General features: G+C 69.0%; 224 protein-coding genes, 1 tRNA gene and 1 pseudogene (1 of these 226 only partly in view). 107 read left to right on the plus strand and 119 right to left on the minus strand.

Going from position 1 to position 221982, the window contains the following annotated elements:
• The 3 genes in view from argH to lysA are tightly spaced (at most 21 nt apart) and all read left to right on the plus strand, a layout consistent with a single transcriptional unit that may run on beyond the window.
• Positions 1-1124: the 3' portion of an argininosuccinate lyase gene (gene argH / locus ACFQQC_RS02075; protein ID WP_376859204.1), read on the plus strand. Its footprint begins 307 nt before the window's first position; 1124 of the gene's 1431 nt are visible here — the last part of the coding sequence; its start codon lies beyond the left edge, outside the window; the stop codon is at positions 1122-1124.
• 10 nt (positions 1125-1134) lie between these two features.
• Positions 1135-1371, plus strand: a complete 237-nt coding sequence (locus ACFQQC_RS02080) for a hypothetical protein (protein ID WP_376859206.1) — start codon at positions 1135-1137, stop codon at positions 1369-1371.
• 21 nt (positions 1372-1392) lie between these two features.
• The gene (gene lysA / locus ACFQQC_RS02085; RefSeq protein ID WP_376859208.1) at positions 1393-2667 is read left to right on the plus strand and encodes a diaminopimelate decarboxylase; all 1275 of its coding nucleotides are present in this window, start codon (positions 1393-1395) and stop codon (positions 2665-2667) included.
• A gap of 83 nt (positions 2668-2750) precedes the next feature.
• On the opposite strand, the gene ACFQQC_RS02090 is transcribed toward lysA, so the two are convergent.
• Both ACFQQC_RS02090 and ACFQQC_RS02095 read right to left on the minus strand, forming a co-directional pair.
• Positions 2751-3284, minus strand: a complete 534-nt coding sequence (locus ACFQQC_RS02090) for a phosphoribosyltransferase (protein WP_376859210.1) — start codon at positions 3282-3284, stop codon at positions 2751-2753.
• Positions 3277-4284: an MJ0042-type zinc finger domain-containing protein gene (locus ACFQQC_RS02095; protein ID WP_376859212.1), complete on the minus strand. Its 1008-nt coding sequence runs from the start codon at positions 4282-4284 to the stop codon at positions 3277-3279. Before ACFQQC_RS02095 ends, ACFQQC_RS02090 begins: the two co-directional genes overlap by 8 nt.
• Positions 4285-4353: 69 nt before the next feature.
• On the opposite strand from ACFQQC_RS02095, the gene ACFQQC_RS02100 reads away from it, so the two are divergent.
• The 5 genes from ACFQQC_RS02100 to ACFQQC_RS02120 all read left to right on the plus strand — a co-directional run bounded on the left by ACFQQC_RS02100 (position 4354) and on the right by ACFQQC_RS02120 (position 8211).
• Complete coding sequence (locus ACFQQC_RS02100; protein WP_376859214.1) at positions 4354-5064, plus strand: cell division ATP-binding protein FtsE; 711 nt, start codon at positions 4354-4356, stop codon at positions 5062-5064.
• Positions 5061-5942, plus strand: a complete 882-nt coding sequence (locus ACFQQC_RS02105; RefSeq protein ID WP_376859216.1) for a cell division protein FtsX — start codon at positions 5061-5063, stop codon at positions 5940-5942. Before ACFQQC_RS02100 ends, ACFQQC_RS02105 begins: the two co-directional genes overlap by 4 nt.
• 9 nt (positions 5943-5951) lie before the next feature.
• On the plus strand, positions 5952-6584 hold the full coding sequence (locus tag ACFQQC_RS02110; protein ID WP_376859218.1) for a YdcF family protein: 633 nt from the start codon (positions 5952-5954) through the stop codon (positions 6582-6584).
• Positions 6585-6586: 2 nt separating this feature from the next.
• On the plus strand, positions 6587-7300 hold the full coding sequence (locus ACFQQC_RS02115; RefSeq protein WP_376859220.1) for a lysophospholipid acyltransferase family protein: 714 nt from the start codon (positions 6587-6589) through the stop codon (positions 7298-7300).
• 116 nt (positions 7301-7416) lie between these two features.
• On the plus strand, positions 7417-8211 hold the full coding sequence (locus ACFQQC_RS02120; protein ID WP_376859222.1) for a MipA/OmpV family protein: 795 nt from the start codon (positions 7417-7419) through the stop codon (positions 8209-8211).
• On the opposite strand, the gene pdeM is transcribed toward ACFQQC_RS02120, so the two are convergent.
• Positions 8208-8939, minus strand: a complete 732-nt coding sequence (gene pdeM / locus ACFQQC_RS02125) for a ligase-associated DNA damage response endonuclease PdeM (RefSeq protein ID WP_376859224.1) — start codon at positions 8937-8939, stop codon at positions 8208-8210. The two genes, ACFQQC_RS02120 and pdeM, sit on opposite strands and share 4 nt — an antisense overlap.
• Positions 8936-11365, minus strand: coding sequence for a ligase-associated DNA damage response DEXH box helicase (locus ACFQQC_RS02130; RefSeq protein ID WP_376860834.1), 2430 nt, complete (start codon positions 11363-11365; stop codon positions 8936-8938). The genes pdeM and ACFQQC_RS02130 overlap by 4 nt, the downstream gene beginning before the upstream one ends.
• A gap of 207 nt (positions 11366-11572) precedes the next feature.
• Between ACFQQC_RS02130 and ACFQQC_RS02135 the strand changes: the two genes are divergently transcribed.
• Both ACFQQC_RS02135 and ACFQQC_RS02140 read left to right on the plus strand, forming a co-directional pair.
• Complete coding sequence (locus ACFQQC_RS02135; RefSeq protein ID WP_376859226.1) at positions 11573-12379, plus strand: MBL fold metallo-hydrolase; 807 nt, start codon at positions 11573-11575, stop codon at positions 12377-12379.
• A 43-nt stretch (positions 12380-12422) separates the two neighbouring features.
• Positions 12423-15290 (plus strand): ATP-dependent DNA helicase, encoded by a 2868-nt coding sequence (locus tag ACFQQC_RS02140; protein WP_376859228.1) that lies wholly within the window; start codon positions 12423-12425, stop codon positions 15288-15290.
• On the opposite strand, the gene ACFQQC_RS02145 is transcribed toward ACFQQC_RS02140, so the two are convergent.
• Positions 15287-15721 (minus strand): VOC family protein, encoded by a 435-nt coding sequence (locus ACFQQC_RS02145; RefSeq protein ID WP_376859230.1) that lies wholly within the window; start codon positions 15719-15721, stop codon positions 15287-15289. The two genes, ACFQQC_RS02140 and ACFQQC_RS02145, sit on opposite strands and share 4 nt — an antisense overlap.
• Positions 15722-15869: 148 nt before the next feature.
• Between ACFQQC_RS02145 and ACFQQC_RS02150 the strand changes: the two genes are divergently transcribed.
• From ACFQQC_RS02150 to hisC, 3 genes are read left to right on the plus strand one after another with little or no spacing between them, the layout of a single operon-like run.
• Positions 15870-16919, plus strand: coding sequence for a DUF2125 domain-containing protein (locus tag ACFQQC_RS02150; RefSeq protein ID WP_376859232.1), 1050 nt, complete (start codon positions 15870-15872; stop codon positions 16917-16919).
• On the plus strand, positions 16919-17602 hold the full coding sequence (locus ACFQQC_RS02155) for a hypothetical protein (RefSeq protein ID WP_376859234.1): 684 nt from the start codon (positions 16919-16921) through the stop codon (positions 17600-17602). Before ACFQQC_RS02150 ends, ACFQQC_RS02155 begins: the two co-directional genes overlap by 1 nt.
• An 8-nt stretch (positions 17603-17610) precedes the next feature.
• Positions 17611-18699: a histidinol-phosphate transaminase gene (gene hisC, locus ACFQQC_RS02160; RefSeq protein WP_376859236.1), complete on the plus strand. Its 1089-nt coding sequence runs from the start codon at positions 17611-17613 to the stop codon at positions 18697-18699.
• 36 nt (positions 18700-18735) lie between these two features.
• On the opposite strand, the gene ACFQQC_RS02165 is transcribed toward hisC, so the two are convergent.
• The 3 genes from ACFQQC_RS02165 to ACFQQC_RS02175 all read right to left on the minus strand — a co-directional run bounded on the left by ACFQQC_RS02165 (position 18736) and on the right by ACFQQC_RS02175 (position 23430).
• Entirely contained in the window at positions 18736-19542 is an 807-nt protein-coding gene (locus tag ACFQQC_RS02165; protein WP_376859238.1) for a TIGR02186 family protein, read from the minus strand.
• The gene (locus ACFQQC_RS02170) at positions 19539-20462 is read right to left on the minus strand and encodes a sulfite exporter TauE/SafE family protein (protein WP_376859240.1); all 924 of its coding nucleotides are present in this window, start codon (positions 20460-20462) and stop codon (positions 19539-19541) included. Before ACFQQC_RS02170 ends, ACFQQC_RS02165 begins: the two co-directional genes overlap by 4 nt.
• 115 nt (positions 20463-20577) lie before the next feature.
• Positions 20578-23430 carry a hypothetical protein gene (locus tag ACFQQC_RS02175; protein WP_376859242.1) on the minus strand — a complete coding sequence of 951 codons (2853 nt, stop codon included), beginning with the start codon at positions 23428-23430 and terminating at the stop codon, positions 20578-20580.
• Between the two features lie 225 nt (positions 23431-23655).
• Here ACFQQC_RS02175 and ACFQQC_RS02180 point away from each other — a divergent pair, with 225 nt between their 5' ends.
• Together ACFQQC_RS02180 and ACFQQC_RS02185 are read left to right on the plus strand one after the other, a co-directional pair.
• Positions 23656-23856 carry a hypothetical protein gene (locus tag ACFQQC_RS02180; protein ID WP_376859243.1) on the plus strand — a complete coding sequence of 67 codons (201 nt, stop codon included), beginning with the start codon at positions 23656-23658 and terminating at the stop codon, positions 23854-23856.
• Between the two features lie 62 nt (positions 23857-23918).
• Complete coding sequence (locus ACFQQC_RS02185; protein ID WP_376859245.1) at positions 23919-24428, plus strand: pyridoxamine 5'-phosphate oxidase family protein; 510 nt, start codon at positions 23919-23921, stop codon at positions 24426-24428.
• 7 nt (positions 24429-24435) lie between these two features.
• On the opposite strand, the gene ACFQQC_RS02190 is transcribed toward ACFQQC_RS02185, so the two are convergent.
• Positions 24436-25257, minus strand: coding sequence for a hypothetical protein (locus ACFQQC_RS02190; RefSeq protein ID WP_376859246.1), 822 nt, complete (start codon positions 25255-25257; stop codon positions 24436-24438).
• 191 nt (positions 25258-25448) lie between these two features.
• Between ACFQQC_RS02190 and ACFQQC_RS02195 the strand changes: the two genes are divergently transcribed.
• Entirely contained in the window at positions 25449-25892 is a 444-nt protein-coding gene (locus ACFQQC_RS02195) for a hypothetical protein (RefSeq protein WP_376859248.1), read from the plus strand.
• Here the strand turns inward: ACFQQC_RS02195 and argF are convergent.
• The 6 genes from argF to ACFQQC_RS02225 form a co-directional block, all read right to left on the minus strand.
• Entirely contained in the window at positions 25889-26803 is a 915-nt protein-coding gene (argF, locus tag ACFQQC_RS02200) for an ornithine carbamoyltransferase (protein WP_376859250.1), read from the minus strand. The two genes, ACFQQC_RS02195 and argF, sit on opposite strands and share 4 nt — an antisense overlap.
• A gap of 25 nt (positions 26804-26828) precedes the next feature.
• The gene (locus tag ACFQQC_RS02205; protein WP_376860836.1) at positions 26829-28001 is read right to left on the minus strand and encodes an aspartate aminotransferase family protein; all 1173 of its coding nucleotides are present in this window, start codon (positions 27999-28001) and stop codon (positions 26829-26831) included.
• Between the two features lie 106 nt (positions 28002-28107).
• The gene (locus tag ACFQQC_RS02210) at positions 28108-28626 is read right to left on the minus strand and encodes a YcxB family protein (RefSeq protein ID WP_376859252.1); all 519 of its coding nucleotides are present in this window, start codon (positions 28624-28626) and stop codon (positions 28108-28110) included.
• A 3-nt stretch (positions 28627-28629) separates the two neighbouring features.
• Complete coding sequence (locus ACFQQC_RS02215) at positions 28630-29535, minus strand: M28 family metallopeptidase (RefSeq protein WP_376859254.1); 906 nt, start codon at positions 29533-29535, stop codon at positions 28630-28632.
• A 73-nt stretch (positions 29536-29608) separates the two neighbouring features.
• Entirely contained in the window at positions 29609-30010 is a 402-nt protein-coding gene (locus ACFQQC_RS02220; protein WP_376859256.1) for an SRPBCC family protein, read from the minus strand.
• Positions 30011-30014: 4 nt separating this feature from the next.
• Positions 30015-30836: an ABC transporter permease gene (locus ACFQQC_RS02225; RefSeq protein WP_376859258.1), complete on the minus strand. Its 822-nt coding sequence runs from the start codon at positions 30834-30836 to the stop codon at positions 30015-30017.
• 301 nt (positions 30837-31137) lie between these two features.
• Between ACFQQC_RS02225 and ACFQQC_RS02230 the strand changes: the two genes are divergently transcribed.
• Positions 31138-31662: a GcrA family cell cycle regulator gene (locus ACFQQC_RS02230; protein WP_376859260.1), complete on the plus strand. Its 525-nt coding sequence runs from the start codon at positions 31138-31140 to the stop codon at positions 31660-31662.
• A gap of 358 nt (positions 31663-32020) precedes the next feature.
• Here ACFQQC_RS02230 and apaG read toward each other — a convergent pair whose 3' ends face one another.
• Positions 32021-32428, minus strand: coding sequence for a Co2+/Mg2+ efflux protein ApaG (gene apaG / locus ACFQQC_RS02235; protein WP_376859262.1), 408 nt, complete (start codon positions 32426-32428; stop codon positions 32021-32023).
• Between the two features lie 102 nt (positions 32429-32530).
• Here apaG and ACFQQC_RS02240 point away from each other — a divergent pair, with 102 nt between their 5' ends.
• A complete protein-coding gene (locus ACFQQC_RS02240; RefSeq protein ID WP_376859264.1) occupies positions 32531-33559 on the plus strand; it encodes a 2'-deoxycytidine 5'-triphosphate deaminase in 1029 nt (342 codons plus the stop codon).
• 76 nt (positions 33560-33635) lie between these two features.
• Here the strand turns inward: ACFQQC_RS02240 and ACFQQC_RS02245 are convergent, their stop codons facing one another.
• Positions 33636-34928 carry an MFS transporter gene (locus tag ACFQQC_RS02245; RefSeq protein ID WP_376859266.1) on the minus strand — a complete coding sequence of 431 codons (1293 nt, stop codon included), beginning with the start codon at positions 34926-34928 and terminating at the stop codon, positions 33636-33638.
• Positions 34925-35401 carry a cupin domain-containing protein gene (locus ACFQQC_RS02250; protein ID WP_376859268.1) on the minus strand — a complete coding sequence of 159 codons (477 nt, stop codon included), beginning with the start codon at positions 35399-35401 and terminating at the stop codon, positions 34925-34927. Before ACFQQC_RS02250 ends, ACFQQC_RS02245 begins: the two co-directional genes overlap by 4 nt.
• A gap of 47 nt (positions 35402-35448) precedes the next feature.
• Between ACFQQC_RS02250 and dapE the strand changes: the two genes are divergently transcribed.
• The gene (gene dapE / locus ACFQQC_RS02255; protein ID WP_376859270.1) at positions 35449-36639 is read left to right on the plus strand and encodes a succinyl-diaminopimelate desuccinylase; all 1191 of its coding nucleotides are present in this window, start codon (positions 35449-35451) and stop codon (positions 36637-36639) included.
• Here dapE and ACFQQC_RS02260 read toward each other — a convergent pair.
• Together ACFQQC_RS02260 and ACFQQC_RS02265 are read right to left on the minus strand one after the other, a co-directional pair.
• On the minus strand, positions 36636-36773 hold the full coding sequence (locus ACFQQC_RS02260) for a hypothetical protein (RefSeq protein ID WP_376859272.1): 138 nt from the start codon (positions 36771-36773) through the stop codon (positions 36636-36638). The genes dapE and ACFQQC_RS02260 overlap by 4 nt on opposite strands.
• 67 nt (positions 36774-36840) lie before the next feature.
• On the minus strand, positions 36841-38160 hold the full coding sequence (locus tag ACFQQC_RS02265; protein WP_376859274.1) for an amidohydrolase: 1320 nt from the start codon (positions 38158-38160) through the stop codon (positions 36841-36843).
• 80 nt (positions 38161-38240) lie between these two features.
• On the opposite strand from ACFQQC_RS02265, the gene ACFQQC_RS02270 reads away from it, so the two are divergent.
• From ACFQQC_RS02270 to ACFQQC_RS02280, 3 genes are read left to right on the plus strand one after another with little or no spacing between them, the layout of a single operon-like run.
• On the plus strand, positions 38241-38591 hold the full coding sequence (locus ACFQQC_RS02270; protein ID WP_376859276.1) for a hypothetical protein: 351 nt from the start codon (positions 38241-38243) through the stop codon (positions 38589-38591).
• A gap of 31 nt (positions 38592-38622) precedes the next feature.
• Positions 38623-39924: an MFS transporter gene (locus tag ACFQQC_RS02275; RefSeq protein WP_376859278.1), complete on the plus strand. Its 1302-nt coding sequence runs from the start codon at positions 38623-38625 to the stop codon at positions 39922-39924.
• Between the two features lie 49 nt (positions 39925-39973).
• Complete coding sequence (locus tag ACFQQC_RS02280; RefSeq protein WP_376859280.1) at positions 39974-40405, plus strand: SRPBCC domain-containing protein; 432 nt, start codon at positions 39974-39976, stop codon at positions 40403-40405.
• 6 nt (positions 40406-40411) lie between these two features.
• Here ACFQQC_RS02280 and ACFQQC_RS02285 read toward each other — a convergent pair whose 3' ends face one another.
• From ACFQQC_RS02285 to ACFQQC_RS02330, 10 genes are all read right to left on the minus strand, one after another.
• A complete protein-coding gene (locus ACFQQC_RS02285; RefSeq protein WP_376859282.1) occupies positions 40412-41392 on the minus strand; it encodes a type II secretion system F family protein in 981 nt (326 codons plus the stop codon).
• Positions 41393-41401: 9 nt separating this feature from the next.
• Positions 41402-42376 (minus strand): type II secretion system F family protein, encoded by a 975-nt coding sequence (locus ACFQQC_RS02290; protein ID WP_376859284.1) that lies wholly within the window; start codon positions 42374-42376, stop codon positions 41402-41404.
• Positions 42377-42381: 5 nt separating this feature from the next.
• A complete protein-coding gene (locus tag ACFQQC_RS02295; protein WP_376859286.1) occupies positions 42382-43998 on the minus strand; it encodes a CpaF family protein in 1617 nt (538 codons plus the stop codon).
• A gap of 3 nt (positions 43999-44001) precedes the next feature.
• Positions 44002-45558: a CpaE family protein gene (locus tag ACFQQC_RS02300; protein WP_376859288.1), complete on the minus strand. Its 1557-nt coding sequence runs from the start codon at positions 45556-45558 to the stop codon at positions 44002-44004.
• Between the two features lie 6 nt (positions 45559-45564).
• On the minus strand, positions 45565-46227 hold the full coding sequence (locus ACFQQC_RS02305) for a CpaD family pilus assembly protein (protein WP_376859290.1): 663 nt from the start codon (positions 46225-46227) through the stop codon (positions 45565-45567).
• 9 nt (positions 46228-46236) lie between these two features.
• On the minus strand, positions 46237-47649 hold the full coding sequence (locus ACFQQC_RS02310) for a type II and III secretion system protein family protein (RefSeq protein ID WP_376859292.1): 1413 nt from the start codon (positions 47647-47649) through the stop codon (positions 46237-46239).
• Positions 47646-48569: a Flp pilus assembly protein CpaB gene (gene cpaB, locus ACFQQC_RS02315; protein ID WP_376859294.1), complete on the minus strand. Its 924-nt coding sequence runs from the start codon at positions 48567-48569 to the stop codon at positions 47646-47648. The genes ACFQQC_RS02310 and cpaB overlap by 4 nt, the downstream gene beginning before the upstream one ends.
• A 112-nt stretch (positions 48570-48681) precedes the next feature.
• A complete protein-coding gene (locus ACFQQC_RS02320; protein WP_376859296.1) occupies positions 48682-49194 on the minus strand; it encodes a prepilin peptidase in 513 nt (170 codons plus the stop codon).
• 115 nt (positions 49195-49309) lie between these two features.
• Positions 49310-49489, minus strand: a complete 180-nt coding sequence (locus tag ACFQQC_RS02325) for a Flp family type IVb pilin (protein ID WP_376859298.1) — start codon at positions 49487-49489, stop codon at positions 49310-49312.
• Between the two features lie 232 nt (positions 49490-49721).
• Positions 49722-49901: a Flp family type IVb pilin gene (locus ACFQQC_RS02330; protein WP_376859299.1), complete on the minus strand. Its 180-nt coding sequence runs from the start codon at positions 49899-49901 to the stop codon at positions 49722-49724.
• 291 nt (positions 49902-50192) lie between these two features.
• Here ACFQQC_RS02330 and ACFQQC_RS02335 point away from each other — a divergent pair, with 291 nt between their 5' ends.
• Genes ACFQQC_RS02335 through ACFQQC_RS02345 form a run of 3 tightly spaced genes read left to right on the plus strand, consistent with a single transcriptional unit; the run spans position 50193 to position 51688 of the window.
• Positions 50193-50606 (plus strand): pilus assembly protein N-terminal domain-containing protein, encoded by a 414-nt coding sequence (locus ACFQQC_RS02335; RefSeq protein WP_376859301.1) that lies wholly within the window; start codon positions 50193-50195, stop codon positions 50604-50606.
• Between the two features lie 36 nt (positions 50607-50642).
• A complete protein-coding gene (locus ACFQQC_RS02340; RefSeq protein WP_376859302.1) occupies positions 50643-51155 on the plus strand; it encodes a TadE/TadG family type IV pilus assembly protein in 513 nt (170 codons plus the stop codon).
• Positions 51152-51688 carry a TadE/TadG family type IV pilus assembly protein gene (locus tag ACFQQC_RS02345; RefSeq protein ID WP_376859304.1) on the plus strand — a complete coding sequence of 179 codons (537 nt, stop codon included), beginning with the start codon at positions 51152-51154 and terminating at the stop codon, positions 51686-51688. Before ACFQQC_RS02340 ends, ACFQQC_RS02345 begins: the two co-directional genes overlap by 4 nt.
• Here the strand turns inward: ACFQQC_RS02345 and ACFQQC_RS02350 are convergent.
• From ACFQQC_RS02350 to ACFQQC_RS02370, 5 genes are read right to left on the minus strand one after another with little or no spacing between them, the layout of a single operon-like run.
• On the minus strand, positions 51685-52971 hold the full coding sequence (locus ACFQQC_RS02350) for an anthranilate synthase component I family protein (RefSeq protein ID WP_376859306.1): 1287 nt from the start codon (positions 52969-52971) through the stop codon (positions 51685-51687). The two genes, ACFQQC_RS02345 and ACFQQC_RS02350, sit on opposite strands and share 4 nt — an antisense overlap.
• Positions 52968-53747 carry a tyrosine-protein phosphatase gene (locus ACFQQC_RS02355; protein WP_376859308.1) on the minus strand — a complete coding sequence of 260 codons (780 nt, stop codon included), beginning with the start codon at positions 53745-53747 and terminating at the stop codon, positions 52968-52970. The genes ACFQQC_RS02350 and ACFQQC_RS02355 overlap by 4 nt, the downstream gene beginning before the upstream one ends.
• A gap of 18 nt (positions 53748-53765) precedes the next feature.
• Entirely contained in the window at positions 53766-54068 is a 303-nt protein-coding gene (locus tag ACFQQC_RS02360) for a winged helix-turn-helix domain-containing protein (RefSeq protein ID WP_376859310.1), read from the minus strand.
• Between the two features lie 3 nt (positions 54069-54071).
• Positions 54072-54698 (minus strand): hypothetical protein, encoded by a 627-nt coding sequence (locus ACFQQC_RS02365; RefSeq protein WP_376859311.1) that lies wholly within the window; start codon positions 54696-54698, stop codon positions 54072-54074.
• Positions 54699-54712: 14 nt separating this feature from the next.
• Positions 54713-55282, minus strand: coding sequence for a hypothetical protein (locus tag ACFQQC_RS02370; protein WP_376859313.1), 570 nt, complete (start codon positions 55280-55282; stop codon positions 54713-54715).
• A gap of 758 nt (positions 55283-56040) precedes the next feature.
• Between ACFQQC_RS02370 and ACFQQC_RS02375 the strand changes: the two genes are divergently transcribed.
• Positions 56041-56781: an SAM-dependent methyltransferase gene (locus tag ACFQQC_RS02375; protein ID WP_376859315.1), complete on the plus strand. Its 741-nt coding sequence runs from the start codon at positions 56041-56043 to the stop codon at positions 56779-56781.
• Here the strand turns inward: ACFQQC_RS02375 and ACFQQC_RS02380 are convergent.
• The 3 genes from ACFQQC_RS02380 to tsaD form a co-directional block, all read right to left on the minus strand.
• Positions 56778-57155, minus strand: a complete 378-nt coding sequence (locus ACFQQC_RS02380) for a Rieske (2Fe-2S) protein (RefSeq protein WP_376859317.1) — start codon at positions 57153-57155, stop codon at positions 56778-56780. The genes ACFQQC_RS02375 and ACFQQC_RS02380 overlap by 4 nt on opposite strands.
• Positions 57156-57306: 151 nt before the next feature.
• Positions 57307-58305: an NAD(P)H-dependent glycerol-3-phosphate dehydrogenase gene (locus ACFQQC_RS02385; protein ID WP_376859319.1), complete on the minus strand. Its 999-nt coding sequence runs from the start codon at positions 58303-58305 to the stop codon at positions 57307-57309.
• A 14-nt stretch (positions 58306-58319) separates the two neighbouring features.
• Positions 58320-59459: a tRNA (adenosine(37)-N6)-threonylcarbamoyltransferase complex transferase subunit TsaD gene (tsaD, locus tag ACFQQC_RS02390; RefSeq protein ID WP_376859321.1), complete on the minus strand. Its 1140-nt coding sequence runs from the start codon at positions 59457-59459 to the stop codon at positions 58320-58322.
• A gap of 41 nt (positions 59460-59500) precedes the next feature.
• Here tsaD and hemC point away from each other — a divergent pair, with 41 nt between their 5' ends.
• The 9 genes and pseudogenes from hemC to trmB all read left to right on the plus strand — a co-directional run bounded on the left by hemC (position 59501) and on the right by trmB (position 64722).
• Positions 59501-60448, plus strand: a complete 948-nt coding sequence (hemC, locus tag ACFQQC_RS02395) for a hydroxymethylbilane synthase (RefSeq protein ID WP_376859323.1) — start codon at positions 59501-59503, stop codon at positions 60446-60448.
• Positions 60449-60468: 20 nt separating this feature from the next.
• Complete coding sequence (locus tag ACFQQC_RS02400) at positions 60469-61128, plus strand: uroporphyrinogen-III synthase (protein ID WP_376859325.1); 660 nt, start codon at positions 60469-60471, stop codon at positions 61126-61128.
• Between the two features lie 47 nt (positions 61129-61175).
• Positions 61176-61251 (plus strand) — tRNA-Thr (locus ACFQQC_RS02405).
• Positions 61252-61403: 152 nt separating this feature from the next.
• Positions 61404-61553, plus strand: a pseudogene (locus tag ACFQQC_RS02410) (helix-turn-helix transcriptional regulator); the annotation flags it as partial.
• 115 nt (positions 61554-61668) lie between these two features.
• Positions 61669-61911: a hypothetical protein gene (locus ACFQQC_RS02415; protein WP_376860871.1), complete on the plus strand. Its 243-nt coding sequence runs from the start codon at positions 61669-61671 to the stop codon at positions 61909-61911.
• 44 nt (positions 61912-61955) lie between these two features.
• Positions 61956-62087: a hypothetical protein gene (locus ACFQQC_RS02420; RefSeq protein ID WP_376860872.1), complete on the plus strand. Its 132-nt coding sequence runs from the start codon at positions 61956-61958 to the stop codon at positions 62085-62087.
• Between the two features lie 33 nt (positions 62088-62120).
• Complete coding sequence (locus tag ACFQQC_RS02425) at positions 62121-62585, plus strand: hypothetical protein (protein ID WP_376859326.1); 465 nt, start codon at positions 62121-62123, stop codon at positions 62583-62585.
• A gap of 53 nt (positions 62586-62638) precedes the next feature.
• A complete protein-coding gene (gene metK, locus ACFQQC_RS02430; protein WP_376859328.1) occupies positions 62639-63832 on the plus strand; it encodes a methionine adenosyltransferase in 1194 nt (397 codons plus the stop codon).
• A gap of 182 nt (positions 63833-64014) precedes the next feature.
• The gene (gene trmB / locus ACFQQC_RS02435) at positions 64015-64722 is read left to right on the plus strand and encodes a tRNA (guanosine(46)-N7)-methyltransferase TrmB (RefSeq protein WP_376859330.1); all 708 of its coding nucleotides are present in this window, start codon (positions 64015-64017) and stop codon (positions 64720-64722) included.
• Positions 64723-64758: 36 nt separating this feature from the next.
• On the opposite strand, the gene ACFQQC_RS02440 is transcribed toward trmB, so the two are convergent.
• Together ACFQQC_RS02440 and ACFQQC_RS02445 are read right to left on the minus strand one after the other, a co-directional pair.
• Positions 64759-65292 carry a biotin transporter BioY gene (locus ACFQQC_RS02440; RefSeq protein ID WP_376859332.1) on the minus strand — a complete coding sequence of 178 codons (534 nt, stop codon included), beginning with the start codon at positions 65290-65292 and terminating at the stop codon, positions 64759-64761.
• 2 nt (positions 65293-65294) lie between these two features.
• Positions 65295-65798: a hypothetical protein gene (locus tag ACFQQC_RS02445; protein ID WP_376859334.1), complete on the minus strand. Its 504-nt coding sequence runs from the start codon at positions 65796-65798 to the stop codon at positions 65295-65297.
• 93 nt (positions 65799-65891) lie between these two features.
• On the opposite strand from ACFQQC_RS02445, the gene ACFQQC_RS02450 reads away from it, so the two are divergent.
• The 11 genes from ACFQQC_RS02450 (at position 65892) to rbfA (ending at position 76355) form a co-directional block, all read left to right on the plus strand.
• The gene (locus ACFQQC_RS02450) at positions 65892-66320 is read left to right on the plus strand and encodes a hypothetical protein (RefSeq protein WP_376859336.1); all 429 of its coding nucleotides are present in this window, start codon (positions 65892-65894) and stop codon (positions 66318-66320) included.
• A gap of 129 nt (positions 66321-66449) precedes the next feature.
• On the plus strand, positions 66450-66995 hold the full coding sequence (gene rimP, locus ACFQQC_RS02455; protein ID WP_376859338.1) for a ribosome maturation factor RimP: 546 nt from the start codon (positions 66450-66452) through the stop codon (positions 66993-66995).
• A 2-nt stretch (positions 66996-66997) separates the two neighbouring features.
• The gene (gene nusA / locus ACFQQC_RS02460; RefSeq protein ID WP_376859340.1) at positions 66998-68728 is read left to right on the plus strand and encodes a transcription termination factor NusA; all 1731 of its coding nucleotides are present in this window, start codon (positions 66998-67000) and stop codon (positions 68726-68728) included.
• A gap of 18 nt (positions 68729-68746) precedes the next feature.
• Positions 68747-69415 (plus strand): RNA-binding protein, encoded by a 669-nt coding sequence (locus tag ACFQQC_RS02465; protein ID WP_376859342.1) that lies wholly within the window; start codon positions 68747-68749, stop codon positions 69413-69415.
• A gap of 90 nt (positions 69416-69505) precedes the next feature.
• A complete protein-coding gene (gene infB, locus ACFQQC_RS02470; protein WP_376859344.1) occupies positions 69506-72538 on the plus strand; it encodes a translation initiation factor IF-2 in 3033 nt (1010 codons plus the stop codon).
• Positions 72539-72611: 73 nt separating this feature from the next.
• On the plus strand, positions 72612-73121 hold the full coding sequence (locus tag ACFQQC_RS02475) for a hypothetical protein (protein ID WP_376859346.1): 510 nt from the start codon (positions 72612-72614) through the stop codon (positions 73119-73121).
• A 39-nt stretch (positions 73122-73160) separates the two neighbouring features.
• Entirely contained in the window at positions 73161-73841 is a 681-nt protein-coding gene (locus ACFQQC_RS02480; protein ID WP_376859348.1) for a hypothetical protein, read from the plus strand.
• A gap of 14 nt (positions 73842-73855) precedes the next feature.
• Positions 73856-74545, plus strand: coding sequence for a DUF2459 domain-containing protein (locus tag ACFQQC_RS02485; RefSeq protein ID WP_376859350.1), 690 nt, complete (start codon positions 73856-73858; stop codon positions 74543-74545).
• Positions 74542-75315 carry a hypothetical protein gene (locus ACFQQC_RS02490; RefSeq protein WP_376859352.1) on the plus strand — a complete coding sequence of 258 codons (774 nt, stop codon included), beginning with the start codon at positions 74542-74544 and terminating at the stop codon, positions 75313-75315. Before ACFQQC_RS02485 ends, ACFQQC_RS02490 begins: the two co-directional genes overlap by 4 nt.
• Positions 75316-75369: 54 nt before the next feature.
• Entirely contained in the window at positions 75370-75843 is a 474-nt protein-coding gene (locus ACFQQC_RS02495; protein WP_376859354.1) for a hypothetical protein, read from the plus strand.
• Positions 75844-75908: 65 nt separating this feature from the next.
• Positions 75909-76355 (plus strand): 30S ribosome-binding factor RbfA, encoded by a 447-nt coding sequence (gene rbfA, locus ACFQQC_RS02500; protein WP_376859357.1) that lies wholly within the window; start codon positions 75909-75911, stop codon positions 76353-76355.
• Between the two features lie 5 nt (positions 76356-76360).
• Here rbfA and ACFQQC_RS02505 read toward each other — a convergent pair whose 3' ends face one another.
• On the minus strand, positions 76361-76951 hold the full coding sequence (locus tag ACFQQC_RS02505; protein WP_376859359.1) for a hypothetical protein: 591 nt from the start codon (positions 76949-76951) through the stop codon (positions 76361-76363).
• Positions 76952-77004: 53 nt separating this feature from the next.
• Between ACFQQC_RS02505 and truB the strand changes: the two genes are divergently transcribed.
• The 3 genes from truB (at position 77005) to pnp (ending at position 80705) form a co-directional block, all read left to right on the plus strand.
• On the plus strand, positions 77005-77937 hold the full coding sequence (gene truB, locus ACFQQC_RS02510) for a tRNA pseudouridine(55) synthase TruB (RefSeq protein ID WP_376859361.1): 933 nt from the start codon (positions 77005-77007) through the stop codon (positions 77935-77937).
• 35 nt (positions 77938-77972) lie between these two features.
• Positions 77973-78242, plus strand: a complete 270-nt coding sequence (rpsO, locus tag ACFQQC_RS02515) for a 30S ribosomal protein S15 (protein WP_376859363.1) — start codon at positions 77973-77975, stop codon at positions 78240-78242.
• Positions 78243-78476: 234 nt separating this feature from the next.
• Entirely contained in the window at positions 78477-80705 is a 2229-nt protein-coding gene (gene pnp / locus ACFQQC_RS02520; protein WP_376859365.1) for a polyribonucleotide nucleotidyltransferase, read from the plus strand.
• 503 nt (positions 80706-81208) lie between these two features.
• Here the strand turns inward: pnp and ACFQQC_RS02525 are convergent.
• From ACFQQC_RS02525 to ACFQQC_RS02540, 4 genes are all read right to left on the minus strand, one after another.
• Positions 81209-81550 (minus strand): GIY-YIG nuclease family protein, encoded by a 342-nt coding sequence (locus ACFQQC_RS02525; protein WP_376859367.1) that lies wholly within the window; start codon positions 81548-81550, stop codon positions 81209-81211.
• Between the two features lie 294 nt (positions 81551-81844).
• Positions 81845-84433 (minus strand): ATP-dependent chaperone ClpB, encoded by a 2589-nt coding sequence (gene clpB / locus ACFQQC_RS02530; RefSeq protein WP_376859369.1) that lies wholly within the window; start codon positions 84431-84433, stop codon positions 81845-81847.
• 128 nt (positions 84434-84561) lie between these two features.
• Entirely contained in the window at positions 84562-86805 is a 2244-nt protein-coding gene (locus tag ACFQQC_RS02535) for a TonB-dependent receptor domain-containing protein (protein ID WP_376859371.1), read from the minus strand.
• Between the two features lie 159 nt (positions 86806-86964).
• Complete coding sequence (locus ACFQQC_RS02540) at positions 86965-87738, minus strand: DUF6683 family protein (protein ID WP_376859373.1); 774 nt, start codon at positions 87736-87738, stop codon at positions 86965-86967.
• A 133-nt stretch (positions 87739-87871) separates the two neighbouring features.
• On the opposite strand from ACFQQC_RS02540, the gene ACFQQC_RS02545 reads away from it, so the two are divergent.
• Positions 87872-89509 (plus strand): serine hydrolase, encoded by a 1638-nt coding sequence (locus ACFQQC_RS02545; protein WP_376859375.1) that lies wholly within the window; start codon positions 87872-87874, stop codon positions 89507-89509.
• A 5-nt stretch (positions 89510-89514) separates the two neighbouring features.
• On the opposite strand, the gene ACFQQC_RS02550 is transcribed toward ACFQQC_RS02545, so the two are convergent.
• The 6 genes from ACFQQC_RS02550 to ACFQQC_RS02575 form a co-directional block, all read right to left on the minus strand.
• Positions 89515-90231, minus strand: a complete 717-nt coding sequence (locus ACFQQC_RS02550) for a DUF4893 domain-containing protein (protein ID WP_376859377.1) — start codon at positions 90229-90231, stop codon at positions 89515-89517.
• 52 nt (positions 90232-90283) lie between these two features.
• Positions 90284-91456 carry an FAD-dependent oxidoreductase gene (locus ACFQQC_RS02555; RefSeq protein ID WP_376859379.1) on the minus strand — a complete coding sequence of 391 codons (1173 nt, stop codon included), beginning with the start codon at positions 91454-91456 and terminating at the stop codon, positions 90284-90286.
• Between the two features lie 2 nt (positions 91457-91458).
• A complete protein-coding gene (locus ACFQQC_RS02560) occupies positions 91459-92118 on the minus strand; it encodes a DUF4893 domain-containing protein (protein WP_376859381.1) in 660 nt (219 codons plus the stop codon).
• Positions 92119-92257: 139 nt separating this feature from the next.
• Positions 92258-93172: a DUF4167 domain-containing protein gene (locus tag ACFQQC_RS02565; RefSeq protein ID WP_376859383.1), complete on the minus strand. Its 915-nt coding sequence runs from the start codon at positions 93170-93172 to the stop codon at positions 92258-92260.
• A 294-nt stretch (positions 93173-93466) separates the two neighbouring features.
• Positions 93467-94375 carry a peptide chain release factor N(5)-glutamine methyltransferase gene (prmC, locus tag ACFQQC_RS02570; RefSeq protein WP_376859384.1) on the minus strand — a complete coding sequence of 303 codons (909 nt, stop codon included), beginning with the start codon at positions 94373-94375 and terminating at the stop codon, positions 93467-93469.
• Positions 94376-94426: 51 nt separating this feature from the next.
• Positions 94427-94915, minus strand: coding sequence for a surface-adhesin E family protein (locus tag ACFQQC_RS02575; protein WP_376859386.1), 489 nt, complete (start codon positions 94913-94915; stop codon positions 94427-94429).
• A gap of 79 nt (positions 94916-94994) precedes the next feature.
• Here ACFQQC_RS02575 and ACFQQC_RS02580 point away from each other — a divergent pair, with 79 nt between their 5' ends.
• Positions 94995-96236, plus strand: a complete 1242-nt coding sequence (locus tag ACFQQC_RS02580) for a YihY/virulence factor BrkB family protein (RefSeq protein ID WP_376859387.1) — start codon at positions 94995-94997, stop codon at positions 96234-96236.
• A 123-nt stretch (positions 96237-96359) separates the two neighbouring features.
• Here ACFQQC_RS02580 and prfA read toward each other — a convergent pair whose 3' ends face one another.
• Positions 96360-97427 carry a peptide chain release factor 1 gene (gene prfA, locus ACFQQC_RS02585; protein WP_376859389.1) on the minus strand — a complete coding sequence of 356 codons (1068 nt, stop codon included), beginning with the start codon at positions 97425-97427 and terminating at the stop codon, positions 96360-96362.
• A 164-nt stretch (positions 97428-97591) separates the two neighbouring features.
• Between prfA and ACFQQC_RS02590 the strand changes: the two genes are divergently transcribed.
• Complete coding sequence (locus tag ACFQQC_RS02590; RefSeq protein WP_376859391.1) at positions 97592-98371, plus strand: sulfite exporter TauE/SafE family protein; 780 nt, start codon at positions 97592-97594, stop codon at positions 98369-98371.
• Between the two features lie 64 nt (positions 98372-98435).
• Here ACFQQC_RS02590 and ACFQQC_RS02595 read toward each other — a convergent pair whose 3' ends face one another.
• Complete coding sequence (locus tag ACFQQC_RS02595; RefSeq protein ID WP_376859393.1) at positions 98436-98981, minus strand: hypothetical protein; 546 nt, start codon at positions 98979-98981, stop codon at positions 98436-98438.
• 259 nt (positions 98982-99240) lie between these two features.
• Between ACFQQC_RS02595 and ACFQQC_RS02600 the strand changes: the two genes are divergently transcribed.
• The gene (locus ACFQQC_RS02600; protein WP_376859395.1) at positions 99241-99729 is read left to right on the plus strand and encodes a hypothetical protein; all 489 of its coding nucleotides are present in this window, start codon (positions 99241-99243) and stop codon (positions 99727-99729) included.
• Positions 99730-99733: 4 nt separating this feature from the next.
• On the opposite strand, the gene ACFQQC_RS02605 is transcribed toward ACFQQC_RS02600, so the two are convergent.
• The 6 genes from ACFQQC_RS02605 to ACFQQC_RS02630 all read right to left on the minus strand — a co-directional run bounded on the left by ACFQQC_RS02605 (position 99734) and on the right by ACFQQC_RS02630 (position 107325).
• Positions 99734-100327: a glutathione S-transferase N-terminal domain-containing protein gene (locus tag ACFQQC_RS02605; protein ID WP_376859397.1), complete on the minus strand. Its 594-nt coding sequence runs from the start codon at positions 100325-100327 to the stop codon at positions 99734-99736.
• 1 nt (position 100328) lies between these two features.
• Positions 100329-101207, minus strand: coding sequence for an alpha/beta hydrolase family protein (locus ACFQQC_RS02610; protein ID WP_376859399.1), 879 nt, complete (start codon positions 101205-101207; stop codon positions 100329-100331).
• Between the two features lie 59 nt (positions 101208-101266).
• Positions 101267-102418: a flavodoxin-dependent (E)-4-hydroxy-3-methylbut-2-enyl-diphosphate synthase gene (gene ispG / locus ACFQQC_RS02615; protein WP_376859401.1), complete on the minus strand. Its 1152-nt coding sequence runs from the start codon at positions 102416-102418 to the stop codon at positions 101267-101269.
• A 57-nt stretch (positions 102419-102475) separates the two neighbouring features.
• Entirely contained in the window at positions 102476-103543 is a 1068-nt protein-coding gene (locus tag ACFQQC_RS02620; protein ID WP_376859403.1) for a helix-turn-helix domain-containing protein, read from the minus strand.
• Between the two features lie 189 nt (positions 103544-103732).
• Positions 103733-105937: a phosphoenolpyruvate--protein phosphotransferase gene (gene ptsP, locus ACFQQC_RS02625; RefSeq protein WP_376859404.1), complete on the minus strand. Its 2205-nt coding sequence runs from the start codon at positions 105935-105937 to the stop codon at positions 103733-103735.
• Between the two features lie 113 nt (positions 105938-106050).
• On the minus strand, positions 106051-107325 hold the full coding sequence (locus tag ACFQQC_RS02630; RefSeq protein ID WP_376859406.1) for an aspartate kinase: 1275 nt from the start codon (positions 107323-107325) through the stop codon (positions 106051-106053).
• A gap of 55 nt (positions 107326-107380) precedes the next feature.
• On the opposite strand from ACFQQC_RS02630, the gene ubiG reads away from it, so the two are divergent.
• From ubiG to ACFQQC_RS02645, 3 genes are all read left to right on the plus strand, one after another.
• Positions 107381-108181, plus strand: coding sequence for a bifunctional 2-polyprenyl-6-hydroxyphenol methylase/3-demethylubiquinol 3-O-methyltransferase UbiG (ubiG, locus tag ACFQQC_RS02635; protein WP_376859408.1), 801 nt, complete (start codon positions 107381-107383; stop codon positions 108179-108181).
• The gene (locus ACFQQC_RS02640) at positions 108181-108717 is read left to right on the plus strand and encodes an AAA family ATPase (protein WP_376859410.1); all 537 of its coding nucleotides are present in this window, start codon (positions 108181-108183) and stop codon (positions 108715-108717) included. Before ubiG ends, ACFQQC_RS02640 begins: the two co-directional genes overlap by 1 nt.
• Positions 108718-108818: 101 nt before the next feature.
• Positions 108819-109046, plus strand: a complete 228-nt coding sequence (locus ACFQQC_RS02645) for a hypothetical protein (protein ID WP_376859412.1) — start codon at positions 108819-108821, stop codon at positions 109044-109046.
• Here the strand turns inward: ACFQQC_RS02645 and ACFQQC_RS02650 are convergent.
• The 7 genes from ACFQQC_RS02650 to ACFQQC_RS02680 form a co-directional block, all read right to left on the minus strand.
• Positions 109043-109519, minus strand: a complete 477-nt coding sequence (locus tag ACFQQC_RS02650; protein ID WP_376859414.1) for a GNAT family N-acetyltransferase — start codon at positions 109517-109519, stop codon at positions 109043-109045. The genes ACFQQC_RS02645 and ACFQQC_RS02650 overlap by 4 nt on opposite strands.
• Positions 109520-109530: 11 nt before the next feature.
• Positions 109531-110004, minus strand: coding sequence for a DUF6265 family protein (locus ACFQQC_RS02655; protein WP_376859416.1), 474 nt, complete (start codon positions 110002-110004; stop codon positions 109531-109533).
• 31 nt (positions 110005-110035) lie between these two features.
• Positions 110036-110863 carry a DUF6597 domain-containing transcriptional factor gene (locus ACFQQC_RS02660; protein ID WP_376859418.1) on the minus strand — a complete coding sequence of 276 codons (828 nt, stop codon included), beginning with the start codon at positions 110861-110863 and terminating at the stop codon, positions 110036-110038.
• Between the two features lie 4 nt (positions 110864-110867).
• A complete protein-coding gene (locus ACFQQC_RS02665; RefSeq protein WP_376859420.1) occupies positions 110868-111302 on the minus strand; it encodes a DUF1178 family protein in 435 nt (144 codons plus the stop codon).
• Positions 111299-112147 carry a carbon-nitrogen hydrolase family protein gene (locus ACFQQC_RS02670; protein ID WP_376859422.1) on the minus strand — a complete coding sequence of 283 codons (849 nt, stop codon included), beginning with the start codon at positions 112145-112147 and terminating at the stop codon, positions 111299-111301. Before ACFQQC_RS02670 ends, ACFQQC_RS02665 begins: the two co-directional genes overlap by 4 nt.
• Positions 112144-112401, minus strand: a complete 258-nt coding sequence (gene grxC, locus ACFQQC_RS02675; RefSeq protein WP_376859424.1) for a glutaredoxin 3 — start codon at positions 112399-112401, stop codon at positions 112144-112146. Before grxC ends, ACFQQC_RS02670 begins: the two co-directional genes overlap by 4 nt.
• 63 nt (positions 112402-112464) lie before the next feature.
• Positions 112465-113259 carry a ComF family protein gene (locus ACFQQC_RS02680; RefSeq protein ID WP_376859426.1) on the minus strand — a complete coding sequence of 265 codons (795 nt, stop codon included), beginning with the start codon at positions 113257-113259 and terminating at the stop codon, positions 112465-112467.
• Here ACFQQC_RS02680 and ACFQQC_RS02685 point away from each other — a divergent pair.
• Positions 113258-114142, plus strand: coding sequence for a methyltransferase domain-containing protein (locus ACFQQC_RS02685; protein WP_376859428.1), 885 nt, complete (start codon positions 113258-113260; stop codon positions 114140-114142). The genes ACFQQC_RS02680 and ACFQQC_RS02685 overlap by 2 nt on opposite strands.
• Positions 114143-114182: 40 nt before the next feature.
• Here ACFQQC_RS02685 and ACFQQC_RS02690 read toward each other — a convergent pair whose 3' ends face one another.
• The 4 genes from ACFQQC_RS02690 to ACFQQC_RS02705 are packed head-to-tail and all read right to left on the minus strand — an operon-like array spanning position 114183 to position 117145.
• Positions 114183-114362 carry a Flp family type IVb pilin gene (locus ACFQQC_RS02690; protein WP_376859430.1) on the minus strand — a complete coding sequence of 60 codons (180 nt, stop codon included), beginning with the start codon at positions 114360-114362 and terminating at the stop codon, positions 114183-114185.
• 22 nt (positions 114363-114384) lie between these two features.
• The gene (locus tag ACFQQC_RS02695) at positions 114385-114795 is read right to left on the minus strand and encodes a (deoxy)nucleoside triphosphate pyrophosphohydrolase (protein ID WP_376859432.1); all 411 of its coding nucleotides are present in this window, start codon (positions 114793-114795) and stop codon (positions 114385-114387) included.
• Complete coding sequence (gene argJ, locus ACFQQC_RS02700) at positions 114792-116186, minus strand: bifunctional glutamate N-acetyltransferase/amino-acid acetyltransferase ArgJ (RefSeq protein ID WP_376859434.1); 1395 nt, start codon at positions 116184-116186, stop codon at positions 114792-114794. The genes ACFQQC_RS02695 and argJ overlap by 4 nt, the downstream gene beginning before the upstream one ends.
• Positions 116183-117145, minus strand: a complete 963-nt coding sequence (locus tag ACFQQC_RS02705; protein WP_376859436.1) for a peptidyl-prolyl cis-trans isomerase — start codon at positions 117143-117145, stop codon at positions 116183-116185. The genes argJ and ACFQQC_RS02705 overlap by 4 nt, the downstream gene beginning before the upstream one ends.
• A gap of 237 nt (positions 117146-117382) precedes the next feature.
• Here ACFQQC_RS02705 and secA point away from each other — a divergent pair, with 237 nt between their 5' ends.
• Positions 117383-120238, plus strand: coding sequence for a preprotein translocase subunit SecA (gene secA / locus ACFQQC_RS02710; protein WP_376859438.1), 2856 nt, complete (start codon positions 117383-117385; stop codon positions 120236-120238).
• Between the two features lie 154 nt (positions 120239-120392).
• A complete protein-coding gene (locus ACFQQC_RS02715) occupies positions 120393-121556 on the plus strand; it encodes an aminotransferase class V-fold PLP-dependent enzyme (protein WP_376859439.1) in 1164 nt (387 codons plus the stop codon).
• A 2-nt stretch (positions 121557-121558) separates the two neighbouring features.
• On the opposite strand, the gene ACFQQC_RS02720 is transcribed toward ACFQQC_RS02715, so the two are convergent.
• The 6 genes from ACFQQC_RS02720 to ACFQQC_RS02745 form a co-directional block, all read right to left on the minus strand.
• A complete protein-coding gene (locus tag ACFQQC_RS02720; RefSeq protein ID WP_376859441.1) occupies positions 121559-122485 on the minus strand; it encodes a hypothetical protein in 927 nt (308 codons plus the stop codon).
• A gap of 193 nt (positions 122486-122678) precedes the next feature.
• Complete coding sequence (locus ACFQQC_RS02725) at positions 122679-123722, minus strand: OmpA family protein (protein WP_376859443.1); 1044 nt, start codon at positions 123720-123722, stop codon at positions 122679-122681.
• A 124-nt stretch (positions 123723-123846) separates the two neighbouring features.
• Positions 123847-125349 (minus strand): CoA-acylating methylmalonate-semialdehyde dehydrogenase, encoded by a 1503-nt coding sequence (locus ACFQQC_RS02730; RefSeq protein WP_376859445.1) that lies wholly within the window; start codon positions 125347-125349, stop codon positions 123847-123849.
• A gap of 82 nt (positions 125350-125431) precedes the next feature.
• The gene (locus tag ACFQQC_RS02735; protein WP_376859447.1) at positions 125432-126325 is read right to left on the minus strand and encodes an alpha/beta fold hydrolase; all 894 of its coding nucleotides are present in this window, start codon (positions 126323-126325) and stop codon (positions 125432-125434) included.
• A gap of 52 nt (positions 126326-126377) precedes the next feature.
• A complete protein-coding gene (locus ACFQQC_RS02740; protein ID WP_376859449.1) occupies positions 126378-126863 on the minus strand; it encodes a Fur family transcriptional regulator in 486 nt (161 codons plus the stop codon).
• A gap of 59 nt (positions 126864-126922) precedes the next feature.
• The gene (locus tag ACFQQC_RS02745) at positions 126923-127678 is read right to left on the minus strand and encodes a hypothetical protein (RefSeq protein WP_376859451.1); all 756 of its coding nucleotides are present in this window, start codon (positions 127676-127678) and stop codon (positions 126923-126925) included.
• Positions 127679-127765: 87 nt separating this feature from the next.
• Between ACFQQC_RS02745 and ACFQQC_RS02750 the strand changes: the two genes are divergently transcribed.
• A complete protein-coding gene (locus tag ACFQQC_RS02750; protein WP_376859453.1) occupies positions 127766-129871 on the plus strand; it encodes a TonB-dependent receptor domain-containing protein in 2106 nt (701 codons plus the stop codon).
• Between the two features lie 103 nt (positions 129872-129974).
• Complete coding sequence (locus ACFQQC_RS02755; protein WP_376859455.1) at positions 129975-130763, plus strand: SapC family protein; 789 nt, start codon at positions 129975-129977, stop codon at positions 130761-130763.
• A 54-nt stretch (positions 130764-130817) separates the two neighbouring features.
• Here the strand turns inward: ACFQQC_RS02755 and ACFQQC_RS02760 are convergent, their stop codons facing one another.
• A complete protein-coding gene (locus ACFQQC_RS02760) occupies positions 130818-131225 on the minus strand; it encodes an acyl dehydratase (protein WP_376859456.1) in 408 nt (135 codons plus the stop codon).
• A 13-nt stretch (positions 131226-131238) separates the two neighbouring features.
• Positions 131239-132261, minus strand: coding sequence for an NADP-dependent oxidoreductase (locus ACFQQC_RS02765; protein ID WP_376859458.1), 1023 nt, complete (start codon positions 132259-132261; stop codon positions 131239-131241).
• A 320-nt stretch (positions 132262-132581) separates the two neighbouring features.
• Between ACFQQC_RS02765 and ACFQQC_RS02770 the strand changes: the two genes are divergently transcribed.
• On the plus strand, positions 132582-132914 hold the full coding sequence (locus tag ACFQQC_RS02770) for a hypothetical protein (protein WP_376859460.1): 333 nt from the start codon (positions 132582-132584) through the stop codon (positions 132912-132914).
• Positions 132915-132976: 62 nt separating this feature from the next.
• On the opposite strand, the gene ACFQQC_RS02775 is transcribed toward ACFQQC_RS02770, so the two are convergent.
• Entirely contained in the window at positions 132977-133771 is a 795-nt protein-coding gene (locus tag ACFQQC_RS02775) for a response regulator (protein WP_376859462.1), read from the minus strand.
• A 188-nt stretch (positions 133772-133959) separates the two neighbouring features.
• On the opposite strand from ACFQQC_RS02775, the gene ACFQQC_RS02780 reads away from it, so the two are divergent.
• The 6 genes from ACFQQC_RS02780 to ACFQQC_RS02805 all read left to right on the plus strand — a co-directional run bounded on the left by ACFQQC_RS02780 (position 133960) and on the right by ACFQQC_RS02805 (position 140034).
• Positions 133960-134154 (plus strand): NepR family anti-sigma factor, encoded by a 195-nt coding sequence (locus tag ACFQQC_RS02780; protein WP_376859464.1) that lies wholly within the window; start codon positions 133960-133962, stop codon positions 134152-134154.
• The gene (locus tag ACFQQC_RS02785; RefSeq protein ID WP_376859466.1) at positions 134151-134747 is read left to right on the plus strand and encodes a sigma-70 family RNA polymerase sigma factor; all 597 of its coding nucleotides are present in this window, start codon (positions 134151-134153) and stop codon (positions 134745-134747) included. Before ACFQQC_RS02780 ends, ACFQQC_RS02785 begins: the two co-directional genes overlap by 4 nt.
• Positions 134748-134751: 4 nt before the next feature.
• Positions 134752-136533, plus strand: a complete 1782-nt coding sequence (locus tag ACFQQC_RS02790) for a sensor histidine kinase (protein ID WP_376859468.1) — start codon at positions 134752-134754, stop codon at positions 136531-136533.
• 40 nt (positions 136534-136573) lie between these two features.
• A complete protein-coding gene (locus ACFQQC_RS02795) occupies positions 136574-136711 on the plus strand; it encodes an entericidin EcnA/B family protein (RefSeq protein ID WP_376859470.1) in 138 nt (45 codons plus the stop codon).
• A gap of 188 nt (positions 136712-136899) precedes the next feature.
• A complete protein-coding gene (locus ACFQQC_RS02800; RefSeq protein WP_376859472.1) occupies positions 136900-138558 on the plus strand; it encodes an MFS transporter in 1659 nt (552 codons plus the stop codon).
• A 24-nt stretch (positions 138559-138582) separates the two neighbouring features.
• The gene (locus ACFQQC_RS02805) at positions 138583-140034 is read left to right on the plus strand and encodes an NAD-dependent succinate-semialdehyde dehydrogenase (RefSeq protein WP_376859474.1); all 1452 of its coding nucleotides are present in this window, start codon (positions 138583-138585) and stop codon (positions 140032-140034) included.
• Between the two features lie 3 nt (positions 140035-140037).
• On the opposite strand, the gene ACFQQC_RS02810 is transcribed toward ACFQQC_RS02805, so the two are convergent.
• A complete protein-coding gene (locus tag ACFQQC_RS02810) occupies positions 140038-140328 on the minus strand; it encodes an ArsR/SmtB family transcription factor (RefSeq protein WP_376859476.1) in 291 nt (96 codons plus the stop codon).
• An 85-nt stretch (positions 140329-140413) separates the two neighbouring features.
• Between ACFQQC_RS02810 and ACFQQC_RS02815 the strand changes: the two genes are divergently transcribed.
• On the plus strand, positions 140414-140890 hold the full coding sequence (locus ACFQQC_RS02815; protein ID WP_376859478.1) for an SRPBCC family protein: 477 nt from the start codon (positions 140414-140416) through the stop codon (positions 140888-140890).
• Here ACFQQC_RS02815 and ACFQQC_RS02820 read toward each other — a convergent pair whose 3' ends face one another.
• Complete coding sequence (locus ACFQQC_RS02820) at positions 140891-141367, minus strand: Lrp/AsnC family transcriptional regulator (protein WP_376859480.1); 477 nt, start codon at positions 141365-141367, stop codon at positions 140891-140893.
• 146 nt (positions 141368-141513) lie between these two features.
• Here ACFQQC_RS02820 and ald point away from each other — a divergent pair, with 146 nt between their 5' ends.
• Entirely contained in the window at positions 141514-142629 is a 1116-nt protein-coding gene (gene ald, locus ACFQQC_RS02825) for an alanine dehydrogenase (protein ID WP_376859481.1), read from the plus strand.
• Positions 142630-142693: 64 nt separating this feature from the next.
• Here ald and ACFQQC_RS02830 read toward each other — a convergent pair whose 3' ends face one another.
• Entirely contained in the window at positions 142694-143482 is a 789-nt protein-coding gene (locus tag ACFQQC_RS02830) for a hypothetical protein (RefSeq protein WP_376859483.1), read from the minus strand.
• Between the two features lie 172 nt (positions 143483-143654).
• On the opposite strand from ACFQQC_RS02830, the gene obgE reads away from it, so the two are divergent.
• The 9 genes from obgE (at position 143655) to ACFQQC_RS02875 (ending at position 152013) form a co-directional block, all read left to right on the plus strand.
• Positions 143655-144716, plus strand: coding sequence for a GTPase ObgE (gene obgE / locus ACFQQC_RS02835; protein WP_376859484.1), 1062 nt, complete (start codon positions 143655-143657; stop codon positions 144714-144716).
• 62 nt (positions 144717-144778) lie between these two features.
• Positions 144779-145786: a DUF6624 domain-containing protein gene (locus ACFQQC_RS02840; protein ID WP_376859486.1), complete on the plus strand. Its 1008-nt coding sequence runs from the start codon at positions 144779-144781 to the stop codon at positions 145784-145786.
• An 84-nt stretch (positions 145787-145870) separates the two neighbouring features.
• Complete coding sequence (locus ACFQQC_RS02845) at positions 145871-146545, plus strand: nicotinate-nucleotide adenylyltransferase (protein WP_376859488.1); 675 nt, start codon at positions 145871-145873, stop codon at positions 146543-146545.
• A gap of 117 nt (positions 146546-146662) precedes the next feature.
• Positions 146663-147067: a ribosome silencing factor gene (rsfS, locus tag ACFQQC_RS02850; protein WP_376859490.1), complete on the plus strand. Its 405-nt coding sequence runs from the start codon at positions 146663-146665 to the stop codon at positions 147065-147067.
• A 15-nt stretch (positions 147068-147082) separates the two neighbouring features.
• Complete coding sequence (gene rlmH / locus ACFQQC_RS02855) at positions 147083-147547, plus strand: 23S rRNA (pseudouridine(1915)-N(3))-methyltransferase RlmH (RefSeq protein WP_376859492.1); 465 nt, start codon at positions 147083-147085, stop codon at positions 147545-147547.
• Complete coding sequence (locus ACFQQC_RS02860; RefSeq protein WP_376859494.1) at positions 147548-148621, plus strand: murein hydrolase activator EnvC family protein; 1074 nt, start codon at positions 147548-147550, stop codon at positions 148619-148621.
• 154 nt (positions 148622-148775) lie between these two features.
• A complete protein-coding gene (locus tag ACFQQC_RS02865; RefSeq protein ID WP_376859496.1) occupies positions 148776-150146 on the plus strand; it encodes a S41 family peptidase in 1371 nt (456 codons plus the stop codon).
• Positions 150147-150251: 105 nt separating this feature from the next.
• The gene (locus tag ACFQQC_RS02870) at positions 150252-151439 is read left to right on the plus strand and encodes a divergent polysaccharide deacetylase family protein (RefSeq protein WP_376859498.1); all 1188 of its coding nucleotides are present in this window, start codon (positions 150252-150254) and stop codon (positions 151437-151439) included.
• Positions 151440-151539: 100 nt separating this feature from the next.
• Positions 151540-152013 (plus strand): RNA pyrophosphohydrolase, encoded by a 474-nt coding sequence (locus ACFQQC_RS02875; protein WP_376859500.1) that lies wholly within the window; start codon positions 151540-151542, stop codon positions 152011-152013.
• 16 nt (positions 152014-152029) lie between these two features.
• On the opposite strand, the gene ACFQQC_RS02880 is transcribed toward ACFQQC_RS02875, so the two are convergent.
• From ACFQQC_RS02880 to ACFQQC_RS02915, 8 genes are all read right to left on the minus strand, one after another.
• Positions 152030-152272, minus strand: coding sequence for a DUF1272 domain-containing protein (locus ACFQQC_RS02880; protein ID WP_376859502.1), 243 nt, complete (start codon positions 152270-152272; stop codon positions 152030-152032).
• 50 nt (positions 152273-152322) lie between these two features.
• Positions 152323-152703: a DMT family transporter gene (locus ACFQQC_RS02885; RefSeq protein WP_376859504.1), complete on the minus strand. Its 381-nt coding sequence runs from the start codon at positions 152701-152703 to the stop codon at positions 152323-152325.
• 81 nt (positions 152704-152784) lie between these two features.
• Entirely contained in the window at positions 152785-153741 is a 957-nt protein-coding gene (locus ACFQQC_RS02890; RefSeq protein WP_376859506.1) for a metallophosphoesterase, read from the minus strand.
• A gap of 7 nt (positions 153742-153748) precedes the next feature.
• Complete coding sequence (locus ACFQQC_RS02895; protein WP_376859507.1) at positions 153749-154018, minus strand: ATP synthase F1 subunit epsilon; 270 nt, start codon at positions 154016-154018, stop codon at positions 153749-153751.
• Between the two features lie 5 nt (positions 154019-154023).
• A complete protein-coding gene (atpD, locus tag ACFQQC_RS02900) occupies positions 154024-155592 on the minus strand; it encodes a F0F1 ATP synthase subunit beta (protein ID WP_376859509.1) in 1569 nt (522 codons plus the stop codon).
• Between the two features lie 44 nt (positions 155593-155636).
• Complete coding sequence (locus tag ACFQQC_RS02905; RefSeq protein WP_376859511.1) at positions 155637-156515, minus strand: F0F1 ATP synthase subunit gamma; 879 nt, start codon at positions 156513-156515, stop codon at positions 155637-155639.
• Positions 156516-156549: 34 nt separating this feature from the next.
• Complete coding sequence (gene atpA, locus ACFQQC_RS02910) at positions 156550-158082, minus strand: F0F1 ATP synthase subunit alpha (protein ID WP_376859513.1); 1533 nt, start codon at positions 158080-158082, stop codon at positions 156550-156552.
• Between the two features lie 54 nt (positions 158083-158136).
• A complete protein-coding gene (locus tag ACFQQC_RS02915) occupies positions 158137-158691 on the minus strand; it encodes a F0F1 ATP synthase subunit delta (protein ID WP_376859515.1) in 555 nt (184 codons plus the stop codon).
• Between the two features lie 256 nt (positions 158692-158947).
• On the opposite strand from ACFQQC_RS02915, the gene ACFQQC_RS02920 reads away from it, so the two are divergent.
• Positions 158948-159772: a TerC family protein gene (locus ACFQQC_RS02920; RefSeq protein ID WP_376859516.1), complete on the plus strand. Its 825-nt coding sequence runs from the start codon at positions 158948-158950 to the stop codon at positions 159770-159772.
• 2 nt (positions 159773-159774) lie between these two features.
• Positions 159775-160605 carry a glutaminyl-peptide cyclotransferase gene (locus tag ACFQQC_RS02925; protein WP_376859518.1) on the plus strand — a complete coding sequence of 277 codons (831 nt, stop codon included), beginning with the start codon at positions 159775-159777 and terminating at the stop codon, positions 160603-160605.
• Positions 160606-160788: 183 nt separating this feature from the next.
• Here the strand turns inward: ACFQQC_RS02925 and ACFQQC_RS02930 are convergent, their stop codons facing one another.
• Positions 160789-162951, minus strand: a complete 2163-nt coding sequence (locus tag ACFQQC_RS02930; RefSeq protein ID WP_376859520.1) for a primosomal protein N' — start codon at positions 162949-162951, stop codon at positions 160789-160791.
• 30 nt (positions 162952-162981) lie between these two features.
• Between ACFQQC_RS02930 and fsa the strand changes: the two genes are divergently transcribed.
• The 4 genes from fsa (at position 162982) to ACFQQC_RS02950 (ending at position 166398) form a co-directional block, all read left to right on the plus strand.
• Positions 162982-163635, plus strand: a complete 654-nt coding sequence (gene fsa, locus ACFQQC_RS02935; RefSeq protein WP_331047449.1) for a fructose-6-phosphate aldolase — start codon at positions 162982-162984, stop codon at positions 163633-163635.
• A gap of 61 nt (positions 163636-163696) precedes the next feature.
• Positions 163697-164398, plus strand: coding sequence for a DUF484 family protein (locus tag ACFQQC_RS02940; protein ID WP_376859522.1), 702 nt, complete (start codon positions 163697-163699; stop codon positions 164396-164398).
• Positions 164380-165324: a tyrosine recombinase XerC gene (locus tag ACFQQC_RS02945; RefSeq protein ID WP_376859524.1), complete on the plus strand. Its 945-nt coding sequence runs from the start codon at positions 164380-164382 to the stop codon at positions 165322-165324. The genes ACFQQC_RS02940 and ACFQQC_RS02945 overlap by 19 nt, the downstream gene beginning before the upstream one ends.
• 66 nt (positions 165325-165390) lie before the next feature.
• The gene (locus ACFQQC_RS02950; RefSeq protein ID WP_376859526.1) at positions 165391-166398 is read left to right on the plus strand and encodes an aspartyl protease family protein; all 1008 of its coding nucleotides are present in this window, start codon (positions 165391-165393) and stop codon (positions 166396-166398) included.
• A gap of 16 nt (positions 166399-166414) precedes the next feature.
• Here ACFQQC_RS02950 and lpdA read toward each other — a convergent pair whose 3' ends face one another.
• The 4 genes from lpdA to ACFQQC_RS02970 all read right to left on the minus strand — a co-directional run bounded on the left by lpdA (position 166415) and on the right by ACFQQC_RS02970 (position 173421).
• On the minus strand, positions 166415-167824 hold the full coding sequence (lpdA, locus tag ACFQQC_RS02955; RefSeq protein WP_376859528.1) for a dihydrolipoyl dehydrogenase: 1410 nt from the start codon (positions 167822-167824) through the stop codon (positions 166415-166417).
• A gap of 108 nt (positions 167825-167932) precedes the next feature.
• Positions 167933-168418, minus strand: coding sequence for a hypothetical protein (locus ACFQQC_RS02960; protein ID WP_376859530.1), 486 nt, complete (start codon positions 168416-168418; stop codon positions 167933-167935).
• Positions 168419-168513: 95 nt separating this feature from the next.
• Complete coding sequence (locus ACFQQC_RS02965; protein WP_376859532.1) at positions 168514-170397, minus strand: ATP-binding protein; 1884 nt, start codon at positions 170395-170397, stop codon at positions 168514-168516.
• A 210-nt stretch (positions 170398-170607) separates the two neighbouring features.
• Positions 170608-173421: a TonB-dependent receptor gene (locus tag ACFQQC_RS02970; protein WP_376859533.1), complete on the minus strand. Its 2814-nt coding sequence runs from the start codon at positions 173419-173421 to the stop codon at positions 170608-170610.
• Between the two features lie 246 nt (positions 173422-173667).
• Between ACFQQC_RS02970 and ACFQQC_RS02975 the strand changes: the two genes are divergently transcribed.
• A complete protein-coding gene (locus ACFQQC_RS02975) occupies positions 173668-174768 on the plus strand; it encodes a phytase (RefSeq protein WP_376859535.1) in 1101 nt (366 codons plus the stop codon).
• On the opposite strand, the gene ACFQQC_RS02980 is transcribed toward ACFQQC_RS02975, so the two are convergent.
• Together ACFQQC_RS02980 and ACFQQC_RS02985 are read right to left on the minus strand one after the other, a co-directional pair.
• Entirely contained in the window at positions 174765-175454 is a 690-nt protein-coding gene (locus ACFQQC_RS02980) for a TMEM175 family protein (RefSeq protein ID WP_376859537.1), read from the minus strand. The two genes, ACFQQC_RS02975 and ACFQQC_RS02980, sit on opposite strands and share 4 nt — an antisense overlap.
• Positions 175455-175473: 19 nt before the next feature.
• Positions 175474-176172, minus strand: a complete 699-nt coding sequence (locus ACFQQC_RS02985; protein WP_376859539.1) for a MarC family protein — start codon at positions 176170-176172, stop codon at positions 175474-175476.
• A 98-nt stretch (positions 176173-176270) separates the two neighbouring features.
• Here ACFQQC_RS02985 and pyrF point away from each other — a divergent pair, with 98 nt between their 5' ends.
• Entirely contained in the window at positions 176271-176987 is a 717-nt protein-coding gene (gene pyrF, locus ACFQQC_RS02990) for an orotidine-5'-phosphate decarboxylase (RefSeq protein ID WP_376860838.1), read from the plus strand.
• Between the two features lie 4 nt (positions 176988-176991).
• On the opposite strand, the gene ACFQQC_RS02995 is transcribed toward pyrF, so the two are convergent.
• Positions 176992-177828, minus strand: a complete 837-nt coding sequence (locus ACFQQC_RS02995) for a hypothetical protein (protein ID WP_376859541.1) — start codon at positions 177826-177828, stop codon at positions 176992-176994.
• 145 nt (positions 177829-177973) lie between these two features.
• On the minus strand, positions 177974-178156 hold the full coding sequence (locus ACFQQC_RS03000) for a DUF1674 domain-containing protein (RefSeq protein WP_376859543.1): 183 nt from the start codon (positions 178154-178156) through the stop codon (positions 177974-177976).
• Between the two features lie 161 nt (positions 178157-178317).
• Here ACFQQC_RS03000 and htpX point away from each other — a divergent pair, with 161 nt between their 5' ends.
• Entirely contained in the window at positions 178318-179292 is a 975-nt protein-coding gene (gene htpX / locus ACFQQC_RS03005) for a zinc metalloprotease HtpX (protein WP_376859544.1), read from the plus strand.
• 1 nt (position 179293) lies between these two features.
• Here htpX and recQ read toward each other — a convergent pair whose 3' ends face one another.
• Complete coding sequence (recQ, locus tag ACFQQC_RS03010) at positions 179294-181150, minus strand: DNA helicase RecQ (protein ID WP_376859546.1); 1857 nt, start codon at positions 181148-181150, stop codon at positions 179294-179296.
• Between the two features lie 64 nt (positions 181151-181214).
• Here recQ and ACFQQC_RS03015 point away from each other — a divergent pair, with 64 nt between their 5' ends.
• Genes ACFQQC_RS03015 through ACFQQC_RS03055 form a run of 9 tightly spaced genes read left to right on the plus strand, consistent with a single transcriptional unit; the run spans position 181215 to position 189569 of the window.
• Positions 181215-182114, plus strand: coding sequence for a class I SAM-dependent methyltransferase (locus ACFQQC_RS03015; RefSeq protein WP_376859548.1), 900 nt, complete (start codon positions 181215-181217; stop codon positions 182112-182114).
• Positions 182115-182852 carry a 16S rRNA pseudouridine(516) synthase gene (locus tag ACFQQC_RS03020; protein ID WP_376859550.1) on the plus strand — a complete coding sequence of 246 codons (738 nt, stop codon included), beginning with the start codon at positions 182115-182117 and terminating at the stop codon, positions 182850-182852.
• A gap of 51 nt (positions 182853-182903) precedes the next feature.
• The gene (locus ACFQQC_RS03025; RefSeq protein WP_376859552.1) at positions 182904-184118 is read left to right on the plus strand and encodes an NAD(P)/FAD-dependent oxidoreductase; all 1215 of its coding nucleotides are present in this window, start codon (positions 182904-182906) and stop codon (positions 184116-184118) included.
• Positions 184119-184149: 31 nt separating this feature from the next.
• Entirely contained in the window at positions 184150-184788 is a 639-nt protein-coding gene (locus ACFQQC_RS03030; protein ID WP_376859554.1) for a phosphoribosylanthranilate isomerase, read from the plus strand.
• Between the two features lie 23 nt (positions 184789-184811).
• A complete protein-coding gene (gene trpB / locus ACFQQC_RS03035) occupies positions 184812-186026 on the plus strand; it encodes a tryptophan synthase subunit beta (protein WP_376859556.1) in 1215 nt (404 codons plus the stop codon).
• Between the two features lie 5 nt (positions 186027-186031).
• Positions 186032-186508, plus strand: a complete 477-nt coding sequence (locus ACFQQC_RS03040) for a hypothetical protein (protein ID WP_376859558.1) — start codon at positions 186032-186034, stop codon at positions 186506-186508.
• 20 nt (positions 186509-186528) lie between these two features.
• Positions 186529-187359, plus strand: a complete 831-nt coding sequence (gene trpA, locus ACFQQC_RS03045; protein WP_376859560.1) for a tryptophan synthase subunit alpha — start codon at positions 186529-186531, stop codon at positions 187357-187359.
• Positions 187360-187368: 9 nt separating this feature from the next.
• Entirely contained in the window at positions 187369-188286 is a 918-nt protein-coding gene (locus ACFQQC_RS03050; protein ID WP_376859562.1) for an acetyl-CoA carboxylase carboxyltransferase subunit beta, read from the plus strand.
• An 8-nt stretch (positions 188287-188294) separates the two neighbouring features.
• Positions 188295-189569 carry a bifunctional folylpolyglutamate synthase/dihydrofolate synthase gene (locus tag ACFQQC_RS03055; protein WP_376859564.1) on the plus strand — a complete coding sequence of 425 codons (1275 nt, stop codon included), beginning with the start codon at positions 188295-188297 and terminating at the stop codon, positions 189567-189569.
• Here ACFQQC_RS03055 and ACFQQC_RS03060 read toward each other — a convergent pair.
• The 8 genes from ACFQQC_RS03060 to ACFQQC_RS03095 all read right to left on the minus strand — a co-directional run bounded on the left by ACFQQC_RS03060 (position 189566) and on the right by ACFQQC_RS03095 (position 200038).
• The gene (locus tag ACFQQC_RS03060; protein WP_376859566.1) at positions 189566-189856 is read right to left on the minus strand and encodes a hypothetical protein; all 291 of its coding nucleotides are present in this window, start codon (positions 189854-189856) and stop codon (positions 189566-189568) included. The genes ACFQQC_RS03055 and ACFQQC_RS03060 overlap by 4 nt on opposite strands.
• A gap of 86 nt (positions 189857-189942) precedes the next feature.
• Complete coding sequence (gene trxA, locus ACFQQC_RS03065) at positions 189943-190281, minus strand: thioredoxin TrxA (protein ID WP_376859568.1); 339 nt, start codon at positions 190279-190281, stop codon at positions 189943-189945.
• Between the two features lie 116 nt (positions 190282-190397).
• Positions 190398-193844: a double-strand break repair helicase AddA gene (gene addA / locus ACFQQC_RS03070; protein WP_376859570.1), complete on the minus strand. Its 3447-nt coding sequence runs from the start codon at positions 193842-193844 to the stop codon at positions 190398-190400.
• Complete coding sequence (addB, locus tag ACFQQC_RS03075) at positions 193841-196912, minus strand: double-strand break repair protein AddB (protein ID WP_376859572.1); 3072 nt, start codon at positions 196910-196912, stop codon at positions 193841-193843. The genes addA and addB overlap by 4 nt, the downstream gene beginning before the upstream one ends.
• The gene (murU, locus tag ACFQQC_RS03080; protein ID WP_376860839.1) at positions 196909-197601 is read right to left on the minus strand and encodes an N-acetylmuramate alpha-1-phosphate uridylyltransferase MurU; all 693 of its coding nucleotides are present in this window, start codon (positions 197599-197601) and stop codon (positions 196909-196911) included. Before murU ends, addB begins: the two co-directional genes overlap by 4 nt.
• A gap of 32 nt (positions 197602-197633) precedes the next feature.
• Positions 197634-198722 carry an N-acetylmuramate/N-acetylglucosamine kinase AmgK gene (gene amgK / locus ACFQQC_RS03085; RefSeq protein WP_376859574.1) on the minus strand — a complete coding sequence of 363 codons (1089 nt, stop codon included), beginning with the start codon at positions 198720-198722 and terminating at the stop codon, positions 197634-197636.
• Positions 198715-199173 carry a tRNA (adenosine(37)-N6)-threonylcarbamoyltransferase complex ATPase subunit type 1 TsaE gene (gene tsaE, locus ACFQQC_RS03090; RefSeq protein WP_376860840.1) on the minus strand — a complete coding sequence of 153 codons (459 nt, stop codon included), beginning with the start codon at positions 199171-199173 and terminating at the stop codon, positions 198715-198717. The genes amgK and tsaE overlap by 8 nt, the downstream gene beginning before the upstream one ends.
• A gap of 1 nt (position 199174) precedes the next feature.
• On the minus strand, positions 199175-200038 hold the full coding sequence (locus ACFQQC_RS03095; RefSeq protein WP_376859576.1) for a GNAT family N-acetyltransferase: 864 nt from the start codon (positions 200036-200038) through the stop codon (positions 199175-199177).
• Between the two features lie 143 nt (positions 200039-200181).
• On the opposite strand from ACFQQC_RS03095, the gene ACFQQC_RS03100 reads away from it, so the two are divergent.
• A complete protein-coding gene (locus ACFQQC_RS03100; protein WP_376859578.1) occupies positions 200182-202284 on the plus strand; it encodes a prolyl oligopeptidase family serine peptidase in 2103 nt (700 codons plus the stop codon).
• A gap of 73 nt (positions 202285-202357) precedes the next feature.
• On the opposite strand, the gene ACFQQC_RS03105 is transcribed toward ACFQQC_RS03100, so the two are convergent.
• Complete coding sequence (locus tag ACFQQC_RS03105; protein ID WP_376859580.1) at positions 202358-202657, minus strand: hypothetical protein; 300 nt, start codon at positions 202655-202657, stop codon at positions 202358-202360.
• Positions 202658-202836: 179 nt separating this feature from the next.
• Between ACFQQC_RS03105 and ACFQQC_RS03110 the strand changes: the two genes are divergently transcribed.
• The 3 genes from ACFQQC_RS03110 (at position 202837) to ACFQQC_RS03120 (ending at position 207293) form a co-directional block, all read left to right on the plus strand.
• On the plus strand, positions 202837-204870 hold the full coding sequence (locus tag ACFQQC_RS03110; RefSeq protein ID WP_376859582.1) for an AsmA family protein: 2034 nt from the start codon (positions 202837-202839) through the stop codon (positions 204868-204870).
• A gap of 47 nt (positions 204871-204917) precedes the next feature.
• A complete protein-coding gene (locus ACFQQC_RS03115; RefSeq protein ID WP_376859584.1) occupies positions 204918-205775 on the plus strand; it encodes an alpha/beta hydrolase in 858 nt (285 codons plus the stop codon).
• 72 nt (positions 205776-205847) lie between these two features.
• Positions 205848-207293, plus strand: coding sequence for an AMP nucleosidase (locus tag ACFQQC_RS03120; RefSeq protein ID WP_376859586.1), 1446 nt, complete (start codon positions 205848-205850; stop codon positions 207291-207293).
• 9 nt (positions 207294-207302) lie between these two features.
• Here the strand turns inward: ACFQQC_RS03120 and ACFQQC_RS03125 are convergent, their stop codons facing one another.
• The 5 genes from ACFQQC_RS03125 to ACFQQC_RS03145 all read right to left on the minus strand — a co-directional run bounded on the left by ACFQQC_RS03125 (position 207303) and on the right by ACFQQC_RS03145 (position 211938).
• A complete protein-coding gene (locus tag ACFQQC_RS03125) occupies positions 207303-207764 on the minus strand; it encodes a phasin family protein (protein WP_376859588.1) in 462 nt (153 codons plus the stop codon).
• A gap of 26 nt (positions 207765-207790) precedes the next feature.
• On the minus strand, positions 207791-208540 hold the full coding sequence (locus tag ACFQQC_RS03130; protein WP_376859589.1) for a creatininase family protein: 750 nt from the start codon (positions 208538-208540) through the stop codon (positions 207791-207793).
• Between the two features lie 67 nt (positions 208541-208607).
• The gene (locus ACFQQC_RS03135) at positions 208608-209210 is read right to left on the minus strand and encodes a TetR/AcrR family transcriptional regulator (RefSeq protein ID WP_376859591.1); all 603 of its coding nucleotides are present in this window, start codon (positions 209208-209210) and stop codon (positions 208608-208610) included.
• The gene (locus tag ACFQQC_RS03140; RefSeq protein WP_376859593.1) at positions 209210-210817 is read right to left on the minus strand and encodes a DHA2 family efflux MFS transporter permease subunit; all 1608 of its coding nucleotides are present in this window, start codon (positions 210815-210817) and stop codon (positions 209210-209212) included. Before ACFQQC_RS03140 ends, ACFQQC_RS03135 begins: the two co-directional genes overlap by 1 nt.
• Before the next feature lie 29 nt (positions 210818-210846).
• Positions 210847-211938, minus strand: a complete 1092-nt coding sequence (locus ACFQQC_RS03145) for an HlyD family secretion protein (RefSeq protein WP_376859595.1) — start codon at positions 211936-211938, stop codon at positions 210847-210849.
• A 130-nt stretch (positions 211939-212068) separates the two neighbouring features.
• Here ACFQQC_RS03145 and ACFQQC_RS03150 point away from each other — a divergent pair, with 130 nt between their 5' ends.
• Both ACFQQC_RS03150 and nth read left to right on the plus strand, forming a co-directional pair.
• Positions 212069-213340: a flavin monoamine oxidase family protein gene (locus ACFQQC_RS03150; protein WP_376859597.1), complete on the plus strand. Its 1272-nt coding sequence runs from the start codon at positions 212069-212071 to the stop codon at positions 213338-213340.
• The gene (gene nth / locus ACFQQC_RS03155) at positions 213337-214080 is read left to right on the plus strand and encodes an endonuclease III (RefSeq protein WP_376859599.1); all 744 of its coding nucleotides are present in this window, start codon (positions 213337-213339) and stop codon (positions 214078-214080) included. Before ACFQQC_RS03150 ends, nth begins: the two co-directional genes overlap by 4 nt.
• Positions 214081-214087: 7 nt before the next feature.
• On the opposite strand, the gene ACFQQC_RS03160 is transcribed toward nth, so the two are convergent.
• A complete protein-coding gene (locus tag ACFQQC_RS03160; RefSeq protein WP_376859601.1) occupies positions 214088-214462 on the minus strand; it encodes a MarR family winged helix-turn-helix transcriptional regulator in 375 nt (124 codons plus the stop codon).
• Positions 214463-214796: 334 nt separating this feature from the next.
• Between ACFQQC_RS03160 and ACFQQC_RS03165 the strand changes: the two genes are divergently transcribed.
• Complete coding sequence (locus tag ACFQQC_RS03165; protein ID WP_376859603.1) at positions 214797-216224, plus strand: methyl-accepting chemotaxis protein; 1428 nt, start codon at positions 214797-214799, stop codon at positions 216222-216224.
• Here ACFQQC_RS03165 and ACFQQC_RS03170 read toward each other — a convergent pair whose 3' ends face one another.
• On the minus strand, positions 216225-217112 hold the full coding sequence (locus ACFQQC_RS03170; protein WP_376859605.1) for a RimK family alpha-L-glutamate ligase: 888 nt from the start codon (positions 217110-217112) through the stop codon (positions 216225-216227).
• A 72-nt stretch (positions 217113-217184) separates the two neighbouring features.
• Here ACFQQC_RS03170 and ACFQQC_RS03175 point away from each other — a divergent pair, with 72 nt between their 5' ends.
• Positions 217185-218204 carry an adenosine kinase gene (locus tag ACFQQC_RS03175; RefSeq protein ID WP_376859607.1) on the plus strand — a complete coding sequence of 340 codons (1020 nt, stop codon included), beginning with the start codon at positions 217185-217187 and terminating at the stop codon, positions 218202-218204.
• 77 nt (positions 218205-218281) lie between these two features.
• On the opposite strand, the gene ACFQQC_RS03180 is transcribed toward ACFQQC_RS03175, so the two are convergent.
• From ACFQQC_RS03180 to ACFQQC_RS03190, 3 genes are read right to left on the minus strand one after another with little or no spacing between them, the layout of a single operon-like run.
• Entirely contained in the window at positions 218282-218854 is a 573-nt protein-coding gene (locus ACFQQC_RS03180; protein WP_376859609.1) for a Smr/MutS family protein, read from the minus strand.
• On the minus strand, positions 218851-219099 hold the full coding sequence (locus tag ACFQQC_RS03185; RefSeq protein ID WP_376859611.1) for a helix-turn-helix domain-containing protein: 249 nt from the start codon (positions 219097-219099) through the stop codon (positions 218851-218853). Before ACFQQC_RS03185 ends, ACFQQC_RS03180 begins: the two co-directional genes overlap by 4 nt.
• Before the next feature lie 24 nt (positions 219100-219123).
• Complete coding sequence (locus tag ACFQQC_RS03190) at positions 219124-219702, minus strand: DUF2975 domain-containing protein (RefSeq protein ID WP_376859613.1); 579 nt, start codon at positions 219700-219702, stop codon at positions 219124-219126.
• 455 nt (positions 219703-220157) lie between these two features.
• Here ACFQQC_RS03190 and rdgB point away from each other — a divergent pair, with 455 nt between their 5' ends.
• Both rdgB and hemW read left to right on the plus strand, forming a co-directional pair.
• Positions 220158-220757 carry an RdgB/HAM1 family non-canonical purine NTP pyrophosphatase gene (gene rdgB / locus ACFQQC_RS03195; protein ID WP_376859615.1) on the plus strand — a complete coding sequence of 200 codons (600 nt, stop codon included), beginning with the start codon at positions 220158-220160 and terminating at the stop codon, positions 220755-220757.
• A gap of 70 nt (positions 220758-220827) precedes the next feature.
• On the plus strand, positions 220828-221982 hold the full coding sequence (hemW, locus tag ACFQQC_RS03200) for a radical SAM family heme chaperone HemW (RefSeq protein WP_376859617.1): 1155 nt from the start codon (positions 220828-220830) through the stop codon (positions 221980-221982).

Genomic DNA, 221982 nt, shown 5'->3' on the forward strand with positions numbered 1-221982 from the left:
ACATGAATGTGGAGGCCCGTCTGAACGAGCTGATCGGCGAGCCGTCGGGCCGTCTGCACACCGCGCGCAGCCGCAATGATCAGGTGGCGACTGACTTCCGCCTGTGGGTGCGCGACGCCTGCGACCGGCAGGTGGTCCAACTGAAGGGCCTGCAGAAGGCCCTGCTGGCCCGGGCCGAGCAGCACGCCGCCGACCTGATGCCGGGCTTCACCCACCTGCAGACCGCCCAGCCGGTGACTCTGGGCCACCACCTGATGGCCTATGTCGAGATGTTCGGGCGCGACGCCTGGCGCTTCGCCGACGCCCGCACCCGGATGAACGAGAACCCGCTGGGCGCCGCGGCCCTGGCCGGGTCACCCTTCCCCATCGACCGGCACATGACCGCCTCGACGCTGGGCTTCGACCGGCCGATGGCCAACAGCCTGGACGCCGTTTCCGACCGCGACTTCGCGCTGGAAAGCCTGGCCGCCGCCTCGATCTGCGCCGGCCACCTGTCGCGTCTGGCCGAGGAGATCGTGGTGTGGATGACGCCGATGTTCGGCTTCGTCACCCTGCCGGACGACCTGACCACCGGCTCGTCGATCATGCCGCAGAAGCGCAACCCGGACGCCGCCGAACTGGTTCGCGCCAAGACGGGCCGGATCATGGGCTCGCTGGTCGCCCTTTCGACGGTGATGAAGGGCCTGCCGCTGGCCTATTCGAAGGACATGCAGGAGGACAAGCCGCCGGTGTTCGAGGCGTTCGACGCCCTCGATCTGGCGTTGGGCGCGATGACCGCCATGGTCGCCGCCCTGATCCCCAACACCGAGAAAATGGCCGCCGCCGCCGGCGCGGGCTTCTCGACCGCCACCGATCTGGCCGACTGGCTGGTGCGCGAGCTGAACCTGCCTTTCCGTCAGGCGCACCATGTGACCGGCGCCGCGGTGAAGCGGGCCGAGGCGCTGGGCGTGGGGCTGGCGCAATTGCCGCTGGAAGAATTGCAGAAGCTGCATCCCGGCGTGACCGAAGGGGTGTACAAGGTGCTGACGCCCGAGGCTTCCTGCGCCAGCCGCCAGAGCTTCGGGGGCACCGCGCCGGAACAGGTCCGGGCGCGCATCGCCGAGTGGCGCATGCGTCTGGCTTAAGGGGATCAGGATGAAAAAGCTTGTTGTCGCGGGCGTCGTCGCCCTGATCGCCGTCTCGGCCGCCGCCTGTGGCCGCATGGCCGATCTGGACGCCCCGCCGGCCAAACGCACCGAGCGCGGCATGCGCGACGCGCGCGCGCCGGGCCTGCCGGAACCGGCCACCATCAACCGTCCGAACCGCGAGCTGCCCATCGACGGCGGCCCCGGCTCCACCCCCTTCGACGGTGCGGGCAACAGCCCGCGCTGATCCTCTCCCCGGGATCCTGACTTGAACCATTTCGACCTGATCGACGGCGTTCTGCACGCCGAGGGCGTGCCCCTGCCCGTCATCGCCGAGGCCGTCGGCACACCGGTCTATGTCTATTCGACCGCCACCCTGACCCGGCACTACGGCCTGCTGCGCGGTGCGCTGGACGACCACCGGGGCGCGCTGGGCGACAGCCTGATCGCCTTCGCGGTCAAGGCCAACTCGAACCTGTCGGTGCTGGCGACCCTGGCGAAGCTGGGCTGCGGCGCGGACACGGTGTCGGAAGGCGAAATCCGCCGGGCGCTGGCGGCGGGCATTCCCGCCGACCGGATCATCTTCTCGGGCGTGGGCAAGACCGACGCCGAACTGGCCTTCGCCATCGACACCGGGGTGCGCCAGATCAATCTGGAGAGCGGCGCCGAACTGGACCGCCTGATCGCGGTGGCGGCGTCGAAGGGCGCGGCGCCGGCCGTGGCCGTGCGGGTCAATCCGAACATCGGCGCGGGCGGCCACGCCAAGATCACCACCGGGGGGGCGACCGACAAGTTCGGCGTGCCGGTCGAGGAAGCCATCGACCTGTATGTCCGCGCCACGGCCTCGCCGCATGTGACGCCCGTCGGACTGGCCTGCCACATCGGCAGCCAGATCACCGACCTGGGCCCCATGGAAGCCGCCTTCCGCACCATCCGAGGCGTGGCCGAGACCCTGCGCGACAAGGGCTGCGAGATCACCCGCCTGGACCTCGGCGGCGGGCTGGGCGTGCCGTACCATGGCCAGACGGACCTGCCCTCCATCGCCGACTACGCCTCCATGTGCGCGCGGGTTCTGGAGGGGCTGGAGGTCGAGGCGGCGTTCGAGCCGGGCCGTCTGCTGGCCGCCAATGCGGGCGTGCTGGTCAGCCGCGTCATTCAGGTGAACCAGCGCGCGGACGGGCGACGGTTCCTCGTTCTCGATGCGGGCATGAACGACCTGATGCGCCCGGCCCTGTATGACGCCTTCCACGATCTGGTCCCGGTGGAGCCGCGTGAGGGCGAGAGCGGACTGTTCGATCTGGTGGGGCCGATCTGCGAGTCGACGGACATCTTCGCCCGGGATCGCCAGCTGGCGCCGCTACAGGCCGGTGATCTGGTCGCCTTCCTGAGCGCGGGGGCGTACGGCGCGGTGCTGTCGAGCGAGTACAATTCGCGGCCGCTGGTGGCGGAAGTGCTGGTGGACGGTGATCGCTGGGCCGTGGTTCGCCCGCGTCCGAGCTATGAAGAGATGTGGGCGCGGGAGCCGAAGGCGGACTGGCTCTGAAGGTTCTAGGCTCTGGGGGTCAGGTTGCAGGGAAGCAGGTTTGGATCGCCGCCCCCAAGAACCTAACCCCTAGAGCCTGAAACCTAATCCAGCGCACACACGTCCGGCAGCCCGCGCAGGGCGCCTGCGTGATCCAGCCCGTAACCCACGAGGAACCGGTTGGGCGCATCCCAGCCGACGAAGTCGGGCTCGGGCGCGCGGGGGAGCGGCCAGGGCTTTTTGGCGAAGACGACGGTCAGGACTTCCGACGCGCCCTTTTCCTTGGCGATCCGAACAGCCTCGGCCAGCGACAGGCCGGTGTCGAAGACGTCGTCGATGATGAGCACCCGCCGGCCCTCGATGGAGCGCTGAAAGTCGGCGTAGACGTCGATCTTGCCCCGGCTGTTCTGCTCATCCCCGTAGGAAGCGAGCCAGAGGGCGTCGAAACGGACGTTGCGGCCAACGCGCGACAGGGCGCGGGTCAGGTCCGCGGCGAACCACAGGCCGCCGGTCAGCAGGACGGCGGCGACGGTCTCGTCGTCGATGACAGGGGCGATCTGCGCGGCGAGGTCGGCGACGATGCGTTGCACCTCCGCCTCGGGGAGCAGCACGGTGGGCGTCGGGGAGGTGTCAGCCATGTCCCGCCGATACCGCCCGAGGGGCGTGCGAGTCGAGAGCCCTTGAGCGACCCTGCGTCGATGTCGGCACGGCGTCGATGGGCTGAAGGTCCGCCGGAATGACCATGCCGGGCGTCAGAGCCGGGCGCAGGCTGGCCTCGCGGGCGACCGAAACCGGCTGAACGCCGTGGGCCTGCGGCGCGGCCGGAGCGGCGGGCGCGGGCCCATGGGCAGGGGCCGACGGCTCCGGCGTGTGGGACGGCGCAGGCGTGTGCGGGCGCGCCGGAGCCGGCGCATGAGCGGGTACGGCGTGGACCACGGCGGCGTCCAGAACGAAGTCGACGTCGATGCCCTGCCCCCGCGCGCCAGGATCCGGGATCACGACGGCGAAACCCTGCACCTTGCCGGGCAGGACCGGAGCGGCGTCGATGTTGACGACGGCGTGTCCGATCTCGGCGCCGTGGGCGTCCAGCAGGCTGACCCGAACGGGCGGGGCGATCCGCTCATTGTCACGCACGTTGCGAAGGGCGCCCGAGACGAGAACCTTGCCCGGATCACTGGGCATGGGCCGGGCGCTGACCGCCTCGAAATCCAGACCGGTCGGGTTCACCGTCAGACCGACGGCGGCGTAGGCGGCGGCGGTGCGCGGCGCCATCTCGACCACATCGACCCGGAACAGCCAGGCGGCGGCCAGCAGGGCGGCGAAGCCCGAGGCCACGCCCGCCCAGACCACGCCGTGGGTCGCCGCGCGGCGCAGGCGGCGCTGCTGTTCGGCGCGGGCGCGGAAGGCGCGGGGCAGCTCGGGGGCCGGGGTCTCGGCCAGTGATTCGGCGGCCGGTTCGTCCCGACGGCCGAAGCTGGCGGGTTCTTCCGGCGCGGAGGCGGACAGTTCGAGCGGTTCCTCGAGCGTGGCGCGCCAGGTGTGTTTGCAGGTCTTGCAGCGCACGGTGCGGCCGTTCGCCCCGATCGCATCGTCCGGGGTGAAATAGCTGGTGGCGCAGGACGGGCAGGTCAGTATCATAAGCGCCGACTGCGAGGCTCTTCGCCCCTCCCCCGTTCGCGGCCCGGCCGCGTACCGATCCAAGAATTGATGTCCGTTCAGCCCCGTCGCGCCGCCGATGCCGCCTCATCGCCCGCCACAGCCCGCCTTCGCGGGGTGGGGTTCGGCTATGAAGAGACGCCCGGCGTGCTGCGGGACGTTAACCTCACTTTGCCCACGGGCTCTTTCCACTTCCTTACCGGGCCGTCGGGGGCGGGGAAGTCGACGCTGCTGAAACTGCTGACGCTGGACGTCCGGCCCCAGTCGGGGACGCTGGAGCTGTTCGGCGACGAGGCCGGGAACGCGCCGCGATCCGCCGTTCCGGAATTCCGGCGGCGGATGGGCGTAGTCTTCCAGGACTTCCGCCTGCTGGACCACCTGAGCGCCTGGGAGAATGTCGCCCTGCCGCTGCGGCTGGCGGGCCTGAAGGTCCAGGATTATGCGGACGATGTGCACGAGATGCTGAACTGGGTCGGGCTGGGCCAGAAGATCGATGCGCGGCCCGCGGCCCTGTCGGGGGGCGAGAAGCAGCGGCTGGCCATCGCCCGCGCCGTGGTCACCGGGCCGGACCTGATCATCGCCGACGAGCCGACGGGCAATGTCGACGCGGCCATGGCCGGACGCCTGCTCAAGCTGTTCCAGTCGATGAACCGGCTGGGCACGACGGTGCTGATCGCCACCCATGACGCCGATCTGGCCGCCCGTTCGGGCGCGACGGTGCTGACCCTGTCCGGCGGGCGACTGACCGGAGGCGCCGCATGATCGGTCGCTTCTTCCCCCAGCGCGCGCCCATCCTGCCGCGCGACACCGGCGGCGAGCCCTGGCTGGCGGCGGTGATCGCCGTGTTGTGTTTCCTCGCCTGCCTGTCGGCGGTGGGGGCGCTGGCGGCGGACCGGGCGGCGCACGGCTGGGCGCGGGCGCTGGGCGCCGAGGCGACGGTGCAGGTGCGCCCCCGCGTCGGCGAGACCGGCGACGCCGCCGCGGCGCGCGCCGCCGAGACCCTGGCGGGGGTCGACGGCGTGGACGAGGCCGTGGCCATGGATCGCAAGACGGCGGAGGATCTGCTGCGACCGTGGGTCGGCGATGCGGTCCTGCCCGACCTGCCCCTGCCCTATCTGGTCACCGTGCGCCTGAACCGCGAGGCGCCGGCCAGTGCGGTGACGCTGAGCCGGGCCTTGGCCCAGGCGGGGGTGGACGCCAGCGTGGACGACCACAGCCTGTGGCGCGGCGAGGCCGAGCGCTCGGCGGGTCTGATCACCGTGCTGGCGGTGCTGGCCTTCCTGCTGACGGCGGGCGCGGCGGGCGCGGCGGTGGCCTATGCGACACGCGCCGGAATGGCGGCGCAGGCGGCGGTGATCCAGACGCTCAGCCTGAACGGCGCCTCGGACAACCGGATCGCGGGCCTGTTCCAGCGCCGCTATGGACTGCTGGCGGCGGGCGCCGGCGCGGCGGGGGCGCTGGCGGCCATGCTGGCGACATCGGCCCTGCGCCTGCTGGGTGGAAGCGAAGGGCTGTCACCGGCCCTGCCCGTCGCCTGGAGCGATATTCTGCTGCTCTCGCCATGTCCGCTGCTGGCCGCTACGGTGGCGCTTGTCGCCGCGCGCTTCACGGCGCTGGCGCGGCTCAGGGGGCATGGGTAAGCTAAGGGCATGAAGTTTCTGACTTTCATCGCCATTCTGGTGCTGATCTGGCTGATCGGCCTGTTCGTCTTCGCCGAACGGGTTCGCGGCTACACGCCCGCCGACGAGCCTGCGCGCGCCGACGCCATCGTGGCCTTGACCGGACCGTCGGCCGAGCGCGTCAACGCCGCCATCCGCCTGCTGGAGCAGGACAAGGGCGAGCGGGTGCTGATCTCGGGCGTGAACCGCGAGGTCCGCCGTCAGGAACTGCGCGCCCTCACCCCGGGGTCGAGCCGTCTGTTCAACTGCTGCGTCGATCTGGGCTTCGAGGCCGAGGACACCGTCGGCAACGCCCAGGAGATCGCGGCCTGGGCCGACGCCAAGGGCTATGAAAGCCTGATCGTGGTCACCTCGGACTACCACATGGCCCGCGCCCTGACCGAGATTCGCGCCGCGGCGCCGGGGGTCAAGCTGACCGCCTATGCCGTGGAGACGCCGTCGCTGGACAATTCGCGCTGGTGGCGGGCCGCCGTCACCGCCCGCCGGATGACGCTGGAATACATGAAATACCTCGCCGCCCTGGGCCGCGTCGCCGTGAACAAGCTCACCGGCGAGGGACGTCCGGCGACCGCCGGGGACGCGCCGCAAGAAAAGGCCGCCTGATCGTGCAGACCCTGCGTTCATTGCTGTTCACCCTGTGGCTCTACCTGTCGATGGTGGTGTTCGCCGTCGGCCTGTCACCAGCCCTGCTGATGCCGCACAGACAGGCGAGGGGCGTGGTCAAGCTGTGGGCCCGGTTCGTGCTGTTCGGCCTGCGCTGGATCGCCGGGGTGAAGGTCGAGTTCCGGGGCTTGGAGCATCGCCCGACCGGCCCGGCCCTGATCGCGCCCAAGCATCAGGGGATGCTGGATGTGGTCGCGCCCTTCGCCATCCTCGACGACCCCTGCTTCGTGCTGAAGAAGGAGCTGATGATCCTGCCCTTCTTCGGCTGGTTCGCCTGGAAGACGAAGATGATCCCGGTCGATCGTTCGGCGGGCTCGACCGCGCTCAAGACCATGGTCAAACAGGCCCGCGCGCGACTGGCCGAGAACCGCCAGATCGTCATCTTCCCGGAAGGCACTCGCGCCCCGGTCGGCGCCGAGCCGGACTACAAGCCGGGCGTGGCGGCCATCTATCGCGACCTCGACGTGCCCTGCTGGCCGGTCGCCACCAACTCCGGCGTCCACTGGCCCGCCCATGGCTTCATGCGCCACAAGGGCACGGTGGTGTTCGAGTTCCTGGAGCCCATCCCGGCCGGCCTGAAACGCGCCGAGTTCATGAAGCGGCTGGAAGAGAGTGTGGAGACGGCTTCGGCGGCGCTGGTGAAGCCCACGGTCTGACCCCGGGCCCGGCGTGGCCGGAAAGCCTCACGGCGTCAACGATCATGGGTTCGGCGGGAGCCGAAGGCCGCGTCGCGCATTGCCGCCATCTCCCCGATCACTTCGCCGAGCGTCCCATGTCCCTGCGTTTCAACCTGGCCCTTCCGATCCTCACGGCCGGTATCCTTTATGCTGGCGCGGCCTCCGCCCAGTCGCTGCCTTATGAGCAGGTTGAGGCGCCGGCGCGCTGGAAGGTCGATGTCGGCGGCGGGATCACCCATGGGTTCAGCGCCACAGGAAACACCGGCGACGACATCAACTTCACCGCCTGGGGCTCGGCGTCCTACCGGGATGTTGTCTATGCAAACGGGCTGGACGGTCTGGGCTGGAACGCCCTGAAGACGGACGACTTCCGCGCGGGCGTCCAGTTGCGTCCGCGGTTCTCGGCCGGCGATATCGAGGGATCGTCGCTGGAGCGCCCGGGCTTCGGCGCGGACGCCGCCCTGTACGCCTTCAAACGCCTGCCGGGAAATATCGTCGTCGGCGGCCGCATCCAGCAGGACGTCACCGGCGATGACGCCGGGATGCAGTACTACGGCTCGGTCGGCCACCAGCGCGTGACTCCGGTCGGCCTGCTGTCGACCACCGCCTATGTGACCGGCGGCGACGGCGACCGGCTGCAACGCTACTACGGCGTCACCCCGGCCGAGGCGCCCGGCAGCGGCTATGCTGCCTATGAGCCGTCGAGCGGCCTGAGTGGAGCCGGCGTGGCCGTGCTGCTGGCGGTGCCAATCGGCGACCGCTTTGGCGTCGGCGGCTTCGTCAACTACGAGCAACGACTGGGCGACACCCGCGACAGCCCCCTGATCGATGATGAGGGCATCTGGCGCGCGGGCCTGATCGGCGTCATCCGCTTCCGCAGCGCGGACTAGGCGACACTCTCCCACGCCAGGGCGTGGACCTTGTCCCGGCCGAGGGCGGCGACCATCGGGGGCTCGGCGAACAGGCCCGCCACCGCAACGTCACGCACATCCAGCCCGCCGGTGAAGGCGCCGAAGGCCGGCATCAGGAGACGTCTGCCGTCCGTCACGAAGCAGGGTCGGCGAACGCCGCGGCCATAGGCGGCGACCCGGGCGGCGGGGTGCAGGTGGCCGGCGATCTCGCCGACGGCCGCGCCCGGCTGCGGCTCGTGGATCAGGGTCAGGGCGCCCAGTTGCATCGTGGTGACGACCCGGCCCGGCAGGGCGTCCAGCGCGCCCTCGAGAGCGACCAGATCGTGGTTGCCCTCCAGCCAGATCCAGTCACGACCGACGGCCAGTCGGGCGATGCGCTCACGATCCTCCGCAGACAGACGGTTGATGGCTTTCGAGTCGTGGAAGCTGTCCCCGAGCAGGACGACGCGGGCAGGATCGAGCGCCTCGATCTCCGCCTCCAGCTTGGCCAGTGTCGCCGGGCTGTCGTAGGGCGGCAGCATCTGGCCGCGGACGGCGAAGGCTGACCCTTTTTCCAGGTGCAGGTCCGAAGCGATCAGGGTCCGGTGATCCGGCAGCCACAGGGCGCCCGAGCAGCGCAACACGCAGGCCTCCCCCGCCACGCGCACCTTCAGCCCGCCGCAGGGATGGCGGAACGGGGACAGGGTTTGTCGGAGGGTCGCGTTCACGCCGCCCCCTCCAGTTCCGGTGGGGCGCCGGCCATGATCTCGGCGATCAGGGTCTCTTCGGCGAAGTCGAGCGAGGTCTCGGACAGGATCATCTCCGCCGCGCCGCCCCCGACCCGCTCGCGGCCGATCTGGACCAGCACCGGAACACAGAAGGGCGAGGGGCGGTCCAGCGGCTGGTGCACGACCTGCCCCTGAATCCGCGTCAGGAGTTGGCCCAGACGCGCCACATCCAGCAGGCCTGAAGCGGCGTCGGCGCGGGCGGTTCGGAGCAGCAGGTGGTCCGGCTGATGACGGCGCAGGACGTCATAGATCAGGTCGGTCGAGAAGGTGACTTGTCGCCCGGTCTTCTCGGCCCCCGGCTGGCGTTGCTCGATCAGGCCGGAGATCAGGGCGCAGTTGCGGAAGGTGCGCTTCATCATAAAGCTCTCCTCTAGCCAGCTTTCGAGGTCGTCGCCCAGCATGTCGGGCTCGAACAGGGCGTCGAGGTCGACCGTGTCCATCGGACGGATCGACCAGATGGCCAGCGAATAGTCGGTCACCACAAAGCCCAGCGGGCCGATGTTCAGCCGGTCCAGCCGCTTGGTGATCAGCATGGCCAGGGTGGTGTGCGCCAGCCGCCCCTCAAACGGGTAGCAGACCATGAAGTGGCGGGTCCCGCGCGGGAAGGTCTCGACCAGCATTTCGCCGGCGCGGGGGATGCGCGAGCGGACCTCCTGCAGCTCCAGCCACTCCTGCACGTCGGGCGGCAGGACGCGCCAGTGATCGCGGTCCTGCACCATGTCGCGCACCCGCTCGGCCAGGGAGGTGCCCAAGGGGAATTTCGAGCCGCCGTAGGACGGGATCTTGGGGTCCTTGCCGGTGGCCGGGCTGACCAGGGCGTCCGTCCCCGAAATGCCCTGGAAGGCCCAGACCTGACCGGCGAAGATGAAGGTGTCGCCCGGCTCCATCTGCTCGAAATACCACTCCTCGGCCTCGCCGATCTTGCGGCCGCCGATGAGGTGTTTCCCGCCCGCGCGGCGCGAGGCGACCTTCACATTCAGATTGGCCGCCGAGACGATGGCGCCGACGTTCATCCGGTGACTCTGGGCCAGCTGGGCGTTGCGGACCTTCCACCGGCCATCAGGAGTCCGGACGATGCGGGCGAAACGGTCGTAGGTCCGCAGGGCGTAGCCGCCGGTGGCGACCAGATCGACCACCTCCTCGAACTGCTCATAGGTCAAGCCGCGATACGGGCCGCAGGCAGAAACCTCCGTATACAGATCATCCAGATCGAAGGGCTCTGAACAGGCGCAGCCCATGATGTGCTGGGTCAGGGTGTCGAGAGTGCCGGTATGCACCGGCTCCCAGTCGAAGGCGTTCTCGGCCACCGCCTCGCGGGCGGCCTGGCACTCCAGCATCTCGAACCGGCTGGCGGGCACCATCAGGGCGCGCGACGGCTCGTCCAGCCGGTGATTGGCGCGGCCGATCCGTTGGACCAGCCGTGACGCCCCCTTGGGCGCGGCGAGCTGGATCACGAGTTCCACATCGCCCCAGTCGATGCCGAGATCCAGCGTCGAGGTGCAGACCACCGCCCGCAGGTCGCCCCGCGCCATCGCCGCCTCGACCTTGCGCCTCTGCTCGGCGGCGAGGGAGCCGTGGTGCAGGGCGATGGGCAGGCTGTCCTCATTGATCGCCCACAGTTGCTGGAAGACGAACTCGGCCTGCCAGCGGGTGTTGACGAAGATCAGGCTCATGCCCGAGCGGCGGATGGCCTCATAGACCTCGGGCACCGCATGGACGCCGGTGTGGCCGGCCCAGGGGACGCGGCCTTCGGAGACCAGAACGTCGATGACGGGGGGCGCGCCGGGGTCGCCTTTCACGATGGTCACCGGGGCGTCTGGCGAAGGCTTGAGCCACCCCGCGATCATCTCCGGATCATCCACGGTCGCCGACAGGGCCACTCGCCGCATCTCGGGGGCGAATTGCTGCAACCGCCCCAGACCGAGGCTGAGCAGGTCGCCGCGTTTGCCGCTCCAGATCGCGTGGACCTCGTCGAGGATCACGCACTTCAAGTCGGCGAAATACGCCCTCGCCCCCTCCCAGGCGCAGAACAGGGCCAGTTGCTCCGGCGTGGTCAGCAGGATGTCCGGCGGGAAGTCGCGCTGGCGCTGGCGCTTGGACTGTTTGGTGTCGCCGGTGCGGCTCTCGACGTGGATGTTCAGCCCGATCTCGCGGATGGGCGTCATCAGGTTGCGCTCGACGTCGGTGGTCAGGGCCTTGAGCGGCGAGAGGTAGAGGGTGTGCACCCCGCTGCCCGGCCCATGCGGTGGGCGCGGCCCGCGCTCTGCCAGATCGATCAGGGACGGCAGGAAGCCCGCCAGCGTCTTGCCGCCGCCGGTCGGGGCGACCAGCAGGGCGTGTGCTCCTGCCTGTCCGGCGGCGACCATCTCCAGCTGATGCCGACGCGGCGACCAGCCGCGCGAGGCGAACCAGTCGGCGAAAAGCGGCGGAAGCCCCTCGGAAAGCTTTGCAGGAACAGCGGTCGGCGTCACGGAGGGGATATAGCATGTTCCCGTTCCGTTTCACCTGCGGCGTCGTCCCTGTCGCGCCGATCTTTCCCGCGGCTATAGTCGCCGCTTGCCAAGGGAGCCAACATGACCCCGACCATCGAGGCCTTCTTCGACAGCGCCACCAATACCGTGACCTATCTGGTCAGCGATCCGGAGACCGGCGCGGCGGCCGTGATCGACCCGGTGCTGGACTATGACGCGGCGACCGGCCTGACCTCGACCACCTCCATCGACGCGGTGCAGGCGGCGGCGGAGGCGGCGGGGGTGAAGATCGTCTGGCTGGTGGAGACCCACGCCCACGCCGACCACCTGTCGGGGGCGGATGAACTGCGTCGCCGCACGGGGGCGCCGATCGGGGTGGGATCACGGATCACCGAGGTGCAGGCCACCTTCGCCGACAAGTTCGGCGTCGAACGTCCGACTGCCGAAGTCTTCGACCGGCTGTTCGCGGACGGCGACCGGTTCCACATCGGCGGGCTGGAGGTCGAGGTGCTGCACACGCCCGGCCACACCCCGGCCTGCGTCAGCTACCGGATCGGCGATGCGGTCTTTGTTGGCGACACCCTGTTCATGCCGGACTTCGGCACGGCGCGGGCGGACTTCCCTGGCGGCGATGCGCGGACGCTCTACGCCTCGATCCACCGCCTGCTCGACCTGCCGGGCGAGACCCGCGTCTTCGTCGGCCACGACTACCTGCCCAAGGACGGACGCGGCGACTTCCGCTGGGAGACCACGGTGGCCGCCGAGCGGGAGGGCAACATCCACGTCGGCGGCGGGGCGAGCGAGGCCGACTTCGTCGCCATGCGCGAAGCCCGCGACGCCACCTTGCCCGTGCCGAAACTGCTGGAGCCGGCGTTGAAGGCGAACATCCGGGCGGGGGCGACGAGCTGACGTTCCCGTTCCGTTTCGGGGCTGCATTCGCTATCTTCAGTCGGTGACGACCGACTCCCTCACCTCCTCCAACGCCCTGACCGGGACCGAGCCCTGGCTGGACCTGCCCGCGGCGCTGGCTGTGCCGCCGGGGGCGGGAGCGGTGTGCGATGACGAGGGGGCGCGCAAGATCGGGCGGGGCGCGGCCGAGGGACTGTTGACGGGCGGGCCGGTGCTGGTGGCCCACGCCAGCCTGACGGCGCGACGACTGGGCATAGCGCCGCTGCCGCGATCGGAAGACCTGCTGGACGTGCTGGAGCTGTTCGCCTTCACCCGGCCCGCGCGGTTCTGCGCCCCTTCGCCGACCGGGCTGGCCCTGGCCATGGGGCAGCCGGAGCCGAAGGGACCGGAGGCGCAGGCGATGGCCCTGCGCGAGGCGGCGGCGACCCTGCTGAAGGAACTGTCAGACCCGGCCTATCCGCATCGGGAGGACGCCTTCACCCTGAACGAGACGCTGGGCCGGGCGGGCTGGAGCTGGTCGTGGCGGGTGGCGGGGGCCCTGCAGCATTCGCCGTTGAGAGCGCGCCAGCATCGGGGCAGCGGGCTGGATGTCTGGTCCCGGCTGAGCGAGTGGGAGGACGAGGCGCCGCGCGGCGAGGCCGGCTCGGCCCCCGTGGACAGCGAGAGCGCCCGCATCCGGCTGGAGAAGCTGTTGCAGGCGTCCGGGTTGGACGAGACCCGCCCGGCGCAGTCCGACTATGCCGCCGAGGCCGCCTACGCCTTTTCGCCCCGCAATGAGGAAGGCCGCCCGCGCGTGCTGCTGGCCGAGGCGGGAACGGGCACCGGCAAGACCCTGGGCTATCTGGCGCCGGCCAGCCTGTGGGCCGAGCGCAATCAGGGGGCGGCCTGGGTCTCGACCTACACCCGCGCCCTGCAACGCCAGATCGACCGCGAGAGCGCCAGCCTGTGGCCCGACCCGGCGGAGCGGAAAAAGAAGGCCGTCGTCCGCAAGGGGCGCGAGAACTACCTCTGCCTGCTGAACCTGCAGGACATGGTGCAGGCGGCGCAGCTGGGGAATGGCGACCTGATCGGCATGGCGCTGGCCGGGCGATGGGCGCTGAACTCGCGCGACGGCGACATGACCGGCGGCGACTATCCCGGCTGGCTGCCCGGCCTGTTCGCGACGCCGCCCAGCCAGCAGGCCAGCCCGGCCAATCTGGTCGACCGGCGCGGCGAGTGCGTCCACGCCGCCTGCCCGCACTACCGGACCTGTTTCGTCGAAAAGACCATCCGCGCCAGCCGCAAGGCCGATCTGGTGGTGGCCAACCATGCGCTGGTGATGACGCAGGCCGCCTTCGACGGCGCGCGGTCGGCGCGGGGGTTGAAGTCGGACGGCGAGACGGCGGCGCTGAAGCGGATCGTCTTTGACGAGGGCCACCACCTGTTCGACGCCGCCGACAGCGCCTTTTCCGCCTGCCTGTCCGGGCAGGAGGCGGCGGAGCTGCGCCGCTGGATCCGGGGACCGGAGGGACGCGGGCGACGCGGACGCGGGCTGGAACAGCGGCTGGGCGACCTGTGCGCCGATAACGAGGCGGCGACCAAGGCCCTGCAGGACGCCATCCATGCGGCGGCCCAGCTGCCGGGCGAAGGGGCGTCGGGGCGGATCGCTCCGGCCTCGGGCGAGGTCAATCCGATCGGCCCGATCGAGCGCTTTCTGGTCGCCGCTCTGGAACAGCTCCGGGGACGGACGAGCGACAGCGGAGGGCCGGGCGGGATCGAGTTCGGACTGGAATGCAGCCTGCGCCCGGTGACCGATCCGGTGTTGGACGCGGCGCGCGAGGCGGCCAAGGCGCTGGCGGCCGTCGAGGCGCCCCTGCTGGCCCTGTCGCGGCATCTGGAGGACATCCTTGATGACGAGTCGGTCGAGCTGGATGGCTCGTCGCGGGCGCGAATCGAGGGGGCGCTGCGCGGGCTGGACCGGCGCGGGCGGATGACCCTGCCCGGCTGGCGCTCCATGCTGGCGGCGCTGGACAATGACACCGGCGAACCGGACCCGGACTTCGTCGACTGGCTGAGCGCCGAGGCCGCCTATGGCCGGATCGCCGACGTGGCCCTGCGCCGACACTGGATCGACCCGACCGTGCCGCTGGAGGCCGCGGTGATCATGCCTTCGCACGGGGTGCTGGTGACGAGCGCAACCCTGTCCGATCCGATGTCGGAAGATCCCTTCGATCTGGCCCGGATGCGGACCGGTTCGGCGCGGCTGATCGAGCCGGCGCGGACGCTGAAGGTCGAAAGCCCGTTCGACTATGCGGAGAACAGTCGGGTCATCGTCGTCAACGATCTGGTCAAGGACGACACCCGCCAGACAGCGGCGGCGATGCGGGAACTGTTCCTCGCTGCGGGCGGCGGCGGCGTGGGCCTGTTCACTGCTATCCGCAGACTGAAGGCGGTCTATGAGCGGCTGGGGCCGGACCTCGCCAAGGCGGGCCTGCCCCTCTACGCCCAGCACGTCGATCCGCTGGAGGTGGGCGCGCTGGTCGATGTGTTCCGGGCCGAGCAGGACAGCTGCCTGCTGGGCACCGACGCGGTGCGCGACGGGGTGGATGTGCCGGGACGGAGCCTTCGCATCCTCGCCTTCGACCGGGTGCCCTGGCCGCGGCCGGACCTGCTGCACAAGGCGCGGCGTGAGAAGTTCGGCGGCTCGTCGGCGCAAGGGCGCGCCTATGACGACGCCCTGGCGCGCGCGCGGATGGCGCAGGCCTTCGGCCGGCTGATCCGCCGAGCGGACGACAAGGGCGTCTTCGTCATGCTGGACGCCGCCTGCCCCACCCGCCTGTTCGCCAGCCTGCCGCCGGGCACGGAGGTGCTGCGCATGGGGCTGGCCGAAGCGGTGGAGCTGGTCGGCGGTTTCCTGAAACCGACGCGCTAGGACTCGAAATTGATCTCCACGCTCGGCGCCGAGCGACGCGCCTCGCCGTGGTAGACCGCCTCGATGTTGTTGCCGTCGGGATCGAGCAGGAAGGCGGCATAGTAGCCGGGGTGATAGGGCCGTTCGCCGGGCGCGCCGTTGTCGGTCCCGCCCGCCGCCAGACCGGCCTTGTGGAAGGCCTCGACCATGGCGCGGTCGCCGGCCTGGAAGGCCAGATGGTGACGCCCGGTCAGCTTCCCGGTCGCCGCCTCGCTGTCGGCGGAGGAGACGAACAGCTCATCGACCCAGAAATAGCTCTCGGCCTCGCCGCCCAGCGGAATGCCGAGGGTCGCGAAGACCGCGTCATAGAAGCGGCGGGACGCCGGCAGGTCCGCCACCACCAGCTGGATGTGATCGATCAGGCGGCCGCGATGCAGGGACTGGGTTTCCATGAGCTCTTTCCTCGGTGACGACAGCCGAACGGGCGCCGGAAGCCGCCGTTCCGTAAGACAGCCGCTTGTCAGGGTCTGGCAGCATCCGCATACAACCCTTGCCGCACCCAGACGTTTAGCCTCTCGGCCCCAGTTCACCGGACCCTGAATGAGCAACGCCTCCGACAAGCCCTACCGCCACCCGCGCCGCGGGATCATCGGCCCCTTCCTGCTGGTGGGGATCATCCTCGCCGCCTGGACCGGCTGGTGGTTCTATCTGGTGCAGCAGATCGAAACGCGGCTGGAGGCCCAGGTGGTCGCCCTGCGCGCACAGGGGTGGACCGTCCAGCATGCGGATGTGATCACCACCGGCTGGCCCTTCCGGGCGCGGGTGGAGATCCCTCATGCCAGTATCCTGGCCCCGTCAGGGCACGGGATCGCCGCGCCGGAGTTCATCGCCGAGGCCAATGCCTGGAACCCCGACCACTGGGTGATCCTGGCCCCGGACGGCATGACCCTGACCCGCGCGGACAAGGGCAAGGTGGGCGTCAGCGGCCCGGCGCTGCGCGCCAGCATCAGCAATCTGCGCGCGCGCTTCCCGGACCTGCGGATCGAGCTGGTCCGCGCCGTCTTCACGCCCCATCCCGGCGCCGAGCCCTTCCCCATCGCCTCCGCCGAACGCATCCAGCTGGAGACCCGCCCGCACCTGACGGACGGCGAGGCGACGACGGACGAGATGGATGTTCTGTTCAACCTGGTCGACGCGCGGGGCCGTCGCGGCGGTCCGGTCGAGGGCGCGACGCAGGACGGGCAACTGAGCCTGGCGCTGGAGGGCACGGTCGCGCATGCCGGCGCGCTCAAGGGTGCGAACGCCGCGGGCATCTTTTCCAACTGGACTCGCGCGGGGGGTCAGTTCACCGCCATTCGCGGCGAGCTGGGCGCGGGCGAGAGCCGGGCCCGGCTGGCCAGCGATCTGCTGACCGTGGACGCGGAGGGGCGACTGGTCGGCCGGGTGGCCCTGACCGCCGAGAAGCCGGGCGCGGTCGTCTCCGGCATGGCGCAATCGCAGTCCGGCGCGGTCAATCGCGCCGGAGCCGTAGGCGCAGCGGCGGCCACCGCCGTCAATGGCGACCGGCCGGTGGAGCTGGTGCTGGAGTTCCGCGACGGGCGCACCTGGCTGGGCTTGTTCCCGCTGGCTCCCGCGCCGAAGCTGTTCTGATGCTGAAGGCCCCGCCTGAAGACGCCGCGCGTCTGGCGCTGGATCGTGCGCTGGCGCAGGCCGTGCGCGCGCGACTGGCCGCCGGTCAGCGCCCGACCGTGGACGCCGACGCCATCGCCCTGAGAGAGGCGCTCAAGGGGCTCAAGCCCGCCGAGATCGCCGCCGCCCGTTCGGTGCTGGGTCGGCTGGACGCCGCGAGCGGGCCGCGCCTGATCGTTTGGGGCCCGGCGTCGCAGGTGCTGGCGGCGGATCGCTATGGCCTGTCGGCCCGGATGGCGGCCAAGCCCGAGGCGGCCCTGAAGGCGGTGCGCGAGGGCGGACGCGCCCTGATGGACCTGACTCCGTCCAATCCTTGGTTCGGCCGCCTGCTGGCCGAACCGGACCTGCGGGTCGTCGCCGCCCTGCCCGACCATGGATCCGGCCTGCCTCGGGCGCTGCTGGTGCAGAAGACGCAGCCCGGACCAACCGGCGACGACCGCACCTTCTGGGCCACCGACAGCGCCCTGCCCGACAGCCGGATCGTGGACGCCCTGTCCGACGCCGGTCTGGCGGCGACCCCCCTGATGGAGGCGGGCGGCTTGAAGCTGTTCGTGCTGGCGGGCTATGTGCAGGCCGAGGACGGGCGGCTGCATGGTGCGCCCGGCAAATTGTCCGGCGTCATCGGCGCCGCCCCGATCTTCTGAGAGACCGCATGACCGACGCCCTTCAGCCCAAGCCCGGCATTCTCGATATCGCCCCCTATGTCGGCGGCAAGTCGAAGATTGACGGCGTGGCCGAGCCGATGAAGCTGTCCTCGAACGAGAACGCGCTGGGCGCCGGCCAGAAGGCCCGTGACGCCTATGCGGCGGCGGTCGGCAACATCCACATCTATCCGGACGGCCGGGCGGGCAAGCTGCGCGACGCGGTGGCCGAGCATCACGGCTTGGAAGCGGATCGCCTGATCTTCGGCAACGGCTCGGACGAGGTCTTCGCCCTGCTGAATCAGACCTATCTGCAACCGGGCGACAACATCGTCACCGGCCAGTACGGCTTCCTCGCCTACCGCATCTCGGCGCTGGCCAATCAGGCCTCGGTCAAGCTGGCCCCCGAGCCGGGCTTCAAGGCCGAGGTGGACGCCATCCTCGAGCAGGTCGATGACCGCACGAAGATCGTCTACATCTCCAGCCCGTCGAACCCCACCGGCAGCTACAACACCGCCGAGGAGACCCGCCGTCTCCACGCCGCCCTGCCGCCCCACATCCTGCTGGTCATCGACGAGGCCTATGCCGAGTTCGTCACCGCCCCGGACTGGGAGAGCAGCTTCCCACTGGCCAAGGACGCCGAGAACATCGTCGTCACCCGCACCTTCTCCAAGATCCACGGCCTAGGCGGCCTGCGCATCGGCTTCGGCTATGCGCCACTGAAGGTGGCCGAGGCCGTCGACCGCATCCGCCTGCCGTTCAACGTCTCGGTCGCAGGTCTGGACGCCGCCGTCGCCGCCCTGTCGGACGAAGCCCACCAGAAGGCCTCGCTGGAGCTGGTCGAGACCTGGCGTCCGCGCCTGACGCAGGCGATCAAGGGCTTCGGCTTCGACGTCCTGCCGAGCGTGGGGAATTTCGTGCTGGTTCGCTTCTCCGACGCCGCCCGCGCCTCGGCTGCGAACGACTATCTGCACACCAAGGGCATCATCGTCCGTCCGGTCGGCGGCTATGGCCTGCCGGATTGCCTGCGCATCACCATCGGCACGGAAGACCAGAACCGGGCGGTGCTGGACGCGCTGAGCGAGTTCGCGGCGAGCTGATCACTCCCCCTCCCATCGGGAGAAGGAAGGTCAGCGTCAGTTCCGCCTGAAGATCCGGCTGGCCGCCCAGCCGGTGAACATGGCCAGAAGCACGCACAGGACGCCGTAGGTCCACGGCCGGCGGTGGGCGAATTCGAAGATGTCGCGCTCGAAGCCGACCTTCTCGACGGTCAGGGTCAGGTTGCTGACCGAGACCGGCTCGCCCTCCTGGAACAGCCAGACCTCGGCGAAATACTGGCCCGTCGGGGCGACGGCGGGCAGTTCGACCTCGGCGCGGAACAGGCCGCGATCCACGAACCTCACCCCGGCGGGATCGCTGTTGTAGAGGGCCGCCGCTTCGCGCAGCCGGATCACCGCCCGGCGGTAGTCCAGATAGTCCTCGCCGATGCGGCTGACGACCACGTCGCGGACGCCATAACGGGTGACCGTGCGGCTTTCCTCCGGCGCGGCGATGCGCAGGTGATCGACCCCGACGCCCAGCCGACGCAACTGGCCGAAGTCGGCGATGTCCGACAGGGGCCGGGTCGAGGCCGTCATGTAGAAGCCGGGCGCGCCCTCGAACAGGACGGGCCGGCTGTTCAGCCAGACGCCGGTGTTACGGGTCTTCTTGACCAGACGCACGGGGCCGTCAGGGCCGCGCACGACCACGACCACATCGGCGGGCGTGTCCGTCGGGTTGAAGACCGCGCCGTACAGGACGATGGAAGCGCCGCGGAAGCTGGAGTCGACCATCACCCGCGCATCGGTCATGGCGGCGGCGACGCGGACCTGCTCGGTCGTGCCGACCGAACGCTCGGGGGCCGGGGCCTCGACGGCGGGCGGAGGCGGCGGCAGCTGCATCATTGCGCCACCCCCGGAGCAAAGCTGAACAGATCGGACGGCCGGACGAACAGCTCCAGCCCCATGTAGATGCCGACCAGCAGGACGATGATGGCCAGGATCGCGCGCAGCTCCTCGGCGCGGAACCGCCCGGAAAGGCGCGCGCCGTACTGGGCGCCGACCACGCCGCCCAGCAGCAGGATGGTCGACAGGACGATGTCCACTGTCTGGTTGCGGCCCGACTGGAGGATGGTGGTGATGGCCGTGGTGATGATGATCTGGAACAGGCTGGTGCCGACCACCACGCTGGCCTTCATCCTCAGGACGTAGAGCATGGCGGGCACGAGGATGAAGCCGCCGCCGACGCCCATGATGGCCGACAGGACGCCGACGAACGATCCCAGCGCGAAGGGCGGAATGGCGCTGATGTAGAGGCCCGAGCGCGGGAATTTCATTCGCAGCGGCAGGCCATAGAGCCACAGCGGGCGGCGACGCTCCTTGTGCGGCGTCACCTCGCCCCGGACCCGGCGCAGGATCTGACCGAGGCTCTCGTGCAGCATCAGGGCGCCGATGGAGCCCAGGAACAGCAGGTAGGACAGGGCGACCACCAGATCGGCCTGACCCAACAGGCGCAGGTAGCGGAACAGCTCGACCCCAAGGAAGGCGCCCAGCACCCCGCCGAGCGCCATCAGCCCGCCGATCTTGTAATCGACCTGCTTCTGCGAGGTGTAGTGGATGACGCCCGAGGTCGAGGAGGCGACGACGTGGCTGGCCTGGCTGGCGACGGCCACCGATGGCGGGATGCCGAGGAAGATCAGGATGGGGGCCATCAGGAAGCCCCCGCCGATGCCGAACAATCCGGACACGAATCCGACCGTCGCGCCCAGCAGAACCAGGAGCGGCCAGTTCACCGAAACCTCGGCGATCGGCAGATAGATATCCAAAGGACGCGCCTTCGGCTGGAACTGAGGTCAAACGCCCGAAAGGCGACGGTGGAACTGTCCTGAACGCCTCGGGCCGCTGGTGCAACCCGGTGCGCTCAAAAGGAGTCTGATCGCGTCAGCTGACGGGGTCAGCCGTGAAGCGATCCGCCTCGGCGCGGGCCTTGCCCCGGTCGGCGACCGACAGGACGGTGCGCAGGCGATCTACGGCCTCCTGGGCGCCGGCGTCGCCCGCGCGGGCGGCGACCAGATACCAGCGGTAGGCCTCGACCTGATCCATGCGAACGCCGCCCTGACCGGTCTCGTAGAGCTGGGCGATGTTGAACTGGCTGTCGACCACGCCGGCTTCGGCGGCCTTGACCAGCCACATCATGCCCTCTTCACCATTGCGATCACCGCCGGTGCCCTGGAACAGGTGCATGCCGTAGGTCATCATGGCGCGAGGGTTGGCGCCTTCGGCCGCCCGGCGGCTCCAGTCGCGAGCCTTGACCGGATCGACAGGCAGGCCTTTCAGCCCCTCCTCATAGAGGCCGGAGATGTAGAGCTGCGCCGGCGCGTAGCCGATTTCGGCGGCTTCCTTCAGGGCGTCCAGACCGGTCGCGTCCTCGGCCTCCAGCTTGATGACGGCCTGCTGGTACAGGTCGGCGGCGCGGGCCCGATCCGCCGGCGAGGCTTCCACCGGGGTCGAGGCCAGGGCGGCGATCGGCGTGGCGGTTGGGGCGGTCGGGAGCCCCGGAATCTGGATGCCCGAGTCCGTCAGTTCGTTGAAGGCGATGGCGCCCGTCGCGGTCAGGGCCACGGCCACGGCCGAGGCGCCCAGCGCCTTGCGCACTGCGCTGCCCTGTTTGGCGGCCTGTTTGTCCAGCCGCTCCTGCAGGCGCGACTTGCCGCCCCGCTTCAGGCCGAAGCCGGTGCGGGCCGGAGCCTCGTCGGGCTCGGCCATGGCGGCTCGGGCGGCGTCGATGGCCTGACGGGTCGAGCTGGCCCGCCCCTGTGCGGCGGCGGCGCGAAGGGCGCGCGGATCGACGAAGTCGGTTTCGCCGTCGAAATCGTCCTGACCGGCGTCGAAACTGTCCGGAGCGGTCGCCGCCAGTGCGTCCGACACATCGGCCCCGCCGAAGCTCTGGCCGAAGGGCGAGGCGGACGCGGCGGGCGGGGGCGTGAACACCGGCGTCACCGGCGCATCGATCTCGTCCGCCAGCGAGCCGGCGTAGGGTTCGGCGACGGCCTCGCGGCTGCCGAAGGGGGTCGAGGACGGTTCCGGTGCCGTGCGGGGGCCGCGCAGGACAGCATCGAAGACGGCGTCTGCCGTCAGAACCTGCCGGTCGTCTTCGGCCTCATAGACGGGCTCGGGCTCCGGCTCCGGGGGCGCCAGATCGGCGGACCAGGCCTGCTGCTCCGTATAGACCGGATCCGGGTCCTCGAAGGTCTGCCCCTGGAAGGGCGCATCGGGGAAGGCGGCGTCCGGGAAGGCGGCGGCGCGCCAGTCCGGCTGGATGTCCGCCACCGGCGAGGCGGCGACCGGCTCGGGCGCGACCACCGGTGCGGGGACCGGCTCGGGCCGGGTCTCGGCGCGGCGTTCGATGTTCTCCCGCGCCTCGGCGATCAGGGAGGCGGTGCGCTCCTCCGACAGGCGCATGCGCTCGGCCAGTTCGCCCGAGGCGCGGTCATAGCGTTGCTCGATGCGGCTCGAGCTGTCGGTCAGGCGGCGGCTGATGTCTTCCAGCGCCTGCTGCGAGCGGCGCTCGGACTGGGCGATGCGCTCGCTCAGACGGTCAGAGATGCGGGTGATCTCGCCACCCAGCTTTTCGAGCGCCAGGGCGTGGCGATCGTCGGCGGCAGTCAGGCGTTGGTCGATGCCCTGCTGCAGGCCCTGGGCCAGACGGCCCATGTCGTCATCGATCTTGCGGCCCAGGCTCTGGCCCAGCGCGGCGACCTTGCCGTCCACGCCGGTCTCGACCCGGGCGACCCGTCCGTTCAGGTTCTCGGCGATACGCAGGACCTCGCGGCCCATCGCCTCGACGGCGCCGGCGGAGCGGGTTTCGGAGGTCTTGAGCTGTTCGCCCAGCGCCAGCACGGCCCGCTCGATACGGTCCATGCGGTTCTCGGACTGGGCGGTGTCGAGCCGCCGCATCATTTCGGTGCGGTTGGCCTCGACCTGACGGCTCAGGGTCTCGGCCAGCTTCTCGAAGCGGGCGGCCTCGCGGTCGCCGGCGGGCTCGACCCGGCTCTCGGCGGCGCGCAGGCGCTCATCCAGATGGGCGAAGGAGCGTTCGAGCCCGCGCAGGGCCTCGGTCGTCCGGGACTGGGCCTGATCCAGACGGGCGCCGACCTGGGCCAGCAGGTCCGAACCGGCGCCGGGACCGGCCAGTTTCTCGACCGTCTCCATACGCTGGCGCAGTTCGTTGACGCCCGTGCGCTGGCGTTCCTCGATGTCGTAGAGGCGCCCGGCGAGCGCGCCGAGGCCGGTCTCGACCTTGCCGAAGGTCTCGGCCGTCTTCGGGCCGGTCTCCTGTTCGAACTTGCGCAGGCGACGATGGCCCTCGCGCAGTTCCTCGGCGATGTCGTCGATACGGCGGACGTTCTGGCGGCCATCCTGATCGGCGGCCTCGAGACGACGCACCAGACCGGCGACGGCCTGATCCACACCCTGAATGGCGACCGTGGAGCGGCGCTCGGCGGCTTCAAGTCGCGCGGCGATGGCGTCGATCGAAGCGCCGAGACGATGCGAATCCTCGTCCGCGCCATAGGCGTCATCCAGCCGGCGGCTGCGGCCGCGGCGTTCGAACATGTCGGCCACATGGGGACGGCGCGGCATGGGCGTATAGCCCTCGTCCTCGTCGCCATCTTCCATGATCATCGAGTTCAGCCATTCGCCCAGCGTCATGCCTGAACGGCGCGCAAGGTCCTTGGCGATCTCGCGAGCCTTGGGGTCTATCCCCTTCACGCTCCACGGCGCGGCTGCGCTCACTGATTCGCCTCCCGACCTTTGATTCGAACGCTAGTGCGCCAGATCAAGGGTGTAAACGCGCTGTTAACCCCAAGATGTGGGGTCGCCCCCAGCTTCCTGTGGAAAGACCGAACACCGACCGTATGGATGCCTCCAACGTGGTTAACAGCCCGTGAAGATTAACCTCCCGGCAAGGACTCAAGCCTTGCGCAGAGGCCTTTGGCGGTCCACGTGGCGCGGATGGACATGCGCCTGACCCTGATCCTGACCGCGGCCTTCCTGGCGCTGACCCTGTTCGCGGGATGGCGGGGCGCGCGGCCGTGGGATCCGAGCCAGCGGGTCCGCATGGCGCCCTGGCGGTTCATCATGGTGATGAGCGGCGCGGTGACCGTGCTGCTGCTGATCCACATCGGAGCCCTGCTCGGCGTGCCGCAGCGGTCCATCTGATCGCGGAACCGGCCCGACGCCCAACGCTTCCCTGATCGACCCCGATCACAGGAGAGACGTTCATGGGCGACAAGACCCTCACCGCCGCCGAAGCTGAAGAGCATTTCTGGGACAGCCTGAAGAAATCCAACACCGGCCTGCTGGGCTTGGACCAGCCCGGCTATCACGCCCAGCCGATGACCGCCTTCCGCGAGGAAGTGACCGGGACCATCTGGTTCTTCACCCGCGACGACACCGATCTGGCGAAGGACGCCGCCCTGCCCGGCGGACAGAGCGCCATGTTCCACTATGGCTCCAAGGACCAGAATGTCTGGGCCTGCATCCATGGCGACCTGTCCGTGCACGGGCAGGACCGCGCCATCATCGACCGCTACTGGAACCCGGTGCTGGCGGCCTGGTATCCCGAGGGCAAGGACGACCCGCACCTGACCATCCTGCGCTTCGACGCCGACGACGGCCGCGTCTGGGTCAATGAAGGCGGCTTCTTCAAGTTCGCCTATGAGATCGCCAAGGCCAACATCACGAAGACGACGCCGGACGCAGGTGGAGTGGCGGACGTGAAGCTGAACTGAAGCCTGATCAGGCCTTCAGGTCGGCGCTCGTCCCGGGAGCGGCCTGGGTGTCCCAGCTTTTCAGAACCTGATTGAACAACCGCGCGACGAGGGCGTCGGTCAGATTGACACCCTCCAGCCGGGCGCCTTCCATGGCGCGGCTCTCGCCCAGGGTCCGACCCAGGAAACCCACCGCGCCTTCCGGAGCCGCATCCCGTTCGGCGAAGTCGGCGGCCAGTTGATCGAGCCGCCGTTGACGTTCTTCGGGCGTCAGCGGCGCCAGCGGCGGCTGCCCCATCCGCTCACGAACCGCATTCAACCCCGCCAGTTGCTCGGCCGGCATATCTTCCGCGAACTTCACGTTCTCGAGGGACAGCTTCAGGACCTTGCCCACCCGGATCTCGTCCGCCCGGATCAGGCCGTCGCCATCCGCGTCGTCAACAACGACCGCCCGACCGGTCAAATAGCCGGCATCGAAAGCGGCGGCGCGTTGGAGATCCTTGTGAGCCTCCAGCTCGTCCCGGTTCAGAGCGCCGTCGCCATCCACATCCGCGCGCGCGATCAGCTGGGCAATGAATGCCTCGTCGGTCGTTGCTTCCGACTGGGCGTTGATGAGGGCGTTCATCACCTGCACCCCGAAAGCATCGGACGGCGTCATCTCGGCGCGCATGACCCTGCCGTCACCGTCCGCATCCAGAGCCTTGAAAACCTTGGCGGTATCGTCCGCATTCGCGCCGGCTGCCGCCATTTCCGTCAGACTGACGGCGTCGTCGCCGTCCGTGTTCAGCCGGTCAAACAGCTTCTGATAGAGCTGTTGCGTCAGGTTCTGGCCGCCAGCGATCGTCGTCATGTTCAGACCTCGCGTTGCTCGCGAGACAGATTGAAGCAAACGCCGGACCAGTCTGGGCAACGATCCGCGAGGCGCCAGCCTGAAGCACGGGCGGGGTGGTGGACGTGAACCTGCAGTCGGGTTTCGTCAGGTTTGGACGGCGGCGCGCATCTGCGGGACCGGGTAGTCTGCTTTCAGCTCTGGAGGTTCTGATGAAGCCCGCCCTGCTGATCCCCGCCGCCATCGCCGTCCTGCTGGCCGCCTCGCCCGCGCTGGCGTGCCGGATACCGTCCGAGACCGTGAGGGCCGAGGCCGCCATGCCTCGGGTCGGCTTTACCGCCGTCGTGTCGTCGGCGCTCCGTGCGCACCCGACCCCCGATCTTGAAACCATCGGAGTGACCCTCCAGACCCGCGAAACCCTGTCCGGATCACCGCCGGCGCAGAGCTCGCTGTACGGCGTGCTGTCGGATGAGATCGTCGTGCACAGCTGCGGCCCCATGCGTCCCTACCCGCACGAGATGACCCTTCTGACGGAAGGTTCGCTCGTGATCGTATCCGGGGTGCAATCACCCGACGGCGACCTGATCATCCAGGCCGCCGCCCCTGTGCGCAGTGAAAGGGGCCAGACCCTTCTCGCGCAGCTCCGTAGCCGTTAGCCCGCGAAGCACCACGCCAGCACGGCCTTCTGGGCGTGGATGCGGTTTTCCGCCTCGTCCCAGACCAGCGACTTCGGCCCGTCGATGACCGAGTCCGTCACTTCCTCGCCGCGGTGAGCCGGGAGGCAGTGCAGGAAGACGGCGTCGTCATTGGCCAGCGCCATCAGGGCGTCGTCGACGCCATAGCCGTCGAAGGCCTCCAGACGGGCTTCATAGTCCTGATCGCCCATCGACACCCAGGTGTCGGTGACCACGACGTCGGCGCCGGAGACGGCCTCGCGCGGGTCGCTGGTCAGGACGACATGGTCGCCGCCCTTGGCCAGATCATGCAGGTCGGGATGGTATTCGGCCGGGCAGGCGACCTGCAGGCGGAAGCCGAACTTCGGCGCCGCGTGCATGAAGCTGTGGCAGACATTGTTGCCGTCGCCGACCCAGGCGATCGTCTTGCCCGCGACCGGCCCGAGATGCTCCTCAATGGTCAGCAGGTCGGCCAGGATCTGGCAGGGGTGCGAACGGTCGGTCAGGCCATTGATCACCGGCACCGTCGAGACGCGGGCGAAGCGTTCGACGTCCTCATGGTCATTGGCGCGGATCATCACGGCGTCGACCATGCGCGACAGCACGCGGGCGGTGTCCTCCACCGGCTCGCCGCGGCCCAGCTGCATGTCGCCGGCGTTGGCGATGATGCCCGAGCCGCCCAACTGGCGGATGGCGGCGTCGAAGCTGAAGCGGGTGCGGGTCGAGTTCTTCTCGAACACCATGGCCAGCACACGATCCTTCGCCGGAGCGTCCGCATCGACGCGCCCCTTCGGCCAGCCCTTGCGGGCCGTCTTGCGGGCATGGGCGTCATCCAGGATGCCGCGCAGGTCCTCGGCGCTGAGCCGGTGGATGTCGAGGAAGTGACGGACCATGGGGCCCTCCCGTTCTGTCAGGGCCTCAGGCCAGCTTGGTCCGCGCGAACTCGCAGGTCTTCTCGAAGCGCTCGACGGCCTCGCGGGCCTCGTCCAGCGTCAGCACCAGCGGCGGCAGGATGCGCACGCAGTTGTCGCCGCCGCCGGCGACCAGCAGCTGCTGTTCGTCGCGGGCCCAGGCCATGAACTCGCGGTTGTTCGGAACCAGCTTTACGCCGATCAGCAGGCCCTTGCCGCGCACGTCGACGATGACGTCCGGGAAGCGCTGCTGCAGGCCGTGCAGTTGCTGCTTCAGATAGCCGGCGATCTCGTTGACGTGGGCCAGGGTTTCCGGCGCCGACAGCTCCGAGAAGGCGGCCTGACCGACGGCCATGGCCAGCGGATTGCCGCCGAAGGTCGAGCCGTGGACGCCCACGGTCATGCCCTTGGCCGCGTTCGCCGTGGCCAGACAGGCGCCGATGGGGAAGCCGCCGCCCAGCGCCTTGGCCACCGCCATGATGTCCGGGGTCATGCCGGCCCATTCGTGGGCCCACAGCTTGCCGGTCCGGCCCATGCCGCACTGGACTTCGTCGAAGATGATCAGGACGCCGGTCTCGTCGGCCAGCTCACGCATCCAGCGCAGATCCTCATCCGGCGTGGCGCGGCAGCCGCCCTCGCCCTGCACGGGCTCGAGGATGATCGCCGCCGTGGTCGGGTTGCGGAAGGCGGCCTCAAGCGCGGCCTTGTCGCCCCACAGCAACTGGTGGAAGCCCTCCATCTTCGGGCCGAAGCCTTCGGTATAGGACGGGTTGGCGGCGGCGTTGATCGCGCCATAGGTCCGGCCGTGGAACGAGCCGTCAAAGCCGTAGATGTCGATGCGTTCCGGGTTTCCGTTGGCGACGTGATGCTTGCGGGCGGTTTTCAGCGCGCACTCAACGGCCTCGGTGCCCGAGTTGGTGAAGAAGACGACGTCGGCGAACGACTTCTCACACAGGGCGTCAGCGAGGGCTTCCTGCCCCGGAATGCGGAAGATGTTGGAGACGTGCCACAGCTTCTGGGCCTGTTCGGTCACCGCGGCGACCAGCTTGGGGTGGGCGTGTCCCAGACCGTTGGTCGAGATACCGGCGACACAGTCCAGATATTCCGTACCATCCGTCGACCACAGACGCGCGCCCAGACCACGCTCCACCTCCAGCGGCGCGCGGTTATAGACACCCATCAGATGTTCCTGGGACACGGGACTGAACCTCCAGAAGAGAGACGGCCCCGTCGCGGGTGCGACGGAGCCGGGAAAAGAGCGTGGTCTTGTCGGACGCGAACCGGGGTTAGTCAACACCGCGTCCGAGACGGCCAGAAGTCGTGACCTCGGCGACAAGGCCCCGAAGCTCTTCCGCCTGCCCGGCGACCAGTGACCGCGTCGGCAGGATCGCGGAACTCGAAGGGGTCAGGGCGAACAGGAAGCGATCCTGCTCCTCACTCACCTTCGCAACCATCTCCCACCGGAAGACCGTGCTGCTGAGCGGAGTTTCCACCCGAACACCCTCTTGATCGAAGTTCCATCGCGCGGAGCCGGAAGCTTTCGCGGCATCTGCCGAAATCCTCGCGCTGATCGCCGTCACGACCCGTCCGGCGATGATCAGAACCAGAAGCACCGCAACCATCGTCACACCAACCCAACCCGCCGCCTCCTCGCTCGCGAAAGCCGCAGCAACGAGAAAGCTGACGAGAAAGACCGCGAGAAGCGCGAGGGTCTGGACCCAAGCGAGCCTGCTCACCGACTTCCAGGCCGATGGAGCGGGCCGCAGTTCGCGCGCGTCGGGAAGAACGTTCTCGACGACGATCATCGCCTATTCGTCCCGCGCCAGCCGCAGGGCCAGGTCGGCGACGAAGCCGGCGGTGCGCAGGATGTCGTCGCCATCGACCCACTCCATCCGGTCATCGGCCGAGTGGATGCGCTGGAACACCGGCGGGACGAAGCCTTCCGCCAGGCCATTGGTCTCGCCGCCGTTGAAGGCCAGCCACATCTGGTGGGCGCCCGCCGCATCCTGCGAGCCGATCGAGATGACCGGCAAGCCGGCGGCCGAGAAAACCCGGTCGTCGCTGGGCGGATAGTTGGGGAAGGCCATGCAGTCGAAGGCCCGCTCGGCGCACTGGGTCCGCATGGCGGCCAGCACGAAGGCCGACTGTTCCCCCACGTTCTCGCCGTACATCAAGGTCTCGCCATAGGCGTTGACGTCCATGTTGATGACCGCGTGGATGCGGCTCTTGTCCTGCGCCTCCAGCCATTTGCGGGCGCCGATCAGGCCCAGCTCCTCCTGATCGGTGAAGACGAAGACATAGCGATAGGGCCCCGGCGCCTGCTCGACCTGCTCCTTGATCAGGCCCGCGGCCTCCATCAGGGCGGCGACAGAGCCGGCGTTATCGACCACACCCTGCGACATCGAGCCGTCGCGCAGCGGCACGGCGTCGAAGTGGGCGGTCAGGACGATGTCCTTGGCCCCCTGCCCCACCGTGATGACCACATTGGCGCCCGGACGCGGGCCGGTCCGCTCATTGCCGCCCTCGAAGGGCGCGAGTTGCGGCGCGAAGCCCTGCTCGCGCAACTGCGCCACCACGATGTCGCGGCGCTGGTCATTGGTCTTGGCGGCGTAGGTCTGGATGGCGGCCTCGACGGCCTGTCCCTCGGCGGTCAGGGCTTCGTCCTGCACCGGCGCGGCCAGCAGCGAAAGCGCGAAAAGCGACTGGATCAGCATGGAAACCCCTCCCGTTGGTTCCCCGCCTTGCTAGCCGCTGGATCGCTTGGCCGCCAGTGCGGCCGAACGCCTGTCAGTTTTCGAGCAGGCGTTTCAGGGTCGCGAGATCCTGAGCCACATGGGCCGCGTCGGCTTCGAACGCGGCGTCGTCCTGCGAGGCCTGCCGGATGACGGTGAAGCTGACCTCGGCGCCGTCATGGTTGGGCGTGATGCGCAGGGCGTTCTCCACCATCGTCCCGTCGGCCAGGGTGACCGTGTGGTCGATGACGCCGAAAAGGTTTTCCGGCGCGAAGCGAACGCGAATTTCGCCGATGGGGCCGCCGTCGCCGATCCAGTTCTCGCCATCCTGCTTCAGGCCTGCCGCCAGACCCGAAGCCCAGTGCGGCATGTTCTCCGGCCTGGAAGCGAAGGCGTAAACCTCGCGCCAGTCCCGGTCGATGCTCAGGTGAACGACACGGGCGGCGGCGACGGACATGGGCTCAGCTCTTCAGACGCCAGCCCGATTTGAACACGGCCCAGCAGGCATAGGACAGGATCAGGGTCAGCAACGCGCTCATCGCGACACCGATCCAGAGATTGCCCTCGGCATGGCCGATGAAGCCCGAACGGAAGCCGTCGATCAGATAGAAGATCGGATTGAAGTGACTGATGGTGGCGAAGGGCTCCGGCAGGTTGTCGACCAGATAGAAGGTGCCGGACAGGAAGGTCATCGGCATGATCAGGAAGTTCTGGACCGCCGCCAGCTGATCGAACTTCTCGGCCCAAAGACCGGCGAAGACGCCGACCATGCCCATCAGCAGCGAGGCCGTCAGGGCGAACCAGACGATGGTCAGTACATTGCTGACGCCCAGCCTGGCGAACGGCATGACGCAGACGGCGGTGACCAGACCCACGGCGATGCCGCGGGTGGCGGCGCCCAGGGAGAAGCCGATGGTCAGTTCCAGCGGGCTGAGCGGCGGGGTCAGGAAGTCGGTCGAGGTGCCCATGATCTTGGCCTGGATCAGGCTGGACGAGGCGTTGGCGAAGGCGTTGTTCAGGATGGCCATCATGATCAGGCCGGGCGCCACGAACTCGGCGAACGGGGTGCCGTCGATGGGCGGGCGCGAGTCTTTCAGGGCGACCACGAAGACCAGCATGTAGAGCAGGGTCGTCACCACCGGCGCGGCCACGGTCTGGGCGCCGACCTTCCAGAAGCGCCGCACCTCCCTGAGATACAGGGTCTTCACCCCCTCCCAATTGACGCCGTCATACCGGCGCGGCTGCGGGAGCCCGGACGGGCGCGTGGAGGCGAGATCAGTCATAGGCGCGCAAATGCGCCCGCCGGCGCCGCTTCGCAAGGCGAGGGGGTTCGGTGACGCGTGAAAAGTGAGCAGAGCGGCGAGAAGCCGCGCGAACTGGGCCGCGCCTGCGCTCACGTTGCACCCGGAAACGCCCGGCTCCAGTCCCATTCCCGGGACCATTTTAACCATACCAGATGTAGTTCCTGTGGACGGACCAATTCCCACATATTGCGCGTTTTAAGAGGTGGTTTACGATTAGGAGTAGGTCGGCCCCACAGGAGGGACATACCGACCCCATATGTTGAATCCCTGGAGGGCGACCATGACCGCAGGCTGGACCGAAGATCGCGTCGGCGCGCTGAAGAAGCTGTGGCTTGAAGGCCAGTCGGCAAGCCAGATCGCCAAGCAGCTGGGCGGCGGCGTGACCCGCAACGCCGTGATCGGCAAGGTGCACCGTCTGGGCCTGTCGGGCCGCGCGGCGCCGTCGCAACCGGCGCGCGCCACCTTCCGCCCGTCGCGTCCGCGCCCCACCCCGCAACCGACCCAGGCCCCGTCGGCGCCGCGCCGCATCGAGGCCGCCCAGCCGCGCATCGCCGTGCCGGTCGCCCCGACCCCCGCTCCGGTTCCTGACCTGCCGGGTACCGCCACGGTGATGACCCTGGGCGCCCACATGTGCAAATGGCCGATCGGCGACCCGTCGTCGGCCGAGTTCAGCTTCTGCGGCCGTCGCGCCTCGGAAGGCGTCTACTGCGTCGAGCACGCCCGCGTCGCCTACCAGCCGCAGGTCCGCAAGGGCGGCAAGGACGGCGCCTCCGACCTGGCCCGCAGCCTGCGCCGCTACATCTAGGTCGCACTGACCTGCCAAAGGCGGCTCGCACCACCCCGCGGGCCGCCTTTCTTTTATCCGGCCACATGGCTGTCACAGATGGTCCCTAGAGGGGCCGCCGTCCGCGTTGACGCCGCCCGCCGCGGCGATGACGCCGGGGGCGGGGGCTGCGGTTATCCGGGTTGACGCAGCCCCTCACCTCTTCTGCCTTGGCGCAGGCTCCGGCGTCAGGCCGTCGAGCACCGAGCGATGCAAGTGATTGGTGACTAGTGATTAGTGGATGGCGGCCGCCGACATCCAGCTCATCAGGCGCGGGCTGTGGGCCAAGCCACCCACCAATCACTCGTCGCCTCACCGCCGGCAGCAGACCCACCGGCGCCTAGTTCAGCACCCGTCTCTCGCCCGGGACATCGAGGCTGAAGGCCGGGATGGCGACCTCGAACATGCGGCCCAGATCGTCGACCATCGAATAGCCGCCGACCATGGAGCCGGAGGCGGTGCCCAGCGGGCAGCCCGAGGCGTAGGAATAGCTGTCGCCCGGCTGGATGGTAGGCTTCTCGCCGACCACGCCCGGACCGCGCACCTCCTCCACATGGCCGAGGGCGTCGGTGATGGTCCAGCGACGGGCGACCAGCTGCACCGGCGAGGCGGACAGGTTCACGATCTCGACCTGATAGGCCCAGACCCAGCGCCCGCCGTCCGGATCGGACTGGCCGGCCAGATAGCTGGGGCGGACACGGACCACGATCCCGTCGGTCTCGGCTTCATAGGCGGGGGCGTCATGCATGCGGGAAAGGTCCCGGAACGCGTCCCCGCGTCAAGCGGGACCTTGCTCGCAAAGCGGAATGCGGCGAGAGAGACAGGCCGCAAATTCGTGTAAGCGATAGGCATGACCCTGAGCATCCCCCGTCCCGGCATTCTGCCCGCCCAGTCGATCGAAGCGCTGATCGCCGGTGGCGCGATCTCCACCGAAACCCCGTTCGACGCCGATCAGGTGCAGCCGGCCAGTCTGGACCTGCGTCTGTCCGCGACCGCCTGGCGCGTGCGCGCTTCCTTCCTGCCCGGCAAGCGCAAGGTCGAGGACCGCATCGCCGACGTGGCCATGCACACCATCGACCTGTCCGCCGGCTATGTGCTGGAGAAGGGCTGCGTCTATATCGCCAAGCTGCAGGAACGGTTGAGCCTGCCCAAGGGCCTGATCGCCCGCGCCAACCCCAAGAGCTCGACCGGTCGCGTCGACGTCTTCGTTCGCCTTCTGACCGATCGCGGCGGCAGCTTCGACGACGTGGACGAGGGGTACGAAGGCCCGCTCTATCTCGAGATCGCGCCCCAGACCTTCTCGATCCTGGTCCGCCCGGGCACCCGCCTGAACCAGCTACGCCTGAAGGCGGGTGAGCCGCCGAAGCTGGAAACCCGCTCGGTCGGCGTCGAACTTTCGGGCGGCGAGCACGGCATCGTCGGCTTCCGCGGTCGTCGCCACGCCGGCGTGGTCGATCTGGACAATATCGACGGTCACGACCCGAAGGACTTCTGGGAGCCGCTGACCCTGCGTCGCGGCGAACTGCTTCTGGATCCGGGCGAGTTCTACATCCTCGCCTCGTCGGACGATGTGGAAATTCCGGTCGATCAGGCCGCCGAGATGACCCCGATCGACCCGTCGGTCGGCGAGTTCCGCGTCCACTATGCGGGCTTCTTCGATCCGGGCTTCGGCACGGACGAGGCGCACGGCGCGGGCTCGAAGGGCGTGCTGGAGGTTCGCACCCACGACACCCCCTTCCTGCTGGAGCACGGCCAGATCGTCGCCCGGCTGGTCTATGAGCCCCTGACCGAGCGGCCCAGCCGCCTCTATGGCGAGGGCGGCAGCCACTACCAGAAGCAGGGGCTGAAGCTGTCGAAACACTTCAGGCCGTGGGGGTAAGAAGGTTCTAGGTTCTAGGGTTCAGGGATCAGGTTGATTTCCGCTTCCCTAGAACCTGCCCCCTAGAACCTAGCACCTACGAGAGCTTGTCCGCCTTCCGCAGGCCCGGGAACATCGCCGCCCAGGCGCCGGTGGCGACCAGCGCGCCGACGCCGCCGAAGCAGGCCGCGCCGACCGCGCCCAGAACCCGGACCATCAGGCCGGAATAGGCCTCGCCCAGCTCGTTCGACGCGCCGATGAACAGCATGGACACCGAGCTGACCCGGCCGCGCATGTGATCGGGCGTGGCCAGCTGGATCAGGGTCTGGCGGATGTTGACGCTGATCATGTCCGCCGCCCCACCGAGGAACAGGGCCAGGGCCGAGAGCCAGACGATCTTGGACAGGCCAAACGTCAGGGTGCACAGGCCGAACACAGCCACCGCCGCGAACATCCAGCGCCCGCCGTGCTTCACGATCGGGAAGCGGCTCAGATAGATGGCCACCGCCATGGCGCCGACGCCGAACGAGGCGCGCAACAGGCCGAAGCCGATGGCGCCCACATGCAGGATGTCCCGCGCGAAGATCGGCGTTAGCAGGGCGACCCCGGCCAGCAGCACCACGACAAGGTCCAGCGAGATGGCGCCCAGCACGATCTTGGTCTTCCAGACATAGGCCAGACCTTCCTTCACCGACTCCAGCGGCGACAGCTTGTGCTCGACCTGGGCCGGCTTGCCGCTGGTGCGGATCAGCAGGAAAGCGCCGACCGCCAGCAGGAACAGACCCAGCGACGCCGCATAGGCCAGCGGCACATTGACCGCCACAATCACCCCGCCCAGCGCCGGACCGGCGATGGCGCCGGTCTGGAAGGCGATCGACTGGGCGGCGATGGCGGGCGGCAGGGCCTTGCGCCCGACGACCATGGGCAGGAAGGCCTGGCTGGCCGGGGCGAGGAAGGCCCGGGCTGCGCCGAACACCGCGGCGACGGCCAGAAGTCCCCACAGCGGCGGCGAGCCGTGAATGGCCATCAGCAGGAAGGCCAGGGCGCAGGACGCCTCGACCAGGATCGAAATCCACACCGTCGTCTTGCGATCGCGCCGGTCGGCCATGGCCCCCGCCGGCAGGGTGAAGGCCAGCAGCGGCAGGAACTGACACAGGCCGACGAGCCCCAGATAAAGGCTGGCCTCGGCCACCGGGTGGTCCCGGCGAGCGATCTCATAGACCTGCCACAGCAGGGCCGAGGACTGGATCTGGATGCCGAGAACGGCGACCACGCGGCCGAACCACAACAGGCGGAAGTCGCGGATGCCCCAGGGACTGGAGGGTCCTTCGGGTGGAGCGGGGGGAACAGGCGGCGTCGGCGAGCCGGCGTCGAGGCTTTCAACAGTCACGTGCGTCGATCGTATTTCGGGTAGGGGGAGCCATCCCGGTGGAAGTAGCGATCCGCGCCCTCGGGCAGGACCATGTCGATATCAGGGTAGTCGCAGGCATCGGTCTTGAACGAACGTGTTCCGACTTCCAGCAGAACAGCCTCACTGTCGGAACGGTTCTCGATCTTGTGGCCGTTCGGTACGCCCGCCGGGAAGCCGGCGCAATCACCGGCGCGCAGCACGGTCTCGCCATCCTCCTCGATCAGCACCACCTCGCCGGACAGGACGGTGACGAACTCGTCCTCGCTCGCGTGCCAGTGCCGCTGGCTGGACCAGGCCCCAGCAGGCAGGCGCAGCAGATTGACCCCGAACTGGGTCAGCCCCGCCGCATCGCCCAGCTTCCAGCGACGGCGCGGCTTGCAGGGGCCGGCGTGCTCTTCCGGGTAGGATGTCCCGTGACCGATTGGCGCGTTGTCGATGTCGATCTTCGGCATGGCCCTGACCTTCTCCCCATCGCCCGGACCACGTAAAGCAAGGAACCATGAGCCATGCATCAACTCCCGTTATCGATCCTGTCGAACTGACCCGCGACCTGATCCGGATTCCGTCCGTCACCCCCGCTGACGAAGGCGCGATGGACGTGCTGGAGCGGACGCTGACGGCGCTGGGCTTCACCTGCCGACGGCTGGCCTTCGGCGACCCGGACGGGATTGGCGCCGATGCGCGGATCGAGAACCTCTACGCCCGGCGCGGGACGGCTTCGCCCAACCTCTGTTTCGCGGGCCACACCGACGTGGTGCCGACCGGCTCGACCGAGGCCTGGTCCTCCGCGCCGTTCGGAGCGGAGGTCAAGGACGGGGTGCTGTACGGCCGGGGCGCGGTGGACATGAAGGGCGGGATCGCCGCCTGGGTCGCGGCGGTGTCGAAGGTGCTGGCGGATGGCGACGTGCCCGGCAGCCTGAGCTTCCTCATCACCGGCGACGAGGAAGGCCCGGCCCTTCACGGCACCAAGAAGGTGGTCGAGGCCCTGATGGCCGAGGGCGAGGTGATCGACGCCTGCGTGGTGGGCGAGCCGTCGTCGCAGCAGCGGCTGGGCGACATGATCAAGATCGGCCGTCGCGGCTCGCTGAACACCTGGTTCATCGTCCACGGCAAGCAGGGCCACGTGGCCTATCCGGACCGCGCGGCCAATCCCGTGCCGGTGCTGGCCAGGCTGGCGGCGACGCTGGCGGCGCATCGGCTGGACGAGGGCTATGAGGCCTTCCAGCCGTCCAACCTCGAACTGACCACCCTGGACGTCGGCAACACCGCGACCAACCTGATCCCGGCCGAGGCGCGGGGGCGGCTGAACATCCGCTTCAACCCCTCACACACGGGCGAAAGCCTGATGGCCTGGCTGAACGCCGAGGCGGGCAAGGCGCAGGCCGAAAGCGGACTGCGCATCGAGGTCGAGCACATGCACTCGGGCGACGCCTTCCTGACCCAGGCGGGCGTGTTCGTCGAAGCCGTGCAGGACGCGGTGGAGACCGAGCTGGGCATCCGCCCGGAGGCCTCGACCACCGGCGGCACCTCGGACGCCCGCTTCATCCGCGCCATGTGCCCGGTGCTGGAGCTGGGTCTGGTCGGCCAGACCATGCACCAGATCGACGAACGGGTGCCGACCGCCGAACTGGAGGCGCTGGCCGGAACCTATGAGCGGGTGATCCGGACCTTCTTCGCCCGCGCGAGCTAGAGCAGGGCCTCAAGACCCAGCAGGGCGCCGCCGAACATGGCGGCGAAGGCGATCAGGAAGAAGACGATCTCCCTGAGCGGACCGCCGCGTCTTTCCAGACGCGCGGGCGGCAATCGGACTGGCAACTCACTCATGGGCGACCCTCCTTCCGAACCCGGACAGTCTGCGCCGGGTTCGTTGAGCCGCCGTTGAAGAACATGGTTACGGGACAGGCTGTTCCAGGAAGCGGATGGCGCTGAGCACATGCGCCTTCACGCCCAGCGGCAGGACCGCCTCGTTCACATTGAAGGCCGGCGAATGGTTCGGCGGCGCGGTCGCAGGATCAACCCCGTCCGGCGAACCGCCCAGATGGTAGAAGACGCCCGGCACTTCCTGCGAGAGGTAAGAGAAGTCCTCGGCCACGGTCGTCGCGGGGGTGGCCGGATTGACGTTCCCCTCGCCCGCCGCCTCGGTCAGGACCGGGGCCAGCCAGGCGGACAACGCCTCATTGTTGAACACCAGGGCCGCGTTCTGGCGCACCGAGAACTCGGCGGTCGCGCCGTAGTTTTCGGCCACATTGCCGACGGCGGCCTCGGCCCGGCGAACCAGATCATCGCGCTGGGCGATGTCAAAGGTGCGCAGGGTGCCCGACAGGGTCGCCGTGTCCGGGATGATGTTGTAGCGCACGCCCGCGTCGAGGGTGGCGATGGTGAAGACCGTGGGCGTCGTCGTCGGATCGATAGTGCGCGCGGTCAGGGTGTTGATCGTCTGGATGACGTCGGCGGAGGCCGCGATGACGTCGACACCTTTCCACGGCCAGGCGCCATGGGTCTGGCGCCCGTGAAGGACGATATCCACCCGATCCGACGCCGCCATAAAGCCCTGCGGACGATAGAAGATCGTGCCCGGCCGCCCCGGCACGACATGCAGGCCGAAGATGGCGTCGGGGCGCGGGTCGCGCAGCGCGCCTTCCTCGATCATCAGGGCCGCGCCGCCCTTGGGTTCGCCCGGAGGCGCGCCCTCTTCCGCCGGCTGGAAGATGAAGACGACGGTCCCGGCGAGGTCGGCCTTCATGCCCGCCAGCACCTCGGCCGCCCCCATCAGCATGGCGACATGGGCGTCGTGTCCGCAGGCGTGCGCCACCGGAACGGTCTGGCCCATATAGGTTCCGGTCACGGTCGAGGCGAAAGGCAGGCCGGTCGCTTCCAGCACCGGCAGGGCGTCCATGTCGGCGCGCAGGGCGACCGTGCGACCGGGCTTCCCGCCCCGCAGGATGCCAACCACGCCCGTCCGCCCGACGCCGGTCCTGACCTCCAGCCCGAGCGCGCGCAGATGGTCCGCCACCACGCCGGCGGTGCGCGTCTCGGCGAAGCCCAGTTCCGGATTGGCGTGCAGGTCGCGGCGCCATTCGATGACGCGCGGATTGATCTGTTCCACCGCCGCCTCGACCCGCGCCAGCGGAACCTGGGCGCAGGCCTGACCGGCCGCGAAAACCAGCCCGAGAGCCAGGGAGGAAGCGGCGATCAGGCGACGAGCGTTCATGGCGGTCTCCGTGGGAAGACGCCACCGTGACAGGCCCCGCGCCCCTTGCGCAAGACCACCGCTATCTCGATCTCAGGGACATGACCCTGAAGCAGGCGAAGACCAACTGGCAGGACGTGGTTCTGGTCTGCCGCAAATGCCAGAAGAAGCTGGACGGCGAAGGCTTCGGTCCGGACGGCGACCGCCCCCTGAAGAAGGCCCTGCGCAAGGCGCTGAAGGCCGGCAAGGGGCGCAAGGCCGAGGTGCTGGTGCTGGAAGCCGACTGCTTCGACATCTGCCCGAAGAACGCCGTGGTCGCGGTGCGGGCGGGACGCAGAGGCGCGCCCATGCTGATCGTGCCCCGGGGCGCCGACCTGGCGGAGGTGCGTGCGGCGCTGGATCTCGAAACCGATCGGGATCAGCCAGCCTTGCGGGTCGTCAGCGGGGGGTGACCCCGGCGCGGCGAGCGCCTACGCTTGCCCCGTGAACCTCCGATCCCCCGCCTTCGCAATGTTGTTCGCGGTCAGCCTGATCGCGGCGGCGGGCAATATGGCCCTGCAATCGGTGCTGCCGAACATCGGCCGGACGTTCGAACTGCGGGACACGCTGGTGTCCGGCGCCTTCGCCATCTCGGCCCTGATGTGGACCGTCGCCTCGCCCTTCTGGGCCCGGCTGTCTGACAACCTCGGACGCAAGAAGGTGATGATGATCGGCCTGACCGGCTTCATCCTGTCGATGACCGGATTCGGACTGGCGACCACCTCGGGCCTGCAGGGCTGGCTCGGTTTCGGCGTGGCCTTCTTCCTGATGGCGACGGCCCGGACGGTCTATGGCGTGTTCGGCTCGGCCGCCCCGATCGCCTCCCAGGCCTATGTCGCCGACCGGACCACCGCCGGGCAACGGACGCAGGCCATGTCGATGCTGGCCTCGGCGCAGGGGCTCGGCACTGTCATCGGCCCGACCCTGGCGCCCCTGTTCGTCCTGCCGCTGGTCGGGCTGGCGGGGCCGATGTACGCCTTCGCGGCCATGGGCGCAGTGGCCCTGCTGGTGGTCTGGCGCAAGCTGCCCAGCGGTGACGTCGTCCGCATCCCCTCTCCCAGCGGCCGCCGGGATGACGCGGCGAAGGGTCTGTGGCGCGACCCGCGGGTTCGCGACTATCTGCTGTATGGCCTGCTAGTGACCGGGGCGCAGGCGGTGAACATCTCCGTGCTGGGCTTCCACATCATCGACGAGATGGCCGCCACCGGGACGGCGCAGGAAGCCAGCCATCCGTTCATCGCCCTGGCCATGTTCGCCGGGGCCGCGGCGACCCTGCTGGCCCAGTGGGGCCTGATCCCGATGCTGAAGCTGGAGGCCCGCGACCTGATGCGCTGGGGCGCGGCGCTGGCCCTGCTGGGCAATATTCTGAGCATCACGGCGCCCGGCTATTACGGCGTGGTCATCGGCTATGCCGTGGTGTCGATGGGCGTCGGCTTCGCCCGACCCGGGTTTGTCGCCGGATCGTCGCTGTCGGTCGGGCCGTCGGAGCAGGGCGCGGTCGCCGGGCTGATGATGTCGCTGGCGGGCCTGAGCTTCCTCGCCCCGCCGGTGATCGGGGTGGCGCTCTATGAGTTCGCCGAGCCCGCGCCGTTTGTCGCCAACGCCCTGCTGCTGGCCGCCGCCACCCTGCTGTGCTTCACCAGCGCCCGGCTCCGCGACGGACCTCCGGATCTGCCGGATCGGGAGGAGACGCCCTCGCCCGAGACACCGCCCGCCTCGCAGCCGGGGCCGGAAGGCAACCGCTGAGACGACACGCGCCCTTTTCCCGCCCCGCAAGCCGTGCCAGATCAGCGGCATGGATATCGCCAAGATCGAACAGCGCATCGGCATTCAGGCCTCCACCGACAGCATCTGGGAGGTGATTTCCCACCTGCCCGGCTGGGACAACTGGAATCCGGTCGAAACCGGAACCGGCGGAACCATCGCCTTCGGCGGCGAGATCACCCTGACCGAGGCGGTCGAGGGCCTGCCGGAGCGACAGGTGACCGCGCGCGTCGGCGAGTGGCAGCCCTATGCCCAGCTGGTCTGGATGGAGAACCGCGGCCTGTGGTTCCGCTCGATGCGCTATTTCGAGATCGAGGAACTGGAGCCGGGCAGTTGCATCGCCTCCAACGGCTTCATCTTCTCGGGCCTGCGCGGCGAGATGTATTTCGACAAGCACCGCAAGCATCTGCGGCAGGCGGTCACGCGCGTGGCCGAGGCCTGGAAAGCGGCGGCCGAGGCCTGACCCCGCCTACTGCGACGCCATCGTGTCCATGATGCTGATGATCGCGGGCGTCAGGATGACGATGAACAGCACCGGCAGGAAGAACAGGATCATCGGCACGGTCAGCTTGGCCGGCAGGGCGGCGGCCTTCTTCTCGGCGGCGGACAGGCGCATCTCGCGATTTTCCTTCGCCATCGTCCGCAGGGCCGTGCCCAGCGGCGTGCCGTAGGTCTCGGCCTGGGTCATGGCGGTGGCGACCGACTTCACCCCGGGATGGTTGGTCCGCTTGGCCAGGCCGTCATAGGCCATCCGGCGGTCGGGCAGATAGCTGAGCTCGGCTGACAGCAGGGTCAGCTCCTCGGCCAGATCGATGGACGAACCGCCGATTTCCTGACTGACCTTCTGGATCGCCGCCTCGATCGACATGCCCGCTTCGACGCAGATCAGCAGCAGGTCGAGCGCGTCCGGGAACGCCTGCATGATCGAGCTTCTGCGCTTGGCGATCCGGTTCGCCAGAAAGATGTTCGGGCCATAGAAGCCGATGACGGCCGCGACCATGCACATGGTGACCCGCATCATCACGGGCAGGCCGAAATCGTTGAAGATGAACAGGTAGAAGACCGCGATCGCCAGGAAGACGAACGGCATGGAGAAGCGGAAGAAGTAGAAGGTCGTCAGCGGCTTGGGACCGCGATAGCCGGCCTGGGCCATCTTCTCGGCGACCTTGGGGTCTTCCAGCAGCTGGGTCAGGTTCAGGCGCTCGACGACGCGCTTCTTGAAGCCTTCATCACTGTGCCGGAGGCCGCCCTGTCCGCCCTGGGCGATCGCCTGACGCGAGCGGCGCTTCAGCTCCTCGCGACGCACCGCGACGGCCTTCATCCGGGTGTCCAGCTTGGCGCCGCCGCCCATGGAGCCCAGCAGGGTCACCAGCGTCGCGAAGACCAGGAACCCCACCAGCATGCTGAGGAGGTTCACGGGATCGGTGAAGAAGGGAATGAGGCCCGGCATGTCTGGTCCTCAGAACTTGAAGGAGATCATCTTCTTCATCACGAAGACGCCGAAGCTCATCATGACGACCGCGACCAGAAGCATGAACTGGCCGCGCGGATCGGTGAACAGTCTGGCCATGTAGGCCGGGGTGGTGATGCTGACGAGGATCATCACCGCCGGCGGCAGCGAGCCGATGATGCCCGCCGAGGCCGTCGCCTCGGACGACAGCGCCTTGATCTTCTCGCCCATCATCTTCCGCGCGCGCAGCACGGTGGTCAGGTTGGACAGGGCCTCGGCCAGGTTGCCGCCCGTCTTCTGCTGGATGGAGATGACGATGGCGAAGAATTTCAGCTCCGGCGTCGGCATGCGCTCGTACATCTTCTCCAGCGCCTGCGGCAGGGTCAGGCCGACGCCCATCCCCTCGACCAGCTTCTGGAACTCCGGCCCCAGCGGCGCGGGGCTCTCGCGGGCGATGATCTTGAAACAGTCATGGACCGGCAGGCCGGACTTGATGCCGCGCACGATGACGTCGACGGCGTCGGCGAAATGGCTGGAGAATTTCTTCATCCGCCGCTTGCCGAGGAAGCCCACGACCCAGCGCGGCAGGCCGAGGCCGAACACCACGGCCACGCCGATGCAGATGAAGATGTTCAGCCCGAACATCAGCGGCAGCAGGAAGGCGAGCACGCCCAGCACGGCGCTGATGATCCAGAAGGTCCGGACGGTCGTCGACAGGCCCGCCTGTTTCAGCTTGGCGGCCAGGCTGACCCGCGCCTTGCGCTCGGCCCGCTCCGACTCCTGCAGCTGGGTCATGATCTGCTTGCGGCGGGCCTCAGGCGTGTTGGCGGCCGCCTTCTTGGCCGCCGCGGCGCTCTGCTTCGGCACGCCGAAGGTCTGGGCGCGCTTGACCGCGGCGTCGCTGGAGTCGCCGCCGCCGACGAAGGCCCAGCCGAGACCGCCGATGGTGATGAAGGCCAGAACGGCGGCAAGGATCGGAAGCATCGCCGCTACTCCGCCGCGTCCAGGGCTTCAGCCAGCTCGCGCTCCAGACCATAGTAGCGGGCGCGGTCCCAGAAGCGGGGACGGGCGATGCCGGTGGAGCGGTGACGGCCGATGATCTTGCCGTTCTCGTCCTCGCCGGTGATCTCGTAGACGAACAGGTCCTGGGTGACGATGACGTCGCCTTCCAGCCCGACCACCTCGGTGATGTGGGTGATGCGGCGTGAACCGTCACGCAGGCGGGCGGCCTGGACGATGACGTCCACCGAGCCGACGATCATCTCGCGGATCGTCTTGGACGGCAGGCCGTAGCCGCCCATGGTGATCATCGACTCCATACGGCTGATGGCTTCACGCGGGGAGTTGGCGTGCAGCGTGCCCATCGAGCCGTCGTGGCCGGTGTTCATGGCCTGCAGCAGGTCGAAGGCTTCCGGACCGCGGACCTCGCCGACGATGATCCGCTCGGGACGCATCCGCAGACAGTTCTTCACCAGATCCCGCATGGTGATCATGCCCTGCCCCTCGAGGTTGGGCGGGCGGGTTTCCAGGCGGACGACGTGCGGCTGCTGCAGCTGCAGCTCGGCGGCGTCCTCGCAGGTGATGACGCGTTCGGTCGGGTCGATGAAGGCCGTCAGGGTGTTCAGCAGGGTCGTCTTGCCCGAACCCGTACCGCCCGAGATGACCAGATTGCATCGCGAGGCGCCGATGACGCCCAGGACGCGCGCGCCCTCGGGACTGATGGAGGCGTACTCCACCAGGTTCTTCATCGTCAGCTTGTCTTTCTTGAACTTCCGGATCGTCAGCGTCGGGCCGTCGATCGCCAGCGGCGGGGCGATGACGTTGACGCGCGAGCCGTCCGGCAGACGGGCGTCGCAGATCGGGGAGCTTTCATCGACGCGACGGCCGACCTGCGACACGATCCGCTGGCAGATGTTCATCAGCTGGGCGTTGTCGCGGAAGCGGACGTTGGTCAGCTGCACCTTGCCGCCGACTTCGATGAACACCCGACCGGCGCCGTTGACCATGATGTCGGCGATGTCGTCGCGGGACAGCAGCGGCTCCAGCGGACCGTAGCCGAGGACGTCGTTGACGATGTCCTGGACCAGATGCTCCTGCTCGGCCACCGACATGGAGACGTTCTTGATCGCCACCAGCTCGGCGACGATGTCGCGGATCTCCTCGGCGGCGGTCTTCGGATCGAGCTGGGCCAGCTGGGCCAGGTCGATGGTGTTCATCAGCGCGTTGAAGATCGTCGTCTTCGTGGCGTGATAATAGTCCGACTGCTCGCGGACGATCTCGGCGACCTGCTGGGCCTTCTTCAGCTGTTCGAAGCCGGGCGTGGCCTTGGGGCCAGGGCCGCTGCTCTGCGGGGCCGGCGCCGGGGGCTTGGGCCGCGAGGCGAGGGCGTCGAGGCGATCAGCGCCGGCCGGCGCGGCGGAGGGCGCCGTCTGCGGACGCGGGGCCTCCATGACGTCCCCTTCCCCGCCGAAGGCGAAGGCCTGGGTCTGGATCCCCTGCTGCGGCTGGAAGTTCGGATCAGCGGACGGCGCAGGCTTTGGTGCCGCCGGCGCCGGGCGAGGCGCGGCGGGTGAACTGCCGGGTTGACCTGTGCGCTTGCCGAACACGCCCTACGACTTCTTCCTGAACAGGCCCGAGAACATCGACTTGCCGCCCGCCTTGGCGGCGCCGGGACCGGCCAGCAGCGGAATCTCACGGCGCGAGACGATCTGGGCCAGCGTCTGGAAGGCTTCCGCGGCCTTGGTCTTGGCGCCGGCGTCGAGGATCATCTGCCCGTTGTTGGCGGCGGCGCCGAAGGTCTTGGCGTCGAACGGGATGATCAGGCTGGGGTGCACGCCCAGGGCCGCGCCGAACTCCTTGGCGGGGATTTCCGGGCGACCGGGCACGCCGACCTGGTTGAGGACCAGACGCGGCGGCGCGTCATTGGGACGGCCCTGCTTGATCAGGTCGATCATGTTCTTGGCGTTGCGCAGCGAGGCCAGATCGGGCGTGGCCACGACCACCACTTCATCGGCGCTGATCAGGGTGCGGCGCATCCAAGACGACCAGACGTGCGGCAGGTCCAGCACCACGAACGGGGCGGTGGCGCGGATCTGGGTCGTCACCTCCTCGAAGGCTTCCGAACTGATCTCCCAGTCGGTGTCCAGCGTGGCGGGGGCGGCGAACAGGCTCAGCTTGTCCGTGCAGCGGACCATCATCCGGTCCAGCAGCACCGGGTCCAGACGATCGGGCTGCGACAGGGCGTCAGCCACGCCGTTCAGTGGATCCTGATTGAAGTCCAGGCCGGCGGTGCCGAACGGCAGGTCATAGTCGACGATGACCGTATTGGCGCCGATCCGCTCGGACATCGCATAGGCGGTATTGTGCGCGACCGAGCTGGCGCCCGATCCACCGCGCGCGCCGACGAAGGCGATCGAACGGCCAACGAAGGGCTGGGCCGGATCGGCGAACAGGCCGCCGATGGCCGCGATCAGTTGCAGGGGCTGCAGCGGAGCGACCAGATATTCGCTGACGCCGCGGCGCATCAGCTCGCGGAACAGCAGGATGTCGTTGGTCGCGCCGATGACGACGACCTTGGTGCCGGCGTCGCAGACCTCGGCCAGCTGGTCCACTTCCCACAGCAGGGTCTGCGGGTCCTTCAGGCATTCGACCACGATCAGCGGCGGGGTCGGCTCGTGCTGATAGGCCTCGACGGCCGCGGCGACGCCGCCGACCCGGATCTGGGTCGTGGCGCGCGACAGGCGGCGGTCCTGCCCCGCGCGCTCGGCGGCGGCGAGCGTGTCCTGGCGTTCGGCGAAGACGTGGATGGCGATGCGCGGCACCGACACCTCGACCGTCTGGCCTCCGACGACCGGCGGCGAGAAGGCGGCCTGGGCGCCGGCGACCAGATCGCCGACCGGATTGAAGTCCACGCCCGGGGCTTCAGGCTCTGACAGCGTCGTGTGCGGCTGCGGAACCGGCGGAGCCGACGGGACCGCCGGAGCGGTGAACTGCAACGGCGGACGGCGCTCCACATCCCCTTCGATAACCGGCGATTCGGTCGGGAAGGGCTGGGACATGTCATCGCCGATCGGGCCGGCAGGCCCCTGGGCGACATAGCCCATGTCGAGGTCGAACTCGTCGTCCTCGAAATCTTCAAAGGGGCGGGGGGCGAAGGCGTTGCTCATCTCGACCTATTCCACAGCCTGAGCGATGGCGCCCTGAACAAGGGTTTCCTGCGGCGCGGCCGTCGGCTGGCCCTTGCGGTAGTTGTCGAACACCACGGCGGCGCGGCCGGAATCGGCCGGCGTCATCACCCGGGCGCCGACGATGTCGCGCGGATCCGCGATCTGGGCTGCCATATTGGCGTTGATGGCGCAGCCCAGTCCCAGCGACGGGGAGTTGGAGAAACGTCCGCCCATGTCGCGGCGTTCAGCGGCGCAGTTAGGGATAACGGCCCGAACGGTCTCGAACCCGGCCAGCACAGGCGCGCGGGGGTCGGGCGCGTCATAGGCCGCGACCTCAATGTTCTGACCGGGCACGCCGGCGGCTTCCAGGGCCGAGCGGATAGCCCAGGTCTGGCGGGAGGCGGCGGGATCCTCACCCGACGGTCCCTGGACCTGAACCCGGCCCGTGCCGGTGTCGGCATAGCGAACCGCCAGATCGCGCAGGGCCGCGACCTGGTTCGCCGACAGTCCGTCCTCGTGCACCGCCAGGGCGATGCGATCCAGGCCCGGCTCCACACGGAGCGCGTATTGCGACAGGGCGTTGGTCGGCGGCGCGACCGAGCCGGTCGAGGCGCAGCCGGCCAGCAGGGCCGCGGTGGAGAAGGCGAGAAGAAGGGAGCGCATCATCATCGGGGGCCCTTATTCGATCACATAGCCGACGGGGCCGTTCCAGCCGGTCCCGGCCACGGCGGTCCCGCCACGCGGCCCGTAGTGCTGGTCCAGCTGACCGAACAGCAGGGTCTGGGCGTCATTGGCGATCTGCAGGCCGTCGGCGGGGGTCTGCATGGTCCCGGCGCCGGTCGGGGAGACGATGTAGGCCTCGACGATGATGACCAGTTCGGTCTCGCCCGAGATGTAGTCCCGCGACCGGAACAGGGCGCCCAGCACCGGCAGGTCGCCCAGCGCCGGCAGGGAGTCGATGTTCTGGCGGGTATCCTCGCGCAGCAGGCCGGCGATCATCAGCGAGCCGCCGGAGGGCAGTTCGACCGTGTTGGAGGCCCGGCGCACATTCAGGCCCGGAATGACCAGGGTGCGATCCGCGCCGCCGCCCAGGGTGAAGGCGCCGACCTGGGTCAGCTCGGAGACCTCGGTCGACAGCTGCAGCGAGATACGGCCCGGCGACAGGACGATCGGGCGGACCGCCAGACGCACGCCATAGGGTTTGAACTCGACGCTGACCTTGGTGCTGCCTTCATCGGTCTCCTGACCGACCGGGACGGGGAACTCGCCCCCGGCCAAGAACTCGGCGGCCTCGCCGTTGGCGGTGGTGATGTTCGGCTCGGCCAGGATGCGGACCAGACCGGCGCGTTCGAAGGCGCGCAGGGCGGCATTGGTGCTGGAGCCGTCGCCTGCGGTGTCCTGGTAGCGGATGATCCCGCCGCCCAGCTGGTTGCCGTTGACCGCGAAGGTGGCGCCCTGGGTCAGGCTGAGCCCGTTGCCGACGCTGGCGAGAACCGCGGTCGCGTCAAAGCCCAGTTGCTTGATGGCGGTGCGCTGCACCTCGACGATGCGGGCCCGGACCATGACCTGATCGGAGCCGGCGATGGTCATCATGTTGATGACCTTGTCCGGGGTGGCGACGAAGGCACGGGCCACCTGGCTGGCGCGATCGGATTCGCCCGGGCTGAAGACCGTCCCGGTCAGAATGATGCTGTCGTTGACCGCCTCGGCGCGAACGTTGGCGGTCGGCATCACACGATTGAGCGTGTCCTGCAGGGCCGAGACGCCTGCGTCGACACGGACACGCAGCGACAGGATGGTCCGGCCGGCGCTGTCCAGCACGACAGCATCCGTCTCGCCGGGCTGCAGGCCGATGATGGTGATGCGGCGCGGCGAATGCAGCATGGCCTCGGCCACGACCGGGTTCGGCACGATCACGTCCCGGGCGTCCGCCGGCAGGTCGACCGCCATGGAGGAGCCACGCGGCAGGCTGATCAACTGGGCCTGTGCGCCCATGGAGACAGCAGCGCGATTCTGGGCCTGGGCAGGAGCGACCGGGCTGGTCGCGACGACCGTCAGGGCCGCCAGGGCGACAGCGATGAAGCGCTTCATTGGACCACCACCACTTCCGGCGCGCCGCCACGATAGACACGAACGGCCGAGGCCTGCCGCGCCGTGGGGGTCGCAGTGCGTCCCGACGGCCCTCCTGTGTCGGCATAGGAGCGCAGCACCAGGCTGAGCTCGCCCTCGGACTTGGCCAGGGCGAGCGCCTCGGCGTCGCGCGGGCCGACTTCCAGCGTCGCGGTGGCGCCGATCACGGCCTGTTCGTCATCTCCGGCGCGGGTCGACTGGTCGATGGCCAGGACCTTGATGTTCTGCATGACGGTGGCCGAGGTGAATTTCGGACGATCCCCCTCGGAGGAGCCGACATTCGAAAGATTGGTTTCGCGGGTCAGGACCACGTCCACGCGATCGCCCGGCAGGATGAAGCCGCCGGCGGCAGTCTCGACCGTCACCCGAATGGCCATGGCGCGCATGCCCGGCTCCAGATAGGCGGCCATGTAGCCGCTATCCCCGGCGCGCACGATCTTGCGCATCACAATGGGTTCGCCGGCGAGGATGGGTTCACGAACGACCGAGCCGACATAGTCGGCCTTGGCGCCTCCGGTCGCCAGATTGCTGGCGGCGCGGGTGACCGAGGCTACCGCTCCGGCGGGCTTCTCTTCCGCCTTTTCGGGCGCGTCAGCGCTGTCAGCCGACGGGATCGGCACCGAGCCGTCGGTGATGAAGACCGGATTGACCTCGTCCGCCGGCCATTCCTTCCATTCCATGTCGCTCTCGGTCAGGCGTTGACCGGGCTGGAGATCCTTGGCGGCGACCAGAACCTTGGCCATGGGCCTCGTCTCAACCGGCTCGGCGGTGGCGACGGCTGTGGGTTGCCCCGAGGAGGATCCCATGGCGCGAACGACCAGCGCCAGGCCGATGGCGGCCACGGCGGCGATGCAGATCACGATGATACGGGCAGGCTTCATCGACGGTCTCCGGCGGGCCAACCCGGACACGTGAATCGGTCCTTCGGCCCCCTACCGTTAACGACCATGCCGGGTGCGGGTTAACGCGGGCCTAAGTCATCCACAGGCCGGCCTATCCGGCGATGAAATGCATCACCAGCGCGGAGGAGGGGTAGGCCATCAGAGCGCCGGCCGCGATGGCCACGCCATAGGGGATGTCGCCCTTCGGCTCCATCAGGGTGACGATCCAGCCGGGCGCGCCGGCCAGATAGGGGCGCGAGTGGAAGCGGGCGAAGATCAGGAACAGGCAGAACAGACCGCCGACCAGGGCGGTCCAGAGCAGGAACATGCCGGACCCCTGGAAGCCCAGCCAAAGGCAGGACGAGGCCATCAGCTTGGCGTCGCCGCCGCCGATCCAGCGCAGCGCGAACATGCCCATGCCGACCAGCAGCGCGGCGACGGCCACCGCGAAATGCACGCCGATCTGCGTCAGCGGCAGGCCGACGGCGAAGGCCGCGGGCAGGAAGCCGGCGATCAGCGCCAGCGAGATCCAGTTCGGAATGCGCATCGTCGTCAGGTCGCTGAGCCCTCCGACGATGACCAGCAGCGGCATGACGCCCAGGAGGAGCAGGGACACGGTTTCCATCCTCCGACCCTGCCGTCATCACGGTTAAGACCGCGTTTCCCACGTGCCCGACAAGACAAGGGGCCGGAGCGTTTCCGCCCCGGCCCCTGCCGATCTTGGGGATGGTCCCGAAGGCTTAGGTGCCCGGGGTGCCGCCCATGCCGCTGACGACGGCGTTGAACTTGGTCTTGATGGTCGAGCCCAGCGCGGTCACGGCCGAGATGATCACGACGGCGATCAGGGCGGCGATCAGGCCATACTCGATGGCGGTGGCGCCCGACTCGTCGGACACGAACTTCGAAACGAACTTGGTCATCTGCTTTCCCTTTTTTCCCAGGTTGGGTCGACTGATAGGCAGTCAGGGAAAACGGTTTCCCGCCGTGCCCCCCTGAACGAGATGCAGTCTGATACAGCCGAGGTTAAACTTGCGCGTATGGACGTGCTTACCGGAACGTTACTGTAAAACGTCGCTCAGACGTCTGAAAAAGCAGAGGGGCCGGGGCGTATCGCCCCGGCCCCTCGCCGGTTTCAAGACGTTTCCGTCGGGCTTAGGTGCCCGGGGTGCCGCCCATGCCGCTGACGACGGCGTTGAACTTGGTCTTGATGGTCGAACCCAGAGCGGTCACGGCCGAGATGATCACGACGGCGATCAGGGCGGCGATCAGGCCGTATTCAATGGCGGTGGCGCCCGACTCGTCGGACATGAACTTCGAAACGAACTTGGTCATTGTGTTTATCCCTATGGATCGAGGTGTAGCGAGCTAACTGACGCGGGGGGAGCCGGCAGCCCGCTGGACCCCCAAAACGCAGGATGGTTATCGCCCGGATCGGTTAAATTCCGGTCTGCGCTCTTGGTTACCGGCGGGTTTACTCTAAGAAATCGCAGCAAAGCTCACTAAAGTTAGTGGTTTTGAGGGCTCCAGAGGGCCTCCAATGCTCATTTCAGACTTTCTTGAGGATTGGAGCGGCAGTGTCCGGGTCACGCTCACGCGCGCGCCTGCCATTGAAAGCCGACCGCCATGCCTCGCCCGATCCGCCTTGCCGCCACCCTCGCCGCCGCAGTCGTCATGGCTGTTCCGGCCATCGTCGTGGCGCAGACCGCCAGCCTGAACGTCGAGATCGACCAGGCGCGGCGCGTCCAGATGCGGGGCAGCGCCGCCTCGGTGATCGTGGGCAACCCCGCCATCGCCGATGTGACGGTGGTCGACGCCAATACGCTCTACATCACCGGCAAGGGCTACGGGGTGACCGAGGTCGTCGCCGTGGACCCGATCGGCCGCACCGTCTTCCAGAGCCAGGTCGTGGTCACCGCCGGCGACGGCAGCGGCCGGGTCCGGGTGTGGCGCGGCGGGCAGGCGACCGAGATGGCCTGCGCCAGCTCGTGCTCGCCCTCCGTCCGCAACGACGAAGCCGCCTCGTCCCCGACCCCCTGACGCCCGGTGCGCGCGCTCCACGATCCTCGCCGGGCGATGTTCCGGCGACCGGTTGACCGGCGCGCCCGCGAAGGGTCGGCGGCGGTCGAGTTCGCCATGGTCGCCCTGCCCTTCTGCCTGATGATCTTCGCCATCCTGGAGCTGGCCCTGGTCTTCGTGACCGACTCCGTCCTCGAGAACGCCACCATCGAGACCGGCCGCCTGGTCCGCACCGGACAGGCCAGCGCCCAGGGCATGAGCGCCTCAAGCTTCAAGACCGCGGTCTGCTCGCGGATGAGCGTCTTCTCCGCGGATTGCCCCACCCGACTGTCCGTTGATGTGCGGGTGATCCCGCAGTTCAACACCACGCCGCCGGATCCGATGACCGGCGGCAACTTCAATGAAGGCGCCCTGACCTATTCGAACGGGCAGCCCGGCGACCTGATCCTGGTGCGCGCCTGGTACAAGCAGCCGCTGCTGACGCCCTTCATGGCGCAGGGCCTGTCCCGCCTGAATGACGGGACGGTCCGGATGACCGCCACCACCGCCTTCCGGAACGAACCAGGATGATGCGTCTGTCCCTCATTCGCCGCCTGACCGGCGACGACCGGGGCGTCTCGGCCGTCGAGTTCGCCCTGCTGGCTCCGGTGATCATCGCCTTCTACATGGGGCTGGCCGAGTTCTGTCAGGGCTATATGGCCCAGAAGCGGATGGGCCACGCCTCGGCCATGGTCGCGGACCTGGTCGCCCAGGAGGAGCTGGTCACCCCCGCGGCCCTGGCCGACATCTTCTCGATCGGCGGTCTGATCATGAAGCCGTTCCCGACGACGACGCTGAAGCAGCGGGTCAGCAGCGTGACCCGGTCCGGCAACCAGATCCGGGTTGACTGGAGCCGGGGCGACGGCATGACCGCGCGGGCGAAGAATGAGCTCGTGACCCTGCCGGCGGACCTGCTGGCGGACGGACAGAGCGTGGTCATGTCCGAAGTGACCTATGACTATGACTCGCCCGCCGACTATCTGATGCCGGGCCTGACGCGGTTCTCGCACACCTACTATCTGCGTCCCCGGACGACTGACAAGACGCTCTGCCCGGCCTGCTAGGGGCCGGTGAGGGCTTCGCGCAGGGCGCGGATCTTGGCTTCGGTCTCGGCCCGCTCGGCCGAGGGATCGCTGTCGGCGACGATGCCCGCGCCAGCGAGGGTGCGGAAGCGCCAGACCTGCCCTTCCCTTTCGAACGCCGCGGTGCGGATCAGCACCGAGGCGGTCAGCCGTCCATCCTCGATGTGGAACAGGCTGCCGCACCACGGCCCGCGCGGCGGTTCGTGGGCGGCGATGACCTTCATGGCCTGATGCTTGGGGGCGCCGGTGATCGAGCCGGGCGGGAAGGTGGCCTCCAGCAGATCCGCCGGGCCTACGCCGGGGGCGGCGCGGGCGGTCACGGTAGAGACGAGATGATGCACCGTCGGCAGGGCCTCGACGTCGAACAGGCTTTCAACCGCGACCGAGCCGGGCGCGGCGGCGCGGGCCAGATCGTTGCGCATCAGGTCGACGATCATCAGGTTCTCGGCCCGATCCTTGGCGCTCATCCGAAGCTCGGCGGCGAGGGCGGCGTCGCGGGCGGGGTCCGGGTCGCGCGGTCGGGTGCCCTTGATGGGCCGGGTCTCGATCCGGTCGCCGTCGAGGGTAAGGAAGAGCTCGGGCGAGTTGGAGACGATGGCCCGCCCCCCCAGCCGCCAGAAGGCGCCGTAGGCCGAGGCGCGGTCGGAGAGGCGCAGCAGGACGTCAAACGGATCGGCGCCGGATTGCAGGTCTCCGGTCCAGGCGCGGGCGATATTGGCCTGGAACAGTTCCCCCGCCGCGATCCGGGCGACAACATCGGCGACGGCGGCTTCATAGGCCGAACCGGGCGCCTCGGGCTCAAGGCGGGTCGCCGGCGGGGGCGGCGTGACCGGATCGTCCGGGGCCGCGGCGAGCCAGACGTGCGCCGTGTCGGCGGCGATCCGGGCCGCGTCGGCCTCAACGCCACGGCCGACAGCGAAGACCTGTCGGGTCTGGTGGTCGAAGGCCAGCATGGCCGGGTAGCGGGCCAGCATCAGGTCCGGCCAGACGGCCTCGCGCGGGCCGGTCGCCGGGCGGGCGCCGGCGTCATAGGCGAGCAGACCGACCACGCCATTGGCGAAGTCCGGATCGCGCAGCCGGTCCAGCCCGGCCTCGACCGGTTCGATGATCACCCGGTCCGGGTCGGCGGCGACGAAGGACCAGCGGCCCAGCGGACCGCCATCGGAGAGCAGCGCCAAGGCTCCGTCCCGATGCCGCAGCCCGGCGGCGGCGGCGAGGGGCTCTCGCCATGGCAGGGGGCGGCGTTCGACGGCGCGGAAGGTCACGCCGAGAGCCGCTCGCCGATGCGGTCGCGCAAGACGGCGTCCACGCCCAGCGCCTGTTCGAGATAGGCGTCGAGGGAGCCGTGGCGGGCCTCAATCGCGGCGATGGCGGTCTCGAGGTAGACCGGCTCGACGCCGAGGAAGGCGACGACGGCGTCATGGGCGGCCGGGCGACCGGTGGCCTTCTCAAGCTGACGGGCGACCTTGGGGGCCATTCCTTCCAGATCGACGGCGGTATTGGTCAGCAGATAGTCGGCGATCAGGTCGTCGCGATGGACGCCGAGCAGATGATGGGTCAGGGCGGCCAGCGTCCCGGTGCGGTCCTTGCCGGCGGTGCAGTGGATCAGGACCGCCCCCTCCCCTTCGCCGAGCGCGCGGAAATAGCGGGTGAAGAGATCGAGGTGGGCGGGCTCGAACGGCAGGGTGCGGTAGATGCCGGCCATGAAGGTCCGGCCCGCATCGACCGTCAGGTCGGCGGTGCGCAGGAAGCGCATGTGCGGCGCCTCGCCGTCGGGGCCCAAGTCGCTGTCGAGCACCTGACCGGCCCAGCCGAGCGGGCGTTTCGACGGCTGGTCGCGCCGCTCGCCGGGGCGGCGCAGGTCGACGATCGTCCCGATGCCCAGGGCGCCCAGACGTTCGAGATCGGCGTCCGAGACCCGGGCCTGGTGGGCCGAGCGGAACAGGCGACCGGTGGCGATCCGGCGTCCGGCGGCGGTGTCGTAATCGCCGTAGTCGCGGAAATTATCGAGGGCGTCGAAGCGATGGATGCGGTCGGTCATGCCTCTGATCTAGCCGGTTCAGGGCTTGCCGACGAGGCCCTGCATGGCGTCGAGATAGGCGATGAAGGCCTTGCGCCCCTCGGGCGTCATGGCCGCCTCGGTCAGCGGCTTCCGCCCCTCGAACCGTTTGGTGACCGCAACGAAGCCGGCGTCCTCGAGCTTGCGCAGGTGGACGGACAGGTTGCCGTCCGTCGCCTGCAGCCGCGCCTTCAGGGTGTTGAAGTCTGCGGTCTCGACCCCCGACAGGATGGCCATGATGCCGAGACGAACGCGGCCATGGATGACGTCGTCGATGCGGTTGATGTCGAAATCGTCGGCCATGGCTCAAGCCTGTTTCGACTGGCGCATCAGCAGGAAGCCCGGCAGGGCCATCAGCAGGAAGAGGGCGGCCGCATAGCCGAGGTACTGGGCCGGCTCGCCGGCCAGCGCACCAAGCACGGGGGCGGCGATGAAGGAGGCGATCGACAGGCCAAGCAGCGCTCGCGACTTGAGCATGGCCGAGGTGACCGCCCACCCCATGCCGTAGAAGACCAGGATGATCGACGGGACCATCCAGAAAAGGGCGCCGTTCTGGTCTGCGCCCATGCGGACGCTCACCGCCATCATGGAGGCGAACAGGACGAAGATGCCGCCGCCGACACATCCCCAGATGGTCCCGATGGCGCGCTGGGCGGCGGTGCGAACCCCCTCCGGACGACGGAGACGCAGGATGATGGCGAAGTTGACGATCAGGAACAGGCCCGTCGCGATCAGCCACTCCATCCCGGCGCCGACCAGACGCGGCGCGATCGACCCCGTCATGTGGGCCCAGTGCAGCAGGCTGGTCAGGCCGTAGATGAGGCCGGCGGCGAGCAGGATTGACGCGCCGCGCATGGGGGCGGTCCCGTTCTCCTCGGCCAGCTGGCGCAGCCAGGCGATATCGGCGGACGCATTGTCGGTGTCATGGGTCATCGAAGGGAATCCTTTCAGGCCTTGCGGCCGCACGCCAGCCAGGCGCCGGGGATGAGGACGAAGACGAACAGGGCGCAGGCGTAGACGAGACTGCGCAAGGGGCTGTCGATCAGGGCGGCGGCGAGACCGGCGGCGGCGAGCATTCCGAGCGCCGGCCCAACCATCCAGCCGCGCCGGGCGCGCAGGGCGGCGGTCGCCCAGCCGACGACGTAGAGGCCGATGCCGACCGGGGTCATCCAGAACATCGTCGTGAAGTCCTGACGCAGGATCGAGACGGCCAGCAGGATCAGGGCGGCGCCGATCGTGACAGCAATGCCGAGACGGGACCAACCGGCGGCCCTGCGCCCCGCCGCCCCGCCCGAACGACGCAGGCGGAACAGGGTGACCAGAAAGACGGTCACCGCGGTCGGCCAGCTGAGCGACAGAACCGCCGGATGAAGGTGCAGCAGCCCGCTCTGGACGCCGTACTGGAACAGGTTGGCCAGGCCGAAGACGGTCCCGGCCAGGGTCAGGACCCGACCAGCGGCGACGGCGAGGGTCGGTTCGGATGCGGCGGGTGCGGCGGGCAGGACTGCAGCGGTCATGGGAAGTTCCGTTGGCGACGGATCCAGACTGGATGAAGAACTTTATTTTGTAAAGCGAAGAATGAGACCTTGGTGGATCGAGGTGGGAAGGGCGCGGGACGCCGGGCCTCGCCCGGTGTGCTTTGTAGTTTTACCGTTTCGACGAGATCGACGTCCCGCGCGGCCGTTTTCCACACGTCCCTCCGGCTGGCGGCCTTTTGCTTAGGGCCTTGCCGGATCATCCGCCGACGCCATTGCTGACGCCGACGCGGGGCGGACGTAACGAACGGATCGTCATCGGCCCGGCACCTGAGGACGCGCGGCGAGCAGGCGGACGGGATCCATCCCCGCCCTCAAGGCCCCCTGCACTCTCCATCGCGCAGGCTTCATCGCTCGGCCACAGCCCGCCGTCGTCGAGAAGCGTGGATCCGACGCCCTCCCCATCGACGGGATGCCTATAGTGTGCGCGCGGTCGTTCCTCAGGCGGGCTCAGGTCGATGAGTTTCTGAAAGGGTGTTTGGGAACAGCGTCTTGGACGGAAAGAATGCGCGGGTTCAACATGAACTCCCGCGTATTTTTCAGAAACGGAGCACGGCCCAACCCCTCCGTCACGGCGCGAAGCCGCGCCGCGCCACCTCCCCACTGCGTGGAGAGGTGAATTCTATCGCTCACCTCTCCAGCGAAGCTGGGGAGGGGGACCACGCGCAGCGTGGTGGAGGGGTGGCAGTGGAAGGCCTCCCCCCTTGCCGCCCCTCCCTCCCCGCGCGACAACCTTCAGCATGAGCACCAGCTACAATCGCATCGCCTATGAGGCGCTGGAGGTCTGCAACGGGGTGACCCTGCAGGCGGTCGAGGACGCCGTGGCGCGGGCAGACCTCAAACCCGGCGCGCGGGCGGCGGATGTCGGGACCGGCAATGCGACGGTGGCGATCCGGCTGGCGCAGACGTTCGGCCTGGCGGTCACGGCGATCGAGTATGATCCGGTCATGGCCGAACTGGCCGCCGGGCGGATCGCAGCGTCCGGCGCCGCGGTTGATCTGGTCATCGGATCGGCGGCGGATGTGCTGGCGGACCTGTCGCCGCTGGACCTGATCACGGCGCTGGGAACGACCAATATCAACGGCGAGGGACGGCCGACGCCCGAGGCGGGGTTTGCGTTCCTGAAGGGCCGCCTGGCGTCCGGCGGGCATCTGTTGTGGGGCGATCTGGTCTGGACCGCCGAGCCGCCGGCGCCGCTGCGGATGATCGCCGAGGCCACCAATCAGTACACGGACGATGCGGGCTGGAAGGCCGCCGCCGAAGCCGCCGGGTTCGAGGTCATCGGGTCGGAAATCTCGTCGCAGGCCGTGTTCGACGCCTATGCCGCGGCGGCGGACGGCGCGGCGCGGGACTGGCTGGCGGCGAACCCGGAGGCGCCGGAAGCGGCCTCGGTGCAGGCGGCCGCCGACCGGGTGAAGATGGTGCTGGAGTTCGGCCGCCCGTTCATCGGCTTCGGCCTGTATCTGCTGAAGGCCCGCTAGGCCGTCCTGATGATTCCGTTCGTCGCCTGAACCGGCCAGGGGGTCAGGCGACCGCCCGCGCAGGGGCCGCCGGTGCAGACGCCGGTCAGGGGTTCGAACACCGCCCCGTGCCAGCCGCACAGGATCAGCGATCCGTCCGGGGTCAGATACTGGTCCAGCTCCATCGCCAGCGGGTAGCCGGCGTGCGGGCAGCGGTCGATATAGCCCGCCACCTGACCGTCCTTGCGCACCACGAAGCCGTGAAAGAAGGCCTCGCCGATCTGGAGCACGAAGGCGCGCGAGCCGGGATCGGCGATGTCGGTTTCGGCGCACAGGGCGACGTTGGGGGGCGTGGACCAGACTCGCTTGCGTTCCGGGGCAGGGGTCTCTGTCATTATCGTCCGCTCATCCCGGCGAAAGCCGGGATCCAGTCCTGTCCAGTCCAGCCCGATGCTCCGGGACTGGCCGTCTGAAGATATCGATTGTCGCCCCATCACCCAAAGCACTGGGTCCCGGCTTTCGCCGGGATGAGCGGATATGGGTTGATCAGTCGCGCTCGGCGCGCAGCGGGCGGGAGAGCAGGTTGTCGATGACCTGATCCACCGTGGTCTTGCCGCTGAGCAGGTCGGCGACGGCCAGCGAGATCGGCATGTCGACGCCCATCTTCGCCGCGAGTTCACGCACGGCGGGGGCGGACTCATAGCCCTCGGCCACCGACCGCTTTCCGGCCAGCGCCTGTTCGACCGTCTGACCCTGACCGAGAGCGAGGCCGAGGCTCATGTTGCGCGACTGGGGGCTGGAGCAGGTGAGGACCAGATCGCCCAGACCACAAAGGCCGGCGACGGTCTCGGCCTGGCCGCCGAGGGCCACCCCCAGACGGGTCATCTCGGCGAAGCCTCGGGTGATGATGGCGGCATGGGCGCTGCGGCCCAGCCCCTTGCCCTCGCTCATGCCGCAGGCGATGGCCAGCACGTTCTTGATCGCCCCGCCGACCTCGGCGCCGATCAGGTCGGTGGCCAGGTAGGGCCGGAAGCTGGGCGCCGAGAGCGTCTCCATCAGCCGTTCGCCCAGGGCCTCGTCGGCGCAGGCCAGGGTGACGGCGCTGGGCAGGCCGCGCGCGACCTCGCCCGCGAAGCTGGGGCCGGACAGAACGGCGGCCGGGGCGTCCGGCAGGGTCTCGGCCAGCACGTCGGTCATCAGCTTGAGCGAGCCGCGCTCGACGCCCTTGGAGCAGAGGATGACCGGCACGCCCGCCCGGTGATGGGGCGCGAAGGCGGTCAGGGTCGAGCGCATGTGCTGGGCCGGAGGAACCGCCAGGATCAGGTCGCAGTCAGCCAGGTCGGACAGTTCGGTGGTGACCGAGATGTGATCGTCCAGCACGACGCCGGGCAGGAAGGCCTCGTTGATCCGGCGCGCGCGGATGCTCTCGACCACATCCGGTTCGCGCGCCTGCAACAGCACGTCCAGTCCGGCCGCGCCCGCGACCTGCGCCAGGGCCGTGCCCCATGCGCCGGCGCCGATCACCCCTGCCCGCTTGAATTCCATGCCTGTCCCTACCCTTAAGCCTTCGCACCCTTGCGGCCCGGCTTGTGGGCCGGGTCGGCGAGCGCCTTCTGTTCATCCAGCGGCCAGCGTGGGCGGGCCGCCGTATCGATATCCGACACCAGACCCTTCCGCAGACGCTCGGCGCCCGCAAGAGCGATCATGGCCGCATTGTCCGTGCAATAGGCCATCGGCGGGGCGAGGAAGGCGAATCCGTTCTTCGTCGCCACCGCTTCCAACGTCCGACGCACGGTCTTGTTCGCGGCCACGCCGCCGGCGACGACAAAGAGGCGGTTGGAATTGTGCTCGGCGTATTCCTTCAGCGCCCGGTCCGAGCGCTCGCCCAGCTGGCGGGCGATGGCGGTCTGCACGGCGTCGGCGAGGTCGGCCTTGTCCTGTTCGGTCTCGCAGGTGGCGGCGAGGCGGGAGGCGGCGGTCTTCAGGCCCGAGAAAGAGAAGTCGCAGTCCTTGCGGCCCAGAAGCGCGCGCGGCAGGTCGAAACGGCTGCCGTCGCCGGCTTCCGCCAGCCTTTCGAGGGCCGGACCGCCCGGATAGCCGAGGCCCAGCGCCTTGGCGATCTTGTCGAAGGCCTCGCCCGCCGCATCATCAATGGTCGTGCCCAGCCGCGTCATGTCGCCAACCCCGCGCACCTCCAGCAGCTGGCAATGGCCGCCCGAGACCAGCAGCAGCAGGAAGGGATAGGCCACCGGCTGGCCCAGACGCGCCGAGACGGCGTGGCCCTCCAGATGGTTCACCGCCACCAGCGGCAGGTCGCGAGCCAGCGCCACCGCCTTGCCGTAGCTGAGCCCGACCATGACTCCGCCCACGAGACCCGGCCCGGCGGTGGCGGCGACGCCGTCCAGCTGGCCGTAGCCCAGCCCGGCCTCAGCCATGGCGCGGCGGGTGACGCCGTCGATCATCTCGACGTGGCTGCGGGCCGCGATCTCGGGCACGACGCCGCCGAAGGCCGCATGGTCGTCGATCTGGCTGTGCACCACGGACGACAGGACGGTGGCCTCGCCGTCCGGCGACAGGCGCACCACCGAGGCGGCGGTCTCGTCGCAGCTGGTCTCCAGACCCAGGACGGTCAGGTCCGCGACACGCGTGTCGGTTGCCCGCCCCGGCTCGCTGCTATAGTCCGCGCCAACGTCATTCATCGGGTCGAGGTAGCGACCCGGCCGGACCCGCGCAACGTCTCATGCCCTTCCCCATCCGCATCGGCACCCGCCGCTCGAAGCTCGCGCTCACCCAGTCGGGGATGATGCAGCGCGCCATCGGCCGGGCCATGGGGGTCGCCGACGCCGATCTGGCCGAGGCCGTACCGCTGGTGGAGATCGTCACCACGGGCGACCGGGTGCAGGACCGTCGCCTGCTGGAGATCGGCGGCAAGGCCCTGTTCACCAAGGAAATCGAGGAGGCCCTGCTGGACAGGCGGGTCGATGTGGCGGTGCATTCCATGAAGGATGTGCCCGCCGAGCAGCCGCCGGGCCTGTGCATCGCCGCCATCCCCGAACGGGAGGATCCGCGCGACGCCTTCATCAGCACCCATTTCGCGGCGTTCGATGATCTGCCGACGGGCGCGGTGCTGGGCACGGCCTCGCTGCGGCGGCAGGCGCAGGCGCTGGCGCTGCGGCCCGATCTGAAGATCGAGATGCTGCGCGGCAATGTGGACACCCGGCTGAAGCGCGAGGCGGACGGGGATTTCGACGCCATCCTTCTGGCCACGTCGGGCCTGAACCGACTGGGCTTCGACGCCGCGATCCGCGAGCGGCTGTCGCTGGACGCCTTCCTGCCCGCCCCGGGTCAGGGGGCGCTGGCCCTGCAGACGCGCGAGGGCGAGAGCGCGGCCTGGGTCGCGGTCCTGAACCATCCGATGACCGCCTTGGCCGTGGCCGCCGAGCGCGGGGCGATGACGGCGCTGGAAGGCTCGTGCCGCACCGCCATCGGCGCCCATGCGGAGATCGCGGAAGGCCAGCTGCGCCTGACGGTCGAGATGCTGGCCCCCGATGGGTCGGCGCGGTGGCGCCGGGCGGGGGAGCTGGTGGATGTGACGTCCGCCGGGGCCGAAGCCGCCGCCCGAAGCCTCGGCCTGCGGCTGGGCGGCGAGGTGCGGGACGCCGCCGGCGACCAGAGGATCGACCTCTGACGGGCGTCCGCCGCGTCTGGGTGACCCGGACCGAGCCGGGGGCGTCGCGCACGGCGGCGAGACTGGCCACGCGCGGCTTCGAGCCCCTGATCGCGCCCGTGCTGGCGGTGCGCCCCATCGTCCAGCCCGCCCCCGACCTGACCGACATCGCGGCCCTGGCCTTCACCAGCCCCAACGGGGTGGCGGTCTTCGCCGACCTCACCCCCGCGCGCGACCTGCCGGTGTTCGTGGTCGGCGACGCCACGGCGGAGCGGGCGCGGCAGGCGGGCTTCACCGATGTGACCTCGGCCTCGGGCGCCCTGTCGGACCTGGCCTGGCTGATCGCCGGAGCGGCGCCGGGGCGGCTGCTGATCCCCGGGGCGCGCGAGCCGGCGGGCGACATCAACGCCCTGCTGAACGGGGCGGTCGAGACGGTAATCCTGCCCGTCTATGAGGCCACCGAGACCCGGGCGAAGCCGCCCGAGGCCTTCGACGCCGTCCTCGCCCACTCCCCCCGCGCGGCGCAGGCGGTGGCCAGGGCTCTGGGTCGCGAGGGCGGGCGCGGACGGCTGGCGGTGGCCATTTCCGCGGCGGCGGCGGCCCCACTGGCGGCGGCCGGATTCGCCGAAATCCGCACCGCGGGCGAACCAACCGACGCCGCCGTGCTACTGGCGCTTGGCAATCCCGCGCCTCCCGTATAAAGAGCCCCTCTCGCGCGGTCGGGAGACCTCTCCCCGCCGCCCACCGGGCCGCTTTAGCTCAGCCGGTAGAGCACCTCATTCGTAATGAGGGGGTCGCGTGTTCGAGTCACGCAAGCGGCACCACCTTTTCCGACATCGGTGAAACCCTGTGCCCGCGACACCGCGGCGCCTCGGAAATCGCATCCGGAGCGGCGGTGGATCAGCTTTCGTGAGGCGCGGCGGTCTGGACGATGGGGTTGCGAGGGCCTAGCAAGAGCGGAGTATCGGAGCGGTTCATGTCGCAAGGGCTCAGTGCGCGCCAGGAAGAATGTCTGAGGCTGACCGCCTTCCTGACGGACAAGGAAATCGCCGTCCGGCTGAGCCTGTCCGAAGCCACGGTCAAGAAGCATGTGCATGAGGCCTGCCGCCGCCTGGGCGTGAACCGGCGCAAGGCGGCGCTGGCGATTCTGGAACGAAAAGTACCAGAGGATACGAAAGACCCCATTGGCGACGCCCCCGTCGCGCCGTCATCTGCCCCCCGCGTCAAGGAGGCAGACGACAATGACATCGAACACGCGACCCCTTCCCCAGTGGACCTGGGAGGATCTGGACGCGGTGCTGGACGGGTTCAGCGCCCTGGGGGAGAACGATCCGGTGCGGGCGCACCTGATGCGCGGCCTCGCGGCGGACGCGGAGCGGGCGAGCCCACGCGAACTGCTGCAGCAGGTGCTGAGCGCGGGCTGGGTGATGGCGCAGGTGGGCGCGCAGAACGGCAGCCAGAGCTCCGGCCGGAGCCCCGGCTAGGCTATCGCCCTCCGCCACGCAGCTGGGGCGTTCGCGTCCTGATCATGCTGGTGATGGTGGTCCTCGCGGCGGTGATGATGCGGGCGATCGCCGACAGCATCGTCGCCTACCAGCAGCAGGTCCGCCTGATTGATGAAACCGTCATGCAGGGCGGCGCCCGGGGCCCGGTCCGATAGGCCGGTTCCGGGGCTCCGCCGAAGGGAGGAGTCGTGGCGCCTTTTCAGCTTTTCTACCTGGTCCTGAGCCTTCTCATCTTCGCCGTGGCCTGGATGCGTGGCGGGCATACGGAGCGGGCGGGCGTGGCGATCTTCGTCTTCGCCTTCCTGGCCAGCTTTGTGGCGCAGGTGATCACCCTGAACGGATTCCGGCTGGGCGAGGCCTTGGTGGACCTGGTCTTCTTCTTCGCGCTGGCCTGGCTGGCGGTGCGCCGGGATCGCTGGTGGACGCTGGCGGCCGCGGCCTTCAGCGGGGTGACCATGATCGCCCATGTGCTGGTCTTCACGACCCCGGAACTGGACATGGCCCATATCCGCATGGATGTGGCCTCGCGCTGGGGTATCGGCGTCCTGGTCGTGCTGTGCCTGGCCGCCGGCGTGCTGGAACGGTGGATGGCCGGAGAGGCGCCGGTGAGCGCCAGCGCGCGCTGGCGACGGACCGAACCGAGGGTGACTTGAACATATAAGCATATCTTTATATGTTTGGCGGACTACCCCCTGAGGAGCCTGCCTTGTCCCGTACTTCCTTCCTGTTCACCTCGGAAAGCGTTTCCGAGGGCCACCCGGACAAGGTCGCCGACCGCATCTCCGACACCGTGGTGGACCTGTTCCTGTCGAAGGATCCGGAAGCCCGGGTGGCGTGTGAAGCCCTGACGACGACCAATCTGGTGGTGCTGGCCGGCGAAATCCGCGGCAAGGGCATCATGGGACCGGACGGCGAATGGGCCGAGGGGATCGAGGCCGAGATCGAAACCGCCGTACGCGCCGCCGTGCGTGACATCGGGTACGAGCAGGACCAGTTCCACTGGGACACCTTCGAACTGATCAACCGCCTGCACGGCCAGTCGGCCGACATCGCCGTGGGCGTGGACTCGACCGATAGCAAGGACGAGGGCGCGGGCGATCAGGGCATCATGTTCGGCTATGCCTCGAACGAGACGCCGGAACTGATGCCGGCGACGCTGGCCTACAGCCACCGCATCCTGAAGAAGCTGGCCGAGATCCGTCACGCGGGCGGCTCGATCCTGGAGCCGGACGCCAAGTCGCAGGTCACCCTGCACTATGAAGACGGCAAGCCGGTGCGCGCCACCTCGATCGTCGTCTCGACCCAGCATGCGGTTGGCAAGACCCAGGCCGAGGTCGCCGCCGTGGTGAAGCCGGTGGTCGAAAGCGTCCTGCCGCAGGGCTTCATCACCAATGAGACCGTCTGGCACATCAACCCGACCGGCATCTTCGAGATCGGTGGCCCGGACGGCGACACCGGCCTGACCGGCCGCAAGATCATCGTCGACACCTACGGCGGCGCGGCCCCGCACGGCGGCGGCGCCTTCTCGGGCAAGGACCCGACCAAGGTGGACCGCTCGGCCGCCTACGCCTGCCGGTATCTGGCGAAGAACGTCGTGGCCGCCGGCCTGGCCGACCGCTGCACGATCCAGATTTCCTACGCCATCGGCGTGGCCAAGCCGCAGTCGATCCACGTGGACCTGCACGGCACCGGCAAGATCGCGGAGTCCGTTCTGGAGGACAACATCCTGGGCCTGATCGGCGGCGCCACCCCGCGCGCGATCCGCGAGCACCTGGGTCTGAACAAGCCGATCTACGCCCGCACGGCGGCCTATGGCCACTTCGGCCGCGAGGCCGACGCCGACGGCGGCTTCTCGTGGGAGAAGACGGATCTGGTCGAGAAGCTGAAGGCGCTCGCCTGAAGGCGAGAGGCAGTAGGGAATAGGCAGTAGGGCCGCGGCGGAAACGCAGCGGCCCTTCGCTCGTCCGGGGCCGCGCCTCCCTACTGCCTACTGCCTACTCCCTACTGCCTACTCCCTACTGCCTAATGCCTACTGCCTATTCCCTGCTGCCTTCCGCGCGGCGGCGAGCTATACGCCCCGCCATGTCCTCCGATCACGACACCCCCACCACCCCGACCTGGGGCCCGCTGCGCTCGTTCGGGCGCATCAAGTCGCGCACGCTGAAGCCGCGGCAGGCCGCGCTGTTCGACACCCTGCTGCCGACCATCGCCGTGCCCGATCCGGCGAACGGCCCGATTGACCCGCAGGCCCTGATGCCCGGCGCGAAACAGGTGTGGCTGGAGATCGGCTTCGGCGGCGGCGAGCATCTGGCGGCGCAGGCGGCGCGGCATCCGGACGCCCTGATGATCGGTTGCGAGCCCTTCCTGAACGGCGTCGGCTCGGCCCTGCGCCACATCGAGGACGGCGAACTGAAGAACGTCCGCCTGCACGCCGACGATGCGCGCGACGTGATGAAGGCCCTGCCCGACGCCTCACTGGACCGGGTGATGATCCTGTTCCCCGACCCTTGGCACAAGGCGCGTCACAACAAGCGCCGCCTGATCCAGGACGAGAGCGCCGCCCAGATTGCCCGCCTGCTGAAGCCGGGCGGCCGGCTGCGGTTCGTGACCGATTGGAAGGATTATGCCGAGTGGGCGTTGGAGCGTCTGGAGCGGACGCCGGGTCTGGAATGGACGGCCGACCGCGCCGCCGACTGGAAGGTCGCGCCGGAAGACCACGTGGTCACCCGCTACGAAGAGAAGAAGCTGGGCGACACGGAGCCGCTGTTCCTGGAGTTCGTGCGGGCCTGAGACTGTGGCTAGTGGCTAGTGGCTAGTGGCTAGTGGCTAGTGGCTAGTGGCTGAGGGTCGGAAAATCTGAAGGCGACGCAAGCCTTCCGCCGCCAGAACCACCAGCGCTGACTTCACGGTCATGCCGATGAGGAAGGGCGTGACGCCGTGTTCGAGGGCCGCGGACAGGCCGATGCTGGTCGCCAGCCAGCCGCCGCCCAGGGTCAGGATGAGGACATGGGCGGCCAGCATCAGGCCGAAGCGGGCGAGCCAGCCGGCCGCCTTGTCATAGAGCAGACCGACCAGAAGGGCCGCGAGCGGGAAGGCGAACAGGTAGCCGGCGGTCGATCCTGCGAAGTGATCGAGGCCTGACGCGCCGTCGGACAGGATGGGCAGGCCCGCCGCGCCGAGCGCCAGATAGAGCAGGACCGCGGCCGTCCCGCGCACCGGCCCCAGAACCGCCCCGGCCAGCAGGACGGCGAAGGTCTGCATCGTCATCGAGACCGGCGTCATCGGCACGGTGATCTGCGCGCAGAGCGCCATCAGGGCTGCGAAGGCGAGGATCAGGACGGCGGAGGTCAGCGGGCGCACGGTCAGGCGGCGCGGTCGTCCTTCAGCCGGGCGGCGAAGGACTGGATGAAGGCGTATTGGTCGTCCGTCTCGGGCACGGGACGCCCCCGGGCGCGACCGACGCGCAGGATGGCCTCGTCAGCGTTCATGCCGCCCGAGATCAGGGCGCAGATGGCCAGCGAAGGGGCGCGGCCCAGTCCGGCGCGGCAATGGATCACCAGCGACTGACCCGAGCGCAGCCGGCCGTCGATGGCGCGGGCGACGCGGGCGTAGTGATCGACATCCTGCGGCAGACCGTGATCGACGATGGGGAAGTTGTAGAAGCCGACGCCGTGGCGTTCGGCCGCCTCGCCCTCCCCGGCCAGACCGAACTCGGCGGCCTCGGCAGGCTCCAGCATGCTGACGACATGATCGACCATGCCGCGATGCAGGTGCTCCATCTGGGCGTCGAGCGCCTCGCCGCCGTCAGGCTTGCGCGACACGCCGAGGCGTCCGGGAGTGTCGAGACCGATCCAGTAGACTTTCATCGGCGGCGTTTCTGACGCCCTCAAGCGGTTTAGGCAATCGGGGTCATCGCGGACTGTTCGCAGAAGACCGGGCCGGGAGTATAGCGTCGCCATATGCGCCTCCTGATCGAGATCGTCGTCCTGCTGATCGCCGCCGCCGTCGGGGCGACGGTCAGCCTGCTGATGCTGGCGCTGGTTCTGCTGAGCCTGCCCGGCGCGGCGGGCGTGGCGCGGCCCGTGGACGGGGCGCTGGTCTGGACGGCCTTCGTGGTGGCGGGAACGGCCTTCTGGCCCTTCGTGGCGGCGACGGGCGCGGCGCGGCTGATCGCCGGCGCGCTGGACCATGCGGATGACTGGAAGCGGGTCGGATTCTACGCCGCCGGACTGATGGCCGGGGTCATGGTGCTGCTGGCCCTGATCGAACCGACCGCCGGAAGCGGGTTCGGCCTGCTGTTCCTGTTCGTCTCGATCATCGGCGCGGGGGTGGCCGGAAGCGCGGCCACGCTTCTGGTCAACCGGGCGACAGGGCAGACGGCGCGCTGACGGCCCTTCCCTCGGGCGGCCGAAGGGGCTATATGCCGCCCCACATCGTTAGACCGGCTCCTAACGGCGCCGTTTGAAGCGGCGGCCCGGACGGCCAGCCGCTTTTGTTTTGCCCGGAGTTCAAGGCGCTTGAAGGCCAAGACCGCAGAAGACCGCCAGCTGCTTGAGCTGATCGAACCCATCGCCGAAAGCCTGGGTCTCGAGGTCGTGCGCGTGCGCCTGATGGGCGGAACCCAACGCCGCCGCCTGCAGATCATGGCCGAACGCGCCAGCGACCACGACATCGCGGTCGAGGAATGCGCCCGCCTGAGCCGCGCCGTGTCGGAGGTGTTCGACGCCGCCGACCCGATCGCCGGGGAATATCTGCTGGAAGTCTCGTCGCCGGGCATCGACCGCCCGCTGACCCGCCTGAGCGACTTCGACCTGTTCGAGGGCTATGAGGCGCGTCTGGAGACGGACCGGATGGTCGAGGGCCGCAAGCGCTTCAAGGGCGTGCTGGCCGGGACCGAGGACGACAATATCGCCATCGATCTTGAAGGGGAGGACGACACCGCCCTGATCCCGTTCGAATGGCTGGTCGACGCCAAGCTGGTGCTGACCGACGAACTGATGAAGGTCGGCGCCGAGAAGCGCGCCGCCCGTAACGACGACACTCTGACCGAGACCGAGGACTGAACATGGCCGTTGGCGTTTCCGCGAACCGTCTTGAGCTGCTGCACATCGCCGATGCGGTGGCGCGCGAGAAGAACATCGACAAGGAGATCGTCATCGAGGCGATCGAGGAAGCGATCCAGAAGGGCGCCAAGGCCCGCTATGGCGCGCACCACGACATCCGCGCCAAGATCGATCACAAGACCGGCGAGCTGGCCCTGACCCGTCACGTCACCATCGTCGCGGACGACTGGCAGCCGGAAGACGAACTGGAAGAGTTCAACGACAGCGCCATGGTGCGCCTGACGGACGCCTCGAAGCGCGATCCGGAAGCCGAGGTCGGCAAGGAGTACATCGAGAACCTGCCGCCGTTCGAATTCGGCCGCGTGCAGACCCAGATGGCCCGCCAGGTCGTGACCGGGAAGGTCCGCGAGGCCGAGCGCGCCAACCAGTACGAAGAGTTCAAGGACCGTGTCGGCGAGATCGTCAACGGCACCGTCAAGCGCGTCGAGTACGGCAACACCATCGTCGATCTGGGCCGTGGCGAAGGCATCATGCGCCGCAACGACTCGATCCCGCGCGAAGCCTTCAACATCGGCGACCGCATCCGCACCTACATCTACGACGTCCGCCCCGAGGCGAAGGGCCCGCAGGTCATGCTGTCGCGCTCGCACCCCGGCTTCATGGCCAAGCTGTTCGCGCAGGAAGTGCCGGAAGTGTATGACGGCGTGATCGAGATCCGCGCCGCCGCCCGCGACGCCGGTTCGCGCGCCAAGATGGCCGTGCTGTCGAACGACTCCTCCATTGACCCGGTCGGCGCCTGCGTCGGCATGCGCGGCTCGCGCGTTCAGGCGGTCGTCGCCGAACTGCAGGGCGAGAAGATCGACATCATCCAGTGGAACAACGACGAGCCGACGTTCATCGTGAACGCCCTGGCCCCCGCCGAAGTCTCCAAGGTGGTGCTGGACGAGGAAGCCGACCGCGTTGAGGTCGTGGTGCCGGACGAGCAGCTGTCGCTGGCCATCGGCCGCCGCGGCCAGAACGTCCGCCTGGCCTCGCAACTGACCGGCTGGCAGATCGACATCATCACCGAGTCGCAGGACTCCGAGCGTCGCCAGCGCGAGTTCGGCGAGCGCACCGCCCTGTTCCAGGAAGCCCTGGACGTGGACGAGGTCATCGCCCAGCTGCTGGTCACCGAAGGCTTCGCCACGGTGGAAGACCTGGCCTTCGTCGAGTCGTACGAAATCTCGGACATCGAGGGCTTCGACGAGGACACCGCCGAGGAACTGCAGGCCCGCGCCCGCGACTTCCTGGACCGCAAGGCCGCCGAGCTGGACGCCAAGCGCGTCGAACTGGGCGTCGAGGACGGCGTGCTGCAGGTGCCGGGCGTGACCCTGGCCATGGCCGTCGCCCTGGGCGAAGGCGGCGTGAAGACGGTCGAGGATCTGGCCGATCTGGCCACCGACGAAATCCGTGGCGGCTATGAAGCCCGCAACGGCGAGCGCGTGAAGGTTCCGGGCGTCCTGGAAAGCTTCAACCTGGCTCAGGAAGACGCCGAGCTGCTGATCCTGCAGGCCCGCGTGGCCGCCGGCTGGATCGACGCCTCGGAACTGCCGCAGCCGGAGCCCGAGCCGGAATACGAAGAGGAATACGCTGAAGGCGAATACGACGCCGACGCCGTCTTCTCGAACACCCCGTCGGACGAAGCGTCCGAAGAGGCTCCGGCGGACGACGCCGACCAGCCCGAAAACGCGTGATGGGAGCCCCCGCCGTCCATGAGCTTGCGCGACGCAACGATCGATAGAGACCGCCGGGACCTGGTGACACACCAGGTCATGGATGAATCTCGTCTGATCCGTTTTGTCGCCGCTCCGGACGGCGGGGTCGTTCCTGACCTGGCGCGCAAGCTGCCCGGCCGCGGCCTGTGGGTCGCCGCCGACCGCGCCTCCATCGCCACGGCGGTGAAGAAGAACCTGTTCAGCCGCGCGGCCAAGGCCCCGCTGAAACCGGCCGCCGATCTGCCCGATCTGGTGGAATCCCTGCTGTTCCGACGCTGTCTGGACCAGCTGGGCCTTGCCCGCCGCGAAGGCGTTCTTATCTCTGGCTTCGAAAAATCCCTGGCCAGCATCCGGGCCGGCAAGGTCGCCTGGATCGTGGAGGCCGCCGACGGTTCCGCGGACGGACGCGGCAAGCTTCTGGCGCTGGCGAAACACATCACGCCCGCCCCCAAAGTCTGCGGGGCGTTCAGCGCCGACGATTTGGGTTTGGCCCTTGGGCTGGAAAATGCGATACACGCCGTCCTGCTGGAGGGCGGGCGGGCCGATCGCTGGACCTTCGAGGTCGAGAGACTGGCGGGATTTCGACCGTTGACGCCCCCGCAGTGGGGCGACGAGGCGGCTGAGGCCCCGGATGGAAATTCAGACGGGCGGGGTTCCGCTCCCTGAGGGGGGCGGAGTTCCGCACGGCTTTTTGTGTTTGAACGACGAAGTTTGGAATGGGCCCGGGACACTCCCGAGCCAAAGTAAAGCGACCGGATGACTGACGAGAACGACAAGACCAACGACGGCAAGACGCCCCCCTCCTCGACGGGGCCGCGCGCTCCGCTGAGCCTGAAGCCCCGGACCGCGGGGTCGGTTTCGACCGGCACCGTGCGCCAGAGCTTCAGCCATGGGCGCACCAAGACCGTGGTGGTCGAAACCAAGCGCCGCGTCGGCGCGGCCCCGGGCGGTCACCAGCGCCCGCAGGGCTTCGACGTGGCCCGTCCGAACACCCCGGCTCCTGCCCCGCAGGCGCCGCGCCCCTCCGCGCCGGTCGACGGCAACCTGTCGCAATCCGAGCAGGAAGCCCGCCGCCGCGCCATCGAGCTGGCGACGCAGCAGAACGCCGAGCGTGAACGCGCCGCCGCCGAGGCGCGCGCCCGCAAGGACGCCGCCGCGCGCGAACAGGCCGCCGCCGCCGAGCGCGCCGCCAGCGCCGCGCAGGCTGAGGCCGCCGCCGCCAGCGCCGCCGCCGAAGCCGCCCGGAACGAGGCCGCCAAGCTGGCCGCCGCCGCGCCGGCGCCCGCTCCGGTGAAGCCCAAGCCGGCCGCCCCGGTGGAGGCCGCCGCCCCGGCGCCGACCCCCGCTCCGGCGGCCCCGACGCCGGCCCCCGCGCCGCGTCCGGCCGCTCCGGCTCGCCCGACCGTCAACTTCGGCCAGCGCGCCCCGCGCCTGCCGTCCGGCAACCCGGGCCGCGCCCCGGCGCCCGGCTTCGGCGGCCGCTCGGCCCGCGAACAGGCCATGGGCGGCGGCGAGCGCAGCTTCACCGACCGTCCGGCCGGCGCCGCCGCGGGCCGTCCGCAAGGCGACCGCCCGCAAGGTGACCGTCCCCAAGGCGATCGTCCGCAAGGCGCCCGCCCCGCCGGCGCCCGTCCGGCCCAGCCGGTCCGCTATTCGGCCCTCGACCCGCGTCCGGCGCCCGGCGCCCGCACCGGCGGTCCGCGCACCGGCCCCGGCGGCCGTCCGGCCCCGAACGCGCCGCCCGCGACGCCTGAAGTCGCCCGTCCCGCCCGCGCCGGCTTCGGCCGTCCGGCCGGCAGCCGCGCCGAGGAAGATCGTGACAAGCGCTTCAGCGAAGCCGGACCGGGCAAGGCCGTCAGCCGCACCCGCGGCGAGCCCAAGCGCCGCGAAGGCCGTCTGACCATCCAGGCCGTGGCCGGTGGCGACGAGGACGCCGCCGAGCGCATGCGCTCGCTGGCCTCGGTTCGCCGGGCCCGCGAACGCGAGAAGGAAAAGCGCAAGGGCGGCTCGACCGACACGCCGAACCGTCCGCGTGAGGTCGTCATCCCGGACACCATCACGGTCGGCGAACTGGCCAACCGTATGGCCGTGCGCGGTGTCGACATCGTCAAGTTCCTGATGCGTCAGGGCCTGATGCTGAAGATCAACGACGTGATCGATTCCGACACCGCCGAACTGGTGGCCGAGGAATACGGCATGGCGGTCAAGCGCGTGTCCGAGTCCGACGTTGAAGAAGGCTTCATCGCCGAGGCCGACGACGAAGGCGCCACCGAGACCCGCGCCCCGGTCGTGGCCATCATGGGCCACGTCGACCACGGCAAGACCTCGCTGCTGGACGCGCTGCGCACCACGGACGTGGCGGGCGGCGAAGCCGGCGGCATCACCCAGCACATCGGCGCCTATCAGGTGCGCCTGGAAGACGGCCAGCGCGTCACCTTCCTGGACACCCCGGGCCACGCCGCCTTCTCGGCGATGCGGGCGCGCGGCGCCAATGTGACGGACATCGTGGTTCTGGTCGTGGCCGCCGACGACGGCGTCATGCCCCAGACCATCGAGGCCATCCAGCACGCCAAGGCGGCCAATGCGCCCCTGATCGTGGCGGTCAACAAGATCGACAAGCCGGACGCCAACTCGCAGAAGGTCGTCAACGAGCTGCTGCAGTACGAGGTCATCTCGGAAAGCCTGGGTGGCGACACCCAGATCATCGAGGTCTCGGCCAAGAACCGCACCAACCTGAACGGCCTGATCGACGCCATTCTGGTCCAGGCGGAGGTCATGGACCTGCGCGCCAACCCCGACCGTTCGGCCGAGGGCGTGGTCATCGAGGCCAAGCTGGACAAGGGCCGCGGCCCGGTCGCGACCGTTCTGGTCAAGCGCGGCACGCTGAAGCGCGGCGACATCGTCGTGGCCGGCTCCTCGTGGGGCAAGGTTCGCGCCCTGCTGGACGAGCGCAATGCGCAGCTGACCGAGGCCGGCCCGTCGGTTCCGGTCGAAATCCTCGGCCTCGACGAAGCCCCCTCGCCCGGCGATGTGCTGGCCGTGGTGGAAAGCGAAGCCCGCGCCCGCGAGCTGACCGACTATCGTGAGCGCGTGCGCCGCGAAAAGGCGATCGGCGGCGGCAACCAGGTGTCGCTGGTCGACATGATGGCCAAGCTGGGCTCGAAGAAGATCTCGGAACTGCCGATCGTCATCAAGTCGGACGTGCAAGGCTCGGGCGAGGCCATCCAGGGCTCGCTGGAGAAGATGGGCAACGACGAGGTGCGCGCGCGCATCGTCATGCAGGGCGCCGGCGGGATCACCGAGAGCGACGTGCAGCTGGCCAAGTCGGCCGGCGCGCCGATCCTCGGCTTCAACGTCCGCGCCTCGAAGCAGGCCCGCGACCTCGCCGACCGCGAGGGCGTCGAGATCCGCTACTACTCGATCATCTACGACCTTCTGGACGACATGAAGGGCGTGCTGTCGGGCATGCTGGCGCCGCTGCAGCGCGAAACCTTCCTGGGCAACGCCCAGGTGCTGCAGGTCTTCGACATCTCCAAGACCGGCAAGATCGCCGGTTGCCGGGTCACCGAAGGCGTCGTCCGCAAGGGCGCCAAGGTCCGCATCATCCGCGACGACGTGGTGGTGCTGGAGCTGGGTACGCTCACGACGCTCAAGCGCTTCAAGGATGAGGTCAACGAGGTCCCGTCGGGTCAGGAGTGCGGCATGCACTTCCAGGGCTTCCAGGACATCAAGGCCGGCGACTACATCGAGTGCTTCACGGTCGAAGAGATCAAGCGCACTCTGGACTAGTCGTCCGGGGGATAAGGGAAAGGCGGCGCCGCGGCGTCGCCTTTTCGCCATCCGGATCAAGGATCACGTCTTCATGCGCCGCTTCGCGATCACCCTGCTGACCCTCTGCGCCATCGCCGGCCCGGCCGCGGCCGAGACCCGGTATCTGGCCTATGACGCCTCTGACCGGATCACCCAGGCGCTGACGCGGGGGATCACCCTGGAGGGCGACCGGGGCCTGTTCGGCGCCATCACCGTGCGCAGCATCATCTCCACCTCGGCCCGGGGCTCCGCCGACATCCGTATCGGCGGACCGGACGGCGCCCGCCGCGCCCTGCCGCGCGGCTCCACCGAGACCATCCTGTATACGGTCTCGCCGGAGGGTGACGGCCGGGGCCTGTCGCGCGCCCTCTGCCCCGGCTCGGAGCAGGCCTATCTGGTGCTGGGCCGCGTGCGGCTGGGCCGTCCCCTGACCGCGCAGGCGGTAGGACGGTGGGCGGATGGCGCCTTCCGGCACTGTGTGACCCTGTCCTACACCTGGCGCGGGGAATGGGCCGCGCCACCGGCGGGCGGCCCGAGCGATTCCGCCCCTATCGGGCGATAGGCTTTTGCGGCCTCCGTTCGCCCGGCTAGGGTGGATGAAATGACCGCCACACCCGTCAACAAAAGCCCGAACCGCGGCTCCGGCGTCCTGAAAGGACTGGCCGGAACACTGGGTTTTGTCTGTCTGGTGCTGTTCCTGATGGCCATCGAGCAGAAGCAGGCGATGGACGCCTGGGCCGCGGTCCGCGACGGGACGGGGCCGGCTGTCGGCCGGGTGATCGACCAGGCGAAGCGCTGGACAGCGGACGGGATCGAGGGGCTGGAGACCGCGACCGCCCGGCGCCCCGCGCCCGACGCGGCGGCGACCGGCGTCCAGGTGCTGGCCGGCGAGTTCCGCGCGGCCGATGACGCAACCCGGGACAGCGTGGGCGACGTCGCCTTCACCGGCGCCCTGATCCGGCTGGAACGGGCCGAGGCCTTCAGGACGCGACCGCAGCGGATCGCCGCCGGCGACGAGGTGTTCAGCGCCGACCGCCAGACCTTCGCCGCCGCGCTCGACGCCCGCTCCGACGCCCAGATCGAACTGCGCCAGATCGTTCCGCATGAGCGGTCCCAGGCGGTCGCGGCCTCGGCCCTGTGCGGCGGCCAAACCCCCGGCACGGTCGCGCTGTTGCACCGTCGGAACCGGGTGGAGATGATGATCTTCCGGGATCGGACGATCGTCGGTCCCGATGCATCCGCCGACGCCCTGTGCGGCGTCTGGCGCTTCCGGAAACGTTAGACGAGAGGACGGCCTTGGGGGGACGACGTTTCATTCTGGCGGCGCTGGTCGGCGCGGCGGCGGCGGTCTGGACCTGGACCGCGCCCGGCGATCCCGCCCTTTGGCCCGCGCCGGCGGATCAGCCGGGCGTGGAGGCCAGCCTTCTGGACAACGGCTTCCATACCGACCTGGCCCTGCCCCGCGCGGTGCTGGAGACGCGGGGCGGCCCGCTGGCCGAAGCCGTGCGCGGCCTTCCGCCGGGGGACTGGATCCTGATCGGCTGGGGCGACGCCAGATTCTACGTGGACCAGAGCCCGATCAGCGACCGGCTGCCGGACGGCGCACGCGCCTTCTTCCGCCCCGGCAATCCGTCGGTCGTCATGCTGGATCCGGCGCAGCGCAACCCGCGCGAACTGTACGCCGAAGACGGTCGCCGCGACTTCCGCCTGTCCCCGGCCGGCTTCGAGGCCATGGCTGCCCACATCGAGGCCTCGCTGGACCTGTCTTCCGGCGCGGCGCGACTGGCCGCCGCCCGCCCCGGCGATGACGCCCGCTTCTTCGCCAGCCGCGAGCATTTCTGGATTGGTCGCCTCTGCAACCACTGGACGGCGGACGTATTGAACGCAGGCGGCATGTCGATCCGACCGTTCCGCGCCATTGTCTCGTCCGAGGTGGTGGCCACGGTGGATCGGGCGAACGCACAGAGGGAAAGAGCTGGATCATGAAAACGCTGACGCTGACTGTGGCCTCGATGGCCGTTCTGGCCCTCGCCGCCTGCCAGCAACCCGCCGAGACGGAGAAGGCGGAGACCGCCGCGCCGGCCGCGCCCGCCGCCGCTCCGACCCTGCCGCCGGCCAATCCGGAGGATCCGCAGCAACTGGCGCTGGCCTTCCGCGCCGCCTGGGACCGCGCCCCGCCGGCCAAGGCGCCCGCCCCTGAACAGAGCGGCGGCGGCGACTTCACCTTCAACGCCGGCAAGCTGATCGCCCTGGGCGGTGACCGCTACGCCTTCGTGTCGGACGGACAGGGCGGCGACGGCCATGTGTCGCCGGGTGCGGTGGCGATCCACTATCTGCAGCGCACGCCCGACGGTTTCCGCCGCGCGGACGCGGCCCCCCTGATCGTGGACGGCGGCACCTTCGGCAATCCGCCGGAGTGGACCGTCCAGCAGGGACTGCTCCCCGCCCCCGCCCTGATCGCGACCTCGGGCGGTGTCTGGCAGGGCTACGCCTGCTCCGGCGCCTCCGTGGTCGAACTGGCGCCGGAACGACCGGTGCTGCGCGCCGACTATGTGCGGCTGAACTATTCCAACGGCGGCGCCGTCATCGACGAGAAGGCGGCCGAGGAGATGACGGGGCGGCTGGTCCCCGCCACGCCGGGCCGGGACTTCGCCGTCCAGTACTCCGGCGCCAGCACGGCGAAGGTGACCTGGCGTCTGGCGGCGGATGGAACTTACAAGCCCGCCAACGAACCGGCCGACCTGCCCTGGTGCTGACGCAGGTTTCCGGAGGCTCAACCCGACGTTAGGGCGATCAGGCCATGATGGGGCATGGTCGCCCCTTCGCCCCGCGTGTTCCGTCGCCCTGTGCTCGCCTCCACTCTCGCGGTCCTGGCGGCCTGCTTTGGCGGCACGGCAGGTCTCGCCTTCGGATCCTCGCTGGAGACCCAGCCGCTGTGGTCGGCCTTGCTCGGCAGCCTGATGGTCGGCCTTCTGTTCTCGCCCGTCGGCATTCTGCTCGGCGGTCTGCCGGCCCTGCTGGCCCTTATGCTGATCATCTGGCCCTGCTTGCTGGGCCTGAGCCGGGTGGCCGGACTGAACGGCCGCGCCTCCGTGGCGATCACCTGGATGGTTGTCATGATCGTACTGGTCCTGCTGGCGCAGATCCCTTCCGGCACGGCTTGGCCGATGTGGAAAAACCTGGTGTTCCTCTTCCTGGGGAGCACGACCGGCGCCCTGGTTCTGTTCTGTTTCGCGTCAGGCCCGCCGACGACAAAACTGGACATCGCCTGGCAGCAGGACTAGACCGCGCCCCCTCGCTTTCGAGCCGGGTCCGAACCCCGACGGGCGACACGAAAAGGAGGCCGTCCATGGGCCGCAAGCAACACACCCGCAACGCCACCGGACCGCAGGGCCCGTCCCAGCGCCAGCTGCGCGCCGGCGAACTGATCCGTCACGCCCTCGTCGAGGTGCTGCGCGAGGAAGAGCTTCACGACGAGGCCATGCAGGGCGTCTCGGTGACCATCACCGAGGTTCGCCTGTCGCCGGACCTGAAGCACGCCACCTGCTTCGTCGAACCGCTGGGCGCCGGCGTCACCGATGCGCCGAACGCCGGCCATGTGGACGCGATCATCAAGGCCCTGAACGCCCACGCCAAATTCCTGCGCGGGGTGCTGGGCAAGCATATCGACATGAAGTTCACGCCGGACCTTCGCTTCCGTCACGACGACAGCTTCGACGCCGCCAGCCACATGGACCGGCTGTTCAACGACCCCCGCGTCCGCGCTGATCTGGAGCGGGGCGACGACGAGGCATGATCGCCTCAGGCCCGCAGGCCGAACTCGCCCGCCAGCCAGTCATAGCAGTCGGGCAGGCTCGCGCGCAGCCGCTCACGGGTGAAGGGCGGACGCGCCGCCCGGCCCCACAGCGCCACCGATCCGGTCATGGCGAAGAACTCGTTGATGTTCGACAGCATATAGGCCTCCGCGGGCCAGTCGCCGCTGTCGCGGGCCTGCTGGTAGAAGCGGCGCAACTGGCCGTCCCGGGGCAGCCGGACGTCCATGTAGGCATGCAGCAACTCGTGCAGCAGGACCGGATTGTCCGGCGGCGAGGTCTCGTCGTTCAGCGTCAGGCGGCCGCCGGCGTAGCGACCAGGCTGGTTCAGGCCCGGATCGACGGTGACCGGGATCGAGGCGAACCAGCCCTTGATATCGTCCCGGATCGCCAGCCCCTGCACCAGTTCGATCTGTCGCCGGATCGAGGCGGCCAGCGCCGGACGTTCGGACGGCGCGACGGCGCCCAGGTCGACCGTGTGGCCCATGTGGACGAAGGTCCGCTCCATGTCGTCCGCGCGCGCGGCGCCGGCCGCCGTCAGCGGGGCGGCGATCAGCAGAAATCGGCGTGTCAGGGTCATCCGGCGCTTCCTCTTCGCGGCCATGCCGCCCCGGTTACAACGGAGACCCCCTGATGGCCCGTCGCAAGAGAGGCGAAATCGTCAACGGCTGGGTCTGCCTGGACAAGCCGTACGAGATGGGATCGACCGAGGCGGTGACCCGCATCCGTCGCCTGTTCGACGCCCAGAAGGCCGGTCATGCGGGGACGCTGGACCCGCTGGCGTCCGGCATCCTGCCCATCGCGCTGGGCGAGGCGACCAAGACCGTGCCCTTCATGATGGAGGCGCAGAAGGTCTATCGCTTCACCATCCACTGGGGCGTCTCGACCGACAGCATCGACCGCGAGGGCGAGATCATCGCCCGCTCGGACGTGCGCCCGACGGTGGAGGCGGTGAAGGCCGCCCTGCCCGCCTTTGTCGGCGAGATCGATCAAGTCCCGCCCGCCTTCTCGGCCATCAAGGTGGACGGCCAGCGCGCCTATGACCTGGCCCGCGAGGGGGTCGAGGTGGAGCTGAAGGCCCGCCGGGTGACCATCCATGAGGCGGCGGTCACCGACGCCCCCGACGCCGACCACGTCGAGATCACGATGCGGACCGGCAAGGGCGTCTATGTCCGCTCGCTGGCGCGCGACCTGGCCGCGGCCCTCGGGGCCGAGGGTCATGTGTCCGCCCTGAGGCGCGAACAGGTGGGTCCGTTCAACGTACAGAACGCCGTGACGCTGGATTCTCTCGAGGAAATGGTGCATAGGGGCGCCGCCTCGGAAGGCTTGCTTCCCGTCGCGACCGCCCTGGACGACATCCCGGAGCTGGCCGTGACGGATCAGGACGCCTTCTCGCTTCGGCAGGGACGGCCGATCGTTCTGCTCCCCAGACAGGTCGAAACGCTCAAGGGTCAGCTGAAAGGCGACGCCCGGACCGTTTCGGTTTTCCTGGGCCAGACCCTCGTCGCTCTCGGTCAGTTGCGGGCCGGTCGGGTTGAACCTGACCGCGTTTTCAATCTCCCCTGACCTCGCTGTCGGGGGCTCCAGCAAGGAGAACCACGATGTCGATCACTGCCGAGCGTAAAGCTCAGGTCATCGCCGATAACGCCCGCGCTGACGGCGACACCGGTTCGGCCGAGGTCCAGGTCGCGATCCTCTCGGAACGCATCGCCAACCTCACCGAGCACTTCAAGACCCACAAGAAGGACAACCACTCGCGTCGCGGCCTGCTGAAGCTGGTCTCGCAACGCCGTCGTCTTCTGGATCACCTGAACAAGACCGACAATGCGCGCTACGTCGCCATCGTCGCCAAGCTGGGTCTGCGCCGCTAAGGCCAAACCCTGGAGGGCCCGCCCCGCGCGGGCCCTTCTGCTATTTGCCCGGGCGCCGCGGGCGGGACTCATTCGTCCCTCAGTACCGGCGCAGACGCCGAGGGCCTCGAACCGGTCCTCAACTCACCCGCCCGGGCTTCAATACGGAACCCCGGGTCCACAGGGACCGAAGGACTGAACCCCTGACGCTCCGCCCCGCCGGGAATACGCCCGCCGGGATTCGAAAGACGAAATATGTTCGATATCAAACGCAAGACGATCGACTGGGCCGGCCGCCCGCTGACGCTGGAAACCGGCCGCATCGCCCGTCAGGCCGACGGCGCCGTGCTGGCGACCTACGGCGAGACCGTGGTTCTGGCCACCGTCGTCTACGGTCGCGCCCCTAAGCCGGGCCTGGATTTCTTCCCGCTGACCGTCAACTACCAGGAAAAGACCTTCGCCGCCGGCAAGATCCCGGGCGGCTACTTCAAGCGTGAAGGCCGTCCGACCGAGAAGGAGACCCTGGTCTCCCGCCTGATCGACCGTCCGATCCGCCCGCTGTTCGTCAAGGGCTTCAAGAACGAGACCCAGGTCGTCGTGACCGTGCTGCAGCACGACCTCGAGAACGACCCGGACGTGCTGGCCATGGTCGCCACCTCGGCCGCCCTGACCATCTCGGGCGTGCCGTTCATGGGCCCGATCGCCGGCGCCCGCGTCGGCTACATCGACGGTGAACTGGTCCTGAACCCGACCATCGACCAGCTGAACGACTCGGCGCTGGACCTGGTCGTCGCAGGCACCGCCGACGCCCTGATGATGGTGGAATCGGAAGCCAAGGAACTGTCGGAAGACAAGTTCCTGGAAGCCCTGATGTTCGCCCACAAGGGCATGCAGCCGGTCATCGATGCGATCATCGAACTGGCCGAGCACGCCGCCAAGGAACCCTTCGACTTCCAGGCCGAGGACCACTCGGACGTCGTCACGGCGATCCAGGGTCTGGTCGGCGAGGACATCAAGGCCGCCTACACCCACACCGCCAAGCATGACCGCCACAACGCCGTCGGCGCCGCCAAGAAGAAGGCCGCCGAAGCGCTGGTGAAGACCGAAGAGAACCCGGACGGCGTCGAGCCGGCCAAGTTCGCCACCGCCTTCAAGGAATGCGAAGCCCACGTCCTGCGTCGCGACATCATCGACAACGGTCACCGCGTCGACGGCCGCGCCCTCGACAAGGTCCGCTCGATCGTCTCGGAAGTCGGCGTCTTCCCGCGCACCCACGGCTCGGCCCTGTTCACCCGCGGTGAGACCCAGGCCATCGTGGTCGCCACCCTCGGCACCGGCGAGGACGAGCAGTACATCGACGCCCTGACCGGAACCTACAAAGAGAAGTTCCTGCTTCACTACAACTTCCCTCCCTATTCGGTCGGTGAGACCGGTCGTATGGGCGGCGCGGGTCGTCGTGAAATCGGTCACGGCAAGCTGGCCTGGCGGGCGATCCGCCCGATGCTGCCGTCGTCGGACGAGTTCCCCTACACCATCCGTCTGGTCTCCGAGATCACCGAGTCGAACGGCTCGTCCTCGATGGCCACGGTCTGCGGTTCGTCGCTGGCCCTGATGGATGCCGGTGTCCCGCTCAAGAAGCCCGTCTCGGGCATCGCCATGGGCCTGATCCTGGAGCCGTCGGGCGAGTTCGCCATCCTGTCGGACATCCTGGGTGACGAAGATCACCTGGGCGACATGGACTTCAAGGTCGCCGGCACCCGTGACGGCATCACCTCGCTGCAGATGGACATCAAGGTCGCCGGCATCACCGAAGAGATCATGAAGAAGGCCATCGCCCAGGCTTCGGCCGGCCGCCTTCACATCCTCGACGAGATGGACAAGGCCATCGACGGCGCCCGCACCGAGCTGGGTGAGTTCGCGCCGAAGATCGAGACCATCAAGGTCCCGGTCGACAAGATCCGCGAAGTGATCGGCACCGGCGGCAAGGTAATCCGCGAAATCGTCGAAAAGACCGGCGCCAAGATCAACATCGAGGACGACGGCACGGTGAAGATCGCCGCCTCGGAACAAGAGAAGATCGACGCCGCCAAGGCCTGGATCTCGTCGATCGTTTCGGAGCCGGAAGTCGGCACCATCTACACCGGCAAGGTCGTGAAGGTCGTCGACTTCGGCGCCTTCGTGAACTTCTTCGGCGCCAAGGACGGCCTCGTCCACGTGTCGCAGATCGCCCTGGAGCGTGTCGCCAACCCGGCCGACGTCCTGTCGGAAGGCCAGGAGGTCAAGGTCAAATTCCTGGGCCTGGACGACCGCGGCAAGACCAAGCTGTCGATGAAGGTCGTTGATCAGGCCACGGGTGAAGACCTGACGGACAAGATCAACGCCGAGCGCGCCGAGCGTGGCGAAGCCCCGCTGGCCGAAGACACCGGCGGCCGTCCGAAGCGTGAAGGCGGCGGCGGTGACCGCGGCCGTCGTCGCCGGGACTAATCCTCCCGCGCGTCAGCGCTGACTGAACGAGGCCCCGGTGGAAACGCCGGGGCCTTTTTCGTGGGCGGCGGGGGTCGGCGTGCTCAGGTATTTTTTCGGGTGCACAAAGGTGGACATTCGGGCGGGCGGAAAAGGCCGTCCAATTCGACCAGATTGACCAGATCGTTCACTTTCGCCCGGGGCGGCGAAGCCCTGTGCGCCGCGACGGGTGCGTTCGCGGCGAGGGCAGCTGGAGATGTCAAAGACCGGCAGCCAGACAGTCTGGCATGCCGGTGCGTCATTATTGGTCGTAGGGGGTTCGCCGGGTGCTGCTCCTTCCGCTTTCGTCATCCTCCGGCGAGCGTAGCGAGACCGGGGGACCCAGCGGCGCCGCGAAGCGGCGAATTACTGAAGATCGAAACTGAAGCACCGACGCTCCCGACAGCTTCGCGCTCTCGCGCGCCGCTGGGTCCCCCGGTCTGCGCCGCTACGCGGCTTGCCGGAGGATGACGAAAGCAGGGAATTCAGTCTTCTTCCGGCGGCGGCGTCCAGTTCGGATCGTTGACCGGAAACCAGTCGGCGGCGAGGTCGCGCCAGTCGGGGTTGCCCCGCTCGATCAGGGCCAGCTTCCAATCGCGGAGCCATTTCTTCAGCCGCTTCTCGCGACGGATCGCCTCGACGACCCAGGCATGACGCTCGAACCAGACCAGATCGGTGCAGGCGTAGTCATCGGTGAAGCCCGCCAGCGCATGCTGCTTGTGCTTCCACACCCGAGCGAACAGGTTGGCGGTCATGCCGATATAGAGCGTGCCGTTGCGTCGGCTGGCCATGACGTAGGTCGCGATGAAGGTGCGGTGCGTCCCCATAAGCGCAACCTAGAGCTTTATTCCACTTTCGTCATCCTCTCGCACCGCCCCCTTCCTTCGTCATCCTCCGGCGCTCCGCAGGAGCGACCGGGGGACCCAGCGGCGCCGCGAATGCGGCGAAACACTGGAGGTCGAAGCTGAAGCACCGGCGCTCCCGACAGCTTCGCGCTGCGCGCGCCGCTGGGTCCCCCGGTCTGCGCCGCTGCGCGGTTTGCCGGAGGATGACGAAAGGGGGAGCGCGCCCGCAGTTCCGTTGCCGGGCTGCCTTCGCAGCCCGGCAACCGCAGGACCGGCTTAGTGCACCCGCGCCTTCCCGATCTCCAGCCCCTCCGCCCCCGCTGACACGGCGATCACCGACCCGTCCTCGATCTCGCCCGCCAGCAGCTTCCGCGCGATGGGGTCGACCAGTTCCTTCTGGATCACCCGCTTCAGCGGACGCGCGCCATAGACCGGGTCATAGCCCTTGTCGGCGAGCCAGGCGGCGGCGGTGTCGTCCAGCGCCAACGTCAGTCTCCGGTCGGCCAGCAGCTTCTCGAACCGTTGCAGCTGGATGCGGACGATGCCGCCCATCTGTTCGCGGCCGAGGCGGCGGAAGAGGATGATCTCGTCGATGCGGTTCAGGAACTCCGGGCGGAAGTGGGCGCGGACGGCCTCCATGACGAAGGGACGCACGGCCTCGACATCCTCGCCCTCGGACTGGTTGGCCAGGGCCTCGGAGCCCAGGTTGGAGGTCATGATGATCAGGGTGTTGCGGAAGTCGATGGTGCGGCCCTGACCGTCGGTCAGGCGGCCGTCGTCCAGCACCTGAAGCAGCACGTTGAAGACGTCGGGGTGAGCCTTCTCGACCTCGTCGAACAGGACGACCTGATAGGGCCGGCGGCGCACGGCCTCGGTCAGGGCGCCGCCCTCGTCATAGCCGACGTAGCCCGGAGGGGCGCCGATCAGGCGGCTGACGGAGTGTTTCTCCATGTATTCGGACATGTCGAGGCGAGTGATGGCCGCCTCGTCGTCGAACAGGAAGTCGGCCAGCGCCTTGGTCAGCTCGGTCTTGCCGACGCCCGTGGGCCCCAGGAAGAGGAAGCTGCCCAGCGGGCGGTTCGGGTCGTTCAGGCCGGCGCGTGCTCTACGGACCGCGTCGGAGACGGCGATCAGGGCGTCATCCTGACCGACCACGCGGCCGCGCAGGGCGTCTTCCATCTTGAGCAGCTTCTCGCGCTCGCCCTCCAGCATCTTGTCGACCGGGACGCCGGTCCAGCGGGAGACGACGGCGGCGATCTGTTCGGCGTCGACGACCTCGGGGGTCAGGGGACCGGACTTGTCCGCCTCGTTGGCTTCGGCCTCGGCGAGCTGTTTCTCGATCTGCGGGATCTGGCCGTAGGCGATCTCGGACGCACGACCCAGGTCGCCGGCCCGCTGGGCGGCGGCCAGTTCGGCGCGCAGGCGGTCGAGGGTTTCGCGCAGCTGCGCCCCCTGCCCCACCTTTTCCTTTTCAGCCTTCCAGCGACCGGTCAGGTCATCGGACTGACCCTCCAGATCGGCGATCTCGTCCTCGAGCTTTTCGAGACGGTGCTGGGAGGCGTTGTCCGTCTCCTTCTTCAGGGCCTCGCGCTCGATCTTCAGCTGGACCAGGCGGCGGTCGATTTCGTCCAGCGCCTCGGGCTTGGAATCGACGGCCATACGCACGCGGCTGGCGGCCTCGTCGACCAGGTCGATGGCCTTGTCCGGCAGGAAGCGGTCGGTGATGTAGCGGTTCGACAGGGTGGCGGCGGCGACGATGGCGCTGTCGGAGATGCGGACCCCGTGGTGGACCTCATATTTCTCCTTCAGTCCACGGAGGATCGACACCGTGTCCTCGACGGTCGGCTCGGAGACGAAGACCGGCTGGAAGCGACGGGCCAGGGCCGCGTCCTTCTCGACGTGCTTGCGGTACTCATCGAGGGTGGTGGCGCCGACGCAGTGCAGCTCGCCGCGCGCGAGGGCGGGCTTGAGCAGGTTGGAGGCGTCCATGGCGCCGTCGCCCTTTCCGGCGCCGACCAGGGTGTGCATCTCGTCGATGAACAGGACGATGCCGCCCTCGGCCGCGGCGACCTCGTTGAGCACGGCCTTGAGCCGCTCCTCAAACTCGCCGCGATATTTCGCGCCGGCGATCAGGCTGCCCATGTCGAGCGCCATGACTTTCTTGTCGCGCAGGGATTCCGGCACGTCGCCGTTGACGATGCGCAGGGCCAGACCCTCGACGATGGCGGTCTTGCCGACGCCGGGCTCGCCGATGAGGACGGGGTTGTTCTTCGTGCGGCGGGCGAGGACCTGGATGGTGCGGCGTATTTCCTCGTCGCGGCCGATGACCGGGTCGATCTTGCCGTCAGCGGCGGCCAGGGTCAGGTCGCGGGCGTAGCGCTTCAGCGCGTCATAGCCGTCCTCGGCGGCGGCGCTGTCGGCGGTCTTGCCCTTGCGGACCTCGGTGATGGCGGCGTCGAGCGCATCGGCCTTCACCCCCGCGGCGCTGAGCACGGTCTTGGCCACGCCGCCTTCATGGGCGAGGGCGGCGAGCAGGCGTTCGGTGGTGACGAAGGCGTCGCCGGCCTTCCTGGCCGAGGCCTCGGCGGCGGCGAAGACGCGGGCGGTGTCGCCGTCCAGATAGAGCTGGCCCGAGCCGCCGGAGACCTGGGCGCGCTTCGACAGCGCGGTCTCGACGTCGGCCTCGGCGCGGCGGGCGTCGCCCCCTGCGGCGGTGATCAGATTGCGGGCGAGGCCGTCACGCTCTTCCAGCAGGACCTTGAGCAGGTGCTCGGGCGCGAACTGCTGGTGGCGGCGGGCCAGGGCGAGGCTCTGGGCGGACTGGACGGCCTGTTTGGCGCGGTCGGAATAGAGTTCGAGATTCAAGTGGGCATCCCCTGATGGCGGATCCCGCCAGCGCGCCCTCATGCAAGCGACGCGCCGTGCGGTTGCCCCTCAGTTGGGTGTGGCCCATCCGCCACGCAAGGGCGAGCCCCTGCGTGGCGCAGACGGTTTTACTGACCCTGCTGCTGGGGCCCGGAGAAGTCGAACTGCGGGTCCTGCTGGCGGGCCGGACCCCCGAAATTCCAGGTCAGGCCGATGAAGCCGACCCGGCCGCCGAACACCCGCTCGGTGCGGTCGGTGAAGGTCGCCGTCTCGTAGGTGGTGATGTCCTTCGACTCATCCAGCAGATCGCGGACCGTCAGCTGCAGCGACAGGGTTTCGGTCAGCTTGCGGCGGTAGCCGAGGTTGATCAGCTGGGCCGCGTCGCGCGTGCCCTGGGCCAGCAGTTGCTCGCCGGTCCAGATGCCCGACAGCTGGACAAAGTCCTCGGCGGTCGGTTGCCAGTTCAGGCTGAGACGCCCCGAGACGATCTCGCCCTCGCTGCTGACGCCGCCGACCAGGTTGGAGGCGTCGATCTCCTGACGGAACAGGTTGACGCTGGCGTTGTAGCGCAGGGTCGGGTGCAGGCGGCCGTTGGCGACCAGCTCGACGCCGGTGGCGGTGCGGGCGCCGAGGTTCTCGGTGCGGGTCAGAAGGACGCCGTTGCCGATGTCGCTGATCACCGGGGTGAAGGCGTTCTGCGTGTCCCGATAATAGAGGGTCGCGCCATAGAAGGACTGATTGACCCGACGCTGCCAGCTGAGCTCGAAGGAGTCGGTTTCCTGCGGCTCCAGATCGGGGTTGCCCGCGCGATAGTTGAGCGGGTCCTGATAGCTGAGGAAGGGGTTCAGGTCGTTCGGCGCCGGGCGCTGGACCCGACGGCTGTAGCTGCCGCGCAGGGTCTGCTGGTCGGTCAGCTGGTAGGAGACGTGCAGGGTCGGATAGGCGCGGAAATAGTCGTTCTCGGCCTGGATGCCGGTCGTGACCTGATCGAGATCCAGATAGGCCTGTTCCAGGCGCAGGCCGAACTGGGCGCTCAGCTTGTCGCCGAAGGGCTGCTCCCAGGTGCCGTAGAGGGCGTGGACGGTCTGGTCGACCTGGAAGGTGTTGGACACCAGCGGGTCGGGCGTCAGAGCGCCGGGCGTGGCGCCGCGGGCGACGAGGTTGTCCAGCTCGAGCGTCGAATACTCCAGCTCATAGCCCGCGCGCAGGCGGGCGCCGCTGGCGAAGGGGCGGACGTAGGCGCTGGCGAAGTTGAAGGTGTCCGTGTCGTTGCGGTTGTCGAGGTGCTCGTACTGGTTCGCCGCGACCGGGATCAGTTGATCGACCAGGGTGTCGTGGCCGTAGGAGCCGCGTCCGCGGTTGTAGCGGAGCTCGTTGGACCAGTCGTGGCCCTGCTCGCCGAAGCGACGGACGAGACGGGCGGTGGCGCCGGAGAACTGGCCCTCGAAGCCGCCGTTGGACAGGCGGCGATAGCGACCGCCGATCCCGCCCAGGGCGTCGTCGGCCTCATACTGATCCAGCATCACGCCGTCGCTGGTGACGTCCACATGATAGAGGTCGCCGTACAGCTGATACTGGTCGTTGGGACGGTAGTCGGCCGAGAAGCGGACGAAGGCGTTGTCGGTCGAGCCGTCGCCGGCCTGGGTATTGCGCGATTCCAGGAACTGGTCCGAACCGGCGTCGTAGCGGCTGCGGACGCGGTCGGTGGACTGGATGAAGGTGTCGTGGCGCACGCTGGCGTCGGCGGTCAGGGTCAGCCTGTCGCGGGTGAAGACGCTGCTGACGCCCAGATTGTAGCGCTCGTCATTGCCGACGTTGACGCGGACCGAGCCGGTGTTGGTCGGCTGGGCGCGGGGGCGATTGGGCTTGGTGATCAGGTTGATGACGCCGCCGCCGCCGTCGGGGCGATAGGCCGCCGACGGATTGGTCATCACCTCGATACGGGCGTACTGGTCGGCCGGAATCTGCAGGATCACCTGGCCCCGGTTCTCGCCCGAGAACAGGCCCGAGGGACGACCATCGACCAGGATGGTGACGCCCGCATCGCCGCGCAGGCTGACGTTGCCGTCCGGATCGACCTCGACCGAGGGAATGTTGCGCAGGGCGTCGGCGAGCGTGCCGGTCGCGGTCTGCAGGTCTTCGCCGACGTTGTAGCTGATCGAGTCGACCGAGGTGCGGATGTCGTTGGCGCGGCCCGTGACGACGGTTTCGCCGAGACTGGTGGCCTCTTCCTGCTCGGCGGGCTGGGCGGGCGTTTCCTGCGTCGTCGCCGGCTGGGCGGGCGCCGGCGGAGGCGCCGGCTGCGTCTGGGCCACGGCGGCGCCGGCCGGAATGGCGAGCGCGAGCAGCGAGATGAGGGTGGTTCTGGTCATGGCCCCGAGGATCCTGAGTCCGGGGATCATGATTGCCCCCGTAGCAGCGGGGAAACTAACAGCGAGCCTGGGCCACTCTCAGTTACATCTTTTTCATTTCATTACACTTTCTCCACCAACCGACATTTTTCCGCCGCACCGTCTGCACGGCGGTCGGGGTCAGCGGGGAACGAAGCCCTCGCCGGTGATCCGGAGCCCGCGCATGTCCAGCCCCATCCGCTGCATCTGGCCATGGGCCGCGTTGGACAGGGTGCGCTGCATGGCGGTGTCCCCGCTGGTCTGGGCTCGCTCCATGGCGGCGTCCATCAGCAGGCCCTGATAGATCAGGGTCTCGGCGAACCGCTGGCGGGCGGCGGGGGTGTTCAGGCCCATGCCCGAGAAGTTGACGGCGCGCGCCACGTGGGCGCGGGCGCCGCGGGCCTGGTCGGCGGTCATGGTCGCCTCGTGATTGTTGGCGGCGCCCCACATGGCCAGATAGTAGATCGCCACCGCGTCCACGACATTGCCGGTGTCCAGCCCGAAGCGGCGGAAGGCGGGCGAGGCGGCGGTGATCGGGTCCGCAGAGCGGAACAGGGTCTCGATTTCCTGACCGGCCTCGGGCGCTGAACGGGAAATGGTCCGCACAAACTCGGCCTGGACCTGGCGGGTGACGGCGGGATCACGGCGGAAGGCCAAGTCCGCCGGACGGGCTGGAGCCGGCGCGGCGGTCGCCGGCGCATCCGAACGTGAGCGCCCGCGCCATTGCCGCGGGGTGTTGTCGGCCCCGGACGCGCGCAGGGTCTGGTCGAGAACGTTGGCGTGCAGGGTGTTCATCGCGTCCATCGCGGCGAACCCCTGGAACATATAGTCCTGCGCCCGGACGGGCGGCGCCCATCCCGACGCCCCCATGACCAGAACTGCAACGAGGGGCGCGGCGAGGCGGGCGGCGTTCATGGACGTCTCCGGTCAATCGGGGCGATGTCCGGACGAAACGCCGAAGGTTGAAGCAGGTTTCCGCCCGCCGGGCCTTGGACCCAGCACCTGACAGCGCTAGCGTCGCCGCACCAGTTCAGTCGGGAGCGTCTCCATGTCCATCCGCCTCACGCGCCGCGCGGCCTTGATCTCGTCCGCGGCCGGCGCGGCCGCCCTGCCGGCGACCGGCTGGGCGCAGACCGCCGCCAATGACAGCGCGTCGCTGGCCGAACAGGTGGACGCCTTCGTGAAGCGGGCCATGGCCGCCTTCCCCGACCAGCCGGCGGTGTCGATCGCCGTGGTGAAGGACGGCCAGCCGATCCTGACGCGCGGCTATGGCGTTCGCTCCGTGGGCGGATCGGCGGTGGACGAGCACACCCTGTTCGCCATCGCGTCCAACACCAAGGCGGTGACCTGCGCCGCCCTGTCGATCCTGATCGACGAGGGCAAGGTGAAGTGGGACGAGCCGGTGCGGACCTATCTGCCCGACTTCCGCCTGTCGAAGCCCGAGCTGAATGATCTGGTCACGGTGCGTGATCTGGTCAGCCACCGGATCGGCTTCGGCCTGGGCGCCGGCGACCTGCTGTTCTGGCCGAACGGGAACCGGACGCGCGCCGAGATCATGGCGGCCATCCCGAGCGTGCCGATCGAGGACAGCTTCCGCACCTCCTACCACTACTGCAACCTGATGTTCGTGGCTGCGGGCGAGGTCGTGGCGGCGGCCAGCGGCATGCCGTGGGAACAGTTCGTCCAGACCCGCATCCTGACTCCGCTGGGCATGACCGAGACCCTGCCGCTGATGACCGGGGCGGATCCGGCGAAGTCGGCCCTGCCGAACGGCCGGATCGGACCGCCGCTGCGCTATCAAGGGCCGATGCAGACCATCGGCCAGTCGATCCAGGAGGTCTGGGACTGGTCGGCGGCGGGCGCCGCGGGCGGCTTCGTCACCAATCCGGTCGACTGGGCCAAATGGATCGCGGTGCAGCTGAACAAGGGCGCCCTGCCGGACGGCACGCGCCTGTGGTCCGAGGCCCGGGCCAATGAGATGTGGCGGCCGAACATCATCGTCTCCAGCTCGGGCGGACCGACCCCGGACGCGCCGGGCCGGGCCATCGCGGCCACCTATGCGACCGGCTGGCAGGTGATGGACTATCGCGGCGAGCGCTTCATCACCCACGGCGGCGGGGCCCCCGGCTATCTGTCGGGCACGGTGCTGCTGCCGGGCCGCAACGTGGGCTTCAGCTTCTTCACCAACGCCGAGGAAAGCCAGCTGACCCGCGCCCTGCGCAGCGGCATCGCCGACATCCTGATGGGCAAGGCCGGCTTCGACTGGATCGCCGATGGCGTGCGCCTGACGCAGGAAGGCAATGCCAAGTCGCTGGAGGCCGCGGCCGAGATCGACGCGAAACAGGCCGCGGGCGCCGCGCCGTCCCTGCCGCTCGAGGCCTATGCCGGCAGCTGGGTCGATCCCTGGTATGGCGAGATCCGCATCGCGCCGCGCACCACGGGTCGGGGTCGCAACCGTCGCACGACGCTTCACCTCGACTTCACCCGCACCAATGCCCTGAAGGGCCCCCTGGAGCCCTATGACGGCGACAGCTTCCGCACCCGCTTCCCGGACAGGCGGGAAGAGGACGTGATGATCACCTTCAAGGTCGAGAACGGCGCCCCCGTCTCGGCGACGATGAAGGCCGTCAGCCCGGATGCGGACTTCAGCTACGACTATCAGGACCTGAGGCTGACGAGGGCCTGATCGGGTCACTTCACCAGTTCGAGGATTTCCAGCTTCGATTCCAGCCGCGGCCAGGGAATGACCAGACGCCAGCGTTCCGCGCCGATGCGTTCGAAGACGCCGACCTGATCGCGCTCGGACTGCTGGCCGTAGGTCGGGAAGCCGCGCTCGTCATCGCCCCAGGCCTGGGCGCCGACGAAGATCAGGCGGTTGTCCGTGTCCGGATAGAGCAGGCCGCGCGTGCGCTGGGAGCCGGTCGTTTTGGTCAGCACCAGGTCGCCGCCCGGGGTCAGCTCGACCGAACAGCGGAAGTAGGGATAGGCAACATAGGCGAGCGTATTGCCCGCCTTGGAGCCCAGCTTGATGGTGCGGCAACGGTAGGTCCCCGGCGCGGGCTGGAGACGGCCCGCCTGTCCTGCCATGGGATCGACCAGCGGCCCCAGCGCCTCGACCTCGGAGGCGAAACCCTTGTCCTCCGCCTCGGCCCGACCCAGCCGCCAGGCCTGATCGAGCCGGCCCAGATTGCCCGCATCCTCGGCGGAGACGATCTGACGCCAGTCGGAGGTTCCGCCCTGTTCCCCGTCCGCCGGCGGGGCGGGAGTCGTCGGGGCGTCGGCCGGTTCACCGATCGGCGCCGGATCGGTCGCGGGGGCGGACGCCGGAGGCTCGGCCGAAGACGGCGCATTGTCCCCGCAGGCGGCGAGCAGGGCGGCGACAGAGGCGACGGCGATCAGGGTCCGCATCGGGCAGGCTCCATAAGGCTGAGCTTGCACAACGGATGGAGCCCCGTCGGGTTCAGTCTTTCGGGCGCGGATCCAGCAGCGTCCCGGAGACCGTGGCCGCCAGCAGGCGCGGCGCGAACGGTAGGCGGGCGACCTTGCCCAGAATGTGGTCCCGCACCCAAGGCAGCAGGCCGCCGTCGGCCTGATAGAAGGGGGTGAAGCCGTAGCTGAGCGCCTGATAGAGGCTGAGGTGCCAGCGCCGCTCGCGGGCATAGCCCTCCAGCGCCCAGTCCAGTCCGGGCTCACGCGCCAGCCACCGGGTCAGGGCGAAGGCGTCGAGCAGGCCCATGTTCACCCCCTGCCCCAACTGCGGGCTGGTGGAATGGGCGGCATCTCCGATGACGGCCAGCCGGTCGCCATGGGGGCGCGACAGGGTGTGGTGGCCGTAGCGGGCCAGGGTCAGCTGGTCCGGGTCGGTGATGGTGTCGAGGACCGGGGCGGTTTCCGGCCAGAGAGACCGGACCTCTTCCTTCCATGGCTCCAGCCCGGCGAGACGCCAGTCGTAATACTGGTCCGACTTCAGGCTCCAGAAGAAGGTCGCCAGTCGCCCCTTGGCGTGGGGCGCGGAGCCGACGGGCAGGACGCCGATCATCTTGGCCGCGCCACGATAGACCTGCTGCAAGGCCGTCTCGTCAAAGGGATCACCCGGCCAGGGGACGGTGGCCCATAGGGCGCCGAAGGACAACGGACGGGGCAGCGCCCCGGTGATCCGCGAGCGCGCGCCGGAGGCGTCGACGACCAGATCGAAGGCGGGGGTGCGCACACCCGCCGCATCGGTCAGGACGCCCCGGTCGGCGGCGACCATCTCCCGGCCCGTCTCGAAGCCGACGCCGGCGGCGAGGCAGGCGTCGTGCAGCACCTTGAACAGGGCGGCGCGGTGGACGCCGAGCGCCTGACGCGGGCGCTTCAGGTCGCTGTAGCGGATATCGAGAACGATCCGGCCGCGCCGGGCCTCGCGTCCGAAGATGTGGTCGATCGGCTGGGCGAAGGCGGCGACGGCCTGCGTCAGGCCGAGATGATCCAGCACCGCCAGGCCGGTGGGCTGGAGCATGAAGCCGGCACCGACCGGACCCGCTTCGTGGAAGCGTTCGAAGACGGTGACCCGCCGACCCTGCCGGGCCAGCATCAGGGCGCAGGCCAGACCCGACGGCCCGGCGCCGACGACAGCGATATGAGCCGGCCCCACCGTCAGGCCGGGACGAGTTCGATCAGGTCGAGGTTGGATTCGTTCTGCGGCCAGGGAATGACCAGCCGCCAGCGGCGCTCGCCCACCCGCTCCAGCGAGGCGACGATGTCGCGGTCCGGACGCTGGCCGTAGGAATTGGCCGGCGGCTCCGACGCCAGGGCCATGGAGCCGAGCATGACCATGTGGCGGTCATCCTCGGGGAAGAGCAGGCCCGACGGGCGCTGGGAGCCGGTCAGCTTGACGAATTTCAGGCCGTTGGGGGTCTGTTCGATGCGGCAGGCGAACCAGCCGTAGACGACGTAGCCGAGGCCGCCCTCGCCGCCCTGCGAGCCCAGTTTGACGGTGCGGCAGCGATAGTCGCCGGCGGGCGGAATGACGGAGGGGCGCTGTGCGTGCGGGTCGATCAGATCGCCCAGGCTGGTCAGGTCGCCCGAACCGCGCTGGCGGCGGGCCTGCTGTAGGGCGAGGGACCAGGCGGCGTCGCGACGGGAGTAACGGTCACGATCGGAGGCGGTGATGATGCTGCGCCAGTCCCGCAGGGTCGGCGCCGAACCGCCGCCGGACGGAGGCGGAGGCGGCGGAGGCCCGGGCGGCGTGGCGCAGGCGGTGACCGTGAGGGCGGCGCCGACCAGCAGGGTCGACAGCCGGAACAGGCGAGGCATGGGCGCTCCCGAAACGCAGGCTGAGGGCTTGGCTCGGGCCTGTTGGACCGGTCCGGACGGCCGCCGTCAAGCGCCCTCGCGTCGCGGGGCGCCCGAAAGCGGCGTCGGTTCAGCGGTTTCCCCCGTCAGGGGAGCCGGCTCAGCCCTCTTCGGCGGGGGCTTCGGCCTTGGGCTTGCGCGGGGCGCGGGGGCGTTTCGGGGCCGGAGCCGCCTCGCCTTCGGCCGCCTCGGCCACGGCCGGAGCCGCGGCAGGCGCGGTCGAACGGGTCAGGAAGCCCGGCAGGGCGGCGGCGCCGTCCTCGGAGGTTTCCTCACGACGCGGACGACGCGGGGCGCGCTCGGCCCGTTCCGGCGCAGCCTCGGCGGCGACCGGTTCAGCCTCGACGGGCGCGGCGGTCTCGCCGCCTTCGGCCGGGGCTTCGCCGCCCTCACCTTCAAAGCGACGGTTGCGCTCGTCACGACGACGCTCCCAGCGCTCGCGACGGCTTTCGCGGCGACCACCCTCGCGGGGTTCGCCTTCACCCTCGGCGCGCGGCTCGCGCGGTTCCCGGGGCTCGCGAGGTTCACGCGGCTCGCGGTCGTCACGGTCGCGCCATTCGCGGCGGCCTTCGCCGTTGTTGTTCTGGCGCTCCTGCTGGCGCTCTTCCTGCTCGCGCTGGCGGCGTTCCTGCTCGGCGGCGCGATCGGCCTCGGCCTGCTGGGCGGCGAGGATGGCGGCGGCCTGGGCGCCGGACTCGTCCTCGAAATCGATGTCGAAGCCCTGACCGGCCAGCTCGCGCTGGGCGATCTCGGAGACCGGACGGGCCGGCTGCAGGGCGCGCAGGACGCGGAAATAGTGTTCGGCGTGCTGGGTGTAGTTCTCGGCCAGAACGCGGTCGCCGCCGGCGGCCGCATCGCGGGCCAGCTGCATATAGCGCTCATAGACGGTCTGGGCGTTGCCGCGGACCTTGATGTTCTCGGGGCCTTGCGAGTCCCACGAGCGGTTGGGATTGGTGGCGTTGGCGTTGTTGCCGCCGCCGCCGGGCTTCCTGTTGCGTCCGCGTTGACGCTTCATGCCCTTGAAATCTCTCATCGGAAGCTACCGTGCCTTGATGGGGAGGCGGACCGGGCCTCGAAGGCTCGGTATCCGTCCGGGGGTGTTCCGTCTCGGGCGGGGCCTATTCCCCGCTGGCGATGTGTTCGGAAAGCCGTGTCCCCCGTGGTCCGCCGGGCGACTGGCCCGACCGTCACGGCCCGGAACGCGCGCAAGTCAGGAACCGGAGCGGTTCGAGGCGTGTGTTCTGGAGGGAGACAACGAAGACTTAGCGCGGGTTTGTGGCGTTTCCAAGAGGGTTTATGCGACCCCGCTTCAGCCCGCTTCCGGATACATCGGCGGAATGGGGTTGGTGCGCGGGTTCGGGCCGTTGGTGACGACGCGGTCGCGATCAGACAGATCCTTGACCACGATGACGTTCTCGAAGCCCGCCTCTTCGAACAGCGCCTTGACCTGCGGGCCCTGGTCCCAGCCGATTTCGACCGCGAAGGTCCCGCCCGGCTTGAGGATGCGCAGGATCTCGGGGGCCAGTTCGCGATAGGCGACGAGACCGTCCGGACCACCGTCCAGCGCCAGGATCGGATCGTGCTCGCGCACCTCCGGGTCCAGACCGGGGATGTCGCCGGACGGGATGTAGGGCGGGTTGGACACCACCAGATCGAAGCTGTTCTCGGCGAAGCCCGCCGCCCATTCGGTGCGGATGAAGTCGCAACGGCTGTCGAGATCCAGGTTGGCGGCGTTCTCGCGCGCCACGGCCAGGGCCTCGGTCGAGATGTCGGTGCCGACGCCCTTCGCCGCGGGACGTTCCGCGAGCGTGGCCAGCAGAATGGCGCCCGAGCCGGTGCCCAGGTCGACCATGGTGAAGCTGTCCTGCGGCTGGAAGGCCAGCATGACCACGTCCAGCAGGGCCTCGGTGTCGGCGCGGGGGCTGAGCACGTCCGGCGTGACGTTCAGCATGATCTTCCAGAAGCCCTTCTTGCCGAGGATGCGCGACACCGGCTCGCGCTTCAGGCGGCGGGCGACATAGCCGTCCAGCGTGACCTGCTGCTCATCGGTCACGGCCCGGTAGGGATCGGTCAGGATGTCGGTGCGCGAACAGTTGGCGGCCACCTCCAGCAGGAGGCGGGCGTCGATCGAGGGACTGTCGATCTTCGCGGCCTTGAGCTGGGCCTGGGCGGCCTTCCAGGTGGTCAGCAGGGTGCGGGCGGGAGCGGCGTCGGTCATGGCAGGGGCTTGGACCGGACGGCCGCGGATTTCAAGCGTGACCCGCCGCCTTCACCAGGATGGATCGTTCCATTCGGCGATCCCGCCCTCACGCGCCCAGCGCAGGAAGCCCTCGACAGTCCGGTATTGAACCACCATCCATCCTTCAGCGCATACGGCGTCCAGCGTCTCGGCGCTCATGGAGCCGTCACGCACCGGCTGAAGACCGGCGTCAGCGGGCGCCTGCCCGGAGGCGACGAGCGTGCCGTCAGCGAGAAACCCGCTGACGCTGAGCATCAGACTGGTCCTGGCCCTGCAATCCACTTCGTATCGCGCACGCAGATAGTCGACCGCGTCCCCGCCGAGGGCGTGCCGCCCCTGATAGACATCGAGGGTCTCGAACGTCCTGCGATTACCGGCCCCGCTGACAGACGGGACATTGACCGCCCGGATCAGCCCGGCCTGAGCGGCGGCTGGGGACCAACTCTGCTGTGCCTGCGCCCCGGCAGGGCTTTCGGAAACAACGAACAAGGCCGCAGCCAGCAGCAGGACGGACTTCATGAAAACCCCCGTTATCCGGAGACCGTAGGACGGGCGTCGCCATCCCGGCAAGACGAAAAGCCGGGAACGCCCGGTCAGCTTGGCCGTTGTCGGGCGGATGCAGCGTCAGTCGGGCAAGAAGACCGGAGCGGGTCTGTGGGGCGTCATGGGCGCCGTGGTCGGCGGGCTCGCCGCCGGGGCCGGAGCCGCGCATCTGCTTTACACGCGGGGGCACAAGTACGGGATCGAGCTGCGGCCCGAACGGCCCGAGCCCCTGCCGCCGGCTCCGCCGACGCCCGAGGATTTCGAGGCGAAGGAGCCGGGCCGCGGGCGAATGGCCCAGCGGCCCGAGCATATTCCGCACAAGGGCTGGACCGACATCTTCTGGCGGGTCGGCGGCGCCTATTTCGGCGACCGGGTCGGCTTCGTCGCCGGCGGGGTGACTTTCTTCGTGGTCTTGTCGCTGTTCCCGACGCTGGCGGCCTTCGTGACCATCTATGGCCTGTTCGCCGATCCGAACGGGGCGGTGGATCGGCTGCAATTCCTCTATTCGGTGCTGCCTGCGGGCGTGGCCGAGTTCCTAGGCGACGAGATGCAGCGGCTGGCCGAAAACACCAACACCGAGCTGACCTTCACCCTGGTCTGGACCCTGGCCCTGTCGCTGTGGACCGCGAACGGGGCGATCAAGGTGCTCTTCTACGGGCTGAACATCGCCTATCACGAGGTCGAGCGGCGCAATATCGTCCGCTACAACCTGATGTGCATGGCCTTCACCGTCTCGGGCCTGCTGGCGGTGCTGCTGTCGGCGGCGATGGTGGTGGGCGTGCCCGTTGTGCTGGGCTTCCTCGGGCTGGATGACGAGTGGGGCTATCTGGCGCCGTTCCGCTGGCCGGTCCTGCTGCTGATCTATATCGCGGCCCTGACCGTGATCTACCGCTTCGGACCGTGCCGGCAGAAGGCCCGGTGGCGGTGGCTGACGCCGGGCGCCATCTTCGCGGCCCTGCTGAGCCTGGGCCTGTCGCTGGGCTTCAGCTGGTACATCGGCACCTTTGTCCGCACGGCCTCCTACGGCCCGCTGGCGGCGATGATGGGTTTCCTGCTGTGGACCTGGCTGACAGTGCAGATCGTGCTGATGGGGGCCGAGCTGAACGCCGAGATCGAACACCAGACCGCCATCGACACCACCACCGGCGCCCCGCAGGTCATTGGCGAGCGCGGCGCGGTGGTGGCTGACACCGTGGGCCCGCGCCGGGGCAGTCCGGCGGCGCTGGCCTTCACCCTGAAGCATGCTGAAGCGCTGTCGGACCGGTTGTTGAAGCGGCGGATACGCAGCCGCGACTGACGCCCCCTCCGTCTCTCCGGCTGCGCCGTCGAGCCACCTCCCCACTGCGTGGAGAGGTGAGCGCGGACCCTCACCTCTCCAGCGAAGCTGGGGAGGGGGACCGCCCGGAGGGTGGTGGAGGGGTCAGCCGAACTCGGCTTCCAGATCGGCCAGGCGGGCGGCCTGATCCTCGGCGATCAGGGCGTTCAGCAGCGGATCGATGTCGCCTTCCATGATCTGCGGCAGGCTGTGCAGGGTCAGGTTGATGCGGTGGTCCGAAACCCGGCCCTGCGGATAGTTGTAGGTGCGGATGCGCTCCGACCGGTCGCCCGACCCGACCTGCGACTTGCGGGCGTCGGAACGGGCCTGATCCTTCATCTGGCGCTGCATGTCGTACAGGCGGACGCGCAGGTTCTTCATCGCCTTGTCTCGGTTCACGTGCTGCGACTTCTCGGACGAGGTGACCACGATGCCCGACGGGAAGTGGGTGATGCGCACGGCCGAGTCGGTCTTGTTGACGTGCTGGCCGCCCGAACCGGACGCGCGGAAGGTGTCGATGCGGATGTCCTTGTCCTGGATGTCGATCTCGACATCCTCGACCTCGGGCAGGACCGCGACGGTGGCGGCCGAGGTGTGGATGCGCCCCTGCGTTTCCGTGGCCGGGACGCGCTGGACGCGGTGGACGCCGCTTTCGAACTTCAGACGACCGAAGACGCCGTCGCCGGTGACGGTGGCGATGATTTCCTTGTAGCCGCCCGCGTCGCCCTCGGTGGCGCTGTCCACCTCGACCCGCCAGCCGCGGTTGGAGGCGTAGCGCGAATACATGCGGAACAGGTCGCCGGCGAAGATGGCGGCCTCGTCACCGCCGGTGCCGGCGCGGACTTCCAGCACGGCCGAGGCGTTCTCGTCGGCGTCGCGCGGGGCCAGCAGCAGGGCGACCTCGCGCTCCAGCTCCGGCAGGCGCTCCTTCAGCGCCTGCAGCTCCTCGGCGGCCATGTCGGCCATCTCCGGATCCTCGGCCATGACTTCCAGATCGGCCATCTCGGCGCGGGACTTCGCCAGCCCCTGTACGGCGTCGGCGACCGGCTTCAGCTCGGCATGCTCCTTGGACAGGCGCACGATCTCGGCGCCGTCGCTGGCCGCGCCCATGCGCGCCTCCACCTCGTGGAAGCGGTCGAGCACCTGATCAAGCCGGGCCTGGGGCAGTCGCAAGGGGAAACATCCGTAGTGGGCGGGTCGCAGCCTTTAGCCCGCGCGACCCTGCCCTGTCGATGCGCGGTCACGAACGCATCAGCCATCCGTGAACGGCGCAACCTTTGCCGTCGGGGCTCATTGGGCGAAGATCGGCGCCTGTTGGTGCGACAGACGGGGCGTATATGGAAACCTTCCTGCTATTTCTGGTGGTCGGTCTGCTGGCCCAGGCCGTCGACGGGTCGCTGGGCATGGCCTACGGCGTGGTGTCGAACACCGTCCTGCTGGCGGTCGGAGTACCGCCCGCGACCGCCTCGGCCACCGTCCATGCGGCAGAAGTCTTCACCACCGGCGCCTCGGCCAGCTCCCACATCCTGCACAAGAACGTCACCTGGAGCCTGTGGGTCCCGCTGGTCATCGCGGGCGTCATCGGCGGCGCGCTGGGGGCCTATGTGCTGGCCGGGATCGACGGCAACGTCATCAAGCCCTTCATCCTCGCCTATCTGGCGATCCTGGGCGTCTGGATCGTGCTGCGCGGGTTCCGCGACAGCCAGCCCCGCAACATCCCCGGCTTCTGGGGCGCCCCTCTGGGACTGGTCGGCGGCTTCATGGACGCGATCGGCGGGGGCGGCTGGGGTCCGACCGCCACCACCGCCCTGGTCGGCGCCGGCAAGGATCCGCGCCGCGCCATCGGCACGGTCAATGCGGCGGAGTTCTTCGTCACCGTGGCCATCTCGGCCACCTTCGTCTGGGCGCTGGTCACCGGCCACTGGGAAGACGCCGGCGCCCTGCAGGACCATGCGGCGGCGGTCGGCGGGTTGATCGTCGGCGGTCTGATCGCCGCCCCCTTCGCGGGCTGGATCGCCAAGACCGTGCCGACCCGCACCCTGACCTTCGTGGTCGGCGGCCTGATCATCCTGCTGGCCGGCTTCCAGGCGCTGCAGCTGTTCGACGTCATCCCCTAAGGCCCGACGAAAAGCGGGGCCGCCCGAAGGCAGCCCCGCTTCAGTCTCTCGCGAGACGGAGGGATCAGCGCGCGCCGGCGCGGAAGCTGGTCAGGAAGGCCTTGATGTTTTCCTGGATCGACTTCTCGTTGGCCATGCGGAGGCGTTCAACACCGGCGAAGGCGTCGCCCATCTTGGCGGTGCCCGAGGCCTGGATGGTTTCGTTGAAGATGGTCTGGCCGTCGCGGCTGACGGTGTAGCGAACACGGCTGGTGACGGTCATGTCGAAGCCCATCGCCGGCTGGTCGAGGCCCATCAGGGCGACCTGCACGGTCAGCGGGCGACCTTCCTCACCGATATAGCCGGCCGCGGCCAGCGATTCCTGCACGGCGGTTTGCAGCGCCTCGTTGGAGACCTGCGACGCCCACATCGGATCGGTTTCGCTGCCGCCGACGGCGGTCACCGAACGCACCGAATGATAGCCCACGTCGCCCGGAGCGGCGACCAGACCGTCGGTGGCGGTCAGGATCATGGCTTCAGGGCGCGACGGGGTGGCGCAGGCGGCGAGACCCATCAGGGCGGTGACGGCGACGACCGGAGCGAGGCGGCGCGACAGGCTGGAGAGAGACATCGGATATCCTGGGTGAGTTGACCGAAAACGGGCATCCCCAGGAGGCGCGAACAGGGGCAAGGCGCACGGGCTCTGCATCGCCTTCGGCGACCCGGAACTCCCTTGCGAAAACATGGATCGCCCCCGATCCGGACCGCCCCCCGGCGCGCCCTGAACGGCAAACTCGCACCGCGTTCGCCAAGCGTCAATCGCCCAAAGTGAGGCTTGCGGGGGCCGACTGAACCCGGCTACACGAGCAGTGATTTTCGGGGGAATTTCCATGAAGAACCAACTGATCGCGCTGGCTGGCGCGATGATGCTCACCGCCTGCGCGAGCGGCTCCGGCAGCGCGCCGATCCAGCCGCTGCCGCAGGCCCTGCGGACGGGCGCGCGGGTCGTCTCGGTCAACGTCGACAACATTCCGGAACGGGGCGTGAGCGCCGAGTTCGGCCAGGTGTTCCAGACGCGGGTCCAGACCGCGCTGAACGAATGCGCGACGGGCCAGCAGCCGCTGACGCTCGAGATTTCGCTCGATACGTTCGATCGCGCCAACGCCGCCATGACCTGGCTGATCAGCGACCAGAACAGCATCGCCGGCATCGCCCGACTGAAGGACAGCTCGGGCAATCTGGTCGGCGAGTACCTGATCCGCCGCGTGTTCACCGCCGGCGGGCTGGTCGGCATCGCCCTGATGTCCCAAGCCGAGGAACAGATGAGCGACGCCTTCGGCGAGGAGCTCTGCAAACAGGCGTTCGGCGCCGGTTCCTGAGCGATCAGGCGGGGCGGGTTTCCGAGAAACTCGCCCTCCCCTCCAGCGCTGTCTGAAGGGCGACCAAGCGCGGGCGACCGGTCTGCCAGTCGAAGTCCGGATGGCGGAAGCTGATCCAGGTGACCGCGACACCGGCGGTCAGCGTACCGATGTGGAAGTCGTCCGCCGACAGGTCCGCCGCCTCCAGCGCGTCGAGGGCGCGGTGCATGTGGGCGGTCCAGCGCTCCATCCACGAGGGCGAACGCTCGCTCTCGTGACGGCGCTTCTCCAGCACCAGCTTCACGCCCATCTCCAGCAGGGCGTCGGCGGTCGCCTCGATGCGGCGGACGCGCAGCCGCTCGGGCCCGCTCTCCGGCGTCAGGCGCGGAACCGAACCGACCATGTCCAGATACTCGCAGATGATCGGGCTGTCATTGATCGGCAGGCCGTCGTCGGCGATCAGCGACGGCACCTGCACCACAGGGTTGGCGGCCAGCAGATCGGGCGCATTGGCGTAGGGATCGACCACGATCTCCTCGAGCGCGATCCCCTTCTCACGAGCGACGATCCGGCATTTGCGGGCGAAGGGCGACGACGGCGAGATGTAGAGCGTCATCATCTCAGCGGCGCTCGATGGTGACGCCCTCGGGCGCGGTCAGGGCGTTCAGCCGGGTCTGGGCGGCGGCGTCGCCCAGGGCGTGGGCGCGGATGAAGTCGGTGGTCGTTCTGGCGATCAGGTCGAAGTCGGCGGCGTCGGCGTTGCCGATCAGGCTGTGGTCGCCGCCCGCGAAGGTGACCAGCATCTTGTCGCCCGCCGGGCTGGTGTCGAACGGGGCGCGGTGGTCGCGCGCATCGGTGACGAAGCCCGGCACCAGATCGGCGTCGCCGGTGACCATCAGGACCGGCGCAGTCACGCTGGCGAAGGTGGTCGGGGTGACGATGTTGGGGATGACGCCCGGCGAGGACAGGGCGACGACGACCTTCACGTCCGGATCGGACTGCGGCCCGGCGACGGTCAGGGCGCCGGCCTCCATCAGGGCGTTGAGCGAGCCGAACGAGTGGCCCGCGGCGACCAGCGGCCTGCCCGGATGTTGCGCCTTCACATAGCCCCGCACCACCGCCAGATCGACGAGGCGGGTCATGAAGATGGTCTGCGGCGTGGCCGAGGCGCGGTCCGGGTGCAGCATGGAATCGGTGTGCATCGGCGCGATGACGGTGAAGCCGTGTCCGACCCAGTAATCGATGATGCGGTGATAACGGGCCGGATCGCTGCCCCAGCCGTGGCCGAACAGGATGACGGCCTGCTCGTTCTCCGCCTGCCAGACGCTGACGTCGATGGCGCGGCCGTCCGGGGCGGACAGGGATACATGGGTGGCGGCGGAGGCCGTAGCGGCGGCGGTCGAGGCCGAGGCTTGGGCCTGCTGGGCCAGGGCCGGAAGCGCGGCGACGCTCCCCAGCGAAAGCGCGAGAAGGAACGCGGCTGCGGTGCGACGGATCATGGAACTCCCCCCAAAGGATGCACCGCCTGACTAGCGCAGCGGCGGGGCTTCCACCAGGGCTATTCGGCGGCTTCGAAGCTCGGCTGCTCGGCGGCCTTGCGGGCGGCGTCCAGTTCGGCGGCCTTGGCCTCGACCTGGGCGACGATCTCGTCGATCATGCCGTCGTTGGCCTGTTTGTGGGCGATCTTGCCGTTCAGGTAGATCATGCCCGCACCCTTGCCGCCGCCGGTGAAGCCGACGTCGGTGTAGAGGGCCTCGCCGGGGCCGTTCACGACGCAGCCGATGATCGACAGCGACATGGGCGTGGTCACATGGGCCAGCTTCTCTTCGAGAATGGTCACGGTCTCGATGACGTTGAAGCCCTGACGGGCGCAGGACGGGCAGGCGATGATGTTCACGCCGCGATGGCGCAGGCCCAGCGACTTGAGGATGTCGAAGCCGACCTTGATCTCCTCGACCGGATCGGCGGCCAGCGACACGCGGATGGTGTCGCCGATCCCGGCCCACAGCATGGAGCCCATGCCGATGGCCGACTTGATGGTGCCGGTGCGCAGCGGGCCCGCCTCGGTGACGCCCAGGTGCAGCGGGCAGTCGATGGCCTCGGCCAGTTGCTGATAGGCGGCGACGGTCAGGAAGGGATCGGACGCCTTCACCGAAATCTTGAACTCGTGGAAGTCGTTGTCCTGCAGGATGCGCGCATGGTTCAGCGCGCTCTCGACCATGGCGTCGGGGCAGGGCTCGCCGTATTTCTCGAGCAGTTCGCGCTCCAGCGAGCCCGCGTTGACGCCGATGCGCATGGAGCAGCCGTTGTCGCGGGCGGCCTTGATGACCTCGCGCACGCGCTCGGCGTTGCCGATGTTGCCCGGATTGATGCGCAGGCAGGCGGCGCCCGCCTCGGCGGCCTCGATGCCGCGCTTGTAGTGGAAGTGGATGTCCGCCACGAGCGGCACCTTGGCCTCTCGGGCGATGGTCTTGAAGGCCGCCGTGGACTCCTCGTCCGGGCAGGAGACGCGGACGATGTCGGCCCCGGCCTCTTCCAGCTGACGGATCTGGCCGATCGTCGCGTTGGCGTCGGAGGTCAGCGTATTGGTCATCGACTGGACGCTGATCGGCGCGCCGCCGCCGACAGCGACATTGCCGACCATGATCTGGCGGCTCTTGCGACGCTCGATATGGCGCCAGGGACGGACGTGGGTGTGGTCGAGGCTCATGCTGCGCTCAACATAGGCTCACGATTGCGGCATGGCCACGACAAGCAACGTCGCGGCTCAGCCTCCGGTCTGCGACGACGCAGCCTGAAGCTGGGCCTGGGCCGTCTGACGGGCCGCCTCGGCGCGGGCGGCCAGTTCGGCGGCGGCCTGACGGGCGAGGGTCTGGGCGCGGGTGTTCAACTGGGCAAGCTGGGTCTGCTGAGCCTGCAGCGCCCCGCCATGTTCGCCGTTCAGATAGATGTCGAAGGCCGCGAACTCGGTGGCGTCGATCACCGCCGAGACGCCCGCCGGCGCGCGCCAGGCTTCACCTGCGGCCAGCTGGCGGGCGAAGAGCACCCGGCCGTCCGCCATGCGCACGACGATGGCCGCCGCCTTGCGGGCCTGGATGATGACGTCCGAGGCGCTGGCGGAGGCGCCATAGATGGCGCCGCGCGGATTGAAGGCCCGCGCCACCGGAGGGGCAGCAGCTGCTGCGGCGGCCACGGCTTCCGGCGAGGTCGGGTCGATGCCGGTCAACTGGGCCTCAAGACCCGGGGTGATGTAGAGCGCCGGGATGGTCTGGTCGGGCGGCGCGGGATGCGGGGCCGTCAGGCGCATGGCGGCCGACTGGCCGGGCACCGTGCCCAGCCGCCAGGTCTCGGGCACTTCGGCGATGTCCGAGGGCTGGGGCGCCTGCATCAGGTTGACGCGCTGGAAGACGTTCCACCCGACCACGGCGCAGAGCAGCACGGCGACGCCGGCGATCAGGCGGGGCGAGTAGCGCTTCACCTCCTCGAAGGCGATGCCGACCGGCGGCTGCAGCGGCACGGACGGATCCGGGCTCTCGCGCTTGAAGCGTTCGACGGCCAGCTGTTCATCCAGCCCCAGGGCGCTGGCGTAGGCGCGCACATAGCCGATGGAGAAGACGCGGTTGGGCAGGATCGAGAAGTCGTTCTGCTCCAGCGCCGTGAGATAGCGGGAAGGGACGCGGGTCTGGCTGGACAGTTCGGCCAGCGACCGGCCCGAGTGGTCGCGGGCGATGCGCAGGCCTTCGCCGAGAGTCGGCGCATCGGTGATGGAAGGAACCAGTTCCTTCCAGTCAGCCGCACCATACTCTTCCGGGCTCTTGCCCGTATCACGCGCCATGACGCCCGACCTCACACTCGACGGCGCGTCATCCTCGCCCGTCGTACTCGAACCCGGCCCCTGTACCATATCGGGATGACAGTCCGGCCCTGCCCCCGCAGGTCCGTCGAGTTCGCCTTGTGGATAACTCATAAGAGTTGACCGCTCAATGATTTGTTAAGCACCGTGGCCGTTCCGGCCCGGCACAGATCAAATCTGGACGTTCAACTTCCGGGCCAGAGTCTCCAGCTCTCCGCGGACGGAACCCGAGGAGGAACCGAGCAGGCTGGACACCCCGCGGCGGGCGGCGGTCAGGTCGGTCGACAGGATCATCCGCTTGACCGGACCGACCCCGCCGGCCGGGGCTGACAGGCGGGTGAAGCCGAGGGTCAACAGGGCGAAGGCCTCGAGCGGACGCCCGGCCAGTTCGCCACAGACGGAGACCGGCGTGCCAGTGTCCGCGCATTTCTTCTGGATCTCCGCCAGCGCCCGCAGGGCCGGCGGCGACAGGGGGTCGTAGCGGTCCGAGACCAGCGGGTTCGTCCGGTCGGCGGCGAACATGTACTGGAACAGATCATTGGTGCCGATCGAGACGAAATCCGTCAGCGGCAGCAGGGCGTCGAGGTGCCACAGCAGGCTGGGGCATTCGATCATGGCGCCGACCCGCAGGAGGGCGGGCAGCTCGCGGCCCCGACGCCGCGCCCAGGCGCATTCGATATCGACCAGCTCACGCGCCGCGCGGAACTCGTCCACGGTGGCGATCATCGGGAACATGACGCGCAGTTCGCGGCCCGCGGCGGCGCCCAGCAGGGCGCGCAGCTGCAGGCGCAGCATGGCGGGCCGGTCGAGGCCCAGACGGATGGCGCGACGGCCCAGCGCCGGATTCTCCTCCCGCTCCGTCTCCAGATACGGCAGCACCTTGTCGCCGCCGATATCGAGGGTGCGGAAGGTGACGGGGCGATCCCCGGCGGTGTCCAGCACGAGGCGGTACAGGGCGGTCTGGCTCTCCAGCCGCGGCAGCTCCTCCGAGACCATGAACTGGAACTCGGTGCGGAACAGGCCGATGCCCTCGGCGCCGGTGGCGTCCAGGTTTTCCAGATCGACGGCCAGGCCCGCGTTGGTCAGCAGGGTGATGCGTTGGCCATCGACGGTGACCGCATCCACATCGCGCAGCTTGGCGAACTCGGCCTGCCTCTGGCTGCGGACCTCCATCCGCGACTGGACGGCGGCCAGCATGTCGGGGCGCGGCCGCAGATAGGCCTCGCCCGTCTCGCCGTCAGCGATGACGACGTCGCCCTCGGACAGGCGGTCGCGCAGCCCCATCAGGCGGCCGACACAGGGGATCTGCAGGGCGCGGGCGACGATGGCCGCGTGGCTGGCCGCCGAGCCCTCCTCGAGCAGCAGCCCCTTCAGCTTCTCGCGCGGATATTCCAGCAGGTCCGCCGGACCCAGGTTGCGGGCCACCAGGATGGCGTCGTCCGGCAGGTCGCGCAGGCCCGGATTGTCGCCGGCGAGCACCCGAAGCAGGCGGTTGGCCAGATCCTCGAAGTCGTGCAGCCGTTCCTTGATGTAGGGATCGCGGGCCTTGGCGAAGCGGGCGCGGTGTTCCTGACGCACACGGTCCACCGCCGCCTCGGCGGTCAGGCCGGTGCGCACGGCCTCCTCCAGCGACCGGTTCCAGCCCCGGTCGTCGGCGAACATCCGGTAGGTTTCCAGCACCTCGAAGGACTGGCCGCCCAGCTTGCCGGCGCCGCCTTCGAGCATGCCGTCGATATTGGCCTTCAGCCCGATCAGGGCTTCGCGCAGTCGGATTTCCTCGACCTGCTGGTTCTCGGCCAGAAGGTTTTCCGGTGGGACCGGCGCCTCGTGCAGGACCACATGGCCGAAGGCGAGACCCTCGGCGAAACGCTGGCCCTTCAGTCGCTCGGGACGGTGCGGGGCGACCTCGATGTCGCGCAGCTCTTCCTGGCCCAGCAGTTCGCCCGAGGCGACCGTCTCGGCCAGCACCATGGCGATGGTCTGGATGTCCTCGACCTCGTCCTCGTCATAGCGACGCTCGGAGCGGTTCTGGACGACCAGCACGCCGATGGCCCGACCGCCGCGCAACAGGGGGGCGCCGAGGAAGGCGTGGTAGGGGTCTTCGCCCGTTTCCGGACGGTAGGAGAAGCTGGGGTGGGCCGGGGCGTCCGACAGGCTGATCGGGCCGGCGCTGCGCGCCACCTCGCCGACCAGACCCTCGCCCGGACGCAGGCGGGTGTTGTGCACGGCCTCGGGCTTCAGGCCCTGGGTGGCGAACAGCTCCAGCTCGCCCGACGCGCGGCGCAGATAGATGGAGCAAACCTCGGCCACCATCGACTGGGCGATGATGCGCACGACGGTGTCGAGCCGTTCCTGGGCCGGCGCGGCCCCCGCCATAGCCTCGCGGATCTGGCGAAGGAGGTTACGCGGCCCCCTTGTCGTCAATCCGCCAACCGGCATGGCCCCTCCCAAAGGTCAGCGCCGCAGATGGGCGCCGCAAAGCTTGAATTCTAGACCGCTTCCAGTCCGTAGGCTGAATGAAGTGCACGAACGGCCAGTTCAGCATAGGCCGCGTCGATCAGAACGCTGATCTTGATCTCCGAGGTCGAGATGGCCTGGAACTTCACGCCCTTGTCCGCCAGCGCCTTGAACATGGTCTGGGCGACACCCGCGTGACTGCGCATGCCGACGCCGACGACCGAGACCTTGGCCACGTCCTCGTCGACCCGCAGCTCCTCGAAGCCGATGTCGGCTTGGGCCGCCTGCATCAGTTCGGCGGCGCGCTGGGCGTCGCGGCGGCCGGTGGTGAAAGTCAGGTTGACCGTCCCGGCCGTGCGGGCCTGCGACTGGACGATCATGTCCACGTTCACATTGGCCTCGGCCAGGCGGGTAAAGACGTCGGCGGGCGCGTCGACCCGGTCGGACAGGCCCAGCAAGGTGATGCGGGCTTCGTCACGGCTCATGGTCACGCCGGACACGATGCGTTTTTCCACGATCTCCTCCTCGTCGCAGATCAGGGTTCCGCCCTTGTCGGGCATGACGCCGTCAGCGTCGGGTTCGATAAAGCTGGACAGGACCCGGACCGGAACCTGTTTCGCCATGGCCAGTTCGACCGAGCGCGTCTGCAGCACCTTGGCGCCCAGGGACGCCATCTCCAGCATCTCCTCGTAGGAGACCTTTTCGAGGCGACGGGCGCGGGCTTCGATGCGCGGGTCGGTCGTGTAGACGCCGTCGACGTCCGTATAGATGTCGCAGGGGCACTCCAGCGCCGCCGCCACGGCCACCGCCGAGGTGTCGGATCCGCCGCGGCCGAGGGTGGTGATGCGGCCGCCCTTGGTTACGCCCTGAAAACCCGGAACGATGGCGATCTCGCCCGCGTCGAGCGCGGCGCCCAGCACCTCGCCCGGCACGTCCTCGATGCGGGCGCGGCCATGGGCGTCGTCGGTGATGATGGGGATCTGCCAGCCCATCCAACTGCGGGCGTTCAGCCCCATGTTGCGCAAGGTCAGGGCCAGCAGGCCCGAGGTCACCTGCTCGCCCGAGGCGACGACGACGTCATATTCGTCGTCCGACATCTCGACCGGGGCCGCCGGGCGGCCCGCGCCATCGGTCCAGGCGACCAGTTCATTGGTCTTGCCCGCCATCGCCGAGACCACGACCGCGACCTTCTTGCCCGAGACGGCTTCGGCCGCGACGATCCGGGCGGCGCGACGGATACGCTCGAGGTCGCCCATCGACGTCCCGCCGAACTTCATCACCAGTCGTTGTGAATCGGTCCGCGTCATCCTGACAGGCTGCTCCGTGCTTGCATGAAACGGCGCGCGGGTTCATCGCTGCGCCATGGCTGCTTCTAACGGCACGGTATCGGCGCGCAAACCCCAAAGCGCCGGGGAATTCAACGATCACGCGGAAGGACCGTCGATCGACCCCGCCGACGTGGCCCGCTTCTCGGCGCAGGCGGCCGAATGGTGGGACGCGCGGGGCCCCTTCGCGCCCCTGCACCGCTTCAATCCGGCGCGGCTGACGTTCGTGCGCGACCGGGTCGCCGAACGGTTCGGGCGCGACCCCAAACAGCGCGAGGCCTTCGCCGGACTGACCCTGCTGGACGTCGGCTGCGGCGGCGGCCTGATCGCCGAGCCCATGCGGCGGCTGGGCTTTCAGGTGACGGCCGCCGACGCCTCGAGCGAGAACATCGGCACCGCCCGCGCCCATGCGGAACAGTCGGGCCTGGACATCACCTATCGCGCGGCGACGGTGGAACAGCTGGAAGCCGAGGGCGCCGGGCCGTTCGACGTGGTCCTGACCATGGAGGTGATCGAGCACGTGGCCGATCCGGAAGCCTTCGTGCGCGCCTGTTCGCGGCTGGTGAAGCCGGGCGGTATCATGATCGTCGCCACCCTGAACCGGACGCTGAAGGCGCTGGCGCTCGGCAAGTTCGCCGCCGAATACGTGCTGCGCTGGGTGCCCGCCGGGACGCACGACTGGAACCAGTTCCTGAAACCGGACGAGATCCGGACCATGCTGGAGCCCGAAGCGCTGACCGTGACCGGTCCGTTTGGCCTGGCCTTCAACCCGCTGACCGACCGCTGGAGCGAGGGCGATTCCGACATCAACTACATGATGGTCGCCACCCGGGACTGATGCCTCTCAACCCTCGCATCGTGATCACTGGCGGCCCCGGCTCGGGCAAGACCACCCTGATCGAAGCGCTGGCTGCCGAAGGCTTCGCGGTCGAGGTCGAGGCCGGACGCGCCGTTATCCGCGAACAGGAGGCCATCGGCGGCGAGGCCCTGCCATGGGCCGACCGGTCAGCCTTCGCCGAAGCCATGCTGGATCACGATCTGGCGGCATATGAGCGGCGAGCAACGGCGTCCGAACCTGTTTTCTTCGATCGCGGCATACCGGACGTCGTCGGCTATCTCGATCTGTGCGGCCTGCCCGTTCCGGCAAGGATCGACGCCGCCGCTCGGGCCAACCGTTATCGGCGAACCGTCTTCATCGCCCCGTTCTGGTCGGACATTTTCACGCAGGACGCCGAGCGCCGACAGGACCTCGACGAAGCGCTCCGGACCTTTGAGGCGATGGCGCGAACCTATCCCGCCTATGGCTATGACCTGATCGAACTGCCGAGGGCGTCTGTCGACGAACGGGCCGCCTTCGTCCTGGGTCACCTCTGAGAGCTTACGGCGATTTCACTTACCTGTCCGTGTTTTAACGGGATCAGGGCGAGACCGTGTGCGACCCCTTGAGCGTCACTTTCGCCTTGGGGAACACCATCATGAAACGCCTGATCATCGTCGCCGCCGTCTCGGCCGCCGCCCTGCTGAACGCCGCCTGCGTCACCGTCATCGGGGTCGATGACGACTATCGCTGGACCGGCGAGAACGCCCGCCCGTTCGACGACGCCAAGCGCGACTGCCGCCGCGAGACGGGCAGCCGCGAAGAGGGCTCGACCGCCTTCGTGACCTGCATGGCCGACAAGGGCTGGACCCGCGTCCGCGACTAAAGGCTGCGCACCATGTAGCGGGCGTCGGAGCCGTAGGAGGCCAGCTTGGCCGCCATCTCCGGCGTCTCGCGCACGACGAAGCCGTGCCGGGCCCAGAACGGCGCGGCGTCGTTGACCGCGACCAGGGCCAGGGCCGGCCAGCCCGCCCGACGCGCGCTGTTCGCCAGTTGCTCGACCACCACGCCGGGATGGCCGCCGCCCCGGGCGTCCGGGTGCAGGGCCAGATCGTGCAAGTACATCACCGTCGCATCGTCCGGGATCGCCTCAATCAGGGTGTTCAGCGCCGGCGCGCTGTCCGCCCGCCACGGATAGGCGACCATATAGCCCTTTGGCTCGCCCGCCCCGTCGGCCAGCACGAAGCAGCCGGACGGGTTCAGGGCCAGCCGGTTCTCAAACAGGTCGCGGCCTTCGAAATGGTCGGGGAAGCCGATCACGGCGATGGCGGCGACGGCGTCGAGGTCCGCCGCCGTCATCGGTCGCCAGCTCAGGCCGGGCAGTTGGTGTTGAACTCCGCCTTGTGGAACTGCCACCGGATCGTCCTCGCCTGACCGTCGATCTCGCCCTCAATACGGGCGTTCAGCACATCGCCGTCGCGTTCATAGATGACCCGCTTGGGGAAGTCGTGGGCCGCCTGCTCGAAGACGACCCGGTTCGGGCCGGATTCGATCACCGGGAAGGTCGTCGGGGTCTGGCCTTCGGGGACAGCGAAATAGGCCAGGGGCGCGTCCGGCGCAGGACCGGTCGGGGCGATCCGGGACAGCTCCCAGCCGACGCGGCCGTTGCGGACGGTGATCGAGGTCCCCGCCATCAGGTTCAGGCGCGGCGGGCTCCAGGTCTCGGCCACCTGACGTCCGCCGTCGCAGGACAGCCAGTAGCCGGCCATCCAGCCCAGATCGGGCCGCAGGTCGGTCTGCGGGGCGCCGGCCAGGGCGGCGGTCATCATCAGGGCGGTCAGCATGTTCGGGTCTCCCTCCGGGTTCGGGAGCAAGCTAGGCCGGGTGATCAGCGCCCGGCTTGTAGGATTGCGACGCGATGGCCCGCGCCAGCGCCTGCTGCTCGCGCGCCCATTCGGTGGCGGTGCAGCCGAGGAAACGGCGGAAGTCGCGGGCCATCTGCGGTTGGTCGAAATAGCCCGCCTCCAGCCCCGCCCCCAGCCAGCTTTCGGCGGCGGGCTGACCCGGATGAGCGGCATGATCGAAGACCCGGCGGAAGCGGAAGACTGATCGCAGCATGCGGGGCGAGACCCCTACGCGGTCGGTGAAGCGGCGCTGAAGCGCGCGCTGATCTGCGGGGGATCGACGGGACGGCGCGGCGTCTCCGGCGGCGGCCTCGACCTCGGCCCGGATCAGGGGGTCGATGCGCCACTCGCTCTGGCGGCGCTGGTCCGTCAGCCAGCGGGTGAAGGCCTCGACCTGCCCTTCCGGATCGCCGACCGGGGCGGAGAAGCCCGCCAGCCGCTGGACCACGTCCAGCCGCCGATCCGTAGCCTCGACCAAGGGCTGTCCCAGCCAGTCGCGGGCGCCGTCGGGCTCGAAACGGATCGCCACCAGTTCGGTCGGCCCGGCGGGGCGCAGGGCCAGGGGCCGGGTCATCTGGCCGGTGAAGATGGCGGAAGGCTGCAGCCGCCAGTCTCCATCATCACCCAGCTCCTCATAGGGCGCGCCGAGATCGAAGATCAGTTCGGGACAGCCGTCCGGGGCGATGCGCTGGACCACCGGGGCCGGATCGGGATCGGCGTAGGTCCAGATCACCCGGACGAAGGGCTTGAGCGCCGCGGGCGGCTCGAACTCCTGATAACGCTCCCCCTCCCCCGCCATGGTCTCAGTGGACCTCTGACTTGTCCGGCGGGAGATTGGGCAGGGGCGCGACCGGCACCCCGTCGTCGCGCAGCTTCTTCACATCAGCGGGCGTGGCCTCGCCGTAGATCTCGCGCTTCTCGGATCGACCTTCGTGGATGTCTCGCGCCTCGCGGGCGAAGGCGTCGCCGACGTAGTCGAAATTCTGCTCGACGTGGGCGCGCACCTCGCGGGCGGCTTCCATCATCATGGTCTGCATCTTCGCCGCCATGTCGGCGGAGGGGGCGGACTTCTTCGTGCCCTTCACCGCCGGGGCCATGATCTGCTTGGACACGGAACGCGACCCGCACATCGGGCATTCGACCAGCCCCCGCGCGGCCTGATCGTCATAGTCCGACGACGAGCCGAACCACGCCTCGAACCCGTGGCCGTGGTCACAGCTCAGGGCGTAGCGGATCATGCCGAAACGACGGCCGGAGGCGCGAACGCGCGGTCGTGCGTCAGTTGCGGCACCGCGTTGCGGGCCTTGTCGACCGCATCGAAGTCGAGCGTGGCGAACAGGACGCCAGGTTCGTCGTTGTCGAGCTTGGCGACGACCTCGCCCCACGGCGCGACCACGGTCGAGCGGCCCCAGGTCCTGCGGCCGTCCTCATGCTCACCGGCCTGGGCGGGAGCCAGAATGTATGCGCCGCTTTCGATGGCGCGGGCGCGCAGCAGGATTTCCCAGTGCGCCTCGCCCGTCGGAACGGTGAAGGCGGCGGGAACGGCGATCATCTTCGCGCCTGCCTTGGCCAGGGCGCGGTGCAGCTGCGGGAAGCGGACATCGTAGCAGATGGTCAGGCCCAGACCGCCCCAGGGCGTTTCCGCGACCACGGCGCCGTCGCCGGGCCGCACCGAGGCGCTCTCGCGCCAGCGCTCGCCGGTCGGCAGGTCCACGTCATAGACGTGCAGCTTGTCATAGCTGGCGACCACCCCGCCCTGATCGTCGATCAGCAGGGAGCGGTTGGCGGCGCGGTCGTCGCCGTCGTGGCCGGACTTCACGATCGCCGAGCCGATCAGCAGCCAGACGCCCAGCTCCTTCGCCAGATCGCGCAGCTTCAGCACCGCCTCGTCCCGCTCATCGGTCGTCAGCACGGCCTCGCGGGCCGCGCGATCCTGGATCAGAAAATTGGTCGCCTCGGGCGTCAGGATCAGCTTGGCCCCGCCGGCCGCCGCCTGACGGATCAGGGGCTCGACATGGGTGAAGGCCGCCCCCGGCGAGGCCGGGGTGCGGGTCTGGATCAGGGCGACGGGAAGCGTGGTCATGCCGCCAGCAATGGGTCCAGCTCGCCCTTGCGGTCAAGCGCGTGCAGGTCGTCCGACCCGCCGACGTGCTGGTCGTTGATGAAGATCTGCGGGAAGGTCATGCGACCGTTCGAGCGCTGGATCATCTCCTGCTTCTTCTCCGGATCGTTCGAGGCGACGATCTCGGTGAACTCGACGCCCTTCTTCTTCAGCAGGGCCATGGCGGCGATGCAGTAGGGGCATCCGGGCTTGGTGTAGAGGACGACGTCAGCCATTTTTTCTCCAACTCGAAACAGGGCCATGCAGCGATCGCCGCGCGAGGCCCGGGGCGTTGCCCCCTACATAGTCAGTTCCCGCACGGTTCGCACCCGGGCGATGACAGCCAGATCAACCGCGCGGGCGCCGGCCGCCAGCAGCGCCTTCGCGCAGGCTTCGGCGGTGGCGCCCGTGGTCAACACGTCGTCGACCAGAAGGATGCGGCGCCCCCTGATGCGACGGGCGCCGGCGGGCGTGACGGCGAAGGCCTTCTTGACGTTCAGCCGCCGCCCCCGCGCCGACTTGCCGCCCTGGCTGGTGGTGTGGGTCTGACGGACCAGGGCGTCAGGCAGGTAGTCGAGGTTCGCGTCGCGGGCCAAGGGACGGGCCACCTCGGCCGCCTGATTGAAGCGCCGGGACAGCAGCCGCCAGCGATGCAGGGGCACGGGAACGATCACATCCGTTTCCGCCAGCAGAGGCGCGGCGGCGCGGCTGAGCCAGCGGGCGAACAGGGGCGCGAACGGCTGATGGTCGCCGTGCTTGAACTTCAGGATCAGTCCGCGCGACGCGTCATCATAGAGGCAGGCCGCCCGGGCGCGGGCGAAGGCGTAGGGCTGGGCCAGACAGGCGGCGCAGCGTTCCGACGCGAAGGCGCCGCCGTCCATTTCGAACGCCGCCCCGCAGCCGTCGCAGACCGGATCCTCGAGAAAGATCACCCGGCTCCAGGCGTCCGGCGTGAGGCCCACCGAGGCCGTCGCCTCGGGGCTGTCATGGGCCAGCGGCGGCAGCAGCAGATCGGCCAAACCGCGCCCCAGCCGACGGCCGAGACCGGTCGCGACTTCCCAACGCGCCCTCCAGACCCCATCCTGAAGGCTCATGAGCCCCTCCTCCGGTCCCCCCGTTATCTTCGACAGCCAGCGCCGAACGGCAAGGCTTCAACGCAGCGAAAAGTTGTTCGCCGGCGCCGATTTCCTTCATGCGCGCGCCGCCCAGACTGCCGTCGACAGCCTGGACGCCCTGTTGCGGGAATGGACCGAGGTCGCGGACCTGTCCGCCCGGCCGGGCCCGTTCGCCGCCGCCCTGACCGGCGCCTATGCCGCCGCACGGGTTGGAACGGTGAAGACGGTCGGCAGTCTGGCCGCGCGCGCCGCGCCGGGCGCCGGGCCGCTGGACCTGCCGGACCAGTCGCAGGACCTGATCGTCACCCTGATGAGCCTGCACTGGGCCAACGACCTGCCGGGCGCCCTGAGCCAGATCCGCCGCGCGCTGAAGCCGGATGGCCTGTTTGTCGGCACACTGCTGGGCGCGGGCACGCTGAAGGAGCTCCGGTCCGTACTGACCGAGGCGGAGCTGGAGCAGCGCGGCGGGGCGCAGGCGCGGGTCTCGCCTTTCGCTGACGGTTTTGACGGCGCGGCCCTGCTGCAGCGCGCCGGATTCGCCCTGCCGGTGTCGGATGTGGACCGGCTGACGGTGCGTTATCCGGACCTGCTCGCCCTGATCCGCGATCTGCGCGCCATGGGCGAGACGAATGTCCTCGCCGGAAACGGTCGCCCCCTGACCCGCGGCATCATCGCCCGCGCGGCGCAGCTCTATGCGGAGAGGTTCGGCGAGCCGGACGGCCGCATCCCCGCGACCTTCGAAATCGTCCATCTGGCCGGCTGGGCGCCGCACGAAAGCCAGCAGAAGCCCCTGCCGCGCGGCTCGGCCAAGGTCCGGCTGGCGGATGCGCTGGGCGTGAAGGAGCAGACGGGCGAGGAGTAGGCTTCGGCCTCCCGAAGGGCGGCATGCCAGGGAAAACTGCCTAGCCGCCCATGGCGGCGCGAAGGGTGTTCATCGCCGCGTTGAAGACGCCGCTGGAGGTTCCGCCGAAGGCGGTCAGCGCCGACAGGATGACGAGGAAGATCAGGGCGATGATCAGCCCGTACTCGATGGCGGTCGCGCCGCTTTCGTCCTGCCTGAAGCGGCTCAGGAAGCGTTTCATCGTCGCCTCCCTTTCCGGACGGCTAGAGCAGATCGCGCAGCCAGGCGATCAGGGGTTCGTCCGCCGGAGGCATGGGATAGTCCGACAGCTGGTTCGGACGAACCCATTTCAGGCCTGAATGCTCACGCGCCTGAACCACTCCCGACCAACGTCGGCACAGGTACAGTGGCATCAAGAGGTGAAAGGACTCGTAAGCGTGACTGGTAAACACGAAGGGCGAGAGACAGGCCTCGTTCACGTCGATGCCCAGCTCTTCCTTCAGCTCGCGTATCAACGCCGCCTCGGGTCGCTCGCCGGGCTCGACCTTGCCGCCCGGAAACTCCCACAGTCCCGCCAGTTGCTTGCCCTCTGGCCGCTGGGCGATGAGCACCCGCCCATCGGTGTCGATCAGGGCGACGGCGACGACGAAGACGGTTCTGACGCCTTCACTCACGAGCGGTAGTCGCCGTTGATCTCGACGTAGCGCTTGGTCAGGTCGCAGGTCCAGACAGTGGCCGAGGCCCGGCCGGAGGCGACGTCGACGGTGATGTCGATCTCGGGCTTCTTCATATAGGCGCTCATCTTCGCCTCGTCGTAGGTCGGCGACGGGGCGCCGTCGATGGCGGCGACATGGGGACCGAACCTGATCGCCAGACGGTCGCGATCCACCGGCTCCTCGGTCTTGCCCACGGCCATGACGACACGCCCCCAGTTGGCGTCCTCGCCGGCCAGGGCGGTCTTCACCAGCGGGCTGTCAGCGATGGACTTGGCCAGCTTGCGGGCCGAGGCGGGGCTGGCGGCGCCGTCCACGGTGATCTTGACGAACTTCGTCGCGCCCTCGCCGTCGCGGACCAGCTGGTGGGCGAGGTCCAGCATGACCTCGTCCAGCGCGCGGCTGAAATCCTTCAGGCGGCGGTCGCCGACCCGGCCGATGCGCGGCGCGCCCGAGGTTCCGGTGGCGAACAGCAGGGCGGTGTCATTGGTCGAGGTGTCGCCGTCCACGGTCACGCTGTTGAAGGTGGTGCGCACGTGCAGACCCAGCAGGGCCTGGAGCACCGCGGGCGAGATGGCGGCGTCGGTGACGATGAAGGCCAGCATGGTCGCCATGTCCGGCGCGATCATGCCCGAGCCCTTGGCGATGCCGGCGATGCGGACCTTGTGCCCCTCGATCTCGCACTCGGCGTAGGAGCCCTTGGGGAAGGTGTCCGTGGTCATGATGGCGCGCCCGGCGGCGGCCCAGTTATCGGCATCCAGACCCGCCTCGATCTCCGGCAGGCGAGCGGCGATCTTGCGATCGTCCAGCACCACCCCGATCACCCCGGTCGAGGCCAGCATGACGTCGCGCTGGCGGCAGCCGAAGCGTTTGGCGACTTCCGACGCCGTACGGCGGGCGGCGTCGGCCCCGGCCTTGCCGGTGAAGGCGTTGGCGCAGCCGGCGTTGACCACCAGCGCCCGCACGTCCTTGCCGCCGTCCTCGGCGCCCAGATGGCGCTTGCACCAGTCGACGGGAGCCGAGCCCACCTTGTGGCGGGTGAACACCCCGGCGCAGGTCGTGCCGCGGGCGAAGCTGAACACCACCAGATCGTCGCGTTCGTGCTTGTAGAAACCCGCGCGGCTGGTCGCGATTTCGACCCCGCCGATGGGCGGAATGGTCGGGAACGGCACGGCCAGAGGCGAGACCTGCAGACCCGGCTTGCCGGGGGCGGCAGGCGCGGCGGGCGCGGACTTCGACGGCGTGGTGGCGCGCTTGATCGCGGTCGCCACCGGCTCCAGCGCCTTTTCCAGCGCCTGTTCGATCTTCTGGCCGGTCGAACCGCGACCGGTCGGAGTGGGCGTCTTGGTCATTGGGCCTTGGCGGGAACGGGGGCGGAAACAGGGGCGGAAGCAGAAGCGGGCGCGGCGGCCGGAGACGAGGGCTGCTGTGCAGGCGGCGCCGAGGCGGGCTCCGGCGATCGGTCGCCCTCCCCGTTCAGCAGGATTTCGACCGTGGCGCGGCCACGCAGGTTGGCCAGCAGTTCGCGCACGCCCTCATAGGTGAGGTAGCGAACGATCTGGGGACGCGCCTGCTCCAGCGTCGGCGGGGTCTCGCGGCGGCGATCCTCGATCCGCAGCACGGCCCAGCCGCCCTCGGTCTGGAACGGGCCGACGGTGGAGCCCGCCGGCTGGTCGCGCATGGCGTTGCGATAGGCCTCGGGCATGACGTCCAGCGTCGAATAGCCCAGGTCGCCGCCCGAGAAGCGGGTCGCCTCGTCGATGGAGCGCTCCATGGCGACAGCCTCGAAGGCTGCGCCCTGTCCCAGAACGCCCACGACCGCATCGGCCTCGGCGCGGGTGCGCGACAGGATCAGGCGGGTGCGGATCTCGTCCGAGGTTTCTGCCAGACGCACCTGTTCGCGATACAGGGCCTCGACGGAGCGATCATTGATCGTGCCGTTCACCTCGGTCTCGACCAGCATGTCGCCGAGGATGCGCTCGCGTGTCGCGGCCAGGCGGCGCTGGGCCAGCGGTGAGTTGTCCAGTCCCCGGCGTTCCGCCTCGCGGGCCAGCAGCTTCTGGTCGATGACCTCGTCCAGCACCCGGCGGAACAGGGCGGAGGACACGTCCAGCGGCTCGCCCTCGCCCACCAGCCCCTGCGCCACGGCCTCGCGCTTCACGTCGGAGGCCCAGATGGTTTCATCAAGGACGCGGGCGACGGCCCGGTCGCCGGGCTCGGGCGGACGGTCGGAACCGCCGCCCTGACCACAGGCCGCAACCGTCAGCGCAACCGCCAGCAACAGGGGAAAAACGACGCGGGAAGGCCTCATGCGGGCGCGCTCCGTCTGCGGGCGGCGAAAGGCCCTCGCGTTGACAGGGATAAGGGCGGTGCTTAAGTCCCGGCTGCGCCCAAGTCGAGGGGTTTTCGATCGTTCGCGCGGCCCTCGCGCGCGCCTGTCACGGGCGCACCGGGCCGCCGTCGCCGGAACCTCTCAGCGGCGTGCATCCGCCGCCCTTCCGGGACCTCGTACCAGAGCCCTTGTTGCTCGCCCGCCTTCGGATCCTCCATGCTCGGCTTCGCCAAGAAGATTTTCGGCTCCTCCAATGACCGCCTGGTCAAGGATTTCATGAGCCGCGTTCAGAAGATCAACGCGCTGGAGGAGAAGTACGCCGCCCTCTCCGACGACGAACTGCGGATGATGACGGACACCTTCCGGGATCGCCTCGCCGCCGGCGAGACGACCGACAAGATCCTGAACGACGCCTTCGCCGTCGCCCGTGAAGCCTCCAAGCGCGTGCTCGGCCAGCGCCAGTATGATGTGCAGCTGACCGGCGGGATGATCCTGAACCACGGCGGCATCGCCGAGATGCGGACCGGCGAGGGCAAGACCCTGGTCGCCATCGCGCCGGCCTATCTGAACGCCCTGTCGGGCAAGGGCGTGCACGTCATCACCGTGAACGACTACCTGGCCCGCCGTGACGCCGAATGGATGGGTCGCGTCTATCGCTTCCTGGGTCTGGAAGTCGGCGTGATCGTCAACGGCCTGTCACAGGGCCAGCGTCAGGCGGCCTATGCCGCCGACATCACCTACGGCACCAACAACGAGTTCGGCTTCGACTATCTGCGCGACAATCTGGTCTATGACCGTCGCGAGATGGTGCAGCGTCCGCACCACTTCGCCGTGGTCGACGAGGTGGACTCCATCCTGATCGACGAGGCCCGGACCCCGCTGATCATCTCGGGCCCGACCGAGGACCGTTCGGACCTGTATGTGACGGTCGATGCGATCATCAAGGACCTGATCCAGGACAAGTCGACCTATGATCTCGACGAGAAGCAGAAGCAGGCGCTGCTGAGCGAGGAAGGCTCGGAGCGGGTCGAGCAGCTGATGGAAGAGCGCGGCCTGTTCGCCGACGACACCACCGGCCTGTACGACGCGGCGAACATCACCCTGGTGCACCACATCAACCAGGCCCTGCGCGCCAACACCCTGTACCAGAAGGACAAGGACTACATCATCAAGGCCGGCGAGGTCATGCTGATCGATGAGTTCACCGGCCGCATGATGCAGGGCCGCCGCCTGTCGGAAGGTCTTCACCAGGCCATCGAGGCCAAGGAAGGCGTCAAGATCCAGCCCGAGAACCAGACCCTGGCCTCGGTGACGATCCAGAACTATTTCCGCCTGTACGAGAAGCTCTCGGGCATGACCGGCACCGCCGCGACCGAGGCCCAGGAGTTCGGCGACATCTACAAGATGGATGTCCTTGAGGTGCCGACCCACCGTCCGATCCAGCGCATCGACTATGACGATGAGATCTACCGCACCGAGCGCGAGAAGAACCTCGCCATCGCGGCCCAGATCGCCGAGCGCCACCTGGCCGGCCAGCCGGTTCTGGTCGGCACGGTGTCGATCGAGAAGTCGGAAACCCTGTCCGAGCTGCTGAAGACCTTCGTCTACAAGACCGAGGTCTCGCGTAAGCCCAAGAAGGAATTCGAGGGCAAGGACAAGGAGGCCGAGAAGGTCGGCGATGCGGCCTATGACATCGAGTACGAGGTCAAGCTGCGCGGCATTCCGCACAGCGTCCTGAACGCCCGCCAGCACGAGCAGGAAGCCTATATCGTCGCCGACGCGGGCCTGCCCGGCGCAGTGACCATCGCCACCAACATGGCCGGTCGGGGCACCGACATCCAGCTGGGCGGCAACCTCGAAATGCGGATGCAGAAGTGGCGTCAGGACCAGCGCAACCTCGCCATTGAAGTCACGGAGGCCGACGAGGCCGCCAAGGAAGCCGAGTTCAAGGCCGACATCAGCGCCCAGAAGGAAATCTCGATGGCCGCCGGCGGCCTGTTCGTCCTGGGCACCGAGCGCCACGAAAGCCGCCGGATCGACAACCAGCTGCGCGGTCGGACCGGCCGTCAGGGCGACAAGGGCACGTCGAAATTCTTCCTGTCCTGCGAGGACGACCTGCTGCGCATCTTCGCCGGCGACCGCCTCGACTCGATCATGAAGTCGTTCGGCGTCGCCGAGGGCGAGGCCATCAGCCACCCGTGGCTGAACAAGGCCGTCGAACAGGCCCAGAAGCGGGTCGAGACCCGCAACTACGACATCCGCAAGAACCTGCTGAAGTACGACGACGTCGTGAACGACCAGCGCAAGGCGGTGTTCGAGCAGCGTCAGGAGTTCATGGACTCCACCGACCTGTCCGAGCTGGTCGACGAGTTCCGCGCCGATGTGATCAACGATCTGGTCGAACGGCACATGCCGCCCAAGGCCTATGCCGAGCAGTGGGACATCGCGGGGCTGGACGAGAAGATCCGCTCGACCCTGGGCCTTGAACTGCCGCTGGCGGACTGGGCCGCCGAGGAAGGCGTGTCCAACGAGGAGATCGAGGAGCGCATCACCGAGGCCGCCGACGCCCGCGCCGCCGAACGTCTGGCCATGGTCGGCGCCGACCAGATCCGCAGCCTGGAGCGCCAGTTCCTGCTGCAGATGATCGACATGCAGTGGCGCGAGCACCTGGTCCAGCTGGACCACCTGCGGGGCGTCATCGGCCTGCGCGGCTACGGCCAGCGTGATCCGCTGAACGAGTACAAGACCGAAGCCTTCAACCTGTTTGAATCGCTGCTCCACAACCTGCGCCATGACGTGACCCGCTGGCTGATGACGGTGGAGTTCCGCTTCGAACAGCCGCCGGCGATGGAGATGCCCGAGTTCCAGGAAATCCACCTGAACCCCGGCACCGGCGAGAACGAGATGGCCAACCCGCTGGCCCAGCTGCCGGAAGGCGCGCTGGAGGGCGACGATCGCTCGCGCCTGCCGGTGGACGTGCTGCCGGTCGGCTGGGAGCGCACTCCGCGCAACGCCGACTGCCCCTGCGGCTCGGGCCGCAAGTTCAAGCACTGCCACGGAAGCCTGATTTAAGGGCGCTGACGCGCCGCGCTACCGCTCGGCTCGCGGAGCCTCGCTGCTTGAGCGCGAATGCGCCCGGTCAGTGATGGAATGGATTGGAGGCGGGTCGGTGACGGCCCGCCTCTTTCCGTTTCGGGGCGGCGTGTGAACGGGCTAAGGTCCGGGCATGAGCCACAAGCCCCTGTTCTCGCGCGCCCTCGGTCTGGATCCAGAGCGGCTGCATTTCGCCGCCCACAGCCACCACCTGTGGCCCGACGCGAGCTTCGACGCCCAGGTCCAGGCCTGGGCCGAGGCTAACCGCTTCGCCGACCGGAAGTGGGATCTGATCTTCGGCGAGGTGATCCCGGAGGCGCAGAAGCATGTGGCGAAGGAGCTCAACCTCCCCTCGCCTGACAGCGTGGTCTTCGCCACCAACACCCACGAGCTCCTGCTGCGTATCGTCTCTGGCGTGGAGAGAAAGCCGGTCCGTATCCTGTCCACCGATGGCGAGTTCCACTCGTTCCGGCGTCAGGGCGAGCGCTGGGAAGAGGCCGGCGAAGCGGTCATCACCCGCATCCCCCTGCATCCCTTCGACACCTTTGAGGCGCGCTTCATCGAGGCGGCGCGCGGAGGCGGGTTCGACCTGATCCTGATCAGCCAGGTCTTCTTCCGCACCGGACAGGTGTTCGGGGGCGTCGCCGAACTGGCCGAACTGGCCCGCCCCGAAGGACCGTGGGTGGTGATCGACGGCTATCACGGCTTCATGGCGACCCCGACCGATCTGTCGGCGGTGGCGGATCGCGTCTTCTACGTCGCGGGCGGCTACAAATACGCCATGTCCGGCGAGGGCGCGGGCTTCCTGCACGCCCCGGACGGCTTCTGCCCCCGCCCCGTGATCACCGGCTGGTTCGCCGAGTTCGGCGATCTGGAGGGACCGCCGGGGGGCGTGCAGTACCGCACCGACGGCGGTCGGTTCTGGGGCGCGACGCTGGAGGCCACGCCCTTCTACCGCTTCAATGGCGTGCGCCGGATGCTGGACGAGGCCGGACTGACCACCGCCGACGTCGCCGCCCATGCGCGCGGCCTGATGCAGACCTTCCAGACCGCGGTCCGGACCGGTCAGGCCGGACGTCTGGACAAGGCCGAACTGCTGAACCCGATCGAGGGCGAGGGATCCCGCGCCCGCTTCCTGGCCTTCCGCCACGCGGACGCCCAGAGCTGGCGCAAGCGGCTGCTGGACGCCGGCGTCATCACCGATGTGCGCGATGACGTCATCCGCTTCGGCTTTGGCCTGTATCAGGACGAGGCCGATCTCGAGCGCCTGATCGCGATCTGCGCGAAGGTGCTCTGAACCTAGAAGAAGGTGGTGTCGTCCTGCTGACGGGCCTCCGGCGCCTTGCGGGGGGCCGGAGTGCGCTGGACAGGCGCCGGGGTCGGGGTCTGGACCGGAGCCGGCGTCGCTTGTCCGGGCTGGCCCGGTTGGGCGGGCTGGACCGGAGTCGGCGTCTGGCCGGGCACCGGGGTTACCTGCGGCAGGGTCGGATAGGGCAGGGTTTGCGGGGCAGGGCCGCCGTCAGGATAGGCCATCGGCGCCTGGCCGTTGGCGTCCACGGCCGGCACGTCCGGGGCCACGCGATCCGGGGCGTCCAGATCATCCCGGATGAAGGCCCAGGACCGGGCGTCCGAACAGGCGCAGGCCTTCATATAGCCCTCGCGGTCACGCCAGATGATCAGCGGATAGCGGGTCTGCAAACCGGCCTCGCTGAGGTTGCGGCTCAGCTGGGTGACGAAGTCCCGTCCGGCGTCGACCACGGCCGCCCGGGCCAGATTGCCGTCGGCGGCCGGGATGCCCGCGGCGGTCCAGTTGTTCACCGGCGTCGCGGTCCAGCGCTGGTACAGCACCCAGTCGCGGGTCAGCCACAGCTCGGCCACCGTGGCGCGCTCGGCGGCGGTGGACTGCTGCATGCCTTCGCGGTCCGGACGGGCGAAGACCAGAATGCGGGTTTCGACCCCCGCGGCGCGCAGCTTGGGCGCCTCCTCGCGCTCGAACCGCTGCATGGCCGCGCTGTCGCGATAGCCGATGACATACAGGGCCTGCCCGCCGCCGCCGGCCGACACCCAAGAGCTTTCGTCCAGCAGACGCTGGATCTCGGGCTGGTTGCGGGTCACCGTCACCGGCTGGAAGCGGGCGTAGAAGTTCCAGTAGGCCCAGTAACCTCCGCCCGCCAGGGCGAGGCCGATCACGGCGGCGAGGGCAGACCAGACGAAAAAGCGACGCATGCGGGGGAGCACTCCAGCTTCACAGTGCGAACAGGTTAACGCCTAACATCGAAAAGCGCTGCTGCGAACGCCCGCGAGGCGAAGTGGGCCCAAAGCAAAGCCGCCGGCCCCCTTGCGGAAACCGGCGGCTCTGTCGTCTGGCCGACCAGCCCCCGGTCCCGAGGGGCCGAGGGCTTCGGATCAGTTTCCGGGTTTAGCGGAAGCTGATGCCGACGGTGGCGCGACGGTTCAGCGGCTCGCGAACGCCGTCGGCGGTCGCACGGGCCAGGGCGGTTTCACCCTTGCCGTCCAGCGAGATCACGCCGCCGTTGACGCCAGCGGCGACCAGAGCGTCAGCCACGGTGCGCGCACGGCGGTTCGACAGGCCGATGTTGTATTCCGCCGAACCCGAGGTGTCGGCGTGACCGACGATCAGGACGCGGGTCGGACGGCCGGTCCGGGCGTAGCTGGCGGCTTGCGTCACCACCGACTGGGCTTCGGCCGTCAGGTCCGAGCGATCCCAGTCGAAGTACACGACGAACTCGCGGTCAGCCGGCACGGCCGGAGCCGGCGGCGGCGGCGGCGGCGGCGGCGGCGGCGGCGGCGGGGGCGGCGGAGCCACGACCGGCGGGGGCGGCGGAGCCGGCGGGCTGCCGAACGAGTAGCGCAGACCCAGGCTCACCGAGTGATCCTCGAAATCACCCGAGAAAGTTTCCGTGCCTTCACCCATCTCCAGATCCGCGACGTTCAGGTAGCGGTAGGTCAGGTCCAGGTTGGTGCGCTCACCCAGACGCCAGGCGGCGCCGGCCAGCAGTTGCCAGCCCCAGGTGGTGTCATCGACGTCTTCCAGCTCGACCTTCGCACCGCCGACACCGGCGCCGACGAACGGACGGAAGGCCGCGTCGCGGCCGCCGAAGTCATACAGGACGTTGGCCATCAGCGTGCTGGCGCTGGAATCGACGTCCGGAACGGTCACGCCGGCGACTTCGAGCTCGCCGCTTTCGCGATAGCCGGCCTCGGCCTCGATGCGCCAGTTGGCGTTCAGGCGATAGCCGAGACGACCGAAGGCCGCCCAGTCATCGCCGGCCTTGAGTTCGACCGGTTCACAGACCGCGCCGATGCAGCTGTCCCAGTCGTTGCTCTGCGGCCAGTGGTAGCCGATGTCGCCGGCGACATAGACGCCGTCCGGATCAGCCAGCGCGGGGGTGGCGCCGAAAAGAGCGAGGAGCGCGGCTCCCGCCATCAGTTGCTTTTTCATATCTTCTCCCAGATCGCGGTAAGAGAGCCACGAGGCTGGGTAAAAAGGCGAAGCTGGCCAAGGGTTGCAAAGCGGCCCGAGGCCAACGTCGTCAAAGCGGCGACTGTGGCGCCATAGACACAGGTTATCCCATGGTCGGGATGACGAAACTGCTGTCCGCGTGCTCCAGCTCGCTGTCCGGCCAACGGGCGGTGATCGTCTTGACCTTGGTCCAGAACTTCACACCTTCCACGCCGTGCTGGTTGGTGTCGCCGAAGGCCGAGCGCTTCCAGCCGCCGAAGGTGTGATAGGCGACCGGCACCGGGATCGGCACATTGATGCCGACCATGCCGACGTTGACGCGGGCGGCGAAGTCGCGGGCCGCGCGGCCGTTCTGGGTGAAGATGGCGACGCCGTTGCCGTACTGGTGCTTCGACGGGAGGCTCAGGGCCTCCTCGAAGCTGGCGGCGCGCATGATCTGAAGGACCGGGCCGAAGATCTCTTCCTTGTAGGACTCCATGTCCGGCTTGACGTGGTCGAACAGCGACGGGCCGACGAAATAGCCGTTCTCGTGGCCCTGCAGCGTGAAGCCGCGGCCGTCGACGACCAGTTCGGCGCCGTCCTTGACGCCCTGATCGATCCAGCCCTCGACGCGCGCCTTGTGGGCGGCGGTGACGACCGGGCCGTAGTGGGCCGAGGCGTCGGTCGAGACGCCGACCCGCAGGGTGTCGATCTCGGCGACCATGCGCTCACGCAGTTCATCGGCGGTCTTCTGGCCGACCGGCACCACGACCGGCAGGGCCATGCAGCGTTCACCGGCCGAGCCGAAAGCCGCGCCGGACAGGTCCTTGATGACCTGATCCATGTCGGCGTCCGGCAGGACGATGCCGTGGTTCTTCGCGCCGCCCATGGCCTGGACGCGTTTCCCGTGCTGGGCGCCCAGCTGATAGACGTAGTGGGCGATGTCGGACGAGCCGACGAAGCTGACGGCGTGGACCAGCGGGTGGGTCAGGATGGCGTCGACGGCGGTCTTGTCGCCGTGCACGACGTTCAGCACGCCGGCGGGGGCGCCCGCCTCCATCATCAGCTCCGCCAGACGGACCGGCACCGACGGGTCACGCTCGGACGGCTTGAGCACGAAGGTGTTGCCGACGGCGATGGCCACGCCGAACATCCACATCGGGATCATGCCGGGGAAGTTGAACGGGGTGATGCCCGAGACCACGCCCAGCGGCTGACGCATCGAATAGACGTCGATGCCGGGGCCGGCGCCGTGGGTGTATTCGCCCTTCAGCACATGCGGGATGCCGCAGGCGAACTCGATCACTTCCAGACCGCGCTGGATGTCGCCCTTGGAGTCGGCGATCACCTTGCCGTGCTCGGACGACAGCATCTCGGCCAGGTCGTTCATGTTCGCCTCGACCAGACGCTTGAACTCGAACATCACCCGCGCGCGGCGCTGGGGATTGGTCGAGGACCAGCCGTCGAAGGCGGCCTGGGCGGCCTGCACCGCGCGATCGACTTCGCCGGGCGTGGCCAGTTGGACGCGGGCCTGGACCTCGCCGGTGTTCGGATTGAACACGTCGCCAAAGCGGCCCGAGGCGCCCGTGAACGACGCGCCGTCGATGAAGTGATGGATGTCACGCATGATGAAGGCGTTTCCCTGAACCGAACTTATGTTCTTGTGGGGCGCGGTTTAGCGGCTGGCGACGAAGGGCGCCAGCGCCGCCTCAGACCGCCGCGTCGAACAAGGCGTCGCGGGCGACGTCGGCCTTCAGCATGGGGAAGAAGTGGGTCCCGCCGTGCACGACCTCGACCGAGACGTTCGGCAGTCCCTTCAGGCCCGGCGAGGGGAAGCAGGTCGAGCCAGCCTCGGCCTTGAGGATACGGATCGGACGCCCGACCCGCTTCATCGCCTTCCATGGATCGTGGGCCTGGGCGGCGTAGTTGGAGGCCTCCCATTCCGGCGCGCAGGCGAGGGTGAAGCCCCCTTCGGGCGTCTCGACCAGACCGTCCGTCAGATAGTCGGCGATCATCATCTCGGGCCAGCCCCGGAAGGCGCCGCGCCCGGAGTAGGCGGCCAGAGCCTGCTCACGGCTGTCGAACACGGCCCGGCGGCGCAGCGCGCCCTTCACCAGCGGGATGTGGCCCGGCACGCGATCAAACAGCGGAAGCTGGAACAGGGCGACGCTGAGGCGCCCCCAGATGACCGGATCGAACAGCACCAGCTTCGACACCGCCTCCGGCCGCTCGGCGGCGGCCAGCAATGACGAGGTGCCGCCCATGGAATGGCCGGCCAGCACCACCGGCGGTCCGTCCAGCGCATCCAGCAGGGCTGCCAGATCGTCGCGATGATCGCTCCAGCCGCGACGACGGTCCCGCTCGGTCGGCAGGGCGGTGCGGCCATGCCCGCGCAGGTCGGGCGCCCAGATGCGCAGCGTCCCCGACAGCGGAGCCAGCAGGGTGCGGTAGGTCATGGCGTTGAAGCCGTTGGCGTGGACGAAGACCAGATCCACCGGTCGCTTCGGATCGCCGAAATCGAGGACGGACAGGTCGCCGCCGCCCCACCGGTTCTTGACCGGCAGGCTCAGGCGACGGGGCGGGGAGAGCCGGATCGCATCCATGCGGGAGAGATAGAGCCCCCTTGGCGGGTTTTCCAGAGAAACCGACTCGGCGTCAGGCGGCGACGCGACAGGCCGGGCAGCGGCCGTGGGCCTCGATGGTCGTCCGTTCGATGGCGTAGCCGGCCTTGGCCGCGGCGCTGTCCAGCCCCTCGGCCAGGGAGGCCGAAACCTCCTCGGTCGCCCCGCAGCAGTCACAGATCAGGAAGGCGGCGGCGTGGTCCGCCTTGCCCGACGAACAGGCGACATAGGCGCTGATCGAGGCGATGCGGTGGGCCAGCCCCTTGCGCTCGAGGAACTCCAGCGCGCGATAGACGGTGGGCGGCTTGGCCGGCTGGCCGTCCTCGCCGAAGCGGGCGATCAGGTCATAGGCCTTCACCGGCTCGCCCGCCGAGAGCAGCAGCTCCAGCACCCGCAGGCGGGCCGCGGTCATGCGTTCACCCTCGCCCGTGACGCGCGCGTCGGCGGCGGCGAGGGCCGAAGCGACCGTCGCGGCGGACGGCGGACCGTCGTGATGATGGTGATGGCAGGCGTCGCCCATGTCCGACAGCTAATGCCTCCCCCGCGCCACCGCAACCGTGGCGATTGCGTCGGGCGTGTTCACGCCGGCTCCGCGGCGATCACATAGTCGAAGCCGACGTGCAGGCCATCGCCCTCGCGATCCAGACGATGGCCCTCCTCGCGCAGGGCCTCGATCCGGTCCGCCAGCGCCCGGGCCAGGACCTGATCCGGAATCTTCGGCAGGCGGCGCAGCGCCATGTTCAGCTGACCGTCCACCCAGCGACCGCGATAGCGGTTGGGGAAGCGACGCGCGGAAAGAACCCGGAAGCCCGCCTCGTCCAGCCGATCCCGGACCCATTCGGCGGGAAACTCGCGATAGGGCGTCTCGTCCGCCAGAAGCAGGCAGACGTCGCGAACCCGGCCGATCTCGCGCACGCAACGCGCCGCCGCGTCCGGCACCTCGCCGACGACATAGGGGTCCAGACCGGTGATATAGAGCCTGCGCCCCACCATGGGCTTCAGGCGACGCAGAAGGTCCTCCTGGAAATAGGGGCTGAAGCCCTCGACCGCGCCGATCAGATAGTCGGCCAGCACGACATCGTAGACCTCCCCCGCCAGAAGCCCCGGATCCATCCAGTTGCCGACCAGCAGGCGGTCCTGTTCGCGCATCCGGCCGCCGACCGCCTCGCGCACCTGTCGGGCATGGCCCGGAGCGGCGGTCACCGCCGTCCAGCGGCTGGTCGTGAGGGCGGTCATCCACTCGGCCGAATTCACGCCGACCCCGGCGTCCAGCACCGCCCCCCAGGGCGTCCCGTCCTGAAGCTGCTCGATATGGCGAAACAGGCCGCTGACCATGACGTGAACTCCAACCCTGGCGACGCACTTGCAAAGTGTAACTGTATAACATATCCCGAAAGCAAGTTCACAGTCGGGTCTTTCTCCATGCGTCTTTCCCTCCTGCTCACCGCCGCCAGTGGTTTCGCCCTGGCCGCCGGTGGCGCCTTCGCCCAGTCCACGCCTGCCCAACAGCCCCGGTCGGCGACCGAACTGGACGAGGTGATCGTCACCGCCGTGCCGCTGGGCCGTAACGCCAATGACATCGTCTCCAGCGTCGCCGTTCTGGGTGGAGACGAACTGGTGCACCGTCGTCAGGCGACCCTCGGCGAGACCCTGTCGGGCATTCCGGGCGTCAACTCCGACACCTTCGGCGGCGGCGCCAGCCGTCCGGTGATCCGGGGCCAGACCTCCCCGCGCGTGAAGGTGCTGAGCAACGGCGCCGCCCTGCTGGACGCCTCCGAGATTTCGCCCGACCACGCCGTCAGCGTGGAGCCCCTGCTGGTCGACAGCATCGAGATCCTGCGCGGTCCCAGCGCCCTGCTGTACGGTGGCGGCGCCATCGGCGGCGCGGTGAACGTGGTGGATCGCCGTATCCCGACCCATCCGGTCGAGGGCGTCACCGGCGCGGTCGAAGTTCGGGCCGGTACGGCCGATGACGAGCGCACCGCCGTCGCCGGGGTGACGGCCGGCTTCGGCGCCTTCGCCCTGCGTCTGGAGGCGCTGAACCGCGAGTCCGGCGACTATGCGGTGCCCAGCTATCAACCGCCGCATCACGAGCATGAGGAAGGCGAAGAAGAAGAGGAGCACGAAGAGACCGGTCCGTTCGACCGTCTGGCCGGGTCGTTCAACGACACCAGCACCGTAACCCTCGGCGCCTCCTGGGTCGGCCAGCGCGGCTATCTGGGGCTGGCCTACACCGAGCAGAACAGCAACTACGGACTGCCCGGGCACACCCACGAGTATGAAAGCTGCCACCCCCATGGTTCGTCCCTGCACTGCGGCGGACATGATCATGGCGAGGACGATCACGATCACGACCATGAGGCGGGCGAACACGCCGCGCCCGTGGTGGACCTGCGCAGCAAGCGCGTGGATGTGCGCGGCGAACTGCGTCAGCCCATGGCGGGCGTCGAGCGCCTGAGCCTGCGCGCCGGCTTCACCGACTATGCCCACGACGAGAAGGAGGGTGACGAGGTCGCCACCACCTTCACCAACGAGGGTCACGACGTCCGCGTCGAGCTGGAGCATGCCCCGATCGGCGGCGTGCGTGGCGTGGTCGGCGTTCAGTCCTCGCGCAGCGACTTCGCCGCCATCGGCGAGGAAGCCTTCATGCCGGAAAGCGTCACCACCTCGAACGCCCTGTTCGCGCTGGAAGAGTTCGCCGTCGGCGATGTCCGGCTGGAGCTGTCGGCCCGGCAGGAGTGGCAGGAGGTCGAGGCCGTCGGTCAACCGACCGTGAAGCACGAGCCGTTCTCGATCTCGGGCGGCGCGGTCTGGAGCTTTGCCCCGGAGTGGTCGGTCGCGGGATCGCTGTCGCGGTCGCAACGCGCGCCTTCGGCCCAGGAACTGTTCGCCCGCGGCGTCCACCTGGCCACCAACACCTATGAACTCGGCACCGCCACCCTGGACGTCGAGACGGTGAACGCCGCCGAGGTCTCCCTGCGCCGCACCCGTGGCGACACGACCCTGACCGTCGGCGTCTACCGCTATGGCTACGACGGCTACATCTTCGCCGACACCCTGGACCAGTTCGAGGACTTCCGTCTGATCCGCTACAGCCAGGCGGATGCGGTGTTCACCGGCGTGGAAGGCGAGGTCAATCACCGCTTCACCCCGTGGCTGTCGGCCGCCGTGTTCGGCGACTATGTGCGGGCGAAGTTCGATAACGGGGGCGGCTCGGTGCCGCGTATCCCGGCGGCCCGCCTCGGAACCCGCGCCGAGTTCCTGCAAGGAGCCTGGTCCGGCGATGTCGAGTACCAGCATGTCTTCGAACAGGACGATGTCGCCGCCTACGAGACCACGACCCCGGGCTACGACATGGTCAACGCCACCGTGGCCTACGACTTCACCGTCGGTCCGTTCGGCGCCCAGGTCTATCTGCGCGGGAACAACCTGCTGGACGAGGTGGCGCTGAACCACGCCTCCTTCCTGGCCGATGTCGCCCCGCTGCGGGGTCGCAACCTGGCCCTGGGCATCCGCGCGACCTTCTAGGCGTACGACGGACTGACAACCCACGCGGGCGACCGTTTGCCGGTCGCCCGCGTCTGGGCTAGAAGGCGCCCGCCTTTTTCTTTTTCAGAGCCTGACCGCGTCCATGACCGACACCACTGCCCAGCCCGGCCTGACCGGAAACGTCCTTTTCTACAGCCAACCCGAGCCGCTGACGGTTGAAACCCACGGCAAGCTGGGCGTGAACCCGGTCGACAAGCCCTACGCCTTCGCCGGCGTGACCAATCTGGTGCCGCTGACCGTCACCGAATTCGCGCCCGCCGCCCTGTCCTACCCGGTGATCTTCGCCGGCGAGAACAAGCAGCCGGTCGTCGTGATGGGCCTGCGTCAGGACGAGAACCTGTTCGTCAGCGCCGAGGGCGACTTCCGCCCGGAAGCCTACATCCCGGCCTACATCCGCCGCTATCCGTTCGTCTTCGCCAATGACGACGTTGAAAAGCGCCTGATCCTGTGTGTCGACCGCGCCGCTTCCTTCGTCGTGGAAGGCGGCCAGACGCCGCTGTTCATCGACGGCCAGCCCTCGCCCTACACCCAGCAGGCGATGGAGTTCTGCAACAATTTCGAACAGGAGCGCCTGCGCACCGAGGCGTTCGTGAAGCTGCTGACCGACCTCGACCTGTTCGAGAGCAAGGAAGCCGTCTTCACCCCGCGCAACCCGGACGGCAGCGCCGCCGCCCCGCAGAAGCTGGCTGAATATTTCGCCATCTCGGAAGACAAGCTGAAGGCCCTGCCGGCCGAGAAGCTGGCAGAGCTGCGCGACAACGGCGCCCTGGGCCAGATCTACGCCCACCTGGTGTCGCTGCTGGGCTGGGATCGTCTGATCGCCATGGCGTTCCAGAAGGCCGCGACCCAGCCGGTCGCCGCCAACGCCTGATCCATCGCCAGTCGATGAGAAAAACCCCGCCGGTTTCGCCGGCGGGGTTTTTTGTTATCTGCGCGCCAGCAGCGAGCGGGTCAGACAGGAGAAGACCAGCCGTCCCGCCTCATCGAGCAGATCCTGCTGGGCGATGACGATGCCCTTCTCGTCCCCGACCGGATCCTTGCCCATGATGGTCACGCGGCCGCGCAGCAGTTCGCCGGCGGGCGGATTGCGCATGTAGCGCAGGCCGTCGATCGCCAGCACCTTGGACTGGGCCCAGCCCGCCGCCTTGTCGGCGAACAGACGGCTCCACAGGGCATAGACCATCGCATCCGGCGCGCCATAGGCCGGGTCCCAGCCGGGCAGGAAGCGTTCGACGAACACTTCCAGCGCCGCCTCGTCCACGGCGCAGGCGCCCAGAGGCACCACCTCGCCCACGCCCAGATCCTCGAAATGGACGTGCAGGGGTTCGGTCATGCGGCTTGCTCCGTCAGGCGGCCGGCTCTTCCGACACCCGAACCAGCAGCTTGCCGTCGTGATCGCCGGTGAACAAGCGGTTCAGCGAGTCCAGCGCCCCGTCCAGACCGTCATCGACGTGGACCTTCCACTTCACCCGGCCGTCGGCCAGCATCGGACCGACCTCGGCCACCATCTCCTTCGCCCGGTGACCGTAGTCGAGAACGAGGAAGCCCTTGATGTCGAGACGGTGGGTGATGATCCGGCTGAAGTTCGGCGACGGCGGCATCTTCGTCGCATTGTAGGACGAGATCAGGCCGCAGACGGCCATACGGCCGTGAACCTTCAGACGATTGTAGACGGCGTTCATGATGTCGCCGCCGACGTTCTCGAAATTCATCTCGAAGCCGTCGGGTGCGAGACGATCCAGGGCGTCGCCCACATCCTCGCCCTTGTAGTCAATGGCGGCGTCGAACCCGAGCTCTTCGGTCAGCCAGCGGCATTTGTCCGGCCCGCCGGCGATGCCGATCACGCGTGCGCCGCGCGCCCTGGCGATCTGACCGGCGATAGAGCCGACGGCGCCCGCCGCGGCCGAGACGACCAGGGTCTCGCCCTCCTGCGCCTTGAGCACGTCCGTCACGCCCGCCCATGCGGTCAGGCCGGTCATGCCGAGCACCGACATATTGGCTGTCAGCGGCAGGCCCGGGAAACGGTGCACGCGCGAAGCCGTGCTGTCCGGGATGACGGCGTAATGCGCCCACCCGCCGGCGGCGGTGGTGACCACATCGCCTTCCTTGAAGCGCTCGGAGCGGCTTTCCTCGACCACGCCCAGCGTCAGCCCCCGCATGACGCCTCCGAGCGGAACGGCGGGCAGATAGCCCTCGGCCTCGTTCATCCAGGTGCGGTTGGTGGGGTCCAGCGACAGATAGATGGTGCGGACCAGGATTTCGGAATCCTTCAGCTCCGGCACCGGGGCCTCGACCAGCTCCAGGTCACCCGGCTGGATCAGGCCCTTGGGCCGCTGACGCAGCACCCACTGACGGTTGGTTCGAGCCATGACGTGTCTCCCGGGTTTTCTTTCTGGACGCGCATAGTGGCGCGCGTCGCGCCACTGTCCAGCCGCGCCAAAGAAAAAGGCGGACCGCAGAGGGTCCGCCTGAAGTGGCATCATCGAGAATGAGGTGCGGAGGCGACAAAGACTGACTGTGGCCAGTCTCAAGTCGGGGGGGCGTCGCCGCCTCCGCAGATCGATAACGGAGCGCCTCGCACAGGGTTCCTGACATTTTCGATTTTTTTCGCCTCCAGCGCGAACCGGAACGGCGCCGCCCCGCGCCCGTTTCAGAACCACGCTCTCACAGTCAGCCCGGAGGACAGACCATGAGCCATGAATCCCCTCACGACCAGGTCGCGGATGCGGTCCACGAGGGCCGCCCGGTCGAGGCCCAGTACGTCCGTCAGGGCCGTAGCGGCGTTCGCATCCTGCTGCTGCTGGTGGTTTCGGCCGGCGCCGCGGCGGTGTTGCTGCTCGGCCTGTGGCTGGTGACCAACGGCAGCTTCGCCGCGCTGGAACCCAGCAGCGATGAAAAGGCGGTGGAAGCCCAGGCCTTTGATGCGCCGGTCACCGCCGACGCCCCGACCACTTCGACCGGCGAACCGGCCACGCCCCCGGCCGGCACGACGCCCAACGTGAACGCCACCACCACGCCATAGCCGAAATAAAAAGGCCCCGGTCGCCAGACCGGGGCCTTTCCTCATTCAGAAGGCGGAAGCGATCAGGCCGCTTCCTTCTGGCGCGACGGATGGAAGAACAGCGCCTGGCTGATCGCCGCCTTCACCGTCTCCGGCTGGAAGGGCTTGGTGATCAGGAAGGTCGGCTCGGGCCGCTCACCGGTCAGCAGACGCTCCGGGAAGGCCGTGATGAAGATCACCGGCACGTCGATCCGCTTCAGGATGTCCTTGACGGCGTCGATGCCCGACGAACCGTCGGCCAGCTGGATATCGGCCAGAACCAGACCCGGACGGTGGCGCGCGACGGCGTCGACGGCTTCGTCATGGGTCGTGGCGGTGCCGGTCACGCGGTGACCCAGTTCGGTCACCAGGCTTTCGATGTCGGCCGAGATGATGGCCTCGTCCTCGATGATCAGCACGTCGGTGGCCAGTTCGGCGTCGATGTCGGACTGGGCTTCCGAGATCAGGCGCTCGACGTCCAGGGCGTCGGCGTCCAGGATCTGCGCGGCTTCCGACGGCGTGAAGCCTTCGAGCGCCGTCAGCAGGAAGGCCTGACGGGACTTGGGCGCGATACGCATCAGACGGCCCGACGGATCGTCACGCCCCTCGATGCCGCTCTTGTCTTCCAGCTGGGCGCCGGTCGAGGCCCAGATGGCGTGGAACACATGGTACAGCGCCACGCGCGGCGTCATGTCCGTCGGCAGTTGGCGTTCGCCGGCGGCGAGCGCCTCCAGCGCGACACGGACGTAGTTGTCTCCGGTGGTCTGGTCGCCGGTCAGCGCACGGGCGTAACGGCGAACATAGGGAAGGTGCGGCGCAAGGCGGGCCAGCAGGCTCATACTCGAAGTCCCCGACAGGTTTGCGGCCCAAAAGCGGGACCGCAGCAGTCACCGGAAACGTATCAAATCAGTCACGGTTCCCTTCGTCACGAGAAAGCTTGAGCATATTTTGGTTCCACCACCGGAACCCGAGCCCCCGCGTGGCGTTTCCGGCTTCTACTATAGCGTCTGGGTGGCGACCTTATTCAATGACAGACAAGACCAATCCCCCGGGGAAACCGGCCAAGGACGGGGCCGGCCTGGAGGAGGCCCGCCTGCGTCAGCAGGCCATCGGCGTGAAGCTGCGGCACATGTTCGATGAAGTGGTCAATGAACCCGTTCCGGATGAATTCCTCGATATCCTGCGCCGGGCGGACGAACGCTCGGGCGGAGGCGGCGCATGAACGGGGCCCCCAAGCCGCCGTCGGCTGACGACAATGCCTTCAAGAAGGAATTGGTCACCCTGATCCCGCACCTGCGGGCCTTCGCGCGGACGCTGACCGGCGATCCGACGGCCGCCGACGATCTGGCGCAGGACGCGATGATGAAGGCGTGGGACGCCCGCGCCAGCTATCAGATGGGCACCAATATGAAGGCCTGGACCTTCATGATCCTGCGCAACCAGTTCTATTCGGAGAAGCGCCGCTCGTGGCGTCAGTCCCAGCTGGACCAGGAAGCCGCCGAACGCACCCTGGTCGCCGTGGACGATCCGGAATCGCCCGTCGCCCTGGACGAACTGCGGCTGGCCCTGGCCACCCTGCCCGAAGAGCAGCGCGAGGCGCTCATTCTGGTCGGCGCAGGCGGGTTCGCCTACGAGGAAGCCGCTGAAATCTGCCAGTGCGCGGTCGGCACCGTGAAGAGCCGCGTTTCTCGCGCCCGAAAGGCGCTGCAGGCGACGCTGGAAAAGGGCGGCTATGCCCGCGACGGCCGCTCCGCCGGCGACGCCATGCGTTCCATTCTCGCAGACGCCGACCGCCTGAGCAGCGTCCGGAACTGAGCGGGTGGTCCGGCTGGGGCGCGCATTCGGCCGGGGCCTTGGACGAGGCCTCGCCCAGCCGAAATTCCAGGGCATCCGGTTCCGGCTGGGCGTGGCGCTGGCGCTCGCCCTGCTGCCGATCCTCCTGCTCGGCGCCTTCCAGGCGCAGCAGCAGTTCCGGGATCAGGATATCGAACGGCGGCAGGATCTTCAGCTCGCCGCCGAACGCACCGCCGCCAGCGCCAAGGCGCGGCTGGACACCACCAGCGTCCTGCTTCAGGCCCTGCGTCCGGAAGCGCTGGAGCTCTTCTGCCAACCGCGTCTGACGGCCCTCGTGACACGCCTCGACGGGCTGGACGGACTGGCCCGGGTCACCGCGACCGGCCACACCACCTGCGCCTCGCAGGCGCTGGCGGCCAACACCCCGCCCTGGCTGATGGACGCCCGCAGCACGCCGTGGTTCCAGCGCCTGCGCTCCGGTGAAAGCACCGTGCTGGCCCGCGCGCCCGCTGTCTCCGGGCAGGAGCCGGGCCTGATCGTCGCCCTGCGTCTGGAGCGCCCGCTCGGCGCCTTCGACGGCGCGATGATCGCCATCATTCCCCTGACCGCGCTGCAGCCGGACGTGGACGATCCAGCCCTGCCGGAGGACTCCGAAGCCGCCCTGACCGACGCCCAGGGCCGCATCCTGACCGCCACCGACCCGGGCGCCTTTGTCCTGGAGGGGCGGACGCCGCTCGCCGGCTGGGTGGATCGCGCCCGCACCGACGGCTCGTCCATCTTCGAGGCGGATTCCGACGGGCGGCACCGCGTCTTCGCCGGCGCGGCCCTGGCGGGTCGCGATGTCTATGCCCTGATCTCGGCGCCCGCCCCCGGCCTGCTGTCCTGGGCCCGACTGAACCCGGTCAACCTGCTGCTGATGCCTCTGGCCGCCTGGCTGGCCGCCTTCCTGTCGGTGATGCTGTTCAGCGAACGCATCGTCGTGCGCTGGCTGGACTATCTGGAGCGCGTCGCCGCCATCTACGCCCGCGGCCGGTTCTCGGTGCGGCCGGTTCAGGCCGTGAACGCACCCTCGGAGATCCGGGTGCTGGCCCGGACGCTGGACGAACTGGCCGAGAACATCACCACCCGCGACGCCGCCCTGCTGGCGTCGGTGGAGGAGAAGGACGCGCTGATGCGCGAGATCCATCACCGGGTGAAGAACAATCTGCAGATCATCTCGTCCCTGCTGTCGATGCAACAGCGGGCGCTGACGGACGAGCCGGCCAAGGCGGCGGTGGGCGACACCCGCCAGCGGATCGCGGCCCTGGCCCTGATCTATCGCACCCTCTACCAGAGCGACGACCTGCGCTACGCCGACGCCCGCATCTTCCTGACCGAGCTGGTCGGCCAGTTGATCGCCAGCGAGAGCGGGCGCGGGCATCTGGTGACGTCCTCGGTCGAGGCGGACTCTCTGGTGGTCGATCCCGACAAGCTGGCGCCGCTGGCCCTGTGGCTGGTCGAGGCGGTGACCAACGCCCAGAAGCACGCCTTCGCCGGTCGGGGCGGCGACCTGAAGGTCCGCTTCCGGGTGCAGGGCGAGCAAAGCCTGCTCGAGGTCCAGGACAACGGACCGGGCGTCGATGAGACGATGCGCGCCGGGGTGGGCCGCACCCTGATGGGGGCCTTCGCCAAACAGCTTCGGGGGACGGTCGAAATGGTCCCGGCCGAAGGCGGCGGCACGATCGCCCGCATGACCTTCGCCACCCCCGAAGCCATTATCCCAACGGATGCCGCCGACCTTGGAACCCAGCCGCAACCGCGACGTTGATATGGCAAGACGCCTCCCCGGCATCAGAGGAATACAGACAATGCGCAAGATCTTCATCCTGGTCGCCGCCGCCGCCGCCCTGACCACCGCCGCCTGCAACACCGTTTCGGGCGTGGGCCGTGACGCCTCGGCCGCCGGCAACGCCGTGACGGGCGCCGCGGAAGAGGCCAAGAACTAAGCGATTTCCAGTTCCCGGACTGCGGTTTCCCCCGACACGCAGGACGGTTGAGTAAGGCCCGCCGGTCCCCCACCGGCGGGCCTTTGCACGTCCCGGGACGAGGCTCCCCTTGCGCAGGTCGCGGAGCCCGTCCAGCATCCGTTCCGAAGCGCCCGACAGACGGCGCTCACAACGCGGGGAGGCGTTGAATGACGGAAGCAGTGGAGACCCGGGATGGCCCCGGGCTGAGAACGGTCGTGGGCGCTTCGGCGGCGGGAACGGCGTTCGAATGGTATGATTTCTTCGTCTTCGGCTCGCTTGCGACGGTGATCGCCAGGCATTTCTTCGCCGATGCGGGCGAGACGGTCAGCTACATCCTGGCGCTGCTGACCTTCGGTCTGGGCTTCGTGGTCCGACCGCTGGGCGCGCTGGTGTTCGGCTGGTTCGGCGACCGGACGGGGCGCAAGACGACCTTCCTGGTCACCATCACCCTGATGGGTCTGGCGACCGTGGCCATCGGACTGCTGCCGGACTTCAACACCATCGGCATCGCGGCGCCGATCCTGCTGCTGATCATGCGGATGCTGCAGGGCTTCGCCCTCGGCGGTGAGTACGGCGGGGCCGCCATCTATGTGGCCGAGCATTCCCCGCCGAAGAAGCGCGGCTTCATGACCGGCTGGATCCAGACCACGGCCGCAATGGGCCTGATCGGGGCGCTCGCGGTCATCCTGATCACCCGCGCCATCGTCGGGACCGAGGCCTTCGACGACTGGGGCTGGCGCATTCCCTTCCTGCTGTCGGCCCTGCTGCTGGCGGTGTCGCTGTGGATCCGGCTGAAGCTGAACGAAAGCCCGGCCTACAAGCGGATGGAGGCGGAAGCCGGTGAGAACCGCGCGCCCTACCGCGAGGCCTTTCTGCAATGGAAGAACGGCCGCTTCGTCCTGATCGCCCTGTTCGGCATCATGATCGCCCAGGGGGCGGTCTGGTACTGCGGGTATTTCTACACCCGCTTCTTCATGGAGAAGGTGCTCAGGGTCGACACCAACACGGTCGACCAGCTGGTGCTGATGGTCACCGTGGCCTCGGCCTTCCTCTACATCTTCTTCGGCTGGTTGTCGGATCGGGTCGGGCGCAAACCGGTCATGCTGTTCGGCATGGTGCTGGCGCTGGTCGCCTTCTTCCCGGGCTTCCACGCCCTGACCCGCGCCGCCAATCCGGCGCTGGCGGAGGCGCAGATCCACAGTCCGGTGACGGTCGTGGCCGATCGGGCGGATTGCAGCCTGCTGTTCGATCCGATCGGCAAGGCGGTCTTCTCCAGCTCCTGCGACATCGCGCGGATCGCCCTGTCCAACGCCGGCATCCCCTATGAGACCATCGACGCGCCGAAGGGCGCTGCGACCGTGATCCACGTCGGCGGGGCCGAGGTCGCCTCGGTCAACGGCGCAGGTCTCGATCCGGTCGCGCTGAAGACCGCCCGCACCGATGTCGAAACCCGCGCCCGCGCCGCCCTGACCGCCGCCGGCTATCCCGAGAAGGCCGACCCGGCGCGGATCAACATGCCCCTGACCTTCGCCATCCTGATGATCTTCATGGTGGCGGCCTGCGCCCTCTACGGTCCGCAGGCGGCGGCGCTGGTCGAGCTGTTCCCGACCCGGGTGCGCTACACGGCGATGAGCCTGCCCTACAACATCGGCACCGGCTGGGTCGGCGGACTTCTGCCCGCGGCCAGCTTCGCTCTGGTGGCGGCGTCGGGGAATATCTATTTCGGACTCTGGTACTCGGTCGCCTTCACGGTCGTGGCCGTCACCGTCAGCCTGTTCTGGTTGCCGGAGACCATGGGCCGCGACCTGGACACGATCGGGGACTGACGCGTTCAGAACCGGATGGACACCATGACGACCTCCCCCCGCGACGCCGGATTGAAGCTCCTTCGCGAGCACGCCTTCATCGCGGGGGAGGCCGTCACCGGGTCGGCCCGTATCGCGGTGGACGATCCGGCGACCGGCGAGGTGATCGGCCACATCCCCGATCTGGGCGTCGCCGAAACGGAGAAAGCTATCGCTGCGGCGGTTGAGGCCTTCCCCGGCTGGTCGCGGTCCGATCCGCACAAGCGGGCCGCCTTCCTGCGCGAATGGGCGCGGCTCATCGACGAGAACACCGAGGGGCTGGGCGCCCTGATGGCGCTGGAGAACGGCAAGCCGTTCGAGGAGGCCAAGGGCGAGGTCGCTTACGCCAACGGCTTCATCAAATGGTTCGCCGGGCAGGCCGAGCGACTGATCGGCGAGACGCAGGACAGTCCGCTGGGTCATGTCATCCTGACCTTCCGCGAGGCCGTCGGCCCCTGCGCCCTGATCACGCCCTGGAACTTCCCCGCCGCAATGCTGACCCGCAAGCTGGGTCCGGCCTTCGCGGCGGGCTGCACCGCCGTGGTCAAGCCGGCCAGCCAGACGCCGTTCACCGCCCTGGCGCTGGCCGAGCTGGCCTATCAGGCCGGCCTGCCCAAGGGGGCGCTGAGCGTCATCACCGGCGACGCGGCAACCATCGGCGGCGTGCTGACCGCCTCGCCGGACATCCGCAAGCTGAGCTTCACCGGCTCGACGCCTGTGGGCCGCAAGCTGGCCGAGCAATGCGCCCCGACCCTGAAGCGCGTGTCGATGGAGCTGGGCGGCGCCGCGCCGCTGATCGTCTTCGCCGACGCCGACCTCGACCTCGCCGTGGCCGAGACGATCAAGGGCAAGTTCCGCAACTCGGGCCAGACCTGCGTCTGCCCGAACCGGGTCTATGTCGAGGCCTCGGTCGCGGAGGAATACGCCACGAAGCTGGCCGCTGAGGTGGCGAAGATTCCCGTCGGACTCGCCTTCGAACCGGGCGTGAAGGTCGGCCCGCTGATCGAGGACAAGGCGATCACCAAGGTGGAAGATCATCTGACCAAGGTGCAGGCGGCGGGCGGCAGGGTGCTGACCGGCGGCGCGCGCCACGAGCTGGGCGGCCGCTTCTTCCAGCCGACCGTGACGCTGGGCGGCGACGACAAGCTGTTCCGCGAGGAGGAGACCTTCGGCCCGCTGATCCCGGTCTTCCCGTTCGAGACGGAAGAGGAAGTGCTGGCCAAGGCCAATGACAGCGAGTTCGGCCTGGCCTCCTACCTGTTCACCCGCGATCTGGACCGCGCCTTCCGCATCGGCCGCCATATCGAGGCGGGCATGTGCGGGGTGAATACCGGCCTGATCTCGACCGCCGTGGCCCCGTTCGGCGGGGTGAAGTCCTCCGGCTACGGCAAGGAGGGCTCGATCCACGGCATCGACGAGTACGTGGACATCAAGGCTGTCACCTTGGCCCTGAAGTAGGCGTCAGTCCGCGCCTTCCAGATCGGTCTTCAGCCGGTCCAGCACGTCGACGGCCCGCGCCGCATGCGGGCCGATCCAGCGATCATGCACCTGTTTGATCGGCAGGGGGTTGAGGTGGTTCCACCGCTCCCGCCCCTTGCGCTGGACGATGATCAGGTCGGCGCCTTCCAGCACCTTCAGATGCTGCATCACCGTGCAGCGATCCAGCGGCTGAAACCGCTCGCACAGCGCCCCCGTCGTCTGCGGCGCATCCTTCAGCGCATCCAGCATTTCGCGACGCACGCCAGCCGACAAGGCCTTGAAAACACGGTCCTGATTCGCGTCGCTTGACATGTTATAAGAATATAACATTATTGGCCGCGAGCAAGGAGCAAGACCGATGGAACTGAAGTTCAAGGTGTCCGGCCGCATCGCCCGCCCGGTCGAGGAGGTGTTCGAGGCCGTCGCCGATCCGGCGAAGCTGTCGGCCTATTTCACCACCGGCGGCGCCGTCGGACGGATGGAGACCGGCAAGACTGTGCAGTGGGACTTCGCCGACTTCCCCGGCGCCTTCCCGGTGGAGATCGTGGAGGTCGAGCCGAACCGTCGGATCGTCCTTCAATGGGAGGCCAATGAAGGCCCGCCGGAGGACGGCGATCCGGTTGTCCGCGCCGCCTATATGACCACCGTCGTCTTCACCTTCGAACCGCTGGATGACGGCCGGACGCTGGTGACCATCGAGGAAGGCGGCTGGAACGAGACGCCGACCGGACTGAAGGCGGCCTTCGGCAACTGCCAGGGCTGGTCACAAATGCTGGCCGCCCTGAAGGTCTGGGTCGAGCACGGCATCAACCTGCGCGAGGGCTTCTACGTCTGATCAGACCGGCAGCGCGCCCCGCTTCACCACCGTCCGCATCGCGACGCTGGAGGAGACGCGGGTGACGCCGGGAATGCGGGTCAGCTCGCGGGAGTGGACGCGTTCGAGGTCATCGACGTCGCGCACGACCAGGCGCAGCAGATAGTCCGAGCCGCCGGTCATCAGATAGCATTCGACCACCTCGGGCACGGTGGCGATAGCGGTCTCGAAGGCGGTCAGGGCGCTCTCCGCCTGTGAGGACAGGGTTACGGTCACGAAGACGCTGATCGGCAGGCCGACCGCGCGCTCGTTGATGATGGCGGCGTAGCGGCTGATGACCTCGGCGCTTTCCAGGGCGCGCAGGCGACGCAGGCAGGCGCTTTCGGACAGGTTCACCGCCCGCGCCAGATCGGCATTGGTCATGCGTCCGTCGCCCTGAAGCGCGCGAAGCATCTTCCGGTCGGTCTCGTCCAGAACCGCAGCGGAAACCGTCTTCATCCAGACCCTCTTTCGCAGATTCTTCGACTGTATGGCGTTCAGTCAGCAAAAAGAACAGGAACCTGCGTTCACACCATCGCTAGATTGCGCTCGAAACGGAGCCGCCACAGAGTGCGCCCGTCATCGTTCAGGCAGAGGATTCTCCCATGCGCGTCGGCGTCCCCAAGGAAATCAAGAAGAACGAGCACCGCATCGGCCTGACGCCGACCGCCGTGCGCGAGTATGTGGCCCACGGTCATCTGGTCTCGATCGAGAAGGGCGCCGGTCTGGGCGCCGGCTTCACCGACGCCGACTACGTCAAGGCGGGCGCGAGCATCGTCGACACGGCTGCTGAAATCTTCGCCGCCAACGACATGATCGTGAAGGTGAAGGAGCCGCAGAAGGTCGAGTGGGAGATGCTCCGCGAAGACCAGATCCTGTTCACCTACCTGCACCTGGCGCCCGATCCCGAGCAGACCAAGGGGCTGATCGCCTCGCAATGCGCCGCCGTGGCCTATGAGACCGTCACCGATGCGCGCGGCGGCCTGCCGCTGCTGGCCCCGATGTCGGAAGTCGCCGGCCGGATCGCCGTCTTCTCGGCCGCCGAGACCCTGCTGAAGCACAACGGCGGCATGGGCCTGCTGTTCTGCGGCGTTCCGGGCGTAGCCCCGGCCCGCGTGCTGGTGCTGGGTGGCGGCGTCGTCGGCCTGAACGCAGCGCGCATGGCCATGGGTCTGGGCGCCGAAGTCGTGGTTCTCGAGCGCTCGATCCCGCGCATGGCCTATATCGACGAAGTGACCCAGGGCCGCGTGATCACCCGCTACTCCTCGATCGGCGCGATCGAGGAAGAACTGGTCAAGGCCGACGTCATCATCGGCGCCGTGCTGGTTCCGGGCGCCGAAGCGCCCAAGCTGATCAAGAAAGAGCATCTGAAGCTGATGAAGCCCGGCTCGGTGCTGGTCGATGTCGCCATCGACCAGGGCGGCTGCTTCGAGACCAGCCACGCCACGACCCACGAAGACCCGACCTATGTCATCGACGGCGTCGTCCATTACTGCGTCGCCAACATGCCGGGCGCCGCCCCGCGCACCTCGTCGGAAGCCCTGAACAACGCCACCCTGCCCTTCGGCCTGGCGCTGGCCAACAAGGGTCTGGACGCGCTGAAGGACAACCCGCACCTCGCGCGCGGCCTGAACGTCCTGAAGGGCGAGCTGACCTATCCGGCCGTCGCCGAAGCGCTGGATATGCCGTGGAGCGATCCGTACGGCGTCTGGGCCAAATAAGCCTTTCAGCCGAACTGAAATGGAGGGGCGGGATCGGCGACGGTCCCGCCCTTTTCGTATCGGGTCAGACCAGCAACGACACCAGCCCGCCGCCCAGGTCGGCCCCGGCCTGCTGGACCGCGCGGTCCAGTTCGGCGGCTGCGCCATCGAGCTCGCGGGCTTCCTGTGGGGACACCGCGTCCGGCTCCCCGGCCTTCGCCTTGTCCGTCGCCTGTTTGATCAGGGTCTTCAGCTCGGCCGCCATGCGGCGCACCTCGGCCATCAGTTCGCTGTCGGCCTGCTTCTCACCGCTGCGGCGGGCCGACTCGGCGGCCTGGGACTTCTGTTCGTCGATGGCCTGCTGATAGGGGTTGGACGACTTCGTCTCCTCACCCGATCCGCCCTTCGCGGGGCCCTGTTGTTCCGCAGCGCCGGACGTAGCCTCGGGCTGCGCCTGTGCATTGGACTGTGCATCGGACTGCGCCCCGGCCTGCCCTTCGGCGCCGGCGGCTCCGGCGGCGCCCGCATCGGTCGATGCGACGGCGGGCGCGCCCGTCGCGCTCATCCCGGCGGTGTTGCCGCCCGCCGAGGCATAGGCCTTCACCGCCGCGCCGAGCTCCCGCGCCAGCTGGGCGGCGATCCGGGCGATGCCTTCCGGGTCCACGCCGACCATGGAGCGCAGCATCTGCAGCCGGGCCTTGAGCTGTTCGATCTTCTGCCGGGCGGCGGCCTTGCGCTCTTCGGAGGCTTCGCTGGACCGGGATTTCAGGGTTTCCGACGCGGTCTGCGCCTCACGCAGCTTCGCGGACTGCTGCGCCGCCAGCTTCTCCTGACGCGCGTCCGCCGACGCCCTCAACGGCGTCAGCAGGTTCATCAGGCTGGAAGGATCGATCTTCACAACCGGGGAGGGTGAGCTGAGCCGCGGAATCCGGCAAGAGGCCGCTTCCGGCGACCGGCCTGTAAATCGCCGCTCTCTTCGGGTATAGGCACGGCGCTCAAGCAGCGAGCGACCGCGTCGCGAGCGGTAGCGCCAAAGAAATCCCGCGATGAAGTTCCTCGACCAGGCCAAGATCTATATCCGCAGCGGCAACGGCGGCGGCGGCTCCGTGTCCTTCCGGCGCGAGAAATTCATCCCGAACGGCGGGCCGGACGGCGGCGACGGCGGCCATGGCGGCAACGTCTGGATCACGGCCGTCGACGGCCTGAACACCCTGATCGACTATCGCTACCAGCAGCATTTCAAAGCCCAGACCGGCCACCACGGTCAGGGCCGCCAGATGCACGGCGGCAAGGGCGAGGACGTCATCCTGAAGGTTCCGGTCGGCACCCAGGTTCTGGACGAGGACAAGGAGACGGTGCTGCTGGACATGGACCGCGCCGGCATGACCGAGATGCTGCTGAAGGGCGGCAACGGCGGCTGGGGCAACACCCGGTTCAAGGGCCCGCAGAACCAGGCCCCGACCTACGCCAACCCCGGTCAGGAAGGTCAGGAGCGCTGGATCTGGCTGCGCCTGAAACTGATCGCCGACATCGGTCTGGCGGGCCTGCCGAACGCGGGCAAGTCGACCTTCCTGGCGGCGGCCAGCGCGGCCAAGCCCAAGATCGCCGACTACCCCTTCACCACCCTGGCGCCCAACCTCGGCATGGTGGACCTGAGCCCGACCGAGCGGTTCGTCATCGCCGACATCCCCGGCCTGATCGAGGGCGCCTCGGAAGGCGCGGGTCTGGGCACACGCTTCCTGGGACACGTCGAGCGGTCGGCCTCGCTGATCCACCTGATCGACGGGACACAGGAGGATGTGGTCGAGGCCTGGCGGATCATCCGCGGCGAACTGGACGCCTATGGCGAAGGCCTGGCGGACAAGACCGAGCTGCTGGCGCTGAACAAGATCGACGCCCTGTCCGAGGAAGAGCGCGAGGAGAAGGCCGCCGCCCTGAAGGCCGCCTCTGGCAAGACGCCGTATCTGGTCTCGGGCGTTTCCGGTGAGGGCGTGACCGAACTGCTGCGCGCCGCCTGGATCGAGGTCCGCAAGACGCGCGGCGAACTGACCCGCGTCGATGACGAGGACGAGGGCGTCGTCGAGACGCCTGGCGGCTGGCAGCCCTGAGCTGAGGCCTTGATCCTGCCTTGAAGCGCGGCTGTTCTTCCCGGCGAACGGGAGGGCTTCCGATGTTTCGCTTCACCATTATTCCGGCCGTGACGGCCGTCGCCCTGATGACGGCGGCCTTCCAGGACGCGCCGCCGCCCCCTGCTCCGGTCCCGTTGACGCCGGTTCTGGCCGCGCTGGCCGAGGACGCGGGGGCCGCGCGCGATTTCGACTATATGGCGCTCAAGGCGGAGGGCGTGGACCTGAAGGCGATGTCCGATGCCGTCTGGCGTCGGGCGGTGACGCCCGGCGGGCCGCAGCGCTGCCTGACCGAGGCCGAGGGCGAACTTCAGGCCAATCTGGCCGCCGCCGCCGAGGCCGCCGACCGCGCGACCTTCGATGATGATCGCGCCGCCGCAGCGGACGCCTGGGCCAGATGGACCCTGTTCGCGGAGGGCATCGAGAACGGTCAGATCGCGACCGAAGAGCCGTTCAAATGGGCCTCTGACCGCTACACGGCGCTGGCGGCGGAAACGAACCCGCGCGCCCGCGAACTGCTGCGCCGGACGGCGAAGGACCAGCTGTATCGCTACGCCTTCGGCGGTGGGACTCAGGTCTGGGGCGAACTGAGCCCGGCGGCGACGGCGCGTGTCCATGGCCGCCTGATCCGCGCGACCTGCAGTCTGGACCACGACAATACCGAATGGCTGAAGGCCGATGTGGCGGCCAACGGCTGGTATACCATCTCTGCCACAGGCGCCGCCGCCTCCAACTCGGCCTGGCTGATGGCCCAGCATGCCGACAACGACCGTGACTTCCAGCGGCACGTCCTGGCGATCCTCGAACCGCTGGCCGCCAGCGGCGAGGTCCGGCCCGCCAACCATGCCTATCTGTATGACCGCGTCGCCGTAGGAGAGGACCGGCCACAGCGCTACGCCACCCAGGGCCGCTGCGTCGCGCCGGGGCGCTGGGAGCCCAACACCCTCGAAGACCCGGAACGTGTCGAGGCCATGCGGGCGGAGGTCGGGATCGGGCCCCTCGAGCAGTACCAGACCCGCATGCACACCCACTGCACCGACTTCGGCGGTTGAGAAACGCTCCGCGCGCGGATCGCACGCGACAGTCCGGTTTCGACGTGTTAGGGCGCGGGTGAGCATAAGTCGCGCGAGCCCGCCTTGTCCTTCTTTCACGCCGGTCCCGCGCCGAGAAACTCCGGTCCCCGCCGGGGCGCGCTGCGTGACGGTCTGGACCTGACCCCCGGCATGGCGGTCGGCCTGTTCGGCGGCTCGTTCAACCCCGCCCATGACGGCCACGCCCACGTCGCCGAGACCGCCCTGCGCCGGCTGGGGCTGGACCGGGTCGTCTGGCTGGTCTCGCCGCAGAACCCGCTGAAGGACGCCCGCGAGAGCGCGCCCCTGGCCGATCGCATGGCCTCGGCGGCGGGGGCCGCGAAACTGGCCGCCAGCGGGCCGTCGATGATCATTTCCGACGTCGAGACCCGGATGGGCACCCAGTGGACGGTGGACACCCTGCGGGCGCTCGTCGCCCGGCATCCGGGGGTGCGGTTCGTCTGGCTGATGGGGTCCGACAACCTGGCCAGCTTCCACAAATGGCGCGGCTGGACCGACATCGCGCGCCTGATGCCGATGGCGGTGATCGCCCGCCCCGGCTCGCTTCTGGACAGCCGCACGGCGCCGGCGGCGGCGCGGTTCGCGGGCGCCCGGGTGCCTTCGGAAAGGGCGCGACTGCTGCCCGATCTCGAGGCTCCGGCTTGGACCTATCTGACCGCGCCGCTGAACCCGAGGTCGTCCACGGCCCTGCGTCAGGCGGCCAAAGGCTCAGGTGCGTGACGCCCGGTCGGGTTTGTGCTAGGCTGCCGCTTTAGTAACCACCCCCGGAGCCCTCCGCTGACCCCCTCTACCGCGTATGACGCGCAAGACGACGCCGTTTCCAACACGGCGCACGAGATGGACGAGTTCGAGCCCGTCCGCTCTGAAGATGGTCAGGAAGCGCCCCTCCCCATCGGCCTGACGGACCTCGAGAACGCCATTCTGGCCAAGCTCGACGAAGACAAGGCGCAGGACATCGTCCTGATCGACCTGCGCGGCAAGAGCCCCATGTCGGACGCCATGATCGTGGCCTCGGGCCGCTCGCACCGCCACGTCGGCGCGCTGGCGGATCACCTGCAGCGGCTGATGAAGGAAATGGGTCTGGGCAAGGTCAAGGTCTCGGGCCTGCCGCATTGCGACTGGGTTCTGCTGGATGCGGGCGACGTCATCGTCCACCTGTTCCGCCCGGAAGTGCGCACCTTCTACAACATCGAGAAGATCTGGTCGGTCGACAGCGGCCACCGCACCGACAGCCGCGCCTGATCGGCTGAGCCTCCCATGAAGCTGGGCGTCATCGCGATCGGCAAGCCGGGACGCGGGCCTGAAGCCATGCTCGCCGACGACTACGCCCAGCGCGCCACCCTGGCGGGCCGGGCGCTGGGGCTCGGGCCGCTGGAGCTGATCGATCTGGAGCCCCGCAAGCCGGGCAAGGCGCCCGAGGCCGAGCTGATCCTCAAGGCCGCCGAGGGCGCGCACCTGATCGCCTGCGACGAGCGGGGCAAGACCTTCTCCAGCCGCGCCTTCGCCGACCACATCGCCATGCTGCGCGATCGCGGCGAGCGGCGGCTGGTCTTCGCCATCGGCGGGGCCGACGGTCTGGACGCCAGCGTGCGCGCGGCCGCCGGTTCGACCCTGGCCTTCGGCCCCCAGACCTGGCCGCACGCCCTGGCGCGCGCGATGCTGGCGGAACAGCTGTACCGGGCCGTGACCATTCTGGCCGGATCGCCCTATCATCGGGACTGAATGCGGTCCCTGTTCGCCATTTTTCTGGTCGGCGCCATCGCCCTGCCCGTCGCCGCCGCGGCGCCGCAGGAGCGGGGCGAGGTCGCGCGCCTGCAGGCCGAGTATCGCGACGAGCTGACCCGCGCCCGCAGGCTTCGCGCCGAGGCCGAGGAGGCCGCCAACGAGATCGCCTCCCTCGAACGCGAGCTGTCCCGCCTGACCGCCGCGGTGAACACCGACGACCAGTTGATCAACGCCCAGCGCACCCGGCTGCGCGAACTGGGTCAGCGCGAGGCGGCGCTCGTGGCGAAGCTGTCGGCGGCGCGCGGCCGACAGGCCCGGTTGCTGTCGGCCCTGCAGATGATGAGCCGCAAGCCGCCCCCGCCCCTGCTGGTGCCGTCGGAAGAGGCGGTGAACGCCGTGCGGGCCTCCATCCTGATGCGCGCCATCGCGCCTGAACTGCGCGCGCGGACCCGGGCGTTGATGGACGAGCAGTCCGAGCTGACCCGCGTACGACGGCTGGCGGCGCTGAACAGCGAGCAACTGTTCACCACGGAAAGCGCCCGGGGCGACCGGCAGAGCGAGATTGAATCCCTGACCGCGCGCAAGACGGCGCTGCGAGCGGTGCTGCGCGCCGAGGCGACCGAGGCCGAACGGGCCGGTCGGGCGCTGGAAAGCCGTCTGCGCAGCCTCGGCGCCACCGTGCCGACGCCCGAAGCCGACGCCCCGACCACCGTGGCCCGCCTGCCCGCCGGCCGCAATCGCCTGACCCCGCCGGTCGGCGGCGCGCCCGACACCCGTTTCGGTCCGCGCACGAGCGGCTGGCGTTGGCGCGCGAACCGGCTGGAGGCCCGCGCCCCCGCCGCCGGAGAGGTTGTCTTCGTCGGCCCTCTGTCCGGCTGGGGCGAGGTGGTGATCATCGATCTGGGGCCGGGCTGGCGCGCGGTGATCGCCGGCATGGAAGAGGTCTCGGTCTCGACCGGAACCCGCGTCTCGGACGGCCAGACCCTGGGCCGCACCGGCGAGGACGGCGAGGTCTGGTTCCAGTTACGCCGCGATGAGCGGGCGATCGATCCGGCGCCCTGGCTGGATTAAGCACGCCCGGGGCCCTTTCCCCGCGAAACCGCTTCCCAAGGGACGTTGACGCTGATTTTATCCACCGCGCCCGGACGGCCATGATTTCGTCGTCCGGACAGATGTTACTGCCGACCACAAGGCCGCTTTCCCGGCCCGCTCAAGAAGAAGACTCATGCGTAAGCTGCTGATGATCGGCGCCGCCGCCGCCACCGTTGTCGGTCTGGGGGCCGCGACCGCCGCCGGGCAGACTCCGCGCAACGAGGCCTTCCGCATGATCAGCCTGTTCGGCGACGTGCTGGGCATTGTCGAGCAGGCCTATGTGGTGCCGGTCGATGACAAGAAGCTGGTCGAGGCCGCCCTGCAGGGCATGATGACGGCCCTGGACCCGCACTCCAACTATCTGCCGCCGGACGGCTATGGCGAGCTGCGCGAGCGGACCGAGGGTCACTACTCCGGCGTCGGCCTGACCATTTCGTCGGAAGGCGGGCTGGTGAAGATCATCTCGCCGATGGACGGCGGCCCGGCGGCCCGGGCGGGCGTCAACGCCGGCGACGTCATCTCGGCCATCGACGGCCAGAGCGCCTCGGGCCTGACCGTCAGCCAGGTCTCGGACAAGCTGCGCGGCGCCGTCGGCACCTCGGTCAAGGTCACCTTCCTGCGGGACGGCGAGGAGCCCCGCGAAGTCACCCTGACCCGCGAGGTCATCCGCATCGAGTCGGTCACTGGCCGCATCGAGGGCGAGTTCGGCTATCTGCGCATCTCGACCTTCAACGAGAACACCGGCCGCGAACTGACCGAGACCATCAACCGCCTGAAGACCGAGAACCCGGCGCTGAAGGGCTATGTGATCGATCTGCGCAACAACGGCGGGGGCCTGCTGGACGCGGCCATCGCCGTGTCGGACGCCTTCCTCGAACGGGGCGAGATCGTCAGCCAGCGCGGGCGCAAGCCGGACCAGATCATGCGCTACGCCGCCCAGCCGGGCGACCTGAGCGGCGGCCTGCCGCTGGTCGTGCTGGTCAACTACGGCTCGGCCTCTGCCTCGGAAATCGTCGCCGGCGCCCTGAAGGATCACCAGCGCGCGACCGTCGTGGGCCTGACCAGCTTCGGCAAGGGTTCGGTGCAGACGGTCATTCCGCTGCGCAATGGCGCGGACGGCGCCCTGTCGATCACCACGGCCCGGTACTTCACGCCGTCCGGCTCCTCGATCCAGAAGATCGGCATCGAGCCGGATCTGGAGGTCGCCCGTTCGGAAGCCGAGGCGCGCATCGTGTCCCGCTCCAGCTTCATCTATTCCGAGGCCGCCTACGCCACGGCGCTGGACGGCTCCATCGGCGCAGAACGCAAGGGCGCCCACGTGCCGCACGAGGCGCCGGGTCCGGACTATGACAAGGACAAGGACTACCAGCTGGAGCGCGCCTTCGACGTGCTGCGGGCCGGTGGTCGCCTGTCGCAGCTGGCCGCGGCGCCGACCGGCATCGTCGTCACGGCGCCGGGCACGGTCCTGGCGGACAACGGATCGACGGAAAGCCCGGGCGAATAAGCCTCTTCATGGCTAATGCGCCGTTAGGGTTTCTTAACCGGCGCCCGGCAATGTGAGCCTTGAAGGGGTCCGTCAGGGCCTCACCCTCGAGCGCGCTCACCGTCCATGTTCGCCAAGCGTCAGTCCGCCCTCGCCGCCACCGCCGGAGCCCCTCCGGCGAAGGCGTCCCTGCGCGACCGTCTGGCCCCCGTCGGCCGCATCCTGAAGAAGCCGCCGGTCGCGGTCAGCGCCGCCGGGCTTCTGCTGCTCGGCGCCGCAGCCCTCTTCGTCACCGTGCTGGGCGATCCGCGCGCCGGAGCCCCGTCGGCCAGCGCCAGCCTGCATCGTCAGCCGGAAGCCGCGCCCCAGGCGCCCTCGGGCATGGAAGCCTTCTCCATGGGCGCCTACGCCGACCTGACCGGCGACGGTTCGATGGACCCGTCGCTGATGGGACAGGCCGTGCTCACCCTGCCGGACGGCGCCACCGTGTCGGGCGACGGCGCACCGGTGACCGCCCCGCGCCTGCCCGCCCAGCCCCTGGCCGCCGCCCCCATCGCCGCCCTGCACCAGCCGGGTCCGGACGGTCAGCTGCCCCGCATCGCCCCGGACGGCCGGGTGCCCGCCCAGGCCTACGCCCGCCCCTTCCGCTCGAACGGCAAGCCGCGCATCTCCATCGTGGTCGGCGGTCTGGGCCTCAACGCCGTGACCACCCGCGCCGCCATCGAACGGCTGCCGCCGGAAGTGACGCTGAGCTTCGTCCCCTATGCCGAGGGCCTGCAGGGCTGGATCGACGCCGCCCGCGCCCAGGGCCATGAGGTGATGATCGAGATGCCGATGGAGCCCACCGGCTACCCGGCCAACGATCCCGGCCCCTACACCCTGCTGGCCTCGGCCGACGACACCGAGATCACGGCCAAGATGAACTGGCTGCTCAGCCGCGCCACCGGCTATTTCGCGGTGACCAACTATCTGGGCGACCGCTTCCAGACCTCGGACAGCGGCATGGACACCTTCATGGGCATCCTGCGCAACCGGGGCGTGGCCTTCATCGACGACGGCTCCATGAACCGCAAACCGGGCGGCTGGGCCCGGGCCAGCGCGAACCGGGTCATCGATGACGAACAGTCCCCCGCCGCCATCATCGGCCAGCTGAACGCGCTGGAGGCCCTCGCCAAGGCGCGCGGGCAGGCGATGGGCTCGGGCTTCAGCTATCCCGTCACCGTCGAGGCCGTGGCCCGCTGGACTGCCGGTCTGGACGCCCGCGGCCTGCAACTGGCGCCGGCCTCGGCGATGGCGGCGCGGCCGGGAAGATAGGTTTCAGGTTCCGGGTTCCAGGTTCTAGGTTCTAGGTTCTAGGGTAGGACGACCCGCCCGAAACCTGATCCCAAGAACCTAGAACCTGGCACCTCTCCAGATGACTGATCTGAGCCAATACCGCCCCAACGTCGGCGTCGTGCTGTTCCATCCGGACGGACGCGTCTGGTACGGGCGGCGCGCCGGGACGCCGGGGCCGTATAACTGGCAGTTCCCGCAGGGCGGGGTGGACGAGGGCGAGGACTATCTGGACGCCGCCCGCCGCGAACTGGCCGAGGAGACCGGCGTCACCTCCGCCGAGCTGATCGGCGAGATCAGCCAGTGGGTCGCCTATGACTTCCCCGAGGGCTACGGCGGCTCGAAACAGGCGCGCGGCTGGAAGGGCCAGAAGCAGAAATGGTTCGCCTTCCGCTTCACCGGCGAGGAGTCCGAGATCGACCTCGAACAGCACGAGGAGGTCGAGTTCGACGCTTGGCGCTGGGGCCGTCTGGACGAGGCCCCCGACCTGATCGTGCCGTTCAAGCGCGAGGCCTACCAAGCCGTGGTGTCAACGTTCAGCGCCCTGCTGATCTGACAGCGCCCGAGGCGCTTCAGGCCGCCGCGCAGTCCTGCCGGACGACCCGCTTCGTCGAGGCCGGGAACTTGCCCAGCTTGTTCGCCGGACGGATCGGGCGGGGCATGAAGCCGCCGCCGCAGTTGGGGCAGACGTCCTTCAGCACCGTGTCCACACAGTCGGCGCAGAAGGTGCATTCAAAGGTGCAGATGCGGGCGTCAGGGCTGTCCGGCGGCAGGTCGCGGTCACAGCATTCGCAGCCGGGGCGGAGTTCGAGCATGGGAGCCTCCTTTTGGGCCCTCTAGCACCCGGCTCCGCCCCGCTGCAACGTCAGTGCGCCTCGCCGCCCGGGGCCAGGCGGAACAGCACCAGACCCGACACCACCAGCACCGCCGCCAGAATGCGCAGCGGATTGATCTGCTCGCCTAGCAGGACGACGCCCACGATGAAGGCGCCGACCGCGCCGATGCCGGTCCACATGACATAGGCCGTGCCCATGGGCAGGGTCTTCATCGAGAAGGACAGCAGGCCGAAACTGACCGCCATGAAGCCGAGCGTGGCGATGCTGGGCCACAGGCGGGTGAAGCCGTGCGACTGCTTCATGAAATAGGCCCAGACGATCTCGAGAACGCCGGCGATAAGAAGTGAAATCCAGGCCATCGGAATACGGCCCTCCTTGCAAAGGGCCGGGCCGTCCCGGACTTGGTCCACGCCCAAGGGCGAGGAGCGAGGACGTGGCCTCGTCTTGCAGGGGCTATCTAGGGCGCCCGGCGCGGGGGTCAAGGGCGGGCATCAGGCCGCCGGGGCGCGCAGGGTGACGATGACGATCTCGGGCGGCGCGCGGAACCGCACCGGCAGGATGGAGACCCCGACCCCGCCGGTCACGAACAGCTTGCGCCCACCCTCGTCATAGAGGCCGCAGGGCCAACGCTCGGAGGCCGGGGAGGCGGCGACCGGTCGGCCGATGATCGGCAGGTTTACCTGCCCGCAGTGGGTATGGCCCGCCAGCGTCAGGGCGACCCGGGGCGGGACCTCGACGAAGGGGTCCGGCCAGTGGGTCATCAGGACGACGGGATCGGCGTCCGTCACCTCCCGGAGCGTCACGCTGACCAAAGGCGGCTCGCGGCGCGAGTGCATGTCGGCCAGACCGCCGATCCAGAAGGCCCCGCCCGGCCGCTCAACCCGCGCCGCGTGATTGTCCAGCAGGCGCACCCCGCCCCGGGTCATGGCGGCGGCGACCGCGGCGTCGTCATACCAGCTGTCGTGGTTGCCCAGCACGCCCCAGGTCCCCAGCGGGCTGCGCAGCGCCCGGAAGGCCTCGACGCCCTGCAGGATCTCCGCCTGCTCCGCCGAAGAGCGTGCCGACGCCGGGGCGTGGCCGCCCACATAATCGCCCAGCAGCATGACCACGTCCGGATGCTCGGCGTTCATGCGCTCGACCAGACGGCGGATGCGCTTCACATCGGTATGGGGCGCAGCGACATGGGTGTCGGAGATGACCCCGATGCGCAACGGCTCGCCCCGCCAGGCGGCGCTCTCGATGGTGACGTGGCGCACCGTCAGGGTGGCGGGCTCGATCAGGAAGCCCCAGACGCCGCAGGCCCATCCGGACGCGACGACGGCGGCGAGGCTCCAGCCAAGAAAAATCCGGCGGCTGCGCAGCAACCGCCGGATCAGAAGACTGCAGACGATCGGACCGAGGATGACCCCGATCCACACCAGAACCAGAACGCCGTCCGGTCTGGCCATCGCTCTGTCAGGCCGCGACGACTTCCGTGGCCTGCTCGGCCAGGATGGTCAGGCCCGCCGGGGTCACGTCGGCAAAGCCGCCGTGAACCTCGAACTGGCGGCGCGAGGCGCCGTCGATGACCGTGACCACGCCTTCGCGCAGGGCGGTCATGAAGGGCGCGTGATCGGCCAGGACGCCGAAGTCGCCCTCGACGCCCGGCGCGTCAACCTGGTCCACGAGGCCCGAGAAGACCTCGCGTTCCGGCGAGACGAGAGAGAAGTTCAGCTTGTCGGCCATGTCGATCAGGCTTCCGAAGCCATCTTCTCGGCCTTGGCGACGGCCTCTTCGATCGAACCGACCATGTAGAAGGCGGCTTCCGGCAGGTGGTCGTATTCACCGGCCACGATGCCCTTGAACGAGCGGATGGTGTCGGCCAGCTCGACGAACTTGCCGGGCGAGTTGGTGAACTGCTCGGCCACGAAGAACGGCTGCGACAGGAAGCGCGAGATCTTGCGGGCGCGGGCGACGACCAGCTTGTCCTCTTCCGACAGCTCGTCCATGCCCAGGATGGCGATGATGTCCTTCAGGGCCTTGTACGATTGCAGGACTTCCTGGACCGAACGGGCGACGTTGTAGTGCTCTTCGCCGATGACCAGCGGGTCCATGATCCGCGAGGTCGAGTCCAGCGGGTCCACGGCCGGGAAGATGGCCTGGGCGGCGATGTCACGCGACAGAACGGTCTTGGCGTCCAGGTGGGCGAACGAGGCGGCCGGGGCCGGGTCGGTCAGGTCGTCAGCCGGGACGTAGATGGCCTGGATCGAGGTGATCGAGCCCTTCTTGGTCGAGGTGATGCGCTCCTGCAGGTTGCCCATCTCGGTGGCCAGGGTCGGCTGATAGCCCACCGCCGACGGGATGCGGCCCAGCAGAGCCGACATTTCCGAACCGGCCTGGGTGAAGCGGAAGATGTTGTCGACGAACAGCAGCACGTCCTTGCCTTCCTCGTCGCGGAAGTACTCGGCCTGGGCCAGGCCGGTCAGGGCGACGCGGGCGCGGGCGCCGGGCGGCTCGTTCATCTGGCCGTACACGAGGGCGCACTTGGAGCCTTCGGTCGAGCCGCCATTCTTGGTCGGGTCCACGTTCACGTTGGACTCGATCATCTCGTGATACAGGTCGTTGCCTTCGCGGGTGCGCTCACCCACGCCGGCCAGAACCGAATAACCGCCGTAGGCCTTGGCGATGTTGTTGATCAGTTCCTGCATGGTCACGGTCTTGCCGACGCCGGCGCCGCCGAACAGGCCGGTCTTGCCGCCCTTGGTGTAGGGGCACATCAGGTCGATGACCTTGATGCCGGTGACCAGGATTTCCGACGAGGTCGACTGCTCTTCGAACGAAGGGGCGTCGCGGTGGATCGGACGGAACATGTCGGTCTTGATCGGGCCCTGCTCGTCGATCGGCTCGCCGACGACGTTCATGATGCGGCCGAGCGTGCCCGGGCCGACCGGAGCCATGATCGAGGTGCCGGTGTCCGAGACCGGCTGACCGCGGGTCAGGCCTTCGGTGGTGTCCATGGCGATGGTGCGGACCATGTTCTCGCCGAGGTGCTGGGCGACTTCCAGAACCAGGGTGAAGGGCTCGCCCGTCTTCTGGTCGGTGTTCTGGGTGTGCAGGGCGTTGAGGATCGCCGGCAGGTGGCCGTCGAACTCGACGTCGACGACGGCGCCGATGACCTGGGCGATGCGGCCGGCGCCGGCGGCTTCAACAGCCTTCGGGGCGACGGTCTTTTTCGCGGCGGCCGGAGCCTTGGTGGCGGCGGCCTTGGGGGCGGCCGGCTTCTTGGCGGCGGGTTTCTTCGGGGCGGCGGTGTCGGTCATCGGGTTCGTTCCGTTCGGAAGGTCTTGTCTGTGCGTGGATCGGATCAGAGCGCTTCAGCGCCGGCGATGATTTCGATCAGTTCGGTGGTGATCTGGGCCTGGCGCTTGCGGTTGTACTGCAGGGTCAGGCTGTTGATCAGGTCACCGGCGTTGCGGGTGGCGTTGTCCATGGCGCCCATCTGGGCCCCGAAGAAGCTGGCCTGGTTCTCGTACAGGGCGGCCAGGATCTGGGTCGTGATGTTGCGCGGCAGAAGCGTCTCGAGGATTTCCTCCTCCGAGGGCTCGTACTCGTACACGGCGCCGTTCAGGTCGATCGGGGCGGCGTCGCCGTCCACCACGGCCGGGATCAGCTGACGCGGGGTCGGAACCTGCGAGATGACCGACTGGAAGCGGCTGTAGAACAGGGTCACGACGTCGGCGTTGCCGGCCTCGAACTCTTCCGCGATCAGGGCGGCGATCGGCTCGGCCGCGGCCATGCCGATGACCTTGTGCTCGCTCAGCTCGAAGGTGCGGATCAGCTTTTCACCGTACAGACGGGTCAGACCGTCGCGAACCTTGCGGCCCACGGCGATGATGCGGACATCCTTGCCGGCCGCAATCAGGCTGTTGATCCGTTCACGCGCGGCGCGGATGACGTTCGAGTTGAAGCCGCCCGCCAGACCCTTGTCGCCGGTGGCGACGACGACCAGGTGCTTCTGGTCGGCGCCGGTGCCGGCCAGCAGCTTCGGAGCGCTGTCGCCCGAGACGCCGGCCGCCAGGTTGGCGATGACCGCGGCCATCTTCTTCGCATAGGGACGGGCGCTTTCGGCCTGATCCTGGGCGCGCTTCAGCTTGGCCGCGGCGACCATGTTCAGGGCTTTCGTGATCTTCTGCGTGGACTTCACGCTGTCGATCCGATTGCGCATTTCCTTGAGGCTGGCCATCGGGCGCTACTCTTTCAGCTTCCGGGGGTCAGACTTAGGCGAAGGTCTTGGTGAAGGCGGCCAGAACGTCCTTCAGCTCGGTTTCGAGCTCGGCGGTCAGGTCCTTCTTGGTGCGGATGCCTTCCAGCAGGCCCGGGTTCGACGACTTGATGCGGGCCAGCAGCTCGCTCTCGAAGCGGCCGATGTCGCCGACGGCGATGCCGTCCAGATAGCCGCGGGTGCCGGCGTAGATCGACACGACCTGCTCTTCCATGGTCAGCGGCGAGTACTGCGGCTGCTTCAGCAGCTCGGTCAGGCGGGCGCCGCGGGCCAGCAGCTTCTGGGTCGAGGCGTCCAGGTCCGAGCCGAACTTCGCGAAGGCGGCCATTTCACGGTACTGGGCCAGCTCGCCCTTGATGGTGCCGGCGACCTTCTTCATCGCCTTGGTCTGGGCCGACGAACCCACGCGCGACACCGAGATGCCGACGTTCACGGCCGGGCGGATGCCCTGGTAGAACAGGTCCGATTCCAGGAAGATCTGGCCGTCGGTGATCGAGATCACGTTGGTCGGGATGTAGGCCGACACGTCGTTGGCCTGGGTTTCGATCAGCGGCAGGGCGGTCAGCGAACCCGAGCCGTAGTCGCCGTTCAGCTTGGCCGAACGCTCCAGCAGGCGCGAGTGCAGGTAGAAGACGTCGCCCGGATAGGCTTCGCGGCCCGGCGGACGGCGCAGCAGCAGCGACATCTGGCGGTAGGCCACAGCCTGCTTCGACAGGTCGTCATAGACGATCAGGCCGTGCATGCCGTTGTCGCGGAAATACTCGCCCATGGCGGTGCCGGCGAACGGGGCCAGGAACTGCAGCGGGGCCGGCTCCGACGCGGTCGAGGCGACCACGATGGTGTATTCCAGAGCGCCCGACTCCTCGAGGGTCTTCACGATCTGCGCGACGGTCGAACGCTTCTGACCGATGGCGACGTAGATGCAGTACAGCTTGGCGGACTCGTCGTCCGTGGCGTTGACCGACTTCTGGTTCAGGATGGTGTCGATGGCGACGGCGGTCTTGCCGACCTGACGGTCACCGATGATCAGCTCGCGCTGGCCGCGGCCGACCGGGATCAGGGTGTCGATGGCCTTCAGGCCGGTCTGCATCGGCTCGTGCACCGACTTGCGCGGGATGATGCCCGGAGCCTTGACGTCCACGCGGCGGCGCTCGGTGGCGACGATCGGGCCCTTGCCGTCGATCGGCTCGCCCAGCGGGTTGACGACGCGACCCAGCAGGCCCTTGCCGACCGGCACGTCCACGATTTCGCCCAGACGACGGACTTCGTCGCCTTCAGCGATGGCGGCGTCCGAGCCGAAGATCACGGCGCCGACGTTGTCGCGCTCGAGGTTCAGGGCCATGCCCTTCACGCCGGCCTTGGGGAACTCCAGCATTTCGCCGGCCTGAACGTTGTCCAGGCCGTGGATGCGGGCCACGCCGTCGCCGATCGACAGCACCTGGCCGACGTCCGAGACGTCGGCTTCAACGCCGAAGTTGGCGATCTGCGACTTGAGGATGGCCGAGATTTCGGCGGCGCGGATGTCCATTTGGATCTCTCTGTCTTCGTCTCTTTGTGCGCTGGTTCAGGGCGCCGTCGTTGGTCAGGCGCGCTTGAGCGCGAATTTCATCTGGTCGAGCTTGGTCTTCAGCGAGGCGTCGAACAGCTTCGAGCCCACCTTCACCTTCAGGCCGCCCAGGATCGCCGGGTCGACACGGGTCGTCAGTTCCGGATCCTTGCCCAGCGAGGTGCGGAGCGTGGTCTGGATGGTCTTGAGCTGGGCGGCGGTCAGCGCCTGGGCCGACACCACCTCAGCGGCGACGAGACCCGTCTTCTTCGCATACAGCGTCTCGAAGGCGGCGATCACGGCGGTCAGGTCGCGGGCGCGGCCGTTCTGGGCCAGCAGGCCGAGGAAATTCTGCGTCACGCCGCTGAACTTCGCCTTGGCGGCGATCGCGACCAGACCCTTGACCTGATCTTCAGTCGTCAGCACCGGCGAGGTCGCCAGACGGCGCAGATCAGCGCTCTCCAGCCAGGCGGCGCGCAGGGACTTCAGGTCCGCGCGCACGGCGTCCAGAACGCCTTTTTCTTCTGCCAGGTCGAACAGCGCTTGTGCGTAGCGCTCGCCGACTTCCGTCGTTCTGAAATCGTCAGCCACTTATAAGGTCCGCGCGGGTTAGCGTTCGGGTCGTGACCGACAGCGTGCCCGCGTCGGCCAAAGGCTTGAAATGCTTTGAGAAAGCACTTTGGGGACGCGTTCACTAACGCGCCCTCCGGCTCAGCCGGGCGCCTGATAGCACCCCTGCACTTCTGTCGCAACCGGGACAGGCCGCCACATCAGGCCGCATTGCCGCACCCGCAACCGTCCCGCTACAGAGGGGTTTCAGCGCTACGCTTCAGGAAAACTGCGACCGATGTTCGACTTCTCCGTCTTCTTCACCGACCCGACCGTATGGGCGGCCCTCATCACCCTGGTGGTGATGGAAGTGGTGCTCGGCATCGACAACCTGATCTTCATCTCGATCCTGTCGAACAAACTCCCGCCCGAACATCGCCAGCGCACCCGTCGCATCGGCATCGGTCTGGCGCTGATCATGCGCCTGGGCCTGCTGGCCACCATCGGCTGGATCATCGGCCTTGAGGCGACCGTCTTCGACCTCGGCCTCGCCGGGCCGGGCTGGGATACGGCCTTCAGCTGGAAGGAAATCATCCTCATCGCCGGCGGCCTGTTCCTGATCTGGAAGGCCACGAAGGAAATCCACCACGCCACGGACACCACCCCGTCCCACGACCTGCTGGAGAAGGACAAGAAGGAAGTCGTCATCAACAACGTCGGCTCGGCCATCTTCCAGATCATCCTGCTGGACCTGGTGTTCTCGATCGACTCGATCCTGACCGCCGTCGGCATGACCGACCACGTCGTGGTCATGATGATCGCCGTCGTCTTCGCCGTGCTGACCATGCTGCTGGCCGCCGACCCGCTGGCCGAGTTCATCGACAAGAACCCGACCGTGGTCATGCTGGCTCTGGGCTTCCTGCTGATGATCGGCGCCGTGCTGATCGCCGACGGCTTCGGCGTCCACGTGCCCAAGGGTTACATCTATGCAGCCATGGCATTCTCGGCGATGGTGGAGGGCCTGAACATGATGTCCCGCCGGTCTTCCGCGAAGAAGGCCGCGGCGGAACAGGCCCATCAGGACAAGCTCAACAAGGCCGAGACGGCCGAACCCGGAGTGTGATCATGCGGCGGCTGCTTCTTCTCACGGCCGCCCTGATCCTTCCCGCTTCCGCACAGGCCCTGGCGCAGACCCCTGCGTCAGGGCCTGTTGCTGTTCCGGCGCAGGTTGCGCCCCCTGCCCCCAGTCCTGCACGCGTCCCGATCTACGGGATCGAGATCGTCCAGACCTATCCCCACGATCCCGACGCCTTCACCCAGGGCCTGATCATCCGCGACGGCGTGCTGTACGAAAGCACCGGCCGCTCCCCCTCGACCCTGCGCAGGGTTCGTCTGGAGGACGGCGTCGTCCTGCAGCGACACACCTTCGACCCCGCCACCTTCGCCGAAGGCCTGACCGAGCTGAACGGCAAGCTGTTCAGCCTGACCTGGACGGACGGGATCGGCTTCATCTGGAACCCCGCGGACCTCAGCCCGGTCGGCGAGTTCGAGTATGACGGCGAGGGCTGGGGCCTGACCACCGATGGAACCCGGCTGATCCTGTCCGACGGCCTGCCCCACCTGCGCTTCCTCGATGGCCTGACCCTGCGGCAGACGGGACGGGTGCCAGTGACCTTCAACGGTCAGCCCGTCGGCCAGATCAATGAGCTGGAGTGGGTCGATGGCGAGGTTTGGGCCAATATCTGGCAGACCGACTACATCATCCGCATCAATCCGGAGACCGGCGTGGTGGTCGGCGTCATCGACCTGAGCGCGCTGATGCCGGACCGGACCGGCATGGACCCTCGGGACGACGTCCTGAACGGCATCGCCTGGGATGCGGCCACCCAACGGCTGTTTGTCACCGGCAAGAAATGGCCGAGCCTGTTCGAGATCCGGCTGACGGAAGCGCGCTGAGCTCGCTGCACGAGCCCAGCGCATTCTTGTGGGCCGCGGTCAAAAGGCTCCGCCTTTTGGCAGCTTCGCGCCGACCTTCGGTTCGACCCGACGCGGCCTGGCGCTTCGCGCGCCGCCAACTCCTGAAGGCTGGCCGTCCCGCGCTCAAGCAGCGAGCCGCCGCGCGGCGAGCGATAGCGCGCCCTAAAGGAAAGAATACGGGTCCACGTCCACGTTCAGGCGCACCGACGCCGGCACCTTCACCCGGCTGAGCCAGACGCGCAGGAACCCCTGCAAGTCCACGTCCCGGTCGGCCCGGACCAGCAGGCGCTTGCGCCGACGGCCCCTGACCAGCGCCAGCGGCGCGTCGGCGGGGCCATAGACCTCCAGCCGCTCGGCGTTGGGGATGGCTTCGGCCAGATCGCGGGCCACCTTCTCGACCGCCTGCGCGTTCTCGCTGGACAGGATCAGCGCCGCCAGCCGGCCGTAGGGCGGCAGGGACGCCGCTTCCCGCTCGGCCATCTCGGCGTCGACGAAGGCGTCACGGTCGCCCGCCGCCAGCGCCATCAGCACCGGATGCTCGGGGGTCCAGGTCTGCAGCAGGGCGCGCCCGGGCTTGTCCGCGCGGCCCGCCCGCCCGGTCGCCTGCATCAGCAGCTGGAAGGTCCGTTCAGCGGCGCGCAGATCACCGCCGCGCAGGCCCAAATCGGCGTCAACCACCCCGACCAGCGTCAGGCGCGGGAAATTGTGGCCCTTGGCCGCCGCCTGGGTGGCGACAAGGATGTCGATCTCGCCCTCGGCCATGGACTGGATCAGGGCGCGGGCCGACTTGCCGTCCGGCACGGTGTCCGAGCTGAACACCGCGGTGCGCGCCTGCGGGAAGAGGTTGCGCACCTCCTCCTCGACCCGTTCAACCCCCGGGCCGACCGGCACCAGCGTGTCCTCCGCCCCGCAGGACGGGCAGTGCCGCGGCTTGGCCATGGAGAAACCGGTCAGGTGACAGACCAGCCGCCCGGTGTAGCGATGCTCGACCAGCCAGCTGTCGGTGTCCGGCGCGGTCAGGCGATGCCCGCAGGCCCGGCACAGGACGACCGGCGCATAGCCACGGCGATTGAGGAACAGCAGGGTCTGTTCTCCCTTGGCCAGTGTCTCGCCAATCGCCTCGCGCAGGGGCTGGGACAGCCAGGTCTGGGGATCCGGCGGCGCCGCGCGCAGGTCCAGCAGCTTCACCTCCGGCAAAACCGCCGCCCCGTGCCGCGCGCCCAACTTCAGCCAGCGATACCGGCCCTGATGGGCGTTCCAGAGCGTCTCCAGCGACGGCGTGGCCGAAGCCAGCACCACGGTCGCCCCCTCGATCCGGGCGCGAGCCACTGCCAGGTCGCGGCCGTGATAGACCAGCCCCTCTTCCTGCTTGAACGATCCGTCGTGCTCTTCATCGACGATGATCAGGCGCAGTCTGGCGTAGGGCAGGAACAGCGCCGAGCGGGCGCCGACCACGATGTTGCAGCGTCCCGCCTGCACCGCCTCCCAGACCTGTCGCCGACGCGGCGGCGCGACCCCGGAGTGCCATTCGGCGGGCGCCGTCCCGAAGCGGGCGGTGATCCGCTCGATCACCGCCTGGGTCAGGGCGATCTCGGGCAACAGGATCAGGATCTGGGCGTCCGGGTCCGCCTTCAGCGCGCGAGCGGCGGCCTCCAGATAGGCCTCGGTCTTGCCCGAGCCGGTGACCCCGTCCAGCAGCATCGGCAGGAACCCGCCGCTGCTGACGGCGTCGGCGATGGCCCCGGCGGCGGCGGCCTGATCGGGATTGAGGGTGGCGGGCGCGTGGTCCGGGTCAGGCGCGTCAAAGGCGGCGACGGCCTCGATCTCGATGACCTCAAGCACCCCCTCGTCCAGCAATCCCTTGACCACGCCGGAGGAGACATTGGCGGCGCGGGCCAGATCGGGGCCGGGCATGGACTTGTGGCCCAGCGCCTCCAGCACCGCCGTGCGGGCCCTCGTGGGGCGGGCGGGCTGACGATCGCCGACCCGACGGACCCGCCGCTCGGGCCGGGGCCGGGGCGCGCGCAGGCCTTTCAGGGCGGCCGAGGCCATCTCGCCCGGCGCGCTCAGCGTCCAGCGGGCAGCCCACTCCACGAAGTCCACGGTGCGTTCGGGCAGGCGCGGATCGTCCAGCACATGATCCAGCGCCTTCAGTCGCCGGTTCGAGCCAGTCGTCTCGCGCACCTCGGAGACGATGCCCCGGATCAGGCGCGGGCCCAGCGGCACGGCGACCTGATCGCCACGCGCCACATCCAGCCCCTCGGGCGCCTCGTAGTCGAAAGCCTCGGGCACGGGCAGCGGAATCAGGACGGATGCGACTTTCACCCTGCCCCCCTCTCCGCTAGAGAAACGCCCATGAAACTCTTCCTCGACACCGCCGACGTCGCCGTCATCAAGGACCTGCTGCCGACCGGCATGGTCGACGGCGTGACCACCAATCCCACGCTGATCGCAAAGTCCGGGCGCAACATCGCCGAGGTCATCGCTGAAATCTGCGCCCTGGTCGAGGGCCCGATTTCCGCCGAGGCCGTCGCGACCGACTATGAGACCATGGTCAAGGAGGGCGACAAGCTGGCCGCGATCGCCCCGAACGTGGTGGTGAAGCTGCCGCTGACCTGGGACGGTCTACGCGCCGCGCGCAACTTCTCGGACAAGGGCATCAAGACCAACGTCACCCTGTGCTTCTCCGCCGCCCAGGCCATGCTGGCCGCCAAGGCGGGCGCCACCTTCATCTCGCCCTTCGTCGGCCGTCTGGAAGACCACGGCGCGGACGGGATCGGCCTGCTGGAAGAAATCCGCACCCTGTACGATATCCACGGCTTCGAAACCGAAGTCTTGGCCGCCAGCCTGCGGAACCCGGGCCACGTCTCGGCCGCCGCCCTCGCCGGCGCCGACGCCGCCACCCTGCCGGCTGACACTTTCAAGGCGCTGGTCAAACACCCGTTAACCGACAAGGGGCTTGATGCCTTCCTGGCGGACTGGGGCAAGACGGGCCAGTCGATCCTGTAGGGATCGGCGCACTTCCTCCCCCGATGCCGGTTGTCCATGACTGCGCCTCGGGGAGAGGTTTGTGAGCGTATCGCCTGATCTGTTTTCGAAGCCCGACGAGCTTCACTGGCCGGACGTCCGCGTCTGGCTGCAGGCGCATGCCGACCTGTTGACCGAAGACCGGGCCCTGCTGGAAGAGCTGGGCCTGAAGACGACCGGCCGCAATGTCGTGGAGTTCGGCAAGGCGGCCCTGACACGGCTGGAAGAGGCCGCCGAGCGCGAGGCCGACGCCCGCAAGCGTATCGAGGCCATCGCCCGCGCGAACTTCGCCGCCCAGACCCAGACCCACGTCGCGGCGCTGGACCTGATGGAGGCCCGCAATCCCTCCGATCTGGCCCGCCGACTGGATGCGGTGGCGCAGGGCCGGTTCGGTCTGGCCGGCGCGGCCATCGCCATGGAGAAGCCCGGCGGCGTGCCCTTCGGCTGGAAGGCGCTGGACGCCGGCGGCGTGGACGGCCTGCTGGGCGAACACGGCCTGACCTGGCTGGGCCCGAATTTCGACGGGCTGAACCTGTTCGGCGCGGCCGAGGACGAGGTGAAGTCGGTCGCCCTGATCCGCATGGCCCCGCACTTCCCCGGCGACGACACGCCCGGCCGCCACGCCATCTGCGCCTTTGGTTCGCCCGAGGAAGACGGCTTCACCCCGACCATGGGCTGCGAGCTGGTGGCCTTCATCGCCCGGGTGGTCGAGCGCACGGCCGAACGATGGCCCATTCTCAACTAGAGGGGCCTCAACTGACCGCCGACGAGGCCCTGACCGCCTGGCTGGAGCATCTGGCGCATGAGCGGCGGCTGTCGCCCCGGACGCTGGAGGCCTATGGCCACATCGGGCGGCTCTATCTGACCTTTCTGGAACGGCACCGGGGCGAGCCGCAGCGGCTGCGTGACCTCGGAACGATCACAGCGGCGGAGGTTCGCGCCCATCTGGCCGAGCGCCGCAGCGGTGATCATCCGCTGAACGCCCGCTCCATCAGCCAGACCCTGTCGGCCATCCGCGCCTTCCACGGCTTCCTCGACCGCCGTCTGGACACGCCCGCGCCGCAGCTCGCCCTCGTGCGCGGGCCGAAGGTGAAACCCTCCCTGCCTCGCCCGGTCAGCGAGGATCAGGCCCGCGGCCTGCTGGAGGAGACCGAGGCCGATCCCGACTCCGAGCCGTGGGAGGCCGCCCGCGACCGGGCCATCCTGACCCTGCTCTACGGTTGCGGCTTGCGGATTTCGGAGGGCCTGTCGCTGACGCGCGCCGACGCCCCCCTGCCCGAGACCTTGCGGATCACCGGCAAGGGCGACAAGACGCGGATGGCGCCGGTTCTGCCGGCGGTGCGCGAGGCGATGGACGCCTATCTGGCGCTGCTGCCGCATCCACTGGAACCGGACGACGCCCTGTTCCGGGCGAAGCGGGGCGGCCCGCTGGGCCCTCGTCAGGTGCAGGCCGCCATGCAGCGGCTGCGGGGGCGTCTCGGCCTGCCCGCCAGCGCGACCCCCCACGCCCTGCGCCACAGCTTCGCGACCCACCTGCTGGGCGCCGGAGCCGACCTGCGCTCGATCCAGCAGTTGCTGGGCCACGCCAGCCTCTCGACCACGCAGAAATACACCGCCGTGGACGCCGCCCACCTGCTCGACGCCTATGCGGCGGCGCATCCGAGGGCCTGACCGAACATCGACTCGCCAGTTCGGCGGATCGGCGTAGAATGATCCGGAAAGGCAGGAGGAACTGCCGTGCCCCGCGACCACGCCGTGACGCCGGATCGACGCCTCATTCTGTGCGGCCTGACCGCCACGGCGGCGTTCGGGCGAGCACCCGGCGCCGCGGCCCAGACGCCGGACCTGACCCCCGACCCCACGCCCATCCCGCTGCTGGCCAATCTGTTCACCCGCGTCGGGGCGGCGGTGACGGTCAATGATCAGGGGCCCTGGACCTTCGTCATCGACACCGGCGCGGGCTCAACCGCGATCGCGGACACCCTGGCGGCGCGTCTGCGCCTGCCGCTCCTGTCACCGCTGACCGTCCACGGCATCACCACCGCAACCCGGACCGAGAGCGTCCGCGTCGATCAGATGCAGCTCGGGGGGCTGACGTTCAGGGATCTGCGATGCCCGGTGCTGTCCCGTGACCAGATCGGCGCCGACGGATTGCTGGGGCTGGATGTCCTGGGCCGCTTCAGACTGGGATTCGATGTCCAGCGACGCGCCGCCAGCCTGAGCGTGCAGGGCGTCCGCATCCTGATGGGCGGCGCCGACATGAGCACGGGCTCCCGTCTTCGCGATGACAGCGTGCGATCAATCCGCGGCCGCTTCGGTCAATTGCTCCTGACCCAGACGATCGTCGACGGCGTGCCGACCGCGGCCTTCATCGACAGCGGGGCCCAGTACTCCATCGGCAATGAGGCGCTGCGGCGGGCGATACTGACGCGTCGGCTCGACAGCGTCCGACCCGACCGGCAGGTGCTGCTCTACGGCGTGACGGGCCAGAGCTTGAGCGCGGATCTCGCCCGGGTGGGCGAAATCCGGCTGGGGCGCGCCCGGCTGGGCGCCACGCCGCTGCTGTTCGCGGACCTGCACTGTTTCCGCACGCTGGACCTCGCCGACCGGCCCGCCCTGCTGATCGGGGCGGACCTTCTCGGCCGGTTCCGGCGGGTGACGCTGGATTTCCCCAACAACACCGTCGCCTTCGAAGGTCTGCGCCGTCAGACGACCCGGACCGTCGAGGACGCCCTGAGGGGATAGGGGCCGAGCGCCTCGATCAGGCCTGCATGGTCCAGTTGTCGACACCCATCGCGGCCTGCTTGACCGCTTCCGAACGGGTCGGGTGGGCGTGGCAGGTGCGGGCGATGTCTTCCGACGCCGCGCCGAAGGCCATGGCGATGCAGGCCTCGCCGATCATCTCACCGGCCTGCGGCCCGTAGATGTGGACGCCCAGCACCTTGTCGGTCTTGGCGTCGGCCAGAACCTTCACGAAGCCTTCGGTCTCATGGTTGATCTTGGCGCGGCTGTTGGCGGTGAAGGGGAATTTGCCCTTCTTGAACTCGACGCCGGCCGTCTTCAGCTGCTCCTCGGTCTTGCCGACCCAGGCCACTTCCGGGCCGGTGTAGATAACGCTGGGGACCAGATCGTAGTCGACGTGACCCGCCTTGCCGGCGATGTATTCGATCACGGCGACGGCTTCTTCTTCCGCCTTGTGGGCCAGCATCGGACCATGGGTCACGTCGCCGATGACCCAGATGCCGGCCTTGCCGGTCTTCAGATGGTCGTTGATCAGGAAGCCGCGCTTGTCGGTCTCGATGCCGACCGACTCCAGACCCAGGCCGGCCGTGTAGGGACGGCGGCCGATGGCGACCAGAACCACATCGCCCTTCAGGGTTTCGGCAGCGCCGCCGGCGGCGGGCTCCAGCGTCAGCTCGACGCCGTCCTTGCCGGTCTTCGCGGCGGTGACCTTGGTGCCCATCTTGAAGGTCATGCCCTGCTTGGTCAGGCCGCGCTGGAAGGCGGTGGCGACCTCGGCGTCCATGCCCGCGCCGACCTTGTCGAGGAACTCGACCACGGTCACCTGGGCGCCGAGACGACGCCAGACCGAGCCGAGCTCAAGGCCGATGACGCCGGCGCCGACGACGATCAGGTGCTTCGGCACGGCCGGCAGCGACAGGGCGCCGGTCGAGTCGATGACCTTGCCGTCAACGAAGTCCACGCCCGGCAGCGGGGTCGGTTCCGAACCGGTGGCGATGACGATGTCCTTGGCGGACAGGGTCGAGACCGAACCGTCGGCGGCAGTGACTTCGACCGCGCCCGGGCCGGTGATCTTGCCCTTGCCCTTGATCCACTCGACCTTGTTCTTCTTGAACAGGAACTCGATGCCCTTGGTCAGGGCGCCGACGCTGTCGGCCTTCTGCTTCATCATCTGCGGCAGGTTGACCTTGGGCGTGCCGACGTCGATGCCGAGGGTCGAGAACTCCTTGCCGGCGACCTCGAACAGCTCCGAGGCGTGCAGCAGGGCCTTGGACGGCATGCAGCCGACGTTCAGGCAGGTGCCACCCAGGGTGTCGCGCATCTCGATACAGGCGGCCTTGAGACCCAGCTGGCCGGCGCGGATTGCGGCGTTATAGCCGCCCGGCCCACCGCCGATGATGACGACGTCGTAGGTAGCGGCTTCGGCCATGGGATCTCTCTGTGTGTTCTGTCTGGGCGCGGGGAAGGCGCGCGGAACCTAACGGCAAGACCGCAGGGGTCAACCGTCCACAGGCATATGGTGACGATCCTTTAGGGATCAGTAGGCGAACTGTCCCGGAATTCTCTGCCGACGCTGACGCCGCGCCGCCACGATCACCAGCACCCCGAGCAGCAGCAGGCCACCGAGGATCAGCCACAGCGGATCGACCGGCAGGCCGCCCAGATCCGCGGACATCGTGGTCGGCCCGGTCGAGCGGGCGGCGGCCTCGCTGCCCCCGTTCCGGTCCATGGCCAGACGCAGCGCGGCGTCGGCCAGGAAGCCGAGGAAGTAGGCGATGGACGCCTTGGTGTTGCCCGCGCCGAGCAACAGGGCCGCCAGCAGGTAAAGCCCGACCGCGCCGGCCCACAGCGCCCAGGCCGGAATGACGCCGAACAGGTCGCCGCCGGTCGCGACTTCGGCCTCGGCGCGCATGGCTCCGACATCCGCCCCGCCGCCGTTCAGCAGGGGCGACAGCAGCGGCCACGCCAGCCAGCCGACATAGGCGAGGATGACGAGGGCGACGAGAGGACGAAGCAGCTTCATGACCGGTCTCCGGAGGCGGCGTTAACCACCCTACACAGGTCCGGGCGAACGTCGATAGCAGAGCGCGATGGTCAGAAGATCAAGCGCCCGGACGTTCAGGCGCTCTGGCGTTCAGCCTCGACGGGCGATTGCGGCAGGGTGATCGAAACCTCCGCGCCGCCGTCCGGCACATCGTCGATCGACAGGACGCCACCCGACTGGCGGGCGAAGGCGTAGGCCTGCGACAGGCCGAGGCCGGCCGCCCCCTCGCGCGTGGTGAAGAAGGGCTCGACCGCCCGGGCCGCCAGATCGCGGTCCATGCCCGGACCGGTGTCCCGCACACTGAGCCGCAGCCCGCCTTCCAGCAGGGTCTCCAGCCGCACGGCGACGGAGCCCTGGGCGCCCACGGCATCGACGGCGTTCTGGGTCAGGGCGCGCACGGCGCCCTCGAAGGCCACCGGATCAAGCCGCACCGGCGCTTCGCCGGACGGCCCTTCGATCATCAGATCCACGCCCGGACCGGCGAGGGCGCGCAGGCGACCTTCCATGCCGCGCAACAGCACCGCGGCGTCCAGCGTCTGGAAGACCGGGGCGTCATCCCCCTGCGAGAAGGCGGTCAGGCGGCGGGTCAGCAGTTCGCCCCGCTGCCCGGCCGCCAGGGCGGCCTGGCCCAGTCGGCGGACCCGTGCGGGATCGTCCGCCTGACGCAGCATCATGTCGAGCGCGCCGGTCATCACCCCCAGCAGGGCGTTGAAATCATGAGCCAGTCCGCCGGTCAGCCGGCCGACGCTTTCCATTCGACGCCCGCCCTGCAGTTCCAGCTCGGCGTCCTCCATCGCCTTGCGGGCGACGGCGCGAGCGGTGTCGGCGTCCTCGCGCGCGGCGGCGGCGGCGGCCAGCGCCTCCTCGGCCTGACGGCGGGCCGTCTCGGTCTCCTCACGCAGGGCCGAGGCTTCCTCCTCCGACATCGCGGGAATGGCGGGTTCGACCTCGACCACCGCCTCTTCCGCCGGCTCGGGGATCGGCGCGAAAGTGATCGCCTCGACGGGCGCCTCGAGCACGGGCTCGGCGACGACGATCTCCTCCGCCACCGGATCGGCGCGTTCGCCGGCCAGCAGCAGGGCGTCAACCTGGCCCGCGGCGTCGGTCAGCGGCAGCATGGTCCAGCGAATGCCCTCCGGCGCCCCATTGCGGGACACGAAGGCTTCGGCCTCGCCCGCCGGGGCGGACAGGGCGGTGCGCAGGGCCTGACGCCCCTCGACCCGCTCATCCTCGGCCAGGAACAGGTCGGCGAAGTCGCCCTCCGCGCTGTCACGACCCAGAACCAGAAGGGCGGTGCGATTGGCCTCGCGCACCACGCCGTTGGCGGCGACGACCACCAGGGCGCTGGAGGCGGCGTCGAACACGCGGCGGGTCAGGTCGTTCTCGAGGATGACGGTCTCGGGCGCGATGGCCTCCGGCGTCTGCAGGCCTTCGGTCTCGACGATGGCGGCGGTCGAACCGGTGATCTGGCCCAGTTCGTTCTCGATCGGCATGGAGGTGACCGAGACCAGCATCTTCTTGCGGGTCGCCGGATTGGACATCAGGTGGTGGAAGCCCTTCACCGTCTGGCCACGCAGGGAGCGGGCGCTGGGCAGCAGATCCGGCGGCACCGGGCGCCCGTCCGGGAAGGTGATCCCCCAGGTCGCCGAGTGGAAACGCAGGCCGATCAGCTCGGCGTCACGGCGCCCCAGAAGCTGGTGGGCGGCGCGGTTGGCGAAGACGAACTTGCCCTGTTTGTCGGTCTCGACCAGGGCGACGGGGATGGCGTTCAGCGTCTCGAACAACCGCTTCTGGGAATCCTCGGCCACCCGCTGGACCAGATCCAGCTGGCCCGAGGCGTCGACGTGCTGGCCCCGGTTGCGGACCGCGAACCAGATCGCGATGGCCGCGACGACATGCCCGCAGATCGCCAAGGCGCCCAGCACCCACATCCAGTTGATCTGGCCTTCGAGAAACATTCGACCTGACTGTCCCGTTCTGGCGCCCATGCGCCGGTTCGGAAGACGCCTTGCAAATGGCGAACCGCGACGGCCGCCTTTCGCCCCCCGGGCGACCTAATCCAAGCCCGCGCCCACGGTCCAGCTTCGCGGTTAACCTTTTTGACGCCGTGCACGAAAAAGGGGCCGGACGTCGCCGCCCGGCCCCTCATCATGGTCTGTCGATCAGCCTCAGAGCTTGAAGCGAACGCCGACGAAGACGTTGTAGCCGAACTTCTCGTACTCATAGGTCCGCTCGCGCGAGCCGTAGTATTTGACGCCGGCCGAGTCCGTCAGGTTCTTGGCCTCTCCGAACAGCTCGATGCCGTTGCCGAAGTCGTAGCTGGTGGTGAAGTCCAGCTGGTCACGGCCTTCAACCCAGAGGTCCATGCCGGCGTTGTCGGCATTGATCTCTTCGAGGTAGTCGCTGCGGTCCGTGTACGACAGGCGGGCCGAGAAGCCGCCCAGTTCGTAGAACACCGCCACGTTGTAGTTGTTTTCCGACTGTCCCGGCAGGGCGAAGGTGTTGCGGGGGGTGTCCTCTCCGTAGAACTGGTCCGTTTTGATCTCGGCTTCCGTCCAGGTGTAGTTGGCGAACACGCCGAAGCCCGACATCCAGCCCGGCAGGAAGCCGAACTTCTGCTGCCAGTTCAGCTCCAGGCCCATCAGATGGCCTTCCGGCGCATTGACCGGGGTCTCGAACGCGGCGTCAAAGACCGTGCCGCCGATGGTGACGGTGTCCTCGTACTTCAGGATGTAACGGTAGTCCGTCAGGTCCTTGTAGAAGGCGTTGGCCGACAGGACGCCCAGCGACGAGAAGTAGTACTCCAGACCGAAGTCGACGTTGTTCGACAGGGTCGGCTGCAGATCCGGGTTGCCGATCTCATAGGAGATGTCGGTGCCGTCCGTTTCCTCGACGCGGCGCGGCACGATCTGGCTGAACTCCGGACGCGAGATCGAGCGGGTCAGGGCGAAACGACCGATCAGGTTGTCCGAGAAGCTGTGACGGACCGTCAGGTTCGGGAAGAACTCGGTGTCATCACGGCTGACCGCGGCGGTCGAGAGCACCTCGTCGATCACGGTCGGAGCCGAGCCGTCGAAGCTGGTCTGTTCGACGCGAAGACCCACGGTGATGTTGGTCGCGCCGATGTCGAAGCGCGCCTGACCGTAACCGGCCAGGATGTCTTCCTGCGCGGTGTAGTCGGCGACCAGCGAGTCGGGCATGCGACGCGGCGAGGCGGCCTTGGCGGCGGCCAGATAGGCGTCAACCAGGCCTTGGTCGAACTGGGTGCCCAGGTGGTAGCCGAAGTTGCGCCCCTGCGCCGTACCCCACAGCGAGGCCAGCGTGCCCGGGTTGGCCGAGGCGTCGCGGTTACGCTGCCGCTCTTCGTCCGCCGTGACGTCGCGGGTGCTGTACTTCAGGCCGAACTTCCAGTCGACCGACAGACCGGCGAACTGGCTCGGGATTTCCAGGTTGGTGCGGAAGGCGACGTCTTCCTGCTGGGTGGTGTTCGAGCGGAAGGTGTTTTCACGGAACGAGAAATTGCCCGGCGTGGCGAAGAAGCCGGTCGCCGTGTCGCCGAAGATCGGATTGCCCGGCGCGTAGAAATAGGTCGGGGCGTAGTGGTTGGCGGTGTCATAGCCCAGAGTGGTCGCGCTGGAGCGGTACACTAGCTCGTCGCGGTGCGGGTAGGTCTGCTCGCTGTCCGCCCACGACAGATCGGCGTCCCAGGTCATGCCGTTGTCGAAGGTGTGCTCGCCGCCCACCACCAGGGTGGTGATCTCGTTGTTCTGGGTCCGGTGACGCAGGCCACGATAGATGCGGGCGCCGGTGTAGCTCGCGGTCGTGTTCGTCGCGCCCGGCTGCAGCGTGCCGTCAGCGTAGGCAAGGATCAGGGTGTTGCGGTACTCGTTGTCCTCGAACTGGGCGAACGAACCCCGGGCGAACAGGCGGGTCTGGTCGCTCGGACGCCATTCCAGGGCGCCGGTCAGGGCCTGACGGGTACGCTGGGTTTCGTACTGCTTGAAGAGGGTTTCCTCGAGCACGAAGATGTCGCCCTCGGGGGTCCAGGCGTTCTCGATGTTCTCGGGACGACGGTTGGTTTCCGAGTAGCTGAGCGACACCAGGGCGCCGAACTGTTCGTCCGCGCCGAAGACGTTCGACACGGTCGCACCGGCGCGCACGTCCTCGCCGCCGTAATCATTGTAGCTGCCGCCGGCATAGCCGCTGACGGCCAGACGACGGTTGTCGAACGGCGAACGCGTACGGATGTTGACGGCGCCGGCGATCGAGTCGGCGTCCTGGCTCGGCAGGAGGGTCTTGGAGACCTCGATGTTCGAGACGATGTCGCTGGGCAGGGTGTCCAGATCGACGGCGCGGGTGCCCGGATCGACGGCCGGGACGGTGACGCCGTCCACCGACACGGCGGTGAAGGCCGAGGGGGCGCCGCGGACGTTGATGTAACGGCCTTCGCCCTGGTCGCGCTGGATGGCGATGCCGGGCACGCGCTGCAGCGATTCAGCGACGTTCGGGTCCGGGTAACGGCCGATGGCGTCGGCCGACAGGACGTTGATGGTGCCGTCGGCGTTGCGCTGCTGGTTCAGCGAGCGGGCAATGCCGTCGGTGATCACGCCGGTGACGATGACGTCTTCCAGGTTGCTCGCGTCGACGACGCCCAGGGTGACCGACAGGCTGACCGCTTCACCGCCGGTGGCCGTGATGCTCTGGGTCACGTTCGGCAGGCCGATGTAGCGAACGTCCAGGGTGGTCTGGCCTTCCGGCACGTTCAGGATGAACTGGCCGTTGGCGTCCGATACGGCGCGGGCGCCCGAGCCGCGCACGAGAATCTCGGCGCCGGCGAGGGGCGCGCCCTCTGCGTTGATCACGCGACCATAGACGGTCGGCGAGATGGCGGCCAGGACGGCCTGGTCCTCGTTCGCGGCCATGGCCGGGCTGGCGGCGGCGAACGTCAGGACGCTCGCGCTCATGAGCAGGTGCAGCTTCATTTTTCGATGATCCCCATCCCCGGCGACATTTCGCCTCGGGCTTGGAGGTCGCCCTTACTGCGCACTGGCGACGTCAAGGCGACGAAACAGCGACGCTGGTTTCTACCTTTTCGAACGCAGTTGTGACGATTGATCGCCCTACGGATCGTTGGTCATTAAGTTGACGTCGAAGCGTCACCGGACCGTTCTTGACCGTGTCCGAAAGAGCGTGATCTGGCGCTCCCCATGACCCTGGAGCCCTCCGTCATGACTGTCCGGACCCTGATCGCCACCGTCGCCGCCGCGGCCCTGCTGTCGGCCTGCGCCACCCACGAGGTTGACTACCAGGGCGAGGGCGAAGGCGTCGTCGGCGCGGGCACGCCGGTCCATGCCGTGCTCGAGACCCCGTCCGTCGGCACCGCCGGCGAGGACGCCGCCGACGATCCCGCCATCTGGGCGTCGGCCACGCCGGTCCATGTAAAGGGCGCCAGCGTCGGCGGATGGGTCGCCGGCACCGACAAGAAGGCGGGCCTCTACATCTACGGTCTCGACGGGACGATCCTGCAGTTCCTGCCGGAGGGCCTGCTGAACAACGTCGATGTGGTCGAGGGACTGAGCATCGGCGGTCGTCCGCAGGTGGTTCTGGGCGCCAGCGACCGCACGCCCGGCAAGGTCGGCATCGCCCTGTATGCCTTCGATCCGGCGGGAACCGGTGACAACGCCGTGCGTCCCTGGGGCAATATCGCCACCGACGTGGTCGAGCCCTACGGCTTCTGCTTCGCCCGCCGCGGCGATGAGGTTCACGCCATTCTGGTCGGCCACGAGGGTGAACTGCGCCAGTTCGTCCTGACCGTCGGCGCCGACGGCCAGCCCTCGGCCCGGCTGGTCCGCCGCGCGGAGATCGGCAGCATCTCGGAGGGCTGCGCCGCCGACGAAGCGACCAACGCCCTCTATATCGCCGAGGAGAACGTCGGCGTCTGGCGCTATGATCTGGACCCAGCCTCGGGCGCCGCGAGGACACTGATCCAGCCGATCGCGCCGGGGGTTCTGGTCGCGGACGCGGAAGGCCTGACCATCCTGCAGGACGGCGCCGCCAGCTATCTGATCGGCTCCAGCCAGGGCGACTCGACCTTCCCCGTCTGGCGCATCGACGGCGCCGCGCCGCAGTACAGGGGGCGCTTCGTCGTCACGGACGGCAACGGCGTGGACGGCATCACCGGCACCGACGGTCTGGACGCCCTCGGCGGCCGGATCAGCGACCGTTTTCCGGAAGGCGTGGTCGTCATCCAGGACGATGTGAACGACGTCGGCACCCAGAATTTCAAATACGTCGACTGGCGCGACATCCGCGCCGCGCTTGGGCTTTAAGCCGCCGCCGGCTTCGGCCGCGTCCGCCACATGATCAGACCGACGCCCAGCGGGATCAGGTTGTAGATCACGCCCGGCAGCCAGGGCGCGGCCCCGAGCAGCGGCGTCAGGGCCAGCACGGCGGAAATCAGCCCAACGCCGACGCCGACCAGCCAGGTCAGCTCCCACTGTCGCGCACTGCGGCGGGCGTCCGGCTCGCCGCCCGCCAGCGCCCGATGCGCCTGTGCGAACAGCAGGGCGGTCAGCCCCGCCAAGGCGGCGAAAGCCAGACCGTAGATGACATAGGTCCAGCGGAGATCGCCGAGGGTCGCCATCAAGCCGCTGCCCGGCAGACTGCCGCCCGAGATATGGTGGGTCGCCGTCTCGGTCAGCAGCCTGAGCGGGAAGACGAAGACCAGCACGGCGAACACCACCGCCAGACTGAGGAAGGTGGTCCAGCCGGTCCGGATCGGGGTCAGTCGCGCCCAGTTACGATGGGCCAGCCAGAACAGGGCGATCAGGGCGAAGCCACAGGCGAAGGCCGGGATCCGCGCCAGCGCCCGGGCCAGATCGGCGAACGACTGCAAGGGCTCGGCCCCGGCGATGATCAGCAGGGAGACCGCGAAGGCGAAGGCTGCGTCGACAAAGGCGTCGAGCCGCTGGGACTCCGGCGCGCGGAATGTCCTCACCCCCGCCGATCCGTCCATCGCTCGCTCCCTTCGCCCCCTAGTGGCCGCCGCTCGGATACGGCGTGGTCACGCCCGAGCTGATGATGCCCGGCAAGGCCTCTCCCAGCCCCATCAGGATGAACTGGATCGCCAGCGCACACAGGATCAGACCCAGCACCCGCACCACGATGGCCAGGCCGACGTCGCCCAGAATGCGTCCGATCGGGCCCGTCAGGGCGAAGCTGATGAAGGAGACCACGCAGGCGGCGGCGATGGCGACCAGCGAGGCGACCGTGCCCGCCGGGCCGATCTTCTCGGCCTCGCCCGCCTGGATGATGATGGCCGAGATGGCGCCCGGGCCGATCATCAGCGGAATGGCGAAGGGCACGACCAGCCGCTGGAAGCGCCGCTTGGCGTAGCCGCGCACATCCTTCAGGTCACTGGCCGCATCCTTGTCGGCGAAGCTGGCGATGAAGTCCTCGCGGGCCATGTCCAGGCCCAGCAGCAGCAGCAGCACGCCACCGGCAATGCGGAAGGCCGCCAGTGAGATGCCGAAGAACTGCAGCAGGCCCAGGCCGGTGAAGAAGAAGAAGCCGAGGAAGACCGCCGCGAACACGCAGATCAGCGCCGAAACCGACACCCGCTGGCGCAGGCTGGCCCCCGCGGTCGCCGCGGCGAAGATCGGGATATTGCCGATCGGGTCCAGCAAGGCGAACAGGGTCACGAACAGGTTGACCCCCAGATCGACCGCGTTCATGTGCTGCCCTCGCCCCGCAATTCACTCGACCGTCATAAGGGCTGAGCCGCGCCCGCGCGTCCACCCCCTGACGGGCAGGAGATCGACGAATGACGCCCATGCTCACCGATTCCCGTCTGATCGTCGGTCTGGACCTGCCCTCGCTGGACGCCGCCCGCGCCATGGTGGAGCGTCTGGAAGGCACGGTGACCTCCTACAAGATCGGCCTGACCCTGCTGGCCCGTCCCGGCGGCGTCGCCTTCGCCCACGAGTTGAAGGCGGCGGGGAAGATGGTCTTCCAGGACTGGAAGCTTCACGACATCGGCGCCCAGGTGGAAGGCGCGGCCCGCGCCGTGGCCGAGGGCGGCTGCGACCTGCTGACCGTCCATGCCGAGCCGCAGGTCATGAAGGGTGCGGTCAAGGGCCGCGACGCGGCGGGAACCGGCACGAAACTGCTGGCGGTGACCGTGATGACCAGCCTCTCGGACGCTGACCTGGCCGACATCGGTTATGGCTACACCGCGTCGGATCTGGTCGAGCGCCGGGTGCGTCAGGCGCTGGAGTGCGGCGTGGACGGCGTGGTCTCCAGCCCGCTGGAAGCCGGCCGCGTCCGCGAGATCGCCATCGAGGCGGGACGGCCCGACTTCCTGATCGTCACGCCCGGCGTCCGCCCCGAAGGCGCCGACAAGGGCGACCAGCAGCGCGTCGCCACGCCCCGCGCGGCCATCGAGGCCGGCGCGACCCATCTGGTCGTGGCCCGTCCGGTCGTCGGCGCGGACAATCCGCTGCGCGCGGCATCGGCCATCATCGAATCGATCGACGGTCTGAGGCTCTAAGGGCTCAGCCGCGCTCGCCGGGCTCCTGGCGATACTCCTGCCGCGGCAGGGTGCGGCGGGCGGGCGCGCGACGTTCCGGACGCGGGGCCGCCCGCACCGGCGGTTCGTAGCGCGGCGGCTCCGGCAGATAGGCGGGCGGATAGGGCGCATCGCCGCGGTCGTGGTCACACCTGCAGTCCCGGCGCTCGTCCCGGCCGCGGTAGTCGTCCCGACGGTCGTAGTCGCGGACATCCTCGCGAACCCAGCCGCTCTCGCGGGCTTCATACTCGCTGTAGCGCTCGCGGACCTCGTAGCGGCTCTCGGCATAGCCTTCGCGACGTTCGCTGTAACCATAGCGGCCGCCCCGGTCGTAACCGGCGTCGTCGTAACGGTAGCCGCAACGCGACGGGCGATAATCATCCCGACCGAAGCCGGTGACCACATAGCCGAACGGCGCGGACGGACAGCCCGGACGCGACAGCACCCGCTCGTCATAGACCGCCGGGCCACCGGAATAGTAGCCGCCGGCGTCTCCGCCATAACCGCCGCCGACGTAGAAGGTCCCGCCGCCGACAGCGCCGCGCGCGCCGCCCACGTCATAGGTCCGGGCGTTCAGATAGCTGCGCGCCGAAGCGCCCGCGGAGGCATAGGCCTGGGCCGTGGCGTTGACGTTCACATTGATGTTGGTGTTGCCGCCGCCATGCGGAGGCGCGGGCGGACGATGACCGCCGCCACCGCCGTGACAGCAGGGGGTCGGCGGCTGGGGCGGGTGTCCGCCGCCGCCCCGGCGGTCGCCGGCGTCAGCGGGCGAGGCGACGAGGATCAGCAGGGCGGCGCCGGCCGCGGCGGTGAGCATACGCATGTCACGGACTCCGTTTCAGGAGCCGTTATGGCGCGCGCCGGACAGGCCTCGCCCGCCCTTGCACCGACCGGGGGAGCGACCGGACGCGCTTTCCCCTCAGAGGATGAAAATTAACCCTGACCGCATGCGACGGGTCGACTTCGGCTCAGAAGTCGACCGCGATGCCCTTCTTTTCCCAGTCGCCGAAGCGGGTCGGCTCGGGGCCCTTCGGACCGCCGTGCTCGACCGCCATTTCCGCGGCGTCAGCGGCGGCGCGACGATCCGCCGCCTCGAGCAGGGCACGACGGGCGATCTCGCTCAGGGGGCGCTCGGACGTGGCGTGGGGCACGTCGGCATTGAATGCGGGGGCCGTTTCGGACGGCGCTCCGGGGGCGACTTCGGGTTGTGGGGTGGGATGATCGGTCACAGCATCCTCGCCTTGAGCCAATGCGTTGCAATTCGCAAATTGGGAACGCGGATTTGTCCGCGCCACTGTCGCGTTGGATTTCCATGAACCACCTGAAGACATTCGTCCTGCTGGCCGTGCTGACCGCCCTGTTCATGGGCATCGGCTTCATGATCGGTCGCGTGCCGGGCATGCTGATCGCTCTGGCGGTCGCGGGCGGGATGAACATCTTCAGCTACTGGAACGCCGACAAGATCGTTCTGAAGATGTACCGGGCCCAGCCGGTGGATGAGAGCCATCCGAACGCCGTGGTCCGCACCTATGTGGCCGACACCCTGCAGATGGCGCGTGACGCGGGCATGCCGCGTCCGATGATCGCCATCATTCCCAACGACCAGCCCAACGCCTTCGCCACCGGCCGCAACCCGCAGAACGCCGCCGTCTGCGCCACCACCGGCCTGCTGGACATGCTGACCCGCGAGGAGATCCGGGGCGTGATGGCGCACGAACTGGCGCACGTGAAGAACCGCGACACCCTGACCATGACGGTCACCGCCACCATCGCCGGCGCCATCGCCGCGCTGGCGAACTTCGCCCTCTTCTTCGGCGGCGGCGACGACCGCGAGCGTCCGGGCGGCATCATCGGCACACTGGCCCTGATGATCCTGGCGCCGATGGCCGCCGGTCTGGTGCAGATGGCCATCAGCCGCTCGCGCGAATACGAGGCCGACCGGGTCGGGGCCGAGATCGCGGGTGATCCGAACGCCCTGGCCTCGGCCCTGCAGAAGATCGAGGCCTACGCCCACCGCATCCACAACCCGACCGCCGAGCGCAATCCGGCCTCGGGCCAGCTGTTCATCATCAACCCGTTGGCGGGCAAGGGCGCCGACAACCTGTTCTCGACCCATCCGGCCACCGGCAACCGCGTCCGCGCCCTGATGGAGCTGGCGGTCAAGATGGGACGGCCCGCGCCGCGTCCCGCCCCGGTCGCCCCGGAGCCCCGGGCTGATGTCCAGCGCCCGGCCACGACCTCCGTCCCGGTGACCGGAGACACCGTCCGCCGCGGCCCCTGGGGTTGAGTCAGGCGGCGGCTGACAGGGCCGCCAGCACGCCCTTGCCGTAGCGCTCCAGCTTCGACTGGCCGACGCCCGGGATGTGCTCCAGAGCATGCAGGTCGCCCGGCTCGGCCAGGGCGATTTCCAGCAGGGTCTTGTCCTGGAAGATGACATAGGGCGGCACCCGCTGTTCCGCCGCCCGCTCGCGTCGCCAGTTCCGCAGAACCTCGAACCGGGCGCGGACGTCGGCGTCCATGCTCTCCAGCGCGGCGTTGCGACCGTTGCGGACCCGCTCGCGCGGGGCCGAGACCCGGGCCGGGGTCAGCCGCACCTCGATCACCCGCTCGCCGCGATAGACGGCCCGCACCGCCTCCGGATCGCCCAGCCGGACCAGAGGCTTGCCGTCATTCGGATCCTCGACCAGCAGCCCCTCGAACATCAGGTGGTCGATCACGTCGCGCAGGGTGTGCGAGGCGATGTCCGCCCCGATGCCCCAGGTGGACAGGGCGGTCTCCCACGGCTGGACGTCCTTCGTCTTGCCCAGCAGGTGATCGACGATGCGGGTCTTGCCGAAGCGCTCGCCCAGCCGCTGCACGGCCGCCAGCGCCTTCTGGGCCGGGACGGTGGCGTCGAACAGGGCCGGCGGGTCTCCGCAGATGTCGCAGACGCCGCAGCGGTCCGCGCCGGTCTCACCGAAGTAGCGCCGCACCGTCTGCGGGCGGCAGGTGGCGCCGTCCAGCATGGCGAACAGCCGCCGCGCCTTGGCGACCTGCACCGCCTTGACCTCTTCCGCCATCGGCCGGCCGTCCAGACGGCGCAACGTCCAGGCGATATCGGACGGGCCGTACAGGGTTATGCCCTCGGCCGGTTCACCGTCGCGACCGCCCCGACCGATCTCCTGCCAGTAGGCCTCCAGCGACCCCGGCGGATCGGCGTGGATGACGAAGCGGACGTCGGCCTTGTCGACCCCCATGCCGAAGGCGATGGTCGCCACCATCACCGCCCCGTCCTCGGCCAGGAACCGCTCCAGCCGCTTGTCACGCTCCTTCGTGTCCATGCCTGCGTGATAGGCGATGGCGTTGGTCCCGGCGTCGCGCAGGGCCTGGGCCACCCGGTCGCAGCCGTCCCGGCTGCCGCAGTAGACGACGCCCGACTTGCCGCGCCGTTCCCGCACCAGAGCGATCACCGCCGCGTCGGTCTTGGCGCGCGAGCCGTTCTCCTTGCGGATCGCGGACAGCTGCAGGTTCGGGCGGGCGAAGCTGTCGACCAGAACCTTGGCGCCCTCCAGCCGCAGCGAGCGGACGATGTCCTCCCGCGTCCGGGCGTCGGCGGTGGCGGTGACCGCGATGCGCGGCACGCCGGGGAAGAGCTCGGCCAGTCGACCCAGCGTCCGATAGTCCGGGCGGAAATCATGTCCCCATTGCGAGACACAGTGAGCCTCGTCGATCGCGATCAGGCTCAGCGGCAGTTCGTGCAGGCGATCAATCAGATGCGGCTGCGCCAGTCCCTCCGGCGAGACATAGAGCAGGTCCAGTTCGCCCGCCCGCGCCGCGCGCCAGATGGCCGAGCGGTCGTCCATGGATACGCCGGAATCCAGTCTCGCCGCCGAGACACCCTGCTGCTTCAGCGCTTCGACCTGATCGGTCATCAGGGCGATCAGGGGCGACACCACCAGACCCAGACCCGGCCGTAGCATGGCCGGCACCTGATAGCAGACCGACTTGCCGCCGCCGGTCGGCAGCACCGCCAGCACGTCGCGCCCCGCCAGCACCTCGGCGACCACCTCGGCCTGCAGCCCCCGGAAGTCGGCGTGGCCCCAGACGCGCTCCAGCGTGGCGCGCGCGTCGGCCAGGGTCGGAGCGGAGACTGAGTCGGGGAGCATGGCGGGGTTGTGCCCCATCTGTTCCGGGGTGTCACCGGCAGACCGGGTCGGCTAGAGGAGCGGAATGACCACCCTGCTCTATGGCCGCCCCCCGGCGGTGTTCGACCCGCCCGGCGCCGCCACCCAGACCTCGCCCTTGATCCCGGGCGCGACGGCGCTTGAAAGCGTGGCCGAGGGGTCGGTCGACGAGATCATGATCTATGCCCCGCCCGGCGTGCTGGAGCGCCGCTATACGCTCGCCCTGGCCCTGAAGGCGCTGAAGCCCGGCGGCCGGCTGGACGTCATGGCCCCCAAGGACAAGGGCGGCTCGCGCCTGAAGAAGGAGCTGGAAGCCTTCGGCGCCGAGGTCGGTGAAAGCGCCAAGGCCCACCATCGCCGCTGCGTGGTCATCAAGGGCGATGGCCTGACCGGTCTGGACGCCGCCATCGAAGCGGGCGCCCCACGCCTCGTGCCGGGCCTTGAGGCCTGGTCCCAGCCGGGCGTCTTCGCCTGGGACCGGATCGACCCGGGCTCGGCCCTGCTGGCCCAGACCCTGCCGCCGCTCAAGGGCGCGGGCGCCGATCTGGGCTGCGGCTACGGCGCCCTGGCGACCGTGGCCCTGCGCTCGCCCGCCGTGACCACCCTGCGCCTCTACGACCTCGACCGCCGCGCCGTGGAGATGGCCCGCAGGAACGTCGAGGACGCCCGCGTCACCATCGAACAGGCCGATGTCCGCACCCTGCCGACCGAGGGCGATCTGGACTTCATCGTCACCAATCCGCCCTTCCATGACGGCGGCGCCGAGGACAAGCGTCTGGGCCAGACCTTCATCCGGCAGGCCGCCGGAATGCTGAAGAAGGGTGGAACCCTGTGGCTGGTCGCCAACCGCCACCTGCCCTACGAGGCCGAGTTGAACGAGGCCTTCAAACGGGTCCGGATGGTCGCCGACACCGGCGGCTACAAGGTCTTCGAGGCGGTGAAGTAGGTGGCGAAAGTTCCGACCAGCCGCGTCGATAAACTGCTTGGGTCGCTGGGCTACGGCTCGCGCAACGAGATGGCGCGGCTGGGCAAGGCGGGCGGCATCGTGCTGGACGGCGTGGACATCACCGATGTCTCCAAGCGCATCCCGATCACCCCCGATCTTCCCTCGCGCATGGAGATCGACGGCGAGCCGCTCGATCCCCCGCACGGCGTCGTCATCCTGCTGCACAAGCCACTGGGCATGACCTGTTCGCACAAGGAGGACGGGGCGCTGGTCTATGACGTCCTGCCCGACCGCTGGCGCCGTCGCGACCCGGCCATTTCGACCATCGGGCGGCTGGACAAGGAGACTTCCGGCCTGCTGCTGATGACCGACGACGGCGACCTTCTGCACCGGGTCATCTCGCCGAAGAAGCACGTCGCCAAGGTCTATCGGGCCCAACTCGCCCGCCCGCTGGACGGCTCCGAGATCGCCCTGTTCGCCTCGGGCGAACTGATGCTGGAGGGCGACGACAAGCCGCTGAAGCCCGCTGGTCTGGACATCCTCTCGCCGACCGAGGCCCGCGTCTCCGTCACCGAGGGCCGCTACCACATGGTCCGGCGAATGTTCGCCGCCGTCGGCAACCACGTCGAGGCCCTGCACCGCGAGCGGCTGGGCGGCCTGTCCCTGCCGGACGGCCTGCCCGCGGGCGAATGGCGACTGCTGACCGCCGACGAGATCGACGCCATCTTCGCGGGCTGACGGAACCGCTCCGTTCCACGCCCGCTAAGGCTCCGCTTCGACGGAGAACCGATGACCGGCGCCACGATCAAACGGGATTTGCGGACCGGTCGGTCGCTGTGGGCGGACAGCCCCGGCCTCGGCGTGCCGATACGTCCGCTGGACGACGCGATCAGCGTGGACGTCGCCATCGTCGGCGCAGGGATCAGCGGCGCCTTCATGGCCCGGGAGCTGGCGCGGGATCACTCCGTCGCCGTGCTGGACCGCCGCCCGCCGCTGATGGGCTCCACCATCGCCTCGACCGCCCTCCTGCAGTGGGAGATAGACCTGCCCCTGACCGCCCTGTCCGACCGGATCGGCGCGGCGAAGGCGAAGCGGGCCTATCTGCGCTCCCAGCGGGCTGTCGGCGACCTCAAGCGGGTTGTCGCCGAAGAGCGGATCGTCTGCGGCCTGCACGACAAGGACACCCTCTACCTCGCCGGCGACGTCTACGGTCACCGCGCGCTTTCGGCCGAAGCGGACGCCCGGGCGGCGCTGGGTCTCGACAGCCGCTACATCGGCCCGGCGGATTTGCGCGAGCGGTTCGGCATCGACCGCACCGGCGCCATCCTCAGCGGCGGCTCGGCCAGCGGCGATCCGGCCCGGCTGGCGGCGGGCCTCCTGCGTCGCGCGGCGGCCGACGGGACGAAGATCTATTCGCCGGTCGAGGTGGTCGAGGCGGTCAGCGATCCCAACGGCGTCACCCTGCTGACCGACATCCACCATCCGGTGCGCGCCGGGGCGGTCATCTTCTGCTGCGGTTATGAGTTCCCCCAGGGCGTCCCCACGCCGGGCGCCGAGGTGATCTCGACCTGGGCCCTGGCGACGAAGCCCCGCACGCCCTGCCCCCGCTGGCTGAGAGACACCCTCGTCTGGGAAGCGTCTGACCCGTACCTGTATCTGCGCATGAGCCGGGACGGTCGGCTGATCGTCGGGGGTGAGGACGAGGCGTCTCCCACAGCCCATGCCGATGCGGCGAAGCTCAGGCGGAGATGCGCAACCATCGCCCGCAAGCTGAAGCAGCTGATGCCGGAGGTCGATTTCGAGGTCGACTACAGCTGGGCCGGAGCCTTCGGCGAAAGCACGACCGGTCTGCCGTCCATCGGGCCGGTTCCGGATATCGATCACTGCTGGGCGGTGATGGGCTTCGGCGGCAACGGGATCACCTATTCGGTCATCGCCAGCCAGATCGTGTCCTCGGCGCTACGCGGCAGGCCTGATCCGGACGCGGACCTGTACCGAGCTTGACCCCGCATCGGGACGGGCGCACCGCCGATCCATGACCTGGGCCAAGATTTGCGGACTGACGACGCCGGAGACCCTCGACGCGGCCCTGAGCGGCGGCGCGGCCTTCGTCGGCGCGGTGGTGTTTCCGAAAAGCCCGCGCCACATCGCGCCCCTGCACGCCGCCACCCTGTTCGAACGGGCGCGCGGTAAGGCGAAGATCGTGGCCGTCACGGTCGACGCGGACGACGCCCTGCTGACCGAGATCGCCCTGATCCTGAAGCCGGACCTGATCCAGCTGCATGGGTCGGAGACACCGGAGCGTACGGCGCAGGTCCGCACCCTGACCGGGGCCGGGCTCATCCGCGCCCTGTCGGTGCGCACCACGGCTGACATCGACGCGGCCTCGGCGTGGGCGCCGGTCGTGGATCACCTGATGTTCGACGCAAAGCCGCCCGAGGGCTCGGCCCTGCCCGGCGGCGTGGGCGCATCCTTCGACTGGAGCCTGCTGGCCGGACGCGCCTTCGACCGTCCGTGGTTCCTCGCCGGGGGGCTGAACCCCGCCAATGTCGCCGAAGCGGTCCGGATCACCGGCGCTCCCCTCGTGGACGTGTCCTCTGGCGTGGAAAGCGCGCCCGGTGTTAAGGACGCGGCCCTGATCGGCGCCTTCCTGACCGCCCTTCCGACCGATTGATCGCTCCCCCCCGAGACCTCGCCGTGAACGCCATCCTCCCCAACAGCTACAACTTCCCCGACGACGAGGGCCGGTTCGGCCCCTACGGCGGGCGCTTCGTGGCCGAGACCCTGATGCCGCTCATCCACGAGCTCAACGCCGCCTATGAGGCCGCCAAGGCCGACCCGTCGTTCCAGGCCGAGCTGGACGGCTTCCTGACGGATTATGTCGGCCGCCCCAGCCCGATGTATTTCGCCGAGCGTCTGACCGAACACCACGGCGGGGCCGATATCTGGTTCAAGCGCGATGAGCTGAACCACACCGGCGCCCACAAGGTGAACAACTGCATGGGCCAGATCCTGCTGGCCATGCGCATGGGCAAGACCCGGATCATCGCCGAGACCGGCGCCGGCCAGCACGGCGTGGCCACCGCCACCGTCTGCGCCCGCTTCGGCCTGAAATGCATCGTCTACATGGGCGCCACCGACGTGGAGCGTCAGGCCCCGAACGTCTTCCGCATGAAGCTGCTGGGCGCCGAGGTGGTGCCGGTGACCTCGGGTCGCGGCACGCTGAAGGACGCCATGAACGAGGCGATGCGGGACTGGGTGACCAATGTCGAGGACACCTACTACCTGATCGGCACCGCCGCCGGGCCGCACCCCTATCCGGCCATGGTGCGCGACTTTCAGTCGGTGATCGGCCGCGAGGCCCGCGCCTCCATGCTGGCCCGCAAGGAGAAGCTGCCGGACGCCTGCGTGGCGGCCATCGGCGGCGGCTCGAACGCCATCGGCCTGTTCTATCCCTTCCTCGAGGACGCGGGCGTGCGCCTGATCGGGGTCGAGGCCGCCGGGCGCGGGCTGGACGGCCCGGACCATGCCGCCTCTATCCAGGGCGGCCGCCCCGGCGTCCTGCACGGCAACCGCACCTATCTGCTGCAGGACGAGGACGGCCAGATCCTTGAGGGCCACTCCATCTCGGCCGGTCTGGACTATCCCGGCATCGGTCCGGAGCACGCCTGGCTGAAGGACATCGGCCGCGCCGAATACCGCGCCGCCACCGACGCCGAGGCGCTGGAAGCCTTCCAGCTGTGCTCGAAGCTCGAAGGCATCATCCCGGCCCTGGAGCCCAGCCACGCCCTCGCCCGCGTCGGCGAGATCGCGAAAGAGGTGGGCAAGGGCGGCGATGTCGTGCTGAATATGTGCGGGCGGGGCGACAAGGATATCTTCGCCGTGGCGAAGCATCTCGGCGTGGAGCTCTAGATCCCATGAGAACCCTTTTCCTGTCCGTCGCGGCCGTCGCCCTGTTCGCGGGGCCCGCGCTGGCCCAAACGGCTTCGCCCGCCGCCTCGCCTGCCCCGGCGCCGGCGCCGCTACAGATCGAAATCCCCGAGCTGGATCGCGTCACCGCTGATCCCACCTGCGGCGGCAGGGCCTATCTGGTCCAGCAGGCGACCTGCGTGACCACCACCCAGACCAACATCGGCCCGGCGGTCGACGCCTACAGCGCCGCCTTCTCGCAGCAGGGCTGGCTGGCCGCCGGCGGTCGCGAGAACCTTGTGGTCTATGTCAAACGCCGCGAAACGGGTGGCTGCGACGGTTTCCAGATGATGGCCTTCGCCGACGACGCCCAGACCGAGGGCCCTGACGCCCCCGCCTGGCTGGCCTTCGCCCCCATCCCCGGAGACGTCTGCGCCACCACGACGCCGCCGACTCCGGCGGCGCCCGCGGCCGCCAATCCCTGATTTCTTCCCAGTCGGCTTTCATGACCACCCAACGTATCGACGCCCGTTTCGCCGCCCTGAAGGCGGAAGGCCGGGCCGCCTTCGTCGCCTATGTGATGGCGGGCGACCCCTCTCCGGCCGAGGCGCTGGAGATCCTGCGCGGCCTGCCGGCGGCGGGCGCGGACATCATTGAACTGGGCTTCCCGTTCTCGGACCCGATGGCCGAAGGTCCGCCGATCCAGCGCGCCGCGCTGCGCGGACTGAAGGCGGGTCTGACCCTCAAGGGCACCCTCGATCTCGCCAAGGCCTTCCGCGACGGCGATACGGACACGCCGCTGATCCTGATGGGCTATCTGAACCCGCTGGAAAGCTACGGCTACGAGGCCTTCGCCCGGGATGCCGCGGCCAGCGGTGTCGACGGGGTGATCATCGTGGACTGCCCGCCGGAAGAGGCCGGTCCCCTGACCGACGCCCTGGACGTTCATTCGGTGTCCCTGATCCGTCTGGCCACCCCGACCTCGGACGATGATCGCCTGAAGGTGATCGCCGAACGCACGTCCGGCTTCGTCTATTACGTCTCCGTCGCCGGCGTTACCGGCGTGAAGGAAGCCCAGGCCGGATCGGTCGCGCCGGCGGTCGAGCGGGTCCGCAAGGCCTCCGGCCTGCCGGTCGCCGTGGGCTTCGGCATCAAGACGCCCGAGCGGGCCGCCGAGGTGGCGCGCGTGTCGGACGCCGTCGTCGCCGGCTCGGTGCTGGTGGACGAAGTCGCCGCCGCGCTGGAAGCGAACGAACCCGCCGCACCGCGCGTTCTGGCCAAGGTGCGCAGCCTCGCCGATGCGGTGAAGGGTGCGCGCGCGGCAGAAACGGTCTAAAGCGCCCCGATGGTCGACAAGAACAAACCCCAGCAGGACAAATCCCAGGAAAAGCGCGGCGGCTGGCTGTCCCGCTTCGCCCCCGGCGTCCGCAAGATCGTCAGCCGTCGGGACACGCCCGACAATCTCTGGGTCAAGGATCCGGACAGCGGCGAGATGCTGTACCGCTCGGACCTCGAGAACGCCCTGTGGGTGACGCCCTCGGGCCGCCACATGCGCATCGATGCGCCGACCCGCCTGCGCTTCACCTTCGACGACGGCCAGTATGAGGCGATCGACACGCCCGACGTGCCGGAAGACCCGCTGAAATTCTCGGACGGCAAGCCCTACAAGGACCGCCTGAACGCGGCCCGCAAGGCCGCCGGCCGCAAGGACACCATGGCCATCGGCTTCGGCCGGATCGGCGGCGAGGCTGAAGGCGCGGACGCCGTCGTCATCGTCCAGGACTTCACCTTCATGGGCGGATCCCTGGGCATGGCTGCGGGTGAGGCCTTCATCGCCGCCGCGCGCGCCGCCGTAGCCCGCAACGTGCCGCTGGTCTGCTTCACCGCCGCCGGCGGCGCCCGTATGCAGGAAGGCGCGCTCAGCCTGATGCAGATGGCCCGCACCACCCTGGCCATCCAGGAACTCAAGGCCGCGCAGCTGCCGTTCGTCGTGGTCCTGACCGACCCGACCACGGGCGGCGTCACCGCCAGCTACGCCATGCTGGGCGACGTCCATCTGGCCGAGCCCGGCGCCCTGATCGGCTTCGCCGGTCCGCGCGTCATCGAGGCGACCATCCGCGAAAAGCTCCCGCCGGGCTTCCAGCGCGCCGAATACCTTCAAGAGAAGGGCATGGTCGACAAGGTCGTCGCCCGTGACGCCCTGCCGGAAACCCTCGGCCAGATCCTGTCGATGCTGATGGGCGGGAAGCGCCGGGCCGCGTAAGAGCGGTTATGGACCCGATCTCCGAACGCCTGCGCGCGCGGCACCCCCAGCGCATCGACCTGTCGCTCGGCCGGATGAAGGCGCTGTGCGCGGCGCTGGGCGATCCGCAGCATCGCCTGCCGCCGGTGATCCACGTCGCCGGCACAAATGGCAAGGGCTCGACCGTCGCCCTGCTGCGCGCCATTGCCGAGGCGGCGGGGCTGAAGGTCCATGTCTACACCTCGCCCCATCTGGTCCGTTTCAACGAGCGCATCCGGCTGGCGGGCGAACTGATCACCGATGAGGCGCTGAACGCCATCCTCGACCGGATCGAGGCCGTGTCGGGCGAGGCCACGGTGTTCGAAAGCACCACCGCCGCCGCCTTCGTCGCCATGAGCGAAACGCCGGCGGATCTGGCCATCATCGAGGTCGGCCTCGGCGGCGTCCTGGACGCCACCAACGTCATCGAGCGCCCGCTGCTCAGCCTGATCACCCCGGTTGATCTGGACCATGCGGAGTTTCTCGGCACCTCCCTGCGCGGCATCGCGGTCGAGAAGGCGGGCATCCTCAAGCCCGGCGCGCGCGGCCTGATCGCCCGTCAGTCCGAGGAGGCCATGGCGGCCATCGAGGTCGCCGCACAGGCCGTGGCCGCGCCCCTGACCGTCATGGGCGTGGATTTCGACGCCTGGGCCGAACGCGGCGGCATGGCCTTCCAGGATCAGGAGCGCTTCCTCGACCTGCCCGCCCCCGCCCTGACCGGCGCCCACCAGATCGACAACGCCGGCCTGGCCGTCGCCGCCGCGCTGGAGCTGGACCTGCCGGAAGCGGCGATCATCGAAGGTCTGAAGTCCGTGCGCTGGCCCGCGCGCATGCAGCGCCTGACCGCGGGCCCCTATGCCGAGGCCGCCAGGGCGGCGGACGCCGAACTCTGGCTGGACGGCGGGCATAACCCGCATGCGGCGCGAGCGCTGGCGGCGACCCTCGCCTCGCGTCAGGCCAGCGCGCCCCGGCCCACCGCCCTGATCGTCGGCATGCTCGGCAACAAGGACGCCGGAGGCTTCTTCGACGCGCTCAGGGGTTCGGACGCGACGGTGTTCACCGTTCGCTTCGACGGCGCGGCGGCCGAGCCGGACGCCCTGGCCGCCGTGGCGCGCGGACACGGGCTCGCCGCCACGCCTTCAGACACTGTGGAACAGGCGCTGACTCAGGCCCTGCGCTTGGGCGCGGGACGGATCGTGATCTGCGGTTCGCTGTATCTCGCGGGCGAGGTCCTGGGGGCCTCGACGGAGACCTGGCCGACCTAGCTGTTGGGGCCGATCGGACCGCCGCCGCCGGGCTCATCCGGCAGACGCATCCGCTGGTTGGCGCGCATGAATTCGCGGGTCTGCTGGTCCTGGACGCTCTGTCTGGAAACGTCCCGGCAGACGCGCTGCTGGAAATTCGACCCCGTCGCCCGCTCGAACTGGCAGACACGGCGGGTGTCGGATTGACCCTCGCGGCGCGCCTCCGCCGGCGGCGGCGTGGTCGCGATCACGGAAACGGCTTGCCCGCCTCCGATGGTCAGGGTGGCGGCGAACAGGGCGACCAGCATTGAACCTCTCCCATGGAACAACCTAGGGAGAGAAGAACACCGATCGCCCGTCAGCGCAAATTATGTCCGGCGGCGAACGAAGCGCCTCAGGCGGCGGGCGCCTCGATACCGGCTTCGGCCAGCCATTCGACGATCTTGCCCTTCGGCATGGCGCCGACCTTCATCGAGGCCATCTGGCCGTCCTTGAACAGCATCAGGGTCGGAATGCCCTTCACGCCCAGCTTCGACGGGACCATCGGGCTGTCGTCGATGTTGACCTTGGCGATGGTCACCTGGCCCTGCAGTTCGTCGGCAATCTGTTCCAGCGCCGGGCCGATCTGCTTGCAGGGGCCGCACCACTCGGCCCAGAAGTCCACCAGCACCGGCTGGGAGGCCTTCAGGACGTCGGTTTCGAAGCTGTCGTCGGTGACCTTGACGGTGGCCATTGGAAGTCTCCTGACGGTCCGCGCGGGACCGCATTGCATGAAGTTCGACCGTCGAACCTAGTCTGATTCCGGCCTGTTGCAGCCGATGTGGGATGTCCGGCGCTTCAAATCAACGCTCATCGTCCGCTGAGCGCATCCGCGAGCATATGTTCCGGAACCGGCATGAGTTTCGGCCCATCCGTCCAGACCAGGGCCGCCTCCACCGGCCGATCGGGATAAAGCTGTCTCAGTATGGAGACATAGACCGCCAACTGCAGCACATAGGCCGGATCGGCGTCCTCGATCCGGTCCGGGGCGGGGCGATTGGTCTTGTAGTCGGCGACCAGAACCCGCTCCGGCGTGACCACCAGACGGTCCAGGCGTCCCGAGATCGCCGCGCCGGCGACCCGGCCGGTCAGCGCCACCTCGGCCCGTGACCCGGGACCGAAGACCGGGGCGAACCGGGCGTCATCGAGCAGGCTGAACGCCGCGCCGATCATCTCGGCGCGTTGCTCATCCGACAAATCCCGCTCCCGGGACAGAAGTCTCGTTGCGGCTTCGGCCCTCTCGGGCTGCGGAATCTCGGGCAGGCGTTCGAGCAGGCGGTGGATCAGATCCCCTCGCCGGAAGCGCCCCAACCCGCCGGCGCCTGTCGCCAGCGGCGAAGGCGCGGGCAGGCGCAGCACCTCGTCCATCTTCGAGGGCGAAGCAAACCGGGCGGCGGGGTCGGGCGCGGGAGCCACCCCCGCCCAGTCCGGCGCAGAACCCGTCTCCACCGCCGTCACGCCTTGCGGCGGCAGGCGGGACGGATCGGCGCCGAAGCGCCTCACCTCATCGACCGACCGCACCTCGTCGCCGAGGCTGTCGAAGGCCGTCTGGATCACGTCCCACCAGCTGCCCTCGTCAAAGCCGGCCTTGGTCCGCGCGCTGCCCTTGCCCATCACGATCACCCGATCCCGAGCCCGGGTCAGGGCGACATAGAGCAGTCGCAACGTCTCTGCGTCCGTCCGCGCCTGCCGGGCGTCACGGGCGGCGCGCGACGCCTCGCAATCCTCCTTCGAACTGCCCGGACACATCAGCCAGGCCTCGTCACCATCCGGCAGGGCCACCGGCATCAGCGACGGCCCCTGCGCCTTCGCCCGACTGGTGGTGTCCGGCAGGATCACGACCGGCGCCTCCAGCCCCTTGGCGCCGTGCACGGTCATCACCCGCACCTCGCCGCGCGGCCCCTCCAGCTCGCGTTTCACCTCGACATCCGCGGCCTCCAGACTGGCCAGACAGGTCTCCAGATCAATCGCGCCCCGGTCCTCCGCGGCCAGCACCTGGTTCAGGGTTTCATCGATGGCCTCCTCGGCCTCGCGCCCGAGCCTGCGCAGCACACGGGCGCGCCCGGACAGGCCCAGATCGTCCACGCGGTTCAGCAGGGCGCTGAAGAAGGCGAACGGATCCCGATCCCGCACCGACAGGGCGAACTCCAGCATGTCCCGGGCACGAGACCATTCAGGACGTTCGCCCGCCCTGTCCCTGAGTTCCTGCCACAGCCGACGGCGTTTCGGATCGGCCCCGGCGAGAGCGAACAGACCGTCCTCATCAATGTCGCAGAAAGGACTGCGCAGGACGCCCGCCAGCGACAGGTCATCGTCCGGATACAGGACGAAGCGCGCCAGGGCGATCAGGTCGTCGAACAGGATGTGGGACGACAGCTTCAGCCGGTCTGCCCCCGCCACCGGAACCCCGGCGGACTTCAGCGCCCGGATGATCTCCTCGAAGGTCGCGTCGCGACGCCGCACGAGGATCAGATAGTCCCCATAGCCCGCCGGCCGCAGTTCCTTCTGCTTGCGGTCGTGCACCGAGACCCCGCCCTCGACCTGGGCGCGGATCATCCGCGCCAGATCGGCGGCCAGGCGCTTGCGGGCCGATCCGGTCGCTTCCGCATCGACCGGCGCGTCCCAGGCCTCCCGGTCCGGCCCCTTGATCTCCTCGTGCAGGGGCCACAGGTCGACACAGCCCCTGTCCGTCTCCCTCACCGCCCTGTGGGTCGGCACGGCAGCGACGCTGTCCCCGACCAGCGCCCGCGCCCGTTCGGGGCCGGCGAATACCGTATCGACGAACCGCAACACCTCCGGCGTCGAGCGGAACGATTTAGCCAGCTCCACACCTTCAAACCGCCCGCCGGCGCCCCGGACCATCATGTCATACCGTTGGGACTCATGCCGCAACCGCTCTGGCCTGGCGCCCTGGAAGGAGTAGATCGACTGCTTCTCGTCGCCCACGGCGAACAGGGTGCGATCCAGCCTCTGACCGGATGCCGGCATCGGCGTGAACCTTCGCCCACCCTCGCCCGCGAAGAAGTTCTCGGTCAGGGCCTTCAGGATGTCCCATTGCTGGGGCGCGGTATCCTGAGCCTCATCGACCAGCACATGTTCGATGCCGCCGTCGAGCTTGTAGAGCACCCAGGCCGCGGAGGCGCGGCGGGTCAGCAGCTCAACCGTCCGGGCGACCAGATCGCCGAAGTCGAGCGCCCCCGTCTCGGCCTTGGCCTGTTCGTAGAGCCGCGCATGGGCCTCGGCCAGGGTCAGCACATGGACGGTGTCCCGCGCCACCCGCACCCGTCGCACCTGCTCGAGGGTGGCGACGTACTTCATCTGCAGGTCCGCCAGCCAGCCGCCAGCCGCAGGGGGCGCGCTCTTTGTGGCCAGCCTCTTCCGCGGCCCGGTGGAGCCGATGAAGACGTCCTCTATGCCCGTGAAGGTCCAGTCTGCGGATCGCATGCGGCCGGCTGTCTTCTGGTCTTCAGCCGATCCCGTCGCCATGGCGGAAGCCATCTCCAGCCACTCCCCGCGATCAAGGAATCGAATGAAATCCCCCTCCAGCGCCTCCACCGTGTCGTCCGGATGGGCGCCGACCAGCATATGCGGCCCCGGCGCGGTTCCGGCCACGACCCGGGCCACATAATCCGCCAGCTTGTCCCGGTCGGCCTCGATCATCGCCAGCAGGGACTGGAAGGCGCCCCAGTCCAGCTCGACGGCGAAATGGCTGTAGGCCCGACCGATCCGCCCGTCCGCGTCGTGCAGGGCGGCCCGGGCCAGGGCCTCACGCGCGCCATGGGACAGCTTCAGCGCCGCCTGGTCCTCCAGCACGGTGAAGCCTGGGGTTACCCCGGCCTCGATCGGGAACCGCCGCAGCAGCTTCTCGCAGAAGGCGTGGATGGTCTGGATCTTCAGCCCGCCCGGCGTCTCCAGCGCCTTGGCGAACAGGCGGCGGGCGTCCGACAGTTCCGGGCCCGACAAGCTGGCTGGATCACGGCCGTCGAGATCGGCGAGCGACACCGCGAGCTTGTCATCGTCCAGGACAGCCCATTCGCCCAACCGGTCGAACAGCCGCGCCTGCATCTCGGCGGCGGCCGCCTTGGTGTAGGTGACGCAAAGGATCTCTCCCGGCTGCACCTCGCGCAGCAGCAGCCGCGCCACCCGGTCCACCAGGGTCGAGGTCTTGCCCGAGCCGGCGTTGGCGGTGACGAAGACCGACTGGCCGGGATCGGCGGCGGCGATCTGGGCGGGATCGGGCAGAATGCGCGCGCTCATTCGGCGTCTCCCCCGTCCTCACCGCCCACAACATGCCACTCCCACACCCGGGCGAGATGGTCGTAGTTGCCGCCGAAATTGCCCATGAACTGGGGCGCGACCCAGCTCAGGTACGGCGTCTCCGCCTCGTCGAACCGGGCGATCCGCGCGGTCAGTCCGGCCAGCGCGGCCTGCGACAGGGCCAGCGCCTCCGCCCCCTCGCCCCGCACCGCCTTCACCCCCGGCTCCTTGCGCCCGACGACCCGCACATAGGTCAGTTCCTCCGGCTCGACCGGTCCGGACGTTTTCAGCCCCGCCTCGGCCAGGATGGCGCCGGTCAGGGTCAGCTGGGGCGAGAAGCCGGTCCGCACCTGTTTGGGGGTGGGAACCGAGCCCGTCTTGAAGTCCAGCACCGCCGCGCCGGTCGCCGACAGCTCGATCCGGTCGGCCTTGGCGGTCAGGGTGAAGGGGCCGGCCGGCGCCGTCAGGGTCAGTTCGACCTGTTCCTCGACCCGGATCTCGACGCCCCGCGCCCGGCGCTCGGCCTCAAAGCCGGCCAGCCAGCGCGCGGCGTTGCGGGCCAGCGGCGCCTCGCGCGCCATGGCCGCATCCTCGAACCCGGCGGCCTTCAGCTCTTCCAGCAGCAGAGCCTCCAGCTGATCTGCGCTGTCGTCCGGCAGGACATCTGGCCAGGACAGGGTCATCCGCTCAACCGCCTTGTGCACCGCATTGCCTCGCGCGATGGCCTCGGCGGACTGACCAGGTCGATCCATCTGTCTCAGGTTCAGGACATAGCGCGCATAGACGGCATAGGGATCACGCACCCAGCGCTCGACCCCGGTCACGGGAAGCTTTCTCGGTCGACGGTCGACCGGGGGGCGTGGCGCCGGGCGCGGCGCATAGTCGGGGCGCGCCGACGACGGGGCGTCCAGCACTCGCGCCTGCTCCAGCGCCAGCACGGGTCGGGCGATGGACACCGGAGTCTCCGGCGCGTCCGCCCCTCGCGTCAGCATGTCCAGCCGCCAAAGCCAGCGCGACTTCACGGCCGGCTGCCCGCCGCGGCGCTCGCAGTGAACGAGGATGGCCTCGTCGGCGCTCGCCGCCTGGACAAAGTCCTGCGCCGTCTGGCCCAGACGGCGTTCGGGCGGCGGCAAACCCAGAGTCCCGCGCATGGGACGTGACAGGAAGGGGTCGGTGGGGGCGGCGTTGGGCCAGGTGCCCTCCTCCAGTCCGGCCAGGATCATGCGATCCGCCCGCACGAGCCGGGCCTCGATGGCCCCGAGAATCCGCAGACGCGGCTGGGTCGCACCGCCGGTCCGCACGGTCTCGTCGGTCAGCAAACCGTGGACCAGATCGACGAAGGCGTCGCGCGAAACCTCGCCCAGCGATGCGCCGCCGTCGATGAGCGCTGACAGCAAGGCCGCCGCCGCCTCCCCGTCCGGGCCCGACCACGCTTCCTGCCCGGCCAGCGTCTCGATCAGAATCGTCAGGCCACGCGCCGCATCATCCGGCGTGGCGGTCTCCCGGAAGGCGGATCGGGCCTCGGCCGAAAGCGTTTCCAGCCGATCGAGAAGGCCGTTCGCCGCCGCAAGTCTCGTCAGGGTGACTTGCGAGGCGACCCGACCATCATCCCTTGGCTGGGCGGCCTTCAGCAGCGCCCTGCGGGCGGCGGCCCAGTCCCGCCGACGCGGCCCTCGCAGGGCGAATTGCTCCAGCGCCGCGACCGCCCCGCTGAAGGAGGTCTCGCCGAGATCGAGCCGGACCTGCGGATGTTTCAGCAGCCCCAGCAGGGTGTGGGGGTCCAGCGGATCGGCGACGAACCGCACCGCCAGATCGACCAGCCGTCCGGCCGGCATCCGGGACAGGGGCTGGCCGGAGGACACGTCTGCGCTGACGCCCCACCGCTCCAGCCGCGCGCTGACGCGGCGCGACAGGGCCAGGTCGGGCGTGACGAGGGCGCAGGTCTTCCCCGGCTCCTCCAGCGTCTCGCGCATCATCAGGGCGATGGCGGCCGCCGCATCTTCCTCGGACCGCGCGGTGACCACCGACAGTCCGCGCAGTCCCTCGGCGATCGGGTCCGCCGATTGCCGGCCCGCCGCCTCGGCGCGCAAGCCCCGGATCAGATTGCGCCAGTCATCGGTGGCGTCCGCGGGGCGCAGCGCCTCGTTCAACAGACGTTGACGCGCACGTCCCCGGGCCTCTTCAGCGGCCCCGACCGGAGGCAGGAACCACGGTCGCACCGCTTCCCGTTCCACCCGTCCCTCGAGCAGCCGCCACAGGGCGTTCTGGGGGTGTTGCTCATTGTCCCCTAACCGGGACCAGACCGCCGGGTCGAGTTCAAGATCCAGTCCGGGCAGGACGACACAGCCCTGCGGCGCATGGGCGACAGCGTTCAGCACATCCGCGGCGGCGGGCGCCGAACCGGTGGAACCGGCGGCGATCACCGGCTGCCCGGGCGGCCGCTCGCGCCAGCTGGTCGCCAGCAGACGCAGGAGCCTCGCCCGCCGCCAGGCCGGGTCCACAAGCCCCAACGCCTCAAGCCGTTTCGGCCATGTCTCTACAGCGAGACCGAGAAAGCGGGCCGATTCCTGCCAGTGCTCGGCGAGATCGCCCTCGACCAGGGTCGCCACCCGGGCGATGTCCTCGACCTCTTCCAGATGGCAGGAATCGAGAAAGCCCCCCAGGGCGTCCGCCATCTCCAGCGCCCGCATGGGCGACAGGTCGGAACGGAACTCCTCGGTGATCATCCGCGCCATTTCGAAACGGCGGGTCAGGGGCGCGATGGCGGGCGGCAGGTCGAGGCCCAGCTCGCCCGGCGCGAACGGCGGCTCGTCCTCTTCAAGATCCCCCAGAGGCCGGACCTGCGGCAGCAGGATGGCCCGCCCTCCGGCCTGTTTGGTCAGCGCGCCGGTAAAGGCCCGCGCCGCCCGGCGGTTGGGCAGAAGAATGACCGCATCGGACAGGGCTTCGGGCGGATGCTCGCCCAGCCAGTCCAGCACCCCGGCGGCCAGATCTTCCAGAAACGGCCGCCAAGCCTGCACCGCGTACCAGCGCGGCCCGTCGCCGGTAAAGGGATCGAACCCGCTCATGCGCCGGACAGCTTCGCCTCGGCCTCATCGCGGGCCTGCGGGTCGCCGACGTGCATCCAGTCGCCGTCCAGAACGCAGCCGTACAGCCGCCCCTCCGCCGCCGAGCGACGCCAGAACTGGCTCAGCGAGAACGGACCTTCAGGCCCGTCTGTCACATAATCGGGACGACAGATGTGCACCCCCATATAGGCATAGGGCGCCGAGGCGGCCTCGCCCCGGAACGTGAGCCGGCCATCCTCGGACAGGAAGAAGTCGCCGTCGCCCTCGAAGCCGATGGAGCCTTCGCGTCTCGCGAGAAGAAGCGCGGCATCCATGATTGACGGATTCCACAGTCGGGCGAGTTGATTCAGGGCGTCGCCGCGATCGGTCCAGACGCTGTCGATATTGGCCACGAACACCGGGGCATCGCCCAGCAGGGGCGCGGCCTTCTTCAACCCGCCGCCCGTCTCCAGCAGGGTTTCCCGCTCGTCGGAGATGACGATCTCCGGTCCTCGCCCGCGCGCGGCCAGATGACCTTCCAGCCGGTCGGCGAACCAGTGGACGTTGACGACGGCCTTCTCGACGCCCGCGTCGGCCAGCCGGTCCAGCACATGGTCGATCAACGCCCGCCCATCCACCTCGACCAGCGCCTTGGGCCGGTCGTTGGTCAGGGGCCGCATCCGGGTGCCCAGACCCGCGGCCAGCACCATGGCGGTCCTTGGCGCCGCCTTCGTAGCGTCGGTCATTTGCGGCTGCCCTCCGGCACATGGGCGTCGAACCAGCCGGCGACGGTTTCCAGCCCCGGCTGTTTCAGGTTGGCGTTCAGATGCGCCCACATGCGCGGCATGAAGGCGGCGTAGCGGGGCTTGCCGTCCCGCACGATCAGACGGGCGAAGATGCCCAGGATGCGCGCCTCATTCAGCGCCGCCAGACCGGCGTAGTCGCGCATGAACTCGGCCCGGTCCACCTGCGGGCGCAGGCTGAAATAGTGATCCAGCGCCTTCGCCTCCAGCGCGGGCGGCACGTCGCGGCGGGCGTCCTGCAGCAGGGAGTGCAAATCCCACGAGGGGTGGGCGCGCACGGCGTCCTGGAAGTCGATCATCCCGACCATGGCCGCGCCCGATTTGCCGGGCAGACGGATCAGGTTCTCGGCGTGATAGTCGCGGTGCGCCATGACGCTGGCGCCCGCCGCGCCGCGCTGCACTACCGGCGCCCAGGCCGCGCGCCAGTCGGCGATGGCCGCCGCGTCGAACGACAGGGCCGGGTCCAGCTTCGGCATCCATTCGACGAACAGGTCGGCCCCGCCCTGCAGCGCCGTCTCGTCATAGACCAGCAGCGGCCAGTCGCCCGCCGCGCCCGACAGCTGCTCCGGCGTCGCGGCGTCATGCAGGGTCGCCAGCGCCTCGACAGCGGCCACATACAGCGGCTCCTCCGCCTCCCCGGCCTCGATCACCCGGGCGAACAGGGCGTCGCCGAAATCCTCCAGCACGGCCAGACCGGAAGGCGCATCCACCGCCAGAATCTCCGGCGCCGACAGGCCCAGCGTCTTCAGATGGGCGGCGACGGCGGCGAAGGCCTCGATCCGCCCCGCCGACAGGCGCGCGGTGGCGTTCCAGCCCGAGGCCAGCCGCTGTTCCGGCGTCCACGCCGGATCGGCCGGCGGACTTTCCGCCGACGCCGCCTGATCCATCAGCATCAGCGACCGTCCGTCCGGGGTGGTCAGCCGTTCATACCGGCGCGTCGAGGCGTCGCCGGGCAGCGGATCGCGCGCCGCATCCGCCAGACCGGCGGCCTTCAGGAACTCAAGACGTTGGGCTTCGCGGTCAGACATCCAGATCCTTCGCCTTCGTTTCCCATGCCCCGACACCGGACAGGGTCGCCTGTCGTCCTTCGCCCCGTTCGGACAGGGTCACAACCAGCCGGTCCGGTCCCAGCCAGGCGCCGGGATCATCCCCCAGCCGCTCGGGCCATTCGATGATGGCGCAGCCCTCATCCAGCGCCTCGTCCAGCCCGATCTCGGCGGCTTCTTCCGGTCGGGTCAGGCGGTAGAGGTCGAAATGGGCGATCGGCGGCTCGCTGTCGTAGAACTGGACCAGGGTGAAGGTCGGCGACGGCACATCCTCGTCCGGCGTGGTCAGGGCCCGGATCAGGGCGCGCGCCAGCGTCGACTTGCCCATGCCCAGCGGGCCGTACAGCAGCACCGCCTCGCCCGGCGCCAGCAGGGGCGCGATGGCCGCGCCCAGCCGCCCGGTCGCCTCGGCGTCAGGGAGGGTCAGGGTCACCTCAGGCAAAGTCGGCGTCCGGCTGGGCGGGCAGGACCCGCTCGGTGAAGGCCTTCAGCGCATAGGTCGCCTTGCCCGCATCGATATCCAGCCGCGACGGCGGGATCGGCTTGCCGACCTTCAGCTGGAACGGCTGACGGCGCTTGTTCAGCAGCTCATGGAACAGGGTCACGTCCCGCAGTTCCTGCGAGAACCGGTCGAACCAATGGAACAGGCGCGAATAGGGCCCGGCCACATGGATCGGCACCACCGGCGCCTCATATTTGCGCGCCAGCGACGCCGCCGTCTGCGCCCACTCCGGATCGGTGACGGAGCCGTCCCTGCCGATCCGGGCCAGCCGTCCGGCCGGGAACATGACCACGCAGCGCTCGGCCTCGAACGCCGCCTTCGCGGCCTGAAGAGTGGCCCGGGTCTTCTCGCGGGTGCGCTTTTCGTGGACCCATTCGACCGGGATGATCGCCTCGCCCAGCCGGGGCGAGACCCGCACGGCGTCAGCGTTGGCGAAGAAGATGGCGTCGCCCCGCCGCTTGCGGATGGCGTCGAAGACGGCGATCCCGTCGGCGATGCCGGTCGGATGGTTGGCCAAGATGATGCAGCGGCCCGTCGTCGGGATGCGCTCGACGTTCAGCACCGACACCTTCAGGTCCAGCAGGTCGCTCATATAATCCAGCGCCGCGGCCCCCGAGAGCGGCTTCACCGCATCGGCCATACGCACCGCCTGCCGATAGTTGAGCAGCCGGTAGAGCGCCGGCCGAATCACGGGCCAGAAGACCGACTGTGTCAGACGCGGCGCGCGCTCGGCGATCAGCACATCGCAGATGTGCGGCGCGGGGCGATCGGACGAAGGGGCGTCGAGGGCAGTCATTCGACGCCGGTTGTCGCCGGTCGCGCGAGAGACGGCAAGCGGCTTGGCGGCGGGATCGCACGGCTTTGTGAGCACAAGCGTCGCCGCTTTCGCCCGCCCGCCCCCGGTGCTACGCCAGCCGCCGAAGACAAAGGAACCTGCCCATGCGTCACCGCTCCCTGCTTTCCTGCGCCGTCGCCGCCATTGCGCTGGCGACCGCCGTCCCCGCCCTGGCCGAGGCGCCCGCCACTGCGTCCGCCACGGCGACCTCGACCCAGACCGCGCAGCAGGCCTTCGACTACACCGCCATGATCTCGGCCAACCGGCTGGGCGATCCGCAGGTGTCGCCGGACGGCCGCTGGGTCGTCTATTCGGTGACCACCACCGACGTGACCGCCAACCGCCGTGCGGGCGCCCTGTTCATCCAGGACCTGCAGAACCCCGGCGAGGGCCGTCGTCTGGCCCTCAACGAGGGCGGCGCCAACACCGCCCGCTGGGGCTCGGACGGCAAGCTGTACTTCCTCTCGGGCCGCTCGGGCTCCAGCCAGGTCTGGCGCGCCGAGGCCGACGGCACGGCGCCGGTGCAGGTGACCAACCTGCCGCTGGACGTGAACGCCTACCGCATCAGCCCCGACGCCGCGAAGATCGTCGTCTCGCTGGCCGTCTTCCCCGACTGCGCCGATCTGGCCTGCACCGTGGACCGCGCCAAGGCCGTCGCCGACGATCCCTCGACCGGCCAGGTCTATGACCGCATGTTCGTCCGCCACTGGGACACCTGGAACGACCACACCCAGAACCACCTGTTCGCCGTCAACGTCGACGGCTCGGGAACGCCGGTTCACCTGACCCGCGGCTTCGACGGAGACACGCCTTCCAAGCCCTTCGGCGACGAGAGCGAGTTCGTCTTCACCCCGGACAGCCAGGGCGTCGTCTTCTCGGCCCGTCAGGCCGGAAACAGCGAACCGTGGGGCACCAATTTCGACCTCTATCAGGTCGCCATCTCGGCTCCGGGCCAGCTGACCAACCTGACCGACGCCAATGACGCCTGGGACACCGGCCCGGTCTATTCGCCGGACGGCAAGACCCTGGCCTATCGCGCCATGGCCCGCCCGGGCTTCGAGGCCGACAAATACGCCATCTTGCTGCGGGACGTGGCCTCGGGCGAGACCCGCCAGATCGCCGCCGACTGGGACCGCTCGGCCGACACCCTGCAGTGGTCGCGTGACGGCCGCACCCTCTACACCACCGCCGGCGACGTCGGTCAGACCCGCCTGTTCGGCATTGATGTCCGTCGCGGCACGGTCACCCCGCTGACCGGCGAGGGCCACGTCTCGGCCTTCCAGCAGACCCCCTCGGGCTTCGTCTTCGCCCAGGACACCCTGCGCCGCCCCAGCGAGCTGTTTGTGAAGACCTTCCGCGGCCGCGAAATGCCGCGCCAGATCACCAATGTGAACCCGCAGCTGGACAACCTGGCCTTCGGCGAGGCCGAGCAGTTCAGCTTCCCGGGCTGGAATAATGAGACGGTCCACGGCTACGTCATCAAGCCGTCGAACTATGTCGAGGGCCAGAAATACCCGGTCGCCTTCCTGATCCACGGCGGGCCGCAGGGCTCGTTCGGCAACAGCTGGTCCTATCGCTGGAACCCGTCGACCTACGCCGGCGCGGGCTATGCGGTCGTCATGATCGATTTCCACGGCTCGACCGGCTACGGCCAGGCCTTCACCGACTCGATCAGCCAGCACTGGGGCGACCGCCCGCTGGAAGACCTGCAGAAGGGCTGGGCCGCCGCTCAGGAGCGCTACAGCTTCCTGGACGGTGACAACGCCTGCGCCCTGGGCGCCTCCTACGGCGGCTACATGATCAACTGGATCGCCGGCAACTGGCCGGGCGAGTTCAAATGCCTGGTCAACCACGACGGCGTCTTCGACATCCGCGGCATGGCCTATGGCACCGAAGAGCTGTGGTTCACCGAGTGGGAATACGGCGGCACCCACTACGACAATCCGGAAGGCTACGAGCGCTTCAACCCGGTGCATCACGTGGCGAAGTGGCAGGACCCGATGCTGGTGGTCCAGGGCGACCTGGACTTCCGCATCCCGACTTCGCAGGGCCTGTCGACCTTCACCGCCCTGCAGCGCCGCGGCATCGAAAGCCGTCTGGTCTTCTTCCCGGACGAGAACCACTGGGTTCTGCGTCCCGCCAACAGCGTCCAGTGGCACAACGAGGTGTTCGGCTGGCTGGACAAGTATCTGAAGCCGGCGAACTGATCGCCGCTTCCGGCCAAAGAGAAAGGGCGCTCCCGGCGGGAGCGCCCTTTTTTCATGGCCGCGCCGTCGTGGATCAGCGAACGCGGGCGTTGGCCGAGGTGTTGACCAGCCGGGCGTGCTCGGTCGCCGTGATGCAGCGCGGCGTCGACCAGGTCGGGTCCGACGGACGCAGGGCCTGCACCTCCCGGGCGGTGATGAAGATCGGGGCGGCGCCGTGCTCGCGGGTGAAGGACCGGCGGGTGGCGGCGTCGGTGGCGCAGACCATGACCGGTCGGGCGACCGGCGCCTGCGACGCTTCATGGGCGACCACCGGGGCGGCGGACAGGGCGGAAGCCGCCGTAGCGACGGCGGCGAAGGCGTAAACGGGACGCATGTGGGTTCCTCCATAACGCCTGAAATGCTCAGGACTCGGAGCGAATAATGCGCGGATATCGCCGTTTGTAAATGTTATATGACGTCTTGAAGTATGAAATTTGACATCGGCCGTTCGAACGACGGCTGAGCCTTTCGTCGCCCTCATGCGTTGTGCTGGCTTCGACGGAGCCCAGCCGCTTGCCCAACTTCTTGAAAGACAACCCGAACTGGCTCGCCTTCCGGGACCGCGCCCTGCGTCCCGCCGGCGCGGGACTGGGCCGGTGGCGCGACAACGATCCCTTCATCGCCGCGATCAAACGGCCCGGGCGGACGGAAAAGATCGCCGCCGCGATCACCCTGCTGCTCATTCTGGCGATCGTCCTGTTCCTGATGCTGTTCGACTGGAACTGGCTGCGCGGCCCCATCGGACGCTGGGCCTCGGCGAAATACGACCGCCAGATCGAGCTGAACGGCGATCTGGACGTGAAGCTGCTCAGCTGGACCCCGTCGGTTCAGGTGCGCGACCTGCGGATCGGCGGCCCCGACTGGGCGCGGGACCGCGACACGCTGAAGGTCGCCGACCTCCAGGCCTCGGCCCGGCTTCGCGCCCTGCTGGCGGGCCGGATCGAGATGCCGCTGGTCGCCATCACCCGTCCGGAGGTCGTGCTGATCTCGACCGAGGACGGCCGTCAGAGCTGGAAGCTGAATCCCGACGCCCCGGACACCGGCGAGGGCCTGAAGCTGCCGCCGATCAACCGGCTGGTGATCACCGACGGCAAGGTCTCGCTGGACGAACAGCGCCGCAAGATCCGGCTGGAGGCCACCGTCAGCGCCCGCGAAGGCTCCGACGGCGACGCCGGCTTCAATCTGGACGGCGAAGGCACGATCAACGGCACGCCCCTGACGCTGGCCGTCGCGGGCGGCCCCTTCATCAACATCCGGCGCGACCACCCCTACGGCTTCCGGGCGACCCTGGCCGGCGTCGGATCGCGACTGGAGGCCAACGGTTCGATCACCCGTCCGTTCGATCTCGGCCAGTTCCGGGCGACCCTCAGCCTGCAGGGGCGCGATCTGGCCGACCTGTACCTGCTGACCGGCATCACCACCCCGAACACCCCGCCCTACCGCCTGTCCGGCACACTGACCCGCGATGACGCCAGGTTCAGCTTCAACAAATTCAGCGGCCGGGTGGGCTCCTCCGACCTGTCTGGCGATCTGGTCGTCGACAAGCCGGGCGACCGCCGCCGGGTGGATGCGGTGCTGCATTCCGACCTGCTGGACATCGACGATCTGGCCTCCGTCCTCGGCGGCAAGCCCACGGTCACTCCGGCGGGCAACACCGTCGTGACCTCCGGCCAGCCCGGCCGCCTGCTGCCCGACGCGCCTCTGGCCGTCGAGCGTCTGCGCACCATGGACGGCTCGCTGAAGTACACGGCCGCCCGGGTGAAGCGGAACGAACTGGATATCCGCAAGGTCGAACTCGGCGCCGATCTGGACGGCGCCATCCTCAACCTCGACCCGGTCGCCTTCACCTTCAATCGCGGCGAACTGCGGGGCACGGCCAGGATCAACGCGACCCGCGACACCCCCTACAGCGCCGTCGATTTCCGCCTGCGCGGCTATCCGCTGGAATCGATCATCCCCGCGCGCGGCGGCGCCCCGACCGTGACCGGCAGCGCCCTGGGCCGGGCGCAGCTGGAGGGTCCGGGCGCCTCGATCCACGACTTCGCCGCCGCCTCGAAGGGGCAGCTCACCGTGGTCGTGCCACAGGGCCGCATGCGCGCCGCCTTCGCCGAACTGCTGGGAATCAACGCCACGGCGGGCCTGTTCCGTCTGCTGGGCGGTGATGAGTCCGATGTCGAAATCCGCTGCGGCGTCGCCGACTTCCGCGTCGCCAACGGGGTCGCGACAGCCCAGACCTTCGTCGTCGACACCACCCCCGTGCTGGCCCAGGGCGCCGGAACCATCAATCTGGGCGAGGAGACGATGAACCTGCGGATCGACGGCGAGACCAAGGAGGCCCGACTGGTTCGCCTGTGGTCGCCCATCGTGGTGCAGGGCCCCCTGACCGCGCCCGCCGTCGGCATCGACACCGGCTCCGTCGTCGGACAGGCCGGTCTGGCGGGCCTCCTCGGCGCCGTGGTCAATCCGCTGGTCGCCCTGCTGCCCTTCGTCGATCCGGGACTGGCCGAGGACGCAAACTGCGGCGCGCTGATCTCCTCGGCGCGATAAATCGGGCGCGGATTGGTCTGAGGCGCCGGATCATGCGTATCTGGCGCATGACCAGAAGAGGCTTGCTCGCCCCCATGCTCGGCGCCTTCGCCGCCGCCTGTTCGCCGCTCAGCCTGCTGAACGGCCTCGGTCCGCGCGACAGCGGCGCCCGGCGCGTGGCGCAGGGCTTGCGCTATGGCGACGATCCGCGCCAGACGATGGATGTCTTCGCGCCCACGACGACGGCCAACGCACCCCGGCCAGTGCTGGTCTTCTTCTACGGCGGCGGCTGGGATTCCGGCTCGCGCGAAGTCTATGGCTGGGCCGCGCAGGCGCTGGCCTCCCGGGGGTTCGTCGTCTTCGTGCCCGACTACCGCATCGTGCCGGAAGTTCACTTCCCCGCCTTCATCGAGGACGCCGCCGCCGCGACCGCGGCGGCCGGGAGACTGGCCCCCGACCATGCCGGCGATCCCGCGCGGCTGGGCGTTCTGGGTCATTCCGCGGGGGCGCATCTGGCGATGATGATCGCGCTGGACCGCCGCTACATGGCCGCCGTCGAAGCTCCGACCCTGATCAGGGCCGCCGCCGGTCTGGCCGGGCCCTACGACTTCCTGCCGTTTGACGTTCCCGCCTCGATCAACGCCTTCGGTCGCGTTCCGGACCCCACCCTGACCCAGCCGGTCAGTTTCGTCCGGGCGGACGCCCCGCCGCTCTGGCTGGGCCACGGAACCGCCGACACCATCGTCCATGCCGAGGACACCACCATCCTCTGCGACCGGATGCGGGCCATCGGCGGACGCTGCGAAGCCAAACTCTATCCGGGCCTCTCCCACGAAGACCTGATCGCCACCTTCTCCCCCCTGTTCCGCCGGAAGGCCTCCGTGCTGGAAGACGTCACCGGCTTCTTCCACCGCGAACTCGGCTGACCCGTCACACGCCGTAACCGGTGTTCAGCGTAGCTGTCTCGCCAAGGTCACGATCTTCCGTTAGAGGAGGCCATGACAAATACGATGACAGCACAGGCGGCGCTGGACCGCCTCGAAACCCTCTACGCACAATCCGTCGCCAATCTGCGCGACGCGGTGAAGACCTTCCTCGCCACCGGCGAACGTCCCGACATCGACGAACGGAACAACGGCCTCTTCGCCTATCCCGAACTTCGCGTCAGCTGGTTCGGCGACCGTCCGCAGGGCCTGCCGATCCGCGCCTGGGCCCGCCTGTCGCGCCCCGGCGTATATTCCACCACCATCACCCGGCCCGAGCTGTACCGCTCCTATCTGCAGGAGCAGCTGAGCCTGCTGGAGCAGGACTACGGCGCGACCTTCGACGTCGGCCCGTCGGAGCAGGAGATCCCCTTCCCCTACGTGCTGGACGGCTCGGACGTGGTGCTGGACGCCACGATGACGGCCTCCATCGCCCGCTACTTCCCGACCACGGATCTGGCCCACATCGGCGATGAAATCTCGGACGGTCTGTGGGACGCCGAAGACGAGTTCCCGCTGGCCCAGTTCGATGGCCTGCGCACCGACTTCTCGCTGGCCCGCCTGCGCCACTACACCGGCACGCCGGTCGAGGACGTCCAGAACTACATCCTGTTCACGAACTACAACCGGTACGTCGACGAGTTCGTCCGCTGGGCGCTGGAGCAGATCAAGGATCCGAACAGCATCTACGAGACCTTCTCGACCTCGGGCGGGGTGGTGGTCACGCGCGACACGCCGAACCCGGAGGCCGTCGTCGCCGACGCCGCCTGGAAGAAGCACCAGATGCCCGCCTACCACCTGACGGCGCCGGGCTGGAACGGCATTACCCTGGTCAACATCGGCGTCGGTCCGTCCAACGCCAAGACCATCTGCGACCACCTGGCGGTCACCCGCCCGCACGCGTGGATGATGATCGGCCACTGCGGCGGTCTGCGCCCCAGCCAGACCATCGGCGACTATGTGCTGGCCCACGCCTATCTGCGCGAGGACCACGTGCTGGACGCCGTCCTGCCGCCGGACATCCCCATCCCCTCGATCGCCGAGGTCCAGCGGGCCCTCTATGACGCCGCCAAGATCGTCTCGGGCGCGCCCGGCGAGGAAGTGAAGCGTCGCCTGCGCACCGGCACCGTCGTCACCACCGACGACCGGAACTGGGAGCTGCGCTATTCCAAGTCGGCCCTGCGCTTCAACCAGAGCCGCGCCGTCGCCATCGACATGGAATCGGCCACCATCGCCGCCCAGGGCTATCGCTTCCGCGTCCCCTACGGGACGCTGCTGTGTGTCTCGGACAAGCCGCTGCACGGCGAGATCAAGCTGCCGGGTCAGGCCAACCGCTTCTATGAGGGCTCCATCTCGGAACACCTCCAGATCGGCATCCAGGCCGTCGACCTGCTCCGCGCCGAGGGCAACCGCCTGCACAGCCGCAAGCTCCGCGCCTTCGACGAGCCGCCGTTCCGGTAAACGGGACGGCTACTTCCTCAGCCGTTCCGCGTTGGCGATCGCCGCCGCGTGGATCGGCTGCAGGGCGTCCGTCTGAAGCTTCAGCATGGCCGCACCCATGGCCCAGCCCTGCTCCAGCGAGCGGCTCCAGGCGTTGGCGGCCCAGGCGCCTTGGGCGGCCAGCATCTCGGCCGGCGTTTCGGAGCGCATCACCGCATCCAGCGCCCGGCTGGCGGTCGCCGTCTCGCGCGCCGCCACGGTCTGCGCCGTCTGGGCCAGCACTGCCGCCCCGTTCAGCCCGATCCGCGCCGATTTCGACAGGGCGTCCAGCTTCTCGGAGCCCATCAGGGTCAGTTCGGCCATGTCGGCCTTGGCCGGATCGGCGATGGCCTCGGCCATGATGGTCAGCCGCCGGGCGATGACGTCGCCCGAGGCTTCCAGCAATTCCTGTCCGGCGCGGGCGGCCCGCGCGGCCTCGTCGATAGGGCTCATGATCTGACGGTGCGCCTCACGCGATCCTACGGCAAGACTTCCGACGAGAAGTCCGCGACATCCTTCAGCAGGGCCGGAACCGCCGCATCGATGATGGTCTGGCCGTGCTCCGGGCTGGCCAGCATGGGATCAGAGCCGATCCGGCCGTCCGGGAAGCGGGCGCGATAGTCCAGCGCGTCGCGGATCGGCCCGTTCGGCGCGATCTTCGGCGAATAGTCCGCCGTCTTGATCCGGTCCGGATAGGCGGCCTGGGTCACGGCGATCTCGGACGGGGTGGCGTGCATGCCGTGGCCGACCGGGAACAGGCGATTGCACAGGCTGTTCACCCCCGGCAGGTCCCACCAGTTGCGCAGTTTCAGCACGAAGGGCGGACGCTCCTCGGCGAAGGACCACTCGGCATAGATCTCGGCGAAGGTCGCCTCGATGGTGGCGACGTTGCCGCCGTGGCCGTTCAGGAAATAGATCCGCTCGAAGCCATGCCGCTGCAGCGACATCACCCAGTCGGTGATCGCGGCCATGAAGGTCGAGGGGCGCAGGGAGATGGTGCCCGCGAAGGCCAGATGGTGCTGGGCCATGCCGATGTTGAAGGTCGGGGCGACCACCAGCTGATCATCGGACCGCTCGGCGGCGTGGGCGATGATCTCGGGGCACAGCCAGTCGGTGCCCAGCAGACCGGTCGGCCCGTGCTGCTCGTTCGAGCCGATCGGCACCACCACCGTCTTCACAGTCTTCAGCCGGGCGTCGATCTCGGGCCAGGACGACAGGTGCATCAGCATGGGAAAGGCTCCTCGGGACTTCCGGCCTCAACTAGCGCCCCGCGCGGCAGGCCACAAAGGGAAAGCGTCAGGAAGCGGACGGACTGAACGCCCGGATGAACCGCCGCGCCGTCTCCCTTGCCCGCGCCTCACGGTCGAAGGCCGGATGCGGCACGCCCAGCATGGTGCGCAGGTGGCCGTGGCCCAGCGTCATGCCGGCGAACATCTCCGCCGCCGCCTGGGGGTCGGGAATGACCAGCAACCCCTTGGCGTCCTGCTCCGCCAGCCAGGCGGACAACCGTCGCAGCCCCTCGGCGGGGCCGGCGTCATAGATGGCCCTGGCCAGATCCGGCGCGTGCGGCGACATCAGCGCCACGCCCCGCATCGAGGTGCGGCTTTCGTCGCCGCAGATCTTGTCCAGCAGGGCCGAGGCCATGGCCGTCAGCACCGGCTCGGGATCGCCGCCGGACCTCAGCGGGGCGCTGATCGCATCCGAGCGCCGGGTCGCCAGCGCGCGGCCGATCTCCAGCTTGGACGGAAAGCGGTTGTAGAGGGTCTGGCGCGACACCCCCGCCGTCCGGGCGATGGCTTCCATCGACACCGACACGCCCTTCTCGGCGAACAGCACCAGCGCCGCGTCCAGAATGGCCTCGGTCTTGGCCTCGTCGACCTGTCCTGCGATCCGCGGCATCAGTGGCCGTCCGAGGCGACGGGCGGCGCGCCCGGCTGTTGCTTCACCGGCTGGGCCAGCAGGGTGACGAAGGCCGCGGCGGCGCAGCCGATGGCCAGCATGGCGAAGGCGTCGCCAAACGCCAGCGTCGTCGCCTGTTTCTGCAGCATGCCGTACACCGCCTTCATCGCCGACCCTTCCGGATCAATGGAGCCGGCGAACCGCTCCTGCATCCCCGCCAGCATCCCCTGCATACCCGCATTGGTGTTCTGGATGCCCTGCGTCAGTTCGCTCATGTGCAGGGCGGTGTTGGTGGTCAGGGAGGTGTTCAGCAGAGCCAGCCCGACCGCCCCGCCGACGTTGCGGAACAGGTTCACCAGCCCCGAGGCGTTCTTGACCATGTGCGGCGGCAGGGTCGCCATCGTGACCTGCTGCGAGGCGATCATGGCGATCATCACACCCACGCCGCGCAGGGCCTGAACGCCCGCGAACTCCCAGAAGCCCCACTGATCCGTGACCGCATGGGCGTCCCACATGCCCCAGGCGCACATCATGAAGCCGCCGAACATCAGGATGCGCGCGTCGACCAGTCGGACCAGACGCCCGGCGAACGGCCCGGTGGCGAACATGGCCAGACCCGAGACGACCATTGTGGTGCCCACCTCGGCCGCCGAATAGCCCCGCACCCGCCCCAGGAACAGCGGCAGCAGAAAGGTCCCGCCGAACAGGGCCAGACCCACGGTGAAGGTCATGATGACCCCCACGAGGAAGTTGCGATTGGCGAAGGCCCGCAGCTCGACGATCGGATTGTAGTAGGTCAGCGTCCGCCAGATGAAGATCGGCCCCGTCACCGCCGTGACGACGCTGAGCAGCAGGATGTGGTCGTCCGCGAACCAGTCGTTCTTGGCCCCCTCCTCCAGCACGAATTGCAGGCTCATCAGGAAGGTGGCCATCAGGGCCAGACCCCACCAGTCGAAGCCCTTCGACAGCGACGGATCACCCTTGTCGAAGTTCGCGTAACGGCTGACCAGGAACAGCACCAGCAGTCCGGGCGGCACATTGATGAAGAACAGCCAGCGCCAGCTCAACTGCTCGGTCAGGTGCCCCCCCAGCGTCGGCCCGATGGTCGGCGCCAGGGTCACGATCAGCCCCATGATGACGCTGGCCGTCACCCGCTGCGCGGGCGGGAAGGCGGTGAAGGCCACGGCGAAGACGGTCGGGATCATCGCCCCGCCGACAAAGCCCTGCACGGCGCGGAAGAAGATCATCTGCTCGACCGACCCCGACAGGCCGACGGCGACGCTCATCAGGATGAAGCCGGTGCAGGACAGCAGGAAGACGCGCTGCGTTCCCCACAGCCGCGACAAGTATCCCGACAGGGGGATCATCACGACCTCCGGGATCAGATAGGCGGTCTGGATCCAGCTGATCTCGTCCGCCGAGGCGCCCACCCCCGCCTGGATCTGCGGCAGGGACGAGGCGACGATCTGGATGTCGAGAATGGCCATGAACTGGCCGATCACCATCCCGGCGAAGCCGAGCAGGAGGATCGTCCAGTTGACCTTGGGTTCCGCCGGGGCGGCCGCCGGTATCGGGGCCGCGTCAGGCGTGACGGATCGGGACGTCATGGTTCAACCTTCCCCGTTGGGGGCGGACATCAGCGCGCGGCGGTCTGGACCGGGGCGGCGGCGGATTCGGCGAAGGTCTGGCCGCCCTCGCTCTTCAGATCGACCTTCACCTCGACCGACAGGCCGGGGCGCAGCACGGCGCCCTCGCGGCGATCCACGCGGATGCGGACCGGGACGCGCTGGGTGATCTTGGTGAAGTTGCCGGTGGCGTTCTCGACCGGGATCAGGGCGAACTCCGAACCCGTGGCCGGGGCGAAGCTGTCGATATGGCCGACCAGCGGCTCGCCCTTGAAGGCGTCGGCCTTGATCTCGACCGTCTGGCCCAGACGCAGCCGATCCATCTGGGTCTCCTTGAAGTTGGCGACCACATAGGTGTCGCCCAGCGGCACGATCGACAGGATCGCCCCGCCCGGGCGGACATACTGGCCCACCCGCACGCCGCGCGCGCCGACCACGCCGGCGACAGGCGCGCGGATCACGGTGCGCTCCAGCGCGATGCGGGCCTGATCGACAAGGGCGCGCGCCTGATCGACCGAGGCGACCGACTGCTGACGGGTCGAGCCCAGCACCCCGGCGGCGCGCTGTTCGGCGACCAGCGCGGCCTGGGCTTCGGCGACGGACGCCTGCGCCGTGCGGGCGGTGGCCTGTTCGGTCTCGATCCGCTGCTGCGAGACCCAGCCCTTCTCGGCCAGCTGGCCATAGCGATCGACCTGCTGGCGGGCCAGATCGGCCTGCGCCTGCGCCTGCGTCACCGAGGCGGCGCGGCTGGCGATCAGGGCCTGTTCCTGCTCGGCGCGGGCATCGACATTGGCGACACCGGCCTCCAGCGCGGCGAGATTGGCCTCGGCCTGCGCCAGCTTCACCTTCGCATCGGCGTCGTCCAGACGGATCAGCACCTGACCGGCCTCGACCCGCTGGTTATCGGCGACCAGCACCTCGACCACATAGCCCTCGACCTGCGGACTGACCGAGGTGGTGTCGGCCTGGACGAAGGCGTTGTCGGTGGCTTCCCACCTCTGCTTGCCCTGCCACCAGACGACCCCGCCGATGACGAGGCCCAGGCCGAGCACGCCGGCGACGATGAGGGGAAGGCGTTTCTTGACGGCGGGATTGAGGGCCATGTCGGAACTCGGAGTGCGGGGGGGGTGCGATAAAACGTCGCGCATAAATGGACAGCCCTGTCCAGAAATCAACTCCCTTGTTTCGGCGCCGCAACACGTCATGTTTCGCGACGTAAGGACTGAGGTTTCCGTGTCACTTCCCGCTTCCGTCGATGTGGTCGTCATCGGGGCCGGCGCCGCCGGTCTGGCGGCCGCGCGCGCCCTGTCGAACCAGCCCCTGTCGGTCGCCGTGCTCGAGGCCCGCGACCGGATCGGCGGCCGGGCCTGGACCCTGCCCTTCCGGGGCGAGGGTCTGGATATGGGCTGCGGCTGGCTGCACTCGGCGGATGAGAACCCGCTGGCGGCGATGGTCGAACCCGCGGGCCTGACGGTCGATCGAACCCCGCCGCCCTGGCAGAGCCAAGCCTTCAACCATGAGACCAGCGACGCCGAGATCGCCGACTTCCGCGCCGCCTACGACGCCTTCGACGACCGCATCGCCGAAGCCGCCGCCCGCGGGCACGAGGCCCCCGCCTCCACCCTGCTGGAGCCCGGCAACCGCTGGAACGGCCGGATCGACGCCATCTCCGGCGCCCTGAACGGCGCCCGCTTCGCCCAGGTCTCCATCCTCGACTACGACGCCTACCGCGACACCGGCGTGAACTGGCGGGTGCGCGAGGGATACGGCCGACTGATCGAAGCCCTCGGTCGTCCGGTCCCGGTCGTCACCGACTGCCCGGTCCGCCGGATCGACCGCTCGGGCCCGGTCCTGAAGCTGACCACCGACCGGGGCATGATCGAGGCCCGCACGGTCATCGTCACCGTCCCGACCGATCTGATCGCCCGCGAGACCCTGAAATTCGATCCGCCCCTGCCCGCGCTCGTCGAGGCGGCCAGCTATGTGCCGCTGGGACTGGCGTCCAAGATGCACATGACCGTCACCGGGGCGGAGGACTTCCCGGAGAACAGCCAGTTGTGGGGCCGCACCGACACCGCGGACACCGGCGGCTACCACCTGCGGCCCTTCGGTCGGCCGATGATCGAGGGCTACTACGGCGCCGATCTGGCGCGCGGGCTGGAGGCCGAGGGTCAGGCGGGCTTCTACGCCTTCGCCGTCGACGAACTGGTCCATCTGCTGGGCTCGGACATGCGCAAGCGGCTGTCGCCCGTGGTCGCGACCATGTGGGGCGCCGATCCCTGGTCCCACGGCGCCTATTCCCACGCCATGCCCGGCCACGCGGGCGACCGCAAAAGGCTCAAGGCCCCGATCGAGAACCGCATCTTCCTGGCCGGCGAAGCCACCGCCGAAGCCTTCTACGGCACCACCCACGGCGCCTGGATGGAGGGCGAGCGCGCGGCGCGGGAGGCGATGGCGGCGCTGGGCCTTGATCCCGGGCCGGCGCGCGGCGACGAAGAGGCATGAAACCGCCCGCGCCCAAGCGTCCGAAGAAGACTGCCCCCAAACGCCCCGCCGTGATGACCGGCGCAGCGATCCCGGTGCTGCGCTGGCCGCCGGACGAGGATCGGGTCGAGACCATCTTCGAGCGACTGGCGGCCTTCATGCCGGACCCGAAGACCGAGCTGAACTACACCAACCCCTTCACCTTCGTGGTCGCCGTCGCCCTGTCAGCGCAGGCGACCGACGTCGGGGTCAACAAGGCCACCGACAAGCTGTTCAAGGTCGCCGATACGCCGCAGAAGATGCTGGCGCTGGGCGAAGAAGGGCTGATCCCTTTCATCAACTCCATCGGCCTGTATCGCGGCAAGGCGAAGAACGTCATCGCCCTGAGCCGCATCGTGCTGGAGAAACACGGCGGCGAAATCCCGCTGAACCGCGAGGACCTGCAGGCCCTTCCGGGCGTGGGCCGCAAGACCGCCAGCGTGGTGCTGAACGAAATGGGCGTCGAGCCGGCCATCGCCGTGGACACCCACGTCTTCCGCGTTTCGCACCGGCTGGGTCTGGCCAACGCCGGCACACCCGACAAGGTCGAGGCCCAGTTGCACCGGATCGTGCCGGACGAGTGGCTGCCCAAGGCCCACCATTGGCTGATCCTGCATGGCCGCTACACCTGCACCGCGCGCCGGCCGAAATGCACCGCCTGCGTCATCAACGACCTCTGCCCCTCACGCGCCGGTCTGATGGCGCTGGGCGAGGCGGCCTGAGCAGACCTCAAGCGTCGGTCGCCGCCTCCGACGCCGCCGCATCGGCCTCGCGCAGGCCGGGATCAGTCATCAGGCGCGAGGCCAGGGTCTCGAGCACGTTCAGCGCGGTCATCAGCTCCGCGTCCGGAACGCCGTCGAACACCCGGGTTCGCATCGCCGCCGCCAGATCGTCGAAGGCCGCCAGGGCGGTGGCGCCCTTCTCCTGCATGACCACCAGACGCGAGCGCCCGTCCCCGATCAGACGTCGACGCGTCACCAGACCGGCATCCTCCAGCCAGTCCACCAGCCGGGTCACGCTGGCGCCGGTGATCTTCATCCGTTCGGCGATCTCGGAATGGGTCAGGCCGCGCCTGGCGTCGGCCAGCACATAGAGCAGGCTCATCGGCGCCCCCGCGTGACCCGCGCCGCGATAGGCCTCGGCCGAGCGCTGTTGCCACCGCCTCGCGGCTTGCGAGACACTGTTAACAACTTTCAATTGCAGCGAATATCTGGAGGTGGGCACGGCGTTCCGGGGGGCGAGAAACGTAGCGGTATGCAAGGGAGGCCGGGCGCGTATCACGTTCCGGATTCCGGTGTTACCGGATGCGCTTGTTGAGGGAAAAATGACTGTTTCGCCATAAAACATAGGGCGCTAAGCAAACGGGCGCCGCCCGTAAACCATTAACGGTCAAGCTTCGCGCAGTTCGCGTATCCCTCCCCTCCTATCGAGACACGCCATGAAGACCTTTCTTCGCGGCCGCTCCACCGACACCTCGGTCGAGCTCGCCGAGCGCCGCGCCATGCTGGACGCCGTCCATCGCTCGCAGGCCGTCATCGAGTTTGAACTCGACGGCACGATCCGCACCGCCAACGCCAATTTCCTGGCCGTCGTCGGCTACGAACTGGACGAGATCCGGGGGCGTCACCACAGTATCTTCATGGATCCGGCCGAGGCCGCCGGCGCCGAGTACAAGGCCTTCTGGCGTCGGCTGAACGCCGGGGAGTTCATCGCCGACAAGTTCACCCGTTACGGCAAGGGCGGAACCCGGGCGGTGATCGAGGCCTCCTACAACCCGATCCTCGACGCGAGCGGAAAACCCTACAAGGTGGTCAAATTCGCCACCGACGTCACCGCCGCCGAGGTCGAACGCGAACGCCGCGCCGAGGCCGATCGCCGGGAAGCCGAGCTCCAGACCCGGGTGGTCGAGGACACCGGTCGCGGCCTGGCCGCCATGGCGGGCGGCGATCTGTCGTACCGGATCATCAGCGACTTCCCCGGCCGCTACGGCCCGCTGCGCGAAAACTTCAACAGCGCCATGACCGCCGTCGACGAGGCCATGGGCGTCATTCGCGCCAATGCCGGAGCGATGCAGTCCGGCGCCGGCGAGATCAGCAGCGCCGCCACCGAGCTGTCGCGCCGCACGGAGCGTCAGGCCGCCAGCCTGGAGGAAACCGCGGCGGCCCTCGACGAGATCACCGCCACGGTGAAACGCACCGCCGAGAACGCCCTGTCCGCCGACACGGTCGTCGGCCAGGCCCGCACGCAGGCGCAGAGCGGCGGCGAGGTCGTCCAGCGCGCCGTCGCCGCCATGGGCGAGATCGAACAGTCCTCCGACCAGATCGGCCAGATCATCGGCGTGATCGACGAGATCGCCTTCCAGACCAACCTTCTGGCCCTGAACGCCGGGGTCGAGGCCGCCCGCGCCGGCGAGGCCGGTCGCGGCTTCGCGGTCGTGGCCTCCGAGGTCCGGGCCCTGGCCCAGCGCTCGGCGGACTCGGCCAGGGAGATCAAGACCCTGATCTCGGCCTCGGGCGCCCAGGTGAAGGACGGGGTGGTTCTGGTGCGCCAGTCGGGCGAGGCCCTCACCGGCATCGTCAGCCGCATCGGCGAGATCACCGAACTGATGGGCGAGATCCGCGCCTCGACCCAGGAACAGGCGTCCGGGCTGGCCCAGGTCAACACCGCGGTGAACGACATGGATCAGGTCACCCAGCAGAACGCCGCCATGGTCGAGCAGTCGACCGCCGCCAGCCTGAACCTCAACCGCGAAGCCGGGACGCTGGCCGAGCTGGTCGGGCGTTTCCAGGTCAGCGAGGGCGGCTTCCGCCCCACGCCGATCCGTCAGGCCGAGGCCCGCATCGAGGCCTTCGCCCGCAGCGCCTGATCAGGCCTCCAGCACGGCCCGGACGGCCTCGGCGAACTTGCGCCCGCCGTCCGGCGCCGACCCCAGATAGAAGTCGGGCTCGATCAGCTCGGCCTCCATCAGCCGCCAGCCGCCATCCGGCGCCCGCGCCATGTCGATCCGGGCGTAGAGCAGGTCCTCCCCGATGGCCGCCAGCGTCGCCTCCGCCAACGCCAGCGCCCCCTCCGGCGGCTCCGGCAGGGCCACATACTGGCCGCCGAACTGCACCTGGATGCGGAATTCTCCGCTGACCGGCCGCTTGTTGACCACGTGGCTCAGCTTGCCGCCGAAGAACAGCAGGCTGGTCTCGCCCCCCAATTCGTCCTGACTCTCGATGGACGGCAGATAGGGCTGGATCATCGCCGGCCCCTCGGGCGCTCCCTCCATCGTCTCCCCGCGCGTCAGCCGCAGCGTCTTCCACGCCCCGCCCGAAACGCGCGGCTTGACCACCACCACATCGGTCCCGAAGCGGTCGAAGGCGGCGTCCACGTCCGTCTGCGTCACGCCGTCGACCCAGATCGTGTCGGGCACAGCCACGCCCTTGTCGGCCAGCCGGCCCAGATAGCTCTTGTCCGAATTCCAGCCGATCACCGCCGCCGGATTGCGCATCCGCACCCCCGCCGCCTCCCAGATCCGGCAAGCCTGAATCCACCGTTGATGATCGCGGTGATAGCCCCACACGATCAGCGGCAGGACCAGCGGATAGCCCGTCAGGCCCGAGGCGTCCTCGATGTGGTCCGTCCAGGGCGTCGGCTCGACCGTCACATCGGCCGCCGCCAGCGCGCTCGACAGGCGTTGCAGAACCCCCGGCCACTGGCCGGCATAGGAGGCGTCCGAGGGGTCGGGTGTCAGGACGGCGATACGGGTCATGCGCCTTCACTAGCCCCGGCTTCGGGCCGCGTCATCTGGTCAAACACCGCCGCGCCCGCTATGGCCGCGCCCATGACCCAGAACGCCCCCACCTACGACGTCATCGCCGTCGGCAACGCCATCGTCGACGTGCTGGCTCCGTGTGAGCCCGCCTTCCTGGAGGCCCAAAGCCTCGTCGCCGGCTCGATGCAGCTGGTCGACGCCGACCAGAGCGCCGCCCTCTACGCCGCCATGGCCGCGGGCGTTGAGGCCTCGGGTGGCTCGGCGGGCAACACCGTCGCCGGCGTCGGCAGCTTCGGCGGTCGCGCGGCCTATATCGGCAAGGTGGCCGACGACCAGCTGGGCGGCGTCTTCGCCCATGACATCCGCGCCGTCGGCGTTCACTTCGACACCCCGGTCCTGCAGGACGGCGCCGCGACCGGCCACGCCACCGGCGTCTGCATGATCAACGTCACCCCGGACGGCCAGCGCACCATGTGCACCTTCCTGGGCGCCGCGAACCAGCTGACCGTCGCCGACGTCGACGCCGACCTGATCGGCGCCTCGGCCATCGTCTATCTGGAAGGCTATCTGTTCGATCCGGCCCCGGCCCGCGCCGCCTTCGAGGCCGCCGCCGCCGCCGCCCACGCCGCCGGCCGGAAGGTCGCCATCACCCTGTCGGACAGCTTCGTCGTCCACCGCTGGCGCGCCGAGCTTCTGGCCTTCATCGAGGCCTCGGCCGACATCGTTCTGGCCAATGAGGCCGAACTGGCCGCCCTGTTCGAAACCGACGACTTCGACGCGGCCGCCGCACGGCTGAGCTCAATGGTTGACGTGGCCGCTGTCACGCGCGGCGCTGACGGGTCCGTCGTGATCTCGGGCGACCAGCGCGTCACCGTCGCCGCCTTCCCCGTCGAAAAGGTCATCGACACCACCGGCGCCGGTGACCAGTACGCCGCCGGCCTGCTGCTGGGCCTCGCCCGCGGCTTGTCGCTCGAGGATGCCGGCAAGCTCGGCTCCCTCGCCGCCTCGGAAGTCATCGCCCACTGGGGCCCGCGCCCCTCGGTGTCGCTCGAAACCCTGGCGAAAAAAGGGGGGCTGACGCTTCTCTAGGTTCTGGGCGCCAGGGGTCAGGTTTCAGGGAGGCTCAGGTCCGCCCTGAAACCTGAAACCTAGAGCCTACAACCTCCTCAGCTCCGGCGAATGGTCACATACAGCGCCCCGTCGCCGCCGTGGTGGCGGGCGGCGGGTGCGAACCCCGACACCACCGTCCTGAGCCCCGGCGCGGCCAGCCATTCGTGCACCGAGGCGCGGATGATGCCCGTGCCGCCTCTGCGGCCCTGACCGGTCACCACCAGCACCGAACGATAGCCGCGCGCCTGCGCCCCCAGCAGGAAGGCGGTCAGGGCGTCCTGGGCCTGGAAGCGGCCATAGCCGTGCAGGTCGATCTTCGCCTCGATCGGATCGCGCTCGCGGGACAGGCGGCGCTTGCGGCGCGGCTCCAGCTCCTCCGGCACGCCGCGGCTGCGGGACGACGGCGCGGGGGATGGATCAGCGAAAACGGGAACCGTGGCGGGCTTTGGCCTGACGAATTTGGGCGGCGGTTTCGATCCCGCCTTCGACGGCGGCGCGGCGGGCGGATCGGCCTCCACGGCGCCCGGCGTGACGCGCAGCGCCTTCTTCACGACCTTCTGCTTCACCGAGCCCGTGACGCGGGCCCAGATCCGACGGTCATCGGGACTGAGATCGTCCCGGCGGCTCATGAGGTTCCGTCGAGGTCCTCGTCCGGCGCCGTCTCCTGCGGACCGGGGCTCCAGACCAGCAGGTCGCCCGGCTGGCAGTTCAGCTCACGGCACAGGGCGTCCAGGGTGCTGAACCGCACGGCCCGCGCCTTGCCGGTCTTCAGGATCGACAGATTGGCCAGGGTCACGCCCACGCGGTCGGCGAGCTCCGTCAACGACATGCGTCGTTCGACGAGGATGCGATCAAGCTGGACGCGGATGGCCATGAGGTACTGCTTAGCTGAACGGGATCAGATCGTTAATTCGGATTCGCGACGCAGACGCGCGCCCTCGCGGAACACTTCCGCCAGGACGAAGACGACGAGGATCGAGAAGGCGGGGGTGATCAGGTCGAAGATGCTGGGCGGCTCCAGCTCGCCGCGCACCAGACGCGAGACCATATACTGGCCCAGCCAGGCGCCGCCGGTGACGACGGCCAGGGTCACGCCGATCTGCTTCAGGCGGCTGACGTTGGCGGGCTGGAAGGGGTCGCCCATGCGCAGGGTGCGGATCATCACCCGCAGGTGGCGCAGGATCAGGGTGAAGCCGCCCAGATAGGCGGTGATGGCGCCGACGGCGAACAGGATGTAGGCGCGGGGCACGGGCACATTGGTGCCGCCGTCGCCCGTGGTCACGGTCAGGCCCATCGGCCCCAGCGGCACGAAGGCCACGAAAATGAAGAGCAGGACCGCCGCGACAGTCGTCAGGGCCAGGATCCAGAAGGCGGCCCACAGGGCGGCGCCGAGCAGTCGTGTCATCTGGCCCGGAGCCAGACGGGGAAGCAGGCGGGGCAGGCGAAACCCGAGCTTGGGAAGGTTCGGGACACGCATGGCGCCGGGTTCTCTCAGGCCGGACGTCGGGGCGCGATCGCCGCGCGGGGTCCGGCGAACCCACGCGCGGTCTTATTAATCGCGTTTGTCATGCGGATCGTCAAAGCTCCGTGACCGGGATCGGTCAGAAGAACTGGACGAGGGTCGCGATGAAGGCGGTCGGCATGGCGGCCAGCAGGAAGGTGTTCAGCACGCCGTGGCCGATCTTTTCGACGAAGTAGGAAGCGTTCATGCTGTTCATTGTCGTTCTCCGTGGTTCCTGAGTGAGGGACGTTTTCACCCCTCGTTCGTTGTTCCGCTGCATCGATCTTGCCGGTTTGGCTCGTATCGGAGAACGTCGCGGCGTCCGTTCTTGGGATAATAGATAGGACGTGCATGGGTGGAAGTCATGTTACATATCGTTTAACGATATTAAACTTGTGCAATGAAACATTACAGCGTCGCTTGAGGTCAAAATGCTGAAACTTGTCAAAGGGATGCGGATCGTCGCGGCCACCCACAATCCCGGCAAGGTGCCCGAGATAAAGGCTCTGCTGGGCGGACATTACGAGGTGGTCACCGCCGGCGGGCTCAACATCCCCGAACCGGACGAAACCGAGAGCACTTTCGTCGGCAACGCCCTGCTGAAGGCGCGCCATGCGGCGGACCTGTCGGGCGAGGTGGCGCTGGCCGATGACTCCGGCCTGTCGGTCGCGGCGCTGGATGGCGCGCCGGGCATCTTCTCCGCCCGCTGGGCCGGTCCGGACAAGGATTTCGCCTTCGCCATGCGGCGGGTGGAAGAACGACTCGAGGAGATCCAGTCCGATGACCGCCGCGCCTTTTTCACCTCCGCCCTCGCCGTCGCCTGGCCGAACGGCCCGGCCGTGGTCGTCGAGGGTCAGGTCCACGGCCTGCTCACCTTCCCCCCGCGCGGCGACCGCGGTTTCGGCTACGACCCCATCTTCATCCCCGAGGGCCAGACGCAGACCTTCGGCGAACTGGACCCCGCGGTGAAAGACGCCCTCAGCCACCGCGCCCGGGCGTTCGAGAAACTGCGGGCGGCGCTGATGGAATAGCTCCCGCGATCTCCCTCCCCGAGACGGGGAGGGAGAGACAGCGAAGCGACCTCGGGTTAAACGCCCCTCCATGCCCCCCCACCCCGGCAGCGACGTCGCCCTCTACGTCCACTGGCCCTACTGCGCCCGGATCTGCCCCTATTGCGACTTCAACGTCGTGCGCGACCGGGGCCGCGCGGACGAACAGGCCGCGCTGGTCGAGGCCATCCTGACCGATCTGGAGGCTCAGGCCGCCCTGACCGGCCCGCGCCGCCTCGCCTCCATCTTCTTCGGCGGCGGCACCCCCTCGCTGATGGCCCCCGTCGCCGTCGCCCGGATCATCGACCGCGCCAATGCCCTGTTCCAGCCGCGCGGCCCCATCGAGATCACGCTCGAGGCCAATCCCACCGACGCCGAGGCTGACCGCTTCGCCGCCCTCGCCGCCGCCGGGATCAACCGCCTGTCGATGGGGGTGCAGGCGCTGGACGACGCCTCGCTGACGGCGCTGGGCCGCAACCACTCGGCTGACGAGGCCCGTCGGGCCGTAGCCGTCGCCGCCCGCGCCTTCCCCCGCCTGTCCATCGACTTGATCTACGCCCGCCCCGGCCAGACCGTCGCCGACTGGCGCGCCGAACTGTCCGAGGCGCTGGATCTCGGCTTCGAACACGTCTCGCCCTACCAGCTGACCATCGAACCCACGACCGCCTTCGGCCGCGCCTTCGCGCGCGGAACCCTGATCCCGCCCGACGAGGACCTCGCCGCCGAACTCTATGAGACCACGCAAACCGTGCTCGAAGCGGCGGGCTTCGACGCCTACGAGGTCTCCAACCATGCCCGGGGCGAGGCCGCGCGGTCCAGCCACAACCTGCATGTCTGGCGCGGCGGCGACTATCTCGGCCTCGGCCCCGGCGCCCACGGCCGCCTGACGCTGGACGGCGTCCGCACCGCCACCGTCGCCCATCGGTCCATCGCCGACTACATCGCCGGCGTCGCCACCGACGCCCCTTGGAGCGAGCGCGAAGGCCAGCCCCCCGACGAGGCCGCCGAGGAACGCCTCCTGCTGGGTCTGCGCACCGTCGAGGGCGTCTCGTTGGCCGACCTCGCCGCTCTCGACCTCTCCCCCGACCGGGGCCGCCTCGCCGACCTCCTCGCCGACGGGTTCCTCACGCAGGAAGACAATCGCATTGCCGCCACCGCCACTGGCCGCCCCCTGCTGGACGCGGTGCTGAAGGCCCTGCTGACCTGA

The organism is Brevundimonas sp. GCM10030266 (assembly GCF_042666595.1).
Lineage (GTDB): Bacteria > Pseudomonadota > Alphaproteobacteria > Caulobacterales > Caulobacteraceae > Brevundimonas.

Bases quoted from the DNA above. Each gene is read 5' to 3' on its own strand.
- ACFQQC_RS02540 (WP_376859373.1), bottom strand. From the start codon at position 87,738: ATGAACGCCGCCCGCCTCGCCGCGCCCCTCGTTGCAGTTCTGGTCATG.
- ACFQQC_RS02595 (WP_376859393.1), bottom strand. From the start codon at position 98,981: ATGTCTCTCTCCAGCCTGTCGCGCCGCCTCGCTCCGGTCGTCGCCGTC.
- ACFQQC_RS03115 (WP_376859584.1), top strand. From the start codon at position 204,918: ATGACCAGAAGAGGCTTGCTCGCCCCCATGCTCGGCGCCTTCGCCGCC.
- ACFQQC_RS02815 (WP_376859478.1), top strand. From the start codon at position 140,414: ATGGAACTGAAGTTCAAGGTGTCCGGCCGCATCGCCCGCCCGGTCGAG.
- ACFQQC_RS02195 (WP_376859248.1), top strand. From the start codon at position 25,449: ATGAAGCCCGCCCTGCTGATCCCCGCCGCCATCGCCGTCCTGCTGGCC.
- ACFQQC_RS02320 (WP_376859296.1), bottom strand. From the start codon at position 49,194: ATGGAAACCGTGTCCCTGCTCCTCCTGGGCGTCATGCCGCTGCTGGTC.
- ACFQQC_RS02865 (WP_376859496.1), top strand. From the start codon at position 148,776: ATGCGTAAGCTGCTGATGATCGGCGCCGCCGCCGCCACCGTTGTCGGT.
- amgK (WP_376859574.1), bottom strand. From the start codon at position 198,722: ATGTCTGACCGCGAAGCCCAACGTCTTGAGTTCCTGAAGGCCGCCGGT.
- ACFQQC_RS02380 (WP_376859317.1), bottom strand. From the start codon at position 57,155: ATGACAGAGACCCCTGCCCCGGAACGCAAGCGAGTCTGGTCCACGCCC.
- ACFQQC_RS02610 (WP_376859399.1), bottom strand. From the start codon at position 101,207: ATGATCCGTCGCACCGCAGCCGCGTTCCTTCTCGCGCTTTCGCTGGGG.
- ACFQQC_RS02715 (WP_376859439.1), top strand. From the start codon at position 120,393: ATGAGCCACAAGCCCCTGTTCTCGCGCGCCCTCGGTCTGGATCCAGAG.
- ACFQQC_RS03180 (WP_376859609.1), bottom strand. From the start codon at position 218,854: ATGAGCCGCCGGGACGATCTCAGTCCCGATGACCGTCGGATCTGGGCC.
- ACFQQC_RS02355 (WP_376859308.1), bottom strand. From the start codon at position 53,747: ATGACCGACCGCATCCATCGCTTCGACGCCCTCGATAATTTCCGCGAC.
- ubiG (WP_376859408.1), top strand. From the start codon at position 107,381: ATGGCTGCTTCTAACGGCACGGTATCGGCGCGCAAACCCCAAAGCGCC.
- ACFQQC_RS02165 (WP_376859238.1), bottom strand. From the start codon at position 19,542: ATGATGCAGCTGCCGCCGCCTCCGCCCGCCGTCGAGGCCCCGGCCCCC.
- ACFQQC_RS03025 (WP_376859552.1), top strand. From the start codon at position 182,904: ATGACCGGCGCCACGATCAAACGGGATTTGCGGACCGGTCGGTCGCTG.
- ACFQQC_RS03185 (WP_376859611.1), bottom strand. From the start codon at position 219,099: ATGGCCATCCGCGTCCAGCTTGATCGCATCCTCGTCGAACGACGCATG.
- ACFQQC_RS02240 (WP_376859264.1), top strand. From the start codon at position 32,531: ATGACCCTGAGCATCCCCCGTCCCGGCATTCTGCCCGCCCAGTCGATC.
- ACFQQC_RS02875 (WP_376859500.1), top strand. From the start codon at position 151,540: ATGACTGATCTGAGCCAATACCGCCCCAACGTCGGCGTCGTGCTGTTC.
- ACFQQC_RS02905 (WP_376859511.1), bottom strand. From the start codon at position 156,515: ATGGCCAGCCTCAAGGAAATGCGCAATCGGATCGACAGCGTGAAGTCC.
- ACFQQC_RS02995 (WP_376859541.1), bottom strand. From the start codon at position 177,828: ATGCGTATGCTCACCGCCGCGGCCGGCGCCGCCCTGCTGATCCTCGTC.
- ACFQQC_RS02385 (WP_376859319.1), bottom strand. From the start codon at position 58,305: ATGGAATTCAAGCGGGCAGGGGTGATCGGCGCCGGCGCATGGGGCACG.
- ACFQQC_RS02665 (WP_376859420.1), bottom strand. From the start codon at position 111,302: ATGATCCGCTACGCCCTGAGCTGTGACCACGGCCACGGGTTCGAGGCG.
- ACFQQC_RS03015 (WP_376859548.1), top strand. From the start codon at position 181,215: ATGACCACCCTGCTCTATGGCCGCCCCCCGGCGGTGTTCGACCCGCCC.
- ACFQQC_RS02890 (WP_376859506.1), bottom strand. From the start codon at position 153,741: ATGGCCAGACCGGACGGCGTTCTGGTTCTGGTGTGGATCGGGGTCATC.
- ACFQQC_RS03040 (WP_376859558.1), top strand. From the start codon at position 186,032: ATGAGAACCCTTTTCCTGTCCGTCGCGGCCGTCGCCCTGTTCGCGGGG.
- ACFQQC_RS02720 (WP_376859441.1), bottom strand. From the start codon at position 122,485: ATGCGTCGCTTTTTCGTCTGGTCTGCCCTCGCCGCCGTGATCGGCCTC.
- addA (WP_376859570.1), bottom strand. From the start codon at position 193,844: ATGAGCGCGCGCATTCTGCCCGATCCCGCCCAGATCGCCGCCGCCGAT.
- ACFQQC_RS02285 (WP_376859282.1), bottom strand. From the start codon at position 41,392: ATGCCGGGCCTCATTCCCTTCTTCACCGATCCCGTGAACCTCCTCAGC.
- ACFQQC_RS03165 (WP_376859603.1), top strand. From the start codon at position 214,797: ATGAAGACCTTTCTTCGCGGCCGCTCCACCGACACCTCGGTCGAGCTC.
- apaG (WP_376859262.1), bottom strand. From the start codon at position 32,428: ATGCATGACGCCCCCGCCTATGAAGCCGAGACCGACGGGATCGTGGTC.
- ACFQQC_RS02305 (WP_376859290.1), bottom strand. From the start codon at position 46,227: ATGATGATGCGCTCCCTTCTTCTCGCCTTCTCCACCGCGGCCCTGCTG.
- ACFQQC_RS02970 (WP_376859533.1), bottom strand. From the start codon at position 173,421: ATGAAGCTGCACCTGCTCATGAGCGCGAGCGTCCTGACGTTCGCCGCC.
- ACFQQC_RS02620 (WP_376859403.1), bottom strand. From the start codon at position 103,543: ATGGCGCGTGATACGGGCAAGAGCCCGGAAGAGTATGGTGCGGCTGAC.
- ACFQQC_RS02770 (WP_376859460.1), top strand. From the start codon at position 132,582: ATGAGCCATGAATCCCCTCACGACCAGGTCGCGGATGCGGTCCACGAG.
- ACFQQC_RS03140 (WP_376859593.1), bottom strand. From the start codon at position 210,817: ATGACGTCCCGATCCGTCACGCCTGACGCGGCCCCGATACCGGCGGCC.
- ACFQQC_RS02805 (WP_376859474.1), top strand. From the start codon at position 138,583: ATGACGACCTCCCCCCGCGACGCCGGATTGAAGCTCCTTCGCGAGCAC.
- ACFQQC_RS02080 (WP_376859206.1), top strand. From the start codon at position 1,135: ATGAAAAAGCTTGTTGTCGCGGGCGTCGTCGCCCTGATCGCCGTCTCG.
- ACFQQC_RS03190 (WP_376859613.1), bottom strand. From the start codon at position 219,702: ATGCGTGTCCCGAACCTTCCCAAGCTCGGGTTTCGCCTGCCCCGCCTG.
- atpA (WP_376859513.1), bottom strand. From the start codon at position 158,082: ATGGACATCCGCGCCGCCGAAATCTCGGCCATCCTCAAGTCGCAGATC.
- ACFQQC_RS02150 (WP_376859232.1), top strand. From the start codon at position 15,870: ATGAGCAACGCCTCCGACAAGCCCTACCGCCACCCGCGCCGCGGGATC.
- ACFQQC_RS03055 (WP_376859564.1), top strand. From the start codon at position 188,295: ATGGACCCGATCTCCGAACGCCTGCGCGCGCGGCACCCCCAGCGCATC.
- infB (WP_376859344.1), top strand. From the start codon at position 69,506: ATGACTGACGAGAACGACAAGACCAACGACGGCAAGACGCCCCCCTCC.
- recQ (WP_376859546.1), bottom strand. From the start codon at position 181,150: ATGCTCCCCGACTCAGTCTCCGCTCCGACCCTGGCCGACGCGCGCGCC.
- ACFQQC_RS02830 (WP_376859483.1), bottom strand. From the start codon at position 143,482: ATGAACCTGCTGACGCCGTTGAGGGCGTCGGCGGACGCGCGTCAGGAG.
- ACFQQC_RS02310 (WP_376859292.1), bottom strand. From the start codon at position 47,649: ATGAAGCGCTTCATCGCTGTCGCCCTGGCGGCCCTGACGGTCGTCGCG.
- ACFQQC_RS02640 (WP_376859410.1), top strand. From the start codon at position 108,181: ATGCCTCTCAACCCTCGCATCGTGATCACTGGCGGCCCCGGCTCGGGC.
- ACFQQC_RS03175 (WP_376859607.1), top strand. From the start codon at position 217,185: ATGACCCAGAACGCCCCCACCTACGACGTCATCGCCGTCGGCAACGCC.
- pyrF (WP_376860838.1), top strand. From the start codon at position 176,271: ATGCTCACCGATTCCCGTCTGATCGTCGGTCTGGACCTGCCCTCGCTG.
- ACFQQC_RS02190 (WP_376859246.1), bottom strand. From the start codon at position 25,257: ATGACGACGATCGCTGGCGGCCAGAACCTGACGCAACAGCTCTATCAG.
- prmC (WP_376859384.1), bottom strand. From the start codon at position 94,375: ATGACCGACGCCGCTCCCGCCCGCACCCTGCTGACCACCTGGAAGGCC.
- ACFQQC_RS02840 (WP_376859486.1), top strand. From the start codon at position 144,779: ATGTTTCGCTTCACCATTATTCCGGCCGTGACGGCCGTCGCCCTGATG.
- ACFQQC_RS02780 (WP_376859464.1), top strand. From the start codon at position 133,960: ATGACAGACAAGACCAATCCCCCGGGGAAACCGGCCAAGGACGGGGCC.
- ACFQQC_RS02180 (WP_376859243.1), top strand. From the start codon at position 23,656: ATGCGCCTGACCCTGATCCTGACCGCGGCCTTCCTGGCGCTGACCCTG.
- ACFQQC_RS02545 (WP_376859375.1), top strand. From the start codon at position 87,872: ATGTCCATCCGCCTCACGCGCCGCGCGGCCTTGATCTCGTCCGCGGCC.
- ACFQQC_RS02525 (WP_376859367.1), bottom strand. From the start codon at position 81,550: ATGGGGACGCACCGCACCTTCATCGCGACCTACGTCATGGCCAGCCGA.
- rdgB (WP_376859615.1), top strand. From the start codon at position 220,158: ATGCTGAAACTTGTCAAAGGGATGCGGATCGTCGCGGCCACCCACAAT.
- ACFQQC_RS03160 (WP_376859601.1), bottom strand. From the start codon at position 214,462: ATGAGCCTGCTCTATGTGCTGGCCGACGCCAGGCGCGGCCTGACCCAT.
- ACFQQC_RS02100 (WP_376859214.1), top strand. From the start codon at position 4,354: ATGTCCGTTCAGCCCCGTCGCGCCGCCGATGCCGCCTCATCGCCCGCC.
- trpA (WP_376859560.1), top strand. From the start codon at position 186,529: ATGACCACCCAACGTATCGACGCCCGTTTCGCCGCCCTGAAGGCGGAA.
- ACFQQC_RS02215 (WP_376859254.1), bottom strand. From the start codon at position 29,535: ATGCTGATCCAGTCGCTTTTCGCGCTTTCGCTGCTGGCCGCGCCGGTG.
- ACFQQC_RS02345 (WP_376859304.1), top strand. From the start codon at position 51,152: ATGATGCGTCTGTCCCTCATTCGCCGCCTGACCGGCGACGACCGGGGC.
- ACFQQC_RS02205 (WP_376860836.1), bottom strand. From the start codon at position 28,001: ATGGGTGTCTATAACCGCGCGCCGCTGGAGGTGGAGCGTGGTCTGGGC.
- ACFQQC_RS02465 (WP_376859342.1), top strand. From the start codon at position 68,747: ATGAGCTTGCGCGACGCAACGATCGATAGAGACCGCCGGGACCTGGTG.
- ACFQQC_RS02335 (WP_376859301.1), top strand. From the start codon at position 50,193: ATGCCTCGCCCGATCCGCCTTGCCGCCACCCTCGCCGCCGCAGTCGTC.
- ACFQQC_RS02095 (WP_376859212.1), bottom strand. From the start codon at position 4,284: ATGATACTGACCTGCCCGTCCTGCGCCACCAGCTATTTCACCCCGGAC.
- ACFQQC_RS02725 (WP_376859443.1), bottom strand. From the start codon at position 123,722: ATGAAAAAGCAACTGATGGCGGGAGCCGCGCTCCTCGCTCTTTTCGGC.
- ACFQQC_RS02415 (WP_376860871.1), top strand. From the start codon at position 61,669: ATGACATCGAACACGCGACCCCTTCCCCAGTGGACCTGGGAGGATCTG.
- ACFQQC_RS02230 (WP_376859260.1), top strand. From the start codon at position 31,138: ATGACCGCAGGCTGGACCGAAGATCGCGTCGGCGCGCTGAAGAAGCTG.
- secA (WP_376859438.1), top strand. From the start codon at position 117,383: ATGCTCGGCTTCGCCAAGAAGATTTTCGGCTCCTCCAATGACCGCCTG.
- ACFQQC_RS02975 (WP_376859535.1), top strand. From the start codon at position 173,668: ATGACTGTCCGGACCCTGATCGCCACCGTCGCCGCCGCGGCCCTGCTG.
- ACFQQC_RS02290 (WP_376859284.1), bottom strand. From the start codon at position 42,376: ATGCTTCCGATCCTTGCCGCCGTTCTGGCCTTCATCACCATCGGCGGT.
- ACFQQC_RS02800 (WP_376859472.1), top strand. From the start codon at position 136,900: ATGACGGAAGCAGTGGAGACCCGGGATGGCCCCGGGCTGAGAACGGTC.
- ACFQQC_RS03130 (WP_376859589.1), bottom strand. From the start codon at position 208,540: ATGCTGATGCACCTGTCGTCCTGGCCCGAGATCGACGCCCGGCTGAAG.
- ACFQQC_RS02270 (WP_376859276.1), top strand. From the start codon at position 38,241: ATGACCCTGAAGCAGGCGAAGACCAACTGGCAGGACGTGGTTCTGGTC.
- addB (WP_376859572.1), bottom strand. From the start codon at position 196,912: ATGAGCGGGTTCGATCCCTTTACCGGCGACGGGCCGCGCTGGTACGCG.
- ACFQQC_RS02795 (WP_376859470.1), top strand. From the start codon at position 136,574: ATGCGCAAGATCTTCATCCTGGTCGCCGCCGCCGCCGCCCTGACCACC.
- ACFQQC_RS02375 (WP_376859315.1), top strand. From the start codon at position 56,041: ATGAGCACCAGCTACAATCGCATCGCCTATGAGGCGCTGGAGGTCTGC.
- rbfA (WP_376859357.1), top strand. From the start codon at position 75,909: ATGGGCCGCAAGCAACACACCCGCAACGCCACCGGACCGCAGGGCCCG.
- ACFQQC_RS02145 (WP_376859230.1), bottom strand. From the start codon at position 15,721: ATGGAAACCCAGTCCCTGCATCGCGGCCGCCTGATCGATCACATCCAG.
- ACFQQC_RS02565 (WP_376859383.1), bottom strand. From the start codon at position 93,172: ATGAAGCGTCAACGCGGACGCAACAGGAAGCCCGGCGGCGGCGGCAAC.
- ACFQQC_RS03170 (WP_376859605.1), bottom strand. From the start codon at position 217,112: ATGACCCGTATCGCCGTCCTGACACCCGACCCCTCGGACGCCTCCTAT.
- ACFQQC_RS02550 (WP_376859377.1), bottom strand. From the start codon at position 90,231: ATGCGGACCCTGATCGCCGTCGCCTCTGTCGCCGCCCTGCTCGCCGCC.
- ACFQQC_RS02420 (WP_376860872.1), top strand. From the start codon at position 61,956: ATGCTGGTGATGGTGGTCCTCGCGGCGGTGATGATGCGGGCGATCGCC.
- ACFQQC_RS02135 (WP_376859226.1), top strand. From the start codon at position 11,573: ATGACCCCGACCATCGAGGCCTTCTTCGACAGCGCCACCAATACCGTG.
- murU (WP_376860839.1), bottom strand. From the start codon at position 197,601: ATGGTGCTGGCCGCGGGTCTGGGCACCCGGATGCGGCCCCTGACCAAC.
- ACFQQC_RS02480 (WP_376859348.1), top strand. From the start codon at position 73,161: ATGACCGCCACACCCGTCAACAAAAGCCCGAACCGCGGCTCCGGCGTC.
- ACFQQC_RS02895 (WP_376859507.1), bottom strand. From the start codon at position 154,018: ATGGCCGACAAGCTGAACTTCTCTCTCGTCTCGCCGGAACGCGAGGTC.
- ACFQQC_RS02660 (WP_376859418.1), bottom strand. From the start codon at position 110,863: ATGGCGGGGGAGGGGGAGCGTTATCAGGAGTTCGAGCCGCCCGCGGCG.
- ACFQQC_RS02880 (WP_376859502.1), bottom strand. From the start codon at position 152,272: ATGCTCGAACTCCGCCCCGGCTGCGAATGCTGTGACCGCGACCTGCCG.
- ACFQQC_RS02340 (WP_376859302.1), top strand. From the start codon at position 50,643: ATGTTCCGGCGACCGGTTGACCGGCGCGCCCGCGAAGGGTCGGCGGCG.
- ACFQQC_RS02260 (WP_376859272.1), bottom strand. From the start codon at position 36,773: ATGAGTGAGTTGCCAGTCCGATTGCCGCCCGCGCGTCTGGAAAGACGC.
- trxA (WP_376859568.1), bottom strand. From the start codon at position 190,281: ATGGCCACCGTCAAGGTCACCGACGACAGCTTCGAAACCGACGTCCTG.
- ACFQQC_RS02490 (WP_376859352.1), top strand. From the start codon at position 74,542: ATGAAAACGCTGACGCTGACTGTGGCCTCGATGGCCGTTCTGGCCCTC.
- ACFQQC_RS02985 (WP_376859539.1), bottom strand. From the start codon at position 176,172: ATGAACGCGGTCGATCTGGGGGTCAACCTGTTCGTGACCCTGTTCGCC.
- ACFQQC_RS02155 (WP_376859234.1), top strand. From the start codon at position 16,919: ATGCTGAAGGCCCCGCCTGAAGACGCCGCGCGTCTGGCGCTGGATCGT.
- trmB (WP_376859330.1), top strand. From the start codon at position 64,015: ATGTCCTCCGATCACGACACCCCCACCACCCCGACCTGGGGCCCGCTG.
- cpaB (WP_376859294.1), bottom strand. From the start codon at position 48,569: ATGAAGCCTGCCCGTATCATCGTGATCTGCATCGCCGCCGTGGCCGCC.
- ptsP (WP_376859404.1), bottom strand. From the start codon at position 105,937: ATGGCGGGGGCCGCGCCGGCCCAGGAACGGCTCGACACCGTCGTGCGC.
- hemW (WP_376859617.1), top strand. From the start codon at position 220,828: ATGCCCCCCCACCCCGGCAGCGACGTCGCCCTCTACGTCCACTGGCCC.
- ACFQQC_RS02785 (WP_376859466.1), top strand. From the start codon at position 134,151: ATGAACGGGGCCCCCAAGCCGCCGTCGGCTGACGACAATGCCTTCAAG.
- ACFQQC_RS02300 (WP_376859288.1), bottom strand. From the start codon at position 45,558: ATGAGCAACGCCTTCGCCCCCCGCCCCTTTGAAGATTTCGAGGACGAC.
- ACFQQC_RS02590 (WP_376859391.1), top strand. From the start codon at position 97,592: ATGGAAACCTTCCTGCTATTTCTGGTGGTCGGTCTGCTGGCCCAGGCC.
- ACFQQC_RS02605 (WP_376859397.1), bottom strand. From the start codon at position 100,327: ATGATGACGCTCTACATCTCGCCGTCGTCGCCCTTCGCCCGCAAATGC.
- ACFQQC_RS02965 (WP_376859532.1), bottom strand. From the start codon at position 170,397: ATGTTTCTCGAAGGCCAGATCAACTGGATGTGGGTGCTGGGCGCCTTG.
- ACFQQC_RS02600 (WP_376859395.1), top strand. From the start codon at position 99,241: ATGAAGAACCAACTGATCGCGCTGGCTGGCGCGATGATGCTCACCGCC.
- hisC (WP_376859236.1), top strand. From the start codon at position 17,611: ATGACCGACGCCCTTCAGCCCAAGCCCGGCATTCTCGATATCGCCCCC.
- ispG (WP_376859401.1), bottom strand. From the start codon at position 102,418: ATGAGCCTCGACCACACCCACGTCCGTCCCTGGCGCCATATCGAGCGT.
- ACFQQC_RS02740 (WP_376859449.1), bottom strand. From the start codon at position 126,863: ATGGGCGACGCCTGCCATCACCATCATCACGACGGTCCGCCGTCCGCC.
- ACFQQC_RS02755 (WP_376859455.1), top strand. From the start codon at position 129,975: ATGACCGACACCACTGCCCAGCCCGGCCTGACCGGAAACGTCCTTTTC.
- rpsO (WP_376859363.1), top strand. From the start codon at position 77,973: ATGTCGATCACTGCCGAGCGTAAAGCTCAGGTCATCGCCGATAACGCC.
- atpD (WP_376859509.1), bottom strand. From the start codon at position 155,592: ATGACCGACACCGCCGCCCCGAAGAAACCCGCCGCCAAGAAGCCGGCC.
- ACFQQC_RS02650 (WP_376859414.1), bottom strand. From the start codon at position 109,519: ATGACGGCGGCGGACCTCGACGCCGTCGCCGCCATCGCCGTGATCGGC.
- tsaD (WP_376859321.1), bottom strand. From the start codon at position 59,459: ATGAATGACGTTGGCGCGGACTATAGCAGCGAGCCGGGGCGGGCAACC.
- argJ (WP_376859434.1), bottom strand. From the start codon at position 116,186: ATGACCAAGACGCCCACTCCGACCGGTCGCGGTTCGACCGGCCAGAAG.
- ACFQQC_RS02370 (WP_376859313.1), bottom strand. From the start codon at position 55,282: ATGACCGCTGCAGTCCTGCCCGCCGCACCCGCCGCATCCGAACCGACC.
- ACFQQC_RS02730 (WP_376859445.1), bottom strand. From the start codon at position 125,349: ATGCGTGACATCCATCACTTCATCGACGGCGCGTCGTTCACGGGCGCC.
- ACFQQC_RS02575 (WP_376859386.1), bottom strand. From the start codon at position 94,915: ATGAAGTCCGTCCTGCTGCTGGCTGCGGCCTTGTTCGTTGTTTCCGAA.
- ACFQQC_RS02980 (WP_376859537.1), bottom strand. From the start codon at position 175,454: ATGGACGGATCGGCGGGGGTGAGGACATTCCGCGCGCCGGAGTCCCAG.
- ACFQQC_RS02750 (WP_376859453.1), top strand. From the start codon at position 127,766: ATGCGTCTTTCCCTCCTGCTCACCGCCGCCAGTGGTTTCGCCCTGGCC.
- ACFQQC_RS02690 (WP_376859430.1), bottom strand. From the start codon at position 114,362: ATGAAACGCTTCCTGAGCCGCTTCAGGCAGGACGAAAGCGGCGCGACC.
- ACFQQC_RS02535 (WP_376859371.1), bottom strand. From the start codon at position 86,805: ATGACCAGAACCACCCTCATCTCGCTGCTCGCGCTCGCCATTCCGGCC.
- ACFQQC_RS02330 (WP_376859299.1), bottom strand. From the start codon at position 49,901: ATGACCAAGTTCGTTTCGAAGTTCATGTCCGACGAGTCGGGCGCCACC.
- ACFQQC_RS02870 (WP_376859498.1), top strand. From the start codon at position 150,252: ATGTTCGCCAAGCGTCAGTCCGCCCTCGCCGCCACCGCCGGAGCCCCT.
- ACFQQC_RS02685 (WP_376859428.1), top strand. From the start codon at position 113,258: ATGAGCCCCTCCTCCGGTCCCCCCGTTATCTTCGACAGCCAGCGCCGA.
- ACFQQC_RS02745 (WP_376859451.1), bottom strand. From the start codon at position 127,678: ATGGTCAGCGGCCTGTTTCGCCATATCGAGCAGCTTCAGGACGGGACG.
- ACFQQC_RS02765 (WP_376859458.1), bottom strand. From the start codon at position 132,261: ATGGCTCGAACCAACCGTCAGTGGGTGCTGCGTCAGCGGCCCAAGGGC.
- ACFQQC_RS02655 (WP_376859416.1), bottom strand. From the start codon at position 110,004: ATGCTGACCGCCCTGATGATGACCGCCGCCCTGGCCGGCGCCCCGCAG.
- ACFQQC_RS02735 (WP_376859447.1), bottom strand. From the start codon at position 126,325: ATGGATGCGATCCGGCTCTCCCCGCCCCGTCGCCTGAGCCTGCCGGTC.
- ACFQQC_RS03100 (WP_376859578.1), top strand. From the start codon at position 200,182: ATGCGTCACCGCTCCCTGCTTTCCTGCGCCGTCGCCGCCATTGCGCTG.
- ACFQQC_RS02225 (WP_376859258.1), bottom strand. From the start codon at position 30,836: ATGACTGATCTCGCCTCCACGCGCCCGTCCGGGCTCCCGCAGCCGCGC.
- ACFQQC_RS03135 (WP_376859591.1), bottom strand. From the start codon at position 209,210: ATGCCGCGGATCGCAGGACAGGTCGACGAGGCCAAGACCGAGGCCATT.
- ACFQQC_RS02130 (WP_376860834.1), bottom strand. From the start codon at position 11,365: ATGGTCGCCGCCGGACAGGCAGGAGCACACGCCCTGCTGGTCGCCCCG.
- ACFQQC_RS02960 (WP_376859530.1), bottom strand. From the start codon at position 168,418: ATGAAGCTGCTTCGTCCTCTCGTCGCCCTCGTCATCCTCGCCTATGTC.
- ald (WP_376859481.1), top strand. From the start codon at position 141,514: ATGCGCGTCGGCGTCCCCAAGGAAATCAAGAAGAACGAGCACCGCATC.
- pnp (WP_376859365.1), top strand. From the start codon at position 78,477: ATGTTCGATATCAAACGCAAGACGATCGACTGGGCCGGCCGCCCGCTG.
- ACFQQC_RS02450 (WP_376859336.1), top strand. From the start codon at position 65,892: ATGCGCCTCCTGATCGAGATCGTCGTCCTGCTGATCGCCGCCGCCGTC.
- ACFQQC_RS02280 (WP_376859280.1), top strand. From the start codon at position 39,974: ATGGATATCGCCAAGATCGAACAGCGCATCGGCATTCAGGCCTCCACC.
- ACFQQC_RS03050 (WP_376859562.1), top strand. From the start codon at position 187,369: ATGGTCGACAAGAACAAACCCCAGCAGGACAAATCCCAGGAAAAGCGC.
- ACFQQC_RS02360 (WP_376859310.1), bottom strand. From the start codon at position 54,068: ATGGCCGACGATTTCGACATCAACCGCATCGACGACGTCATCCATGGC.
- ACFQQC_RS03145 (WP_376859595.1), bottom strand. From the start codon at position 211,938: ATGGCCCTCAATCCCGCCGTCAAGAAACGCCTTCCCCTCATCGTCGCC.
- ACFQQC_RS02670 (WP_376859422.1), bottom strand. From the start codon at position 112,147: ATGACCACGCTTCCCGTCGCCCTGATCCAGACCCGCACCCCGGCCTCG.
- ACFQQC_RS02920 (WP_376859516.1), top strand. From the start codon at position 158,948: ATGTTCGACTTCTCCGTCTTCTTCACCGACCCGACCGTATGGGCGGCC.
- ACFQQC_RS03030 (WP_376859554.1), top strand. From the start codon at position 184,150: ATGACCTGGGCCAAGATTTGCGGACTGACGACGCCGGAGACCCTCGAC.
- ACFQQC_RS02860 (WP_376859494.1), top strand. From the start codon at position 147,548: ATGCGGTCCCTGTTCGCCATTTTTCTGGTCGGCGCCATCGCCCTGCCC.
- ACFQQC_RS02475 (WP_376859346.1), top strand. From the start codon at position 72,612: ATGCGCCGCTTCGCGATCACCCTGCTGACCCTCTGCGCCATCGCCGGC.
- ACFQQC_RS03120 (WP_376859586.1), top strand. From the start codon at position 205,848: ATGACAAATACGATGACAGCACAGGCGGCGCTGGACCGCCTCGAAACC.
- rlmH (WP_376859492.1), top strand. From the start codon at position 147,083: ATGAAGCTGGGCGTCATCGCGATCGGCAAGCCGGGACGCGGGCCTGAA.
- grxC (WP_376859424.1), bottom strand. From the start codon at position 112,401: ATGGCTGACGTCGTCCTCTACACCAAGCCCGGATGCCCCTACTGCATC.
- hemC (WP_376859323.1), top strand. From the start codon at position 59,501: ATGCCCTTCCCCATCCGCATCGGCACCCGCCGCTCGAAGCTCGCGCTC.
- ACFQQC_RS02105 (WP_376859216.1), top strand. From the start codon at position 5,061: ATGATCGGTCGCTTCTTCCCCCAGCGCGCGCCCATCCTGCCGCGCGAC.
- ACFQQC_RS02680 (WP_376859426.1), bottom strand. From the start codon at position 113,259: ATGAGCCTTCAGGATGGGGTCTGGAGGGCGCGTTGGGAAGTCGCGACC.
- ACFQQC_RS03105 (WP_376859580.1), bottom strand. From the start codon at position 202,657: ATGCGTCCCGTTTACGCCTTCGCCGCCGTCGCTACGGCGGCTTCCGCC.
- argF (WP_376859250.1), bottom strand. From the start codon at position 26,803: ATGGTCCGTCACTTCCTCGACATCCACCGGCTCAGCGCCGAGGACCTG.
- ACFQQC_RS03125 (WP_376859588.1), bottom strand. From the start codon at position 207,764: ATGAGCCCTATCGACGAGGCCGCGCGGGCCGCCCGCGCCGGACAGGAA.
- ACFQQC_RS02925 (WP_376859518.1), top strand. From the start codon at position 159,775: ATGCGGCGGCTGCTTCTTCTCACGGCCGCCCTGATCCTTCCCGCTTCC.
- ACFQQC_RS02325 (WP_376859298.1), bottom strand. From the start codon at position 49,489: ATGACCAAGTTCGTTTCGAAGTTCGTGTCCGACGAGTCGGGCGCCACC.
- nth (WP_376859599.1), top strand. From the start codon at position 213,337: ATGAAACCGCCCGCGCCCAAGCGTCCGAAGAAGACTGCCCCCAAACGC.
- ACFQQC_RS02645 (WP_376859412.1), top strand. From the start codon at position 108,819: ATGAAACGCCTGATCATCGTCGCCGCCGTCTCGGCCGCCGCCCTGCTG.
- ACFQQC_RS02265 (WP_376859274.1), bottom strand. From the start codon at position 38,160: ATGAACGCTCGTCGCCTGATCGCCGCTTCCTCCCTGGCTCTCGGGCTG.
- ACFQQC_RS02495 (WP_376859354.1), top strand. From the start codon at position 75,370: ATGGTCGCCCCTTCGCCCCGCGTGTTCCGTCGCCCTGTGCTCGCCTCC.
- ACFQQC_RS02210 (WP_376859252.1), bottom strand. From the start codon at position 28,626: ATGATCGTCGTCGAGAACGTTCTTCCCGACGCGCGCGAACTGCGGCCC.
- ACFQQC_RS02820 (WP_376859480.1), bottom strand. From the start codon at position 141,367: ATGAAGACGGTTTCCGCTGCGGTTCTGGACGAGACCGACCGGAAGATG.
- ACFQQC_RS02250 (WP_376859268.1), bottom strand. From the start codon at position 35,401: ATGCCGAAGATCGACATCGACAACGCGCCAATCGGTCACGGGACATCC.
- obgE (WP_376859484.1), top strand. From the start codon at position 143,655: ATGAAGTTCCTCGACCAGGCCAAGATCTATATCCGCAGCGGCAACGGC.
- ACFQQC_RS02365 (WP_376859311.1), bottom strand. From the start codon at position 54,698: ATGACCCATGACACCGACAATGCGTCCGCCGATATCGCCTGGCTGCGC.
- nusA (WP_376859340.1), top strand. From the start codon at position 66,998: ATGGCCGTTGGCGTTTCCGCGAACCGTCTTGAGCTGCTGCACATCGCC.
- ACFQQC_RS02445 (WP_376859334.1), bottom strand. From the start codon at position 65,798: ATGAAAGTCTACTGGATCGGTCTCGACACTCCCGGACGCCTCGGCGTG.
- ACFQQC_RS02945 (WP_376859524.1), top strand. From the start codon at position 164,380: ATGGCCCATTCTCAACTAGAGGGGCCTCAACTGACCGCCGACGAGGCC.
- ACFQQC_RS03060 (WP_376859566.1), bottom strand. From the start codon at position 189,856: ATGCTGGTCGCCCTGTTCGCCGCCACCCTGACCATCGGAGGCGGGCAA.
- ACFQQC_RS03095 (WP_376859576.1), bottom strand. From the start codon at position 200,038: ATGACTGCCCTCGACGCCCCTTCGTCCGATCGCCCCGCGCCGCACATC.
- ACFQQC_RS02185 (WP_376859245.1), top strand. From the start codon at position 23,919: ATGGGCGACAAGACCCTCACCGCCGCCGAAGCTGAAGAGCATTTCTGG.
- fsa (WP_331047449.1), top strand. From the start codon at position 162,982: ATGAAACTCTTCCTCGACACCGCCGACGTCGCCGTCATCAAGGACCTG.
- ACFQQC_RS02090 (WP_376859210.1), bottom strand. From the start codon at position 3,284: ATGGCTGACACCTCCCCGACGCCCACCGTGCTGCTCCCCGAGGCGGAG.
- truB (WP_376859361.1), top strand. From the start codon at position 77,005: ATGGCCCGTCGCAAGAGAGGCGAAATCGTCAACGGCTGGGTCTGCCTG.
- ACFQQC_RS02560 (WP_376859381.1), bottom strand. From the start codon at position 92,118: ATGCCTCGCCTGTTCCGGCTGTCGACCCTGCTGGTCGGCGCCGCCCTC.
- lpdA (WP_376859528.1), bottom strand. From the start codon at position 167,824: ATGGCCGAAGCCGCTACCTACGACGTCGTCATCATCGGCGGTGGGCCG.
- ACFQQC_RS02220 (WP_376859256.1), bottom strand. From the start codon at position 30,010: ATGTCCGTCGCCGCCGCCCGTGTCGTTCACCTGAGCATCGACCGGGAC.
- dapE (WP_376859270.1), top strand. From the start codon at position 35,449: ATGAGCCATGCATCAACTCCCGTTATCGATCCTGTCGAACTGACCCGC.
- ACFQQC_RS02505 (WP_376859359.1), bottom strand. From the start codon at position 76,951: ATGACCCTGACACGCCGATTTCTGCTGATCGCCGCCCCGCTGACGGCG.
- ACFQQC_RS02630 (WP_376859406.1), bottom strand. From the start codon at position 107,325: ATGACGCGGACCGATTCACAACGACTGGTGATGAAGTTCGGCGGGACG.
- ACFQQC_RS02760 (WP_376859456.1), bottom strand. From the start codon at position 131,225: ATGACCGAACCCCTGCACGTCCATTTCGAGGATCTGGGCGTGGGCGAG.
- ACFQQC_RS02120 (WP_376859222.1), top strand. From the start codon at position 7,417: ATGTCCCTGCGTTTCAACCTGGCCCTTCCGATCCTCACGGCCGGTATC.
- ACFQQC_RS02775 (WP_376859462.1), bottom strand. From the start codon at position 133,771: ATGAGCCTGCTGGCCCGCCTTGCGCCGCACCTTCCCTATGTTCGCCGT.
- htpX (WP_376859544.1), top strand. From the start codon at position 178,318: ATGAACCACCTGAAGACATTCGTCCTGCTGGCCGTGCTGACCGCCCTG.
- rsfS (WP_376859490.1), top strand. From the start codon at position 146,663: ATGGACGAGTTCGAGCCCGTCCGCTCTGAAGATGGTCAGGAAGCGCCC.
- ACFQQC_RS02705 (WP_376859436.1), bottom strand. From the start codon at position 117,145: ATGAGGCCTTCCCGCGTCGTTTTTCCCCTGTTGCTGGCGGTTGCGCTG.
- ACFQQC_RS02110 (WP_376859218.1), top strand. From the start codon at position 5,952: ATGAAGTTTCTGACTTTCATCGCCATTCTGGTGCTGATCTGGCTGATC.